This is a genomic window from Flavobacterium sp. MAHUQ-57, from assembly GCF_051908335.1.
Classification (GTDB): Bacteria; Bacteroidota; Bacteroidia; order Flavobacteriales; family Flavobacteriaceae; genus Flavobacterium.
In genome coordinates this window covers 1,269,315-1,500,000 of the sequence record NZ_JBPZTE010000007.1, presented here as the reverse complement: position 1 = coordinate 1,500,000, position 230,686 = coordinate 1,269,315, and the positions used below count along the sequence as shown (strand labels likewise).

At 36.1% G+C, this 230,686-nt stretch carries 207 protein-coding genes (2 of these 207 only partly in view); 83 read left to right on the top strand and 124 right to left on the bottom strand.

Going from position 1 to position 230,686, the window contains the following annotated elements; genetic code table 11:
• The 9 genes from ACS8MM_RS14775 to ACS8MM_RS14735 all read right to left on the bottom strand — a co-directional run.
• A protein-coding gene (locus ACS8MM_RS14775) for a NuoI/complex I 23 kDa subunit family protein (RefSeq protein ID WP_379718294.1) crosses the window boundary here: on the bottom strand, nt 1-331 show its 5' portion. The gene continues 209 nt to the left of window position 1, outside the view; only the first 331 of its 540 coding nucleotides appear in the window; it begins with the start codon at nt 329-331; its stop codon lies off the left edge, out of view.
• Nucleotides 332-335: 4 nt separating this feature from the next.
• Nucleotides 336-1,376: an NADH-quinone oxidoreductase subunit NuoH gene (gene nuoH, locus ACS8MM_RS14770; protein WP_379718292.1), complete on the bottom strand. Its 1,041-nt coding sequence runs from the start codon at nt 1,374-1,376 to the stop codon at nt 336-338.
• A 3-nt stretch (nt 1,377-1,379) separates the two neighbouring features.
• Nucleotides 1,380-2,408, bottom strand: coding sequence for a 2Fe-2S iron-sulfur cluster-binding protein (locus ACS8MM_RS14765; RefSeq protein ID WP_379718290.1), 1,029 nt, complete (start codon nt 2,406-2,408; stop codon nt 1,380-1,382).
• A gap of 88 nt (nt 2,409-2,496) precedes the next feature.
• A complete protein-coding gene (gene nuoF / locus ACS8MM_RS14760) occupies nt 2,497-3,864 on the bottom strand; it encodes an NADH-quinone oxidoreductase subunit NuoF (RefSeq protein ID WP_379718288.1) in 1,368 nt (455 codons plus the stop codon).
• Between the two features lie 4 nt (nt 3,865-3,868).
• Nucleotides 3,869-4,399: an NADH-quinone oxidoreductase subunit NuoE family protein gene (locus tag ACS8MM_RS14755; RefSeq protein ID WP_379718286.1), complete on the bottom strand. Its 531-nt coding sequence runs from the start codon at nt 4,397-4,399 to the stop codon at nt 3,869-3,871.
• Between the two features lie 5 nt (nt 4,400-4,404).
• Nucleotides 4,405-5,640, bottom strand: a complete 1,236-nt coding sequence (locus tag ACS8MM_RS14750) for an NADH-quinone oxidoreductase subunit D (RefSeq protein ID WP_379718284.1) — start codon at nt 5,638-5,640, stop codon at nt 4,405-4,407.
• Nucleotides 5,641-5,660: 20 nt separating this feature from the next.
• Nucleotides 5,661-6,182 (bottom strand): NADH-quinone oxidoreductase subunit C, encoded by a 522-nt coding sequence (locus tag ACS8MM_RS14745; protein WP_379718282.1) that lies wholly within the window; start codon nt 6,180-6,182, stop codon nt 5,661-5,663.
• Nucleotide 6,183: 1 nt separating this feature from the next.
• A complete protein-coding gene (locus ACS8MM_RS14740) occupies nt 6,184-6,735 on the bottom strand; it encodes an NADH-quinone oxidoreductase subunit B (protein ID WP_379718280.1) in 552 nt (183 codons plus the stop codon).
• A 67-nt stretch (nt 6,736-6,802) separates the two neighbouring features.
• Nucleotides 6,803-7,168 carry an NADH-quinone oxidoreductase subunit A gene (locus ACS8MM_RS14735; RefSeq protein ID WP_379718278.1) on the bottom strand — a complete coding sequence of 122 codons (366 nt, stop codon included), beginning with the start codon at nt 7,166-7,168 and terminating at the stop codon, nt 6,803-6,805.
• Nucleotides 7,169-7,387: 219 nt separating this feature from the next.
• Here ACS8MM_RS14735 and ACS8MM_RS14730 point away from each other — a divergent pair, with 219 nt between their 5' ends.
• The gene (locus ACS8MM_RS14730; RefSeq protein WP_379718276.1) at nt 7,388-8,998 is read left to right on the top strand and encodes a DUF6794 domain-containing protein; all 1,611 of its coding nucleotides are present in this window, start codon (nt 7,388-7,390) and stop codon (nt 8,996-8,998) included.
• 1 nt (nt 8,999) lies between these two features.
• Here the strand turns inward: ACS8MM_RS14730 and ACS8MM_RS14725 are convergent, their stop codons facing one another.
• Complete coding sequence (locus ACS8MM_RS14725) at nt 9,000-10,544, bottom strand: Rne/Rng family ribonuclease (RefSeq protein WP_379718274.1); 1,545 nt, start codon at nt 10,542-10,544, stop codon at nt 9,000-9,002.
• 346 nt (nt 10,545-10,890) lie between these two features.
• Nucleotides 10,891-11,181, bottom strand: coding sequence for an HU family DNA-binding protein (locus ACS8MM_RS14720; protein WP_073308587.1), 291 nt, complete (start codon nt 11,179-11,181; stop codon nt 10,891-10,893).
• A gap of 132 nt (nt 11,182-11,313) precedes the next feature.
• On the opposite strand from ACS8MM_RS14720, the gene mutY reads away from it, so the two are divergent.
• The 3 genes from mutY to gldD are packed head-to-tail and all read left to right on the top strand — an operon-like array spanning nt 11,314 to nt 13,383.
• The gene (gene mutY, locus ACS8MM_RS14715; protein WP_379718271.1) at nt 11,314-12,345 is read left to right on the top strand and encodes an A/G-specific adenine glycosylase; all 1,032 of its coding nucleotides are present in this window, start codon (nt 11,314-11,316) and stop codon (nt 12,343-12,345) included.
• 38 nt (nt 12,346-12,383) lie between these two features.
• Nucleotides 12,384-12,806, top strand: a complete 423-nt coding sequence (locus tag ACS8MM_RS14710) for a single-stranded DNA-binding protein (RefSeq protein ID WP_379718269.1) — start codon at nt 12,384-12,386, stop codon at nt 12,804-12,806.
• A gap of 10 nt (nt 12,807-12,816) precedes the next feature.
• A complete protein-coding gene (gldD, locus tag ACS8MM_RS14705; protein ID WP_379718267.1) occupies nt 12,817-13,383 on the top strand; it encodes a gliding motility lipoprotein GldD in 567 nt (188 codons plus the stop codon).
• 49 nt (nt 13,384-13,432) lie between these two features.
• Here the strand turns inward: gldD and ACS8MM_RS14700 are convergent, their stop codons facing one another.
• Entirely contained in the window at nt 13,433-13,969 is a 537-nt protein-coding gene (locus ACS8MM_RS14700) for a heavy-metal-associated domain-containing protein (protein ID WP_379718265.1), read from the bottom strand.
• A 104-nt stretch (nt 13,970-14,073) separates the two neighbouring features.
• On the opposite strand from ACS8MM_RS14700, the gene ACS8MM_RS14695 reads away from it, so the two are divergent.
• The gene (locus ACS8MM_RS14695; RefSeq protein ID WP_379719036.1) at nt 14,074-14,940 is read left to right on the top strand and encodes a DMT family transporter; all 867 of its coding nucleotides are present in this window, start codon (nt 14,074-14,076) and stop codon (nt 14,938-14,940) included.
• An 86-nt stretch (nt 14,941-15,026) separates the two neighbouring features.
• Nucleotides 15,027-16,265, top strand: a complete 1,239-nt coding sequence (locus ACS8MM_RS14690; RefSeq protein ID WP_379718263.1) for a T9SS type A sorting domain-containing protein — start codon at nt 15,027-15,029, stop codon at nt 16,263-16,265.
• A gap of 128 nt (nt 16,266-16,393) precedes the next feature.
• Here the strand turns inward: ACS8MM_RS14690 and ACS8MM_RS14685 are convergent, their stop codons facing one another.
• The 7 genes from ACS8MM_RS14685 to trmB all read right to left on the bottom strand — a co-directional run bounded on the left by ACS8MM_RS14685 (nt 16,394) and on the right by trmB (nt 21,737).
• Nucleotides 16,394-17,452: an NAD(P)/FAD-dependent oxidoreductase gene (locus ACS8MM_RS14685; protein ID WP_379718261.1), complete on the bottom strand. Its 1,059-nt coding sequence runs from the start codon at nt 17,450-17,452 to the stop codon at nt 16,394-16,396.
• Nucleotides 17,453-17,622: 170 nt separating this feature from the next.
• Nucleotides 17,623-17,862: a NifU family protein gene (locus tag ACS8MM_RS14680; RefSeq protein WP_379718259.1), complete on the bottom strand. Its 240-nt coding sequence runs from the start codon at nt 17,860-17,862 to the stop codon at nt 17,623-17,625.
• Between the two features lie 79 nt (nt 17,863-17,941).
• The gene (locus ACS8MM_RS14675) at nt 17,942-19,075 is read right to left on the bottom strand and encodes a P-loop NTPase (protein ID WP_379718257.1); all 1,134 of its coding nucleotides are present in this window, start codon (nt 19,073-19,075) and stop codon (nt 17,942-17,944) included.
• 117 nt (nt 19,076-19,192) lie between these two features.
• Nucleotides 19,193-20,047 (bottom strand): hypothetical protein, encoded by an 855-nt coding sequence (locus ACS8MM_RS14670; protein WP_379718255.1) that lies wholly within the window; start codon nt 20,045-20,047, stop codon nt 19,193-19,195.
• Nucleotides 20,048-20,053: 6 nt separating this feature from the next.
• Nucleotides 20,054-20,404: an MGMT family protein gene (locus tag ACS8MM_RS14665; protein WP_379718253.1), complete on the bottom strand. Its 351-nt coding sequence runs from the start codon at nt 20,402-20,404 to the stop codon at nt 20,054-20,056.
• An 11-nt stretch (nt 20,405-20,415) separates the two neighbouring features.
• Entirely contained in the window at nt 20,416-21,057 is a 642-nt protein-coding gene (locus tag ACS8MM_RS14660; protein ID WP_379718251.1) for a LysE family transporter, read from the bottom strand.
• 5 nt (nt 21,058-21,062) lie between these two features.
• Nucleotides 21,063-21,737 (bottom strand): tRNA (guanosine(46)-N7)-methyltransferase TrmB, encoded by a 675-nt coding sequence (gene trmB / locus ACS8MM_RS14655; RefSeq protein WP_379718249.1) that lies wholly within the window; start codon nt 21,735-21,737, stop codon nt 21,063-21,065.
• 148 nt (nt 21,738-21,885) lie between these two features.
• On the opposite strand from trmB, the gene ACS8MM_RS14650 reads away from it, so the two are divergent.
• Nucleotides 21,886-22,710, top strand: coding sequence for a UDP-2,3-diacylglucosamine diphosphatase (locus ACS8MM_RS14650; protein ID WP_379718247.1), 825 nt, complete (start codon nt 21,886-21,888; stop codon nt 22,708-22,710).
• 3 nt (nt 22,711-22,713) lie between these two features.
• Entirely contained in the window at nt 22,714-23,781 is a 1,068-nt protein-coding gene (locus tag ACS8MM_RS14645; protein ID WP_379718245.1) for a glycosyltransferase, read from the top strand.
• A 51-nt stretch (nt 23,782-23,832) separates the two neighbouring features.
• Here the strand turns inward: ACS8MM_RS14645 and ACS8MM_RS14640 are convergent, their stop codons facing one another.
• The 3 genes from ACS8MM_RS14640 to ACS8MM_RS14630 form a co-directional block, all read right to left on the bottom strand.
• Entirely contained in the window at nt 23,833-24,180 is a 348-nt protein-coding gene (locus tag ACS8MM_RS14640; RefSeq protein WP_379718243.1) for a toxin-antitoxin system YwqK family antitoxin, read from the bottom strand.
• 189 nt (nt 24,181-24,369) lie between these two features.
• Nucleotides 24,370-25,410 carry a sensor histidine kinase gene (locus ACS8MM_RS14635; RefSeq protein ID WP_379718241.1) on the bottom strand — a complete coding sequence of 347 codons (1,041 nt, stop codon included), beginning with the start codon at nt 25,408-25,410 and terminating at the stop codon, nt 24,370-24,372.
• Entirely contained in the window at nt 25,410-26,093 is a 684-nt protein-coding gene (locus ACS8MM_RS14630) for a response regulator transcription factor (RefSeq protein ID WP_379718239.1), read from the bottom strand. The genes ACS8MM_RS14635 and ACS8MM_RS14630 overlap by 1 nt, the downstream gene beginning before the upstream one ends.
• Nucleotides 26,094-26,276: 183 nt before the next feature.
• Between ACS8MM_RS14630 and ACS8MM_RS14625 the strand changes: the two genes are divergently transcribed.
• The 7 genes from ACS8MM_RS14625 to ACS8MM_RS14595 all read left to right on the top strand — a co-directional run bounded on the left by ACS8MM_RS14625 (nt 26,277) and on the right by ACS8MM_RS14595 (nt 35,342).
• Nucleotides 26,277-29,102, top strand: a complete 2,826-nt coding sequence (locus ACS8MM_RS14625) for a TonB-dependent receptor (RefSeq protein WP_379718237.1) — start codon at nt 26,277-26,279, stop codon at nt 29,100-29,102.
• Between the two features lie 128 nt (nt 29,103-29,230).
• Nucleotides 29,231-30,385, top strand: a complete 1,155-nt coding sequence (locus ACS8MM_RS14620; RefSeq protein ID WP_379718235.1) for a hypothetical protein — start codon at nt 29,231-29,233, stop codon at nt 30,383-30,385.
• Nucleotides 30,386-30,486: 101 nt separating this feature from the next.
• Nucleotides 30,487-30,828 carry a T9SS type A sorting domain-containing protein gene (locus tag ACS8MM_RS14615; RefSeq protein ID WP_379718233.1) on the top strand — a complete coding sequence of 114 codons (342 nt, stop codon included), beginning with the start codon at nt 30,487-30,489 and terminating at the stop codon, nt 30,826-30,828.
• 111 nt (nt 30,829-30,939) lie between these two features.
• On the top strand, nt 30,940-32,670 hold the full coding sequence (locus ACS8MM_RS14610) for a T9SS type A sorting domain-containing protein (protein ID WP_379718231.1): 1,731 nt from the start codon (nt 30,940-30,942) through the stop codon (nt 32,668-32,670).
• Between the two features lie 157 nt (nt 32,671-32,827).
• Nucleotides 32,828-33,655, top strand: a complete 828-nt coding sequence (locus ACS8MM_RS14605; protein WP_379718229.1) for a T9SS type A sorting domain-containing protein — start codon at nt 32,828-32,830, stop codon at nt 33,653-33,655.
• A gap of 203 nt (nt 33,656-33,858) precedes the next feature.
• Entirely contained in the window at nt 33,859-34,293 is a 435-nt protein-coding gene (locus ACS8MM_RS14600) for a T9SS type A sorting domain-containing protein (RefSeq protein ID WP_379718227.1), read from the top strand.
• Nucleotides 34,294-34,361: 68 nt separating this feature from the next.
• Entirely contained in the window at nt 34,362-35,342 is a 981-nt protein-coding gene (locus ACS8MM_RS14595) for a LuxE/PaaK family acyltransferase (protein WP_379718225.1), read from the top strand.
• 77 nt (nt 35,343-35,419) lie between these two features.
• Here the strand turns inward: ACS8MM_RS14595 and ACS8MM_RS14590 are convergent, their stop codons facing one another.
• Both ACS8MM_RS14590 and ACS8MM_RS14585 read right to left on the bottom strand, forming a co-directional pair.
• Complete coding sequence (locus ACS8MM_RS14590) at nt 35,420-37,675, bottom strand: M1 family metallopeptidase (protein ID WP_379718223.1); 2,256 nt, start codon at nt 37,673-37,675, stop codon at nt 35,420-35,422.
• A 79-nt stretch (nt 37,676-37,754) separates the two neighbouring features.
• Nucleotides 37,755-38,099 (bottom strand): DUF6249 domain-containing protein, encoded by a 345-nt coding sequence (locus ACS8MM_RS14585; protein ID WP_379718221.1) that lies wholly within the window; start codon nt 38,097-38,099, stop codon nt 37,755-37,757.
• A 33-nt stretch (nt 38,100-38,132) separates the two neighbouring features.
• On the opposite strand from ACS8MM_RS14585, the gene ACS8MM_RS14580 reads away from it, so the two are divergent.
• Together ACS8MM_RS14580 and ACS8MM_RS14575 are read left to right on the top strand one after the other, a co-directional pair.
• Entirely contained in the window at nt 38,133-38,834 is a 702-nt protein-coding gene (locus ACS8MM_RS14580; RefSeq protein ID WP_379718219.1) for an RNA polymerase sigma factor, read from the top strand.
• Nucleotides 38,815-39,213: a hypothetical protein gene (locus ACS8MM_RS14575; protein ID WP_379718217.1), complete on the top strand. Its 399-nt coding sequence runs from the start codon at nt 38,815-38,817 to the stop codon at nt 39,211-39,213. Before ACS8MM_RS14580 ends, ACS8MM_RS14575 begins: the two co-directional genes overlap by 20 nt.
• Nucleotides 39,214-39,281: 68 nt before the next feature.
• Here ACS8MM_RS14575 and ahcY read toward each other — a convergent pair whose 3' ends face one another.
• Nucleotides 39,282-40,598 carry an adenosylhomocysteinase gene (gene ahcY, locus ACS8MM_RS14570; protein WP_379718215.1) on the bottom strand — a complete coding sequence of 439 codons (1,317 nt, stop codon included), beginning with the start codon at nt 40,596-40,598 and terminating at the stop codon, nt 39,282-39,284.
• 136 nt (nt 40,599-40,734) lie between these two features.
• On the opposite strand from ahcY, the gene ACS8MM_RS14565 reads away from it, so the two are divergent.
• Nucleotides 40,735-41,364 carry a 4'-phosphopantetheinyl transferase family protein gene (locus tag ACS8MM_RS14565; protein WP_379718213.1) on the top strand — a complete coding sequence of 210 codons (630 nt, stop codon included), beginning with the start codon at nt 40,735-40,737 and terminating at the stop codon, nt 41,362-41,364.
• 8 nt (nt 41,365-41,372) lie between these two features.
• Here ACS8MM_RS14565 and ACS8MM_RS14560 read toward each other — a convergent pair whose 3' ends face one another.
• Complete coding sequence (locus tag ACS8MM_RS14560) at nt 41,373-41,660, bottom strand: hypothetical protein (RefSeq protein WP_379718211.1); 288 nt, start codon at nt 41,658-41,660, stop codon at nt 41,373-41,375.
• A gap of 108 nt (nt 41,661-41,768) precedes the next feature.
• On the opposite strand from ACS8MM_RS14560, the gene ACS8MM_RS14555 reads away from it, so the two are divergent.
• Genes ACS8MM_RS14555 through arfB form a run of 4 tightly spaced genes read left to right on the top strand, consistent with a single transcriptional unit; the run spans nt 41,769 to nt 45,627 of the window.
• A complete protein-coding gene (locus ACS8MM_RS14555) occupies nt 41,769-42,527 on the top strand; it encodes a geranylgeranylglyceryl/heptaprenylglyceryl phosphate synthase (protein WP_379718209.1) in 759 nt (252 codons plus the stop codon).
• A 12-nt stretch (nt 42,528-42,539) separates the two neighbouring features.
• A complete protein-coding gene (gene pnuC, locus ACS8MM_RS14550; protein WP_379718207.1) occupies nt 42,540-43,160 on the top strand; it encodes a nicotinamide riboside transporter PnuC in 621 nt (206 codons plus the stop codon).
• Nucleotides 43,121-45,223, top strand: coding sequence for a DUF4301 family protein (locus tag ACS8MM_RS14545; protein ID WP_379718205.1), 2,103 nt, complete (start codon nt 43,121-43,123; stop codon nt 45,221-45,223). The genes pnuC and ACS8MM_RS14545 overlap by 40 nt, the downstream gene beginning before the upstream one ends.
• A 2-nt stretch (nt 45,224-45,225) precedes the next feature.
• Nucleotides 45,226-45,627: an alternative ribosome rescue aminoacyl-tRNA hydrolase ArfB gene (gene arfB / locus ACS8MM_RS14540; protein ID WP_379718203.1), complete on the top strand. Its 402-nt coding sequence runs from the start codon at nt 45,226-45,228 to the stop codon at nt 45,625-45,627.
• Here the strand turns inward: arfB and ACS8MM_RS14535 are convergent, their stop codons facing one another.
• The 3 genes from ACS8MM_RS14535 to ACS8MM_RS14525 form a co-directional block, all read right to left on the bottom strand.
• Nucleotides 45,628-46,389 carry an enoyl-CoA hydratase/isomerase family protein gene (locus tag ACS8MM_RS14535; protein WP_379718201.1) on the bottom strand — a complete coding sequence of 254 codons (762 nt, stop codon included), beginning with the start codon at nt 46,387-46,389 and terminating at the stop codon, nt 45,628-45,630.
• A 69-nt stretch (nt 46,390-46,458) separates the two neighbouring features.
• Nucleotides 46,459-47,208 (bottom strand): uroporphyrinogen-III synthase, encoded by a 750-nt coding sequence (locus ACS8MM_RS14530; protein WP_379719033.1) that lies wholly within the window; start codon nt 47,206-47,208, stop codon nt 46,459-46,461.
• A 20-nt stretch (nt 47,209-47,228) separates the two neighbouring features.
• A complete protein-coding gene (locus tag ACS8MM_RS14525) occupies nt 47,229-47,894 on the bottom strand; it encodes a DUF4271 domain-containing protein (RefSeq protein WP_379718199.1) in 666 nt (221 codons plus the stop codon).
• 99 nt (nt 47,895-47,993) lie between these two features.
• Between ACS8MM_RS14525 and ACS8MM_RS14520 the strand changes: the two genes are divergently transcribed.
• From ACS8MM_RS14520 to ACS8MM_RS14510, 3 genes are read left to right on the top strand one after another with little or no spacing between them, the layout of a single operon-like run.
• A complete protein-coding gene (locus ACS8MM_RS14520) occupies nt 47,994-48,719 on the top strand; it encodes a polyprenol monophosphomannose synthase (protein ID WP_379718197.1) in 726 nt (241 codons plus the stop codon).
• Between the two features lie 9 nt (nt 48,720-48,728).
• Entirely contained in the window at nt 48,729-50,066 is a 1,338-nt protein-coding gene (locus ACS8MM_RS14515; RefSeq protein ID WP_379718195.1) for a dihydroorotase, read from the top strand.
• Nucleotides 50,067-50,069: 3 nt separating this feature from the next.
• Nucleotides 50,070-50,486 carry a DUF4296 domain-containing protein gene (locus ACS8MM_RS14510; protein ID WP_379718193.1) on the top strand — a complete coding sequence of 139 codons (417 nt, stop codon included), beginning with the start codon at nt 50,070-50,072 and terminating at the stop codon, nt 50,484-50,486.
• Here ACS8MM_RS14510 and ACS8MM_RS14505 read toward each other — a convergent pair.
• Together ACS8MM_RS14505 and ACS8MM_RS14500 are read right to left on the bottom strand one after the other, a co-directional pair.
• Nucleotides 50,483-51,007 carry a GNAT family N-acetyltransferase gene (locus ACS8MM_RS14505; RefSeq protein ID WP_379718191.1) on the bottom strand — a complete coding sequence of 175 codons (525 nt, stop codon included), beginning with the start codon at nt 51,005-51,007 and terminating at the stop codon, nt 50,483-50,485. The genes ACS8MM_RS14510 and ACS8MM_RS14505 overlap by 4 nt on opposite strands.
• A gap of 1 nt (nt 51,008) precedes the next feature.
• Nucleotides 51,009-51,983 carry an NAD-dependent epimerase/dehydratase family protein gene (locus ACS8MM_RS14500; protein WP_379718189.1) on the bottom strand — a complete coding sequence of 325 codons (975 nt, stop codon included), beginning with the start codon at nt 51,981-51,983 and terminating at the stop codon, nt 51,009-51,011.
• Nucleotides 51,984-52,139: 156 nt separating this feature from the next.
• Here ACS8MM_RS14500 and tyrS point away from each other — a divergent pair, with 156 nt between their 5' ends.
• From tyrS to ACS8MM_RS14485, 3 genes are all read left to right on the top strand, one after another.
• Nucleotides 52,140-53,441 (top strand): tyrosine--tRNA ligase, encoded by a 1,302-nt coding sequence (gene tyrS, locus ACS8MM_RS14495; protein ID WP_379718187.1) that lies wholly within the window; start codon nt 52,140-52,142, stop codon nt 53,439-53,441.
• Between the two features lie 217 nt (nt 53,442-53,658).
• Entirely contained in the window at nt 53,659-57,597 is a 3,939-nt protein-coding gene (locus ACS8MM_RS14490) for a reprolysin-like metallopeptidase (RefSeq protein ID WP_379718185.1), read from the top strand.
• Between the two features lie 117 nt (nt 57,598-57,714).
• Nucleotides 57,715-59,628, top strand: coding sequence for a S9 family peptidase (locus ACS8MM_RS14485; protein WP_379718183.1), 1,914 nt, complete (start codon nt 57,715-57,717; stop codon nt 59,626-59,628).
• A gap of 109 nt (nt 59,629-59,737) precedes the next feature.
• Here ACS8MM_RS14485 and ACS8MM_RS14480 read toward each other — a convergent pair whose 3' ends face one another.
• A complete protein-coding gene (locus tag ACS8MM_RS14480) occupies nt 59,738-60,706 on the bottom strand; it encodes a hypothetical protein (protein WP_379718181.1) in 969 nt (322 codons plus the stop codon).
• A gap of 275 nt (nt 60,707-60,981) precedes the next feature.
• On the opposite strand from ACS8MM_RS14480, the gene ACS8MM_RS14475 reads away from it, so the two are divergent.
• Nucleotides 60,982-61,911: a helix-turn-helix domain-containing protein gene (locus tag ACS8MM_RS14475; RefSeq protein ID WP_379718179.1), complete on the top strand. Its 930-nt coding sequence runs from the start codon at nt 60,982-60,984 to the stop codon at nt 61,909-61,911.
• A 92-nt stretch (nt 61,912-62,003) separates the two neighbouring features.
• Entirely contained in the window at nt 62,004-62,771 is a 768-nt protein-coding gene (locus ACS8MM_RS14470) for an SDR family NAD(P)-dependent oxidoreductase (RefSeq protein WP_379718177.1), read from the top strand.
• A gap of 336 nt (nt 62,772-63,107) precedes the next feature.
• Here ACS8MM_RS14470 and ACS8MM_RS14465 read toward each other — a convergent pair whose 3' ends face one another.
• The 7 genes from ACS8MM_RS14465 to pdxA all read right to left on the bottom strand — a co-directional run bounded on the left by ACS8MM_RS14465 (nt 63,108) and on the right by pdxA (nt 69,062).
• Nucleotides 63,108-63,809: a hypothetical protein gene (locus ACS8MM_RS14465; protein WP_379718175.1), complete on the bottom strand. Its 702-nt coding sequence runs from the start codon at nt 63,807-63,809 to the stop codon at nt 63,108-63,110.
• Between the two features lie 177 nt (nt 63,810-63,986).
• On the bottom strand, nt 63,987-65,336 hold the full coding sequence (accC, locus tag ACS8MM_RS14460; protein ID WP_379718173.1) for an acetyl-CoA carboxylase biotin carboxylase subunit: 1,350 nt from the start codon (nt 65,334-65,336) through the stop codon (nt 63,987-63,989).
• A gap of 85 nt (nt 65,337-65,421) precedes the next feature.
• Complete coding sequence (accB, locus tag ACS8MM_RS14455) at nt 65,422-65,910, bottom strand: acetyl-CoA carboxylase biotin carboxyl carrier protein (protein WP_379718171.1); 489 nt, start codon at nt 65,908-65,910, stop codon at nt 65,422-65,424.
• 20 nt (nt 65,911-65,930) lie between these two features.
• On the bottom strand, nt 65,931-66,929 hold the full coding sequence (locus tag ACS8MM_RS14450) for a beta-ketoacyl-ACP synthase III (RefSeq protein WP_379718169.1): 999 nt from the start codon (nt 66,927-66,929) through the stop codon (nt 65,931-65,933).
• Between the two features lie 168 nt (nt 66,930-67,097).
• Nucleotides 67,098-67,292 carry a 50S ribosomal protein L32 gene (gene rpmF, locus ACS8MM_RS14445; RefSeq protein WP_073308476.1) on the bottom strand — a complete coding sequence of 65 codons (195 nt, stop codon included), beginning with the start codon at nt 67,290-67,292 and terminating at the stop codon, nt 67,098-67,100.
• Between the two features lie 9 nt (nt 67,293-67,301).
• Complete coding sequence (locus tag ACS8MM_RS14440; protein ID WP_379718166.1) at nt 67,302-67,838, bottom strand: YceD family protein; 537 nt, start codon at nt 67,836-67,838, stop codon at nt 67,302-67,304.
• Nucleotides 67,839-68,012: 174 nt separating this feature from the next.
• Nucleotides 68,013-69,062: a 4-hydroxythreonine-4-phosphate dehydrogenase PdxA gene (gene pdxA / locus ACS8MM_RS14435; protein ID WP_379718164.1), complete on the bottom strand. Its 1,050-nt coding sequence runs from the start codon at nt 69,060-69,062 to the stop codon at nt 68,013-68,015.
• Nucleotides 69,063-69,119: 57 nt separating this feature from the next.
• Between pdxA and ACS8MM_RS14430 the strand changes: the two genes are divergently transcribed.
• The gene (locus tag ACS8MM_RS14430; protein WP_379718162.1) at nt 69,120-69,710 is read left to right on the top strand and encodes a riboflavin synthase; all 591 of its coding nucleotides are present in this window, start codon (nt 69,120-69,122) and stop codon (nt 69,708-69,710) included.
• A gap of 101 nt (nt 69,711-69,811) precedes the next feature.
• On the opposite strand, the gene ACS8MM_RS14425 is transcribed toward ACS8MM_RS14430, so the two are convergent.
• Together ACS8MM_RS14425 and ACS8MM_RS14420 are read right to left on the bottom strand one after the other, a co-directional pair.
• Nucleotides 69,812-71,353 carry a glycine--tRNA ligase gene (locus ACS8MM_RS14425; RefSeq protein WP_379718160.1) on the bottom strand — a complete coding sequence of 514 codons (1,542 nt, stop codon included), beginning with the start codon at nt 71,351-71,353 and terminating at the stop codon, nt 69,812-69,814.
• 100 nt (nt 71,354-71,453) lie between these two features.
• Complete coding sequence (locus tag ACS8MM_RS14420; protein WP_379718158.1) at nt 71,454-72,302, bottom strand: hypothetical protein; 849 nt, start codon at nt 72,300-72,302, stop codon at nt 71,454-71,456.
• A 73-nt stretch (nt 72,303-72,375) separates the two neighbouring features.
• On the opposite strand from ACS8MM_RS14420, the gene ACS8MM_RS14415 reads away from it, so the two are divergent.
• Both ACS8MM_RS14415 and ACS8MM_RS14410 read left to right on the top strand, forming a co-directional pair.
• Nucleotides 72,376-73,059: a ComF family protein gene (locus ACS8MM_RS14415; protein ID WP_379718156.1), complete on the top strand. Its 684-nt coding sequence runs from the start codon at nt 72,376-72,378 to the stop codon at nt 73,057-73,059.
• Between the two features lie 72 nt (nt 73,060-73,131).
• On the top strand, nt 73,132-74,733 hold the full coding sequence (locus tag ACS8MM_RS14410) for an Ig-like domain-containing protein (protein WP_379718154.1): 1,602 nt from the start codon (nt 73,132-73,134) through the stop codon (nt 74,731-74,733).
• Nucleotides 74,734-74,783: 50 nt separating this feature from the next.
• Here ACS8MM_RS14410 and ACS8MM_RS14405 read toward each other — a convergent pair whose 3' ends face one another.
• From ACS8MM_RS14405 to ACS8MM_RS14370, 8 genes are all read right to left on the bottom strand, one after another.
• Nucleotides 74,784-75,554 (bottom strand): nitrilase family protein, encoded by a 771-nt coding sequence (locus ACS8MM_RS14405; protein ID WP_379718152.1) that lies wholly within the window; start codon nt 75,552-75,554, stop codon nt 74,784-74,786.
• 73 nt (nt 75,555-75,627) lie between these two features.
• On the bottom strand, nt 75,628-76,242 hold the full coding sequence (locus ACS8MM_RS14400; protein ID WP_379718150.1) for an outer membrane beta-barrel protein: 615 nt from the start codon (nt 76,240-76,242) through the stop codon (nt 75,628-75,630).
• Nucleotides 76,243-76,330: 88 nt separating this feature from the next.
• The gene (locus ACS8MM_RS14395) at nt 76,331-76,789 is read right to left on the bottom strand and encodes a hypothetical protein (protein ID WP_379718148.1); all 459 of its coding nucleotides are present in this window, start codon (nt 76,787-76,789) and stop codon (nt 76,331-76,333) included.
• A 120-nt stretch (nt 76,790-76,909) separates the two neighbouring features.
• Nucleotides 76,910-77,425 (bottom strand): thioredoxin family protein, encoded by a 516-nt coding sequence (locus ACS8MM_RS14390; protein WP_379718146.1) that lies wholly within the window; start codon nt 77,423-77,425, stop codon nt 76,910-76,912.
• A gap of 65 nt (nt 77,426-77,490) precedes the next feature.
• Nucleotides 77,491-78,255, bottom strand: coding sequence for a succinate dehydrogenase/fumarate reductase iron-sulfur subunit (locus ACS8MM_RS14385; protein WP_379718144.1), 765 nt, complete (start codon nt 78,253-78,255; stop codon nt 77,491-77,493).
• A gap of 28 nt (nt 78,256-78,283) precedes the next feature.
• Nucleotides 78,284-80,293 (bottom strand): fumarate reductase/succinate dehydrogenase flavoprotein subunit, encoded by a 2,010-nt coding sequence (locus tag ACS8MM_RS14380; RefSeq protein WP_379718142.1) that lies wholly within the window; start codon nt 80,291-80,293, stop codon nt 78,284-78,286.
• Nucleotides 80,294-80,296: 3 nt separating this feature from the next.
• Nucleotides 80,297-81,124, bottom strand: coding sequence for a succinate dehydrogenase cytochrome b subunit (locus tag ACS8MM_RS14375; RefSeq protein ID WP_379718140.1), 828 nt, complete (start codon nt 81,122-81,124; stop codon nt 80,297-80,299).
• Nucleotides 81,125-81,289: 165 nt separating this feature from the next.
• On the bottom strand, nt 81,290-82,159 hold the full coding sequence (locus ACS8MM_RS14370) for a hypothetical protein (RefSeq protein WP_379718138.1): 870 nt from the start codon (nt 82,157-82,159) through the stop codon (nt 81,290-81,292).
• Between the two features lie 95 nt (nt 82,160-82,254).
• Between ACS8MM_RS14370 and ACS8MM_RS14365 the strand changes: the two genes are divergently transcribed.
• From ACS8MM_RS14365 to ACS8MM_RS14335, 7 genes are all read left to right on the top strand, one after another.
• Entirely contained in the window at nt 82,255-82,830 is a 576-nt protein-coding gene (locus ACS8MM_RS14365; protein ID WP_379718136.1) for a Crp/Fnr family transcriptional regulator, read from the top strand.
• Between the two features lie 65 nt (nt 82,831-82,895).
• Complete coding sequence (locus ACS8MM_RS14360) at nt 82,896-84,188, top strand: aminopeptidase P family protein (RefSeq protein ID WP_379718134.1); 1,293 nt, start codon at nt 82,896-82,898, stop codon at nt 84,186-84,188.
• A 192-nt stretch (nt 84,189-84,380) separates the two neighbouring features.
• A complete protein-coding gene (locus ACS8MM_RS14355; RefSeq protein ID WP_379718132.1) occupies nt 84,381-84,644 on the top strand; it encodes a DUF2089 family protein in 264 nt (87 codons plus the stop codon).
• A 5-nt stretch (nt 84,645-84,649) separates the two neighbouring features.
• The gene (locus tag ACS8MM_RS14350) at nt 84,650-85,234 is read left to right on the top strand and encodes a YIP1 family protein (protein WP_379718130.1); all 585 of its coding nucleotides are present in this window, start codon (nt 84,650-84,652) and stop codon (nt 85,232-85,234) included.
• A gap of 32 nt (nt 85,235-85,266) precedes the next feature.
• The gene (locus ACS8MM_RS14345) at nt 85,267-86,646 is read left to right on the top strand and encodes an alpha/beta hydrolase family protein (RefSeq protein WP_379718128.1); all 1,380 of its coding nucleotides are present in this window, start codon (nt 85,267-85,269) and stop codon (nt 86,644-86,646) included.
• 69 nt (nt 86,647-86,715) lie between these two features.
• Nucleotides 86,716-87,618: an alpha/beta fold hydrolase gene (locus ACS8MM_RS14340; RefSeq protein ID WP_379718126.1), complete on the top strand. Its 903-nt coding sequence runs from the start codon at nt 86,716-86,718 to the stop codon at nt 87,616-87,618.
• 34 nt (nt 87,619-87,652) lie between these two features.
• Entirely contained in the window at nt 87,653-88,435 is a 783-nt protein-coding gene (locus ACS8MM_RS14335; RefSeq protein ID WP_379718124.1) for an alpha/beta fold hydrolase, read from the top strand.
• On the opposite strand, the gene ACS8MM_RS14330 is transcribed toward ACS8MM_RS14335, so the two are convergent.
• From ACS8MM_RS14330 to ACS8MM_RS14315, 4 genes are all read right to left on the bottom strand, one after another.
• Nucleotides 88,432-91,200, bottom strand: a complete 2,769-nt coding sequence (locus tag ACS8MM_RS14330) for a PD-(D/E)XK nuclease family protein (RefSeq protein ID WP_379718122.1) — start codon at nt 91,198-91,200, stop codon at nt 88,432-88,434. The genes ACS8MM_RS14335 and ACS8MM_RS14330 overlap by 4 nt on opposite strands.
• A 63-nt stretch (nt 91,201-91,263) precedes the next feature.
• Complete coding sequence (locus ACS8MM_RS14325) at nt 91,264-92,682, bottom strand: OmpA family protein (protein WP_379718120.1); 1,419 nt, start codon at nt 92,680-92,682, stop codon at nt 91,264-91,266.
• A 104-nt stretch (nt 92,683-92,786) separates the two neighbouring features.
• The gene (gene kbl, locus ACS8MM_RS14320) at nt 92,787-93,983 is read right to left on the bottom strand and encodes a glycine C-acetyltransferase (RefSeq protein ID WP_379718118.1); all 1,197 of its coding nucleotides are present in this window, start codon (nt 93,981-93,983) and stop codon (nt 92,787-92,789) included.
• A 37-nt stretch (nt 93,984-94,020) separates the two neighbouring features.
• Complete coding sequence (locus ACS8MM_RS14315) at nt 94,021-97,167, bottom strand: UvrD-helicase domain-containing protein (RefSeq protein WP_379718116.1); 3,147 nt, start codon at nt 97,165-97,167, stop codon at nt 94,021-94,023.
• 118 nt (nt 97,168-97,285) lie between these two features.
• Between ACS8MM_RS14315 and ACS8MM_RS14310 the strand changes: the two genes are divergently transcribed.
• The gene (locus ACS8MM_RS14310; protein WP_379718114.1) at nt 97,286-97,891 is read left to right on the top strand and encodes a superoxide dismutase; all 606 of its coding nucleotides are present in this window, start codon (nt 97,286-97,288) and stop codon (nt 97,889-97,891) included.
• A 656-nt stretch (nt 97,892-98,547) separates the two neighbouring features.
• On the opposite strand, the gene ACS8MM_RS14305 is transcribed toward ACS8MM_RS14310, so the two are convergent.
• The 5 genes from ACS8MM_RS14305 to purN all read right to left on the bottom strand — a co-directional run bounded on the left by ACS8MM_RS14305 (nt 98,548) and on the right by purN (nt 103,207).
• Nucleotides 98,548-100,446 (bottom strand): amidophosphoribosyltransferase, encoded by a 1,899-nt coding sequence (locus ACS8MM_RS14305; RefSeq protein WP_379718112.1) that lies wholly within the window; start codon nt 100,444-100,446, stop codon nt 98,548-98,550.
• Nucleotides 100,447-100,538: 92 nt separating this feature from the next.
• A complete protein-coding gene (locus ACS8MM_RS14300) occupies nt 100,539-101,465 on the bottom strand; it encodes a PfkB family carbohydrate kinase (RefSeq protein ID WP_379718110.1) in 927 nt (308 codons plus the stop codon).
• A gap of 35 nt (nt 101,466-101,500) precedes the next feature.
• Nucleotides 101,501-102,130 (bottom strand): START domain-containing protein, encoded by a 630-nt coding sequence (locus ACS8MM_RS14295; protein ID WP_379718108.1) that lies wholly within the window; start codon nt 102,128-102,130, stop codon nt 101,501-101,503.
• Nucleotides 102,131-102,148: 18 nt separating this feature from the next.
• The gene (gene rnhA / locus ACS8MM_RS14290; RefSeq protein ID WP_379718106.1) at nt 102,149-102,628 is read right to left on the bottom strand and encodes a ribonuclease HI; all 480 of its coding nucleotides are present in this window, start codon (nt 102,626-102,628) and stop codon (nt 102,149-102,151) included.
• Nucleotides 102,629-102,637: 9 nt separating this feature from the next.
• On the bottom strand, nt 102,638-103,207 hold the full coding sequence (gene purN / locus ACS8MM_RS14285) for a phosphoribosylglycinamide formyltransferase (protein WP_379718104.1): 570 nt from the start codon (nt 103,205-103,207) through the stop codon (nt 102,638-102,640).
• A 222-nt stretch (nt 103,208-103,429) separates the two neighbouring features.
• On the opposite strand from purN, the gene ACS8MM_RS14280 reads away from it, so the two are divergent.
• From ACS8MM_RS14280 to pyk, 5 genes are all read left to right on the top strand, one after another.
• Entirely contained in the window at nt 103,430-103,666 is a 237-nt protein-coding gene (locus ACS8MM_RS14280) for an acyl carrier protein (protein ID WP_007137004.1), read from the top strand.
• A gap of 194 nt (nt 103,667-103,860) precedes the next feature.
• Nucleotides 103,861-105,111, top strand: coding sequence for a beta-ketoacyl-ACP synthase II (fabF, locus tag ACS8MM_RS14275; protein ID WP_379718102.1), 1,251 nt, complete (start codon nt 103,861-103,863; stop codon nt 105,109-105,111).
• A 9-nt stretch (nt 105,112-105,120) separates the two neighbouring features.
• Nucleotides 105,121-105,861: a ribonuclease III gene (gene rnc, locus ACS8MM_RS14270; protein WP_379718100.1), complete on the top strand. Its 741-nt coding sequence runs from the start codon at nt 105,121-105,123 to the stop codon at nt 105,859-105,861.
• A gap of 113 nt (nt 105,862-105,974) precedes the next feature.
• Nucleotides 105,975-106,454, top strand: coding sequence for an IPExxxVDY family protein (locus tag ACS8MM_RS14265; protein ID WP_379718098.1), 480 nt, complete (start codon nt 105,975-105,977; stop codon nt 106,452-106,454).
• A gap of 2 nt (nt 106,455-106,456) precedes the next feature.
• A complete protein-coding gene (pyk, locus tag ACS8MM_RS14260) occupies nt 106,457-107,887 on the top strand; it encodes a pyruvate kinase (protein WP_379718096.1) in 1,431 nt (476 codons plus the stop codon).
• Nucleotides 107,888-107,901: 14 nt separating this feature from the next.
• On the opposite strand, the gene dinB is transcribed toward pyk, so the two are convergent.
• Nucleotides 107,902-108,984, bottom strand: a complete 1,083-nt coding sequence (dinB, locus tag ACS8MM_RS14255; protein WP_379718094.1) for a DNA polymerase IV — start codon at nt 108,982-108,984, stop codon at nt 107,902-107,904.
• A gap of 25 nt (nt 108,985-109,009) precedes the next feature.
• Here dinB and ACS8MM_RS14250 point away from each other — a divergent pair, with 25 nt between their 5' ends.
• Entirely contained in the window at nt 109,010-109,477 is a 468-nt protein-coding gene (locus ACS8MM_RS14250; protein ID WP_379718092.1) for a CYTH domain-containing protein, read from the top strand.
• A gap of 1 nt (nt 109,478) precedes the next feature.
• On the opposite strand, the gene ACS8MM_RS14245 is transcribed toward ACS8MM_RS14250, so the two are convergent.
• The 12 genes from ACS8MM_RS14245 to uvrC form a co-directional block, all read right to left on the bottom strand.
• The gene (locus tag ACS8MM_RS14245; RefSeq protein WP_379718090.1) at nt 109,479-109,973 is read right to left on the bottom strand and encodes a septal ring lytic transglycosylase RlpA family protein; all 495 of its coding nucleotides are present in this window, start codon (nt 109,971-109,973) and stop codon (nt 109,479-109,481) included.
• 86 nt (nt 109,974-110,059) lie between these two features.
• Nucleotides 110,060-110,482, bottom strand: coding sequence for a hypothetical protein (locus ACS8MM_RS14240; RefSeq protein ID WP_379718088.1), 423 nt, complete (start codon nt 110,480-110,482; stop codon nt 110,060-110,062).
• A 90-nt stretch (nt 110,483-110,572) separates the two neighbouring features.
• The gene (locus ACS8MM_RS14235) at nt 110,573-113,431 is read right to left on the bottom strand and encodes a TonB-dependent receptor (protein WP_379718086.1); all 2,859 of its coding nucleotides are present in this window, start codon (nt 113,429-113,431) and stop codon (nt 110,573-110,575) included.
• Between the two features lie 173 nt (nt 113,432-113,604).
• Complete coding sequence (pgi, locus tag ACS8MM_RS14230; RefSeq protein WP_379718084.1) at nt 113,605-115,245, bottom strand: glucose-6-phosphate isomerase; 1,641 nt, start codon at nt 115,243-115,245, stop codon at nt 113,605-113,607.
• A gap of 152 nt (nt 115,246-115,397) precedes the next feature.
• Nucleotides 115,398-116,618, bottom strand: coding sequence for a M23 family metallopeptidase (locus tag ACS8MM_RS14225; protein WP_379718082.1), 1,221 nt, complete (start codon nt 116,616-116,618; stop codon nt 115,398-115,400).
• A 72-nt stretch (nt 116,619-116,690) separates the two neighbouring features.
• Nucleotides 116,691-117,614 (bottom strand): tryptophan 2,3-dioxygenase family protein, encoded by a 924-nt coding sequence (locus ACS8MM_RS14220; RefSeq protein ID WP_379718080.1) that lies wholly within the window; start codon nt 117,612-117,614, stop codon nt 116,691-116,693.
• Nucleotides 117,615-117,618: 4 nt separating this feature from the next.
• Complete coding sequence (locus tag ACS8MM_RS14215) at nt 117,619-118,392, bottom strand: DUF3108 domain-containing protein (protein WP_379718078.1); 774 nt, start codon at nt 118,390-118,392, stop codon at nt 117,619-117,621.
• A 415-nt stretch (nt 118,393-118,807) separates the two neighbouring features.
• A complete protein-coding gene (gene hppD / locus ACS8MM_RS14210; RefSeq protein WP_379718076.1) occupies nt 118,808-119,971 on the bottom strand; it encodes a 4-hydroxyphenylpyruvate dioxygenase in 1,164 nt (387 codons plus the stop codon).
• A gap of 53 nt (nt 119,972-120,024) precedes the next feature.
• Nucleotides 120,025-121,182 carry a homogentisate 1,2-dioxygenase gene (locus tag ACS8MM_RS14205; RefSeq protein ID WP_379718074.1) on the bottom strand — a complete coding sequence of 386 codons (1,158 nt, stop codon included), beginning with the start codon at nt 121,180-121,182 and terminating at the stop codon, nt 120,025-120,027.
• Nucleotides 121,183-121,423: 241 nt separating this feature from the next.
• Nucleotides 121,424-122,875, bottom strand: a complete 1,452-nt coding sequence (locus ACS8MM_RS14200; protein ID WP_379718072.1) for an amino acid permease — start codon at nt 122,873-122,875, stop codon at nt 121,424-121,426.
• A 103-nt stretch (nt 122,876-122,978) separates the two neighbouring features.
• The gene (locus ACS8MM_RS14195) at nt 122,979-125,174 is read right to left on the bottom strand and encodes a patatin-like phospholipase family protein (RefSeq protein ID WP_379718070.1); all 2,196 of its coding nucleotides are present in this window, start codon (nt 125,172-125,174) and stop codon (nt 122,979-122,981) included.
• On the bottom strand, nt 125,175-126,977 hold the full coding sequence (gene uvrC / locus ACS8MM_RS14190) for an excinuclease ABC subunit UvrC (protein ID WP_379719031.1): 1,803 nt from the start codon (nt 126,975-126,977) through the stop codon (nt 125,175-125,177).
• A gap of 101 nt (nt 126,978-127,078) precedes the next feature.
• Between uvrC and ACS8MM_RS14185 the strand changes: the two genes are divergently transcribed.
• Together ACS8MM_RS14185 and ACS8MM_RS14180 are read left to right on the top strand one after the other, a co-directional pair.
• Entirely contained in the window at nt 127,079-127,642 is a 564-nt protein-coding gene (locus ACS8MM_RS14185) for a 5-formyltetrahydrofolate cyclo-ligase (RefSeq protein WP_379718067.1), read from the top strand.
• A 38-nt stretch (nt 127,643-127,680) separates the two neighbouring features.
• On the top strand, nt 127,681-127,875 hold the full coding sequence (locus ACS8MM_RS14180; protein ID WP_379718065.1) for a hypothetical protein: 195 nt from the start codon (nt 127,681-127,683) through the stop codon (nt 127,873-127,875).
• Between the two features lie 37 nt (nt 127,876-127,912).
• On the opposite strand, the gene ACS8MM_RS14175 is transcribed toward ACS8MM_RS14180, so the two are convergent.
• The 3 genes from ACS8MM_RS14175 to ileS all read right to left on the bottom strand — a co-directional run bounded on the left by ACS8MM_RS14175 (nt 127,913) and on the right by ileS (nt 132,400).
• Nucleotides 127,913-128,527 (bottom strand): lipoprotein signal peptidase, encoded by a 615-nt coding sequence (locus ACS8MM_RS14175; RefSeq protein ID WP_379718063.1) that lies wholly within the window; start codon nt 128,525-128,527, stop codon nt 127,913-127,915.
• Nucleotides 128,528-128,611: 84 nt separating this feature from the next.
• On the bottom strand, nt 128,612-128,992 hold the full coding sequence (locus tag ACS8MM_RS14170; RefSeq protein WP_264544176.1) for a TraR/DksA family transcriptional regulator: 381 nt from the start codon (nt 128,990-128,992) through the stop codon (nt 128,612-128,614).
• A 6-nt stretch (nt 128,993-128,998) separates the two neighbouring features.
• Nucleotides 128,999-132,400, bottom strand: coding sequence for an isoleucine--tRNA ligase (gene ileS, locus ACS8MM_RS14165; RefSeq protein ID WP_379718060.1), 3,402 nt, complete (start codon nt 132,398-132,400; stop codon nt 128,999-129,001).
• 159 nt (nt 132,401-132,559) lie between these two features.
• Here ileS and ACS8MM_RS14160 point away from each other — a divergent pair, with 159 nt between their 5' ends.
• Nucleotides 132,560-133,858 (top strand): M48 family metalloprotease, encoded by a 1,299-nt coding sequence (locus tag ACS8MM_RS14160; RefSeq protein ID WP_379718058.1) that lies wholly within the window; start codon nt 132,560-132,562, stop codon nt 133,856-133,858.
• A 78-nt stretch (nt 133,859-133,936) separates the two neighbouring features.
• On the opposite strand, the gene ACS8MM_RS14155 is transcribed toward ACS8MM_RS14160, so the two are convergent.
• From ACS8MM_RS14155 to gdhA, 4 genes are all read right to left on the bottom strand, one after another.
• The gene (locus tag ACS8MM_RS14155; protein ID WP_379718056.1) at nt 133,937-135,466 is read right to left on the bottom strand and encodes a hypothetical protein; all 1,530 of its coding nucleotides are present in this window, start codon (nt 135,464-135,466) and stop codon (nt 133,937-133,939) included.
• 54 nt (nt 135,467-135,520) lie between these two features.
• The gene (gene recO, locus ACS8MM_RS14150) at nt 135,521-136,234 is read right to left on the bottom strand and encodes a DNA repair protein RecO (RefSeq protein ID WP_379718054.1); all 714 of its coding nucleotides are present in this window, start codon (nt 136,232-136,234) and stop codon (nt 135,521-135,523) included.
• Nucleotides 136,234-138,513, bottom strand: coding sequence for a type IX secretion system anionic LPS delivery protein PorZ (gene porZ / locus ACS8MM_RS14145; RefSeq protein WP_379718052.1), 2,280 nt, complete (start codon nt 138,511-138,513; stop codon nt 136,234-136,236). Before porZ ends, recO begins: the two co-directional genes overlap by 1 nt.
• 115 nt (nt 138,514-138,628) lie before the next feature.
• Entirely contained in the window at nt 138,629-139,972 is a 1,344-nt protein-coding gene (gdhA, locus tag ACS8MM_RS14140; RefSeq protein WP_379718050.1) for an NADP-specific glutamate dehydrogenase, read from the bottom strand.
• A gap of 204 nt (nt 139,973-140,176) precedes the next feature.
• Between gdhA and ACS8MM_RS14135 the strand changes: the two genes are divergently transcribed.
• A complete protein-coding gene (locus ACS8MM_RS14135; RefSeq protein WP_379718048.1) occupies nt 140,177-140,986 on the top strand; it encodes a THC0290_0291 family protein in 810 nt (269 codons plus the stop codon).
• A gap of 55 nt (nt 140,987-141,041) precedes the next feature.
• On the opposite strand, the gene ACS8MM_RS14130 is transcribed toward ACS8MM_RS14135, so the two are convergent.
• Nucleotides 141,042-142,190 carry a cystathionine gamma-synthase gene (locus ACS8MM_RS14130; protein WP_379718046.1) on the bottom strand — a complete coding sequence of 383 codons (1,149 nt, stop codon included), beginning with the start codon at nt 142,188-142,190 and terminating at the stop codon, nt 141,042-141,044.
• Nucleotides 142,191-142,299: 109 nt separating this feature from the next.
• Here ACS8MM_RS14130 and ACS8MM_RS14125 point away from each other — a divergent pair, with 109 nt between their 5' ends.
• The 5 genes from ACS8MM_RS14125 (at nt 142,300) to ACS8MM_RS14105 (ending at nt 146,326) form a co-directional block, all read left to right on the top strand.
• Complete coding sequence (locus ACS8MM_RS14125; RefSeq protein WP_379718044.1) at nt 142,300-143,004, top strand: response regulator transcription factor; 705 nt, start codon at nt 142,300-142,302, stop codon at nt 143,002-143,004.
• 29 nt (nt 143,005-143,033) lie between these two features.
• Nucleotides 143,034-144,392: a HAMP domain-containing sensor histidine kinase gene (locus ACS8MM_RS14120; RefSeq protein WP_379718042.1), complete on the top strand. Its 1,359-nt coding sequence runs from the start codon at nt 143,034-143,036 to the stop codon at nt 144,390-144,392.
• Nucleotides 144,393-144,548: 156 nt separating this feature from the next.
• A complete protein-coding gene (locus ACS8MM_RS14115) occupies nt 144,549-145,046 on the top strand; it encodes a hypothetical protein (protein ID WP_379718040.1) in 498 nt (165 codons plus the stop codon).
• A gap of 18 nt (nt 145,047-145,064) precedes the next feature.
• Entirely contained in the window at nt 145,065-145,526 is a 462-nt protein-coding gene (locus ACS8MM_RS14110; protein WP_379718038.1) for a hypothetical protein, read from the top strand.
• Between the two features lie 2 nt (nt 145,527-145,528).
• Complete coding sequence (locus ACS8MM_RS14105; protein WP_379718036.1) at nt 145,529-146,326, top strand: YoaK family protein; 798 nt, start codon at nt 145,529-145,531, stop codon at nt 146,324-146,326.
• 57 nt (nt 146,327-146,383) lie between these two features.
• Here ACS8MM_RS14105 and ACS8MM_RS14100 read toward each other — a convergent pair whose 3' ends face one another.
• Together ACS8MM_RS14100 and ACS8MM_RS14095 are read right to left on the bottom strand one after the other, a co-directional pair.
• Nucleotides 146,384-146,839 carry a DinB family protein gene (locus ACS8MM_RS14100; protein ID WP_379718034.1) on the bottom strand — a complete coding sequence of 152 codons (456 nt, stop codon included), beginning with the start codon at nt 146,837-146,839 and terminating at the stop codon, nt 146,384-146,386.
• 11 nt (nt 146,840-146,850) lie between these two features.
• A complete protein-coding gene (locus tag ACS8MM_RS14095; protein ID WP_379718032.1) occupies nt 146,851-147,288 on the bottom strand; it encodes an acyl-CoA thioesterase in 438 nt (145 codons plus the stop codon).
• An 86-nt stretch (nt 147,289-147,374) separates the two neighbouring features.
• Between ACS8MM_RS14095 and ACS8MM_RS14090 the strand changes: the two genes are divergently transcribed.
• From ACS8MM_RS14090 to nadD, 6 genes are all read left to right on the top strand, one after another.
• Nucleotides 147,375-148,175 (top strand): DUF3298 domain-containing protein, encoded by an 801-nt coding sequence (locus tag ACS8MM_RS14090; protein WP_379718030.1) that lies wholly within the window; start codon nt 147,375-147,377, stop codon nt 148,173-148,175.
• Nucleotides 148,175-148,531 (top strand): arsenate reductase family protein, encoded by a 357-nt coding sequence (locus ACS8MM_RS14085; RefSeq protein ID WP_379718028.1) that lies wholly within the window; start codon nt 148,175-148,177, stop codon nt 148,529-148,531. The genes ACS8MM_RS14090 and ACS8MM_RS14085 overlap by 1 nt, the downstream gene beginning before the upstream one ends.
• Nucleotides 148,524-149,414 carry a DMT family transporter gene (locus tag ACS8MM_RS14080; RefSeq protein ID WP_379718026.1) on the top strand — a complete coding sequence of 297 codons (891 nt, stop codon included), beginning with the start codon at nt 148,524-148,526 and terminating at the stop codon, nt 149,412-149,414. The genes ACS8MM_RS14085 and ACS8MM_RS14080 overlap by 8 nt, the downstream gene beginning before the upstream one ends.
• Before the next feature lie 518 nt (nt 149,415-149,932).
• Nucleotides 149,933-150,793, top strand: a complete 861-nt coding sequence (locus ACS8MM_RS14075; RefSeq protein ID WP_379718024.1) for a YicC/YloC family endoribonuclease — start codon at nt 149,933-149,935, stop codon at nt 150,791-150,793.
• A gap of 83 nt (nt 150,794-150,876) precedes the next feature.
• On the top strand, nt 150,877-151,452 hold the full coding sequence (gmk, locus tag ACS8MM_RS14070) for a guanylate kinase (RefSeq protein ID WP_379718022.1): 576 nt from the start codon (nt 150,877-150,879) through the stop codon (nt 151,450-151,452).
• 10 nt (nt 151,453-151,462) lie between these two features.
• Complete coding sequence (nadD, locus tag ACS8MM_RS14065; RefSeq protein ID WP_379718020.1) at nt 151,463-152,044, top strand: nicotinate (nicotinamide) nucleotide adenylyltransferase; 582 nt, start codon at nt 151,463-151,465, stop codon at nt 152,042-152,044.
• Between the two features lie 60 nt (nt 152,045-152,104).
• On the opposite strand, the gene ACS8MM_RS14060 is transcribed toward nadD, so the two are convergent.
• Nucleotides 152,105-153,496, bottom strand: a complete 1,392-nt coding sequence (locus ACS8MM_RS14060; protein ID WP_379718018.1) for a hypothetical protein — start codon at nt 153,494-153,496, stop codon at nt 152,105-152,107.
• A 236-nt stretch (nt 153,497-153,732) separates the two neighbouring features.
• Here ACS8MM_RS14060 and ACS8MM_RS14055 point away from each other — a divergent pair, with 236 nt between their 5' ends.
• The gene (locus ACS8MM_RS14055; protein ID WP_379718016.1) at nt 153,733-154,902 is read left to right on the top strand and encodes an iron-containing alcohol dehydrogenase; all 1,170 of its coding nucleotides are present in this window, start codon (nt 153,733-153,735) and stop codon (nt 154,900-154,902) included.
• A 242-nt stretch (nt 154,903-155,144) separates the two neighbouring features.
• On the opposite strand, the gene ACS8MM_RS14050 is transcribed toward ACS8MM_RS14055, so the two are convergent.
• On the bottom strand, nt 155,145-156,044 hold the full coding sequence (locus ACS8MM_RS14050) for a nicotinic acid mononucleotide adenyltransferase (RefSeq protein WP_379718014.1): 900 nt from the start codon (nt 156,042-156,044) through the stop codon (nt 155,145-155,147).
• Nucleotides 156,045-156,246: 202 nt separating this feature from the next.
• On the opposite strand from ACS8MM_RS14050, the gene ACS8MM_RS14045 reads away from it, so the two are divergent.
• Both ACS8MM_RS14045 and ACS8MM_RS14040 read left to right on the top strand, forming a co-directional pair.
• A complete protein-coding gene (locus ACS8MM_RS14045) occupies nt 156,247-157,242 on the top strand; it encodes an NAD(P)H-dependent glycerol-3-phosphate dehydrogenase (protein ID WP_379718012.1) in 996 nt (331 codons plus the stop codon).
• A gap of 8 nt (nt 157,243-157,250) precedes the next feature.
• Nucleotides 157,251-158,708: a tetratricopeptide repeat protein gene (locus tag ACS8MM_RS14040; protein WP_379718010.1), complete on the top strand. Its 1,458-nt coding sequence runs from the start codon at nt 157,251-157,253 to the stop codon at nt 158,706-158,708.
• Between the two features lie 11 nt (nt 158,709-158,719).
• On the opposite strand, the gene ACS8MM_RS14035 is transcribed toward ACS8MM_RS14040, so the two are convergent.
• The 3 genes from ACS8MM_RS14035 to ACS8MM_RS14025 form a co-directional block, all read right to left on the bottom strand.
• Nucleotides 158,720-159,127 (bottom strand): hypothetical protein, encoded by a 408-nt coding sequence (locus tag ACS8MM_RS14035; RefSeq protein ID WP_379718008.1) that lies wholly within the window; start codon nt 159,125-159,127, stop codon nt 158,720-158,722.
• A 59-nt stretch (nt 159,128-159,186) separates the two neighbouring features.
• Entirely contained in the window at nt 159,187-160,206 is a 1,020-nt protein-coding gene (gene pheS, locus ACS8MM_RS14030; RefSeq protein ID WP_264544151.1) for a phenylalanine--tRNA ligase subunit alpha, read from the bottom strand.
• 95 nt (nt 160,207-160,301) lie between these two features.
• On the bottom strand, nt 160,302-160,658 hold the full coding sequence (locus ACS8MM_RS14025; RefSeq protein WP_379718006.1) for a hypothetical protein: 357 nt from the start codon (nt 160,656-160,658) through the stop codon (nt 160,302-160,304).
• A 131-nt stretch (nt 160,659-160,789) separates the two neighbouring features.
• Here ACS8MM_RS14025 and ACS8MM_RS14020 point away from each other — a divergent pair, with 131 nt between their 5' ends.
• Nucleotides 160,790-161,347 (top strand): CvpA family protein, encoded by a 558-nt coding sequence (locus tag ACS8MM_RS14020; protein WP_379718004.1) that lies wholly within the window; start codon nt 160,790-160,792, stop codon nt 161,345-161,347.
• A 35-nt stretch (nt 161,348-161,382) separates the two neighbouring features.
• Here the strand turns inward: ACS8MM_RS14020 and ACS8MM_RS14015 are convergent, their stop codons facing one another.
• The 8 genes from ACS8MM_RS14015 to ACS8MM_RS13980 all read right to left on the bottom strand — a co-directional run bounded on the left by ACS8MM_RS14015 (nt 161,383) and on the right by ACS8MM_RS13980 (nt 170,363).
• Nucleotides 161,383-162,126: a tetratricopeptide repeat protein gene (locus ACS8MM_RS14015; RefSeq protein ID WP_379718002.1), complete on the bottom strand. Its 744-nt coding sequence runs from the start codon at nt 162,124-162,126 to the stop codon at nt 161,383-161,385.
• Between the two features lie 68 nt (nt 162,127-162,194).
• A complete protein-coding gene (locus tag ACS8MM_RS14010; RefSeq protein WP_379718000.1) occupies nt 162,195-163,964 on the bottom strand; it encodes a BatD family protein in 1,770 nt (589 codons plus the stop codon).
• 16 nt (nt 163,965-163,980) lie between these two features.
• A complete protein-coding gene (locus tag ACS8MM_RS14005; protein ID WP_379717998.1) occupies nt 163,981-164,715 on the bottom strand; it encodes a tetratricopeptide repeat protein in 735 nt (244 codons plus the stop codon).
• Between the two features lies 1 nt (nt 164,716).
• Entirely contained in the window at nt 164,717-165,763 is a 1,047-nt protein-coding gene (locus ACS8MM_RS14000; protein ID WP_379717996.1) for a VWA domain-containing protein, read from the bottom strand.
• Between the two features lie 6 nt (nt 165,764-165,769).
• The gene (locus ACS8MM_RS13995; protein ID WP_379717994.1) at nt 165,770-166,771 is read right to left on the bottom strand and encodes a vWA domain-containing protein; all 1,002 of its coding nucleotides are present in this window, start codon (nt 166,769-166,771) and stop codon (nt 165,770-165,772) included.
• Complete coding sequence (locus ACS8MM_RS13990) at nt 166,768-168,423, bottom strand: BatD family protein (RefSeq protein ID WP_379717992.1); 1,656 nt, start codon at nt 168,421-168,423, stop codon at nt 166,768-166,770. The genes ACS8MM_RS13995 and ACS8MM_RS13990 overlap by 4 nt, the downstream gene beginning before the upstream one ends.
• Nucleotides 168,424-168,428: 5 nt before the next feature.
• Nucleotides 168,429-169,295: a DUF58 domain-containing protein gene (locus ACS8MM_RS13985; protein ID WP_379717990.1), complete on the bottom strand. Its 867-nt coding sequence runs from the start codon at nt 169,293-169,295 to the stop codon at nt 168,429-168,431.
• A gap of 63 nt (nt 169,296-169,358) precedes the next feature.
• A complete protein-coding gene (locus ACS8MM_RS13980; protein WP_379717988.1) occupies nt 169,359-170,363 on the bottom strand; it encodes an AAA family ATPase in 1,005 nt (334 codons plus the stop codon).
• A 172-nt stretch (nt 170,364-170,535) separates the two neighbouring features.
• Here ACS8MM_RS13980 and ACS8MM_RS13975 point away from each other — a divergent pair, with 172 nt between their 5' ends.
• Nucleotides 170,536-171,405, top strand: a complete 870-nt coding sequence (locus tag ACS8MM_RS13975) for an aldo/keto reductase (protein WP_379717986.1) — start codon at nt 170,536-170,538, stop codon at nt 171,403-171,405.
• Nucleotides 171,406-171,469: 64 nt separating this feature from the next.
• On the opposite strand, the gene ACS8MM_RS13970 is transcribed toward ACS8MM_RS13975, so the two are convergent.
• A complete protein-coding gene (locus ACS8MM_RS13970; RefSeq protein ID WP_379717984.1) occupies nt 171,470-172,279 on the bottom strand; it encodes a DUF4382 domain-containing protein in 810 nt (269 codons plus the stop codon).
• A gap of 72 nt (nt 172,280-172,351) precedes the next feature.
• On the opposite strand from ACS8MM_RS13970, the gene ACS8MM_RS13965 reads away from it, so the two are divergent.
• Complete coding sequence (locus tag ACS8MM_RS13965) at nt 172,352-173,485, top strand: ATP-binding protein (protein ID WP_379717982.1); 1,134 nt, start codon at nt 172,352-172,354, stop codon at nt 173,483-173,485.
• A 9-nt stretch (nt 173,486-173,494) separates the two neighbouring features.
• Here the strand turns inward: ACS8MM_RS13965 and ACS8MM_RS13960 are convergent, their stop codons facing one another.
• The 6 genes from ACS8MM_RS13960 to ACS8MM_RS13935 form a co-directional block, all read right to left on the bottom strand.
• Nucleotides 173,495-173,677, bottom strand: a complete 183-nt coding sequence (locus tag ACS8MM_RS13960) for a hypothetical protein (protein WP_379717980.1) — start codon at nt 173,675-173,677, stop codon at nt 173,495-173,497.
• A 225-nt stretch (nt 173,678-173,902) separates the two neighbouring features.
• Nucleotides 173,903-174,556: a response regulator gene (locus ACS8MM_RS13955; RefSeq protein WP_379717978.1), complete on the bottom strand. Its 654-nt coding sequence runs from the start codon at nt 174,554-174,556 to the stop codon at nt 173,903-173,905.
• Between the two features lie 10 nt (nt 174,557-174,566).
• A complete protein-coding gene (locus ACS8MM_RS13950; protein ID WP_379717976.1) occupies nt 174,567-176,597 on the bottom strand; it encodes a tetratricopeptide repeat-containing sensor histidine kinase in 2,031 nt (676 codons plus the stop codon).
• A gap of 478 nt (nt 176,598-177,075) precedes the next feature.
• A complete protein-coding gene (locus ACS8MM_RS13945; protein WP_379717974.1) occupies nt 177,076-177,249 on the bottom strand; it encodes a hypothetical protein in 174 nt (57 codons plus the stop codon).
• A 55-nt stretch (nt 177,250-177,304) separates the two neighbouring features.
• Nucleotides 177,305-177,475: a hypothetical protein gene (locus ACS8MM_RS13940; RefSeq protein ID WP_379717972.1), complete on the bottom strand. Its 171-nt coding sequence runs from the start codon at nt 177,473-177,475 to the stop codon at nt 177,305-177,307.
• A 61-nt stretch (nt 177,476-177,536) separates the two neighbouring features.
• Nucleotides 177,537-177,707: a hypothetical protein gene (locus ACS8MM_RS13935; RefSeq protein ID WP_379717970.1), complete on the bottom strand. Its 171-nt coding sequence runs from the start codon at nt 177,705-177,707 to the stop codon at nt 177,537-177,539.
• A 144-nt stretch (nt 177,708-177,851) separates the two neighbouring features.
• Here ACS8MM_RS13935 and ACS8MM_RS13930 point away from each other — a divergent pair, with 144 nt between their 5' ends.
• From ACS8MM_RS13930 to ACS8MM_RS13920, 3 genes are read left to right on the top strand one after another with little or no spacing between them, the layout of a single operon-like run.
• A complete protein-coding gene (locus ACS8MM_RS13930; protein ID WP_379717968.1) occupies nt 177,852-178,583 on the top strand; it encodes a metallophosphoesterase in 732 nt (243 codons plus the stop codon).
• Between the two features lie 42 nt (nt 178,584-178,625).
• Nucleotides 178,626-179,138, top strand: coding sequence for a DUF6646 family protein (locus tag ACS8MM_RS13925; RefSeq protein ID WP_379717966.1), 513 nt, complete (start codon nt 178,626-178,628; stop codon nt 179,136-179,138).
• The gene (locus tag ACS8MM_RS13920) at nt 179,138-179,710 is read left to right on the top strand and encodes a PhnA domain-containing protein (protein ID WP_379717964.1); all 573 of its coding nucleotides are present in this window, start codon (nt 179,138-179,140) and stop codon (nt 179,708-179,710) included. Before ACS8MM_RS13925 ends, ACS8MM_RS13920 begins: the two co-directional genes overlap by 1 nt.
• 81 nt (nt 179,711-179,791) lie before the next feature.
• Here ACS8MM_RS13920 and ACS8MM_RS13915 read toward each other — a convergent pair whose 3' ends face one another.
• The 4 genes from ACS8MM_RS13915 to ACS8MM_RS13900 all read right to left on the bottom strand — a co-directional run bounded on the left by ACS8MM_RS13915 (nt 179,792) and on the right by ACS8MM_RS13900 (nt 190,812).
• Nucleotides 179,792-187,051 (bottom strand): T9SS type A sorting domain-containing protein, encoded by a 7,260-nt coding sequence (locus ACS8MM_RS13915; protein WP_379717962.1) that lies wholly within the window; start codon nt 187,049-187,051, stop codon nt 179,792-179,794.
• A gap of 317 nt (nt 187,052-187,368) precedes the next feature.
• On the bottom strand, nt 187,369-188,922 hold the full coding sequence (amaB, locus tag ACS8MM_RS13910; RefSeq protein WP_379717960.1) for an L-piperidine-6-carboxylate dehydrogenase: 1,554 nt from the start codon (nt 188,920-188,922) through the stop codon (nt 187,369-187,371).
• Nucleotides 188,923-189,120: 198 nt separating this feature from the next.
• On the bottom strand, nt 189,121-189,648 hold the full coding sequence (locus ACS8MM_RS13905; RefSeq protein ID WP_379717958.1) for a 3-hydroxyanthranilate 3,4-dioxygenase: 528 nt from the start codon (nt 189,646-189,648) through the stop codon (nt 189,121-189,123).
• 60 nt (nt 189,649-189,708) lie between these two features.
• Complete coding sequence (locus ACS8MM_RS13900; RefSeq protein ID WP_379717956.1) at nt 189,709-190,812, bottom strand: endonuclease/exonuclease/phosphatase family protein; 1,104 nt, start codon at nt 190,810-190,812, stop codon at nt 189,709-189,711.
• A gap of 131 nt (nt 190,813-190,943) precedes the next feature.
• Here ACS8MM_RS13900 and ACS8MM_RS13895 point away from each other — a divergent pair, with 131 nt between their 5' ends.
• The 4 genes from ACS8MM_RS13895 to ACS8MM_RS13880 all read left to right on the top strand — a co-directional run bounded on the left by ACS8MM_RS13895 (nt 190,944) and on the right by ACS8MM_RS13880 (nt 196,805).
• Nucleotides 190,944-193,751 carry a carboxypeptidase-like regulatory domain-containing protein gene (locus ACS8MM_RS13895; protein ID WP_379717954.1) on the top strand — a complete coding sequence of 936 codons (2,808 nt, stop codon included), beginning with the start codon at nt 190,944-190,946 and terminating at the stop codon, nt 193,749-193,751.
• Between the two features lie 11 nt (nt 193,752-193,762).
• The gene (locus ACS8MM_RS13890) at nt 193,763-194,395 is read left to right on the top strand and encodes a choice-of-anchor J domain-containing protein (protein WP_379717952.1); all 633 of its coding nucleotides are present in this window, start codon (nt 193,763-193,765) and stop codon (nt 194,393-194,395) included.
• Between the two features lies 1 nt (nt 194,396).
• Nucleotides 194,397-195,788 carry a DUF5689 domain-containing protein gene (locus ACS8MM_RS13885; RefSeq protein ID WP_379717950.1) on the top strand — a complete coding sequence of 464 codons (1,392 nt, stop codon included), beginning with the start codon at nt 194,397-194,399 and terminating at the stop codon, nt 195,786-195,788.
• A gap of 105 nt (nt 195,789-195,893) precedes the next feature.
• A complete protein-coding gene (locus tag ACS8MM_RS13880) occupies nt 195,894-196,805 on the top strand; it encodes a phytanoyl-CoA dioxygenase family protein (RefSeq protein WP_379717948.1) in 912 nt (303 codons plus the stop codon).
• A gap of 262 nt (nt 196,806-197,067) precedes the next feature.
• Here the strand turns inward: ACS8MM_RS13880 and ACS8MM_RS13875 are convergent, their stop codons facing one another.
• From ACS8MM_RS13875 to ACS8MM_RS13855, 5 genes are all read right to left on the bottom strand, one after another.
• Nucleotides 197,068-197,757: a hypothetical protein gene (locus ACS8MM_RS13875; RefSeq protein ID WP_379717946.1), complete on the bottom strand. Its 690-nt coding sequence runs from the start codon at nt 197,755-197,757 to the stop codon at nt 197,068-197,070.
• 354 nt (nt 197,758-198,111) lie between these two features.
• Nucleotides 198,112-198,672: a hypothetical protein gene (locus ACS8MM_RS13870; protein WP_379717944.1), complete on the bottom strand. Its 561-nt coding sequence runs from the start codon at nt 198,670-198,672 to the stop codon at nt 198,112-198,114.
• A gap of 300 nt (nt 198,673-198,972) precedes the next feature.
• Nucleotides 198,973-200,844, bottom strand: coding sequence for an OmpA family protein (locus ACS8MM_RS13865; RefSeq protein WP_379717942.1), 1,872 nt, complete (start codon nt 200,842-200,844; stop codon nt 198,973-198,975).
• 11 nt (nt 200,845-200,855) lie between these two features.
• Nucleotides 200,856-201,776 (bottom strand): PorP/SprF family type IX secretion system membrane protein, encoded by a 921-nt coding sequence (locus ACS8MM_RS13860; protein WP_379717940.1) that lies wholly within the window; start codon nt 201,774-201,776, stop codon nt 200,856-200,858.
• 58 nt (nt 201,777-201,834) lie between these two features.
• Entirely contained in the window at nt 201,835-207,273 is a 5,439-nt protein-coding gene (locus ACS8MM_RS13855) for a fibronectin type III domain-containing protein (RefSeq protein ID WP_379717938.1), read from the bottom strand.
• A gap of 172 nt (nt 207,274-207,445) precedes the next feature.
• Here ACS8MM_RS13855 and hflX point away from each other — a divergent pair, with 172 nt between their 5' ends.
• Nucleotides 207,446-208,669 carry a GTPase HflX gene (gene hflX, locus ACS8MM_RS13850; RefSeq protein ID WP_379717936.1) on the top strand — a complete coding sequence of 408 codons (1,224 nt, stop codon included), beginning with the start codon at nt 207,446-207,448 and terminating at the stop codon, nt 208,667-208,669.
• Nucleotides 208,670-208,705: 36 nt separating this feature from the next.
• Here hflX and ACS8MM_RS13845 read toward each other — a convergent pair whose 3' ends face one another.
• The 6 genes from ACS8MM_RS13845 to ACS8MM_RS13820 form a co-directional block, all read right to left on the bottom strand.
• A complete protein-coding gene (locus ACS8MM_RS13845; RefSeq protein ID WP_379717934.1) occupies nt 208,706-209,599 on the bottom strand; it encodes a DUF3078 domain-containing protein in 894 nt (297 codons plus the stop codon).
• 44 nt (nt 209,600-209,643) lie between these two features.
• The gene (locus tag ACS8MM_RS13840) at nt 209,644-210,150 is read right to left on the bottom strand and encodes a DUF2480 family protein (protein ID WP_379717933.1); all 507 of its coding nucleotides are present in this window, start codon (nt 210,148-210,150) and stop codon (nt 209,644-209,646) included.
• Nucleotides 210,151-210,217: 67 nt separating this feature from the next.
• Nucleotides 210,218-210,541 carry an SUF system Fe-S cluster assembly protein gene (locus ACS8MM_RS13835; protein WP_379719028.1) on the bottom strand — a complete coding sequence of 108 codons (324 nt, stop codon included), beginning with the start codon at nt 210,539-210,541 and terminating at the stop codon, nt 210,218-210,220.
• An 8-nt stretch (nt 210,542-210,549) separates the two neighbouring features.
• Nucleotides 210,550-210,969, bottom strand: coding sequence for a SufE family protein (locus ACS8MM_RS13830; RefSeq protein WP_379717932.1), 420 nt, complete (start codon nt 210,967-210,969; stop codon nt 210,550-210,552).
• A gap of 6 nt (nt 210,970-210,975) precedes the next feature.
• Complete coding sequence (locus tag ACS8MM_RS13825) at nt 210,976-211,545, bottom strand: hypothetical protein (RefSeq protein ID WP_379717931.1); 570 nt, start codon at nt 211,543-211,545, stop codon at nt 210,976-210,978.
• A gap of 18 nt (nt 211,546-211,563) precedes the next feature.
• Nucleotides 211,564-212,778 carry an aminotransferase class V-fold PLP-dependent enzyme gene (locus ACS8MM_RS13820; RefSeq protein WP_379717929.1) on the bottom strand — a complete coding sequence of 405 codons (1,215 nt, stop codon included), beginning with the start codon at nt 212,776-212,778 and terminating at the stop codon, nt 211,564-211,566.
• A 149-nt stretch (nt 212,779-212,927) separates the two neighbouring features.
• Here ACS8MM_RS13820 and ACS8MM_RS13815 point away from each other — a divergent pair, with 149 nt between their 5' ends.
• On the top strand, nt 212,928-214,271 hold the full coding sequence (locus ACS8MM_RS13815; protein ID WP_379717927.1) for a serine hydrolase domain-containing protein: 1,344 nt from the start codon (nt 212,928-212,930) through the stop codon (nt 214,269-214,271).
• A gap of 61 nt (nt 214,272-214,332) precedes the next feature.
• Here the strand turns inward: ACS8MM_RS13815 and ACS8MM_RS13810 are convergent, their stop codons facing one another.
• The 5 genes from ACS8MM_RS13810 to ACS8MM_RS13790 form a co-directional block, all read right to left on the bottom strand.
• On the bottom strand, nt 214,333-214,872 hold the full coding sequence (locus ACS8MM_RS13810; protein ID WP_379717925.1) for a hypothetical protein: 540 nt from the start codon (nt 214,870-214,872) through the stop codon (nt 214,333-214,335).
• Nucleotides 214,873-214,887: 15 nt separating this feature from the next.
• The gene (sufD, locus tag ACS8MM_RS13805; protein WP_379717923.1) at nt 214,888-216,204 is read right to left on the bottom strand and encodes a Fe-S cluster assembly protein SufD; all 1,317 of its coding nucleotides are present in this window, start codon (nt 216,202-216,204) and stop codon (nt 214,888-214,890) included.
• A 73-nt stretch (nt 216,205-216,277) separates the two neighbouring features.
• Nucleotides 216,278-217,015 carry a Fe-S cluster assembly ATPase SufC gene (gene sufC / locus ACS8MM_RS13800; protein ID WP_379717921.1) on the bottom strand — a complete coding sequence of 246 codons (738 nt, stop codon included), beginning with the start codon at nt 217,013-217,015 and terminating at the stop codon, nt 216,278-216,280.
• Between the two features lie 33 nt (nt 217,016-217,048).
• Nucleotides 217,049-218,497 (bottom strand): Fe-S cluster assembly protein SufB, encoded by a 1,449-nt coding sequence (sufB, locus tag ACS8MM_RS13795; protein ID WP_379717919.1) that lies wholly within the window; start codon nt 218,495-218,497, stop codon nt 217,049-217,051.
• A 44-nt stretch (nt 218,498-218,541) separates the two neighbouring features.
• Complete coding sequence (locus ACS8MM_RS13790; RefSeq protein WP_379717917.1) at nt 218,542-218,871, bottom strand: HesB/IscA family protein; 330 nt, start codon at nt 218,869-218,871, stop codon at nt 218,542-218,544.
• A gap of 189 nt (nt 218,872-219,060) precedes the next feature.
• Between ACS8MM_RS13790 and ACS8MM_RS13785 the strand changes: the two genes are divergently transcribed.
• Nucleotides 219,061-220,317, top strand: a complete 1,257-nt coding sequence (locus ACS8MM_RS13785; protein WP_379717915.1) for a hypothetical protein — start codon at nt 219,061-219,063, stop codon at nt 220,315-220,317.
• A gap of 64 nt (nt 220,318-220,381) precedes the next feature.
• On the opposite strand, the gene ACS8MM_RS13780 is transcribed toward ACS8MM_RS13785, so the two are convergent.
• On the bottom strand, nt 220,382-220,864 hold the full coding sequence (locus ACS8MM_RS13780; RefSeq protein WP_379717913.1) for a hypothetical protein: 483 nt from the start codon (nt 220,862-220,864) through the stop codon (nt 220,382-220,384).
• 155 nt (nt 220,865-221,019) lie between these two features.
• Here ACS8MM_RS13780 and ACS8MM_RS13775 point away from each other — a divergent pair, with 155 nt between their 5' ends.
• Nucleotides 221,020-221,892, top strand: a complete 873-nt coding sequence (locus ACS8MM_RS13775; protein ID WP_379717911.1) for a CPBP family intramembrane glutamic endopeptidase — start codon at nt 221,020-221,022, stop codon at nt 221,890-221,892.
• Between the two features lie 95 nt (nt 221,893-221,987).
• Here the strand turns inward: ACS8MM_RS13775 and ACS8MM_RS13770 are convergent, their stop codons facing one another.
• Entirely contained in the window at nt 221,988-223,262 is a 1,275-nt protein-coding gene (locus ACS8MM_RS13770; protein WP_379717909.1) for an acetyl-CoA hydrolase/transferase family protein, read from the bottom strand.
• 383 nt (nt 223,263-223,645) lie between these two features.
• Here ACS8MM_RS13770 and ACS8MM_RS13765 point away from each other — a divergent pair, with 383 nt between their 5' ends.
• From ACS8MM_RS13765 to ACS8MM_RS13755, 3 genes are all read left to right on the top strand, one after another.
• The gene (locus ACS8MM_RS13765; protein ID WP_379717907.1) at nt 223,646-224,506 is read left to right on the top strand and encodes an MBL fold metallo-hydrolase; all 861 of its coding nucleotides are present in this window, start codon (nt 223,646-223,648) and stop codon (nt 224,504-224,506) included.
• A gap of 63 nt (nt 224,507-224,569) precedes the next feature.
• Nucleotides 224,570-226,177 (top strand): S8 family peptidase, encoded by a 1,608-nt coding sequence (locus ACS8MM_RS13760; protein WP_379717905.1) that lies wholly within the window; start codon nt 224,570-224,572, stop codon nt 226,175-226,177.
• Between the two features lie 58 nt (nt 226,178-226,235).
• On the top strand, nt 226,236-228,104 hold the full coding sequence (locus ACS8MM_RS13755; protein ID WP_379717903.1) for a M1 family metallopeptidase: 1,869 nt from the start codon (nt 226,236-226,238) through the stop codon (nt 228,102-228,104).
• A 53-nt stretch (nt 228,105-228,157) separates the two neighbouring features.
• On the opposite strand, the gene ACS8MM_RS13750 is transcribed toward ACS8MM_RS13755, so the two are convergent.
• Nucleotides 228,158-228,856, bottom strand: a complete 699-nt coding sequence (locus tag ACS8MM_RS13750; RefSeq protein WP_379717901.1) for a S24 family peptidase — start codon at nt 228,854-228,856, stop codon at nt 228,158-228,160.
• Between the two features lie 256 nt (nt 228,857-229,112).
• On the opposite strand from ACS8MM_RS13750, the gene ACS8MM_RS13745 reads away from it, so the two are divergent.
• Nucleotides 229,113-230,686, top strand: partial view of a hypothetical protein gene (locus ACS8MM_RS13745; RefSeq protein WP_379717899.1) — the 5' portion only. The gene runs 3,094 nt beyond the window's last position; 1,574 of the gene's 4,668 nt are visible here — the first part of the coding sequence; it begins with the start codon at nt 229,113-229,115; the stop codon falls past the right edge of the window.

The window sequence follows — 230,686 nt, the reverse complement described above, 5'->3', positions numbered from 1 at the left end:
CTTCGCGGTACAAGTGCTCTTCTCCAGGTTTACGTTCAGCTGCCGTCATGGTAATGGCTTCAGCAGGACAAGCAACAGCACACATACCACAAGCGGTGCAGTTTTCACGTCCTTGCTCGTCACGTTTTAACATATGTTGTCCACGATATACCGGACTGAACTCACGTTTTTGTTCCGGATATTTAATGGTTACTTTTCTTTTGAATAAGTGTTTGATCGTAATTACCAATCCTTTTGCGATGGCAACTATGTACAAACTTTCGAAGAAAGTCATCTTTTTGTTAGAGACTTCTTTTTTTCTTCCTGATAATGAAATGGTATCTATTGACATTTTATTATACGTATTTATCAGCTATAATAATGAAAATTCCAGTCAACACAATATTAGCAATTGCTAAAGGAATTAACATTCTCCAACCTAAGTTCATTAATTGATCGTATCTGAAACGCGGGATAGTCCAACGAATCCACATATAGAAGAATATGAAGAAACAGATTTTCGCGAACAACACAACGATACCCAATATATTGGCAATATTTACCCCTGCATTTTCGGCCATCCAGTCCATTCCTGGATAATTATAAGCACCGAAATAAAGGATAGACAAAATTGCTGATGAAATAAACATAGCGGCGTATTCACCAAACAAATAGAATCCCATTTTCATAGATGAATATTCTGTGTGGTGACCACCAATTAACTCGGCCTCACATTCTGCTAAATCGAAAGGCGTTCGGTTTGTTTCAGCGAAAGAACACACTAAGAAAATTAAGAAACCAACCGGTTGGTAGAACACATTCCAGTTCATTCCTTTTTGACCAGCAGCAATCTCACTTAAGCTTAATGTTTCAGTCATCATTACCAAAGCAATTACTGACAATCCCATGGCTACTTCATAAGAAATCATTTGAGAAGAGGCACGCAAAGCACTCATTAACGAATACTTATTATTCGAAGCCCATCCACCAATCATGATTCCGTAAACGCTAGTAGACAAAACAGCGAAAACGTACAATAACGCTACATCAATATCTGTAGCTTGAAGAATTACTGTTCTTCCGGCGATTTCCAACTTATCTCCCCATGGTAATACTGCACTAGTAATAAGTGCCATACTCATAGAGATTGCTGGTCCTAAGATGAATAAAAATTTATTAGGCGTATCAGGCATAAACTCTTCTTTGGCGAAAAGTTTCAAACCATCAGCAAGTGGTTGAAGAATACCTCCTTTACCTGCACGGTTTGGACCGATACGATCTTGAAGCCAAGCAGCGATTTTACGCTCAGCTAATGTAGAATACATCGCCATTAACATGGTAATAGCGAATATTGCAACAATAAAAATACTTTTTTCTATGATAATTGCACTGTCCATTTCTTATTGTTTTGAATTTTCAGTGTCCTTTAAAGGAACATCTACCATACTAATTTTTTTACGGTCTTGCTCACGTCCGATAAGAATGTGGTCTTCTGTTTTGATTTCCACTTTTGGAGTATTGAGCGCATATTTGTTACGGTTGATTACTGAAGTTTTCTCGAAAGTACGAGGTCCTTCAATAGTCCAATCGTTCACCTCTTTTTTATCGAAACGGCACGTATTACAGATGAATTCTTCCACTTCATGGTATTCGTCTTTACGACCCGTAACACGTTGAATTTCGTTACCAAACATCCAAACTGTAGTTTTCCCACAACATTTATCACAATCTCTATGTGCGTTATATGGCTTACTGAACCAAACTCTCGATTTGAATCGGAACGTTTTGTCAGTCAACGCACCTACAGGACACACATCAATCATATTTCCTGACATTTCATTGTCGATAGCTTTGGAAATACAAGTTGAGATATTAGCGTGATCACCACGATCCATTACACCATGTACACGTTTGTCTGTCAACTGATCTGCTACCTGAACACAACGTTGGCATAAAATACAACGATTCATGTGCAATTGAATATTCGGACCGATATCTTCCGGTTCGAAAGTTCTTTTGGTTTCGATGAAACGTGTTTGTGATTTTCCGTGTTCGAAGCTTAGGTTTTGCAAATCACACTCTCCTGCCTGATCACAAACCGGACAGTCCAACGGGTGATTGATCAACAAGAATTCAGTAACCGATTTTCTTGCTTCTTCCACACGAGGTGAAGCTTTGCTGGCTACCTCCATACCATCCTGACATCCTGTTACACAAGAAGCAACCAGTTTAGGCATTGGTCTTGGATCTGCTTCACTACCTTTGGTAACATCAACCAAACAGCAACGGCATTTTCCTCCGCTTCCTTTTAATTTAGAATAATAACACATGGCTGGTGGAACTACTTCTCCACCAATCATTCTTGCAGCTTGCAAGATTGTTGTTCCTGGTTCGACTTCTATCGATTGACCATCTATTGTTACTTTCATTCTCTATATTGTTAGAATGTTTAAAGTTCGAATGTTTTTAAAGTTTTTGGGACTTTTCAACTTTCCAACTTTCAACTTTGAACTCAACTTATATTGTTTGCTTTGCCACTAAATGCTTAACTTTTTCGAAAGGTTCAGCAACAAAGTGATCTCTATTTTTAATTTTTTCAGGGAAACGAACATGGTATTCGAATTCTTCTCTGAAGTGACGAATTGCCGCAGCTACCGGCCAAGAAGCCGCATCACCTAATGGACAAATCGTGTTTCCTTCTATTTTCGATTGAATACTCCATAACAGCTCGATATCCTCTTCACGACCGTGACCGTTTTCGATACGGTGCAAGATTTGCTCCAACCATCCTGTTCCTTCACGGCAAGGTGTACATTGACCACAAGATTCGTGGTGGTAGAAACGTGAGAAATTCCATGTATTACGAACAATACAAGTCGTATCATTGTACACGATGAAACCACCTGATCCTAGCATTGATCCGGTTGCGAATCCACCATCCGATAATGATTCGTAGGTCATCAAACGATCTTCACCGTTTGCAGTTTTATAAATAAGATGTGCAGGTAAAATTGGCACTGAAGAACCACCAGGCACTAACGCTTTCAAAGGGCGATCGTTCAACATACCTCCCAAATACTCATCAGAATTCATAAATTCTTCTACAGAAAGGCCCAACTCGATTTCGTAAACGCCAGGATTTTTGATATGTCCTGAAGCAGAAATCAATTTGGTTCCAGTAGAACGGCCTACACCTATTTTTGCATACTCTTCACCTGTATTCATTACAATCCAAGGCACAGCAGCAATGGATTCCACGTTGTTAACCACGGTAGGATTTTGCCATAATCCCTGAACAGCAGGGAATGGTGGTTTGATGCGAGGATTTCCTCTTTTACCTTCCAATGATTCGATAAGGGCCGTTTCTTCTCCACAAATGTAAGCTCCTGCACCGCAGTGAACGTACAATTCCAAGTCGTAACCAGAACCCATAATATTTTTTCCTAACCAACCGGCAGCTTTAGCTTCGGCTATAGCTCTTTCCAAGATTTTATATACCCACATGTATTCACCACGAATGTAGATATAGGACAAATTAGCTCCTAAAGCATAACTTGACGTAATCATTCCTTCGATTAATAAATGCGGAATATATTCCATTAAATAACGGTCTTTGAACGTACCTGGTTCAGACTCGTCGGCATTACAAACCAAATGACGCGGTTTACCTGATTTTTTATCGATAAAACTCCATTTCATTCCCACAGGGAAACCAGCACCTCCACGACCACGGATTCCGGAAGTTTTCACTTCTTCAGTAACTTCATCGGGAGTCATCTGTTTCAACGCCTTTTCCACAGAAGCGTAACCACCATTTTGACGGTACACCTCATAGGTTTTAATACCCGGAATATTGATTTTGTCTAATAATATCTTTTTTCCCATAGCACTATTTATCCAATAATGTTACTTTACCTGCTTTACAGTCATCTATAAGCTGGTCTACTTTTTCTTTCGTTAGATTTTCATGATAGAAATCACCTAACTGTAACATTGGTGCGTATCCACAAGCGCCCAAACATTCTACTCCACGCACTTCGAAAAGTCCATCGGCTGTTGGCTCACCAATTTTTACACCTAATTTCTCACAAGTGTAATCCATTAAATTTTCCACACCGCGTGTTACACAGCATGACGTTTGACAAAATTCAAACATGTATTTACCGATTGGTCTTCTGTTAAACATCGTATAAAACGATACAACTTCATAGACTTCAACGGGTAAAATTCCTAAAATTTCAGCCACTTTATCCTGCAATTCATAGCTCAACCAGTTATCGTGAGCATCCTGTACTTCATGTAATACCGGAATTAAAGCCGATTTGCGTTTATCCTCCGGATAATGACTGGTTAGCTCATTAATTCGAGCTAATAATTCAGGAGTAATATTGATTTCTTGTTTAAAATTATGTTTTTCCATACTCATTATGCGTCTAATTCGCCAGCGATAACATTTAAACTTGACAAGGTTGCGATAGCATCAGATAGATTCTGACCTCTAACCATATCGTTAAATGCTTGATAATATATAAAACACGGTCTTCTGAAATGTAAACGGTATGGCGTACGGCTACCATCTGTAATCAGATAGAAACCTAACTCACCGTTTCCTCCTTCAACTGGGTGATACACCTCAGTCAACGGAACCGGAACCTCACCCATTACAATTTTAAAATGGTAGATAAGAGATTCCATTGTAGTATAAACATCCTCTTTTGGAGGCAAGTAATATTCTGGAACATCAGCATGGAATGGGCCTTCAGGCATTTTTGCCAAAGCTTGTTTGATAATTTTCAAACTTTCCCACACTTCGGCATTACGAACACAGAAGCGATCGTATGTGTCACCTGATTTTCCAACAGGAACATCAAATTCGAAATCTTCATAAGAAGAATATGGTTGCGCAACACGAACATCATAATCGATACCTGCAGCACGTAAATTAGGACCTGTAAATCCGTAACTCATGGCTTTTTCAGCAGAAATAGGACCAACATTTATTGTTCTGTCCATAAAAATACGGTTACGCACCAACAGATTTTCAAATTCTTGCCAAACACCAGGAAATTCTTCAAGGAACGCATTAATTTTAGTCCACACGGCCGGCGACCAATCTCTTTCAAAACCACCTATACGCCCCATATTCGTTGTTAGACGGGCACCACAAATTTCCTCGTAGATTTCATAGATTTTTTCACGGAACTGAAACACATACAAGAAACCTGTTAAAGCTCCTGTATCAACACCTAGAACCGAATTACAAATAATATGATCCGCAATACGCGCCAATTCCATTACGACAACACGCATGTATTGCACACGCTTAGGCACTTCAATACCTAAAGCTTTCTCCAACGTCATCCACCAACCCATATTATTGATTGGTGCCGAACAATAGTTCAAACGATCCGTCAATACGGTAATTTGGTAAAAAGGACGATTTTCAGCAATTTTTTCAAAAGCTCTGTGAATGTAACCCACTGTTCCTTCCCCATCCAAGATTCTTTCCCCATCCATTAAAAGGATATTTTGAAAGATACCGTGAGTAGCAGGGTGCGTAGGTCCTAAATTCAATATAGTTAATTCGCTTCCGTCTTCATTTCTTCTCTGATTGATGACGTTTGCGTAACGTTGTTCTGGTGGTAATAATAACTCTGACATGGGTAAAGTTTTCAGGTTTATTAACAATTTTGTTGTGTTCTTCCGAAGAAACGGTCGTCTTTATCAGTACGTCCTCCGTCTTCAAGCGGGAATTCTCTTCGCATTGGAAAAACTGTCATTTCGTCCATATTTAAAATGCGTTTCAACTGTGGGTGACCTTTAAAAATGATCCCAAAGAAATCGTAGGTTTCACGCTCCATCCAGTTAGCTCCTAAAAACAAAGGGATAACCGAATCAATTTCCGGATTTGAAGCTGGTAAAAAGCTTTTGATTCTAATACGGACATTATCCAACCAATTGTGCATATGGTAAACAGCCGCAAATTGGCGTTCTTCTGCGTATTCAGGATGATGAATACCACAAATGTCGGTTAGAAAATTAAAACGAAGTACTTCGTCTTCTTTTAGGTATTTCATAACTTCTAAAATAGCATCGGGTGCCACTTCAAAAGTTAATATATCGTGTAGTTGTACAAAATCAGACACTTTTAGCCCAAATTGTTCAATTAATTTCTGTTGAATTACAGCGCTCTCTAAAGCCATACTATTTGATGTTATAAGAACCTAATAAATCTTTATACTCGTCTGAACTACGACGGCGTACCGATTCGTTTTTCACAATTTCCTGTAAACGCATGATTCCGTCTAAGATTTGTTCCGGTCTTGGTGGACATCCAGGTACATAAACATCTACCGGAATCACTTTATCAATACCCTGTAATACCGAATAGGTATCAAAAACACCTCCTGATGAAGCACATGCACCTACCGCAATTACCCATTTAGGCTCTGACATTTGTTCGTATACTTGACGTAAAATGGGTGCCATTTTTTTGGCAATAGTACCCATTACTAAAAGCATATCGGCCTGACGAGGAGAAAAACTCATACGCTCAGAACCGAATCGTGCCACATCATAATGCGATGCCATAGTTGCCATAAATTCTATACCACAACAAGAAGTTGCAAAAGGCAAAGGCCAAAGTGAATTAGCGCGAGCCAATCCTACCACATCACTTAGTTTTGTAGCAAAAAAGCCTTCTCCGGCATAACCTTCCGGAGCATCGGCCATCTTATATTTAGAAGAATCACTCATATTATTTAGATTTTGGGCATTGGGTCTCCGATTTCAATTCTTCGACCGCAAATCTCAATTTCACGTTTTATTCCCACTCCAATCCTTTTTTCTTGATCACATAATAGAAACCAACCACAAGCAAAGCCATGAAGATTCCCATTTTTGCTAGACCTTCCATTCCCATTTCACGGAAATTGACAGCCCATGGATACATAAAGATAACCTCCACATCAAACAACACGAAAAGGATAGCTACCAAGAAATATTTTACAGAAAACGGTACACGAGCATTTCCAACAGATTCAATTCCACATTCGAAATTTTTATCCTTATTGGCTGAATGACGTTTAGGCCCTAACAATCCTGAAATAAAGATCGTAGCTCCCACGAAACCTACTGCTAATCCCACCTGCATCAAAATGGGCAGAAAATCCAACTGATTTGTTTGCATATTGTTTGAATAGTTTTATCAGAACAACAAAGATAATTGGGAGCAAGTTAAATAACAATTATAAATATGTATTTCGTTACAAAAACACACTTTATTTATGTTATTTTTATTCATTCTAAACAATTTTAGTGTTTTAAAAAAAAGAAATCACACATATATCAATGAAATAAATTCACAATCTTTACATTTTCCGTCGACACAACAAAATAGAACATCAAAATGAAAGCAAAACTTTTCCTTTCCATATGGTTTCTTTTCAATTTACACTCGTTTGGTCAAGCTCCAAAAAACCTAACTGAATGCAACACCTATTTTGACAAAAAGCTACACCCAAAAGACATAAGACACATCAAGAATCTTTCGGAAGACGGACTAGTGTCATTACATATGAGCATGGGAATGTCAATCAGAAACAGTTGGATTCACGGAAATCGGAATCCTGAATTAATCAGCTATTTTAGCATGATGGACATTCACCATCCAGACGACATATCCACCATCATAATTAAAAACTATTGGCATTATCTGAACAAAACTATGTTTGATCTAACTTCCGAAATAGCACATTATCACGAATACTGGAAGAGAAGCTATGAAGAAAGCAAGAGAATGCAAGAAAAAACAACCATTATTGAGCAAAAATTTGCTGAAAATTACGTAAACATAAAATACAACAACAAAAGCCCTTTCACATTAAAACTTCCTGATTACAAAAATGACAGCTGGGTATTTTCAAATGAATTCATAAAATATAAAAATGGATATATTATCAATTCATTAACCACTAGTCCGGGAACAAAAACAGAAATTTCATACCGCTACTTCTACATAAATCTCAAAACCAATCAATTAGTTAAACTGAAATTTAAAGCTTTTGACTCAGTGCAATCTGTAATCAACATTAATTCTACATTATACATTGCAGGCAAAAAAAACAACAAGCTAAAAATCACATCACAAACTGGTGAGAAAGTAACTCCTTTGAGTCTATCAATCTCAAAAGAGAAAAATCTCACACTATTAAACAACTGGATAAAACTAGGCGCAAGAAACGACACGTTATTTGCCCTACAACCCAATGGCCTATTCTTTTATAACGGCAAGAACTGGGAACACAAGGAACAATTTGATTTTGAAAACATTTTCAAAAAACACTTTGAAACAACACCTCTCATACCTACAGAAAACATCAAAATCACTTCTCAAAAATTGTATTTTTTGCAGGAGGTTTTACAAATGAGAAACTGCAGTTTATTGGAATTTGATTTCAGAAAGAAAGAATTATCTGAGTTTTGGGAAAAACACAATTTATCAGACAATTACCACCAAGAAATCAGCACCTATACCACTATAAACGACAGCACATTAATGCTCGCATCAGAAAGAGCCGGCAACAATATTTTATTATCAGAAAAAGATATAGATCTAAAGATTTATTTACACAATGGCAAAGTAAAATCAGACACAATCAACAATCTGAATATCAGAAAGGTACTCACAACAAATGATGGTTTATTACTCATTGGAGAAAACGGCTTGTTTGATTTAAAAAACAACGAAATAACCCGACTTACAACTTTTGAAAATACTGAACAAACAATAAATAACGGCAAAAGCAGGTCACATTTCAAATTTTATCCAAGAAGTTGCGAAATTATAGCTGAAGAAGAATATTTAATTGGAGGAATGTTTGGCGGATTATATAGGCTAAATCTAAAAAACAAAACAATATTATGCCTAGATGACAATTACCCTCTTCAAACCATTGAAATACTAAACCTAGAAAAACAAAAAAACCGCCAGGATTTCTCAAGGCGGTTTTTGAAGTAATTTAATCTTCTATAGAATTTCCGTTTTGATCTAAAAACTTGTATTCTAAATACGTGTAAGCGTCACGAGGTATAATTTTCACCCATTTTTTATGTTCAAAAAACCATTTTGAACGTATTGATGGAAAACCTTTGGTAAGGTAGGCAGCAATAAAAGGATGTACGTTTAATCGTATTTTTTTATGCTGTTTAACGAGTCTTTCTAAATCCGAAGCTATCTTATCTATAACAACAATTGGTGCATCAACTTCTGCATGCTCATTGTTTGGATCTTCTTCTTTAGTTTTAATATTTACTTCCGGTCGGACTCTTTGACGTGTAATTTGGACCAAACCAAACTTACTTGGAGGTAATATTTTGTGTTTTGCTTTATCGTCACTCATTTCTTCTTTCAAGAAATCATATAAGACTTTGCGGTTATCTGGATTTTGCATATCAATAAAATCCACCACAATAATTCCGCCCATATCACGAAGTCGTAACTGACGAGCCACCTCAGCAGCAGCTATCATATTCACTTCAAGCGCCGTATCTTCTTGATTGGCAGCTTTATTTGAACGATTACCACTATTAACATCTATGACGTGCATAGCTTCGGTATGTTCAATGATAAGATAAGCACCTTTGCTCATTGAAACTGTTTTCCCGAACGAAGTTTTGATTTGGCGTTCAATACTATATTTCTCAAAAAGAGGCACGTCTTTCGACTGATAGAGTTTGACGATTGATTCTTTTCCTGGAGCAATTTGCTGCAAATACTCCTTAGTTTCGTTTAACAACTCTTTATCATCAGTAATAATTCCGCTAAAAGTATCATTAAAAACATCCCTTAAAATGGAGGATGCCCTATTTAATTCACCTAGCACTTTTGACGGATGATGAGCTGTCGGAATGCGCTTGCACATTGCTGTCCATTTGTCCAACAAATTTTGCAAGTCTTTGTCAATTTCTGCAACTTTTTTGCCTTCGGCTACTGTTCGAACAATGATACCGAATCCCTTTGGTTTTATCGATTGGACCAAACGTTTTAGACGATCTTTTTCTTCTTTGGATTCAATTTTCTGAGAAATCGAAACTCTATCTGAAAAAGGCACTAAAACAATATATCGACCAGCAAGAGAAAGTTCAGAACTTATTCTTGGCCCTTTGGTTGATATTGGCTCTTTAACCACTTGTACTAAGATTGATTGATTTGCACTAAGCACATCGGCAATAGCACCATCTTTATTAATCTCAGACTCGAAAGGGAAATTTTTTAGGGAGAAATCTTTTATTTTACCTGCGCTTACAAGTTTAATGAATTTCAATTGAGAAGCAAGATTTGGACCCAAATCATGGTAGTGTAAAAAGGCGTCTTTTTCAAAACCCACATTTACAAAAGCCGCATTCAGACCAGCAACCGGTTTTCTTATTTTGGCAATAAAAATATCACCCACCTGAAAGTTGCTTGTTTCTTCTTCTTTGTGTAATTCAATTAGTTTTCCATCTTTTAATAAGGCAAAATCTACAGCTTCAGAACTTGTACGAATAATTAATTCTTTATTCATGTGTAAATTTTTATCCCAACTTTTTGGCAAGAAATCACAACATAACGGATCATAAACAAAAGATGACTATGATTTATACCGAATGACTCAATGCTAATTGTGAGGATGGATTAAACATTTTTTTACAGGCAATTTACCCGATGGCAGATTTCGAAATTTAAAAATGAATTTATTTCTGAAATCACCGATTTCAATGAACGTTTAAAAAGAAAAAAGTAGTTTAGAACTACTTTTTCTTTTTGTGACGGTTAGCTCTCGCTCTTTTTTTACGTTTGTGAGTAGCTACCTTATGTCTTTTTCTTTTTTTACCACTTGGCATAACTTTGTAGTTTTATTGATTAGTAAATTATTTTGCTTCGTTATTTGTTTTTACACCTTCTACGAACACTTTAGCAGGTTTGAATGCTGGGATGTTGTGCGCAGGAATTTTGATGGTTGTGTTTTTTGAAATGTTTCTTCCTGTTTTTTCAGCTCTTGTTTTAACAATAAAACTTCCGAAACCTCTTAAATACACATTATCACCTGTCTCTAATGAATTTTTCACCTCATCCATAAAAGATTCAACTGTAGCTTGAACATCTCCTTTTTCTAAGCCTAATTTGTCAGCAATTTTAGCTACGATATCTGCTTTTGTCATTTTAATATATAAATTAAGTTTATCTAATTTTTTTGAGAGTGCAAATATATAAATTAAAAAAAGAATAATTCAACTATAAACGATTAAAATTTAATAACATAAAGATTTATTTTTGCCAACCAATACTCAACAATGATATTTAGTAAGACATTAATTACGTGGTATTTAGAAAATAAACGCGATTTACCTTGGCGAAATACAACCAATCCGTACCACATTTGGTTGTCCGAAATTATGCTGCAACAAACGAGAGTCGCGCAAAGTTTATCCTATTTTTTTGCTTTTACCGAAGCTTTTCCAACGGTTTTTGATTTGGCCAACGCAGAAGAAGAACAGGTTTTAAAACTATGGCAAGGATTGGGCTATTATTCAAGAGCCAGAAATCTGCACGCGACCGCAAAACACATAGCTTACAAATTAGAAGGCAACTTTCCCAACAACTATAACGATTTACTTTCCTTAAAAGGAATAGGTGAATACACTGCGGCAGCTATTGCCTCTTTCGCATTTAATGAAATAAAACCGGTAGTCGACGGCAATGTATATCGTATTCTAGCACGTTATTTCGGAATCACGACTGATATCGCATCAACAAAAGCCAAAAAAGAATTCACACAATTGGCATCAGAATTGATCGATCCAAAAAAACCCGCTTTGTTCAATCAAGCCATTATGGAATTCGGCGCTTTACAATGCACACCAAAAAGCCCAAATTGCTCCATCTGCCCATTAAACAACAGTTGTTTGGCTTTAGCACATAAAAAAGTCAACGAATTACCCATCAAACTCAAAAAAATAAAAATTAAAGATCGCTTCCTGAATTACATCCTTATTATAGACAACAACAACAAAAGTATTGCCAACAAAAGAACTCAAAAAGGAATTTGGCACAATTTGTATGAATTACCTTTAATTGAAACTGATTGCCTGGAAACCGAGAGCGATATCAAACAAAAAATAATTAAAGACTATCCAGAAGAAAAAAAAATAACACTGCTAACCTCAGAAAGCACCATTCACAAATTATCCCATCAGCATCTTCATATTCGTTTCTGGAAAGTAGAACTCGAAAAAACTTTGGACAACAGTTTACATTATGAAGAACTAATGCAGCTCCCATTCCCCATTGTACTTCATAATTTTATGGAGAACAATAAGTATTGATTTTTTACGTATATTTGATAACAACTAAATTATAAGCCATGAACGGTACATTGAACAAAGTAATATTGATAGGTCATTTAGGTGATGAAGTGAAAATGCATTATTTTGATGGTGGAAATTGCATAGGAAGATTCCCATTAGCCACTAACGATATCTACATCAATAAAACCACAGGAGAAAAAATCACCTCTACCGAATGGCACAATGTGGTTGTACGAAACAAAGCGGCCGAAATTTGCGAAAAATACCTTTCAAAAGGCGACAAAATCTATGTTGAAGGACGAATCAAATCTCGCCAATGGCAAGCTGAAGACGGGTCTACCAAATACACTACGGAAATACAAGTTACCGAATTTACTTTTTTAACTACTAAAAAAGATTCGGAAGCTGTTAAAAACACTCCGGATACACCAAAAAGCACTAATTTTGACAATCCAATTGAAAACGACTTACCTTTTTAATTCTTAATTAATGCCGACTAAATACCTTAGCCTTTTACTTTTTGCCTCTATCAGTATAGCTGTTATAAGTTGCAAAGACGATGTATTACCAAAACCCAAAGCGTATCTAAGTTTAGAATACCCAAAACCAAATTATAAAGCATTTGATCAGAATTGCGGTTACACTTTCGAATACAACACACTTGGAAAAGTAGTCGATCAGGGCAATTGCAATTTCCACATAGATTATCCCAAACTAAAGGCTACAGTATATTTAACCTACAAACCGGTCAATCAAAATATAGACAAACTATTACGTGATGCACAAAAACTCACTTATGAGCATGTCATCAAAGCCGACGGCATTGTGGAACAACCTTATGCAAATAAAGAAAAGAGAGCGTATGGTATGTTTTATGAAGTTGGAGGAAATGCCGCTTCGCAGTCACAATTTTACCTAACCGACAGTACAAAACATTTCTTGGTCGGTTCAGTTTATTTTTATGCAAAACCTAATTTTGATTCTGTTTTACCCGCAGCAGCGTATATTAAAAACGATTTACGCATTTTAATGGAATCCTTAAAATGGAAGAAATAAAAAAAAGCTTCAGCAATGCTGAAGCTTTTTTTATTACAACTATCTACAATTATAATGTAGCTGGTTTTGCATCTTTCTCAGAACATGCTTTTTTACCTGAACAACATCCCGATTTCTTTTCGGCTTCAGGTGCTGCTTCTGTTTTAGCTTCATCAGCTTTAGCAGCTTTCTTTTTCTTTTTCTCTTGTTTTGGCTCCTGATAGTTCATTGCTTTATCCGCAGAGTTTTTAACATCAGAAACTTTATACGTTTTACCATCCGCAACAGCCTCGACAGTTTCTACTAATTTCTCTGGAGTTTGAATTGCGGCATCATATTCCACAGTTGCCGTTTTCTTTTCAAAATCAACACTCGCTTTTTGCACACCATCCATTCCGGCTAATTTGTTTTCGATTGTTTTAGCACAACCCATAGCACAAGTCATACCATCAATTTTAAAAGAAGTTGTTTCTGCCTTAGCAACTGTTTTAGTTACTTCTTTTGGCGCACTTTCTACTGTGGTACTTTCAGCAGCCTCTTTTTTACAACCAATCAAGGTCAGACCAGCACACACTAAAGCCAGGACCGAAAATTTCATATTTTTCATAGTATTGAATTTTAATTGTTTATTATGCAATGAAGCAAAATTATCGAAAAAGTAATTTGATTGTCATAAAAATAACAGAATTTTGGGAAATCAAACTCCGTCCCATGTTCTCAAAAAACAACAAATGGCTTTTATTAGTTCTTCTCTCATTGATTTGGGGAAGCTCCTTTATACTTATCAAACGTGGTCTAGTAGGACTAAATCCCTTTCAATTAGGCGCTTTACGGATTATTTTCGCATGTGTCTTCATGGTAATTATTGGTTTTAAAAGCATTTCTAAAATACCACTTTACAAATGGAAATATGTCGCCATAACTTCCTTATTTGGAAATGGATTACCCGTTTTTTTATTCGCCTATGCTCAAACAGGCATTAAAAGCTCCGTTAGTGGAATTTTAAATTCATTAACACCGTTATACACATTACTTATTGGTGTCCTCGCATTTGGCTTGTCTTTTGTAAGAAATCAGGTAATTGGGGTCATTTTAGGATTAACAGGCTGTCTACTTTTGATTATATTTGGAAAAAGTGCGAGCGGTGAAACCAACTATTTTTGTGCTTTATTAGTTGTCATAGCAACAATCTGTTATGCTTTGAATGTAAATTTAATCAAGAAATACTTATCCGATGTTAGTCCGCTCGCCATTACAACTGGTAACTTCCTAACACTCTTAGCACCTGCACTACTAATTTTATTCGTTAGCGGTTATGGCGAAATCATGACTGAACCAAAAGTGATAAATTCGACACTGTTCATTATTATTTTAGGAATGGTAGGCACTGGAATTGCCAACATTTTGTATTACCAACTCATACAGATCACCTCACCGCTTTTTGCATCATCGGTAACTTATTTCATACCCATTGTAGCAATGAGTTGGGGAATACTTGATGGAGAAATCTTAAACCTTATGCAGTTTGTTGGAGCTGGTGTAATTTTAAGTGGTGTGTATTTGGCGAGTAAAAAATAAAACGTCAGCCCTAAAACAAAAAGTTGTATTTGTAACTTGAATACAGCTTTATTTTATTATAACTTTGATTATCAAACCCATAACCTATGAAATTAAAACATTACCTATTATTACCAGTACTGTTTTTAAAAATCAATTTATTTGGACAAATTTCTAATCAGCTAAATTCCCGAGTAGAAAAAGATGGAAATAGCTCTGGAATTTCAACTACACAAAATAGTAATCCATCATTAACTTTGGCATCTTCCCATTTAAACTTTGACGGAGTAAATGATCATGTAACAATTACTCATTTTGAAAGACCGACGGAATTCACTTTTGAAGCTATGATAAAAACGAGCGTAACTTCTGAAGTATGCATACTATCATGGATAGATGATCAAATTGACACCGGTTACAATGTTGATAGAAGCAAAATAAAAATTTTAAATGGTAAATTATTATTCCATTTTGACCTTAATTCCGGAGGTATTCCTTATTCCTCTTCTGGCCGTTATATGGGAAACATCACGATTAATGACAATCTTTGGCATCATATAGCAGTTGTAAAAAAAAATCAGGCAAGTAATGATGTTTTGTTATATGTAGACGGAGTACTAGATATTACAGGAACTCTAGGGATTTATCAATATAGATCTAAAAACATTTATTTAGGAGCTGATGGCAAATATGTCTATGAGGCACCTATTGCAAATTCAAACTTGTCAAAACACAAGGAAAAGTCAGAAAACAAAGAGACACAAAGGAACGTTTATTCTCCAATCCCATTTGAATTCTACCCAGGCGATTTAGACGAAGTACGTGTATGGAACAGAGCTTTACCCATAGCTGAAATTCAAAACAATATAAATTGTGAACTGCCCTCTCCAACTACTCAAAATGGTTTAATCGCTTATTACAATTTCAATCAAGGACTTGATGGCGACAATAATAGTTCTGTAACTACATTAACAGATGCTACAAGTAATGGCTATAACGGGACTTTAACTGATTTTGCATTGAATGGTACAACATCAAACTGGATGGCAGGTTCAAGTATTGTTTCCGGTAACACTTGTGCTCCTTTTTTGAGTACAACTGATTTTGAAATAAACCATCAGTTCAAATTATATCCAAATCCAGCTACAAATGTAGTGACTATAGAATTCAAATCTTTAACAAATGTTCAGTTAGAAATAATTGACATTAATGGTAGAGTTTTATTAAATCAGGCATTAGATTACACTAGCAACAAATTAAATATAACTACTTTACCATCGGGAATTTATTTGTTTAAAATAAATTCAAAAGAAGGTATAGCAACGAGCAGGGTAATTAAACAGTAAAAATATTTTTGCAGCAATGGCTGTCCAGAAAGTATAGACACTCATTTTTAAGAAATCAATGCTTTGCTCATAAACAACAAAAGAGGCGGAATCCCGCCTCTTTTGTTGTTTTATCGATATCAAAACTATTATTCAATTGCTTTTACAACTGCTTTTTCTGCTTCTTTTCTAGATCCATCAAATCCATCAATTCCCGATACTGTAGTATATTTCAATACATATTTTTTCCCAGGATTCAACTTGTTGTACACACTTTGACACATTAAAGTAGCTTCGTGGAAACCACATAAAATTAACTTCAATTTGCCTGGATACGTATTTACATCACCTATCGCATAGATACCTTCAACATTAGTCTGGTAATCCAAAGCATTGTTCACTTTAATAGCATTTTTTTCAATTTCCAATCCCCAGTTGGCAATTGGCCCTAATTTTGGAGTCAATCCAAATAATGGAATGAAATAATCACAAACCACATTCATGCGTGCACCATTGATTTCAATATCAACAGATTCTATTCGTTCTGAACCCTTGAAACCGATTACTTCGGCAGGCGTAATCAATTTGATTTTACCTTGTTTTTTCAATTCTTGTACTTTTTCAACCGAATCCAACGCACCGCGGAATTCATTACGTCTATGCACCAAAGTCACTTCGGAAGCAACATTCGAAAGGAAAATACTCCAATCCAAAGCCGAATCACCACCGCCTGAAATTACAATCTTCTTATCACGGAATTTTTCAGGATCTTTCACAAAATACTCCACTCCACGATCATCCTGCTCGTAAAACTCCAAATCTTTCAACGATGGTTTCCTTGGTTCAAATATCCCTAAACCACCTGCGATAGCAACCGCTTTTGCATGATGTTCAGTTCCTTTGTTAGTGGTTACAATAAAAGTACCGTCTTCTAATTTTTGAATTTTTTCGGCTACTTCGTTCAATGTAAAACCAGGCTGGAACTGTTTGATTTGTTCCATCAAATTATCAACCAATTCTCCTGCATTTACGGAAGGGTATCCCGGAATATCAAAAATGGGCTTTTTCGGATACAGCTCTGTCAACTGTCCGCCCGGTTGAGGCAAGCCATCTATAATATGGCATTTTAATTTTAAAAGTCCGGCTTCAAACACCGTAAAAAGTCCTGTTGGACCGGCACCTATGATAAGTATATCGGTTTCAATCATTATTCTATGGATTGTAAAGTCATCGGGCGACTACATATTGCGTTAGGGATTGCAGCATTTGTCTGAGCTCTTTTGTTTTCATCTTTTCGATGATAACAAAAAGCGAGTGCGGAAAGCCCGGCCACGCCAAAGCGAGGAAACGCCCAAAAAATTAGTACTGAGATTTTAATTTAAGCAACATTCACTACCGTTTCGATTTGCGGCGCATATTTTTTGATAGTCGTTTCAACACCTGCTTTAAGCGTACTGATACTTAAACTACAACTTGTGCACGCTCCTTCAAGGCGAACTTTAACGTGCTTTTCATCTTCGATAGCCACTAATGAGATATCACCGCCGTCAGAATTCAAGAACGGACGAATTTCCTCTAATGCCTTTTCGATATTGATTGTTAATTCTTCTTTTGTCATCTTTTTTAGATTTTTAGACATCTATAAAATCTGTTTCAGCTGTACCATTGCTTGCAACGAACAGCTGAAAAAGCGATTTTTATTTTTTATTTACAGCAGAGCAACCTGCCATAGTGGTTATTTTAATTGCTTCGGTAGCAGGTAAATTTTCATTTCTGTTTACCACTTCTTGCACTACGTTTCGTGCGATATTTTCAAAAATTCCTTCCAATGGAGAAGCGGTCTGAAGCGCAGCTGGTCGGCCGTAATCTCCAGCCTCACGGATACTTTGAACCAATGGCACTTCACCAAGGAATGGCACTTGTAAATCTTCTGCAAGATTTTTTGCACCCTCTTTACCAAAAATGTAATATTTATTGTTCGGCAATTCTTCCGGAGTGAAATAGGCCATATTCTCAACGATACCCAAAACCGGTACATTGATACTGTCTGACATAAACATTGACACTCCTTTTTTAGCATCGGCTAATGCCACTGCTTGCGGAGTACTTACTACGACAGCACCGGTGATTGGCAAAGATTGCATGATGGACAAATGGATATCTCCGGTTCCTGGTGGCAAATCGATTAACATGAAATCCAATTCTCCCCAAGCCGCGTCAAAAATCATTTGATTCAATGCCTTTGCAGCCATTGGTCCACGCCAGATTACCGCCTGACTTGGTGCTGTAAAGAATCCGATAGACAACAATTTAATTTCGAAACTTTCAATCGGTTTCATTTTCGATTTTCCATCAACTTCAATTGAAATTGGCTTTTCAGTTTCTACGTCGAACATGATTGGCATGGACGGTCCATAAATATCGGCGTCTAAAACTCCGACTTTGAATCCCATTTTAGCCAAAGTTACAGCCAAATTAGCAGTAACGGTAGATTTACCAACACCACCTTTACCCGAAGCCACTGCAATAATATTGCTGATACCCGGAATTGCTTTTCCTTTGATCTCGTTTGCTTTTTCAGGAACTTCAACTTTGATATTGACTTTTACCTTCGCATCAGCTGAAAAAGTATCATGAATTAATTTGCGGATATCGTCTTCTGCTCTTTTTTTGATGTGCATGGCTGGTGTTGATAACACCAAATCAACCACAACCTCATCTCCGAAAGTGATTACGTTTTGTACGGCACCGCTTTCCACCATATTCTTTCCTTCACCAGCTATCGAAATGGTTTCTAAAGCCTTAAGGATTTCTTTTCTATCTAATTTCATTTCTTTGGTAATTCTGTTTCAGTTATCTTTATTTAAACTGATTTTAGATTGCAAAGATAGTCAGAAGTTTAAAAGTTTGAAAGTTTGAGGGTTTAAAGTTTTGTTATAATGGAATAGTTAGAACTTATTCAGAAAAAACAAATCCAAATACTCGTCAAAAACATAATCTGGAAACGATTTTTCAAATTCATTTCGCAAAACACTCGTATCGAATTGAGAACAATTAACAAAACCTGTAAACTCATTGGAATAATAAACATTCCCTTTATTATAGAGTTTTACTCTCAATTTTGTTTTAAAAGCTCCATAATATTTAATTATAGGGTAAACCATATATTTCTCAGGAATGAGTTTATAATGAAACTGTTCGGGGTTACCACATCCACCAAAATTATAATAACACTCTATTGGCTTCCATTTTCCATTCTTGTCTTTTGCCTCCTGAATAAATTTGAACCTACTAAGAATTGTATCATTGGATCTATTCAAAACCAGTAAAGGATAACACTCTACATAATCATCGGAGAACTTGAATTTTTCATCTAAGTATTTAGAAAACTCGATATTAACTTTTTCAGACTGCATATTTGTAGGTATTTTACCATTCAACAAACCATCTATAATAATGTTTTTTGGCATTGGAATATACTTGTATTCAAATCCGGAAGCATAGGCAACATAAGATGTATCGACAATAACATCAATATTATATCTAGGAAGCAGTGTATCCGGCCTTAATCTTTTAAAGAGATAACGCTGTTCTGTATTTGATGGATATCTCTTCTTACTATCAATATCAAAATCCTCACTAATATTCCAGGCCAAAAATGAATAATCAGAAAACTGAACCATTACATTGGCATTGACCTTTACGGCACTTCTTTCTTTATGTTCAATTATTTTAGGATATACACTTTTATCCTTACATGAAAAGAGAACAATAAATAACAAAATAAACAAATACTTTTTCATAATTGATTATTCTTCTCTAACGTCGGGTTGCCAAAAATGTTTTTCAAAATCAACAATTTGATTATCAATTACCTCAACGCCTTCACTTTCCAACAATTGCTGCATCAAGCTTGTACCGTCAAAATGATGTTTCCCGGTGAGCACCCCATTTCGATTAACCACACGGTGTGCCGGAACATCTTCCATATTGTGTGATGCATTCATTGCCCATCCCACCATTCTTGCTGAACGAGCTGCACCCAATGCTTTAGCAATAGCACCGTACGAAGTAACTCGGCCTTCAGGGATTAGGCGTGCAATTTCATACACTCGCTGAAAAAAGTTCTCGTTGTCCGGATTAGTCTTGGTTTGTGCCACGGATTCAGTATTTAAGGTACAAAGTAATACTTCAAAATATTGTACAAAGTAAAAACAGAAATCATTCCAGTGATAGAACCGATAATAACATTCATGTTTTTCATGAGGAATTCGGTTTTATATTGAATTTTATTGAAAAAAGCAATGTAGGTATAAAACACTCCGAACGATCCTAGCACCACACCCAATACAAAACTATACACCGATGAAGGTTCAAAGTTAAAATAACCAAATGAGGCCAAACTTACACTGACAAAAACATAGTAAGGAATGGGGAAAAAATTAATTGCAGATACTAACATTCCTAGAAAAAAACGGCTTTTTTTACTTTTAAGCTTTAAATCTTTTTTGATTTTAACTTTAGGTTTTTTGGCAATCAACAAAAAATAAATGGTTACCAATGTAAAAATTCCAAAGCCGATTTCCCGTAAAAGAATAACAACTTCCTGATGTGCATCAATGTAACGTGCAAAAATTAAGGCGAGATAGGTTTGAAAGAAAATAATTAAAACAGCACCAGCCACAAACATCATGGCTCGGTTTTTACCATCCTGCAGACTTATCTTTGCTGCTGTCATATTGATTAGTCCCGGAGGAAGAATCCCTATTACGGAGGCAGCAAAACCTAGAAGAAGCGGCAGGATGTAAGCCATAAATGCTATTTAATTTTAAATCGAATATACGTAATTGCCTTGTTAATTTCCAAATATTGTTTTTCGTAGAAAGTTTGGATTGACGTTACTTCTTTTGGAGCACCTTCATTTTTGTATACATTATGATTCGCATACAATACTTCGTGTCCTTCTCCATGTAATAATCCCAAGGTATAACCATGCATGAATTCAGAATCGGTTTTAAGATTCATCACTCCGTCCGGTTTTAATATTTTTTTATACAATTGTAGAAATTCCGAGTTCGTCATACGGTGTTTGGTACGTTTGTATTTGATTTGCGGATCTGGGAACGTAATCCAAATCTCACTGATTTCATTTTCAGCAAAAATATAATCGATCAACTCGATTTGTGTACGAACAAAAGCAACATGCGCCATGCCGCTTTCCACTGATGTTTTGGCACCACGCCAGAATCGAGCACCTTTCACATCTATACCGATAAAATTCAAATTCGGATTATTTTCGGCAAGACCAACAGTATATTCTCCTTTTCCGCAACCTAATTCCAATACAATTGGATTGTCATTTTTAAAAAATTCAGCATTCCACTTCCCTTTTAAAGCAAAACTATCAGAAACCACTTCTTCTCTTGTTGGCTGAAATACATTCGTGAATGTTTCGTTTTCTTTAAATCTCTTTAATTTATTCTTACTTCCCACTGCGATAAAATTTTGGCAAAAGTAGGCATTTATATTGTTTTTGAAAACCAAAGTTGCTTTGATCCAAAAAATTAAATCAGGAAACTATTTTATAACATCGCAATAACATTCCTGCAACATATCTTGACGTAATTTGAAATTAAAAACATTGAAAAAGAGAAAAGTAGAAGTCGTTGTCATTTCAGATGTTCATTTAGGAACCTACGGCTGCCATGCCAAAGAACTACTAGAGTATTTATCCTCTATCAAACCAAAAATTTTAATTCTCAATGGTGATATTATTGATATTTGGCAATTTAGAAAATCCTACTTCCCTCCAACTCATCTGAAGGTTTTGAAAAAAATCATTGCATTGAGTTCCAAAGGCACCAAAGTATATTACCTCACAGGCAATCACGATGAACTTTTACGCAAATTCACCGACATTCATTTGGGTAATTTCAGCTTACTCAACAAAATGACTCTCGATTTGGACGGAAAAACAGCCTGGCTTTTTCACGGTGATGTCTTTGACGCTTCCATTACACATACCAAATGGCTGGCAAAATTGGGTGGATGGGGATACGATTCACTGATACTCTTAAACAGAGCCATCAATTGGGTATTAATTCAATTGAATAAAGAACCCTATTCCTTATCCAAAAAAATAAAATCAAGTGTAAAATCGGCGGTTAAGTTTATTTCTGATTTTGAAAATGTGTGTATTGAACTAGCCATTGAAAAAAATTACGATTATGTAATTTGTGGCCATATTCACGAACCCAAAATTGAACACATTAAAAACCAACATGGAGAAACCACATATCTAAATTCAGGAGATTGGGTAGAAAATCTTACCGCTTTGGAATACAATAAGAAAAAATGGCGATTGTATGACCATAAGACCGAAAGCATTACTTTTGATCAATATGAGGAAACTTTCGAGTACGAAAACCATTTGGTCGAACAATTCATTTCCATCATTGAAAAATAATTTATGTTTAAAACAGCAACACAAAAAAAGAATATACTTGTAGCACCACTTAATTGGGGTTTGGGACATGCAACGCGTTGCATACCGGTAATTAACGCACTAATCGACAACGATTTTAATCCGATTATTGCTTCAGACGGCATTGCTTTGGAACTATTGCAAAAAGAATTTCCAAACCTACAAACCATTGAACTACCTTCCTACAAAATTGAATATGCTAAGAATGGCACAAATTTCAAATTAAAATTGTTTCTGAACAGCCATAAAATGATTAGAGCCATTCTAAAAGAAAAAAGCAAGACACGACAGATAATAAAAGAGTACAATATTGACGGAATTGTTTCGGATAACCGATTGGGAGTGGTAAGTGATAAAATCCCTTCTGTTTTCATTACACATCAACTCAATGTGATGACCGGCAATACCACATGGCTTACTACACAACTACACAACATGATCATCAAAAAATTTGATGAATGCTGGGTACCCGATGTAGACACAGTACCTAACTTAAGTGGTAACCTTGGTCATCCGGAAAAAAAACAACCCAATGTAAAATACATAGGTCCATTAAGTCGTCTTCACAAAAAAAATCTGGAAAAAAAATACGATTTGATGGTCATTCTTTCTGGACCGGAACCACAGCGTACGATGCTTGAAGAAAAATTGATTTCAGAACTAGATTCCTATAATGGCACTATTCTTTTTGTTAAAGGCAAAATAGAGGAACAACAGATTATCGAGAAGAAAAATCAATTTACGTATTACAACTATATGAATTCGGAGCAAATTGAAATTGCTTTTAACGAAAGCGACAAAGTTGTATGTCGTTCCGGCTACACCACAGTAATGGATTTAGCCAAATTAAAGAAGAAAGCATTTTTTATTCCTACACCCGGACAATACGAACAAGAATACTTGGCAAAAAAATTCAAAGAAGAAGGACTCGCACCAAGTTGTAAGCAGGAAAAATTCAAAGCTAAAAAATTAGAAAAAATCAATTTATACAAAGGATTACGAAGCTTTGAAAGCAATACAAAATGGTTGGATTTACTTGAAGTATTCCAATAAAAAAACCGGCTTAATGCCGGTATTTTTTTTTATCAAGTAGGTCAGTTTGGCTTATTTTCGATAAGCAACTGTTTCTTTTTCCCATTTATTAACCACAGCTACTCTGCTGTCTTTATAATCCACTTCGTTCAAAGCGCCATCACTCCAGAAAAACCACTTACCTGATTTATTTCCGTTTGTAAATTCTCCCATTGAAGTTTTGATTCCTTTTTCGTTATAGGAAACCCATTGTCCATGAACTTTACCATCCTTATAAAAGCCTTCTTGCTTTACACTTCCATTTTCGTAATAGTAAGTTGCTTTGACTAAATTACCATCAATTTCATATTTCGGCTCAATTTCCTGCGCCATCATCATTCCTGATACAAATAAAGCGCATGCTAATAACTTATTTTTCATAGGTCTACGATTTAAGGATTCATCAATTAATTAATCAAATATAGATTATTAATTTACAATAAAAAAACTTTTGCTTAACAATTTCGTAACATTGAAAAATACAACAAAAAAATCGAATTGACTCAAATTCAACAACTTGAGATCAATTCGATTAATTTTGCAATTTTACAGCCTAAAAACTTATAAATTTTACACTTTTTCTAACGTAAATGAAAATTCGGAGCCTTTTCCAAATTTACTTTGCACGTAAATTTTTTCATCGTGTGCCTCGATAATATGCTTTACAATAGACAATCCGAGTCCAGAACCACCTTCACTTCGCGCACCACTTTTATCCACTCTAAAGAATCGTTCAAACAAACGAGGTATATTTTGGGGCTCAATTCCTTCACCGTTATCGCTTACACGAATTATTACTTTATTATTGGTTAAATCTTCGATACCTATTTCTGTTGAACCACCCTCTTTTCCATACTTGATAGAATTCATAACCAAGTTCAACATTACCTGCTGAATTTTTTCAAAATCAGCCAAAACCATAATTGGCTTATAATATTTAGAATCGAAACTTAACGTGATATCTTTTTTATTGGCTTTAATCTCTAACAAATCCATTACATTCTGAGCCAAATCCACCATATCGAATTCAACCATTTCAAGACTTTCGTCACCCATTTCAAGTTTGGAAATCATGTCGAGATCTTCAACGATATACACCAAACGTTCAACTCCTTTTTCGGCACGTTCCAAGTATTTTTTTCGCAAAACTTTATCCTTATGTGCACCGTCAAGCAAAGTTGAGATATAACCTTGAACCGTAAAAAGTGGTGTTTTTAATTCATGAGAAACATTCCCTAAAAACTCGCGTCGGTATTCTTCACGATCTTTAAGCATCTCGATTTCCAATTTCTTATCGGTAGCAAACTTCTTAACTTGTTTTGTTAACGTTGCCATATCTGTGGTAATTGGCTGACTTCTGAATTCGGCAGAATCCAAAAAGGAAATATCATCATAAATCTTTTTGACTCTTCTATAGATAAAATGTTCAACACGGTATTGTAGTACAAAAAAAGAAAAGATAAAAATTGAAATACCAAATACTATACTGAAAGCCCAGTTTATTGCAAAAAAGAAATAGGACAAAATGGTAACAAATCCAGAAGAAAACAATCCTATATACATTGCCGATTTTACAGCAAACTTATACGTCTTCTTAAAATTGATACTCATTAAAATTCAAATTTATAACCTACTCCTTTAATTGTTTTGAATAACTCTTCTCCAATTTTTTCACGAAGTTTTCTAATGTGCACATCGATGGTACGCCCACCAACTACAACTTCATTCCCCCAAACTTTATCTAAAATTTCTTCTCTCTTGAAAACTTTACCGGGTTTGGAAGCCAACAAATAGAATAATTCAAATTCTTTACGTGGAAGAATGATTTCTTCACCGTCTTTGTGAATCTTGTATTCTTCACGATTGATTTCAATGCCTCCTACATTCAAACTATCACTTGCCGCTTCATCTTCTTTTAATCTACGAAGTAATGCTTTCACCTTACTCACCAATACTTTTGGTTTGATTGGCTTCGTGATATAATCATCTGCTCCGGCATCAAATCCTGCAACTTGTGAATAATCTTCACTACGAGCCGTTAGGAATGTAATAATGGTTTGACTTAATTCGGGGATTTTTCTAATATTTTCACAAGCTTCCATCCCGTCCATTTCTGGCATCATGACATCCATAATAATTAAATGCGGAAGATGTTTTTTAGCCTTTTCAACGGCTTTCTTTCCGTTATCAGCCGTAAAGATCTGATAACCTTCTTGTGTTAAGTTATATCCTACAATTTCCAGGATATCTACCTCATCATCAACTAAAAGAATCTTAATATCCTTCTTTTTCATACAAAGAGCTCGATTGTTTATTTGACGTAAAAGTAGACAATATTTGAAAGAAAATATTGTGATTACGCAAATTTAATCTCTTAACATTCCCGAAACATAATGAAAACCAAAAAGTAACTTCCAATTAACACAATCTTTACTTTGCTAACATTCCTTTGCACCAAAATTAAACACAGCTACTCAATGAAACTTAAATTAACATTTTTGTTCTTACTATTCTCTTTAGTAGGTTTTTCACAAAAAACCACTATATCTGGTGTGGTGTCAGATAAAGACTTAAAAGGAGAACCTCTTCCGTTTGCCAATGTAACCATTAAAGGAAAATCATTAGGTGTAACTACAGATATCGACGGAAAATACATATTAGAAATTCCAGCTGGAACACATACTGCAATTTTCAGCTTTTTAGGTTACGAATCCAAAGAAGTTCAATTTTCCATTGCTCAAGGCGAAAACAAAATCATTAATGAGTCTATTGGATCAGGAAGCGTTACTCTTGAAGATGTAGTAATCAAGTCAACCATAAATCGTGAGAAAGAAACAGCTTTACTTTTAGAACAAAAGAAAGCCGTAGAAATCAAACAAAGTATCGGTGCGCAAGAAATGTCTAGAAAAGGAGTTAGTGATGTAGAGGAGGGATTGACTAAAATAACAGGAATAGCTAAAGTAGATGGACGCGGATTATTCGTTCGTGGTTTAGAAGATCGCTACAACAACTTATTGATTAATGATTTACAAGCGCCATCAAACAGTCCGTTCAAAAAAATCATTCCAACCGATTTATTTCCTACTGACATTGTTGGTGTATTGAATGTATATAAAACTTTCAACCCAAACATTTCGGGAGATTTTGCAGGAGCAACTATCAACATCGAAACTTCACAACCTAAAAACAACATCACTAAAATCACTTCAGGTTTTAGTTATGTAACCAACAACAACGGTCAAGATTTCCTATTATCTGAAGACGCTAATACAACACAAGGATTTTTAGGATTGAATGGAGACGATAAAGTTTTACCAGGTTATTTTGGAGGGAGACCTTCTGGAGTAGTAATGAGTCCGTCGCAATATTCAGATTATAGCAAAAATAGTAATTGGAATGCAGATAAATCTTCTAGTCCAATTAATACCAACTTAGGTTTTTTACACGCCAACAAAGTGAAAGTAGGCGACAACAGTTTGAATTATATTGTATCGGTTAATCAAGACAATGCATATGTAATCAGAAAAGGAGTGGAACGCACTTTCAATTTCGGCCAAGGAAATTATGACAACAATTTGTTCACTACTTCCTATGATTTCAAAACAACAGTTTCAGGATTGGCAAGTGTAAAATACAAAACTAATCGTTTCGGAATTGGCTTTAATTCATTCCTTCTAAGAGCAACATCATCTAGAATCGACGATCAGTTCGGTTATACCAATAGTCAGGCAAACAAGCCAAATATGATTATTCGAATGAATCAATTTGAAGAAACACAATACTGGAACAACCAAATCATCGGAAATTATGATTTAACAGAAGACAAAAAGCACACATTAAAAGGTGGATTTTCATTTGTAAAAACCAAATTTGGACAACCGGACAGAAAATTCGTCGTAGGTGAATTGAACGGTGAAGATCAAATCACTGCGAGTTTTGGAGGAAACAACTTAATCAGACAATATTTGGATATTTCAGGTGACCGTTTCTTTTCAGGCATGTTAGAATACAACGTAAAACTAAATACTACAGAAAGTGGTAAAGAAAACAAATTATCTGTAGGATATAACGGATTCAGTAATGAAGAAATCTCATCGTACCGTTTCTTATTCGGAAAACCAATTTCATCAGGATTACCACAGTTTACTACAAGCTTAAATAACATTGAAGGAGTGGTAGCCAATGCAGTGCAAAATGGAATTATCAATTTTACGGAGACCTCAAATGAAGATTACAAATCAAAATTATACCAAAATGTACAATCAGGATATGCTAATTTATTTTGGAATTTTGGTGAAAAATGGGAAATCAACGGAGGTTTACGTGTAGAAAAATCTTTAAGAGAAATCAAATTCAGACGTTTAGGATACGGAATCAATAGTCCCTTCTCTAAATTAACCGAAGACAACATTGACTTCTTACCATCGGTGAATACAAAATACAGCTTAAACGATAAAAGCAATTTACGTTTTGCTGCTTCAAAAACAATCACAAGGCCAGCTTCAGCGGAACTTCTTCCTATAGAATACTTAAACGCAGACGGAACGGTTGTATTAGGAAACTATCCATTAGCTAGAACTGTTTTCCAATCTCAACAAAACTGGAAATCCTTGAAAAACACTGACAATTTGAATTTCGATTTGAAATACGAAATCTTCCCTAAAGAAAACGAAATGCTTGCTATTGGTGTTTTCGGAAAACAAATTCAGAATCCAATCGAAAGAATCTTTGTACAAAGTGCAAGTAGCGGTGGTCAAATCACCACATTCGACAATTCAAAAAGTGCTACCATTTTCGGAGCAGAACTGGAATTACTATTACAATTAAAACGCATTAGTCCAGTTTTAGACAAATTCACTTTCGGATTCAATACTTCATTAATGAATACCAAAGTAAAAGTGGACAAAATCAACAACCCTGCTGAAAATTCAGACACAAGAAAACTGCAAGGTGCGGCGGATTGGGTAATTAATTCCGATTTAAAGTATGAATTCCAATTCAACGAAGAGATGAAAAACACTTTGACTTTAGTGTATGGTGTAACAGGTGACAGAATTTATGCTGTTGGAACTTCGAATCTGGATCACATTTACGAAAAACCATTCCAAAAACTAGACTTTGTATGGACTAGTAAATTCTCGAAAAATTTAGAAGCGAAATTATCTATTGACAACATCTTGAACCCGAATTTCAAAAGAGTAATGGGAGATAACAGCAAAGTAACCATATACGAAAAAGACTTAACGGTTCGTCAGTACAAAAAAGGAACTGGTTTCGGATTGACAATTGGTTACACTTTTTAAAAAGTTAACAAACTTAACGTAGAGTTTAAACAAAATACACAAAGTATAACAATTCAATAATTTTCTGATAACCATAAAAAAAAACAATCAAACTAGTTTTGTATCAGTAAATTAAAACAGACAACACCATGAAAAAATTAATCTTAGGTCTTTCAATTTTAGCTACACTTTTTACAGGTTGTACTTCAAGTGATGACGATTCTTCAGTAGAACCAGTAACTGGGGAAATTTCTGGAGATATTACTACAAACAAAACGTATGTAAAAGGAAATTATACTTTAACAAGTTCAGTGAGAGTAAAATCTGGCGCTACTTTAACAATAGAAGCAGGATCAGTTTTAACAGCTCAAGATGCTAACGGCTTGATCACTTTAACTGTTGAAAAAGGAGGAAAATTAATCATGATCGGAACACCTGCAGAGCCAATCATCTGTACATCAACTACAAAATTAGCGGGTTCTTGGGGTGGAATCGTTATGTATGGAGATGCACCAGTTGTTCCTTCAACAAGCGCAACAACTGCTACATCTGAAGACGGAACAAGTACAACTTATGGCGGAACAGTTGCAGCAGATAACAGCGGAACATTGAAATATGTACGTGTAGAATATGCTGGAAGAAAAATTGCTGACGGAACAAAAGAATTGAATGCATTCTCTTTTTATGCAGTTGGAAGCGGAACAGTTTTAGAAAACTTAGTTGCTTACAAAGGTTCTGATGACGGGTTCGAATTTTACGGAGGAACTGTAAGCGCAAGTAACATTATCGCTTTTGGAAATACTGACGATTCATTCGACTGGCAAGATGGATGGAGAGGCCAAAACAATACCAACTGGTATGCTTACCAAACAGGAACAGGAAACTTCGGTATGGAAGTAGAAGCAAAATCAGTAAATAATGCTTTCTGGCCAAAAGTTACTAACATTACTTTAAAAAGAGCTGCTGGTACATTAACTGAAAATGCTTCTGTAGAATATGATGCCATCCAATTCAAAAAAGAAGGTAATGGTGAATTTAGTAACATCTGGATTGAAGGTTATAATGACACAAATGCCGTAGCGGTAAGAATTCAAGACGCAGCAACCAACAACAACCAAGTTAATGCTTCTAAAATTAAATTGACTGACGTTAAAATCGTTGGTTCAACACCTCAAACTGGAGCTGGTGCTTCTTTTACAGTGGCATTCCCTTCTGGACAATACACTACAGTTTCTTCAACATCAGGAGCTAGCCTTACGACTGGGGCTTGGAGCACGGTTGATGGCATCAATTTAATACAATAATCAAACATACGTTATACAAAAAATGCTCCAATGATTTGGGGCATTTTTTTTGGTATACTATTTGAAATATTTTTTATATCTTTACAATTCAATTCGATTCAATGGTAAAAAAATACTTTTATATTACATCTCTGCTACTTCTATTTTCTCTGAACGCAAGTGCTCAGGAAAGTAAGGATGGCACATTGAATTCTAAGATCCAAGAACAACCCTTTGAAAACTTGAACATTTACCCGAATCCCGTGGTAAATGACAGAGTATATATTACCTCCAAAACAACAGCCCCAAAAGACATCGAAATTTTTGACGTGTTGGGAAAAAGGGTGATGCAGGCCACTATTTCAGGAAAAGAGCTAAGTGTAGCATCATTAACTCCTGGAGTATACATCATTAAAATCAAAGAAGGAGATTTACGTGCCACTCGTAAACTAATTATAAAGTAGTTACTTACTTCTTTACATTTTTCTTAAAACTTTAAGTTTTATTTACATCATTTCTTTTTTGATAAAGAAATTACTTGTTATATTTGTTATCCAATTTTTAAACAAAAAACAATGAAAAAAATTTACTTAGCGTTCATCATAACGTTGTTTTCGACATTATTTGCAAATGCGCAAATCGTAATCAGCCAAGTTTACGGATCCGGTAACAACGCTGGAGCTACTTACCAAAACGACTTTATTGAAATCTTCAACAGAGGAAGTGTGGCTCAAGACTTAACAGGATGGTCTGTACAATATGCGTCCGCAACAGGAACAGCTTGGGCTGTTACCAATTTGACTAGTGTTGTATTACAGCCAGGCCAATATTATTTAATTCAAGAAGCAGGAGGAACAACAAATGGATCCGCTTTACCAACCCCAGATGCCACTGGAACCATCAACATGAGTGGTTCAAACGGAAAAGTTATTTTAGTGAATGTTACAACAGCACAGACAGGAACAAACCCAACAGGTTCACAAATTATCGACAAAGTCGGTTTTGGATCAACACCTAATGGTTTTGAAGGTCAAAATACCGGTGTTGCATTGACAAATACAACTTCAGCAACAAGACTTACTAGCGGTTGTACAGACACAGACAATAATGCAAATGATTTTGTAGAATTGACTCCTTCTGCAAGAAATACAGCTACCACTCTAGCACCATGTAGTTCCGCACCAGATATTGTAATTACAACCCCTACAAATGGAACTGCATTTTCTCCAGAAACAACACTTCAAAATGTAGATTTATTTGTTGCAAATTTCAACGTAGCTAATGGAACAGGCGATGGCCACATTCACTATACAGTTAACGGGGGCCCTGTTGTAATGAAATACGACACTACACCAATTATAATCCCTACAACACCAGGCACATACACCGTTTATGTTGAGCTTGTTGACAACGCTCACAACCCAATCGTTCCAGCACAAAATGCAACAGTTACATTCACTGTATCAAGCTACAACAACGTATCAACCATTGCTGCTGCAAGAGCAGTTGGAGTAAATAACTGGGTAAATTTTACCGGTGAAGCATTAGTATCTTTCACAAGAACTACAAGAAACCAAAAATATGTTCAAGATGCTACCGCAGGAATCTTAATAGACGACAACGCTGCTTCAATTTCAACTCCATTTATAATTGGAGATGGAATTTCAAGCCTTAGAGGTCAAATAATTAACTTCAATGGTGTATTGGAATTAGTTCCAAACCAAAATGCAACTAAACCTTCTACTGGAAATACAATAACACCACAATTAGTAACAGCTAATGATATTGCTGGTAACATTGATGCTTACGAAAGTGAATTAGTACGTATGAATGGAGTGACTTTTACTGCTGGTGATGGTAATGTTACTTTTATTGTGAACACTGACTATGCTACTACAGATCCAAATTCGTTGACTTTCAGAACTCTTTTCAGTGCAACTGAGGTTGATTATATTGGAACTGTAATCCCAGTTGGACCAACTAACTTCATTGGAATTGTTAGTGAAAACAATGGAGTAGCTAGAATAACTGCAAGATCTCTAAGCGAATTAACCTTAGCAAAAGACAAATTCGATGATATTGCAGGTTTACAAGTTTACCCTAACCCTGCTAAGACTTACTTAAACATCACTTCGGACAGCTTTGCTACTAAAAATGTTGAAATTTATGACGTTTTAGGTAAAATGGTAGTAAACACTAAAGTGACCAATTCTTCTATAAATGTTTCTGGTTTGACTAAAGGTGTTTATGTTGTAAAAATCAACGAAGAAGGAAAAACAGCTACTAGAAAATTAGTGATTGAATAAATAAAACTTCGCTATTTTATAGCTTTTAAAAAGCGTCAACATAAAAGTTGACGCTTTTTTTGTGCTTATAAACGATAAAATCTACTTATCATCCATTAAATTTCTTACAATTAACTCACCTACCTAAATTTACTCCAAACATTTAACCTTTTGTCCTATGAAAAAAAATTACTTCATTGTATTCATGACCTTATTGGGTCTATCCCTCAACGCGCAAACCACTTTGACGCAATGGAATTTTGATTCCAGCTCAACCACTCCTTCAACTGGAACAGGCACACTAACAATAATAGGAGGCACAACCCCATCCTCGACTGCGTATCCTACCGGAAACCCAGGACTATCCTATAGCATCACAACCTTTCCAGGTGACACTTCCGCCTCAGGAACCGCAGGATATCGATTCGCAACCAGTACCGTAGGCTACAATGGCATAACAGTCTCTTTTGACGTTTCAGGAACCAACCAATCCTCAAAATGGCAACGTTATGAATACACTGTCGACGGCACAAACTGGATTACTCTAGGAAACAACAATGGTGATTTACTTACAACCTTCATCTCTAAATCATTTAACCTGCCTGCAACTTGTGATAACAATCCAAATGTTGCTTTTAGAATCGTTTCTATATTTGCCCAACCAACCAATACAGCTTATGCATCTGTAACAGGAGGAGGTTATAACGGAAACAATGGCAGATGGCAAGTTGATAATTTCCGTTTCTCATTCAACACATTACGAAGAGATGAACATACTATTCCAAATCTGAAAATGTATCCAAATCCAGCAAAATCTCAAGTAACTATTTCTTCAGACAACTTTGCAGAGAAAAAAATTGAAATATACAACACCTTAGGAAAAATGGTATTGGCACAAAAAACCACAAACAATCCTATTGATATTACTTCTTTAAGTAAAGGCATTTACATGGTAAAAATTAGCGAAGAAGGAAAAACTGATACATTACGCCTTTTAATCGATTAAACAAATAATTCATTATCAATCACTTAAGCCTTGTTTCAAATCTACGAAGCAAGGCTTTTTACGTTTATAACAAAAATGTACCCAAATACACCAGATCTGCATCACTAAAATTAGTTAGATAAAAAATCTACAATCTAATCATTTTCAGTACAATGTGTCTTTTTATCGAGTAAATAGTTTTGTTAGCGATTAAATTATTCAGTATGAAATTCCAGTATTACTTTTACATCATCAATAACAACAAACATAACACAAACATCAATATGAAAACTATTTATCTTTTATTAGTATTAAGTCTTACAGTTACAGCAAACGCATTTAATGGTGGTGAAACTTCTATAGAAAATCCTAAAACAGGAAAAAAAGCTTCTATGGTTGAAAGCAAATGGACAAAAAATGCAATCGGAGGATTGAAAATTGTTTCTTACGATTCTAAAAAAATGGGAAAACACATTTATGTAGTTTCAGATAATTATGTACCAAAAAGAGTAACTATTTATAATTTCAAAGGTGAAAAAGTGTACAAAGCTACCACTGTAGGCTCGCCTATTTACTTGGCTAAATTTGAAAAAGGAAACTATGCCATCAAAATCAAAGAAGGCGGGAAAACCGAAATCAAAGAATTAATTGTGAAATAATTTGATCTTCATATTTTTAAGAAGCCCTGCATTTTGTAGGGCTTTTTTATTTTATGTATTTTTGACACATGTTAACAACTTCCGACATATTCCATATTGGTTCCAAAAAAGAATTTGAAAAAATCACACTGAAAATATTTCGTTATCAGTACGACAACAATTCAGTATACCGAGATTTCTGTACATACCTTAAAAAAGACAAAACCAACGTGAAACGTTTGGATGAAATCCCTTTTCTTCCGATTCAATTTTTTAAAAGTCATGAAGTTGTAAGTTCAACAACACCCATTCAAACCACATTCACCAGTAGTGGCACTACAGGGATGAATACTAGCAAACATCATGTTACTGATTTAGAATTTTACGAAGATAGTTACCGCTTGGGATTTCGACAATTCTACGGATCGATAGAAGATTATGTAGTTTTGGCTTTACTTCCATCCTATTTGGAGAGAGAAGGATCGTCGCTGATTTATATGGTAGATGATTTGATTCAGCAAACCAATAATCCAGAGAGTGGATTCTACCTAAACAACCACGATGAATTGATTGATAAATTAATTCGATTAGACAAAGAAGGCCAAAATGTGATTCTCATTGGCGTAACCTACGCGTTATTGGATTTAATTGAAAAACAGAAGTTCAACCTTAAAAATACCATTATCATGGAAACTGGCGGCATGAAAGGCCGTCGTAAGGAAATAATCCGAGAAGAACTCCATTCTATACTGTGCGAAGGATTCGGCGTATCCGAAATTCATTCTGAATATGGCATGACCGAGTTATTGTCTCAAGCATATTCTTTAGGCGACGGTATTTTCGAATGTCCTGCCTGGATGCAAATCCTTATTCGCGACACAGAAGATGCACTGAGTTATGTCGAAAATGGCAAAACAGGTGGCGTAAACGTTATAGACTTAGCCAACATTAATTCCTGTTCATTTATTGCAACGCAAGATTTAGGAAAAATCGTGGGCAACAACGCATTCGAAGTGCTAGGTCGATTTGATAATTCTGATATTCGGGGATGCAACTTGATGGTACTATAAGCAAAAGAATTATAAATCAAAAACCCTCACCTCCGAAACTACGGATCGCAAGGGTTTTAACCAATTCATAATCAAAATTAGTATCTGGCAAACGAAAAACTCTGACCGCCCATACTTATTGTAAATTCGCTTTTAGATTCATTGTACTGAAGTTCTACACCAGCGGCATCAGATTTAAATTTATCTTTTCCTGCTACCTCAAAAGAAAGTGCCGGACCTTGGCCATCTTCAGGTGTACCAACCAGAGTACCATCTTCATTCGTGAAATTAAGTTTAATTGGAATCTGTTTACTTGAAAACTTCCCTAAATAAGCGTCTAAAATAGGTTCTTTTTCCAATTCACTTTTACCTTCTTCCCATATATTATTACTTGCATTCACATCAGGAAAAACACGATCAGGATCAATTGTAATCGATGCAATTTCTTCTGAAGAATTCAATTTAAATTTCCAATCCGAGTTACGTTGCCAAACCTCAACCGGTAACTGCACTCGACTTACCGCACCGGATTTCGTTTTCACTTCCAAAACAACCGGCATTGCCATTTTTTCCAAGTTTTGAATAGAAACCAACGCACCGTTTTTTGGATTATTTTTAATGTATTTAATTTTCGTTATCCCTTGATCCAATCTCCAATTATTAACGAACCAACCTCTCCAGAACCAACTCAAATCTTCACCAGTAACATTTTCCATTGTTCTGAAAAAATCATCTGGAGTTGGATGCTTAAAAGCCCAACGTTCAATATACACTCTAAATGCTCTATCGAAACGTTCTCTTCCCAAAACTTGCTCACGCAGTATAACTAAGCCCAGAGAGGGTTTTTCATAAGCTAAAACGTCCAAATTCTGTTCTTTCATTCCGTCTGGAGCAGTCATTACTGGTTCTAAATCTGGATTGGTTAAAAAGTTAGCCCCACGATGCATATTTCTAGGTCTAGTTTTATATTCGCCTTGATTAAAATCAGCAGAACTCAAAGAATTAATAAATGTATTCAACCCTTCATCCATCCACGCGAATACTCTTTCATTAGATCCTACAATCATTGGAAACCATGTATGACCAAATTCGTGATCCGTAACTCTCCATAAATCTTCACCGCCATACTTCCAGTCGCAGAAAACAATACCAGGATATTCCATTCCTCCCGCGCTACCACTAGCTACATTAACTGCAGCAGGATAAGGATACTCCAACCAACGTTTCGAATAATTTTCAACAGAGTATTTGGTATACTCTGTAGCTCTTCCCCAAGCTTCTTGACCGGCACTTTCAACCGGATAAGCCGCAATCGCAATAGATTTTTTTCCGCTCGGTAAATTAATTTTAGAAGCATCAACTACGAAAGATGCCGAAGAAGACCAAGAAACATCACGTGCATTTTTAATTTTAAAACGCCAAGTTAAAGTTGTTCCCGTAGGTCTTGAATTCTTATTGGTTACTTCTTCAGCCGAACGAATCGTTACCGTTTTATCGCTATCAGCAGCTAGCTTCCATCTTTTTTGTTGTTCAGCAGTATACACCTCCGAAGGATTCATTAATTCACCTGAACACACCACAATATGATTTGAAGGAGCGGTCACAGCGATATCAAAATCACCATATTCCAAATAAAACTCACCAGCACCAAGATAAGGCAATGAATTCCATCCTTTCACATCATCGTACACACACATTCTCGGATACCATTGTGCCATGTTGAATATCTTACCGTTTTGCGTTTCATGCACTCCCATTCGATTAGAACCGAAGTTCGGAGAGATAAATGAAAAATCAATTTTAAGCGTTACCTTTCCACCATTAGCCTGAAGTTCTTGAGGCAAAAACACTTGCATTCTAGTATCTATAATTTCGAATTTCGCTTCCTTTTCAATTGTCTTCCCATTAGCATTAGAAATTACACGAACCGATTTAATCTTATAACCACCGTCAAATACTTGTCCTTTATCCACATAAAGCATCCCTGACATAGAAACAGTCGATTTACCACGAGAACCTTCTTTAAAGAGATTTTGATCAACATTCATCCACAAAAAAGAAATCTGATCAGGGCTATTATTAGTATAGGTCAAAACTTCTGTCCCAATAATTTCATTTTTGGCATCATTAAGAACCGCAGTCAATTTATAATCTGCTCTGTTTTGCCAATACTTTGCTCCAGGCTGTCCGCTTACCGAGCGCGTTTCAGTACCATTTTTGGTGTAAAAATTCGGTCCAAATGCAGCGTGATAGTCGTAATTCGATACTGATTTAGGCTGCTCTTGAGCCAACATTTTGGTCGTCCCTAAAGAAGCTATCAAAAGGGAAGCCATTGTAATAATTTGCTTGTTCATGATTTTGATTTTTTCCGCTGCGCTCCAAACAGTTCGGCTGCGCCTCGTGTGATGATTGTGATTGATGAGTTGCTACAATTTATTCGTCTAACTTTTTAGTCATATTGAATCCAATAAACAACGATACCCCAGCCATTGTAAAAATTGTAGCAGGATAAACACCATCTTGATTTAAAGAAGTGTAAGTAGTTAACAATAATGCGACAAAAGTGCCCACACCGATTCCCATTAACAATAATGCAAGATTTAAAAGAATTACTTTGTAAAACGGGGATTTGGATTTAGCACCTGGCATAAAAATACTGGCATCTACTCCTTTTTCGATAAGAGCCAAACGCTCTCTATTGCGTGTTGACAAATAAAGATAAAAAACACCGAAAACGGCTGCAAAAAAACTAATTGGAATTAAAATGTCTCCTAACATGATTGATTGATTTAAAAATTAATATTGATTGATATGTTCACAAGCTATGACGACAAGACTTCTGTTTTGGTTACAAAAAAATTAAAAAAATATTTTTTCAATAAAACTGTAACCGATACACACTTTTTATCGTCTTACCTCTATATGACTTTTATAGAAGACCAGCATTATATCAACTTAGTCCTGAATGGCAACACGAATAGTTTCGCTACTTTAGTGGATCGTTATAAGGATATGGTATATACTTTGGCTTTAAAAATGCTCAACAACAAAGAAGAGGCCGAAGAAATTGCTCAAGACACCTTTATAAAAGTTTTCAACTCATTGAACAAGTTTAAAGGAGAATCCAAATTTTCAACTTGGGTTTATAAAATAACCTACAATACATGCCTTGATGCATTAAAGAAAAAGAAGAAGCAAAACAATGTAGCCTATATTGAAGATTTTAGCGAACATCAAACCAAAACACTGGAAGGAATTCTGGACAACATTGATGAAAAAGAAAGAAACCAAGCCATACAAGATTGCTTAGAAGAATTAGCAAGTGACGAAGCTTTTTTACTTACACTTTATTATTTTGATGATCAATCAATAGACGAAATAGCCAAAGTTCTTAACTTAAGTACTGATAACGTAAAAGTAAAATTATTCAGAACCCGAAAAAAATTGGCTACCATTTTAAAAAGAAGATTAGAACCTGAAATTTTAGATTATTATGAATACGAACGAAGATAAACACATCGAGAAATTAGTCGACAAAATGTTGAAAGATCAGACTTTGGAAACTCCTTCGTTTGATTTCACATCAAAGGTGATGTCACAAGTAACCGCAATACAATCGAGTAGAATAACAACCTATAAACCTTTACTTTCAAAAAAAACAGTTTTAATTATTATCAGTATACTACTAGCATTGATTGTCTTCAGTATTTTTTACGATAGTAAACCAACAAGCAATTGGATTCCTCATATTGAATTTATTCCTTTCAAAAATCTAACAACATCGTATGAGTTTTCTAAAGTAACCACTTACAGCGTGGTATTAACTGCAATAATGATATTTATTCAGATTCCTATTTTAAAAAATTATTACGATCGAAAATTTGACAGATAATAGTCATTCAAAATAAAAAGCCGCTCTAAATAGAGAGGCTTTTATATTTAAACCGATGTTAAATCGGATTAATATCTATAGTACTCAGGCTTAAATGGCCCTTGAACTTCAACACCAATATAAGCAGCTTGCTCATTGTTTAATGTTTCTAATTCAACTCCTAATTTAGCTAAGTGTAACGCTGCTACTTTCTCATCTAAATGTTTAGGTAACATGTATACTTCGTTTTTGTATGCTGCAGAGTTAGTCCACAATTCGATTTGTGCTAATGTTTGATTCGTAAACGAGTTAGACATTACAAATGATGGGTGACCTGTAGCACATCCTAAGTTTACCAAACGTCCTTCAGCCAAGATAATGATATCTTTACCGTTTACGTTATAAATATCAACTTGTGGTTTTACTTCAGTTTTCGTTGAACCATGGTTTTTATTCAACCAAGCCATGTCGATTTCATTATCGAAGTGACCAATGTTACATACGATAGTTTTATCTTTCATTGCTTCGAAATGTTTCCCTACAACGATATCTTTATTTCCTGTTGTTGTAATAACGATATCCGCATTACCAACTACAGTATCTAATTTTTTAACTTCGAAACCATCCATCGCAGCTTGTAAAGCACAAATTGGATCAATTTCAGTCACAGTAACAATAGAACCAGCACCACGGAAAGAAGCTGCCGTACCTTTACCTACGTCTCCGTATCCACAAACCACTACTCTTTTACCTGCTAACATAACGTCAGTTGCACGACGAATTGCATCTACAGCAGATTCTTTACAACCGTATTTGTTATCAAATTTCGATTTAGTAACCGAATCATTTACGTTGATTGCTGGCATGAACAATGTTCCGTTTTTCATTCTTTCGTATAAACGGTGAACACCAGTAGTAGTTTCTTCTGATAAACCTTTAATCCCAGGAATTAATTCTGGGTAACGGTCAAAAACCATATTGGTTAAATCTCCACCATCATCTAAAATCATATTCAATGGTTTTCTATCTTCACCAAAGAATAATGTTTGTTCGATACACCAGTCAAAAGATTCTTCATCAAGACCTTTCCAAGCATATACTTGAATTCCAGCAGCAGCGATTGCAGCAGCAGCCTGATCCTGAGTCGAGAAAATATTACAAGAAGACCAAGTAACCTCAGCTCCTAAAGCAATTAATGTTTCTATTAAAACCGCAGTTTGAATTGTCATGTGTAAACATCCTGCAATACGAGCTCCTTTTAGCGGTTGGCTTGCACCATATTCAGCACGAAGTGCCATTAAACCTGGCATTTCAGCCTCAGCTAATTCGATTTCTTTTCTTCCCCAAGCTGCAAGGTTAATGTCTTTTACCTTGTAAGCCACAAATGGAATTGTCGTTGTACTCATCTATTTCTATATTTGTTTTATATTCGAATAATTTCGGACAGCAAAATTAAGCATTTCCTTTTTATTTCCTAAATCATTTTGCTTATTTTGTGAATTGTTTAAGTTTCTAATCTTTTGAAATCCAATAAAATAACAGATGCCGCTTTTTAAAACCTACCACATTAACGATTCAACAACCGTTTTTCTTTGGAAAATAACCGAAGATTACACCGATTTGTTGCGTTGTGTCACCATGAAAGAAGCATCATTAAAAAGACTGGAAAGCATGAAATCTGAAGGTCATCAAAAAGGTTTTCTAAGCGTACGAATGCTTCTTCAACATTGTGGTTATAATGATTATGACTTAGTGTACGACGAATTCGGCAAACCCCATTTACAAGACGGAAAACATATTTCCATTTCCCACTCCTTCGATTTTTCCGCTATAGCCATAAGTAATGAAAACATTGGTATTGACATCGAACAAGTGAAAGAAAAAGTACTGCGAATTGCTCCTCGTTTTATGGAAATGTGGCATTTAGAAAATCTTTCCGAATCAGAACAAATGAAAAAAGCCACCGTGATTTGGGGAACCAAGGAGGCTATTTTTAAAGTGAAAAATGAAGCCGGAATAAGCTTTCCTGAACATATTTTTGAAAAACCTTTTTCTCTATCCGATAAAAAATGCAAAGCCGAACTACACTTCAACACACGAATTGAAAAATTCGAAATTTCGTTTGAAGAGGCAGAAAATTACATGTGGGTTTGTGCTATTCTTGCCGACTAATTAAAATCTTATAGAATAGTAGTATTAACCAAAATAGCCAATACACTGATAAATACACTGGCAATAATCAAATCAAATACTAATTTATGTTTTTGCTGTGACAAAATCGCTCCGTTTACAAAACTACATGCAATCACCACAAACGCCAATTGTATCATTTGTAAAAGCGAAACTCCATTTTGCAAAATATACATGGCAGCCGCTCCACCCAAACAACTTTGCCCTATAATCGCCAAAGTAGTAAACCCTAAATACCCTCTCTCGAAGTCCTGAAATGTTTTTTGATATAAAGTCATGATTTCTATTATTTTATACTCCAAAATTACCATTGTAAGTCAACCTATTTCATGACAAAAGTCATATCCTGAAAAGTATTTTAATCGTATCCTTTTTCAATTCAGAAGATGATACACTTAAAAAAACTATTTTTACAACAGAATAAGAACAAGCAAATGATTTATCAACAAATACTAACTGCCAAAAAGGAAAAAAGGAAGTTATTGGCCATTTTACTCGACCCCGATAAAATTGACCTGAACTCTTTATCTTCACTAGTAGAAAAAATCAATCAATCACCAGCTACGCATATTTTTGTGGGAGGAAGTAGCGTTGAAAGCAACATCATAGACGAACTAATACTCTTGTTGAAAGAAAAGACAGATTTACCTATTGTATTATTCCCAGGTAATCCGTCGCAGATTTCTGACAAAGCCGATGCCATTTTATTCCTAACCTTATTGTCAGGAAGAAACCCCGACTACCTAATTGAACATCAGGTAAATGCAGTTCCCATTTTAAAAAAAACACATTTAGAAGTAATTTCAACAGGCTACATCCTTATTGAAAGCGGCAAACAAACTGCAGTTGAGCGTGTAAGCCAAACCTCTCCTTTAAATAGAGACAACTCCGATTATGCACTTCAAACAGCCCAAGCCGGTGAATATATAGGAAATAAATTAATTTATTTGGAAGCTGGCAGCGGAGCACAACAAGCCGTTCCAACAATAATGATTGAAAAAATAGCACAAAACCTTCAGATTCCTATTATAGTTGGCGGTGGTATCCGTTCGAAACAAGGTATTGATGATGCTTTTTCCGCTGGGGCAGATTTAGTAGTCATTGGAACTGCTTTCGAAAACGACATTCACTTTTTCAATTCTTAACCATAACCCAACATGATCGATTTTTTTATTGATGCTTATAAAAACACTCCTCTTTGGCAAATACTTTTAGAGGCCATCGCATTTATCTTTGGAATATTGAGTGTTTGGTATGCTAAAAAGGAAAATATTTTAGTATACCCTACCGGGCTCATCGCCACAATGATTAGTGTTTATTTGCTTTGGAGAGCAGAATACTTAGGAGATATGATGATCAATTTATACTTCTCTGTCATGAGTATCTATGGCTGGTGGAATTGGTCCAGAGGTAAAAACGAGGAAGCATTGGAAATCACCAGAACCAATACCAAAGAAAAACTTTACGGCATTGCTTTATTCTTACTCACACTATTTGTTGTAATAGGGATTTACAAATACTTTGAATACGAGATAAAAACAGAAAATTATTTTGATATTTTTGCATCTGGTATTTTCTTCACCGGAATGTGGTACATGGCCAAAAAGAAAATCGAAAACTGGACTTTGTGGATTATCGGCGACATCATAGTAGTTCCACTTTATGCATATAGAGGACTCGGGATGCTTTCGTTACAATATCTAATATTTACACTATTGGCCATAGCGGCTTATTTGGAATGGAGAAAGATCTTAGACAAAAAGAGACTTCAATTATAAAGGTAACTCTTTACGGACCTGAAAGCACTGGTAAGACTACTCTTGCCAGACAATTGGCCGAACATTTTAATACCGTATGGATTGAAGAATTTGCAAGGGATTATCTTCAAGAAAAACTAACAAAATTCAATGCGATTTGCGACGAATCTGATTTGTTGCCTATTGCTATTGGTCAAACTCAACTGGAAAACAAAGCTCTAGAAAAAGCCAACCGATTCCTTTTTTGCGACACCAATTCTTTGGTAACCAAAGTCTTCTCTGACATCTATTATGACCACTGTACAGACGAATTGGAAGAAGCCGCCCGGTTGCATGAATACGATTTGTTTTTCCTTACTGACATTGATGTACCTTGGGAAGACGACGGATTAAGAGACAGTCAAGAATACCGAGACAATTCTTTTGTCCTTTTTGAGAAGGCATTAATCGATTATCAAAAGCCCTATATTTTAATATCCGGAAACCAAGAAGAACGCCTGCAAAAAGCGATTCAAATTGTTACTGATTTGGAAAAAGCAAAGAGAATCGGACTGACAAATCACGATTTCATTGCAATTCATAAACAAGAAAAAAACATCGATTACATCGTTACTCAAATTAACAATATCAAATCCGGAGTTTCGAAAATCACCATAGACAAACCAGCCACATTAAACAATGGCATTACCCAACTGTCTGAAAACGAATTTGACTATTTCAGCTCTGTTTATGATACTAAAATGCATCAATATACAGTGGAGAAATTTGTTCCCGCATCTGGAGCAGCTAGTCGTATGTTTAAATTTTTGACCGATTTTATCCAAGAGTACAATCCAGCCACTGAAACCATAAATGGCTACATCAATAGATCCAAAAACAATTCACTTTCAACGTTTATTGTTGCCATGGATAAATTACCCTTTTTCAGAGAAGTAGACACCTATTTAAAATCAACTTATCCTGATTTCAACTCCTTTTCAATTGACCGAAAGAATCATCTTTTTATCGCAACGATATTAACCGATAAAAATTTCAATTATATTGATAAACCTAAAGGAATCCTTCCTTTCCATCAATACGAAGGGATAAATGCTACCCCAATTGAAGAACATTTAAAAGAGGCTTTAGCGTACTGTGCTAACGAAGAGAAAGCAACGCTACACTTCACTATTTCAGAGGAGCACAAAGTAGACTTTGAAACCATTATTCAAAAAGCAAAAAAGGAAATCAAGAAGAAAATTGACTACAGTTTTTCCGTTCAAAATACTTTAACCGATTCCATTACGCTAAATGAAAAACTGGAAACCAATAAAGATGGTAAGGGCGAAATTATTTTTAGACCCGGTGGTCATGGCGCTCTACTTCATAATTTAAACGAACGAGAGTCAGATATTATTTTTATCAAAAACATTGACAACGTAAGCCACAACAGCCTAAACACCATTGCATTGTACAAAAAGGCTTTAGGTGGTGTTTTAATTGAAAAACAATCGCAAATTTTTGAACAAATTCAACTATTAAACAAAGCTGAATTATCTAAACAGGATATCAAAAAAATCGCAAAATATATCACCGAAAACTTAAATATTGCCATCCCTAAGAGTTTTGAAGACTATAAAACGGAGAGCAAAATTAAGCATCTCAAATCCATTTTAAACCGACCAATTCGAGTGTGCGGTATGGTGAAAAATGAACAAGAACCAGGTGGCGGACCATTTTGGGTGAAAGAAAAAGATGGTAGTATTTCATTGCAAATAGTTGAATCAGCACAAATCGATTTAGACAATAAAACACAAGCTAATTTATTTAAAAGTGCTACACATTTCAACCCGGTAGATTTAGTTTGCGGCATCAAAAACCATAAAGGAAAAAAATTCGATTTATTGAATTTCACCAATCCGGAAACAGGCTTCATAGTAGAAAAAAGTAAAAACGGAAAAACATATAAAGCCTATGAATTACCCGGTCTTTGGAATGGAAGTATGGCCAATTGGATAACATTTTTTATCGAAGTACCAATTGAAACTTTTAACCCTGTAAAAACAGTGAACGATTTACTTAAAGCGAACCATCAACCTCGATAATCGTGGAAAAAGAGACAATCCTTTCAGAACTACAATACAAAGCTGTTAGAAGCAGTGGAGCAGGTGGTCAAAATGTCAACAAAGTTTCAAGCAAAGTCATTCTGTTCTTCGAATTACTCAATTCCAAAGGGTTAACTGACGAAGAAAAAGAATGGCTACTTAACAAATTAAGCAAAAAGTTAAACCAGGAAAACATACTGCTGTTAACTTGTGAAGAAGACCGAAGTCAGCTAAAAAATAAAGAAATAGTCACAAAAAAACTTTTTGAACTACTAGAGAAAACATTACTGAAACCCAAAACCAGAAAAGAAACTAAAATTCCAAAATCAGTCAAAGAAAAAAGACTGAAAGAAAAGAAAACGAATGCCGAAATCAAGAATTCTCGTCGCAAACCCGACTTTTAATTATTGTTTCTTGAATTGATTTAATGCATTTACTGTAAAGTCACTTAACACCAATTTACCTGAAATTGCCGCTCTTTCATACAAAAGCGTTCCCCAATTTTCGGTTCCTTCCCACAAGACTTTTTTCATTTCCAACAAAGCTTCTGGATTATAGGAACTTAATTTGAGAACATAAGCATGCAAAGCTTCATCCATCTCAACAACCGTAGAAAACAATTCGGAATATAACCCATTTTGATAGGCCCACTGTGCACTTTTCCATTCCGAAGGCTGTAACGTCATTTGCGACATTGCTGTTTTACCAATCTTCCTAGAAACTGCTGGTTCAATTACGAACGGACCGATTCCGATAGCAATTTCTGAAAGTTTTACAGCTGCATTATCGACTGCAAAAGTATAATCACAAGCAGAAGCCAAACCCACTCCTCCTCCTACAGCTTTCCCTTGAATTCTTCCCACGATTATTTTTTTACATCGGCGCATCGCGTTAATCACATTGGCAAAACCACTAAAAAAGACTGTCCCATCTTCTAAATTACGAATAGAAAGCAATTCGTCAAAAGAAGCTCCTGCACAAAAAGCCCCTTCTCCAGCACTTTGAAGGACAATAACAGAAATAGCATCATTTTCACTTAAAACATCCAACTGCTCCGTCAATTCTTTCAATTGCGAACTGGGAAATGAATTACTTGCCGGATGAGCAAAAGTTATTGTAGCTATAGCTTTATCGATGGTTGTGGTAATTGTTCCGTTAGCAGACATTGTATTTTTATTTGATGCGTAAAAATAAAGAAAAAGCATAAAAAAATCCCGATATAATCGGGACTTTCTTTATTTACCTTTATTTACTTCGGCAACATATTTTTCTAGAGCCATCGTCATGGATGGAGCTTCAGGCGTTGGTGCCATTATATCCACTCGTAAACCATGCTCTAATGCTTCTTTTTGTGTTGTACTTCCAAATACCGCTATACGAGTATTGTTTTGTTGAAAGTCAGGGAAATTTTTAAACAATGATTTAATTCCTGTCGGACTAAAAAATGCCAATACATCATAGTACACATCTTTCAAATCAGACAAATCACTCATTACAGTTTTGTAAAAAGTTCCCGGAGTCCAATCCAGTTTCAAATTATTTAATGTTTGCGGAATATCTGCATTCAATTGATCAGATGCAGGCAACAAGAATTTTTCCTCTTTGTACTTTTTGAAAAGCGCAGACATATCAGCAAAATCTTTTTGCCCAACATATATCTTACGTTTTCTGTACACTACATATTTTTGCAGGTAATAAGCAATCGCTTCACTCTGACAAAAATAGCGTAAATCTTCAGGAACTTTGTAACGCATTTCCTCTGCCACTCTGAAAAAATGGTCAACGGAATTTTTACTCGTTAAAATAATCGCAGTAAAGTTGTTCAAATCAATTTTCTGAGCGCGAACCTCTTTGGCCGGAACTCCTTCTACGTGTATAAAAGGTCTAAAGTCAACTTTTATTTTGTGCTTATTTTGTAAATCAAAATAAGGCGAGTTATCAACTTTGGGTTCAGGTTGCGATACTAAAATCGTTTTCACTTTCATATTAGACATGCCTAAATCTGTTATCGGTTTGTAATTGCATAATACATAAAGTAATAGGGAGCAATTTCAAGAGCGCAAATATATAAAATAAAATAAAACAACTTACTCAAAAGCAAATTTTGATAATTTCTTAACGAAACGAGGTAAGTTACCGAGTTAGTTATCAATAATATAACTAAAACACCAAGAATCACATAAGAATTCATTAAATTAGTATAAAAGAGCAAAATGTTAATTGGCAACAACAACAACCCTACATAGGTTCGATAGCTCACTTTGAACAAATTGAACTGCTCAATAAAGCTTTCAATATTAAAAGAAGCGGCTATAATTTTCTCGATCAAAAATTTAGACAAGACAAAGAAACTCAGAAAAGTAAAAATTTGAATAAAGCTAATCCAGTTGGTCTTAGTGGTATACCCAAAATAACTCAAGACTAACAAAATAAAAAAAGAGAAAGAAACCAACTGCACAAAAAACAGCAAAATGGTAAACCAACTCATCAAGTTACTGGTATCTTTATACACTTTAAGGTATTTATTATTGACCAGCAGACTGACAAAATCACTGAATCGATTTTCGAAAGCCGCTCTGGTTATCACAACAATTCCTATAGTAACAATAAAAACTATTGTTATCCAGTCTTTGTTTTCGACAATTCGCGGAATCAATTCGTATTTTCCCATGGCGCAAAATTACAAATTTTTTAATCGTAATGCTGAATTATAAATTATTTAAGAAACACATAACCTAAAAAGTTTATTTTTGCATCAGATTTTAACACCATGCAAGACGGAATTGTCATTATACCTACTTATAACGAGATAGAAAACATTGAAACTATTATTCGTGCCGTTTTTTCATTACCGAAAAAATTTGACGTTTTAATTGTAGACGATAATTCTCCTGATGGCACTGCTGACAAGGTCGTTGAACTTCAACAGGAATATCCTGACGCACTGCATTTAGAAAAAAGACAAGGAAAAGCTGGTTTAGGCACTGCCTACGTTCATGGTTTCAAATGGGCAATCCAACATCACTATGAATATATCTTTGAAATGGATGCTGATTTCTCTCACAACCCAAATGATTTAGAGAAATTATACAATGCCTGTAAAATCGAAAACGCCGGAATGTCAATCGGCTCTCGATACATTACTGGAGTTAATGTAGTTAACTGGCCATTAAACCGGGTATTAATGTCTTACTTTGCATCGGTATATGTACGTATGATTACCGGTATGCAAATTCAGGATGCCACTGCAGGTTTTGTTTGCTACCAAAGACAGGTTTTGGAAAAAATTAATTTGGACCGACTAAAATTCACTGGCTACGCTTTCCAAATTGAAATGAAGTACCGCACTTTTGTCAATCATTTCAAAATCGTTGAAGTTCCCATTATTTTTACCGACAGAACTAAAGGTGAATCAAAAATGAGCGGCGCCATTATCCGCGAGGCTATTTTGGGCGTTATCATGCTACGTATCCGAAAAATATTCAACCGATTATAACACACAACTATGAACTCGATTTTAATTAAAAACGCAAAAATTGTTAACGAAGGAAAAATAACCGAAGGCGAAGTTTTAATTGAAAATGAATTCATCAAACAGATAGGCAAGAACCTCAACATTCCTGCAAATTGCAAAATCATAGATGCAAAAGGCAATTATCTAATTCCTGGAGCTATTGATGATCAAGTCCATTTTCGGGAACCAGGACTAACCCACAAAGGAAATATCGCTTCCGAATCACGCGCTGCAGTGGCTGGAGGTATCACTTCTTTCATTGAACAACCCAATACAGTTCCCAATGCTGTTACCCAAGAAATTTTAGAGCAAAAATACCAAATTGCTTCTGAGACATCGTATGCCAATTATTCTTTTATGATGGGCGCCACGAATGATAATTTGGAAGAAGTTTTAAAAACCAATCCGAAAAATGTAGCCGGAATTAAAATTTTCTTAGGCTCTTCTACTGGCAACATGCTGGTTGACAGAGAAGAAGTGCTAACCAACATATTCTCCAATACAAAAATGCTCATCGCGGTGCATTGTGAAGATGAAACCACGATTAAAAATAATTTAGCGGAGTACAAAGAAAAATACGGTGATGACATCCCGATGGAGTTCCATCATTTGATCAGAAGCGAAGAAGCGTGTTATCTTTCTTCTTCGAAAGCAATCGAATTAGCTAAAAAAACAGGCGCACGCTTGCATATTTTTCATCTTTCAACTGCCAAAGAAACGGAATTATTCAGGAATAACATTCCGCTGGAAGAAAAACAAATTACAGCAGAAGTTTGCGTTCATCATCTTTGGTTTACCGATGAAGATTACAAAACCAAAGGCTCACTCATTAAATGGAATCCGGCAGTAAAAACCCAGAAAGACAAAGACGGATTATGGAAAGCATTACTAGATGACCGAATTGACGTAATTGCTACTGACCATGCTCCACATACATTAGAAGAAAAAGCCAACCCTTACACATCAGCCCCTTCCGGCGGACCATTAGTACAACATGCTGTGGTTGCGATGTTTGAAGCCAACAAACAAGGTAAAATCTCGGTAGAGAAAATCGTTGAAAAAATGGCACATAATCCTGCTAAAATTTTCAAAATAGACCGCCGTGGATTCATTAAAGAAGGCTTTTATGCTGATTTAGCCATCGTTGATCCAAATTCACTTTGGACAGTAGCAAAAGAAAACATTTTATACCATTGTGGTTGGTCTCCATTAGAAGGAACCACTTTCAGTTCAAAAATAACCCATACCTTTGTCAACGGAACTTTGGTATTTGAAAACCAAGAAGTCAAAGAAATCAACAAAGGAAAACGTTTAGCTTTTAATCGATAGATCATGAAAAAAATATTGTTTTGCATCACAATAGTCTTGCTGGCATCTTGTTCAAACAGTATTGAGGTTGAAAAACCTGAAAACCTTATTGAAGAGGAAACCATGGAAAACATATTATATGATTTGGCTTTATTACAAGCATTGAAAGGTCACAGCCCTAAAGAAATGAAGAAAAACGGAGTCGATGCTAAAACCTACATTTATCAGAAATACAAAATTGACAGTCTACAGTTTGTAAAAAGCAATCGCTATTATTCCGCTGATGTACAAAACTATATGAGTATGTTCGGCAAAGTAATCGAACGTTTGGAAGAAGAAAAAAAAGCAGCTAAAGAAATTGTAAAAAAAGAAAATGAAGCAATGCAAAAAAAGAAAAAAGATTCTATTGCAAAGTCTTCAAAAATCAAATCGACAAATTAAATCCAATCTTCTTTTTTAATTTCATAAATAAAATTGAGTTTTTCAGGTTCACCGTAATACTCAATTAATTTTTCACTTATTTTTTTCGCTCCAATCCTTTGTATGGCAATTTGAGAACGAATATTATTTTCGCCAATGTGAAAGTGTACTGCTTCTACAAACTGAAAAGCATAATCCAACATTATTTTTTTTACAATCGGATTAATGCCTTTACCCCAATACTCTTTAGCATAAAAAGTATAGCCAATCAAAACAACATTCATCTCAGAATCATAATCATAAAATCTAGTACTACCCAAAATCGTTTCTGAAACAACATCAACAATCTTAAAAGCGCCATTACTTTCCATAGCACCCTGGAAGAAATTCTCAAAAACTTCTCGCTTGTAGCGATCCTTATTCGGATGCTGTTCCCACACCTCCGGATTGGCAGCACAACTAAACAAAGCCTCAAAATCAGTCAACTGTAAAGGAACTAGGCGAACCATTTCCGTTTCCAAAGTCGTAGGTTGTAAGTTCATCTTATTTTTTTATATATTCCGAAATGGTTTCAAATTCTATCCCGATAGCTGTTTTTACTTTAGAACTATCATAAAAATCAACCGTGTGCAGTGTTCTTGCCATATCTTTAGACAATACTCTCTTCTTGCCAAATAACCCCAAAACATAATCCAATCGCCAAGCAATACTTGTCATCCATCGTTTAGCATGAATTTTAGGCAGACTGACTTGTAGTTTATTCGCAATTAAAGCTGTCACTTCCTGATACGTTAAGGTTTCGGAAACCAAAACAAAACGTTCACCTGTAACTCTAATCTGCATCAATTCAAACATTGCTTTTACCACATCGGTTACCGAAACAAATCCTGTTCCTCCTTTTGTATAAAAAGGCAAACCATTTTTTACTTTTTGATAAATTTCTCCGCTTCCTTCAATCCAGAAAGTCGGCCCTAAAATTACGCCTGGATTAACTACAACAACTTCCAAACCTTCCTGATGACCTCGCCAAACCTCCATTTCGGCTCCATACTTTGAAATCGCATAATCACTGTGTTGCGTTTCAGGGTTCCATTCCGTTTCTTCGGTAATTACTTTTTCAAAATCTTTCAAATCGCCCAAAGCAGCAATCGAACTTACATAGCACAATCTTTGAATCCCAAAATCAATACACAGATTAACTACATTGGCTGTCCCTTCGATATTATTTTTTCGTAATTTCTCTTCATCCTTTGGATCAAAAGAAATCAAAGCTGCACAATGATAAACTATTGCAACACCTTCAAAGGCCAATTCCAATGAAGGAACATCAAGAATATCCGCCGAAATCCATTGAATTTCATCAAACAATTCAGCTTTTTGATTGTACTCAAAAACCTTTAAAACTTGCTTTTTCGATTCTTCTTTTCTAAAGAGTGCTTTAACATGTTGCTTTTGTGAGGCCAAATGCAAAAGCAAATGCGAACCTACTAATCCTGTTGCTCCTGTGACTAAAATCATATTCCAAAGATAGAAATTTGAATCAAAGACAAAAAGACATACTGAAATTAAGGCAAATGGATTCCAAAAACATTTTAAACAGAACCGCCTTATATATCTTCAAATCTCTTTTATCTTGTAATTCTAATCTATTATCTTTGCGAAAATTTTATAATAATGGAAAACTTAATTGCTGAATTACAATGGCGTGGACTGGTACACGATATGATGCCGGGAACTGAAGAACAATTGTTAAAAGAAAGCACTGCAACATATATCGGATTTGATCCAACATCGGATTCATTACATATTGGAAGTTTGGTTCCAATTATTTTATTGGTTCATTTGAATAAATTCGGGCACAAGCCTATTGCTTTAGTAGGTGGTGCAACAGGAATGATTGGTGATCCTTCAGGAAAAAGTGACGAAAGAAACTTATTGGACGAAGAAACGTTGGCTAAAAATGTGGAAGGAATTAAAAACGTCTTATCCAAATTCCTTGATTTCAATTCGAATGAAGCCAATGCTCCAGTTTTAGTCAACAATTATGATTGGATGAAAACATTCTCATTCATTGATTTTGCGCGTAACGTAGGAAAACGAATCACCGTTAACTATATGATGGCCAAAGATTCGGTTAAAAAACGTCTATCAGGCGAGACTGGAGAAGGAATGTCTTTTACTGAATTCACCTACCAATTGATTCAAGGATATGATTTCTACCATTTGCACAAATCACACAACTGTTTATTACAAATGGGAGGAAGTGACCAATGGGGTAACATTACAACTGGAACAGAATTAGTCCGCCGTATGAATCCGGAAGGAAACAACAAGGCGTTTGCTATGACATGTCCATTAATCACAAAAGCGGACGGATCTAAATTTGGTAAATCGGAAGGAGGAAATGTTTGGTTGACTGCTGACAAAACTTCCGTTTACAAATTCTATCAATTTTGGTTGAATACTACGGATGTGGATGCGGAAAAATATATTAAGATTTTCACTTTCTTGAATAAAGAAACAATCGATACATTAATTAAAGAACACGCTGAAGCACCACACTTACGTGTTTTACAGCGTAAATTAGCTGAAGAAGTAACTATTTTCGTTCATAGCAAAGATGCTTTAGACAAAGCTATAGCAGCTTCTAATATTTTATTCGGAAATTCAACATCTGATGATTTAAAAGGATTAGATAGTGAAACGTTCCTTGAAGTTTTTGACGGAGTTCCACAAGCTGAAGTTTCACTAGAAGAAATTAAAGCTGGAATCAATATCGTTGATGTATTAAATACCAAAACCGGATTTTTAAAATCCAACGGAGAAGCACGACGCGCACTAACTGAAAATTCAATTTCAGTAAACAAGGAAAAAGTTACCGAAGAATATACCATTTCAACTAACGATTTAATCAACAACCAATTTGTTTTATTGCAAAGAGGCAAGAAAAATTACTTTGTTGTCAAAGCAATGTAATTCTGATTAAAAACCTAATAATCAACCACTTCTAAAGAAGTGGTTTTTTTATTTCTAAAACCACGCAAAACCCAATAATATTAAGGCTTTCATAATTTTATTTCTACCATTTTAAGCATTTCGTTGTTATATTTTTACTTTTTGCGGTATAAAATTGTTAAATAATTAAAAAAATATAAATATATTCGCATCCAAAATCAACTAAAAAACCAACATTATGAAAACCAAACTACTTTCCGTTATGTTATTAGCGGTTACAAGTTTTGCTTTCGCACAGGATGGCTCCCTTTGGAGAAAAACCACAAGTTCTGGCAAAGTTCAACTTGAAAAAAGAATGCAACTTCCGGAGAAGAATCTCTTTGAATTGGATGTAACTTCTCTACAAACTGCTTTAGCAAAATCACCTCGCAGATCAAGCACAACTAAAGCTACAAATATCATCGCACTTCCTAATGCTGAAGGACAATTGGAGCGTTTCAGTATCTATGAAAATTCTATTATGGATCCTGCATTAGCAGCAAAATATCCAGAAATCAAATCCTATATTGGAATTGGTATCGACAACCCAACTTCGACTGCCTATTTCAGCATGTCACCATTAGGTTTTAAATCGATGACAATTAATGCTGACAAATCAGCATCATTTATCGAACCACTTTCTGCCGACTTAAGAACTTATACCGTTTACAAAAAAGCAGACAAAAAAGCAGATCTTTCACCTTTTGAGTGTAAAGTAATTGACCGAATCGAGCCTCGTGTAACGAATGGCGGCGCTAACTTACGCCCAAATGCAGACGATTCGACTTTAAGAACATTCCGTTTAGCCATGTCGGTAACCGGCGAATATACCGCTTACTTCGGAGGTACTAAAGCACAGGCTTTAGCTGCCATCAACAACACTATGACTCGTGTTAACGGTGTTTTCGAAAAAGATTTTTCTGTAAGAATGGTTTTAGTCGCAAACAATGATGCAGTAATTTATACTAACGCTTCAACTGACCCTTACTCAGCGGCATCTTCAGGAGCTGGAGGGGCATGGAACTCAGAATTACAAAATACCCTAACTTCTGTAATTGGAGAAGCTAATTATGACGTTGGTCACTTATTTGGTGCTTCAGGTGGTGGTGGAAATGCGGGATGTATTGGATGTGTCTGCGTTAATGGTCAAAAAGGGTCTGGATATACTTCACCTAGTGATGGTATTCCTTCCGGAGATAATTTTGACATCGATTATGTTGCTCACGAATTAGGTCACCAATTTGGCGCCAACCATACTTTCTCTCACGGTAACGAAGGAACGGGCGCTAACATGGAACCCGGTTCAGGTTCATCAATCATGGGGTATGCCGGTATTACATCTCAAGACGTACAACCGCATTCGGATGCATATTTCCATGCATTCAGTATCCAACAAGTTACGAATAACATCAAGACTAAAACATGTCAAACCAATACAGCAACAGGAAACGCAGTTCCAACTGCAAATGCTGGTGTTGATTATACGATTCCAAAAAGCACTCCTTTCATGTTAACTGGTACAGGAACGGATGCTAACGGCGATGCTTTAACCTACAACTGGGAACAATTTGATAACGCATCTAGTTCACAAACAGGAGCAAGTTCTGCTGCAAGCGCAACAAAAACTTCAGGACCTACTTTCAGATCGTATCCTTCTAGCACTTCTTCTGTGAGATATTTCCCTAGAATGGCTTCTGTTTTAACAGGTGCAACAACGACTGCTGGAGCGGAAATCACTGTAGAAGCAGTACCTTCTGTTGCCAGAACAATGAACTTCAGATTAACCGTTCGTGATAATAGAGCAGGTGGTTCTGCCAACAATTCTGACGATATGGTGGTAACTGTAAATGCGACTGCAGGACCATTCGCTGTAACAGCACCAAATACTGCAGTTTCTTATGCAGGTGGATCATCACAAACTGTTACTTGGAATGTAGCTGGTACTACTGCAAACGGTGTTAACTGTGCTAACGTGGATATTTTAATCTCTACTGATGGTGGAAATACTTGGTCAACAGTTTTAGCTGCAACTCCAAACGACGGAACGCAAGCAGTAACTATTCCTAATACAGCAACTACTTCTGCACGATTAATGGTAAAAGGAACCAATCATATTTTCTTTGATGTTTCAAACACTAACTTTACAATTACTGCAGGAACAATTGACAATACAGCTCCATCAGCTCCAACAAGCTTAGCTGCTTCTGGGACTACACAAACTACTACCAACTTATCATGGACTGCTTCTACTGACAACGTAGGTGTGACAGGATATGATGTATACCAAGGCGCTACTGTAATCGGAACAACAGCTTCGACCACTTACAATGTAACAGGATTAACTGCTTCAACTGCATACACTTTCTCTGTAAGAGCAAAAGATGCTGCTGGAAATGTTTCAACGGCAAGCAATACAGTTAATGTTACAACATTAGCACCTGTTGTGGATACGACTGCTCCAACAGCTCCAACAAATTTAACTGCTTCTGGAACCACTTCTTCATCAACTAATCTATCATGGACTGCTTCAACAGACAATGTTGGTGTTACAGGATATGATGTATACCAAGGTGCTACTGTAATCGGTACAACAGCTTCGACTACTTACAATGTAACAGGATTAACAGCTTCAACAGCTTATACTTTCTCTGTAAAAGCTAAAGATGCTGCAGGAAACGTTTCTACAGCGAGCAACTCGGTTAACGTAACTACTTCTACGGTAACAATAACGTATTGTGCATCACAAGGAAACAGCACAGCAGATGAAAAAATAGGAAGAGTTGCAATCGGTTCGATCAACAATCCTTCAACTGGAACTGCTGGTTATGAGAATTTCACTTCATTATCAACTTCTGCAGCTCAAAATTCATCACAAACTATCACAATTACTCCTTCATGGACTTCATCTACTTACGCTGAAGGCTATGCTGTATTCATCGATTACAATAAAAATGGAGTATTTACAGATGCTGGCGAAACAGTTTGGACAAGAGCGGCTTCAACAACGACTCCGGTATCAGGTTCATTTACAATTCCTGCTTCTGCTAGTTTAGGTGCTACAAGAATGAGAGTTTCTATGAAATACAATGCGGTACCAACGTCATGTGAGGCTTTCTCATACGGTCAAGTGGAAGACTACACGATTAACATCACTGCTGGAACTTCAGATACAACAGCTCCAACAGCTCCAACTAGCTTAACCGCTTCTGGAACTACATCTTCATCCACTAACTTATCATGGACGGCTTCAACCGACAATGTTGGTGTTACCGGATATGATGTATACCAAGGAGCAACGTTAAAAGCTTCTGTAACTACAACTTCTTATACAGTAACAGGATTAACCGCTGCAACTGCATATACTTTCTCAGTGAGAGCGAAAGATGCTGCTGGTAACGTTTCTGCGGCAAGCAACACGGTTAATGTAACTACTTCATCTGTAACATTGACGTACTGTACTTCTCAAGGTAACAATACTAATGACGAGAGAATCGGAAGAGTTGCTATCGGATCTATCAACAATGCATCTACAGGAACAGCTGGTTATGAAAACTTCACTTCTATCTCTACTAATGCAGCAAGAAGTGCTTCACAAACTATCACAATCACTCCAACATGGACTGGTTCAACTTATGCTGAAGGGTATGCCGTTTTCATCGATTACAACCAAAACGGTGTATTTACAGATGCTGGTGAAACAGTTTGGACAAGAGCAGCTTCAACAACAACTCCAGTTTCAGGTACTTTCACGATTCCAGCGACAGCTACTTTAGGTGCTACAAGAATGAGAGTTTCAATGAAATACAATGGTGTACCAACTTCTTGTGAGGCTTTCTCTTATGGCCAAGTAGAAGATTACACTATCAATATTACTGCTGCAGCAAGAGAAGAAGATTCTTTCGAAAGCATTGTGGTTAATGACATCAAACTATATCCAAACCCAACTTCGTCAATTTTAAATGTAACTTCAGTTTCTGAAAACGCTTCATTTAGAGTTTATAACATAATGGGACAAACTATTTTAGATGGTAAAATCAACAATGGAACAATTGACGTTTCTCGTTTGACAAATGGAAATTACATTATGGAAATTTCTGATAACGGAAATTCAACTACCAAACGTTTTATCAAAAACTAAATTATAAAACCAAACCAAACTTAAAGACGCCTTCTTAACCGAAGGCGTTTTTTTATAGTCATAATTCATCAGTCATAAAATTTCAGTAATTTAGCGACACTTTCAAAAAAATTAAAAATGAAAAAACTGCTTATTTTAACTCTTGGAATCATGGGATTATCAGCAAATGCACAAGAAGTTATGTCCCCCGAATTGCTTTGGAAATTGGGCCGTTTAACTGCACTTGGAATTTCTAAAGACGGAAAAAACATTGTATTCAAAGTTGCCACCCCTTCGGTTGAAGACAATAAATCCAATTCTAAATTCTACACCATTCCTTTAACAGGAGGAAAAGCCACTGAAGTTACAGATACTAAGGAATTACTAAAAGATAAAAACATTTCGCCAGATGGACTCTACTTGCTTTCTCATCAAGAAGTAAAAGTAAATTCTGTACTAGGGAAAGATGTATATCCGGAACTAACAAAGTCGGACGCAAAAGTTTACGATGGTTTGGATTACCGTCATTGGGATACATGGAGAGACGGAACTTACAATCATGTTTTTTTTAGTGGCGTTCCTGGACCCAATGTACGATTAGCTCCTCCTGTTGACATTATGCCAAACGAAGCTTTCGATTCACCTCAAAAACCATTTGGCGGAGACGAAGACTACATTTGGTCACCTGACAGCAAAAACATCATTTATGTTTGCAAAAAGAAAGCAGGCACTGACTACGCAACGAGCACTAACACCGATTTGTACGAATACAATATCGATACTAAAGAGACAAAGAATTTAACCGAAGGAAATTTAGGATATGATACACATCCCTTATTTTCTCCTAAAGGCGATTTGACTTGGTTACAAATGAAACGTGACGGTTACGAAGCCGACAAAAACGATATCATTGTTCGTTTTAAAGGAATGGACATGAACCTAACATCAGCATGGGATGGCACTGTAGAAAGTTTCAAGTGGAGTCCTGACAATAAAAAAGTATATTTCATTGCACCAGTTGATGGAACAAAACAATTATTTGAGGTTAATTTTCCGGGATTGAGCCGAATAGCAATAACTGTAAAGCAAATCACGAATGGAACATTTGATGTTACTGAAATTGTTGGCTTCAACCTTGACAAAGTAATTGTGGCTCGAAACGATATGAATCACGCCTCAGAACTTTTCTCCTATGATTTAAAAAAGAAAACCTGGAATCAGCTAACCAATGTCAATACGGAAACTTACAAAAATCTAGCATTAAGCAAAACGGAAAAACGATATGTAACCACTACCGATGGCAAAAAAATGCTGGTATGGGTAATTTTACCGCCAAATTTTGATGCTACTAAAAAATATCCTGCATTATTATACTGCCAAGGCGGACCACAAAGCGCCTTATCGCAATACTACTCTTTCCGTTGGAATTTCCAAACCATCGCTGCGCAAGGCTACATCGTAGTAGCGCCAAACCGTAGAGGTATGCCTGGTCATGGTGTACAATGGAACGAGCAAATTTCAGGAGACTGGGGCGGACAGGTGATGGATGATTATTTAGCAGCCATTGATGATGTTGCCAAAGAATCGTATGTAGACAAAACCCGCTTGGGAGCTGTAGGTGCTAGTTATGGTGGTTATTCTGTATTTCAATTGGCGGGTATCCACAAAAACAGATTTAAGACATTTATCTCACACTGTGGAATCTTCAACACACAAAGTATGTACGGTACCACTGAAGAAGTATTCTTTACTAATTGGGATTCGGGAGGTGCTTATTGGGAAAAAGAAAATAAAACAGCCCAAAAAACCTACAATGAGTTTAACCCGATCAACATGGTTAACAATTGGAATACACCGATTATGATTATCCAAGGCGGAAAAGATTACCGTGTACCTATTGGACAAGGTCAGGAAGCTTTCCAAGCCGCTCAGTTAAAAGGAATAAAAAGTAGATTTTTATTATTCCCGGAAGAAAATCACTGGGTATTGAAACCTCAAAATGCTTTAGTATGGCAACGTGAATTTTTCAAATGGTTAAAAGAAACCTTATAAATAAAATGATGTTTACAATAATTCACAATCGCGACTAAATTAAAGCTATAAGTAGCAACAAAAAAACCATTCGTAAACGAATGGTTTTTTTGTTTATAAAATCACTTATTTACAAAACATAACTTGACGTCCCTTTGTTAGGCCAAGCTGTATTTGCGCTAGGCAAAAATAAATCATCTACATGAATTGCAGGAGCTTTCGTATTATTCATAAAACTTGGATTTATAATATTAGGGTTGTAACCGTTTTTGATTCGAATATCAGTCAACAAGGTATTACCAGTGCAATACATAAACGTTAGTTTCGGGTTTGAGTCAAAATTAAGTGTTGTCCATCTGTTTGTAGAACAATTAATTTGCTTCAACAAGCTAAATGTAGAAAAGTTCAAAGCTGTTAATTTATTCGAATGAATGAATAAATCAGTGATTTTAACATTACCGTTCAAATTTAGAGTAGTCAATTGATTTCCATAACACCAAACACCCCAAAGCGTATTTACAGCCGATGGAATTGTCAGACTAGTCAATTGATTATTATTACACCAAATTTGAGACAAATTAGTATTGGTACTAAGATTCAGAGTTGTTAACAAATTGTTGTTGCATTCAAGCACGCCTAAAGTGGTCATTCCAGCCACATCCAAAGTCGTTAGATTGTTGTAACCAACTGATAATTGCACCAACGAAGTAAATGCTTTAACTCCAGTTAAATTACTAATACCAGCACCTGTCAGATTCAATCCAGCTCTACCTTGATCAATCATCACATAATTGTCGGTAGTATTTGTATCTGTAGCCGCACCCAAGCTTATTAATTTAGCTCTGAAAGCAGCATCCGGAACATAGGTATTAACCCATGGCGCTCTTTGAGCATTGCTTTTTCCTTCAATTGCATGCTCCATAGTTAAAAGATCGCTCATGAAATTTGGATAGTTGGCTTTTCTGTAATCTTCCGGAGTTGGATTTGGATTGAAGCTACTTGGTTTTGTCTCAGCTACTTGAGTTGAAGATGTTTCATCTGTATCATTAGAACAGGAAACCAGATTCAGCACAAGCGCAATCATTAGTAATTTTTTCATGTTTTTTATATTTAAATTTGTTCAAATGTATCCAAATCGCTTTGTCAAATAAAATTATTTGTTAGTAATTTCTTACAATTTTTATTGTGCTGATTTCAAAAAAAATATTAACAAAAGAAGAAATAACACTCTTTAAAGCGCTGAAAACGCAAACATCAAACCCAAAAAAAGCGCAAATAAAAAAATTCATTCTAAATCCTAAATACCAATAGGCAACACAATTTAGTCGAGCAGGTAACATTTTTATTATCTTTACTATTTGAATTTTACAACCTATGACTACAACAACCATAAAAGAATTTTACGACGAAATGTTTGGAGACTATTGTCCGGAAGTCCTCAAATATGTAGAAGAAATGGACAAAAAAGATGTAGGTCATTTTAATGTTTTCAACATTAGCGACATGTATGATACTTGTAAAGCAAAACCCAGCATGCCTTACAATAGAAGAACCTATTACAAGATTAGTTTGATCAACGGAAAAAACAAAGTGGAATACGCTGACAAGACTATTGAAATAGATCAGTTTGCCATTTTATTCGCTACTCCTAAGATTCCGTACCGTTACACTCCGTACGACAGCAACCAAAAAGGCCATTTTTGCGTTTTCACTGAAGAGTTCATGACCAAATCCAAAACTGGTTTATTACTAGACGAACTTCCAATATACCAACCCAATACCGATTTCATTTTTCAGTTGAATGAAAGACAATACGAAGAAATTGCCACTATTTTTGAGAAAATGCATCATGAGATTCAATCTGATTATCAATTTAAATACGATTTATTGCGGAACTATGTGATAGAATTATTGCACAACGGACAGAAACTCAAACCAATGGATTCGTTAATTGATACCATGAATGCCTCGTCACGAATCACTTCATTGTTTCTGGAATTATTGGAAAGACAATTCCCGATTGAATCCAACACACAAGCCTTACTCTTGCGCAATCCGAAAGATTATGCCGAAACACTCAACGTACATGTTAATCATTTAAACAAAACCCTAAAAGAAAGAACGGGAAAAACCACCAGTGAAATCATTACTTCACGACTACTACAAGAATCAAAAATATTATTAAAGAACACCAGCTGGAACATTTCGGAGATTTCAAATTGTTTGGGTTTTGAAGAAGTTGCACACTTTTCGAACTTTTTCAAAAAACAATCCGGATTATCCCCATTAGCTTTCAGAAGGTAATTATTTGATTTTTACAAAAGATAGATTGTTTAGAGCAACAACGAATCAATACAATCGATGCAACTTTGTACTGTAATTTAATACCTATCAAAATGACAAACAGTATCAATAAAATTGCATTGGTTACAGGTGGTAGCCGTGGTTTAGGAAAAAATTCTGCCTTGCAGCTTGCACATAAAGGATTTGATGTAATCATCACCTATCAATCTCAGAAAGAAGAAGCAGAAAAAACCGTATCAGAACTACGTTCTTTAGGAAGAAAAGCGAGTCTTTTACAATTTGATTTATCGAACATCCCTTCATTTGATGCCTTTGCAGGCAGTTTAAAAAACACCCTTTCCAATGATTTTGGAACTGAAAAATTTGACGCTTTGGTCAATAATGCCGGTTCTGGTTATTATGCATCAATCGCTGAAACAACAGAAGAAGGATTTGACGCTATGAGCACCATTCATTTAAAAGCCCCTTTTTTCTTAACCCAGAAATTAGCCTCATTATTAAACGACGGAGGAAGCATTGTGAATACCTCATCGGGACTTTCCCGCTTCAGCTACAACGGTTATGCCGCTTACGCTATTATGAAAGCCGCAATTGACGGATTAACCCGTTACCAAGCCGTTGAATTTGGCCCTAGAAAAATACGTTCCAATTCAGTAGCACCCGGCGCGATTGAAACCGATTTTGGTGGAGGTGCCGTAAGAGAAAACAAAGAGTTAAATCAGATGATCAGCAATTTGACACCACTAGGAAGAGTTGGTCAGCCTGATGACATTGGCGGTGTTGTGGCATTCCTTTGTTCTGATGAATCGAAATGGGTTAATGGACAAAGAATAGAAGCCTCTGGAGGAATACATATTTAACCCAAGTACAAAGCCTCTGGTAAAACAGAGGCTTTTTTATGCTTTGGAATTAAATCATTGGCCTCAACAAATTCTGCACGAGGCTTAACAAACTTTATAGAAGACATAACAAACTCTGCACAAGGCTTAACAAATTCTGCACAAAGCCTAACAAACATTACACAAGACATAACCAACTTTATTCAAAGCCTAACAAAGTTTACATAAAGCCTAACAAACTTTACAGAAGACAATACAAGCTTTTCTCAAAGCCTAACAAACTTAACACAAGACATAACAAACTCTGCATAAAGTCTAACAATAAATACAATTCACAAATCGTGACAGCAAGTTTTGCTAAATAAAAAAACTTTTAATTAAACGGTATTCCACAGACTGAGTACCATACTGCGCCTTGACACTTTCCTTGATTCTTGTGGCGCTATGGGAAAGATTTGAATAAGCCTCAATTCTTCTACTGTTAGTTAAAGAAAATTGGACATGAGAATCAACCACACCATTGTTTGCAGCAACAGCATCATTATATAAAGCTTGAAGAGAAATCACATTAAGTTTAGAATTAGCCAGGCTATATTCGGAACCGAAGTCAGAAATATTCGCTATTAAATCGGCAAAGAATTGCGTTTTTGAATGATAAGATTGATAGGATTGACTTACAGTATCAACTTCGGGATTTTTTGGCTTCGCTATATTAGCACCTCTCATTTTTTCGATGATACCCGCGACAAGCAATGCTTCTTTGGCACTTCTTCCATAAACAGCCTTTACATTAGCATTAATGGGTGACAACACTTTTTTAATTGAGTTTGGACTTTTTTCCAGAATCTGGAGACGGTGCTCGACAGCCAGTGAATACGCTTGTTTTTTGGACGCCACTTCGTTATTGAGATTGTGGATTGCAGCAATTTGTTCGTTTAATTTGGCGATACTCAGTTCCGGTTGTACAGATTGGTAATTGGAGAAACTTTCGAGTGCCTGAACCAGTTTTTGAGCGTTACCGATGCGGGCTCCGTATCCTCTTTCCGTAGTTGAATTCATCTTGATGGTTTTAGTGGTTAACAAGACGATTACCGAACAATTATAGTGCCATTAGTAGTGATTAGTGGCTAGTAATTAGCACTTAGTCCATAGTACTTAGCAAAGAGTGATTAGTCATTTGGGGATTAACTTGACTGATGGGCAATAAAAAAGCCCTGATTGATCAGGGCTTCGGTATTAATTTTTAGGTTCTTTCATGACGAAAGACTCCATGAATTTTGTTGTATAGTTACCAGCTACATAATCAGCCTCGTCCATTAATTGTCTGTGGAAAGGGATTGTAGTTTTGATACCTTCGATTACGAACTCATCCAAAGCACGTTTCATTTTAGAAATAGCTTCTTCTCTCGTTTGCGCAGTTGTGATCAACTTCGCAATCATTGAGTCATAATTAGGTGGAATGGTATAACCTGCATACACGTGAGTATCCAAACGCACACCGTGACCTCCTGGAGCATGTAAAACGGTAATTTTACCTGGAGAAGGACGGAAATCGTTGTATGGATCTTCCGCATTGATACGACATTCGATAGAGTGCAATTGCGGCAAATAGTTTTTACCAGAAATTGGCACACCCGCTGCAACTAAAATTTGCTCACGAATTAAATCGTAGTCGATTACTTGTTCAGTGATTGGGTGTTCTACTTGGATACGCGTATTCATCTCCATGAAGTAGAAATTTCTGTGTTTGTCCACTAAGAACTCAACAGTACCCGCACCTTCATATTTAATAAACTCAGCCGCTTTAACTGCAGCCTCACCCATTCTGTGACGTAAATCGTCGGTCATGAAAGGAGAAGGTGTTTCTTCAGTTAATTTTTGGTGTCTTCTTTGTACAGAGCAATCTCTTTCCGAAAGGTGACATGCTTTACCGAATGAATCTCCGACTACTTGAATTTCGATATGACGTGGTTCTTCGATAAGTTTTTCCATGTACATACCGTCATTTCCGAAAGCAGCAGCAGCTTCCATACGAGCACTTTCCCAAGCTTTTTCAAGCTCTTCTTCTTTCCAGATTGCGCGCATCCCTTTACCACCACCACCGGCAGTAGCTTTCATCATAACAGGGTACCCGATTTCTTTGGCTGTTTTTTTAGCTTCTTCAAAAGAGGCTAAAATACCCTCTGATCCAGGAACACAAGGAACGCCAGCAGCTTTCATCGTTGCTTTTGCAGTTGCTTTATCCCCCATTTTATCAATCATTTCGGGAGAAGCCCCGATAAATTTGATACCATGTTCTTGACAGATTTTAGAGAATTTAGCATTCTCAGACAAGAAACCGTAACCAGGATGAATTGCATCAGCATTAGTAATTTCAGCAGCTGCGATAATGTTAGACATTTTCAAGTACGACAAGTTACTTGGTGCAGGTCCGATACAAACTGCTTCATCAGCAAATTTGACGTGCAAACTTTCTGCATCGGCTGTAGAATAAACCGCTACGGTTTTAATTCCCATTTCTTTACAAGTTCTAATTACACGAAGTGCAATTTCTCCCCTGTTTGCGATTAATATTTTTTTAAACATAACTTTACAATAAAATTTCAAATCCCAAAAACAAAATCCCAACCAAATTGGAATTTGGATTTTAATTACTTGGAATTTTATTAAATTATGACGGGTCTACTAAGAATAATGGTTGGTCGAATTCTACTGGAGATGCATCTTCTACTAAGATCTTAACGATTTTACCAGACACTTCACTTTCGATTTCGTTGAATAATTTCATTGCTTCAATTACACAAAGCGTATCACCTTTACCGATTGACGAACCAACTTCAACAAATACAGGTTTATCTGGAGATGGTTTACGGTAGAAAGTACCGATCATTGGAGATTTCACAGTAATGTATTTCGCGTTCTCATCAGCTTCAGCTACAGGAGTTGCTGCTGTAGGTTGAGCCGCTACAGGAGCTACAGGAGCTGCTTGTACTTGAGGCATCGCAGCTTGCATAGGCACTTGTTGAATGTAAGTGTGCTCAGTTGCTCCAGCGTCAGTAGTTTTGATAGTGATTTTGAAATCATCCATCTCTAATTTTACTTCAGTAGCACCTGATTTTGCTACAAATTTAATTAAGTTCTGAATTTCTCTAATATCCATGATATTCGATTTTTGGTTTATTATTTAGTATCATAAGCCCATTTCAGATAAATAGATCCCCAAGTGAATCCACCTCCGAAAGATGCAAATATAAGATTATCTCCTTTTTTCAATTGTTTTTCGAAATCACTCAATAACAACGGTAAAGTTCCCGAAGTTGTGTTTCCGTAACGATGAATATTAATCAAGACTTTGTTTTCGTCCAAATTCATACGTTGAGCAGTAGCATCGATGATGCGCTTGTTGGCTTGGTGTGCTACCAACCAATCCACAGAATCGCCGGTTAAACCGTTGCGCTCCATGATTTGTTCACTCACATCAGCCATACCGGAAACAGCGTATTTGAATACTGTTTTTCCATCTTGGAACACGGTATGCAAACCGTTTTCTACGGTATCTTTAGAAGCTGGCATAATAGAACCACCTGCATCAATTTTAAGGTAATCACGACCGATTCCGTCGCTTTTTAAAATTTCGTCCTGTAATCCAAACCCTTCATAGTTAGGTTCAAAAAGAACAGCACCTGCACCATCTCCAAAGATAATGCAGGTTGCTCTGTCTGTATAATCAATAATTGATGACATTTTATCGGCACCAATTAGCAATACTTTTTTATATCTACCTGATTGAATGTAGGCTGCGGCATTTGACATTCCGTAAAGGAAGCTCGAACAGGCAGCTTGTAAATCATAGGCATAGGCATTGGTTGCACCAATTTGACTCGCCACATACACACCTGTAGATGCTACCGGCATATCCGGAGTAGCTGACGCCAAGATAACCAAATCAATGGTTTTTGGATCCAGACCCGTTTTTTCGATTAAGTTTTGTGCTGCTTTGATAGCAAGATAAGAAGATCCTTTTCCTTTTTCTTTCAGAATTCTTCGTTCTTTGATTCCTGTTCTGGTGGTAATCCACTCATCTGTCGTATCTATCATAGTCTCAAGAACTTCATTAGACAGAACATAGTCAGGAACATAGGCGCCTACGGCGGTTATTGCGGCAGTAATTGTATTCATGTTGTTCAAATAATTCAACTTAAAACAAATGTTTCAAAAAGAGGTTGAAGTTACGAAAAAACTTTAAAACAAAGACATTTAGTTCTTTGAAAAATAATTTCGGTTCTATCCAACAAAAAAACTCTCACATTTCGAGTGAGAGTTCGATTTTCTTTTTACTAAAACGTATTAAGCAACAGCTACTGATTTATCAATAACTACTTGACCTCTGTAATACATTTTACCTTCATGCCAGTAAGCTCTGTGGTATAAATGCGCTTCTCCAGTTACTGGACAAGTTGCGATTTGAGCAACAGTTGCTTTATAGTGAGTTCTTCTTTTGTCTCTTCTTGTTTTCGAGGTTTTTCTCTTAGGATGTGCCATTTTACAAAATTATTTATCCGTTAATAGTTTCTTTAATGCTGCCCAACGCGGGTCAATTTCTTCTTCTTTTATTTCTTCTTCGTCTTTGACTTCGATAGTATTCAACTTATCCATCGCGTCCGTTTTCAACGTTCCATCCTTCACTCCGGGATGAATCCTTTTTAATGGAATAGACAAGACAATCATTTCATAAATGTACTGCATGACATCAATTTGGTGTTCTCCAAAAGGAAGAATCAACAGCTCTTCATTGTCATCGTTATACGTTTCTCCAAATCTAACAACCAATTTCAATTTTCCTTTAATAGGCAAATCAAACGGTTCATTTGTCAAATCGCAAGGAACATTTATGGTTCCGTTGTGCTTGAAATTCAATTCAAGCATCGAACTTTGCTTTTCTAAAACCAAATTCACTTTTATGTCGGCCGAATCAAATTCGTCGTACTCAAAGTGATCAAAGAACGCCTTACTAATTTGGTATTCAAACTGATGTTTCCCAAGCTTTAATCCCACATATGGAATTAAATATTCATTTGTAACTTTCATCTGATCAATCTACATTTTTTATAGGCATCAGATGGAACGCTTTGTGATTTAACCCTTTAAATAAAGAAATTTTTCTTTACAGCGTTTCATCCTAACAACAATTTGTCCCTCAATTAGGGTGTGCAAAGATATAAATAATTTATAAATTCAAAAGGGTTATAAACATTTTTTTGTTTATAACTGCTTTTCTTTCACTTTTAAAGGATTCGCAACGATATCTTTATAGTCATTTCGTGATTTAAAAATATCAATGGCCGCATAAATTGCTTCCAAAAAAGACTGATGCTCTGCAATTCCTTTTCCGGCAATGTCAAAACCAGTTCCATGATCTGGAGAAGTTCTTATCTTATTTAATCCTGCGGTATAATTTACTCCTTTTCCAAAAGACAAGGTTTTAAACGGAATTAAACCTTGATCATGATAGGTTGCAATGACTGCATCGTACTTTTCGTATTGATTACTTCCGAAGAATCCATCTGCTGAAAAAGGACCAAAAACCAAAATACCTTCCTCAAAAATCTTTTTCATAGCTGGCTTCAACACTTTTTCTTCTTCATCTCCAATCACACCATTGTCACCTGAATGCGGATTTAAACCTAAAACTGCAATTCTAGGACGGTTAATTCCAAAATCCTGAATCAAGGACTGGTGAATGGTTTTTATTTTTTTACGAATCAATTCTTCTGTTAAATGTTTCGCCACCTCATTAAGCGGCACATGATCTGTAAGCAATCCAACACGTAAATTATCTTGAATCATAAACATTAACGCATCACCTTCCAATTCCTGATCCAAATAATCAGTATGTCCGGGGAAAGAAAATTCTTCCGATTGAATATTCGATTTATTGATAGGCGCAGTAACCAAAGCATCAATTGCTCCTTCTTTTAAAGCTTTAGTCGCTTCAACAAAAGATTTCACTGCATACTTCCCGACATTTTCATCTACTTTACCGTATTCAACATTCACTCCTTCACGCCAAATATTAAGCACATTGATTTTTCCAGTCAAAGCTTGTTCGATTTTATCGATGCCATGAAGGTTGACATTCAGATTCAAACTCTTTTTTAAAAAAGAAAGAATTTTAACATTAGCAAAAATCACCGGCGTACACAGTTCCAGCATACGTGTATCCTCAAACGACTTCAGGATGACTTCGCTTCCCACTCCGTTCAAATCACCAATAGAGATACCTATAATTATATTTTCTGGTCTTTTTGTCATCAGTTCAATGTATTTATTGCTAATTTTGAATGCAAATTTACTAAAATTAATCAGTTAATGTTTACAGGCATCATAGAAACTCTCGGAACTATACAATCACTTCAAAAAGAAGGTGAAAATATTCACGTTACCGTACAATCTTCAATTACTGAAGAATTAAAAATTGACCAAAGTGTGGCCCACAATGGCGTTTGTTTAACCGTGGTTAACATTGAAAACGACAAATACACCGTTACTGCTATTAAAGAAACCATCGAAAAAACCAATTTGGGCGATTGGAATGTTGGCGACAAGGTAAATTTAGAACGCGCCATGAAACTGGGAGACCGATTGGACGGCCATATCGTACAAGGTCATGTGGATCAAACGGCTATTTGCAAAAACATTGAAGAAGCCAATGGAAGTTGGTACTTTACTTTCGAATATGACAAGTCATTAAACAACATCACAATCGAAAAAGGATCAATTACTGTAAACGGAACCAGTTTGACTGTGGTCAATTCAAAGCTGAACGAATTCAGTGTTGCGATTATACCTTATACTTATGAGCACACCAACTTCAATAGTTTTAAAGTAGGCACAAAAGTGAATTTAGAATTTGATGTGATTGGGAAGTATGTAAAACGTTTGCATGAGTTGCAGGCGTAAACAACAAATTCCAAAAACTAAATTCCAATTTAAACATCATAAAAAATCCCAAATACCTTAACTGGAATTTGGGATTTTTATATTTTGGGTATTTAATAAAACTACATTTTCATCAACCAGTTTCTCATGGAAACTTCGTTACTGATAATTCCTCTTAAATCAGCAATCGCAACGCGATCTTGTTGCATTGAATCACGGTGACGGATAGTTACTGTTTGATCTTCTAAAGTTTGATGATCGACTGTAATACAGAAAGGTGTTCCTAAGGCATCCTGACGACGGTAACGACGACCTACCGCATCTTTTTCATCGTAAGCTACATTGAAATCCCATTTCAAATCTTCGATAATTTGTTTGGCAACATCAGGCAATCCATCTTTTTTCACCAATGGCAATACAGCTGCTTTGGTTGGCGCTAAAACCGAAGGCAAACGCAAAACTGTTCTTGTAGAACCATCTTCCAAAGTTTCTTCTTGCAACGCTTTTGAGAATACCGCTAAGAACATACGATCCAAACCAACTGAAGTTTCCACTACGTATGGCGTGTAGTTTTTGTTTTCTTCGGTATCGAAATATTGCATTTTTTTACCTGAAAACTCTTCATGCGCTTTCAAATCGAAGTCGGTACGCGAGTGAATTCCTTCCAATTCTTTGAATCCGAATGGGAAATTGAATTCGATATCGGCAGCGGCATTTGCATAATGCGCTAATTTTTCATGATCGTGGAAACGGTAATTTTCTTTACCTAATCCTAATGATAAATGCCAATTCAAACGTGTATTTTTCCAATACTCGTAGTATTTCATTTCTTCACCTGGTTTCACAAAGAACTGCATTTCCATTTGTTCGAATTCGCGCATACGGAAAATGAATTGACGCGCTACGATTTCGTTACGGAATGCTTTACCCGTTTGTGCAATACCAAAAGGAATTTTCATACGTCCCGTTTTTTGAACATTCAGGAAATTAACGAAAATACCTTGAGCTGTTTCCGGACGTAGGTATAAATCCATAGCCGTATCAGCAGAAGCCCCTAATTTTGTTCCGAACATCAAATTGAACTGACGTACTTCCGTCCAGTTTTTAGAACCTGAATCCGGACAAGCGATTTCCAACTCTTCAATTAAGGCTTTTACATCGGCCAAGTCACCAGTATCCAAACCTTTTGCCATTCTTTGGAGAATTGCATTTTTCTGGTCTAAATACCCTTTTACTCTTTCATTAGTAGCCACGAATTGCGCTTCGTCGAAAGCATCACCGAAACGACCTTTTGCCTTTTCGATTTCTTTTTGTGCTTTTTGGTTTAATTTTTCGGCATAATCCTCAATTAAAACATCGGCACGGTATCTTTTCTTAGAGTCTTTGTTGTCGATCAATGGATCATTGAAAGCATCAACGTGACCTGATGCCTTCCATGTGGTAGGATGCATGAAGATAGCAGCATCGATACCCACAATATTTTCGTGCATCTGCACCATTGATTTCCACCAATAGTCTCTAATATTCTTTTTTAATTCCACTCCGTTTTGAGCATAATCATATACTGCGCTCAAACCATCATAAATTTCGCTCGATTGGAAAATGAATCCATACTCTTTTGCATGCGAAACTACATTTTTAAATAAATCTTCTTGTTTTGCCATAGTGGTGCAAAAATAAAAAAAACGGACTTAAAAAATCCGTTTTGTATTACAATTTATATGAGATGAAAGTTGGTTTTTAATTGAAAAGTGACAAATCGTATTATTTTAATGAAAATACAGTACTTCCAATCAGGTTAATTCCTGAATAGATGTTGATTTCATAGTCACCTTTAGACATATCTTTTTTATTAGGATCCACGAATACACAAACGTCCAATTCTTCATTGTCATAATACACATTGGTTTTTGCACTGAAATTTAGTAATCGTTCTCCGGATTCCATAAACTCTCCATTTTGAGACACTACTTTACCATCAGGATTAACCACTTGAATGTATACATCTTTATATCCCTTTACTGCTGCCTTATTTTCCAACAAAGTAAAACAAACCTTAATTTGTTCGGTAGCATTAAAACGTTTGGTTTCAATAATGTTATTGGATACAATCTTAATTCCGTTTGCAGTTACGTTCGTTGCAGTAAGATTTTTAGAAACGGCGAGTACCGCCTCATTATCGTTATTCTTTCTTTGTAGTTCTCTGTTTTTCTCGGACAAATTTTTCAACTGATCTGACAAGTCTTTATTTTCTTCAATTTGTCTATCCAAAATCACTTGAAAGGAATCTGTTTTGGTCTTTTTAACCAATTTATCAATCGGAACTAATCGCTTCTCAAGACGATAAACGTTTTTACCTGAAGACACTACTTGCTCCTGTACTACTACACCTCTTTCTTCCAACAACTGTTTATTTTTCAGCACTTCAGAATCATAACGATTCAAAATTTCTTTTAACTCATTGGTATAGGTTTCCCTATCAAGTCTTATATTTTCTTCAAGTTTTTTGTTTTGATTTTTAGAATCGTAATATTTTAGGGCAAACACAAAAGTTGCAGACATAAGTGCAACTGAAGTCAATTTCAATACCACTGTAGGAATTTTCACCGTCATACTCAGGGCCTAATTAATTTATTTTTTCTAAATTTATCTGATTACACGAGAAAGAAAAAAAAAAATCGACGAAATGCTTAAATATTTGTTAAACTTATTTTACCCCAAAGTTTGTTCTGGTTGCAGTCAATTTATTTTAGAATCTGAAAATCACCTATGTACGGTATGCCGACATGAGATTCCTCTTACAAATCATACCGCTTTTAAGGAAAATGAAGCCTACAAAAAATTTTATGGAAGAATTCCTACACAACATGTTTCTTCTATGTTTTATTATCATAAAAAAGGTGTTACTCAACAACTTATCCACAATTTAAAATACAAAAATCAGCAACACATCGGAACGATACTTGGCGAATGGTATGCTGAAGAACTAGCACAGCAATCCGTTATAAAGTCGGCCGACTATATTATCCCTGTACCATTACACAAAAAAAGGCTTAAAGAACGCGGCTATAATCAAGTAACTACATTTTGCAATGCACTTGGCAAAGAACTCAACATTAACGTTAACAATGATTTGCTGTTTCGAAACCATCACACCATTAGTCAATCCAAAAAGAATCTGACCTCTAGATCCAATTTAGCTGAAAATACTTTTGACATACATTTCGATGAGCAACATCACAACAAACACTTTCTTCTTGTTGATGACGTTTTAACTACAGGCGCCACTTTAGAAAGTTGCGGACGCGCCATTTTGAAAATTCCTGGAGCCAAAGTAAGCATTGTCACCATGGCCTTTTCGGAGTCGTAAAATTGCAAACATTCCAAAAATATTTCATTAACACTAAATAAAGTGGTTATTTTGCACTGTAAAACAATCTGAATGAGAAAACTTAAGTTTTTAAGCTATACAACTATTGCTCTACTATTTTTGGTCGCTTGTGCCAAAAGAGGCTCCATTACTGGTGGTGAGAAAGACGTTACACCGCCTAAAATTGTTTCGAGCAATCCAGAGAATCTATCTACAAATTTCAATCAAAAAACCATCAAAATTAATTTTGATGAATACGTAAAAGTAAAAGATTTACAAAAAAATCTTATTGTTTCACCACTAATGAAAAATCAAATTACTGTGCTTCCTCAAGGGAGTGCCAGCAAACAGATTACCATTAAAATCAACGATACTTTACAAGCCAACACAACCTATAGTTTTAATTTTGGAGAAAGCATTCGCGACAATAATGAAGACAATATCTTATCTCAATTCAAATATGTTTTCTCTACTGGATCCGAATTGGATTCACTTCGCATTGAAGGAATCATCAAAGATTCTTACGAAAAAGAAGCAGACTCTTATGTTAATGTAATGCTTTATGAAGTAGACACCAACTACAATGATTCTATCATTTACAAGCAAACTCCAAGATACACGACGAACACTTTAGACAGTTTAAAAACATTTAAAATTGAAAATGTTAAAGCTGGAAAATACAAACTTATTGCTTTAAAGGAAAAAACTGCAAACTACAAATTTGACCCCAATACAGACAAGATTGGGTTTTACAACCAGACGATTACAGTTCCTGACAATGCAATTTTTGAATTGGAGCTTTTCAAAGAAGTACCGAAATTCAAAACCAAAAAACCGACTCAGACTTCGGCAAATAGAATAACGATGGGTTATGAAGGTGATTTCAAAAACGCAAAGATTACTGCACTCCGTCAAAATCAGGATTTCAAGATTAGAACCACAAAAATGAAGGACAAAGATTCGCTTCAGATTTGGTTTTCTCCTTTACAAAAAGATTCAATACAACTGAATGTTTCTAAAGAAGATTATCGCAAAGAATACACTATAAAAACACGCGGTTTAAAACAAGACACGATTAGCCTTTCGAGCAAATACAGAGGCAACATTGGATTCAACGATGTATTCAAGTTAAATTCAAATACACCTTTGGAAAAATTTGACATTACCTTAATGAAACTTGTAAAAAGTGATTCGACTGCTGTTAAATTCTCCCTAAATTACGATGAATTCAATCAGGATCTTGAAGTTAAGTTCGACAAAGAACCGAATGAAAAATACACCTTTACAATGATGCCTAAAGCCATTGAAGATTATTTGGGACAAGTCAATAAATTGGTGAAAATAGATTTATCAACAAGGTCGTATGCTGATTACGGTAATTTGAAATTGAATCTGAAAAATGTCAAATCATTCCCTTTAGTAATTGAATTGACCGATAATAAAGGAACAGTTTTAGCTACTAAATATACTGAGAGCAATCCTGTTGTAGAGTTTTTATTGATTGAACCACAAAAATACTCGCTCCGAATAATTTATGACGAAAATAAAAACGGTCAGCGTGATACCGGTAGCTTTTTGCAAAACAGACAAGCTGAGGAAGTTTTTCATTTCCCAACCGAAATCGATGTACGAGCCAATTGGGATGTCAATCAGGATATTGACTTAGGTAACTGACATCAATTCATCAGTTATCCTTTTGATGATTAATCCTCAAAGAATTTATCTTATTTTTCGAATAGTTGAAAAGTATCTTTATCGTTAAGAAAGTTCAAACGCTTACGGGTTTCTAACATGGTATTTTTATCCAAAGCAATCACTTTCACAGCCTCCCTTTCAAACGGTTCTATAGTGTAATTCCCTAGATAGTCAATAATTTGAGAATGCCCAATATACTCCAATTGATTGGCGTCGAACCCAATTCGATTAACTCCGATAGTGTAGCAAAGATTTTCGACAGCTCTCGCTTTTAGCAGAATATCCCAAGCATTAATCCGCGGTTTGGGCCAGCTGGCTACATAAATAAGTAAATCATAATTTTCAACGTTACGGGTAAAAACAGGAAAACGTAAATCGTAACATATTTGAAGACATATTTTCCAATCTTTATACTCAACTATGACTTTTTCCTTACCTGGAGTAAAAACATGTTCTTCTTTAGCCAAAGTAAAGAGGTGACGTTTATCGTAAGTTTTCAAAGTTCCATCGGGAAAGACAAATATCATTCGATTGTAAAAATTATTCTCCTCTTCAATTACCAAACTTCCAGTAATGGCTGACTGTCTTTTTACAGCCATTTCCTGCATCCATTGTACTGTTTCTCCATTCATTGTCTCGGCAACAGCTGAAGGATTCATAGTAAAACCCGTGGAAAACATTTCGGGTAACACTATAAGATCAACAGCGTCATTTATTGCATTAATTTTTACTTCGAAATGATTCCGATTGGCAATTGTATTTTCCCAAACAATATCAGACTGGATAATGGCTATTTTCATATGTTAAAAATACAAAAACACATCCAAATAAAAACCTTGTAGTATTTGGATGTGTTTGTAATGAGGTAATGAATTAATTAAAGTTATATTTTACACCTAAATTGAAATGGTTATTATCCGTATAATAATTATATCCTATTATACCTCCTGTATTCCCTTTGTAACCACCTAAACGATACATTTCCATATCGATATAAAAAGCCATTTTCGGAGAAACGAAATAACTTAAACCTGCACCTGAATTCATACTGAAGAATGATTTTGAAAAGTCGGTTTCTTTTCCATCAGGAAAACGATAATCACTTTTAATTTCATGGTTATAGGCTGCACCTAATTTCAAATTTCCTTTAAGGTTTTTATGAATCGTAAATTCCCATTTCAGATCAACAGGAACCGAGACAACAGCTCCATCAAAAATGCCATTCGCTTCGTCTTCAACAAAAGAAACACCCGTTTTAAAATATTTAATTCTTCCACTGGCACTCCATTGTTTTGCAAAATAATATTCAGCCATTAAACCACCTTGGAAGGAATTTTTTGTTCCATTGTTAGCAAAAGAAGGAATACTATTCAAACCTAATTCTGCACCAAAATACCAATTCCCTTTGGGTTCTATATTTACGTTTTGGTTACTTACCTGAGCCTCAGCCAATAGAGGCAAAAAGCAAAAAAATAGAAGTTTTTTCATACGTAAACATAAAAAAAGCATTCTTTTCAGAATGCTTTTTTGCATATAATTAACTTTAAATTACCACATCACATCGTTGATTGTTCATTTATTTGGAGATTACATAATCCCAATTATTTTCTTTGTACCTTCTACCAAAAGCAGGCAATGCCAATCCGACACCATCAATCGCAACTCCGACTGGCACTAACAATACAGCATAACCACCATAAGCAATTGACACAATCGTTACGGGTGTACCGATTCCCGCAACAAGCAAACCGGAAGCAATAGACAATCCTACAGGACGTCTTTTAATTTTAACAATTGAGGTCAACGCTATCGTATCTTTACGTATAGCAATAGACTTATCATCAACGATTTTAAAACGACCTTTAAAAACTTTACCACTATCCGTTTTAACAGCTACTCTTTTGTTTTCTTTCAAAAAAACAGTTTTCCCATTTTCCTTGTTCTTCATATTGATTCCCTTTTCTTGTGCTTTCAACATCATGTTTGAAAACATCACAAAAAACACCAATGCTACTATTTTTAAATTTAAAGTCATCTTAATTTTTTTATCCTTTTTGCGAAAGATAGGAATTCATAAGCAATACTTACAGTTATTTCATACAAAAAAGCATCTGTAAATACAGATGCTTTTAGAATTATGCCAATAGAGAGTTTATCAACTTTTAACTTTCCAACTATCTAAGAAAGTTTTGATTTTCTCTTGACTGTATCCTTTTCCTTCTTCCAAAGAACCAGTTTCTTGAACATGCAACACTTTACCATTGGAATCCAATATCATAAAAACTGGGTATCCCATTTTTTCGCCTGGGTTACCGTTATAGTGGCTGAAGAATTTTTCGTTTTTATTTTTGGGAGACCAATTCAAATGATAATAAATGTAGTTTTCATCCATTGTACTTTTCAATACCTCCGTTTTTTGAACGAAATCGTTCAGTCGTAAACACCATACGCACCAATTTCCACCAATTTGGATCATAATATTTTTATTTTCCGCTTTGGCCACACCCAACAGTTCTTTCACTTTGCTATCAGCATCTTCCATTTCTTGGTAAGGTTTAGGCAAAGAAGCCTTTTCTGCTTCAATTTTCCTTTTCTTTTCTGCCTTTTCTTCGTCGGTTTGTGAAAATGCTAGTGTAGAAACCAATAGAAACAATAGATATATACTTTTCATTATTCTTTTTGAATTAAATTAACAAAAATCGAACCATTAAAAAAAGCGTCCGAAGACGCTTTTCATTATTTTATCAAACTTGCTTTCAGATATTCTCTGTTCATGCGAGCGATATTCTCCAATGAAATACCTTTTGGACATTCGATTTCACAAGCACCGGTATTCGTACAGTTACCGAATCCTTCTTCATCCATTTGACGAACCATATTTAACACACGGTCAGTAGCTTCTACTCTACCTTGAGGTAATAATGCATATTGAGATACTTTAGCACCAACAAACAACATAGCAGAACCATTTTTACAAGTCGCCACACAAGCTCCACAACCAATACATGCTGCTGCTTCGAAAGCTTTATCAGCATCGGCTTTAGGCACTGGAATTGTATTCGCATCAATAGTATTACCCGAAGTGTTTACCGAAACGAAACCACCAGCTTGCTGAATTCTATCAAAAGCACTTCTATCAACCACTAAATCCTTGATTACTGGGAACGCTTTACTTCTCCATGGCTCTACATAGATTGTATCACCGTCGTTGAACATACGCATATGCAACTGACAAGTAGTAATTCCTGTATCTGGTCCGTGTGCGCGTCCGTTGATGTATAATGAACACATACCACAAATTCCTTCACGACAGTCGTGATCGAATGCGATTGGTTCTTTTCTTTCATTAACCAATTGTTCATTCAATTGGTCCAACATTTCTAAGAACGAGCTGTCAGTAGAAACATTATCCAGTTGGTATGACTCCATACTTCCTGAAGTTTTAGCGTTTTTCTGACGCCAAACTTTCAATTTTATATTGATATTCTTTTTAGATGCCATAATCTTATTTTTTTATAGCCGTCAACTATTATTTATAGTTACGTGCAGCGATTTTGATGAATTCGTATTTCAACTCTTCTTTGTGTAATACCTCTTTATTGATGTCTTCCCCTTGGTATTCCCAAGCTCCAACAAACGAGAAGTTTTCGTCATCACGTAAGGTTTCTCCCTCAGCATCCTGATGCTCTTCACGGAAGTGACCACCACAAGATTCTTCACGTTGTAATGCATCCATTGCCATCAATTGACCCAATTCCATGAAATCGGCAACACGAATTGCTTTTTCCAATTCTGTATTCATTTCATCAGCAGAACCAGGAACAAAAACATCTTTATAGAATTCTTTACGTAAAGCATCAATTTCGGCAATAGCCTCATTTAATCCTTGCGCATTTCTTCCCATACCTACTTTATTCCACATAATGTTTCCTAAAGCTTTATGGAAATGATCAACCGATTTCGTTCCATTGTTATTCAAGAAGAAATTGATTTGATCTTTTACTCTCTTTTCTGCTTCAACGAATTCAGCAGACTCAGTAGAGATTTTTCCAGTACGGATTTCATCGGCCAAATAGTTAGAAACAGTATATGGCAGCACAAAGTATCCGTCTGCTAAACCTTGCATTAAAGCTGAAGCTCCCAAACGGTTTGCTCCGTGATCAGAGAAATTGGCTTCACCTGCTACGAAACATCCTGGAATTGTTGATTGCAAGTTGTAATCAACCCAAACACCTCCCATGGTATAGTGAACCGCAGGATAGATTTTCATTGGTGTTTCGTATGGATTTTCGTCTGTAATTTTTTGGTACATGGTAAATAGGTTACCATATTTTTCTTCCAACCATTGTTTACCTAAAGCAGTTACTTCAGCATCGGTAGGATTATGATTTCCTTTAGCGTAAGCCGCTTGTTTTCCTTTTGAAATGATTTCAGAAGAGAAGTCTAGGTAAACTCCTTCGTTGGTGTCGTTTGCCTCGATTCCGTAACCGGCATCACAACGCTCTTTAGCGGCACGTGAAGCAACGTCACGTGGTACTAAGTTACCGAAAGCCGGATATCTTCTTTCCAAGTAATAATCTCTATCTGCTTCTGCAATTTGCGTAGGTTTTAGTTTTCCTTCACGGATTGCTTGTGCATCTTCTTTTTTCTTTGGTACCCAAATACGTCCAGAGTTACGTAACGATTCAGACATCAATGTTAATTTCGACTGATTGGTTCCATGAACTGGGATACATGTTGGGTGAATTTGTACATAACATGGGTTTGCGAATAAAGCACCTTGTTTGTGGATTTTCCATCCAGCGGTTACGTTACTTCCCATAGCATTTGTCGACAAGAAATATACGTTACCATAACCACCAGACGCGATGATTACTGCGTGAGCAGAATGGCGTTGAATTTCACCAGTCACCAAATCACGAGCAATAATTCCACGAGCTTTACCGTCCACTTTTACAATATCTAACATCTCGTGACGATTGTACATTTTCACACGACCTAAACCGATTTGACGAGACAATGCTGAGTAAGCACCCAATAACAATTGTTGTCCTGTTTGACCCGCTGCATAGAATGTACGCTGTACTTGAGTACCACCGAACGAACGGTTATCCAACAAACCTCCGTACTCACGTGCAAAAGGGACTCCTTGAGCCACACATTGGTCGATAATATTTCCTGAAACTTCCGCTAAACGATGTACATTAGCTTCACGTGCACGGTAATCTCCACCTTTAATTGTATCATAGAATAAACGGTAAACTGAGTCACCGTCGTTTTGGTAATTTTTAGCAGCATTTACACCACCTTGAGCCGCGATAGAGTGGGCACGACGTGGAGAATCCTGAAAACAAAATGCTTTTACATTGTATCCCATTTCACCTAAAGAAGCAGCAGCAGACGCTCCAGCCAAACCTGTTCCTACAACGATAACATCAATTTTAGGACGGTTATTAGGTGCAACTAATTTTAAATGGTTTTTATGATTAGTCCATTTCTCTGAAATAGAACCTTCTGGTATTTTAGAATCTAACTTCATATATTAGTGCTTTACAACAAGATTAAAATAAATACAAACTGGGATAACTGCAAACAAAAAAGGAACAATGATTGCAAATCCTTTACCGAATAATTGGATAGCCGGTGTGAACTTATTATTGATACCCAAAGATTGGAATGCACTTTGGAAACCATGCCATAAGTGAAATCCTAACACTAGCATTGATAAAACATAAAAAATCGTAAATGGTAATCCCCATTTTGGATCTTTAAAGAATTCGAAAGTAATTTTGTGCAAATCTTTGTACGCTTCTTTAAGTTTGATATTCAATTTAGCGTCATAGATTTCTGTTTTATTTTTTACAACATAGGCAGTTTCATCAACAGGAACATAACCTCCATCTGTAGTTAGATAGAAATCCTGAGCCATACCCGGTTGTAATTCAATTGTTGTTTTTTGCAATGGCATTTCTGAAAAGTGCATTTTTGCCCAGAAATTAGTCATATGTGTTGCGATGAACACTAAAATCACCGTACCTAAAACCGCCATGTTTCTTGACGCCATAGAACTGCTGTTTTGCGGACTGCTCATTGCGTAAGCAATAGGACGTGCTTTTTTGTTTTGAATCGTCAACATGATTCCATCAACAGCGTGGAAAACAATTGAAATGTACGTTAAGTAAGAAAGTAATTTTACCGCAGGATTGGTCGTCATAAACAACGCATACTTGTTGAATTGCAATGCGTCGCCGAAAATTAACTGTAAATTACCAGCTAAGTGACCGACCAAAAACAAGCATAAAAATAAACCCGTAAGAGCCATCCAATATTTTTTTGCTAATGATGACTTTAAAAGTGCAGATTTTGCCATAATATTTGTTAGATAATTGGTTGTAAAAAAATTGAAACAAAAATAAGGGAATTTGACTGTATCTACAACCCAATTCCCCTTATTTATAATGAATTTAAAATGACTTATTTTTTTGTTGATTTACAAAAGATTACAGTCAAAATTATCTATAAAAAAATCAATACGCTATTTCACAAATGAAGGAATCAATCCTCTCAAACCCATATCTACTACATTTTCACCAGCATTGGGTTCAAATTTACCATCTGTATTGACTTCTTCCCATTCGAAACTGTTATTGACAGACAAAGACAAGGTCACCACAATATCTTGCGTTTCATTGCCCGTAATCTCTAATTTTTCAGCAAATTTACCAGTAACCACACAAGAACCTGCCGGTATTGGAGAAGTTGACGCTAATGGGTTGGGAACCGTAGTAGCTCCTTCCGGGGACTGTCCTGAAAACGGCAAACCTGAAACACTTAAAGCCCAATAACCTTGTTTGCGATTGCCATTCACAGTAAAATTGTAAGCACCCAAACTGTGAGTTGTGATATAAGTATTAAACCCAACAAAACTCCCTAGATTTCCCACCAAATTTGCTCCCGAATTCCATATGTTAATAGTATAATTCTGATACGCCAACGAACATCTCACCCATTCATAACTTCCCGCCTGAATTTGTCGAATTGGTATTGCCAAAAAAGTTTCACCTTCAGCTACGATTTTGGATTTACTGAAATCAATTGCACGTTCTCCACCTGCTGTAGTTTCCGGAGCATGGTATAAGATTTCACCTTGACCTAATTGTGTTGTTGCCAAAGGAGCTAATTCCAAATAATGCGAACTTATCGAATTAAATACCGGAGATTGCGCTGCATTTCCAGCCGAAACTGTTGAAGGTTGCCCAAGGTTATTCAAACGCTCTTGATTGGGATCAAATTTAAATTTCACAATCAAAAACGGACCTTGATAAGGCGGCGTATCGTCTTTATCATCACAGGATAAAAATAGCATTCCAAAAAGCAAACAGCTTAGAATTTTTTTTAGATTCATAGGAATAATGAATTAATTACAGATAAAACTAAAGTAATCATAAAATTGAAAACAAACCGCGTTAGTTTTTTAAATTTGGAAAAAGAATACAATTGATGCAAACCACAAAAATCACACACACACTTTCTTCTTTTTTTGATGGCACGAACACCCTATCAATAGAACGATTTAAAGGCAATTTTAGTCCGTTGCTATTAAAAAAGAACGACTATTTAGTAAAAGAGGGCGAAATTTGTCCTTATTTCTGTTTTGTGGAAGAAGGCATTTTACAACATTCCATACTAGTAGAAGAAGAGGAAAAAACAACCTATTTGGCCTTAAAAAAAACCATCACTTCCTCGCTCAAAAGTTTCCTATTTGAAGAAATTTCCAGAAAAAACATCAAAGCATTAACAGACACTCGTTTGATGGTTATCAATTTGCATGACTTCAAAATATTAAGAGATCAAAACGAGGAATTCCATCGGTTTTATTATGATTTAATCGAAAAGCAAATTTGTCTGATTGATGACTATCGAATTGATTTACTGACACTCACCCCTGAGGAACGGTATCAAAAATTATTGCAAAATGAGCCTACACTTTTGAAAGAAATTCCGCTACATTATTTAGCCTCATTTCTTGGAATTTCGAGTCGGCATATGAGTCGAATCAGAAAGAATATAAAATAACGCCATTTGGCTGATTGATACTTATTCGGTTTATGTAACTTTGGTATTCTAAAAAATATAGTTTTATGAAATACCATCAGATAGCTCGTGATTTATTCATCAAAAACAGAAGAAAATTCACAGCACAAATGAAACCAAACGGAGTTGCTATCTTCAATTCGAATGATATTTATCCAGTTTCTGCAGACAGCACATTGCCTTTCGCTCAGCATCGCGACATTTTCTACTTATCCGGAGTAGATCAAGAAGAAAGTATCCTATTGTTATTTCCTGATGCACCTTATGAGCATCTAAAAGAAATATTATTCTTAAAAGAAACCAATGATCATATCGCAGTTTGGGAAGGTGAAAAATTAACCAAAGAGCGTGCTTTTGAAGTTTCTGGAATCAAAACCGTGATTTGGTTGCAAGATTTCCACAAGACTTTAAAAGAAATCATGGCATACGCCGATACGATGTATATTAACACTAATGAACATTATCGCGCTGTTATCGAAACAGAAACGCGTGAGGCAAGATTCATCAAATGGTGGAAAGAAACGTATCCTGCACATAAAGTTGAAAAATCGAACCCTATCTTACAACGCATTCGTTCAATTAAAGAAAGTGAAGAAATTGATTTAATCCAAAACGCATGTAATATCACTGAAAAAGGGATTCGCCGACTTTTGTCTTTCGTTAAACCGAACGTAATGGAATACGAAATCGAAGCCGAATTGGCTCACGAATTTTTACGTAACCGTTCCAAAGGATTTGCGTATACTCCGATTATCGCTTCGGGAAACAATGCTAATGTTTTGCATTATATTGAAAACAACCAACAATGTAAAGCGGGTGATTTACTACTATTGGATGTAGGAGCTGAATACGCCAATTATTCGAGTGATTTAACCAGAACCATTCCGGTTTCAGGTCGTTACACCGAAAGACAACGTGCCGTCTATAACGCAGTTTTGAACGTGAAGAACGAAGCAACTAAAATGTTAGTTCCTGGAACACTTTGGAAACAATACCATATTGAGGTAGGTAAAATCATGACATCCGAATTATTGGGATTAGGCTTGATTGACAAAGCCGATGTACAAAATGAAAACCCAGACTGGCCAGCGTATAAAAAATATTTCATGCACGGCACTTCACATCATTTAGGTTTGGATACGCACGATTACGGATTATTGCACGAACCGATGGAAGCCAACATGGTGTTTACGGTTGAACCCGGCATTTACATTCCGGCAGAAGGATTTGGAATCCGCTTGGAAGATGATGTTGTGATTCAAGAAAAAGGCGAACCTTTCAACTTAATGCGCAACATTCCAATTGAAGCCGATGAAATTGAAAGTTTGATGAATTCTTAATTTAGAATAAAGAGAAAAGAAAAAAGAGCAAAGAATAAAGAGAAAAGACGCCTCACGATTGTGGGGCGTTTTTTTTAATCAAAGTCACTATGATTTTAACTTTATTAAAAAATATTTTAACTTTATTAAAATTTATTTGATAAATTCATACATTTGCAGTAGTGCTATTTAAATTTATTTAACGAGATACTTATGAAGTTACCTATCGTATGTCCAAGCTGTGAAAGCGCACTCCGTGTAAGTCAAATGAAATGTGATCAGTGCACCACTGAAGTCAATGGCAATTACGAACTGCCTTTATACCTCAAACTTAGTCGTGATGAGCAAGAATTCATTTTGGAGTTTTTCCTTACTAGCGGAAGTATTAAAGAAATGGCAAAACAAGCAGATCTTTCTTATCCTACCATGCGCAACAAAATGGACGATTTAATTGACAAAATTCAAAAAATGAAATAAGCATTATGAAATGGCAAACAATTTTTAATCCGTTTTCAATCTTTTCAGAAAAACAACTGCTGTTAAGCGGCATTGTTCTATCAGTAGCAGGAACTTTCATAGGCTATTACTGCAACAGTTCCTTCAACGGCACCCTCGATATGCATCTTATAGAGGACAGTAAATTACTAACTGTTGCTTTAGAAAATGCTATTGATATAAGTGTAGTTACTGTATTGCTTTTTGCATTGGGAAAATATCTTAATTCCAAAACGAGATTTGTAGACATATTAAATACAGCTTTTTGGTATCGACTCCCAATATATATAGTGGCTTTTATAAGCTATGCGATATTACCTGCCGATTTTAACGATAAAGTCAAAAAGAACATTCACACTCCAGAAAAAATATTCTCCAACCCATTAGAAATCATAATGAGTGCTGTACTTGGAATTGCTATACTATTGTGTTTGGCATATGCAATTGTTTTACTAGTAAACGGATTCAAAACAGCAACCAATACAAAAAAATGGCAAAACTGGGCAACCTTCGGATTTGTACTATTGGTTTCTGAAGGAATTACACAATATCTTATCAGACACCTTTTATAATCATCAAAATCATGAATCAAAAAACGAACACTATGAAAAAGACATTTGCACTTCTCCTGCTATTATTTTCCCCTCTATTAACTTTTTCCCAAGACATCAATGGAAGTTGGTTTGGAGAATTAGAAATTCAGGGCATGAAATTACCTTTAGTTTTCAATATCAAAACGGAAGGCACTCTTTTGAAAACTACATTAGATAGTCCGAAACAAGGAGCAAAAGACATTCCGGTTAAAAAAACACTTTTTGAAAACAATACACTTAGTATTGAGGCATCCGATTTAGGTATTTCATACAAAGGAAATTACAACAATGGAAAAATAGAAGGTACATTCAAAAAAGGCAATATGGAAATTCCTTTGGTTTTGGATAAAAATCAAACAAAAAAGGAATATACTTTCAATCGCCCACAAACTCCTAAAGAACCTTTCAATTACAAAACAGAAGAGGTTAGTTTTGTTAATCCGATTGATAAGAACACTTTAGCAGGAACTATCTCAACACCGAGTGACAAAAAAAACCTACCAATTGTTATTATGATTACGGGTTCCGGAGGACAAAATCGTGATGAAGAACTTTTCGGACACAAACCATTTGCAGTTATTGCCGATGATTTTGCAAAAAAAGGAATTGCAACTCTTCGTTTAGATGATCGCGGAATTGGTGGATCGAGTAAGGTTGACAAAAAATCGACCACAGCAGATTTTGCAACAGACATTAACTCGGCAGTAGATTTTTTACAGCAAAAAGGATACACTAACATTGGGTTATTGGGCCACAGCGAAGGCGGAATGATTGCTCCAATGGTGGCAACTATGAATAAAAATGTGAAATTTATCATTTCAATGGCTGGTCCTGGGATTAAAATAACAGATTTAATGCTGCAACAAATCGAACAGGGAGGATTATTATCTGGTGAAAATCCTGAAAAAGTAAAACTTGATGTTTTGACTTCTAAAAAACTATATGCTTTTATTGAAAACTATAAAGGGAAAGAACTCGCTAAAGACTTGGAAAATTTTTACATCAATGAATTAAAACAATACCCTTCCGAAGTAATTAAATCCGATAAAATTGAAGAGCAAGCTAAATCAGAAATTAAGCAAATTACCAGTCCATGGTTTTTATACTTCTTAAAATTTGATCCGCATTATTATATTTCAAAAATCAAAATACCAGTATTAGCTATCAATGGAAGCAAAGACTTCCAAGTAGATGCCAAAAGCAATCTGGAAGGTTTCAAAAAGGGATTAACGAAAGCGGGTAACAAAAAATACGAAGTTGTTGCTTTCGAAGGTCTCAATCATTTATTCCAAGAATGCAAAACTGGTGCTTTTTCAGAATATGCTGAAATCGAACAAACCATAGCTCCAAAAGTACTCGACAAAATGAGTGATTGGATATTGAAATTATAAAACTAAAGATTTGTTAACGTCCTACTTTGTAGGACGTTTTTATTTATTTTTATTCCTTAATTCAGAATAATGAAAAAAATAATATACTTCTTTTTAGTTTTTACAGCTTTACAGTTAAATGCCCAAACCGAAGGCTACTCTCCTAACATTGACGGCACGCAAACTTTTTATAAAATCTATGGAAAAGGCGAACCTTTATTAATCATCAATGGCGGACCGGGTATGAATAGCAATGGATTTGAGTTTTTAGCCAAAAGCTTGGGTGAAAAATACCAAACGATTATATACGATCAACGAGGCACCGGCAAATCAACTTTAAAAGAACTAAATTCAGAAACCATTACCATTAAACTAATGGCTGAAGATATCGAATCGCTCCGCAAGCATCTAAAAATAGAAAAGTGGTCCATTCTAGGCCATTCATTTGGCGGAATCATGGTTGCGCATTATGCTACAATGTATCCAGAGAGTATTCAAAAGATTGTTTTTTCTGCCTCTGGCGGAATAGATCTGGGACTAACCACTTATGTTTCGACCAATATCACATCCAAACTCAGCAAAATAGAACGCGATTCCTTAAATTATTTCAGTGCCAAAATAGCTGCAGGTGACACCTCAAAAAAAACTTTGCTAGGTAGAGGAAGAGCATTGGCTCCTGCTTACTTATACAACAAAAAATACGTACCTATACTAGCTGAAAGACTTACACAAGGCAATTCTAGAATTAACGAATTGGTTTGGGATGATTTGAACAAGATTAAATTCGATTGTAAACCAAAACTTAAAGACTTTACTCAGCCTGTTCTGATTATTCAAGGCAAACAGGATGTAATAAAACCAGAGACTGCAGAAATCGCACATAAGATTCTTAAAAACTCAAAAGTCATATTCTTAGATAATTGTGGTCATTATGGATGGCTCGATGCCGAAAAAGAATACTTTAATGCGTTATTTGATTTTTTGAAGTCCTAAACTAAAGTTACCTTTGTTACTATAATTACAGACTTTGAATTCTATTTTTTACAAAAATATAAAAATTGCTTATTCGGATAGTGGAAGTGGAATGGCTTTGGTTTTCTTACATGGCTTTCTAGAAAATTCTACTATGTGGCATTTTTATACCGATTATCTTTCGAAACAATACCGTGTAATTACCATTGATTTACTTGGACATGGAAAAACCGAGAGTATGAGTTATATGCACACTATGGAAGATATGGCTGACGTTGTTCATGCCGTTTTATCCCATTTGCATATTTCCGAAGCCGTTTTTACAGGACACTCCATGGGAGGCTATGTTTCTTTGGCATTTTCTGAACTATATCCCGAAATGGTCAAAGGATTGGTGTTGCTCAATTCTACTTCAAAAGAAGACAGTCATGAACGTAAATTGAATCGAATGCGAGCCATAAAAGCAGTGAAACAAAACGCTGCGACTTTTGTAAGCATGTCGATAGCCAATTTATTCAGTGAAGAAAATCGAGAAAACTTAACAAAAGAAATTGAAGCTGTAAAACAAGAAGCGTTGCGAACTCCTTTACAAGGCATAATTTCAGCTTTGGAAGGTATGAAAGTTAGAAAAGATAGAGAAGTTATATTACACCAAGCTACATTTCCCATTCTTTTAATTTTAGGAAAGAAAGATCCAGTTCTTACGTATGAAGATACAATTTTACAAATCGAAGGAACTTCAGTTAAGCTAATAACTTTCCCTGACGGACACATGAGTCATATCGAAAACCAAGAGCAACTATTGTCGGTACTTATTGATTTCTTTGGAAATATCTAGATCGTTTTTTCTTCAAATGGCAGATTGTCGTCAAGAATTTCATTTACAAGACCAACTAATTCATTTTTAAATTCACTTAAAACATCTTTAGTAATGTTCGTTTGAAGTTCTTTGCCTTGTTTAAAACCAAAAGGCATAAATCCCGCTTTCATGTTTTTGAAAGAAATAATTCCCGCTTCCATCTCCATTCCATTTGTGAACTCCTCATACATAAAAGCATAACACAATAGCTGAATTATCTTTTCATTTTTAACATCCGATGTTAAACCATTCCAGTCCGAAATCACTAAATTTCTAGCTTCTACCTTTCCGGTTTTATAATCAATAATGCGAAGTTTATTATTCCGAATTTCGATTCGGTCAACATTTCCAGAGATTACAATTGGAAACGGCAAACGATCGTCATTCAATTCAGCTTTTAATTGTTTTTCCAAATCAAGCACCTTAACAGCATCTCCTTGTTCTATTAGTTTCTTTTCATCTTTTAGAAAATTGAACACATTCCGTTTTGCCACTTCGAAAGCCAAAAGATTTTTCCCTTTTTTGACTTCACCTTCTTTATACACTTCTTTGAATTGATTGTATACTTCAGCATCTGCCAATGTCAACATATTTTCTACATCTTGTACAGAAAGGAACTTGTTCAGAAATGGCTTGTACAATTCCTCCAAAGTCTTATGAATAATTGTCCCTAAAGTATTCAATGCAATATTTTCTTCGACCTCATCGACTTCTTTAATCGACAATAATCGTTGAAAATAAAACTGAATCGGATTTCGTATATACGTTGTTAAAGCAGAAGGCGAAAATCCTTTTCCTGATGCAATTTCCTTAAGTCTTAGGATAACGCTTTCCGACTTTGGGATCGACAAATTCTCATGAGCGATATTGGGCACATGTGGCTGTATAATTTTATGAATCAGAGTATGATTTTTCTTTTTTTCAACTTCCAATTGCGTAATGAATCGACTCTTTTCGCCACCATCCAAACCTTCGCTTTCGGTATTATACAATAAATAAATTCGTTTCGCTCTTTGCAATAAGTGATAAAAATGATAGGTATAAATTGCATCTTTCTCTTTAAAAGTTGGCAAACCGATTTCTTTTTTAACATCATATGGAATGAATGAATTCGCACCTTTACCTGCTGGAAATTTTCCTTCGTTCATAGAAGTGATAATCACAGTTTCAAAATCAAGCACTCGACTTTCCAAAACTCCCATGATTTGCAAGCCGGAGAGTGGTTCACCTTCAAAAGAAACCTCAGCAACATCGATAACCTGTTTGTATATTGTATGCAATACATCAACCGAATCTACATAATCATTTTTAGCACAATACGAAATCAGCTTATTAATTACTTTAAATATTGAATACAAAAAGGAACGAACCAATTTGTCCTCTTGTTCATTATGCGCCAAATTCTGTTTAATATGAAGTAATATTTGCGCTATTTGCTCCAAAATTGCAATAGGTTTTAGATTCCATTTTCCGAACAATAAACCAAAAAGCTGATTATATTCGCCCTGCAATGACATTACTTTTTGATGCGTTATAAAAGTATAATTGTTGCGTTTAATTGTAGCAATCAAATTGGAAGCATCAACATAGGACTCAATAATAGGATTAGACAAAACATCCAAAACGTCTTTGTAATACATTACGTAGCTCTCCGCATTACGATTAATGGCATTACCATGCATTTTAAAAAGCTTTGCAAGTAAAATTTGGACGGGGTTATTTTTGCTAGAATAGCCCATCGTGATATTGAGACTACCGACATTTTCAGGCAACGAGTGTAAAATGGGAATGAGAAGGTTTTCATCTCCTAATACTAGAGCTACATTATCCAATTTGACCGCTTCGTTCTCTGATATAATATCATGAATAAGTGATGATGCAATTTTAGCTTGTCCTATTGATTTGGAAGTGCCAATAATTTCAATATGTTTTTCCTGCGAAAATTCGTCTACAATCCATTCAAACGGATGATTCTTGTAATATATCCATTTTTCCTTGAAACGTCTTACAAACAATCCGGTATCATGATAGGGGTCAGCAATGAAAGCAGCATCGATATCCCATAAAATTTCAGCTTTATCCAATGCTATTAAATGTTGAATAATCTTTTCTTCTGCTTGGTTTAACGCATTAAAACCTGCAAATACTAATTTTTCTGACTTTAAATTAGATGAAAAAAACTCAAGATTGTTTACTGCTTCTTTATAAATCAAACCTTGATAACCTATATTTTTTTGAAGTAAATGATTACTAAGATTCTCATAGTACAATGGCAATCTATCCCAGAAATCCAATTGTTTATCAATAAGATCGGTTCGATCCTCTTGATTTAACTCCCAACGTTTTAAAACTTCAATATCCTTTAAGTAAGAAAAAACATATTGGGAATCCAAAAGATAACGATCAATTTCATTAAAATCTTGAAGTAGCGTTTTCGCCCAATTGGCAAATTTTTCGAAGGATTGTCGCTCATTTATAGCTGTTAACCCAAGGTAAACTTCGTAGAATTCAAAGAGCAATTCAATTTGATCTACGGATCTTATACCAGCTAAATCTTGAACAAACTCTTCAATACTGATTATTGTAGGAGCAAAAAAAGGATTTTCCAGCTTGTTTTTCAAGATATCCAAAAGAAATACTCTAGCTCTTTTGTTCGGAAGAACAATAATACTTTCGGAAAGATCTCCTGTACTGTTTTTAAGTATATGGTTGGCGAGTTTATCAAGAAAAGAGTTAACTGTCATATCATAAAAATAAAAAAAACGCTCCGAAACCGGAGCGTTTTAAAGAATTTATTTTAGAGGAAATTATTTAGATAATTTCACTTCAACTCTTCTGTTTTGAGCTTTACCAGCTTTAGTTTTATTAGAAGCGATTGGTTTAGTTTCACCGAAACCAGCAGATGTTAATCTAGCAGCATCAACTCCGTTTTCTACTAAGTAGTTTTTAACAGCAGCAGCTCTATCTTCAGATAATTTCAAGTTAGTAGCATCTTTACCGTCAGAATCAGTGTGACCTTCGATAGAGAAGTTAGAAGCTGGGTACTCTTTTAAGATAGCAACCATTGCTTGTAATACTGGGTAAGTTCTTTCTTGGAAAGTAGCTTTGTTAGTATCGAATAAGATAGTTTTAGCGTAGTCGTTTAATTTTTTCATTACGTCTTCGCTTACTTCAGGACAACCGTTATTAGCTACAGTACCTTTAACATCTGGACATTTGTCATCTTTGTCAAGAACTGAGTCACCGTCAGTATCTGGCCATGGACATCCACCGTTTTCTCTTGGACCTGCAACAGTAGGACATTTGTCTTTGTTATCAGCTACACCGTCACCGTCAGAATCAGGACAACCTTGTAAGTTAGCTAAACCTGGAGTTTCAGGACAAGCATCATCTTTATCAGCGATTCCGTCTCCGTCAGTATCAGGACATCCATTTAATTCTTTAGGACCAGCTAATTCAGGACAAGCATCTTCTTTGTCTTGGATTCCGTCTCCGTCAGTATCAGGACAACCTTGGAATTCTTTTAAACCAGCAACTTCAGGACAAGCATCATCTTTATCATAGATACCGTCATTATCTGTGTCTTTACCTCCGAATTGGAAAGTTAAACCTGCCATGTGTTGGAATACAGAAGGTACATCTAAAGCACCATCCTCATCAATTCTGTCTGTAAATGCTTTTTTGTAAGTAGAGCTTAAAGATAGACCAACTTGCTCAGTTAACCATAAAGTCAAACCAGCACCAAAGTTAGCATTTCCAGCACTTTGCTTATCCATCCAAGTGTAACCTCCACCAATGTGAACTGAAGGATCGAACCACTTGCTTCCGATTAATGATTTAAAGCTATATGCGATTTTACCGTCAGCTCCATAATACATAAAATCACCTGGATTATAAACTACAGTTGTAGAAGTTGTTCCAGGAGCAATATCAACCCATTTAGAAATTTTGTTAACTGATCCAGTAATTCCAACTGAAAAGTTACCACCAACATTTTTAGCAACTGACAAATAAGTTACCGATGGAATGATATTCCAGTGGTCGTCTACTTTAAAAAATTGCGAAAAATGCTCGTTTAAATTAAAATCTTTTACTCCAGCACTAGTTCTAGTATCTACTGCATTAGCTCCAAAAGATATTGCCCATGGGTTATCACTGCTTTGAGCATTTGCATTCAAACCAGCAACCATCAACATGGAAACAAAAAGTTTGTTAAGATGTTTCATACTTAATTTTATTTGATTACAATACGTTATTGTGACAAAAGTAAGTCGTAAATAATTAATTACAAAATGAATTGTTAAAAAAATCGACTTCTTTCTCGAAAAAATTATTTTTTTATTATATTTAGTTCCAGTCCAACTTCTGTAAAAGCATTAATTGCTTTGTCCAAATGTTCTTTAGTATGTGCCGCCGAAAGTTGTACTCGAATTCTAGCTTTTTCCTTTGGTACAACAGGAAAAAAGAAACCAATTACATAAATTCCTTTCTGAAGCAATTGATCCGCCATGTTCTGGGAAAGCTTCGCGTCGTAAAGCATTACTGGCACAATAGCAGAATCTCCATCTATAATATCGAAGCCCGCTTTTTTCATACCTTCTTTAAAATAATTGGTATTCCACTCTAGTTGATCACGAAGCGTAGTATCTTTTTCCAACAATTCGAAAACTTTCAACGAAGCACCAACGATAGCCGGCGATAACGAATTGGAAAATAAGTAAGGCCTAGAACGTTGGCGTAAAATCTCAATGATCTCTTTTTTTGCGGTTGTATAACCTCCCATTGCACCTCCTAAGGCTTTTCCTAATGTGCCCGTAATTATATCCACACGGCCCATTACTTTTTTGGCTTCCAATGTTCCTTTTCCGGTAGCTCCAATAAAACCTGCTGCGTGACATTCATCCACCATAACCATAGCATCGTATTGATCAGCCAAGTCGCAAATTTTATCCAATGGCGCTACTAAACCATCCATGGAAAAAACACCGTCTGTTACAATCAATTTAAAACGATGACCGGCCGCCGTCGCTTTTTTAAGCTGTTCTTCCAGATCAGCCATATTATTATTTTCATAACGATAACGCGCAGCTTTACACAAACGCACCCCGTCAATAATGGAAGCATGATTCAAACTATCCGAAATAATACAATCTTCTTCACCCAGCAATGGCTCAAAAACCCCACCGTTAGCATCAAAAGCTGCAGCATACAAAATAGTATCCTCGGTTCCATAAAATTTTGCAATAGTTGCCTCCAATTCCTTATGGATATCCTGAGTTCCACAGATAAAACGCACCGACGACATTCCAAAACCATGACTATCCAACGCATCTTTCGCTGCCTGAACTACTTCAGGATGAGAAGACAATCCCAAATAGTTATTGGCACAAAAGTTCAAAACAGTTTCACCATTTACAGTAATCTCAGCACCTTGTGGCGAAGTAATGATTCGTTCTTTTTTATACAATCCGTTTGCCGTAATTGTATCTAATTCATTTTGCAAGTGTTGTTTAATTTTTCCGTACATGTCAATATTAATTAGTGTAATCGGTTATTATTTAGCGTTACAAATGTACTACTTCTAAATTTTCACCTATATATAAAAGTGTTTTTTTGTCAACACTATATCCCATCTCTTCTAAAACCAACTCGTACTCTGCCAGCTGTTTTTCATATTTCGATTGATGTGCTCCGGTTTTATAATCCAGCAAAAAAACCGTTTTACCCTGAATAACGACACGATCAGGAATCATGGTTTTCGCATTCTTTTTAAGCACACTCCTTTCGTTGAACACTCTATTGCCTTCAGCAAAAAAGTCCTGCAATTCAGAATGACTCACTATACTTCGAAGTTTTTCAGCGACAGTATCTTTTTGATTTTCGGAAATCAAGCCACTTTCTACTGCCTTAATCACTGCCAAATCAACATCATTTTTGGTTGTTACAAAAGATAATATTTCATGCATCATATTCCCGAATTCAATAGCTTCTTGCTGAACTGTTCCCCACATTAACGCTTCTCGCTGAGCAATTTTAATCGATTCGGAAGCAATTACAGCATGTTGTGCTTTAATTGTCTCCATCGCAGTAACCAATTCATTACTTACCGACACTTTCTCTGGAGACCCAAAATCATAGCTCATTTTATTTTCCTCAAAAAACAGACTATCTTCAACAAATTCCATAAAAAAAGAAGCCAAATTATTGGGTAACTTTCCTTCCTTATTTCTTTTTTTCTTGCACGAAATCACATACAGTTGTTCCTCAGCTCGGGTCAGTGCCACATACAAAACATTAATATTATCCAATAAATCTTCCTGTGCTTTCTGATTGTACACAAGTGCCGCCTCTTCACCAAATCTTTGAACATCTTTGTTTTTAGCCACTAAAGCCTTAGCCATACCCATTTCCGTTTCGTCTGCTTCAATCCAAATTTTCTCACCCTTGTTCCTTGTAAAATCTTCTTCAGCAAAAGGAAAAATAACCACCGGAAACTCTAAACCTTTGGATTTATGAATCGTCATAATCCGAATCGCATTAGAACCTTCTGCAGAAGGCACACTCAATTTACTTCCACTCTTCTCCCAATACTCCAAAAAATCACCTATACTCATCTGATATTTCACATCTCTTTCTAAAACCACATCTAAAAAGAATTGTACATAAGCATTGTTTTTTTCGGATGTTATTCCGTTTAAAATCAACTTTTCGACAATTTCATAAAGTGATTTTCTGCGAATGGCCTTAAAATCGAGGTTAATTTCAAAACCTTGAAACCATTGTTGCAATTCGTTTTCATTTTCAAAACGAATTCCGGCGCTTATAAAATCATGAACCGAAAATCCCGTTTCGTAATTTTTAGCCAAATAATACAACGCGTGTGCCAGCGACTCTTTATCCTTTTTATCATTCAAATATCGAAGTGTATTTAATAAAAACTGCACCTCTGACGAACTATCCAACAATAAACTTTCTGAGGAAATCACAGGTATTTTATGTTCAGTCAAGTAGTTGGCCAATAAAACCCCATGTTTATTACTTCGTGTAAGCAATACAATATCTCTTAGAGAAAATCCTTTTTCTTGTACTTCCTGTATGGTTCGAAATGTTTTCTGAAGATACATCTCATTAACAGTCAACTCTTCATCCTCAATATCTTCCAACTCTGCCAAAAAAGTGATATTAACAAAACCTCCTTTTTTCTTATTTACACGTTGGTAACTCTTATTTAAATACAAATCCTTATAATCTTCATTTTCAAACTTATCCGCTAGGAAACGAAAAAAATCATTATTAAAATGAATTACTTCATCATAACTACGATAATTGGATTCAAGAGAAAACACTTTGAAATCTTGATTACTAAAAGGGTAATTTTTCCTTTTTGTCAAATCAATAAATTGCTCTGCTTTTCCACCACGCCAACGATAAATTGACTGCTTTGGGTCGCCTACAATTAACAAAGAACCCTGATTTCCCTGCAAGTCTTCGCTAGACAAGGCATTATCAATTAACGGAATCAGATTTTGCCACTGCATTTGGGAAGTATCCTGAAATTCATCAATAAAAAAATGCTTGTAGCGTTCGCCCAATCGTTCGTATATGAATGGCGCCGGTTGATTTTGAATTTGTTCGTTGATTAGCTTATTAAATTCGGAAATTGACAAAATACTTTGTTCTTCTTGAATTTTGGCCAATTGATTACTTACAGTATTCAAAAGTGAGAGTGGTGTTATATTTTTGAGAAAAGCTTCATAAAAATGTTTTTTCTCCATTTTTTGATATACCAAAGCCAAACTAGACAGAAGTTGCGGAATAATTCCTTCTATAACAGATCGATCTTTAGCCGATTTGTTGATTTTGACATCTTCAAATTCATGATAGGTTTTATTCGAAGGATTGAACTTTTTATCCTGAATACTTTTCAAATGATTTGGAAAATAGCCCGAAGAAAAAGATTTCATATCAATTCCATTGGATTCGATCAATTGCAAAGCCTCCGAAGCCAAATCAGCAGACTCCTTTTCAATACGATCACACACCTCGACCAACTTATTTTTTAGCGCAATGAACTCCGGTATTTGTTTCTCTTTCAGTGAGACTACTTCTTCCCGATAATTTTCGTTCAAGATTAACTTTCCTGTCGTAAAAATATCACTTGAAACATCCCATGATTTATCGTCATCTGTCTTCTCCATGGTGAAATCCACCAACAACTTTGTCAACACTTCATCTTCTCCCGCTTGAGCAACAATTGCATCAACTGCTTCCTGCAACAGATTCTCAGTATCCAATGACACATCAAAATTAACAGGCAAATCCAAATCATGCGCAAAAGAGCGAATCACCTTGTGTGTAAATTTATCAATGGTCGAAATATCAAAAGCTGCATAATTGTGAATGATATTTTTAATGATTGCTTTCGATTTTTCGGTAATCTTGTACAAATCCAATCCAGTATCTGTAGCAATATCCTGCATTAAACCCAATGATTTATCGCTGGGATTGTCTTTAGTAAAATCGAAAAGACTTTCTACGATACGGGTTTTCATCTCATGAACCGCCTTGTTGGTAAACGTGATAGCCAAAATAGATTTATACGCGTCATCTTTTTTGGAGGTAAGGATAATTTTCAAATACTCCTTAACCAGTGTATATGTCTTACCGGATCCCGCAGAAGCGTTGTATATTGAGAAAGCTGGTTTTTTCAAGAGAGATTTGCGTATAGAGATTAATTTATAGCGAAATAAAAAATAACTATTTCCTTTTCCAAAGTTAAATGATTAATTTTGAAAATATTTATTTATTAATCTTTAAACAGACAATAGTATGACTTTCGAGTTACCGCAATTACCTTATGCATATGATGCATTAGAACCACATATTGATGCAAGAACAATGGAAATTCACCATTCAAAACATCACAATGCATATACCACTAATTTAAATGCTGCAATAGCAGGAACAGAATTAGAAGGCAAATCAATTGAAGATATTCTTTCTAATTTAGATATGTCCAAAGCAGCGATTCGCAACAATGGTGGTGGATTTTACAACCACAATTTGTTTTGGACAGTTATGTCACCTGACGGTGGTGGTGAACCTACTGGCGAATTAGCTGACGCGATCAATGCAGCTTTCGGAAGCTTCGCCACTTTTAAAGAAGCTTTTGCCAAAGCTGGAACCACACAATTCGGTTCAGGATGGGCATGGTTATGTGTAAAAGACAGAAAATTAGAAGTGTGCGGTACTCCAAACCAAGACAACACTCTAATGCCTGGTGTTGGATGTGGAGGCACACCAATCTTAGGTATGGATGTTTGGGAACACGCTTACTACCTTAACTACCAAAACCGTCGTCCTGACTATATCGAGGCTTTCTTCAATGTAATTAATTGGAAAGAAGTGGCAAGACGTTTTTCAGCTGCAAAATAATACATCGATTTAAAAAGAGAAAGCCAGACAATTGTCTGGCTTTTTATTTGAATCAATAATTAACAAAGAATAAAAAAGGTGGACGTATTAGTTCCACCTTTTTTGCCCCAAATCTACCATAAACTTAACCTACTTATGTAATGGTGATTCAAATGTATAGCGGTTCTATCTTGATACCAAAGAAAGTCGTCAAACTACCAATAAAATCGACAAGGCAAACATCTTAATCAACAATGGCAACTCGACTAATCCAACACTCTTATAAAGGTTAAAATGAAATCAATTGAAAAATAAAAAAGGCAGGATCGCTCCTACCTTTTTTGCCCCAAATCTACCATAAACTTAACCTACTTATGTAATGGTAGAGCGAATGTATATCAGCACTTATTGAACTTCAAAATAAATCGTTGAATTGTAAAAAAAATCGTTGATAGGGTTAGCACTCATTAAATTTAGTTAGAAGATTCGAAGTTGAATCAGAAGTACCTTAAAATAAAAAAGGCGGAACTAATAAGCCCGCCTTTTTTGCCCCAAATCTACCATAAACTTAACCTACTTATGTAATGGTGATGCGAATATAGATTCAGGATACAATCTCGCCAAACTTAATCGGTGAATTGTAAATAAAGTCGATAAAAGACATTTTTGTAGTCCTTTTAGTATGCTCTTGCGTCTTTCCCTTCATAAAAATTCATAAACGCCCTGTTTACTACACGATTCCCTCCATCTGTAGGGTAATTCCCGGTAAAATACCAGTCACCCAAATTTTTAGGACAAGCTTTATGTAAATCGGCCACACTTTGGAAGATAATTTTCACTTCGGCTTTCACCGAAGGTTCGGTAAGCATCTCAGCAATTTTATCTGAAATTTGTTCATCGGTGAATTGTTCGTACAATTCATTCACATAATTTACCACTTCGGCATCACTAAAATGTTCTTGCGCTTTACACTTCGCATATACCTCGTCCACCAAATGATATTTATTACTATCCTTCAATAATTCCAACATCGCCTGAAAAGCCACTAATGTTTCCAATTTAGCCATATCGATACCGTAGCAGTCTGGGTAACGTATCTGCGGCGCCGATGACACCACCACAATTTTTTTAGGATTTAAACGATCCATCATCTTGATGATACTCTTTTTCAAAGTAGTCCCACGAACAATACTATCATCGATGATAACCAAATTATCTGTAGGCTGAATCACACCATATGTAACATCATATACATGTGCAACCATATCATCTCTGGAGCTATCTTCGGTAATGAAGGTGCGTAATTTGACATCTTTAATGGCGATTTTTTCAGAACGAAGTTTAACCGAAAGAATTTCTTGTAATTTCTCTTCTGACAATGACTCTTTATGCTCTAAAATAGTTGCTATTTTCCTTTGATTTAAGAAATCATTGGCCGCTTCCACCATACCGTAGAATGAGGTTTCTGCTGTATTTGGAATATACGAAAAAACAGTATTATCAGTATCATTATCAACTGCTTTTAAAACCGCCGGCATTATTAGCTTACCTAGTTCTTTGCGTTCCTGATAAATTTCAGCATCGCTACCACGAGAAAAATAAATTCGTTCGAATGAACACGCTTTTTTATCCAAAGCTTCCCGTACTTTCTCGTCGATCACCGTACCATTTTTCTTGATAATCAATGCATGTCCAGGTGTAATTTCTTCAATAGCTTCGAAAGGCACATTGAAAACCGTTTGAATTACCGGTCTTTCAGATGCAACCACCACAATTTCATCATCCTGATAATAATAAGCTGGTCGTATTCCTGCCGGGTCACGAGTTACAAAAGCATCACCATGACCTAACAAACCTGCCATTGCATAACCACCATCCCAGTTTTTAGAGGCACGACGTAAAATTCGACCTACATTCAATCGTTCAGCAATAACTGGCGATGCTTCTTGTTTTGACAAACCTTCATTCTTGCATTCTTGGTATAAGTCGGTTACTTCATCATCTAGAAAATGACCGATTTTTTCCATCACAGTAACAGTATCCGCCATTTGTTTTGGATGTTGTCCTAATTGTACTAAATCCTGAAACAACTCTTTAACATTAGTCATGTTAAAGTTTCCAGCCACAATCAAATTTCGATGCATCCAATTGTTCTGACGAAGGAAAGGGTGAACATTTTCGATACTGTTTTTACCAAATGTGCCATAACGCACGTGTCCTAAAAACAATTCCCCAACATAAGGGATGTGCTTTTTTTGCAAGGTTACGTCATTCAAATATTCCGGGTGATTTTCAAGCTCTTCATTAATACGACCATTGATTTGTCCGAAAATATCTTGAATAGGTTGCGCCTGATTGGAACGTATTCTACTGATATATCGTTCACCTGGTTCAACATCTAATTTAATACTTGCTAAACCAGCTCCATCCTGACCTCTATTGTGTTGTTTTTCCAACAGAAGGTACATTTTTTCGACACCGTAAAAAGCTGTTCCGTATTTTTCTTTGTAGTATTCTAAAGGTTTTTTTAATCTCAAAAGTGCAATACCACACTCATGTTTTATCGCGTCACTCATACTGTTAGTTGTGCTTCTGAAAAGAATTCAGAAAATGTTGTGTTGTTGTTATTTAAATAAAAAAAGCCCCGAAAATCGAGGCCATACTTTTTTTATGCTAATTCTATGTCAAATTGCGTCAATGCTTTGAATTGCTTTAATCTGCTTTTCACTTCTTCTTGGGTCAAGCTCACCATTCTTTCTGTACCGAATTTCTCTACACAGAAAGAGGCCAAATTAGAACCATGAACGATAGCTGCTTTCATGTTTTCGAAAGAAATATTTTCACTTTGCGTAATAAATCCAGAAAAACCTCCTGCAAATGTATCACCAGCTCCAGTCGGATCGAATACTTCTTCCAATGGCAATGCTGGAGCAAAGAAAACGGAAGTATCATGGAATAATAAAGCGCCATGTTCTCCTTTTTTAATCACAACATACTTTGGTCCCATAGTTTGAATTTTAGCTGCTGCTTTTACTAATGAATACTCACCTGATAATTGACGAGCTTCTTCATCATTGATAGTAATTACATCAACACGTTTCATAACTTCTTTCAATTCCGGCAAAGCGCAGTCCATCCAGAAATTCATTGTATCCAAAACCACTAATTTTGGTTTAGCTGTCAATTGATCCAAAACACTACTTTGAACCAAAGGATGTAAGTTTCCTAACATTACAACATCTGAATTCTTGAAACTTTCCGGAACGACAGGTTTAAAATCGGCTAATACATTTAGTTCTGTCACTAAAGTATCTCGAGAATTTAAATCGTTATGGTATTTTCCACTCCAAAAGAATGTCTTTCCTCCTTTGACTACTTCAAGACCAGTTACATCAATATTTCTTGATTTCAACAAATCGATATATTCTTGGGGAAAATCCTCTCCTACAACCGAAACGATTGCAGATTGTAAGTTGAAATGAGATGCAGAAAGACCGATAAAAGTACCAGCTCCTCCTAAAATTTTATCAGTTTTTCCAAACGGCGTTTCAATAGCATCAAAAGCTACTGTTCCTACAATTAATAATTTGTTCATAAAACGAATTGAAAATTAAGGCACAAAGATACAATTTAGTTTTTGTTCTTCCCAACAGAATTTTTAGTTCTGTTTTCCAACTGATATTTCATTACTTTGAAAGTTTCATAAGGTGCTTTACTCAACATCGAATTGATCACAAAAGCAGGCACATTTGCTTCAGGATCACCGAATAATTGTTGTGTTACCAAAGTAGTTGACTCATCTATCTTCTTAAGATTCCAAAAACCTCTAAAGCGTTTAATGCGAATAATCTTAGGATTAACTTTAACGATATTATTTGCAGCAGAAAGCATTATAGTACATTCCTTTTTTTTCCGAGTCAAGACAACCTTAGAAACATGATCCCTATCTTTTATAGGCCAATCAAAATTATTTTGAATGTAAAACACCCAACTTGTATCTGAAAGTTTTTTTATCAAAACTGAATTATTGGTTTTATAACTCCAGTTTTTTAAGTTTTTAATGTCTAGTATTTTTTTTAAAACAGTATCCATAGGAGATTTAACCTCCATAACCGCTTTATATTCCTTAATTGAAGAAGAGTCCGATTTTCTGACATATATTTTGATATCCTCTTTATCCAAATCAAGCTTCCACGGATGAGTCAACTGAGCAAACCCTAAAAGAAAAAACCCAATAATGAGATAAAATAGTTTTCGCATTGTATAAAATTAAGGAAATCAAAGCAGTTTGTCAGCTTCATTTTCATAAAACGAATCGACAGCCAATTTATTTTGCTGAGAAGCCATAACAGCTAATTGATCGCAGCGTTCATTTTGTGGATGATTATTATGTCCTTTGATCCATTTGAAATCCACTTGATGTTGACGGTAGATTTTTAAAAAACGCATCCATAAATCAGGGTTTTTTTTGGCTTTGAAACCAATTTTCTCCCAACCGAAAACCCATCTTTTTTCAACTGCATCAACTACATATTTCGAATCAGAGACCACCAAAACTTTCATGTTCTGATTCTTAAGCTTCTCCAAACCAACAATTACCGCTAATAGCTCCATCCGATTATTTGTGGTTAATCGGAATCCTTCATAAAATTCTTTTTTATATGCAGTACCAACTAACTCCATAACAACCCCGTATCCTCCTGGACCAGGATTGCCTTTTGCGGCACCATCTGTATATATGTGAACTTGATGTGACAATTAAAACTATTAATTTAATTTAGTAAGTAGCTTTTCAATAATTAAAGGAAAAAATTCATATTCTAATTCATGAACTTTTTGGGCTATCTCATCGACAGTTGTACAGCCTTCGATTGTAACCGAATGTTGAAAAATAACCCCACCTTCATCATAATGGTCATTAACATAATGAATAGTAATACCAGTTTCTTTCTCCTTATTATCTAAAACAGCCTGGTGTACGTTCCTTCCATACATTCCCTTACCTCCAAATTTTGGCAAAAGTGCCGGATGAATATTAATTATTTTATCTGGGTATTTCGAAATAATATCCGAAGGAAATTTCAAAAGAAAACCTGCCAAAACAATTAAATCAGGTTGTAATTCTTCAACTTTTTGCAATACGAATCCATTATTCAACTCTTCTTTGGTAAAGGTTTCAAAAGGAATATTATGGTTTTTCGCCTTTTCTAACACTTTGGCATGCAGATTGTTAGACAAAATACCGACTACGTTTCCTTGCTTACTGTTTTTAAAATGTAATATGATTTGTTCAGCATTAGAGCCTGAGCCCGAAGCGAATATTACAATTTTTTTCATTTGTTGTGTTGTTAAAAGTGTTGACTATAAACCCATTGGATTTTAAGCGCAGATGTAATTTTTATTACGCAAAAAAAAGAATAATAAATGACAAATAATTAAAAATGGTATTCTTTGTGAAATTAATTTTCTAAATTCGTAGTTAGATTTATTAACTAAAAAAGTGGTTGTAAAATAATTTTTTTATTTTTGCCAACTAATTAAAATTTAAAATTAAAGATTATGTCAGACATTGCATCAAGAGTAAAAGCGATTATCGTAGACAAATTAGGTGTTGACGAAAACGAAGTTGTTACAGAAGCAAGCTTCACTAACGATTTAGGAGCTGATTCATTAGACACTGTTGAGCTAATTATGGAGTTCGAAAAAGAATTTGACATTCAAATTCCAGACGACCAAGCTGAAAACATTGCTACTGTAGGTCAAGCTATTTCTTACATCGAAGAAGCTAAAAAATAATAATACTACCCAACATCTGTAAGTGCAATACCTTACAGATGTTATTATTTTTTACTGTCTTTATCAAAATCTTTTGTAGATTTGTAAAAACATTGATTGTATTACAATCATAAAATATTATGTAATACCCATTGTTTCTTTTAGTTAATTAAAAGTACCATGGGTTTTTTTATATCAAACAAAACCAACTAAGGATGCAATTAAAGCGAGTAGTAGTAACAGGATTAGGAGCACTTACCCCAATAGGAAACACAATTGAAGAATATTGGAACGGTCTAATTAACGGTAAAAGCGGTGCTGCACCAATCACGTATTATGACACTGAAAAACATAAAACAAAATTTGCCTGTGAAGTAAAAAACTTCAATGTTGAAGATTATATTGACAAAAAAGAGTCCCGCAGAATGGACAAATTTGCCCAATATGCTATTGTAGCAGGGGATCAAGCCATTAAAGATGCCGGAATAACAGACTCTAATGTTAACAAAGCCAGAGTTGGTGTTATCTGGGGTGCAGGAATTGGTGGTTTGGAAACTTTCCAAGAAGAAGTTTTGAGCTATGCAAAAGGTGACGGAACACCACGTTTCAACCCTTTCTTCATACCTAAAATGATTGCCGATATTGCACCAGCACATATTTCAATGCGTAATGGATTTATGGGCCCAAACTACACAACAGTTTCTGCTTGTGCTTCATCTGCCAATGCTTTGATTGATGCTTTCAATTACATCCGCTTAGGAATGTGTGATGTAATCATTTCAGGTGGTTCAGAAGCTGCCGTTACCATTGCTGGTATGGGTGGATTCAATTCAATGCAAGCCTTATCAACCAGAAACGAAAGCCCAGAAAGTGCCTCAAGACCTTTTGACGCAACAAGAGACGGTTTTGTTCTAGGCGAAGGAGCAGGCGCTTTGGTATTGGAAGAATACGAACATGCAAAAGCAAGAGGAGCAAAAATATATTGTGAGGTAGGCGGTGGAGGTATGTCTTCAGACGCGTATCACTTAACAGCACCACATCCAGAAGGAATTGGGGTAATTGCCGTTATGCAAAACTGCTTAAATGATGCCGGTATGAAGCCTGAGGATGTTGAACACATCAATACTCATGGAACTTCAACTCCACTTGGAGACGTAGCAGAATTAAAAGCAATCAGTGCTGTTTTTGGAGATCATGCTAAAAACATCAATATCAATTCTACAAAGTCAATGACCGGACACTTGCTTGGTGCCGCCGGAGCTATTGAAGCGATTGCTTCAGTTTTAGCCATAAAACATGGAATTATTCCACCAACCATAAACCACTCCGTAGTGGATGAAAACATTGATCCTTCGTTAAACTTAACACTTAATAAAGCTCAAAAGAGAGAAATTAAAGTAGCTATGAGTAATACTTTCGGATTTGGTGGTCACAATGCTTGTGTTTTATTCAAAAAAATTGATTAATTCCTCTATATGAGTATTATTAAAAAAATATTTAAAACTTCCCGTTCGCCTGAAGACGGGATTTTTTTTGATAAACTCGAGAAATTACTCGGCTTTAAGCCAAACAACCTAGAGCATTATAAAAAAGCATTCACTCACCGTTCCATGAATAAAACGGATGAAAACGGAAACCCAATCAATTATGAACGTTTGGAGTTTTTGGGTGATGCTATGTTGGGCTCAGTGATTGCAGCGCATCTTTTCAACAAAGTACCCAAAGGAGATGAAGGCTACCTTACAAAAATGCGCTCAAAAATAGTGAGCCGTGAACACCTTAACGAATTAGGGAAAGACTTTAACTTGATTCAATTTGTGGAAAGCAAGGTAGCTCCGCAGCATTTTGGAGAAAATGTACATGGTAATATTTTTGAAGCATTTATAGGCGCCATTTACCTTGATAAAGGTTTTTTATACTGCGAAAAATTCATTCATCGAAAAATCATCAAACCCTACGTTGATATTGATCGCTTGGAAGGCAAAGTCATCAGTTACAAAAGTTTGCTGATTGAATGGTGCCAAAAAGAAAAAAAATCATTCAACTACGAAGTATACGACGACAACGGCACCGGTAATTTAAAATACTTTGGTGTTAAACTACATATTGACAGTAAAGTTGTGGCCAAAGCTCGTGCAACTTCAAAAAAGAAAGCAGAAGAAATTGCTTCCAAAAGAGCCTATTTCGTTTTTCAATCCAAAATTGATTCCAAATAGAAGCTATCTTTCTAAAACTCAAACGTTTTCGTTAATAAATTAGCAAAAAGCTAACGTTTTATACTGTTTTAAGTCGGTTATTAATAGTATATTTACATCTTATTTTGAATTATATGGCCATTCATAAATTACAGTTAGAGGATTTTGACCAAGTAGATTATGATCTTATTGCCATACACACAACCTTGGAAGATTTCAGGTTAGCATTCAAAATAAATCAACAGTTAGAAATTTTACTTTCTAAAAACGAAGACGAAATCCCTATTGAAATCAACAAACAAAAAACCTCATTTTCAAGGTTTACTTTTGAAGATGAAATTGCCATGATGGCATGGGATTTAATTCAGAACAAACAAGAAATTGAAATGCCGGTTCAAGTCAAAAACAACTCACTTTTTGACGATGATGTTGTGGTAAATCAGGTTAATTTGATTAATGAACTCAAAAAAGTGGATTATTTTCTAAAAATAGAACATGACGAACAAATAGATATTAAAGAAATAATAAGTAAAATTAAAAAGATTGACTCTATCAACACGGTGTATGAAGTAGATGTTCATGAGATCAAATCGAAAAACAATTTAATTTTTTAACGATGCCAACAAGAAAAAAGACCAAAGTTGTAGCTACCCTAGGTCCAGCGTGTAGTACAAAAGAAGTGATCCAAAAAATGATGGAAGCCGGAGTTGATGTATTCCGAATCAATTTCTCTCATGCCGACTATACAGATGTTGCCGAAAGAATCCGAATCATCAGAGAAATAAACGACGAATGTGGTTATACAACTGCCATTTTAGCCGATTTACAAGGACCCAAACTTCGCGTTGGAGTTATGAAAGAAGATGTTGTTGTAAACGAAGGTGATTTGGTCACTTTCCAAACTACTGACGATGTTCCCGGAACACCGGATAATGTATACATGACTTACAAAACCTTCCCTCAAGATGTTAACCCAGGTGAACGCATTTTATTGGATGACGGAAAATTAATTTTTGAAGCCGTTTCAACTGATAAAAAAGCAAAAGTGGTTTGTAAAGTAATTCAGGGTGGTCCGCTGAAATCCAAAAAAGGAGTGAATTTACCCAATACAAAAGTTTCTTTACCTGCATTGACTGAAAAAGATATTAGAGATGCTATTTTCGCTATCGAAAATAAAGTAGACTGGTTGGCTTTATCCTTCGTAAGAACTCCAGAGGATTTAAAAGATTTACGAGATTTGATCGAAAAACATTCGGATCATAAAATTCCAATTGTAGCTAAAATAGAAAAACCTGAAGCAGTTGAAAATATTGACAAAATTGTAGCGCATTGCGACGGTTTAATGGTAGCTCGTGGTGATCTAGGTGTAGAACTTCCTGCACATGAAGTTCCTTTGATTCAGAAAAAATTAATCAATAGAGCAAAATTAGCGCGTATTCCAGTAATTGTAGCAACACAAATGATGGAAACGATGATTACAAGCTTAACTCCAACACGTGCAGAAGTAAATGACGTTGCCAATTCAGTTATGGATGGTGCAGATGCTGTAATGCTTTCGGGAGAGACTTCTGTTGGAAATTACCCCGTGCAGGTTATCGAAAAAATGACACAAATCATTGAAGCGGTAGAAGATTCACCACTAATTCAGGTACCACAAAAGCAACCTCAAATCAAAACCAATCGTTATATCACGAAACATATTTGCTATCACGCTGCCATTTTAGCAGACGATATCGAAGCAAAAGCCATCACCACTTTAACCAATAGTGGCTATACCGCTTTCCAAGTTTCGGCTTGGCGTCCACACGCACATGTTTTGGTATTCACATCCAACAAACGTATCTTAACCCAATTGAATTTACTTTGGGGTGTACATGCTTTTTTCTATGACAAGTTTGTAAGTACAGATGATACTATTGATGACATTAATGCTATTGCCTACGAAACAGGTTATGTACAAAAAGGGGACATTTTAGTAAATCTTGCGGCGATGCCTGTGGTTGACAAAGGAATGGTAAACACCTTACGTATTTCTGAAATAGTTTAATTTTACAATACCGATTAAAATTCAAACCGTAGTTGAACGACTACGGTTTTTTTTATCTCCGTATTCAAGTTAGCCAATGAAATTCCTAACAAACGAACAGAATCCTTCATACGTTCTTGATACAATAATTCTTTAGCATTTTCGAACAATAAACCTTTATCCGAAATAAAATAAGGCAAGGTTTTACTCCTAGTTTGCTGGGTAAAATCACTGTATTTGATTTTAAGTGTAATTGTTTTTCCTGAAATTTTATGCTTTTGAAGACGTCGAGAAAGTTCATCAGCGATTCGCTCCAATTTTTCCTCCATAAAAATTTCCGAAGTCAGATTCGTATAAAACGTATGTTCAGCAGCGACCGATTTTGTTGTTCTATTAGGCTTAACAGCGCTATGTGATATGCCACGTACCAAATAATAATAATGCCTACCACTTTTCCCAAAATGCTCGTCTAAATACTCTAAGGATTTCGATTTTAAGTCGGCACCGGTATAAATACCCAACTGGTACATTTTTTCTGTAGTAACTTTACCTATACCATAAAACTTTTTCACATCCAAACCTTCCAAGAAAGGTTCCACTTCATCTGGGTTAATGGTTTTCTGACCATTTGGTTTGTTATAATCCGAAGCAATTTTAGCGACAAATTTATTAATGGAAATCCCAGCAGATGCTGTTAAGCCAACTTCATTGAATATTCGATGTCGGATTTCCTGAGCAATCAAGCTAGCACTCGGATTTCCCTTCTTATTTACAGTTACATCGAGATAGGCCTCATCTAGAGAAAGAGGTTCGACCAAATCGGTATAATCATGAAAAATTTTGCGGATTTGTTTGGAAATTTCTTTGTAGCGATCAAACCTTGGTCGGACGAATATTAATTCTGGACATAATCGTTTCGCTTGTATGCCACTCATAGCACTACGTACACCAAATTTTCTCGCTTCATAACTCGCTGCCGATACTACTCCACGCACCTCATTTCCTCCAACAGCCAATGGTTTCCCTTTCAATTCAGGATTATCCATCTGCTCCACAGAAGCATAGAAAGCATCCATATCGACATGGATTATTTTTCTTTGAGGAATAGATTCGGTCATAGGACAAATTTAATACCTTTATCGTATGATTGAAATAGAACGTAAATTTTTAGTTACCAACACTGCTTTCATAGATTTGGCAGTTACACAAAACAGAATAGTTCAAGGTTATCTGAATTCAAATCCTGAACGAACAGTCAGAATTCGAATTAAAGATCAAAAAGGGTATTTGACCATAAAAGGCAAAGGAAACGAATCTGGCACGTCAAGACTCGAATGGGAAACAGAAATACCAATTGCTGATGCTGAACAATTGCTTACTTTATGTGAAAAAGGAATTATAGATAAAATTAGGTACGAAATTCCAGCCCAAAATCATATATATGAGGTTGATGTGTTCTCAGGAGAAAATAATGGCTTAATTATAGCTGAAATCGAGCTAAAAGAAGAAAACGAACCCTTTTACAAACCAGATTGGTTAGGAGATGAAGTTACTGGCGATGAAAAGTATTATAATGCCTATTTAAGCAATAACCCTTACCAAAGTTGGTAAATCATTCTTTCTTTTGAGCAATTTCTATTTTTACACGCATTTCGCCTCCGGCTTTATTTGTAGCCAAAAACATAAAAGCAGCCCTCGATAAATCAATTTCACGGCTTCTCACATGAGGGCCTCTATCATTGACTTTCACCAAAACGTGTTTTCCATTACGAAGGTTAGTAATCCTTAAAAGCGTTCCGAATTTAAATTTGCGGTGTGCGGCAGTAAATTTTTTATTATTGAAGCGTTCACCACTTGCCGTCTTTCTTCCATTGAATTTATTGGAATAATAGGAAGCATGCGCATTGCTTTTGTACAATTTATAGTTGTACAATCCTTCTTCTATTGAAAGGCTATCAATAGTTAGGCTATCGATGGTATCATTTTTTACAGTATCCTGAACTTGAGAAAAAGCATAATTTTTTTTGTCAAATTTTCTAAAGGAGAAATTTGAAATCAGCATTACAGCTATCGATGTGGTAATTACCAGTAAAATTCTATTTATCATATCAGTTTTATTTAACATCACACCTCTTTAATCAAATACCATACCTAAAAAACAAAAAGCCCTAATTAAAGGACTTTTGCTTTATTTTAGAACCATAGAGACCATGGAATTCTACTTAAAATTAGAACCAATCCCAATCCAAAGAAAACAAGAATCGATTTGAATTTAGCAGCACTCTCAGCTTGTCTTTTATGTTTTGACCAACCGATAGTAATCAAAACCAAAGCAATAACATTAATCAATGGATGTTCCAGAGAAGTTAAACGTACTGCTGCATCTTTCATTTCGCCCAACAAAGCGTGACCTAAAGGCGAAACAAAATACAAGATCAATCCAACTAAAAGTTGAATATGCGCTGCAATCAATCCGAATAGAGAAATTTTTCGATCTTTAGCAGTAAATTCTTTCTTTCCAAAAAAACCTGAAGCACTGTTCAAAACAGCAACCAATAATAACAGAAGAGCCAAATAAGCCCAGCCTGAGTGAAATTTTTGTATAAATTCGTACATTTTGATAGTTTTAGTTTAAAACAAATATAGCCAAAAAAAACAAAACCATCTGCCTGAACAGATGGTTTTGATATATACACTTTGTAATGATTAGAAATCGTATCTCAAAGAGAAGTTCCATGTTCTTCCGAAACCGAAGAAAACCTGGTTTCTTGAATCAACACCATCATAAGTACCTTTAGCTAAGTAATCTTGGTAAGTAGCATATCTACCTTCACCAGCACCTAATAAAGGTTGATTAACTATTGAACCATTTTGCAAAACACCTCTACCGTCACCCGTTCCAGCATTAAACTCTGCCTCAGTTGCAACGAATTGATTAGTTCTAGATTCAGCAATATACACTTCATTTAAAAGGTTATTAACGTTAATTCTGAAGTTGAAAGAATCTTTACTTCCTTTAGTTCTGTTAACTTTTAAAGACAACCCTGCATCCACTAAACCATAACTTGGCAACAATAAAGTACCTTTATTATCTTCAGCTGTAAATCTTGCTGGATCAATACTTGCATATAATTTATCTGCAAATCTGTACGTTGCATCAACTTTCAAATTATCTACAACTTCGTAGTTAGCACCAAAACTAGCTGTCCATTGCGCTACGTCACCCACTTTAACTCCGTCAAGGAATAACGTTGTCGCTGTTCCACCCGCAACCGGATCATTGTTTGCATCAAATCTTTGACTTAAACTGTTTCCTTTGTATTTCCAATCACCCAAAGACGCCATTGCAGTAATACCTAATCTAGGCAACGGTTTTGCATTGATATCCAATTCTAAACCAGCGTGAATTTCTTCAATACCAGAGAAGTTATAATATCCACCTACGTTATCTGGAGCAGCGTCAGTTGAACGTTGGAATCTATCTTTCCATGAAGTATAGTATGCATTCAAATTAGCATTGAATTTAGGAGAACGGTAACCGTAACCTGCTTCAAGACCTAAAATCTTTTCATTCGTAAGATTTCCAGCAACAATAGATTGGTTGTTTGGATAAACAGCATTAAAGAAAGGTTGTTTTGAATAATAACCTGCATTTGCAAAAACATTCATTTGATCGTTGATGTTGTAATTTACACCACCTTTAACATTACCACCAAGAATATTTTCATAGTCTGTCATATAAAGGTCGTCTGAACTTAAGTAAACGAATGTATCTTCTCTTTTGAAACCTTGCTGAGAAATAGCACCTTGAAAGAATGCAGATAATTTATCATTTGTATACTCTAACTGAGTGAAAGCTCCGTACCATTTTACGAATCCATTGTTATTGTATTCGATTTTTTCCTGATCTTTTACATTAGCAAAAGGGTTGAAACTTGGAGTTGCAGCATAGGTTTCATACAAGAAACGATTTGGATTATTGATATCTCTATTATCAAAATAACCATCAGCACCTAATCTGTTACTCACATTTCTAAAATGGTACCCGATATAAGTTCTTGCATCTAAACCAAAATCTAAAGTCAATTTATCATTCAATTTAGTATTCAAGTTAACTACTCCACCATACCAGTCGTGAGAGTTAATAGAAGCTCTTCTTGTAAAACCAGCAGTACGGCTTGTAATTTGTTCACCGTTTGTTGGTGCTAAATTAGAAGGCCCAGAAATAATACCTGTATTTCCTGTTCCTCCGTAGAAAGCTTCTCTTGTAGCAGCGTTATAAGTACCAGTGTTGTATGCGTAAAAGTCATTAAAAGGTACTAAACCATTAACTGTTTTGAAAGCAAAAGGAGATCTACCGATATTTCCTGTTCCTCCACCACGACCCCAAGAACCGTAGAATACAGAAGATAATTTCATTTTATCATTGATTTTCCAATCGTAGTTCAATGATGCAACCGGTTTGTGGTAGAAATTTCTTGCCCAAGAAAATTCTCTTCCATTCAAATGACCCCAATCAGAGTTGTATTTGATGTTTGGTGTATTTTCTGCTGGGTTTCCAAATTTAATATATGAACCTAAGTGGTTTGCAAAACTTCTTTGGTGATGCCATTGTGGTGCACCTGTAAAAGTAAATTGTAAGTCATGTTTTTCATTGATTTCATATCCAAATCCAATAAAATAATTTTGACCTTCAAATTTAGTTCCATCAACATATCCGTCACCCATTGTGTTACTTAACAAAATAGAAGCTGAAAGACCATTTTTCATCTTACCTGTTGAGTAAGAAGCTAAAGTTTTGATATAGTTATCATTACCAATTGTCGCAGAAATAGATCCTCCTTCTTTAGTATCAGCACTTCTAGTAATAATATTAATTGTACCACCCACTGAGGAGATAGCCAATTTTGAAGAACCTAAACCTCTTTGCACCTGCATAGCTGAAGTTACATCTGATAAACCAGCCCAGTTACTCCAGAAAACCGATCCGTTTTCCATATCATTAACCGGAACACCATTAATCATAACCGCAATGTTTCTTTGGTCGAATCCACGAATGGTAACTCTTGCATCTCCGAAACCACCACCTGATTTAGTAGCATAAACTGAAGGAGTAGTAGCTAAGATTTCAGGAAATTCCTGTGAACCTAATTTTTCTCTGATTTCAGCTGCTTTAATTGTAGATACTGCAACCGGAGTTTTTCTATCTTTTGCTACGTCTATTACTGTAGAAGTAACAACAACCTCACCTAATTGATTGCTTTCGTCTTGTAAAACAATAGTTCCTAAGTTTGTAGAACTACCTACAATTGAAAATTCAACTTTTTGAGTTTGATACCCTAAGTAAGACACAACAAGCACACCTGTTGCTTTTGAAGAATTTAAAGTGAAACTACCGTCAAAGCCAGTAGACACAGAAGTTGTTGTTCCTTGAATAACAACGTTTGCTCCCGGAAGTGGTCCAACTTTATCTTGAACTACTCCAGAGATTTTACCTTGAGCAAATACAGACGAAATGCTTAGGAAAAAGAAAGTCACTAAAAACCAATTTTTCATGTTTCTCATTTGTGATGTTTAAATTTTTTGTTTAGGCAAAATTGTAACAAATAATCAAGTCCAATGTTAAGTTAATGTTAACATTATGCAGGCATACCTTTAAACAAAATTCATTAAAAACAAAAAAATCGGCAATTATTAGCCGATTTTAAATAAATTTCAGAGTTAAATTTAACTAATTGTCAGTTTATTAAATAATTCTTCAATAAAAATTCAGTCGAAGAATCATGCTTTTTTACCTCAGAACTGTTAATTTCTTCTAAAATTGTAGTAGCCAATTGTTTACCTAATTCTACACCCCATTGATCATAACTATAGATATTCCAAACCACACCTTGCACAAATATTTTATGTTCATACAAAGCAATCAAAGCTCCCAAGGTTTCAGGTGTCAACGAATCAATCAATAATGTATTGGTTGGTTTGTTCCCAAGAAAAACCTTAAATGGCAGTAAAGCCGCTGCTTTTTCTTCCGAAAAACCCAACTGTTGGAATTCATTTTCAACTTGTTCAGCCGATTTACCGTTCAATAAAGCTTCGGTTTGAGCAAAGAAATTCGACATTAATTTATCGTGATGTGATTTATCTCCATACAAAGACTTCTTAAACCCAATAAAGTCTGTCGGAATCAATTTGGTTCCTTGATGAATCAATTGAAAAAAAGCGTGTTGGGAATTGGTTCCTGGCTCTCCCCAAATAATGGTTCCTGTTTGATAATTTACAGGATATCCATTGCGTCCTACACTTTTCCCATTACTTTCCATAATTCCTTGTTGCAAGTAGGGTGCCAATTTTTGTAAATACTGAGTATACGGAATCAACGCTTCGCTTTCAGCACCATGAAAATTATTGTACCAAACACTCAATAATGCCAAAACTACAGGCATATTTTTATCGAAAGATGTCGTTTTAAAATGCGTATCCATCGCATTTGCACCAGACAAAAGCGCTTCAAAGTGATCAAAACCGACTGCCAAACTAATTGTCAAACCAACAGCGCTCCATAACGAAAATCGTCCTCCAACCCAATCCCACATCGGAAAGATATTATCGGGGTGAATTCCAAAATCCGTTACTTTTTGAATATTTGTGGACACAGCGACAAAGTGTTTTGCCACATCTTTTTGCTGTGCTGATTGTAAAAACCACGATCGAATGGTTTCTGCATTGGAAAGTGTTTCCTGAGTTGTAAATGTTTTGGAGGCCACAACAAACAATGTGGTTTCAGGATTGAGTTTCTTTATAATTTCTCGAACATGATCTCCATCAACATTGGATACGAAATGAACGTTCAGATGATTTTTGTAAAACTGAAGTGCTTCTACCACCATTGCCGGACCTAAATCTGATCCGCCTATTCCTATATTAACAATATCTGTAAATGCTTTACCAGTAAATCCTTTTCGATTGCCTGAAATTATTTCTTCAGAAAAAGCACGCATCTTCTTTTTTACTTCGAAAATTTCCGGGATTACATTGTGACCGTCAACTAAAAAAACATCATTCTCATTAGCTCGCAATGCGGTATGCAAAACAGCGCGATTTTCGGTCTGATTGATAGGCTCACCGGAAAACTGAGCTTCTATCGCTTTTTGCAAACCAACCTCTTCAGCAAGTTCCAAAAGCAAATCCATTGTTGTCTGGTTGATTTTATTCTTGGAATAATCCAACAAAAATTTCCCCCATTGAATATGGAATTTTTCTGTTCTTTGATTGTCAATTGCAAACAACTCTTGCATGTCTACATATTGCGTTTCTGCAAAATGCTCTCTGAGCTTTTCCCAAGCAGAAGTTTCGGAAGGATTGATAGAAGGTAACGGCATAATTTCTGTTTTTTCAAACTATTGAATAGCGAATTTACAATTTTGCTTTTGATAAATTACCAACAAAATCAACTTCTAACGAAGTTTTTAAAGCGAAAACGTTATAGTATAGAAAACTTATACAATTCACTGTTTCGACAAGTTCATACCACTTATTGCGCACCGGCTACACTATCCAATTCTCTTTTCAGAGGTTCGATAAAAGTCAAATATCGGGGTTTATTCGCTGCATTCATTGGAGTAGAGTTTGGCAGTTTCAACTTTAAAGCATCGACTTGTTTGCCATTTTTCCAAAAACGATAACACACATGTGGTCCAGAAGCCAAGCCGGTACTACCTACTTTACCAATAATTTGACCTTGTCTTACTCTTTGTCCACGTCGAACTAAAATTCGAGACATATGCAAATATTGGGTTGAATAGGTTTTATCATGTTTGACTTTCACATGATTCCCGTTTCCAGCAGTATAACCCGCCAATTCCACCACACCGTTTGCGGTTGACATTATGGGAGTTCCATGTGGTGCAGCATAATCGGTACCATTATGTGGTTTGAAGAATTTTTGCACTGGATGAAAACGTCTTTTCGAAAATCGAGAAGTTATATTAATCGATTTCAAAGGTGCTTTCAAGAAGAAATTTTTTAATGCTTTGCCTTCTTCATCATAGTATTCAATTCTATCCTTTGGTGATTGCTTGAAAGGAAATGCATACACTCGCTTTCCTTTGTATTCAAAAAAGGCACATTCTAAAGAATCTACACCGTCATAAATCGAATCATTGATATAGCGTTCGGTAAAAGTAACCGCAAATTTATCTCCTTTTTTAGACTTAAAGAAGTCAATTGACCATTTATAAACATTGGTTAATTTAGACGATAATGAAGCCGCTACTCCCTCATTTTTTAATGTTTCCGAAAGTGAACCGTTCAATTCACCAGCAATAGTGCGTCTTCTAAAAGTAACCGGTTTTATTTTTTTTGAAGCTTTCACAATAGAATCGGTGAAATCAACTATATAATAACTTAACTGATCCGGTTGGTAAATAAAGTATTGAAGCTTCTTAGTTTTATCTTTAGTTCGCAACAGGGTATAAGGTTTACCCAACCGCATAATACGAACATTAAAAGTATCTTTTACTTTACTGATAATTTCATGAACTTGTTTCCCGTTTAGATTTTGTTTTTCAAGAATACTTCCAAAAGTATCTTCTTTTTTGATAGTATCCCGAACCACAGAATAATCATTCAGTTTAAAACCAAAGTCATATACTATAGGCTCTGGCTTTTTTATAGGCCGAACCACTTCAACTTTATCATTTTTACAGGAAACTGTTAAAAATGTAACAATCAAAAAAAGGATGTATTTCTTCAAAAGGAGCTTTATTTAGCATTATCCGAACAAAAAAGTGGATAAAAGAGATATGAAAGCTAATATAAGAAAATTTTAAATATTCTCACCCCAAGACGCTAATTCTTGTTCTGACCAAAGCTCAGGGAAGAAAATTCGTCGTTGGTATCTTGGATGCATATATTTTTTCCAGTCGCTACCACCAGTCGCTTCTCCATCACCTTTACCATTATCAATGTACTTTTTGGCTGCATTATAATGCCCCATTACCCACGTTATATTTACCGTATAATCATAATGACGCATTGCTTTTACTAATTCTGGATTTTGCTGGTCAGCTTCTGGAAGCTCTTTGAATTTACGCCAAAGATTGATGGTATTATATTCCTCCATAATACGAAGGAACTCTACTTTATATTTTTCTTCAAACTGTTGCAAGAAATACGATTTTTGACCTGTTTGATAATCTTTTCCGGCTGCTTGCCAATACAAATGTTCAAAAGCATGTGTATACGGGGTATCTCTATCTATCGTTGCTCTAAAACGATAATCGATTAAATTAATCAGATCAGTAGAACAAAATTCGATCATTCGATATTGCGCACTTTGGAATCCGCTTGCCGGTGTTAAAGTATGTCTGAATTTCATATATTGTTCCACTTCCATTCCATCTCCCATAATGGTAAAAGAGGTGGTCAACATATCAAAGTAACGACTGATACGCATTAAACGCTCAGCAAAGAATTCGGTAGTTAATTTTTCAGAATGAGCCACTTGTTTGATTTCCCAAAGAATCATCTTGAACAACAATTCATTAACCTGATGGTACATAATGAAAATGTTTTCATCCGGCAATGTAGTTCTTTGCACTTGAAGGTTCAACAAGGCATCGGTTTGAATATAATCCCAATACGTAATGGGTTTCGACCAAAGCAATCCTTCAAGATACGCTTCTGTTTTTTGGTTTAACTCTTTGTATTTTTGATCAATTTCGTTTACTAATCCTGAATAATCACTCATTACTTTACTCTTTTATTATCATGAACGGATTTTTCAATCCTTTAAAAGCATCTAAATCTGCTTTAAGCGAACCAACGGCCAAGCTGGCTTTAATACGCAAAGGTATCTTATTTTCGTCATCTGAAATCCAAACCGTCAAACTTTCCTGCTCTTTAAAAACTCTTCCAGATTGCACCAATGGACGAAACACCATAGCTTTTACTTTTCCGAATTTTGTTCTGATGGTTTCACGTCCAACAAATTTCAATTTGAACTTATAGATTTCATTATCAAAAAACATATCTATTATAATCGATTCACCAACAGTCAATTTATCGATTTTAGGATGATTTCTCAGATAATAGAAGGAAGACATGATATCCTGAACGTTTTCGGTAACGCTAAAGGTTTTTTCGGTATCGTTCTTATAGTCTTTAACTAAAACCGTATTTTTATCTTGGTTAAAAAAGCCTTCCTGGTTTTTAGTATAGCCTCCTTCATCAATTTTTCTTAAGTATTGATAAGGTTTCGTGGTTTCTTTATCAAACTGACTTTGGTAATGGTCATCTACTTTAAAAAAGAAACGAGACATTCCGGAAGTATACCCGTGTCCAACTGCATAAAAAACCTTTTTATTATTACGAGTCGCCTCTTTCACTTCGAGTGTTGCATAACCTGCATTTACCACACCATAATGGATTCTGAATTTAAACCATTCACCAACATCAAAAGCAGTGGGTTTTTGAGCGATTGCCGTTATTGAGAAAAGCAACGAGAAGAATAATAGTCTTATTTTCATTTCTTTGGGATTTATGTTTTCTAAAGAGAATACAATTTCCATTCCAAAAGTAATAAAAAACAAAAAAACCCAGTCATTGCTAACTGAGTTTTTATGCTATTAACCAACCAAAAAACTATAAATTATGAAAATTTATCAAAATTCAAAGGGAACCACCCCTTAGAATTCTGATGCAAATATATAGCGGGTTTTTAATTTTATCTAACAAAAAATCAACTTTAACATATTTTTATCAAAATAAAAGGTACTACAACGTTTTCTTTTGATGATTCTTCAATAAAAATCATTTTTTATTAATACTAATTTAACAAATTCAAAACACCAATTTCGAAAATAACTCAAAATCAAGCCCTTACAAAATGCAAAAAATCCGGAAAATTGCATTTTCCGGATTTTTTTGAATATTCTTAAACAATTATAATGTTCCTCTGATTGCTTGTTCTCTTTCTATAGATTCAAACAAAGCCTTAAAATTACCAGCACCAAAACCTTTGGCACCCATTCTTTGAATAATTTCGAAGAAAAGTGTTGGCCTATCCTCAACCGGTTTAGTAAAAATTTGCAACAAATAACCTTCTTCATCGGCATCAATCATAATCCCTAATTTCTGAAGTTCATTAATATCTTCTTTGAATTTAGACATATGATCTTTTAATCTTTCAGGAATTGCATCATAGTAAGCTTGTGGTGGTGTACTCAAAAATTCGATTCCTCTTGCACGCATTTCGGCAACAGTAGAAATGATATCATCGGTAGCAATGGCAATATGCTGTACACCTTCATCTTCATAAAAATCTAAATATTCTTCAATTTGAGAACGCTTTTTCCCATGAGCTGGTTCGTTAATTGGAAATTTAATTCTCCCGTTACCATTTGACATTACCTTAGACATCAAAGCCGAATATTCGGTAGTAATTTGTTTATCGTCAAAGGAAAGAAAATTCACAAATCCCATCACATCTTCAAACCATTTCACCGCTTCATTCATTCTGTTCCAACCCGTATTTCCAACCATGTGGTCGATATACTTTAAACCAACCGGTTCTGGATTGTAATCAGATTTCCACTCATTGTATCCGGGTAAAAAGATGCCGTTATAATTTTTACGCTCCACAAAAATAAAGACTGTTTCCCCGTAAGCACCATAAATACCAGCACGAACCACTTCACCATTCTCGTCTGTTTCTACTTTTGGTTCGAAATAAGGTTTTGCCCCACGCTTCGTAGTTTCTTCAAATGCCGAACGTGCATCTTCAACCCAAAGCGCAATCACTTTAACACCGTCACCATGCTTTTTCACATGTTCACCGATTGGCGAATCACTATTCAATGCTGTTGTCAACACTAAACGTATTTTATCTTGCTTCAACACATAGGAAGCTCTGTCTTTCACTCCAGTTTCCAATCCAGCATAAGCCAATGACTGAAAACCAAAAGCAGTTTTATAAAAATGCGCTGCTTGTTTCGCGTTACCAACGTAAAACTCAACATAATCTGTTCCTAATAACGGAAGGAAATCTTGTGCTCCTTCAAATATTTTTTCTAATCCGTATTCTACTGATTTTATTTCTTGTGACATGATATTCTATATTTTAAGACAAAGTCAATTTGTCAAAAGTTGTGTATAATTTATTAATCCAACCAAGATTGGTAGTATTTCTCATCGGCAATTTTCATAGCATCTTCAGTAACCATCAAAGGCTTAAAAGTATCAACCATGACAGCCAATTCTTGCGTTTCCGTTTTTCCGATACTTCTTTCGGTAGCACCAGGATGCGGTCCGTGTGGAATTCCAGCCGGGTGTAACGATATATGACCCGCTTCAATATCATTACGACTCATAAAATCACCATCGACATAATACAACACCTCATCACTATCAATATTACTATGATTATAAGGCGCTGGAATTGATTCAGGATGATAGTCATACAAACGTGGTACAAAAGAACAGATCACAAACGCATCGGTTTCGAAGGTTTGGTGCACCGGAGGCGGTTGATGAATACGTCCTGTAATGGGTTCGAAATCATGAATTGATAATGCATAAGGATAATTAAAACCATCATACCCAATTACATCGAATGGGTGGGTTGCATAAATCATTTCAAAAATTTCATCTTTCTTTTTTACTTTGATCATGAAATCCCCTTTTTCATTATTGGTTTCCAATTCCTCAGGACGACGAATATCACGTTCACAAAACGGTGAATGTTCCAACAATTGACCGAACCAGTTACGGTAACGTTTTGGAGTATAAACCGGACGGTGTGACTCAACAATAAACAAACGATTGTCCTCGGTATCGAAATCGATTTTATAAATCATTCCGCGAGGAATAACCAAATAATCACCATACTTGAAATCCAAATTCCCCAGCATGGTTCTTAATTTACCGGTACCTCGATGAATGAAAATCACCTCATCGGAATCTGTATTTTTATAAAAATAATCAGTTGTCGATTTTTTAGGCGCAGCCAATGCGATATGACAGTCGGAATTCGTCAAAACAATTTTTCGGCTTTCCAAAAAATCATCAGTTGGCTCCACTTGAAACCCACGAAGTCTATACGATTGAATATTATTTGCTTTGGCTATTTTAGGCGCAATTGAATATTGTTTTCTGATTTCCTTAACCTGAGTAGGTCGGTTTTCATGATACATATTGGTTGACATTCCGTCAAATCCAATAGTACCGAACAATTGCTCGTAGTACAAATCCCCGTTTTCTTTACGGAATTGGATATGTCTTTTATAGGGTATTTTTCCTAGTTTATGATAAAATGGCATCTTCTTTTATTTTAAAGTGTAAAACTTAATGTTTTAAGTCGGTTAACCAAAACACTACTATAAATCAAAAAGAACCTTTTCTCATTCAGGATTTCTCTTGATGAGGAACTTCAAATGGGCTAATAAACCTTTAAAAGTGGTTTTCATATAGCACAAATATCGGAAAAATCTCTTAGTTATTGAAACAAAAAAATCCCAAATTATTAGTTTGGGATTTATATTATGTTGGTGATTAAATTATTTATTCTCCACCATTATTTAGTTTACTATTCTTTTTACCGTAAAGGAAATAGAAAGCAACACCAATACCCATCCAGACAACTAGACGAAGCCAGCTCTCCAAAGGAAGTGAATACATCAAGTACAAACAAACCACCACACCCGCAATTGGCACGAAAGGCACTAAAGGTGTTTTGAATGCTCTTGGCACATCTGGCATTTTCTTACGCATTACTAATACTCCTATACAAACTAACACGAATGCCAACAATGTTCCTATACTTACCATGTGACCTAAATCAGATACCGGAACAAAACCAGCAAAAATACTAACGAACACTAAGAAGAAAAGATTGGTTTTCCATGGCGTTCTGTATTTAGGATGAATTTCACCGAAGAATTTAGGCAATAAACCATCAGTACTCATGGTATAGAATACACGGCTTTGTCCCATCAACATAACAAGCATTACCGAAGTATATCCTGCAAGAATAGCGATAATTAATCCATTTTGAAGGAAATCATAACCTGTTACAGCAAAAGCTGTAGCGGCTGGTTTGGCATCACCTGCAAACTTATAATACGGCACTAATCCCGTCATTACGTGAGCAAATAATACGTACAAAATAGTACATACAACCAACGACCCTAAGATACCTATAGGCATACCTTTTTGAGGATTTTTAGCTTCCTGTGCAGCAGTGGATACTGCATCAAAACCAATAAAAGCAAAGAAAACTGTTGCAGCTCCAGCAGCAATACCTGACCAACCAAATTGTCCTTTTACACCTGTATTTTCAGGAATATAAGGAGTATAGTTTGCTTCGTTAATATAACTCCATCCTAAAACAATGAATAAAATAACCACTGATACTTTAAGGATTACCAAGAAGTTATTTAAAGAAGCTGATTCTTTTGTACCTCTAATCAACAATAATGAAAGCAAAGAGACAATTATTACTGCAGGTAGATTAATAAAACCACCATCAATAACGGTTCCATCACTTAAAGTTAATTTTTCCCAAGGAGAACAAATAAATTCATGCGGAAGATGAATCCCGAACTTACTCATAAGCTCTAAGAAATATCTTGACCAGCTCACCCCAACGGTTGCAGCTCCCAAAGCATATTCTAAAACAAGATCCCATCCTATAATCCAAGCCATAAACTCACCCATTGTAGCATATGAGTAGGTGTATGCACTACCAGCTACTGGTATCATTGATGCGAATTCCGCATAACACAAACCAGCAAAAGCACATCCAACTGCCGCTAAAACGAATGATAAAGTCACAGCAGGACCGGCATTCTCAGCAGCTGCGATACCCGTTAATGAAAATAACCCTGCCCCGATGATTGCCCCAATACCTAAAGCAACCAATGCTTTTGAAGAAAGCGTTCTTTTTAATCCTTTTTCTGATTCATCAGCTTCCGAAAGAAGTTGAGTAATCGATTTTCTTTTCCAAATTGACATAAAATTAATGTTTGTTTGTTTTTGTGTCCCAAAAATAGACTTTTTTAAAAACAAATACCTAAAAAAACACCTTTTTATAGCAATGTTTAACAATTAAAAAGCATTAGAACCAAAAACCAACGCTAAACCATGTATAATGTTTACTTGTATCTGGAGACCAAGAATGTTTCATTTCAATTGGGCCAATTAGAGTTTCTAATCCATAGCCCAACGCATAACCCGTATGATTTGGTTTGACAAACCACTCTCTGTTGTCGAAGATTTTGTCTCCAATATTTGCAAAATTAGCGGTAAAGTTCAAATGGTTTTTCTTCACAAATTCATAATCGACACTAGCGCTTCCTTTTACATAACTGTCACCATGTAAATCTAGAAAATTATAGCCGAAGAAAGGCTTAAAATTATTAAACGCATTAAAACCATAACCGCCAAGAATAAAATCATTGATATGATTAATACCTTCACCAACAGTAAAACCGCCTTCTGTTTGTACTTTCAAAGAAACCCTTTTAAAAAAAGTATGAACGAAGGCTACATCCGCTTTAAAAAGGGAGAATTTGGAAAAATCATTGTTATAATCGGTGGAATAGAAACACGATTTAAAGTCACCAAAGAAATACCATCCTTTTTTAGGAAAATATTTATTGGTAAAGGAATCAAATTTCAAAAACCCGAATGCGGAATAATACGAGCTGTTATCAATATCCATTGCAGTATCTACATCGTTTGAAGCAATATTGATTAAATTATGTTCCAATCCTCCTCCAATTAAAAATTTCTGAGCAAAAATAGTCTGCACATACACCTTATTTGACAAGCTGTGGTAACTTAAGTCAATGGATTTCTTACCCAATGCTTGTAAAATGGCACCATTTCTAAAATCTGTGTTACTCGTTTTATTAAATTGATCAAAGGCTGATTTCAAACCAAAACTCCAATGAAAACCGTTATCGATATAGTAATCCAAATTGTAACGAATATTATCGCCAATTATAAAATCAACGGAACCAACATCATTTTTAAAAAACAAATTCTTTTTGGTGATATTTACCAGAGCATTCGATTTGAACAAATCGTCATAATGTACTCCCAGTTTAAGAAAAGTTTTGATTGGATTTTCCTGGACATCTACCAATAAAACATCTTTATCTCCTTGTTGAGCTAATTTATACTGTATTGATGTAAAATTTTGGGTTGCATTCAAATTATTTACACCACTACGTAGGTCATCATAACTAATTTTGTGTCCGGGTTTAAAACGAAGTTTTCCTAAAAAATAGGAACGGGTATAATTTCGATGTCCTTCAAAATTAATCTCACTCAAATACAAACTATCGTTTTTAACTGATTTTAAAGGCACAGTCTTATAATTTGTCCCTAAAGCTTTTAGTTGATCCGATACATTTTGAGCAGCTTGTTCACCATTCTTGATAATAATTTCACCCAAATCAAAAGAAATCACAGAGAACCCTTGAATATTCGGTTTGATGTAAATATCAGTCATTGCTTTTTTCTTGTCCATATTTTCCAATGTTTTAAAATTGGAAATCTGAACCAAAACCCCAGTTGCACCACTTATATTGTTGATGTCTTTCAAGCCGTCTTGAACATCTACCCCAATAATAATATCGGCGCCCATTGCTTTTACTTCTTCAATTGGGTAATTATTAACCACACCCCCATCGATATAATACTTTCCATCAATTTTTACCGGCGAGAATAATGACGGAAAAGCACCGCTTGCAGCCAGACACATCGGTAATGATCCTTCACGAAACACAACACCTTTACCCGTTTCAACATCGGTAGCTACACACAAAAAAGGAATCTTAAGCTGATTAAAATCGCGAATATGACGATAATTATGAGTTAGTTTACTAAATAAATTATAGTTATACAATCCTTTTGAAAACCCTTTAGGTACGGTAATTTTCAACTTTTGAAAAGGAAGTGTTAGCGCATACACCTCATCATTATTTTTCTCATAGAATGTTTTATTGCCTCTTGGGATAATATCTTGAATAATAGCATCTGAATCCAAGTTTCTAAAAATAGAATCCAATTCATCGGCAGTATAACCAGAAGCATACAATCCTCCCACTATAGCTCCCATGCTTGTACCACCGATATAATCTATCTTAATACCCGCTTTTTCAATTTCTTTTAAAACACCGATATGTGCTAATCCTTTGGCGCCTCCTCCACTTAAAACCAATCCGATTTTTGGCTTCTTGATTGTGTCTTGAGCATACAGATTGCTACAAAAAAAAACGAGTATTACTAGGAGAAGAGTTCTCATTTATTGGGATGTATTATTTATCTTATAAAATTCGGAAATTTTTTTGGCTTTTGAAACTCCTACAACATCGGAAATATCCTTTTCCGATGCTTCTTTAATTCTTTTAACACTTTTGAAATGTTTTAGTAACGTTAGCATCGTTTTTTCTCCAATACCGGGGATTAATTCCAATGTGGAATTAAGTGCAGCTTTGCTTCTTTTATCTCTATGAAAGGTAATTCCGAAACGATGTGCTTCATTTCGCAAATGTTGAATCGTTTTTAATGTTTCCGACTTCTTATCTAAATACAAAGGCACCGAATCGCCTGGGTAAAAAATTTCCTCCAATCGTTTTGCAATACCGATTATGGCAATTTTCCCTCTTAATCCCAAATCATCCAGACTTTTTAATGCAGAAGAAAGCTGTCCTTTACCACCATCAATAATAATTAATTGTGGCAAAGATTCTTTCTCATCCAGCATGCGCTTGTATCTACGGTACACGACTTCTTCCATCGATGCAAAATCATTCGGTCCTTCCACGGTTTTTATATTGAAATGACGATAATCTTTCTTACTTGGCTTTCCATCTTTGAACACTACACATGCCGAAACCGGGTTGGTTCCTTGAATATTCGAATTATCGAAACATTCAATATGACGCGGCTCCGACGAAAGTCGTAAATCCTTCTGCATTTGCGCCATAATGCGATTGGTATGCCTATCTGGATCCACAATTTTAATTTGTTTCAACTGATCTAGACGATAGTATTTGGCGTTACGCTCGGATAAATCCAAAATTTGTTTTTTGTCTCCCAATTTCGGAACGGTAACTTTAATTTTTTCTCCGAAATCCAATTCAAATGGTAGAACAATTTCTTTCGAGTTCAAATGAAAACGTTCCCGAAGCTCTACAATAGCCAATTCGAGTAATTCTTCATCCGTCTCTTCCAACTTCTTTTTCAATTCCATAGTATGCGAACGTACAATAGCACCATGAGATATTTGCAGGAAATTCACATAGGCCATCGCTTCATCTGAAACAATTGAAAACACATCAATATTTGACAATTTTGGATTCAGAATTGTCGATTTAGCTTGATAATTTTCCAGCACTTCGATTTTTTCTTTGATTTTCTGTGCTTGTTCAAACTGCATATCCATTGCTAAATCCGTCATTAATTTTTTGAAGTCTTTCAAACTTTCCTTGAAATTCCCTTTAAGGATTTCACGAATTGCATTAACTTGATTTTGATAATGTTCTTGAGTTTCTAAACCTTCACATGGTCCTTTGCAATTCCCTATATGATATTCAAGACAAACTTTGAACTTACCACTATTGATATTGGAGCGACTTAAGTCAAAATTACACGTACGAAGCGGATACAATTCTTTGATCAAATCCAAAATGGTATGTACCGTTTTGAAACTCGTGTATGGTCCGAAGTATTCCGATCCATCTTTAATCATTTTTCTTGTAGAAAAGATGCGAGGAAAAGGTTCATTTTTGATACAAATCCAAGGATATGTCTTGTCGTCTTTCAACAAGACATTATAACGTGGTTGCAACTTCTTGATGAGATTATTTTCAAGCAGCAACGCATCGGTTTCAGTTGGAACAACAATATGTCTTATTTCAACAATTTTCTTGACCAAAACATTAGTCTTAGCAGTATCGTGAACCTTATTAAAATAGGACGATACCCTTTTTCTTAGATTTTTAGCTTTACCAACGTACAAAATCTTACCTTCTTTATCAAAATACTGGTATACACCCGGGTTATCAGGTAGTGTCTGGATTTGAAGTTCGAGGGAAGTCAACATGAATTGATTATGCATTAAGAGTTGTTTCAAATTTACAAATAAGTTTCATTTTTAAAGTACATTTGCCGTGCATCTCTGAGCAGATTGTAAAAATAATCACTATGAATAAATCCGAACTCCGTACCAAGTACAAAACACTCCGTAAAGAATTAACCTTTGACGAAATTATGAATGATAGTTTGGCAATTGCCAATCACTGTTTGTATTTACCAATTTGGGAAAAGACCTATTTTCATTTGTTCCTTCCAATTGAGTCACAAAAAGAGATCAATACCGAATTTTTACTTCAAGTTCTGGCAGGAAGAGATAAAGAAATCGTAATCTCAAGGTCAAATTTTGAAACCCTCAAAATGACCCATTACTTATTAACTGACAACACTAAAATTAAAACCAATGACTATGGCATTCCAGAACCTGTTGATGGATTAGAAGTTCCGGTTCACAAAATTGATGTGGTTTTTGTTCCTTTATTGGCTTTTGACAAAAAAGGAAATCGAGTAGGTTACGGCAAAGGTTTTTATGATCAATTCTTAGGCGAATGCAAAGAAGAAGTGATTAAAATTGGTTTGTCTTACTTTGATCCTGAAGAAGTTATTGACGACATGCAAGAAACCGATATTCGACTGAACTATTGTGTGACACCATTTGGAGTCATCGAATTTTAGTTTATATTAGCGCACCCAAATTCATTAAACGAAACATTATGTTAGCAAATTTAAAATCGAAAGTCGCTATGATTTTGCTTGTTATGGTTTGTGCTACTGGTTTTACCAGCTGTACCGTACATCACCATCACAATCGCAAAACAGTAAAAGTAAAAAGGTTACCTCCAGGAAAAGCAAAGAAAATTTCCGGTGACAAGAGTGCCAGACGTCATGCTCCAAGACACAATAAATAATAAAAAAGACCTCAAATGAGGTCTTTTTTATTGCTCTTTATATTGTTTCCTTTTTGGCAAACGCTTTTTTATTGAATACGATTAATAATCCCACACCTGTAGAAATGGCTACATCGGCGATATTAAATATAGCATTAAAGAAGGTAAAGTTTTTTCCTCCCAAAAACGGAACCCATTCCGGCATAGGAAAATCTTTAATGATAGGAAAATAGAACATATCCACTACTTTACCATAAAACCAAGGTGCGTAAGGTTCATCGGAGAATAAAACGGCAGGTTCCATATAACTTTCATTAAAAATTCTACCATAGAAAACTGAATCCAAAATATTACCGAAGGCTCCAGCTAAAATCAAAGAAATAGCAAATATGAGCAAATTGGATGCCTTCTCTTTCACTGAAAGCCATAACCAATATCCAATTCCACCAACAGCTGCAATTCGAAACAGAGTTAACGCAATTTTACCGTAGGCGCCCGGAATTTCGGCACCCCAGGCCATCCCTTCATTTTCAACAAAGAAAATTTTAAACCAATCAGTGACATGAACTTGTCCTGCTTCACCATAGACAAAGTGTGTTTTTACATAAATCTTTGTGATTTGGTCAATTACTAAAACGATAAAAACGATGAGATAGGCTTTCTTTAAATTCATTATTTTATGTTTGAGACACAAAAATAGTATAATTAAAATAAAAAACGCCCCAAAAAGGAGCGTTCAGTAATTTTTAGAAAAAGATTAACGTTGCAAGTTCTTTGCTTCGATACTCATGGTAGCATGCGGTACCAACTTCAATCTTTCTTTATTGATAAGTTTTCCTGTTACTTTACAAATTCCGTACGTTTTATTCTCTATGCGGATCAATGCATTTTTCAAATCGCGAATGAATTTTTCCTGACGGATAGCTAATTGTGAATTGGCCTCTTTCGACATAGTCTCACTCCCTTCTTCAAATGCTTTAAATGTTGGGGAAGTATCATCTGTCCCGTTATTTAAATCATTAAGGTAAGCACTTTTGATTAGGTCCAAATCATTTTTAGCTTTTTCCAGCTTCTTTTGAATCAATTCTTTGAATTCTGCTAAATCAGCATCCGAATATCTTATTTGTTCTTCTACCATAATTCCTTACTTTGAAATTAATATTTTAGTTCTTAGTTCATCAAACTCAATTTCCGTACCATTTTCGATACTTTCTGTGAAAGCTAGTTCTTCTGTTAAGGTTTCCGATTTGATGTAGTCCAAGTTCGCTTCAACAGCTTGTTGAATTTCCCCTTGTTTCAACATGGCTACTTTAATCTTATCCGTTACTTCAAAACCAGAATCTTTACGTATATTTTGGATTCGGTTGACTAATTCCCTAGCGATACCTTCTTTTCTCAATTCATCGGAAATCGTTATGTCCAATGCTACTGTTATACCGTTTGAATTAGCTACCAACCAACCCTCAATATCTTGTGAAGAAATTTCCACATCTTGAGTTGTTAAATTAACACTATTTCCTGAAATAACAATAGAAATCTCACCTTTTCGCTCTATTTCAGCGATTTGTTCCTGAGAAAATCCCTGTATTTCTTTGGAAATCAGACCCATATCCTTTCCGAACTTCGGCCCTAAAGCTTTAAAATTCGGCTTAATTTGTTTCACTAATACCCCTGAAGCATCATCCAGAAGCTGTACTTCTTTGACGTTTACTTCCGCTTTTATCAAGTCAGAAACCGCCTCGATTTCAGCACGTTGAACTTCGTCAAGTACTGGAATCATTACCTTTTGCAACGGTTGACGTACTTTGATCATCTCCTTTTTACGAAGTGACAAAACCAATGAAGAAACCGTTTGCGCCTTCAACATTTTGCTTTCCAGCGATTTATCAACAAAATTTTCAACAAATTTTGGGAATTCCGCTAGATGCACACTGCTATATTTTTCGGCCTCTGTAGCTGCATTCAAGTCTTTATACAAGCGATCCATAAAGAATGGCGCAATCGGCGCAGACAATTTCGCAACCGTCATCAAGCACGTATACAACGTTTGGTAGGCTGCAATTTTATCAGTTCCGTATTCCCCTTTCCAGAATCTTCTTCTACATAAGCGAACGTACCAGTTACTCAAATTTTCCTGAACAAAATCAGAAATAGCACGAGCCGCTTTTGTTGGTTCATATTCTGCATAGGCTTCATCTACCAATTGAATTAATGTATGCAATTCAGACAAGATCCAACGGTCGATTTCCGGTCTTTCTGCTAATGGAACTTCCGCTTCGTTGTATTTGAAGCCATCAATGTTGGCATATAACGCAAAGAACGAATAGGTATTATACAAAGTACCGAAGAATTTACGTCGTACTTCAGCTACTCCTTCAATATCAAACTTCAGGTTATCCCAAGGGTTCGCGTTCGCAATCATATACCAGCGCGTTGCATCGGGACCGTATTCTTTTAATGTTTCGAAAGGATCAACAGCATTTCCTAAACGTTTCGACATTTTTTGTCCGTTTTTATCCAATACCAGTCCGTTAGAAACAACATTTTTATACGCCACTTGATCAAAAACGAGTGTTCCGATTGCGTGTAAGGTATAGAACCATCCGCGGGTTTGATCTACCCCTTCTGCAATAAAATCAGCAGGGAAGGATTGATGCCCATCGATTAATTCTTTGTTTTCGAAAGGATAATGCCATTGAGCGTAAGGCATTGCACCCGAATCGAACCAAACGTCGATCAGATCCGTTTCACGCTTCATTGGTTTGCCCGAAGGTGATACCAATACGATATTATCCACTATATTTTTATGCAAGTCCACCAAATCATAGTTGGTTTCCTCCATATTTCCAATTACAAATCCTTTATATGGATTCTCTGTCATGAAACCGGCAGCGATAGCCTTTTCGATTTCATTGTACAATTCCTCTACCGAACCGATACAAACCGTTTCTGTACCTTCCTCGTTTCTCCACAAAGGCAATGGGATACCCCAGTAACGTGAGCGGGAAAGATTCCAGTCGTTTGCATTCTTCAGCCAGTTACCGAAACGTCCTTCACCGGTTGCTTTCGGCTTCCAGTTGATGGTTTCATTCAAGTCGAACATACGGTCTTTTACTTCCGTAACTTTGATAAACCAAGAGTCTAGCGGATAGTACAAGATAGGTTTATCTGTTCTCCAGCAGTGTGGGTAACTGTGTACATACTTTTCTACCTTGAAGGCTTTATTTTCTTCCTTAAGGCGGATCGCGATTTCAACGTCTACTGATTTCTCCGGTGCTTCACCTTCATTAAAGTATTCGTTCTTAACGTATTTACCAGCCATATCGCCCATTTGGATTACAAAACGACCTTGCAAATCTACCAGAGGCACAGGATTACCATTTTCGTCCAATACCAACATTGGTGGCACTTCCGGAGTAGCCTCCTTGGCCACTTTAGCATCATCGGCACCAAACGTAGGCGCAGTATGAACGATACCTGTTCCGTCTTCGGTGGTAACGAAATCACCTGAAATTACGCGAAACGCATTCTCAGGATTTTGGTATGGTAACGTGTACGGCAACAACTGTTCGTAACGGATACCTACTAAATCGGCACCTTTACTAACATGTAAAACCATATACGGTATTTTCTTGTCTTCGGATTTATAATTAGCAAAATCTTCTTCCGATTCCGCTAAGAAGTACTTACTTCCGAACTGTTTTCCGATTAGGTTTTCGGCCAAAACAACATTAATTGGCTCGAAAGTATACTGATTGAAGGTTTTCACCAAAGCATAATCAATCTTAGGACCAACTGTTAATGCAGTATTACTCGGCAATGTCCAAGGAGTAGTAGTCCAAGCCATCAAATGAATCGTCCCGAAGCCTTTCAAGAAATCAGGCAATGAATTTTCGATTGCTTTGAACTGTGCCACGATGGTTGTATCGGTCACATCGCGATAAGAACCCGGTTGATTCACCTCATGCGAAGACAATCCTGTTCCTGCTTTCGGAGAATACGGTTGAATCGTATACCCTTTGTATAATAAATCTTTAGTATAAATCTGTTTTAGCAACCACCAAACCGACTCCATGTATTTTGACTTATAGGTTACATACGGATCTTCCATATCTACCCAGTAGCCCATTTTTTCTGTAAGGTCATTCCAAACATCTGTATAACGCATTACTGTACGCTTACACGCTTCATTGTATTCGGTAACAGAAATCGTTTTACCGATATCCTCCTTAGTGATTCCTAATTCTTTTTCAGTACCTAATTCCACGGGTAATCCATGGGTATCCCATCCCGCTTTACGTTTTACTTGAAATCCTTTTTGAGTTTTGTAACGACAAAAAATATCTTTAATCGCTCGGGCCATCACGTGGTGAATTCCTGGCAAACCATTCGCTGAAGGCGGACCTTCAAAAAACACATACGGAGTAGCACCTTCACGTGAAGTTACAGATTGTTCAAAAACATTGTTTTTTTTCCAGAAATCAAGTACTTCCGATGCCACTGTAGGCAAGTCAAGTCCTTTGTATTCAGTAAATTTCGTGTTCATTTTGTCGTATTCTAAAATCAATCTGCGAAAGTAATGATTTGTAAGGCAATAGACAAAATTACAAAGCCAAAAAATGGTTAAAAAGCAAGCCTTTTTACTAATATTATGTGAATTGTTGCGAAAAAATTACTTTTGCACTCACATACAAGTCCCCATCGCATGAAAAAACAACTGTTTTATCTTTTTGCATTATTACAATTAACTCTACTTAATGCGCAAAATCACAAAGCTATTGACACTGCAGATTATGCAGAAAGAAAGGCATTTGTAAAAGAATTTAAAACCAAAAACGACAACCATGTAAAGAAAATTAAGGAACGTTTTCCTGGAAAAAGAGGAAAAGAACTTGCGAAGTCACACACACGCTTCCAAGAATTTTTTATTAAAGAAATAGAAGACAAAAACTACACGTTCAAGTCGGAATTCGAACAATACGTTCAAGATATTATTACCGAATTAAGACAAAAAAACACTGAAATTCCAAATGATCTAAAAGTACTCATCGGTAAAACCAACATCCCTAATGCTTATTGTTTACCAGACGGCACCTTTGTAATCAATATGGGTTTATTCAATTGGATGGACAACAGAGATCAAATTGCTTCTGTAATAGCGCATGAGCTTGGACACAAAATACTAGAGCATAGTTTGAAAAAGCAACTGGATAACATCATCACCAATGAGAAAAACAAAACCGAAGTCAGCTTATTAAACGAAGTGAAGTATAATCGCACCATAAAAGCATTTGATGTTTTCAAAAAGCAGATTTATGCCAAGGGTGAAATCAGTAGAAAATTTGAGACTGAATCTGACTCATTAGGATATATTTTATATCGTAAAAGCACTTTCAAAAAAGCCGATTTTACGAATGCGTTGAAAAACTTAGAAAAATACGATACCATTTCTTCAAAGGAAGTAAACATTGCTACTTACAAAAAGTTCTTTAGCATACCTGAACAAGATTTTAAAGAAAAATGGTTTCAAGGCGAAGATTTTTCAGCCTACAATTACGATCATTACAAGGAAAAAATAAACAAAGACTCTGTTTCAACCCATCCTGAAATTGTCGAAAGAATAGCCTTCCTAAAAAAGCAATTTAAAGAACTTGATTCGGATGAAAAAGCCGAAGAAGCGGATGCTGGTTTCAAAAAGATGCAAGATATAGCACGAATGGAAATGCTTCCCAATTTATTTTATGAAGAAAAATTCGGAGAAGGCATTTATTTGTGCCTACAATCATTACAAGAAGAAAAAGACAATTTGCATTACAAACTTTGGCTAGGAAAATGCTTTGAGAAAATCTACGAAGGAAGAAAAAACTACAAACTCAATCATTATCTGGATCGTATCGAGCCCAAAAAACAAAGTAAAAGCTACCAGACTTTTTTAGGATTTATGTGGAATTTAAATTTGGAAGAGATAAAGAAAATTGCTGATTATTACAGCAAAAACTCCTAGATACAATTAACAGTAAAAAGTATAAAATTCAACTAAAAAAGCAGGGCATTCTTAAAGAATGCCCTGCTTTTTTATTCATTAATAATTCAATCGTTCCAGGCGAATTTTGTTGTATTTTTCCTTTTTATTCAATTCCTGAAAAAGAATATAGCCCTCTTTAGCCACATACGGTACAATCCAGTTTTCCTTCGATGAAATCTTTATTTTTTCTTGTTTGAACTCTCCTTTGATCAATGTGTTGATATATAAATTCCAATCCCACACTTTCTCCTTAGCTGTTTCGTCTTTTTCATAATCTCTATAGAAGAACACCACATCATCGCCACTATTGACATATTGTGAAAATAAATAATCTGAAGTAATCCATTTTGATTTCTCTTTATCGAACACTTTAATTCCTTTTATTTTAAATGCACTGTCAGTGTATACATACACCATATCTTCTGATTTGGGCGCAGACCATCCATCGTATTCTCTAAATTTTTCAGTCAATACTCCTACACTACCATCTTTAAGGAAAAACAAATCTCTTGCCGAGAGTTTGTATCCTTTTTCCATATATCCCAAACGGTCGATTGTCGGAATGAATTCTTTCAATTCGTTGTATAAAAAAGCCTGTTGATCCAACTGGAACGTTTTTTTATCGATTAATAATCTTGCAAAACCCAGTTCTTCGTCTTTGGTTGCAAAAAATTTCCCTACCAATACAATTTTATCATCGAAAGTCTTTTGATTTGAAATTTCATGACGATCACCGTAAAGGAAAGTGATGTTTTCGATAGTTTTGGCACTGAATTTATCGATAGGCGTTTTCACAACTTCCTTTCCGGTTTTCATATCGATTACCAACAAGTGAAAAGTTTTCACACCATCATTATCATTATTTAGAATTCCGTAGATATAATTTTCATCCTTTTCAATTATCCTCAATACTTCTTTGTTCTTTTTATTTCCACTTGTATTATAGGAATATTTCCAAAGTTCCTTTTTTTCGTCATCAAACCTAATTAAGCTATTATTGTTGATATAGCTTCCGTAATCATTAAACTCGAGCACAATAAAACCGCCTTCTTTCACCTCATACACATACGAAAAGTAGTTGTAGCCCTTTTCTTTTTTCTCTACTTTATTGTTTTTACGTAATTCGTTCCAGTTCTTAAACTCAACACTCTCCTTGATAGCATTGTTTTCATAGTCGTAATACTTCTTTTTCTCTACCGTATTTTCTTTAAGATTAACTACCATTGAAGCAGGTGAGAACATATCTTTAGCTTTAGTAGCATAGTAGTCGATACGACTTGGTCGTAGAACAATATTGCCTTTAAAATCCATATATGCACTATAATCGGCCGCGGTGATATCTCCTTCAAATTCTTTATTCGCTACCGGGTTCAAGTTTTTATCAAGAAGTACATATTCGAATTTTTTTGTTTTTTCGCCAGATTTACCATATCCGTATAGTGCCACATAGCCAAAAAGTACGTCATTCTGATCAAATACAGCATTAAAACCAAGATAATCCCCTTTTGCAAGTCCAACCAAATCTTGGGTTTGTGCAAAAAGAAAATTTTGCACCATTAACAACATAAATAGTGTGATTTTTTTCATTTGAAAATTTAAATTTGCGCAAAAATACTACACTTTCTTTAAGTAGACCGATGCTTATGCAAAAACTTCTTTCAAAACTTCAAGCGATTTTGGTTTTTTAAAACCATCAAGGTGAAAAGTATAGTAATCCAAAAGGATTTTAAGCAAGTGTTGCCTATCGTTACCCGTAAAGATTCTCTGGTCACTGTCGAATTTGAGTTCGATTAATTTTTTGAAGAGCAATGTTTCTTGTTCCGAGAGGCAGCCTAATGCGTTTAAATCGGCAAAAACACCTTCATTCATTTCGAAATAAGGGAGATCAAAATCAGACACATCTGGATAAAATCCCAAAAATTTGGTAATCTCAAGTAATAGTATCAAATGAAAATTAGCAACATCGTCGTGTGTATCCAACCAAATTAGAGCCGTCTCCAAAAACTCAAAAAGGCGTTCATTTTTTTCTTCTTCCCGAATACTGTGATGCAATATTTCCGACAAGAAAATAACAATTGTACTTTTCACTATATCCAGATTTAGGCTTTGATATGCGGTAGCCAATCGGATTTCCTTAAAATGTTCGAGTGTTCCTTTATTTTTGTGATTCGCTTCAACTTCCAGCAAGGTAAGCGGTTGAAAATAAGCAATTTTCTGCGAAGATTTTTTAGCTGAAAAAGCATTCGGAACAAAATACGATTTGAGTCCGTTAGACAAAGTAAAACACTTTACAATCAAGGATTTATCCTGATACTTAAGAGAAGAAATAACTATCGCTTTTGTTTTAACAAGCATTAGCGAACAATCATAATTTTTTTGGATTCTACTTCTACACCATCATCCGAAGAAATATGCACAATATATACCCCAGAAGCCACTTTGTATTTATCAAACGCTTTGGTATTCCACAACACGGTTCCGCCTTGCGCAATTGCTTCATATACTAAATTACCACTGATATCGGTAATTTTCACATTGCATTTATCCATTAATCCTGTAATGGAAACATCACCGGTAAAATTTGGACGAACAGGATTTGGAAAAACTACAACATTTTTAAGATCATCCGCCCCTGTTGTTGCATTTCCTTTGTAAGACACCATACCTGCTTCTGTTGCGATAAAAACCTCTCCAGTAATTTCATTGATATCGATATCGTTAATCATGTTACTAGGTAGCGGAGAATTCTCTTTGGTAAAAATGTTATATGTTTTTTGACCGTCTGGCGAAATGAAAAACACACCATTACCAGCAGTTCCAATCCATTTATTATTCGCACCATCAACTACAATATCAGTAATAAATTGCTGGTAAAGTAATTCCTGAGCAACACCATCTTCTAGAATAATAATCGAGTTTGTTTCCAATTCATCTTCAGAAATAAAAGAATCTGCACTTGACAAAACTCGTAATCCTTTGCTTGTTCCAATCCAAAGACGATTTCTATTATCCACGGCTACAGCTCTCACATCCCGAGTTGGCAAGTTCCCTTCTCCAGTACCTTCACCTATACTAATACATTTATTACCAAGTGTTTCATTAAAACCAATCAACCCAAAGAAATTGGTACAAATCCATTTGGTATTATTTTTATCTACAACCAATCTTCCTAAACTTGCTATTGCTGGTGTTAAAACACATGGAAGAGTATAACCCACGAAACTACCATCGGTTTTTAAAACATGTAAATTCCTAGACACCAAAGAATTTGTCATCCATAAGTTCCCATTTCTATCAAAACCAACACCATTCACGCGAACATCATCCGGCACCTGACCTTGAATTGTCTCAAGACTACTATTGGTTGTATTATAAATAGTTGTTGGCACATTATCCACAAATTTCAACAAGCCCGAGTAATACGAACTAAAAAACACTTCTTTATCATTATTCGGATTAACAATACTTCTTGCAATGGATTTTGCTCCGAATAATCCTGAATAAGGAAATTCTTCCCAGACACCGTTTTCATTGAATTTACTTACAGGAAGCAAGTCTAATGAATATGGGTTGTAGCCAGCATTATAATCACCGTAAACGGTCCAAAGTCCGTTGGGATAAGCATCTACACCAAAAATCATATTCCTGAACGGTCCGTTGGGTGTACTATTCTCAAAAACTGTAGTATTGGCCTGAGTGGTGGTAATCACACCTTTTTCTTTTGTCCCTATATACAATTTATTGTCTTTAAAAGTGCTTGATGTAAAACTCACAGATGGACTGGAAGTATTATTCACTGTAAACAAATTTGATAATAAATCATTTAAAACGTAAACGTAATTTTGCGAGGTTACAAGCAATCTATTTTCAACAAACCGAAAATCCAATGGAATTTGGTTAAAATTCGTTACATAAACTGGATTATTACCCACTAAATTATACAATCCTGTTCCTGTATCTATTAAAGCTACTCCGTTGGTAATAGCCTCAACTCCTTTCCAGTTTCCGGCAGCCACCATTGTCCACTGATTAAAATCAATCAGATTGGGATTGGTTACTGAAGCAGTAAGTAATCCATAACCATTTGCTACAGTATAGATTGTATTGTTAAATATAGTGGTTTGAAATATTTCGATATTAATCCCGTTAGGCCCAATAAAGTAGCTATCTCCAAACTCTGAATTTTGTAAATCAAAAACTGAAATTCCATAATCTGTAGAAATGTAGAGTTTTCCATTGAATTCTGTAAAATGATTAATTTTTTTCTTATCTGATGGAACAGAAACCTTATTCACAATATCAACTACATTAAGTATTGAGCCATCCTGATCGTTTACGACTACCATCAAACCATCTACGTGTCCTATGATAGTCTTATTAAAAGCCTGTGAGTGATAAATTTGCGTTATGGTTTGCCCAGACAGTCCTTCCACTGTTGTTGTTGTAGTTAACACATTGGTTGTAATGTCTTTCTTAAAAAAAGCATTTTCAGAAGCCGCAATAACAGTAGTTCCTCCCTGCGTGATATCTTTGATAGAGTTATACGAAAAGAATCCTCTCCAATCCTGATTGTTTTGGGAAAAACCAGCAAAGGAAAAAGCAAAAACGACAATTGTTACAACAAATTTATTCATATAAAAAAAGATATCGCACAAATATAGATAAAAACGATTTTATTTAGGTTTTAATATACTGAAAACAAAAAGTCCTGCAAATGCAGGACTTTTATTGATATATAGCTTGTAGAAATTACACAACTCCTTGCGCTAACATAGCATCGGCAACTTTAACGAAACCAGCAATATTTGCACCTTTTACATAATCCACATACCCATTACCGTCAGAACCGTAATTCACACATGCTTGGTGAATGTTGTTCATAATTACTTTCAAACGATCATCAACTTCTTCAGAAGACCAGCTTAAACGTAATGAGTTTTGTGACATTTCAAGACCAGATGTAGCAACACCTCCAGCATTTGAAGCTTTACCAGGAGCAAACAAAATTTTAGCATTTTGGAATACTATAACTGCTTCTGGAGTCGATGGCATGTTAGCTCCTTCAGCAACACAGATACATCCGTTTGCTACAAGCGCTTTAGCATCATCTTCGTTCAATTCATTTTGAGTAGCACATGGCAATGCGATATCACATTTCACTTCCCATGGACGTTTTCCTTCAACAAATTTAGCGTTTGGATATTTTTTTAAGTAATCAGAGATACGACCATAGTTTACGTTTTTGATTTCCATAACGTACGCTAATTTTTCTTCATCGATACCTTCTGCATCATAGATATAACCTGATGAGTCAGATAATGTAACTACTTTTCCTCCTAATTGTCTTGCTTTTTCAGCAGCATATTGTGCCACGTTTCCAGATCCAGAAACTACAACTGTTTTCCCATCGAAGCTTTCTCCTTTAGTTTTCAACATGTTGTATGCAAAATATACATCACCGTAACCAGTTGCTTCAGGACGGATTAATGAACCTCCGAAAGTGATTCCTTTACCAGTTAAAACTCCTGTAAACTCGTTACGTAATTTTTTATATTGACCGAACATATAACCTACTTCTCTTCCACCTACACCGATATCACCAGCAGGAACGTCAGTATCAGCACCAATATGACGTGCTAATTCTGTCATGAAAGCCTGGCAAAAACGCATGATTTCAGTATCTGATTTACCTTTAGGGTCGAAGTTTGAACCTCCTTTACCACCACCCATTGGCAATGTCGTTAATGAATTTTTGAATACTTGCTCAAAAGCTAAGAATTTCAAAATACTTAAATTTACTGAAGGGTGAAAACGCAAACCTCCTTTATAAGGACCAATTGCTGAGTTCATTTGAATTCTATACCCTTTATTAACTTGTGTTTGACCTTTATCATCAATCCAAGCCACACGGAACATCATTACTCTTTCTGGTTCAACCATACGCTCAAGTAACATTTTACCTTGGTATTTCGGATTGTTTTCGATGAAAGGAATTACTGTTTCGGCAACTTCTCTTACAGCTTGTAAGAATTCTGGCTCATTAGGATTGTTTTTTGCTACAGCCTCTACAAAAGCATCAATACTATGTGACATAATAATTTTAATTTTTACGTTAATGAAAACGTTTTCGTTTAGTGGAGCAAATATACATTTTCTAAAAATAACACCAACGGTTTTAGGCTAATAAATCACTTATCAAAAACTTAACCTTAGAATATTGCGGTTTTTTTACTGTTTTTTTTTTGATGTGATTGATGTTTTTATATATTTGTCCTATAATGACTTAAAAGTTGACCCATGTCTAAATTTTATAGCTTAATCGTTTTTCTAACTTTAGGAACAATCAGCTCGCTTCAGGCGCAGTTTGGCTTTTCTCATGAAGTGGGAGTAATTACTGGTCCTGTTGCCTTTCAATCCGACTACGGTGAGAGACATGACTTCGACACCAATGCAGGGAATACTGGCTTAGGAGTTGGTTTAGTTCATTATTTGAATTTTTCATATAGAGCCGATTGTAACTGTTACACCCCTGAAACCTATTTTAATGACCACTTTAAATTACGAAGTGAAATTTCATACAACAAAACCAAATTAAATCATTTTGGCCGTTGGGTTGACCCGGATAAAACATCAGTTGGAGCAGAACAATTAAGAGCAATGTCAGGAAGTACAGCTGTTACAAACATTGGTATGCAATTGGAATATTACCCGTTAAGCATTCGTGACTTCACCTCACAAACTGGAAGTTTTGGCCCATTTGTAAGTTTGGGAGCACAATTCAGTTTTTACAAACCAGAAGTAGGCACAACATATGGTGACGGTCAATTATTAAACCAAGCCAACATCTTCCCTAAATACTGGACACCTTCAGACGGTGAGGCACACGGTTTTACCAACGAAAGAGGAAGCACATGGTCTGTTGTATCGAGTGTGGGTAGCCGTTATAAACTAACACCTTTATCGGATTTAATTTTAGATTTACGTTTTCAATACTACTTTTCAAACTGGGTTGACGGTTTAAATCCAAACGAAGATCTTTATCCTGAGAACAAAGCCAACGACTGGAATGTTTGGCTGAACTTCGGATACATTTATTACTTAAATTAATAGAAATACAAAAACATAAAAAAAACCCGAGTTCAAACTCGGGTTTTTTTGTTTATTATGCCAATGCTTGTTTCAAATCTTCAATCAAGTCATCCACATCTTCCACTCCTACACTCAAACGAACCAAATCATCAGTAATACCAATTTCTTTTCGTTTGTCTTCCGGAATAGAAGCATGCGTCATTAAAGCCGGGTGATTTGCCAATGACTCCACGCCACCTAACGATTCAGCCAAAGTAAATACTTTTACTTTCTCCAAGAAGCTAATTGCATCTTGCTTTTCACCTGATTTAAAAGTAAAAGTTACCATACCTCCAAAACCACCTTTCATTTGCTTTTTCGCAATTTCATGAAACGGATGATTTTCCAATCCAGGATAATATACTCTTTCCACTTTAGGATGATTCACCAAAAACTCAGCTACTTTAGCTCCATTTTCACAATGACGTTGTACACGCAAATGCAATGTTTTGATTCCTCTTAATACTAAGAAAGAATCCTGTGGCCCTAATGTTGCTCCGGTTGCAAATTGTTTAAAGTGTAATTCATCTCCCAAAGCCTTGTCTTTAATAACTAACGCACCAGCAATTACATCACTATGTCCTCCTAAATATTTGGTAGCCGAATGCATTACAATATCAGCTCCCAAATCCAATGGCTTTTGCAAATATGGTGTCGCAAAAGTATTGTCTACAGCGAATAAAATATTGTGTTTTTTAGTGATCTGTGCAATAGCGGCGATATCCGCTAATTTCATCAAAGGATTGGTTGGAGTTTCCACCCAAACTAACTTCGTATTTTCGTTAATTAACGCTTGAAATCCTTCCAAATCATTCATATCTACAAAGTGAAATTTAATCCCACTGTCTTTATACAAACGCGTAAACAAACGGTAAGTTCCTCCATACAAATCATCCATTGCAATGATTTCATCACCAGCTTTAAACAATCTAAGCAAACAATCTGTAGCTGCCAATCCCGAAGAAAAGGCTAGACCTCTTGCTCCATTTTCGATCGAAGCTAACGCATCTTCCAAAGCAGTACGAGTAGGATTTGCTGCACGACTGTATTCATATTCCGGATTTAATGGTTTCCCCGGACTCGTCTGCACAAAAGTAGAAGTCTGGTATACCGGTGGCATTACCGCCCCAGTACTTGGATCATGATGTTGTCCACCATGTATAACTTTCGTATTGAATTTCATAATTTATATATTTTTCACAAAGGTATTAACTTCGGAGTATTTTTTTTAACTTGCCTTCTCTTTTACAATAATTTTATGACCAACCCTTCCTGTTGAAGCACCATAATCCATGAAAAAAATACTTTTAGTTGAAGATGAGGCCCATGTTGTTTCTTTTATTAAAAAAGGACTTACAGAAGAAGGATTTGAAGTCAGTGTTGCATTCGATGGCAAAACCGGACTACAAATGGCACTGGACAATACTTTCGATTTGATTATTTTAGACATTATGTTACCGGAAATAAACGGATTGGAAGTTTGCAAATCCATACGTACCAAAAAACAGGCCGTACCGATACTGTTTTTAACCGCACTCGGAACCTCCGAAAATATTGTATTGGGATTAGAAAATGGAGCCGACGACTATTTGGTAAAACCATTTAAATTCATAGAGTTGGTTGCCCGAATTAAAACACTACTAAGACGTTCCTCCGGCCAAACCATTTCACAAAAAGAAGAAAGCCTCGCTCCAGAACACCTATACGTATTCAACGATTTAAAAATAAACGATTATACAAAAACGGTAACGCTGGAAGGAGAAGAAATATCATTGACCTCAACCGAGTACAAACTATTACTCCATTTGTTGAAAAACAAAAACAAAGTACTTTCAAGGATGGATATACTAGAAGCCGTTTGGGGAGTCGATTACGATTTAGGTACCAATGTTGTGGATGTATACATCAACTACCTCCGAAAAAAAGTTGACCTCAAAGCAGAAGACAAGATTATCCATACCGTAATAGGCATGGGATATGTTTTGCGTGAAAACTAAATCGTCTACAACCATCCAATAACTGATATATGAAAAAAAATTCGAGGGTTATTTTACTGTTCTTGATTCCTTTCCTGATCGTGATTTTCCTGTTCAGTATATTCATCTATGCCACTGTTTCCAATTATTCTGAAGATTATTTATTTCGATTACTTGAAGCTAGGGCGAAGAAAGTGGCCAAAGAAAAATTAGTACGAGGAACTGAATTTTCAGAGGAAGAAGATCTAGACAAACTCCCTCATGAAAGAGACTTTTTTATCCCGATAAACAACCAACTCAACATAGATGCCGAATCTCAAAAAGTAGGCATCAATAAACAGTTTTTTAAAGATGTAATTGAAGAAGGAGAAGCCCGCTTTGCTACTAATAAATACCTCTATAAAGGAATAAAATTTCAGTCCAATAAAGGAAATTTCATTGTCATAACAGTAGCCGAAAATTATTTCGAAATCAATCAGGCCGAAAACCTAATTAAAACCATGCTTTTTGCCATAAGCGCAGCTTTTCTACTATTATTATACATCGCCGTATATTACTCAAAAAACATCTTCAAACCTATTTCTGCCATAACGGAAAAAGTAAAAGAAATCAGTTCCGAAAACCTGCATTTACGATTGAGTGAAGACATCGCCAAAGATGAACTCTCTGAATTAACCGGCACATTCAATAATATGCTAGACCGGATTGAAACTTCCTTTGAAACCCAAAACAACTTCATTAGCAATGCTTCTCACGAATTACGAACTCCATTGACCGCCATAATAGGCGAAGCTGATGTTGTGCTAACAAAAACCCGATCTACGGAAGAATACGTTGAAGCCTTAAAAATTATTCTGCAAGAGGCCGAAAAATTAGACAATAAAACAAAGGCTTTGTTGTTCTTAGCACAAACCGGATTCAATGGAAAGGTACAGAAATTCGAAAAAATACGCATTGACCAATTGATCTGGGATGTAAAAGAAAATCTTGACACCTTAAATAGTAAGAATAAAATCCATCTTGACATGGAACTATTACCAGAAAATCCGTTAAAACTAAAAGTCAACGGAAACACTCAACTGCTACATCTGGCTTTCAGTAACATTATCAGCAATGGTTGCAAGTATTCTGATTATAATCATGTGACGATATCAATTGGTGCTTCGGATGATTACGTTTACATCATTATTAAAGACAAAGGAATTGGTATTCCGGAAAACGAAATCAAATACATTTACGACCCATTCTTTAGGGCATCTAATACCAAAAATTACGAAGGCTACGGCATCGGATTACCACTTACCCGAAACATCATCCGTATGCATAATGGAAAGATTCTTGTCACCTCAACTGAGAGCGAAGGCACAACTGTACAAATCACACTTCCATCACTTAAAACAGTGAACTAAAACTTCATTTATTACCGTTTTTAACATTTTTCTAAGTTTTTCTAATCTCATTTTAATCTCGAATATCCAATTCTAATAACATTCTAATCTCAGCTTAATAAAACTCTAATACCTCACTTCTAGTTTTGCTTTGTAAACAAAAAAATAGTACGAAGCATGAAAAAATCAATTGTAATACCGACCGACTTTACCGTCAATTCATTAAACACATTAAAAGCCGTTTTAAGCAACAACTCCGCAGGTACACCTTTAGATATTATCCTATTACACGGTTTGAATCTAAGTGACTCGATACGTGACTTATTGTTCTTCTCCAAAAGAAAGCACATCGATGCACTGACCAATTCCGAATTTGAAGAAGCTTTTGAAGTATTGTGTAACAAATTTGATTCCCAAATCAACTCAATCAAAATCGACTTATTCACCGGGTTCAACCAAATTGCATTCAACAGTTATCTTGACTCCAACAACGTTGAAAAGATCTATCTCTTTGATGGTAAACCAAAACTGGCCAAGAGCAATAGCTTTGACTTAACAAGATTTATTAAAAAATCGCCTGTGGAAGTCATTACAATTACCACTGACACAATTTCTCCGGTTACCGAAAAAGGAAAAATCAGCGAAGTATTCCTGAACCAGGTTTCCATAGGTTAACCTAAAAAAAACTAAAACATGAAAATCATCATACAATACATTAGTCTTCCCATACTGGTTTTGGTAATCCTTATAACAACAACAAGTATGTCGGGGAATCCGGAAAAAAAGATTGAAGGAGAATGGGAAGAAGCAAGCTGGGAATATGAAAAGGTCGACAAAAACGACACGGTGAATGCCGACTTTAAAAACGTTTCAGGTTATGTCAAGGAAATTGCCAGTCAGAACCTGATTATTCATAAAGCCGAAAAATGGATTTTCATGCCCGGAAAGGAATTAATTCTAAAAGGAAAAGAGGCCACAAAAAAACTAACCTGGTCCATAAAAGGCAGGGGAAATATACTCGAGTTGAAATACAACGACAACTCAGTTGAACATTATACGCTTTCAGAATTATCGGAAGACAAACTCGTGCTCAATTTTAATACAAACACAGATGTTCGTGGGATTGCCCGCTTAACATTTGAAAAAAAGAAATAAAGATGCTTAGAAAATACAGTAACAGCAGATCCCATTCAGACAATCTCAAACTCGGTTCCTTATCCGCATTTTCTGCCGGAATGATCAATATCGGTTCGCTACTGCTATTCTTTTCATTCTCATCAAACATTACTGGGCATTATGCTGTTCTTGCTTCAGAAATCGTGAAAGGAAATCTGTACCAGACTATTGTGGTATTCTCTTGGATTTTGTTATTCTTCCTGGGGAGTTTTACTTCCAACCTGGCTGTGATACACCTTAATCATAAGAACAGCTATATTGCCCATTCGATACCTTTACTATTGGAGATACTTTGCTTAATTGCAGTGAGTTTTTACGGAGACAATTTTTATGGGGAAACATTAGCCGAAACAGAAGTCCTTTTAGCCATCTTACTTTTTGCTATGGGATTACAGAACGGACTCACGGCAAGTATTTCAAACTTCTCCATCAAAACAACTCACTTAACCGGTACTACAACCGATTTAGGAATTTTGTTCTCAATGTTCACCAAAAAAGAATTTCGCAACAACAAGAACCTAAAGGAAAGAGCAAAACTGTTATCATCGATAACTTTATTTTATCTTATTGGTGCTGTTTTGGCTGGATTTACTTATGTGCATTTGGGATTCAAGATGTTTTATTTGGTAAGTCTGGTTCTGGTCGTAATTATAGTATATGATCTATACAAACTCCGATTGAAACTTTACTTTCATAAAAGAAAACTACTCAAACTAAACCTTTCCGTTACCGAACTCAAAGAAAATATCCTTCATCAGAAGGAAAAAAGAGTTGCTTAATTCGAGGAAAACTCCCCTAAGATTTTTGTGTTGTCTTTTGGGGAGTTTTGCTATTCTTTACAAGAATTTTTTGATTTGCATCATAATACCGGTATGCATCCCTTCATGGTAATTGTTAAATTCCATAGCATCTTTTGCACTGGTCACAGTATAACCTGTTGAAGTAGTGAACTCGGTATAGGTTTTGAAAATAGCATTCTCAAAATCTTTTTTCGATTGCTCTAAAGTGGCAAACAGTAATGACTTGATTTCATCCACTTCCTCTTGTGTCACATCCGATTCCGGTTTGGTTCCCTTCATGTATTTGGCCACCATTGCATCGGAAACCATCATTGGCAATCCTGACAAACGGTACACCAACATTTGTTGTACGACCACCATATGACCAATGTTCCATATTAGATTATTACTGAATCCTTCCGGAATCTTATTCAATTGTTCCAACGTATGATTTTCCAGAAATCTCAAAAGAACATTACGCGACAAAAGGTTAATTTTAAAAGTATATTCCATAGTTGGTATGTTTATAAAGCGATAAAATCTTCGGTTTTAGGAAATGCATTCATAACTTCCTGAACGATTTCGGGTGTCGGACTAGCCAACTTTCGCAACTTGGTATCCATCCAAGCACCATCCACACTAATTACCGCACACAATTCATCTCTTTGGTTCTTCAACTCATGCACAATAGTCCAACGAGATGCATCGGCTTTCATCTTTCCCATCTTCGTTGTGATGGTAATCGTGTCACTCAAATGAATTTCTCTTCTGAAAATGGCTTCTTCTCGGAACAAAACCGGTCCAAAAGATTGCTGTTGCATTAATTTCATAGTTAAACCATGTTGTTCCAACACTTCGATACGATGTTGTGCGCCAAAATCATAAAAAGCACTGTGGCGCATATGGAAATTCGGGTCAAGATCAGACCAGCGAATGGATATTTCTTTGGTAAAAGTTCCCATAAATTATTTTTTTCAAAAGTAACCCAAAACCTCCAACCGTACGTTTAAAAAGTTAATTTTGTAGTACATTTTAATACAATTTTAACGTGCGTAAATTACTTTATTATATTCTCATTGCGGGTATTTCCATCAGTTGTAAAAAAGATACTCCCATCTCTAATCCTCCAAAAACTACTACTGTAGTGGATGCTGTAAAATCAGACTTCGACACCTTGGATTATGAAATGAAAAAAATTGAAAAGCGTCTCGTAGAAGGTTCAGACACCACCGAAATTGAACTTAACGTTCCTACTTTTACAACAAAATCGGTAGTAACTGATAGTATTAATAAATTGATCCTGCAGGAAATGAGCAGTTTATTTTACTTTGATACGATCCAACGACCTAAAAATTTTGATGCCATTTGTGCTAATTTCATCAGTACTTATAATCAAGTACATCAGGAAGATCAAGAATTCACCTCACATTGGCAAGCATATAGTACTACCTCAATAGATTATCAATCTCCAAAATTACTCAACCTCGTATTCGATTATTGGGCTTATACCGGTGGAGCGCACGGCAACGGCGCTACCTATTCTTATTTTATTGATGCCAAAACAGGCAAACAAATCAAAAAGGAAAACTTATTTTCTGACTTAAAAGGCTTCACCAAATTAGCCGAACAGAAATTCAGAAAGCAGCAAAATGTTCCTAAAAATGTAAACATCAACGAAACGGGTTATTGGTTTGCAGATGAAAAATTTCATTTGCCTCAAAATATTTTCCTGACTAAAAAAGGAGTGAATTTACTTTACAATCAATACGAAGTAGCTTCCTATGCGGAAGGACCAATCGAAGTAGTAATTCCATACACAGAAGCCAATCAGTATTTAAAATTAAAATAATGAGAAAGATTTATTACTTAAAAACCTGCAGTACCTGCCAACGCATTTTAAAATCATTGCCGCAATTAGACACCTTTGAATTGCAGGACATCAAAACGGAACCAATGACGGTAAAGCAAGTAGATGAAATGCAACAAATGGCGGGCAGTTACGAAGTGCTTTTCAGTAAAAGAGCAACCCTTTACAAAGAAATGGGTTTGAAAGATGAAAAATTAACGGAAACCGACTTCAAGCGTTATATTCTGGAACACTATACGTTCTTATCTCGTCCGGTAATTATTGCCGATGGAAAGATTTTTGTAGGCAATAGTGCCAAAACCGTTGGCGCAGCCATTGACTTTCTAAACAATGAATAAAAGAGAATGGGCATTAATTGCCGCAACTTTGGTTTCGATTATATACGGCGTAACGTTTACTATCGCCAAAGATGTGATGCCAAAATACATCGACCCCTTCGGTTTTATTTTTCTGCGTGTAGGCGGATCGATGTTGCTATTTTGGATTGCTACCTTATTTGTAAAAACTGAAAAAATTGACAAAGCCGATTTCCCTCGAATCATTGCAGCCTCTTTTTTCGGAATTGCCTTCAATATGCTGACTTTTTTCAAAGGATTGAGCTATACTTCACCCATCATGGGAGCCGTTTTAATGGTAACCACTCCGATGATTGTACTCGTGCTTTCGGCTTTTATTATGAAAGAACGTATGGAAAACCGAAAAATCATCGGTATTCTTCTTGGGCTTGCCGGAACCGTTACCTTAATCCTGTATGGAAAATCGATGGTGAATGCGCCTAACGCATCTCTAGGAAACTTCCTCGTTTTTGTGAATGCTGTTTCTTATGGTTTTTACCTTATCATCGTTAAAAAATTGATGGACAAATACAATGCTTTTTCGTTTGTGAAATGGATTTATTTCTTCGGCTTTCTAATGGTTATTCCTTTTGGATGGAATGAATTCCAGGCTGTAGATTGGAGTATCGTTCCTCCTTCTGCTTTTATGAAAATAGGTTTTGTAGTTATTTTTTCCACCTTTTTGACCTACTTGCTGAATTTACTTTCAATGAAAGAACTCAAACCCACTACCGTTGCTGTATTTATTTATCTGCAACCACTGTTCGCTTCTATTTTCGCTATCGGATTACAAAAAGACGAATTGAGTTGGGTAAAAGCTGGATCGGCGGTTTTGATTTTTATCGGAGTGTATCTGGTAACACAGAAGAAGACTTCCAGTCCCTAGTGATTAGTCCTTAGTCCATAGTGGTTGGTGATTACTAGAAAATAATTAATCATTGGCAAAAAGTGATTATCAGGCAGTTTTCGTTACTTAATAACGTGAAATACAAACTAAATATGGTGAACTAGTTTCTTTGTAACGTGAACTATAAACTAAATGTGGTGAACTAGTTTCTTTGTAACGTGAACTATGAACTAAAAGTGGTGAACTAGTTTCTTTGTAACGTGAACTATAAACTAAATGTGGTGAACTAGTTTCTTTGTAAAGTGAACTATAAACTAAAAGTGGTGAACTAGTTTCTTTGTAAAGTGAACTATAAACTAAATGCGGTGAACTAGTTTCTTTGTAACGTGAACTATAAACTAAATATGGTGAACTAGTTTCTTTGTAACTAGTTCACATTTTACAAGTAACATCAACCCCTAACTTATCAACCCTGCTTACTACTAATTACTAAGGACTAAAGTCTAGGTACTAACTACTAATAACTTTTCTTATCTTTACCCTCTTATTTTACGACTATGATACAATCGATGACCGGCTTTGGAAAAGCTTCATTACAATTGCCCACCAAAAAAATCACTGTAGAACTCAAATCGCTTAACAGCAAAGGAATGGACTTGAATGTCCGAATGCCTTCGGTATACCGTGAAATGGAATTGGGTTTGCGCAATCAGATTGCTCAACAATTGGAACGAGGTAAAGTTGATTTTTCATTGTATATAGAAGTTACAGGAGAAGAAACGTCGACAAAAGTAAATGCGCCCATCGTAAAAGCGTACATTGCTCAAATGCGTGACATCTTACCCGATGCAGACAATACTGAATTGATGAAGATGGCGGTAAGAATGCCTGATGCATTAAAAACAGAACGTGATGAAATCGATGAAAACGAATGGAAACAGATACAAGGTGTGATCAATGAGGCTTTAGCCAACATCAATCAGTTTCGTGTGGATGAAGGAATGTCATTGGAGAAAGAATTCCAATTGCGCATTGCTAATATTCGTTCGTATATGGAGCAAGCGTTGGAATTAGATCCGGAGCGTGTTCAAAATATCAAAAACAAATTACAGACGGCTATTGATGAATTGAAAGTGAATGTAGACGAAAACCGTTTTGAGCAGGAATTGATTTACTATTTGGAGAAATTAGACATTACCGAAGAGAAAGTGCGATTGACGAATCATTTGGATTATTTCATCGAAACGATCAAAGGAAACGAAGCTAATGGTCGTAAATTAGGATTCATCACTCAGGAAATGGGCCGTGAAATTAACACCATGGGCTCTAAATCGAATCATGCCGGTATGCAAAAACTAGTGGTAATGATGAAAGACGAGTTAGAAAAAATCAAAGAACAGGTATTGAACGTATTGTAATTAACCATAGCCTTATTGAAGGCATACTAAACAACACAAATTAAGCGTAAAGTCTATTGCAACTTGCCTAAAGTTAAAATACAATGAACAAAGGAGGAAAATTAATCGTATTCTCGGCACCTTCAGGATCGGGAAAAACTACAATAGTAAGACATTTATTAGGAATTGAAGAATTGAATCTTGAATTTTCAATTTCGGCAGCAACTCGCGAACCAAGAGGCGAAGAAGTTAGCGGAAAAGATTACTACTTTATGTCAATTCACGATTTCAAACAGCATATCAAAGCCGAAGATTTTGTTGAATGGGAAGAAGTATACCGCGACAACTTTTATGGCACTTTAAAAAGCGAAGTAGAACGCATTTGGGCTTTGGGCAAAAATGTCATTTTCGACATTGATGTAGCCGGAGGATTACGTATTAAGCATAAATTCCCGGAACAAACTTTGGCTGTATTCGTAAAACCGCCAAGTGTTGATGAATTGAAACGTCGATTGAAAGAACGTTCTACCGAAAGTGAAGACAAAATCAACATGCGAATTGCCAAAGCACACGTAGAATTGGCTACTGCACCACAGTTTGACACCGTAATTAAAAACTACGATTTAGAGGTGGCCAAACAAGAGGCGTACGAATTAGTAAAAAAGTTTGTGACCCAATAGTATACTGCAAATGAAGGTAGGTTTATATTTCGGAACCTTTAATCCCATTCATATTGGGCATTTGATTATAGCCAATCATATGGCTGAACATTCGGATTTGGATCAGATCTGGATGGTGGTCACACCACACAATCCGCACAAGCAGAAAAACACGTTGCTGGATGATTACCACCGTTTGCATATGGTACACCTCGCAACTGAAAACTATCCAAAAATCAAACCCACCGATATAGAGTTCAAGTTACCTCAACCGAATTATACTGTGAACACATTGGCGCATTTACAGGAAAAATATCCTGATTATGAATTTTCATTAATCATGGGAGAAGACAATCTGAACTCATTACATAAATGGAAGAACTATGAGGTGATTTTACAAAATCATGCCATTTATGTATACCCGAGATTAAACTCAGGAGAAATTAATAGTGAGTTTGTAAACAATCCAAAGATTCACCGTGTAGGCGCTCCGGTAATTGAATTGTCATCCACTTTCATCAGGGAAAACATCAAAAACAAAAAGAACGTCATTCCGATGTTACCTAGCAAAGTCTGGGAGTATATTGACCATAATTTATTTTATAAAAAATAAAAAGGCTTAACCTTTCAAGTTAAACCCACAAATTAAGTATCAGAAACAGGTATTGACCAACTAATCTCCGCCGCCACAACCACCACAGCCGCCGCCGCAACTCGAACCGCAGCTACTACCACAACTTGAACCACAACTTCCCCAAGAAGAACTGTTGGAATTCATTCTCGTTTGTATTGGCTCTACCAAAGGAAGGAAATCGTCACAATAAAACGCCGTACCGATAATCAGATACTTCCATTCCCAAGATTGCTTTAAATCAATTCGTTCTTCGCTTTTTATTTTTGTGTTGTACAAATTAGGAATCGCTTTGGCAAAAAGTTCGGTGTAGGCTTTCTTCAAAAAATAATAGCCTGCAATAAGATAGCCTCCAATTTCTACAACCAAAAACGCTACGGGTTTCTCCCTTTCAATACCCAATTGCAATCGGATGAGAAAAAGATAAAGCATTGGAAGAAAAAACAATATCACTACAGTGAACAGGCTAACAAAATAGGAACTGTTAACAATAGTTGCTCTCAGGTTCTTCATGGCTTGTTGTGGTAACAAAAACAATTCTTTGACCCGCAACTGATGAAACAATGTGATATAATTTACAGGTTCCTTATCGTTGAAGACATTACCGACAGCCACTTCATCTTTGGTAGTAAAAACTGCATTCAGATCCAATTTTACGCCCCAATTGCCTTCCGTTCTTAAAACACGCTTCTTAATCATATTATCCACACTTGCGTGAACGTATCGGTTATTATTGCCGGTTTGAAGACAAATAACTTCGGCGGCATTCAGATTTTGGATATGTACATTTTCACGGTACAATTTCTTTGCACTGTCTTCAGCCACAACTGTGATTTGAAAGTACAAGAAAGAAAACATACAAAAGGTTACGATAATTGTATACAATACGAAATACGGATTTTCAATAGTGACAATATAAGGTTTCAGCAAAAAATACAGTGGAAGATACAGAAGAACACTTATACCTGCTATTTTGATTATCCTTCTACGCATAGTAACATTACCTGTTGTTAATTGTGTTTCCTCAAGATAGTGATTATCCCAAAAATAGGGGGTTTGTTTTCCGAAGTACGTTTCGTATAAAGCGCTGGTGTATTCTTTTGCAGTTGTAAAAACCGAATGGTTTTGAGGATTGTGTGTGGAAGGAATGTGTTCAATCTTTTTCCCTAATAGCTGGCAAAGTTTCTCGTAGGATTTACTAAAAATCAAATGTTGGTGCCAAACAATATCTACTATTTCGGATGGTGAAACCATTTGTTTGGAGACTGAAGCTAAAAACATAAACTTCTTATACTCTTCGATGGCTTGTTTAGTGACGAAGTCCGTCCATTTATTTTCAAACGCCAATCGTGTTTCAAAACCATACTCTTCGATGGTTTCATCAAAGGAAAACCTAGTAATGGTTTCCCATAATGCTCTTTCTTTTTCTGTCATACAATTTCATTATTATCTTTTTACATTTAGAAATCTGAGCTCTATTTCTAGGTCAAAGTTGGTGACTCTTTATGAAGTAACAGTTATGCTAATGTTAGCTTTTTGTGAAGAATTATCCTTGCCAAATAAAAGACTGAATTTCAAATTGTCGCATTTAAATATTCATCTCTTAACATTCTTTTACCATCTGTTTCGCGTTAAGTTCATTAATTTTATACCTCATTAAAAAAAATGTTATGACAAACTTCGAATTATACAATCCTACCAATTATGTTTTTGGTAAAGGACAAATTGCAAAACTGCCCGATTTAATAACAAAAGATTCAAAAATACTACTCGCTTATGGTGGCGGAAGTATTTTCAAAAACGGTGTTTACGACCAAGTTAAAACCGCATTATCTGGATATGACATCGTGGAATTTGGCGGAATCGAACCCAATCCACGTTATGAAACCCTAATGAAAGCGGTTGAAATTATTCGCGAGCAAAACATTGGGTTCATTCTGGCTGTTGGAGGCGGAAGTGTAATTGACGGTGTGAAATTCATTTCAGCTGCAGTAAAATTTAAAGGCGAACCAAAAGAAATATTACACAAGCGTTTATTAATCAAAGAACTTTCGGAAGTAATTCCTTTCGGAACAGTACTGACTTTACCTGCTACCGGAAGCGAAATGAATTCAGGCGCTGTAATAACCATTAACGAATCGCAGGAAAAATTAGCCTTCGGCGGAAGTGCCTTGTTTCCAAAATTCTCAATTTGTGATCCAACAGTAATTGCCTCTTTACCCAAAAGACAAATTCAAAATGGTATAGTAGACGCTTACACGCACGTTTTGGAACAATACTTAACTTATCCACATGACGCCTTATTACAAGACAGAATCGCGGAAAGTATTTTACAAACTCTTGTTGAAATTGGTCCATCTGTAGTCGACAATCCAACCGATTATAAATTGGCTTCTAATTTTATGTGGAGTGCCACTATGGCTTTGAACGGCTTAATTCAAAAAGGAGTACCATCTGATTGGGCGACACATATGATTGGCCATGAATTAACAGCCTTGTTTGAAATTGATCATGCAAGAACATTAGCCATCATTGGTCCAAACTTGTATCGTGTCATGTTTGAGACCAAAAAAGAAAAATTGGCCCAATATGGTGAAAGAGTTTTTGGTATTACTGGAAACAGTATCGAAGAAAAAGCCGAGGCAGCGATTGAAAAAACAGTGGAATTTTTACACGCCATGGGAATGCAAACTCGCTTATCGGAAAACACTACTGAAAACTATGCTGAAACCGCTGATTTTATCGTAAAACGATTTGAAGAAAGAGGTTGGAAAGCGTTAGGTGAAAAACAAAACATTACACCAGAGAAGGTACGTGCAATAGTGGAACTAAGTTATTAACGTAGTAAATCCCAAATTACAATACTGTACATGGATTATGGTAGTTAAGATGAGCCCGCGTTAGGGATGGAAGCAAGCTACCGCGTAGCGCGAACAGCCCTCCCCGGAGGGTCAAGAGGCAAAGCCGACTGCCCGAAGGGAAACGCCCAAAAAACATATAAAATTCAGAAGGCGCTCTGGGAATAAATCCCTAGAGCGCCTTCTTACTAAACACCAAAAACAAAACGTAACTTAACTTAAATTTATTTCGATTTACTAACTAACTCTTTTGTTGCGTTTCTTTTAACTTCTGCAGGCGATTGTTTCATGTACTGAATAAACCCTCTTCCTACAAATTCATATGTCGTTCCACTGGCATTGTGATACAACCTTATTCGGCTGTCGTTAATAACGGTAAGCGTAAACGATTCATTGCCCCAAAAATCATAATCTAATGTTAAATTTTTACTGTATAGGCTCGAAGTGCTTGAAATACCGTAGTATCCTGTAAAATCCCAGTAGATATTATTTACCGATGTACCCGGTGCATCTTGCGATGATTTGAACGTATCGCTGCTTCCACCCGCTACAAATTTGATAAAATGTTCGTTGTCAAATTCGTTCAAAGCACCTACTCTACTAGTATATACTTTTTCCCAAGCTTTGTATTCTTGTAGGAAATAATGAATGTTATCATAGAACAAACGATCATAATCAAAACCACTTCTTTGGTAACCTGTCAAATAGTACGTTACATTTTGACTGCGGCTATACAATTTGATGCGATTGCTTGAAATTTGATACACTTCCAAGTCATACGTACCATAAATATCATGATACACACGTACAGCATTGGTATAATAATCGTAATAACCCACTCGGATACCAAATCCACTGCCCGTTGTTCCGATACCAGCCAAGTTATTGTTAGCATACAAACTTCCATTTAAAAAGGAAACTGTAAAAGCTCTCGATAAGAACGGCACATCTCCACTTCCGGTAGTCGCATCGTAATCCACATACCATAAATCATAGCCTTCCATTAATTCCGGTAACGGTATGCCGTTGTCCACATATCCATCTTCAACAAATACTTCGGCAGTACAAGAGGTAAACAAGAGTGGCGACACCAAGGCTATCAAAAATAATTTTATCGCTTTCATAATTGTAGTTTTTATAGTTTCAGTACTACCTATTCAATATGCGTGCCAAAAATTTCTTACCTTTGACTTTCCTTACAATTTTTAGGAGCTTTTTCCCGCTATTCACTGTATCTTTTCACTTGTTATCGGTGCTTTATACCTCATAGACAATAATTTAACAAGTAAAAAGGATGCCGTTACTATCGGGGCTAAAAATTCAACTATGAGTGAAAAACCGAAATTTGCTGTAATTGGTGGCGGTAGCTGGGCAACAGCCATCGTGAAAATGTTAACTATGAATGTGGACCAAGTCAATTGGTACATGAGAAGTGTGTATGCTTTAGAGCATTTGAAATTACACCGTCACAACCCGAATTATTTGAGTTCGGTTGAGTTTGACATTAAAAAATTAAACCTCACCAACGATATCAATGAGGCCGTAAAAGATGCGGATTATGTTATTTTTGCCATACCGTCGGCATTTTTAAATAACGAACTTCAAAATCTAACCGAAGATTTACAAGGAAAGATTATTTTCTCTGCTATAAAAGGTATTGTACCAGAAACCAGTATGATTGTGGGCGAGCACTTCCACAAAAATTACAATATTGCCTACGAAAACATTGGAGTTATTACCGGACCTTGCCACGCAGAAGAAGTTGCCTTGGAGCGCTTATCTTACTTGACAATTGCTTGTGGTGATGCAGCAAAAGCGAAAGTGATGGCTAAAAATTTAGCCAGCTATTTTATCAAGACCAAAACTACGGATGATATTATCGGAACTGAATATGCAGCCGTTTTAAAAAATATTTATTCCATTGCAGCAGGAATTGCTCACGGTTTAGGTTATGGCGATAATTTTCAGGCCGTTTTGATGAGTAATGCCATCCGCGAAATGAAACGATTCATCAAGAAAGTCCACAAAATGAAACGCAACATCAACAATTCGGCGTATTTGGGTGACTTATTGGTAACGGGTTATTCTGTGTTTTCTAGAAACCGAATGTTTGGAAACATGATTGGAAAAGGGTATACCGTAAAATCGGCACAAATGGAAATGAGCATGGTCGCAGAAGGCTATTATGCGGCAAAGAGTGCCTGGAACCTCAACAAGGAATATGCTGCCAAAACACCTATTTTAGATGCAGTTTACGAAGTACTATACGAAGGGAAAGAAGCGAAACAATCGTTCAAAAAACTAACCGATAAATTGGATTAAATTCATAAATGAAAAAAACACTTTTCCTCCTATTTTGCACCGCAACATGCCTTGCTCAAGAAAGCTATACTCGCAAAAATTTCGATTATCCCAAGTTAAAAGTTTCTACCGAAAATTGTTCTGAAGCAACTAACAATCAATTAAATACTGCTTTTGAAGCAATCGAACAAAACAATAGCAGTAAAGCAGTTCAAATTTCAGAAAAACTTTTCAAAGCTTATGATTGTCCTGAAGCGCATGAAGCCTATGCTGTAAGTTTATTTAGAAGTGGTGAAGTTATCGAAGGAGTCGAATTGATAGAAGCTGCAATTGAGAAGTTTGGCAGCAATCCTCAATTAATTAAAAGAAAAAGTCTTCTTTTACTAGAACTGTTTGAAAACGGCACAGGTCAAAGAAACATTGACGGCAATGCGGTTTATAAAGCAAAAAATGAAAAACTCAATTATGATGAGGAAAAATTCAAAATAGAAAATTTAAACACTGCACTAAACGATCTGATTTATCTGACTGAAACTTTTGAAGACACTCAGGAAGAAATATACATCATTGGCAAAATCTACCAATCAAAAAATGAATTTGAAAAATCGAATGAACAATTTCTAAAAATAGTCGAAATTCCAGAGTTCAAATCGGAAGTAGTTTTCAATATTGCTGAAAACTATATTGGTTTAAAAAATTACACTTTGGCAGAAGAATACCTGCTAAAATTATTAGAATCATATCCAAATGAACCTCAACTTCTTTCCAAGTTTTCGGAATTATACCAATTAGCTGGTGAAACAAGTAAAAGTGAACTATTCAATAAAAAAAGGTATTTCCATCAATTAGTACCTTCATTTTGTGAAATGGAATTTTCCGAAAAAAACCTTGAAACTATTAGTTTTTTCAATGACCAAAGTAACGATTACAAATCAAAAATCAACAAGCTTAAAGAAATAGAAAAAAATGAGAGTCAAAATTTCACAATTGAAACTTGTATCGCAATATTAAACATCCATGCCAATCATGGCAATGGACTCGAAGATGATGCTGCAAAAATGCTAACTAAAATAGGAATACCTTCGCTAGACAAAGTCCATCAATTATTCAATGCAAGAGTCTCCACATGCACAATTACCAACCTAGCTGAAATAATGGCAAGTCTAAAAGATGAAAGCTCTTGGCAAGTAATGGCAGATTATATTCCTCAAATTGCAAACATGCCCTCAACTTTAATTCCACCGAATGTACCGGAATATCTCATTAAATTTAACGAAGAAAGAGGATTGCGAGAAATTTTAAAAATCGTAAAACCAATGGTAACTAAGGACACGCAAAATGATGCAATGACTCAGTTAAGTTTTATGAATGAATATATTTACTTCAGTCCTTTAGAAAAAATCAGCTTCAAAAAAATCGAAGCAATCTGTAAAGATTTAGGTTACGACAAAAATGAATTAAATGAATTAAAAAAGACTCTTAAATAAAGAGTCTTTTTTTATTTCACCACTACCCCATTCACCCATAAATGCGGCACTTCTTCAGTTGCGCGTTCATTAATAGTATTTTTACGGAAGGTAAATTTCTTATCATACAAAGTGTTCCCTATGAAATAGGTTACCATAAACTCATTATTAAGCGCTAAAACGCTATTTTCAATCAATTCTACCTTAACAGCAGACACTGTTGGCACTTTTACAAAAGCGTGTCTTAAAAGCGATGTTTTGCGCATTTCACCATCTATGGTTCCGAACGCTTTGGAAACGACCATGACGCTGTCCAAATCAAAATCGGAATCATTGACTAAATACACATACCAGACTTTGTCCATAAAATCATCACTCCATTCCTGAACTGCGGCTAAGAACACATTTTCAACTTTCGGGATTTCTATGTCTTTTTTCATATTATTTGAAGAAAAAACCCTTTCGAGAGTACTTCTGAAAGGGTTTGTATTTAATTTCGTTATATACTCGATTTAAACTGCTCTAAGAAACGCACATCATTTTCATAGAACATACGGATATCACTGATTTGATATAAAAGCATCGCCATACGCTCGATACCCATACCGAAAGCAAAACCGTTGTATTCGTCAGGGTTGATATCACAATTTTTCAATACGTTTGGATCTACCATACCACAGCCCATGATTTCCAACCATCCTGTACCTTTGGTAATACGATAGTCGGTTTCGGTTTTTAATCCCCAATAAATATCAACCTCAGCACTTGGCTCTGTGAACGGGAAATACGACGGGCGCAATCTGATTTTTGACTTACCAAACATTTCTTTTGTAAAATACAAAAGCGTTTGCTTCAAGTCGGCGAATGAAACATCCTTGTCAATATACAAACCTTCTACTTGATGGAAAATACAGTGTGATCGTGATGACACCGCTTCATTACGAAATACTCTTCCCGGAGAAATCGTACGGATTGGCGGTTTGTTATTTTCCATATATCGTACCTGTACTGATGAAGTATGCGTACGCAACAAGATATCCGGGTTCGTCTGAATAAAAAAAGTATCCTGCATATCTCTTGCCGGATGGTATTCCGGTAAGTTCAATGCGGTGAAGTTATGCCAATCGTCTTCAATTTCTGGTCCTTCAGAAACGTTAAATCCAATGTTCGAAAAAATATCAATAACCTGATTTTTTACCAAAGATATTGGATGGCGTGAACCAATTTTGAACGGTTCAGCCGGACGCGACAAATCTCCGTAAATTCCTTTTACTTCTTCTTTACTTTCCAATTCATCCTGAATCGCTTTCACTTTCTCTTCAGCAATGGTTTTCAGTAAATTGATTACCTGACCAAATTCTTTTTTCTGATCGTTAGGTACATTCTTGAATTCTGCAAAAATATCCTTTACTAAACCTTTGCTTCCAAGGAATTTGATTCGGAATTCTTCCAGTTTCTCTTTATTTTGGGTTGTAAAAGCTTTCGCTTCTTCAATGTATTCTTTAATCTTATCTGTCATGGGTCTTTTCAATAAGGATGCAAAGTTACTATTTTTTGGTAATTGATAAACAGTTAAAGGCTAATGAATATGCTCATTTCTTTTTCTGAGCCGTATTATTCTATAAATCCGTTTTCAAGAAAATAATTCACAATCGCTTCTTTCATCAAAACCGACTGTTCTCCTGCTTTAAGTGGTGGTAATTCAGCCTTAACAATGTAATGAGGCCAACCCTCATTGTCGAAATACTCAAACTCGTAATAGCCGTAAGGCTCCAACAAACGACATATTGCAATATGCATTAAATTGATTTTCTCGTCTTTTTTATATATTGTATTGAATTTACCCAGTTCCTGAACACCGATTAAATAAATAATAGCATCCAAATCCAAATCTTCCCCTTGTGAAAACTGATCTGAAAGTTTTTGCACCAGGAAATCCCAGCGTTCTTTGAGTTGTATATCGCGTGACATTGATTTTTATATGAGTTATGCGTTATGACTTAGAAGATCATAATCACAAAATTAGTCTGCAAAGATAGCATTGAAAATCTTTTCTATTGATTCTTTGAAGGAATTTCTTAATTTTGAGAAAAAGAGACAAAATGGGAGTTTTAGATATCGTAGTGGCTGTAGCATTAGTAGCTGGATTTTACAAAGGTTATAAAGAAGGATTATTTGTGGAATTAGCTTCGTTAGTAGCTTTTTTTATCGGGATTTTCATTGCCGTAAAATTCTCATATATCGTTCAAAATTTTCTAGGCGAAAGCGAATCTTGGTCGCCAAAAACGATTCAAGTCGTAGCTTTTATAATCACACTTTTGATTGTAGTGGTAAGCATCCATTTATTAGCCAAAACACTATCTGGTATAGCTAATTTTGCCTTTTTAGGATGGGCCAATTCGTTACTAGGAGGCGTATTTGGCGCCTTAAAAACCGCTCTTTTCTTTGGAATACTTTTACTTCTGTTTCAGAAAGTCAACACGAATTTCATCAAAGTCGATGAAAATCTACAAGAGAAAACAGTATTGGTTGGACCGTGTATGAAAACAGCCGAAATTGCTCTTCCGATATTAGGCGACTGGTTTAGCGAGGTAAAGGAAGAAGTTTTGGAATATGATAAAGCTGAAGACGCTGAATTTTCAAAGGATACTGTACAATAATAACATCACCAAAGCTTTTTCGGAATCAAAAAAAGCTATTTCAATTCTTTAATAGCCGATTTTGCTATCCAACCTTCTTTCTGATCAGACAGTTGAATTTTTCGATAGTTACCAATGTTTTCCAAAATATAGACTTTGGTACCTTCATGAAGAATAAAAGCCTTCTGAGCTGCGGCATTGGGTTCGCTTTTAACAATTACTTCCTTTTCAAAAACAATTGCCGGTCTTTCATTGTCCAATTTGTGTTTTTCCGAAAACCCGGAAATCAAACTTATGGCTACCATAAAAAAAGAAAAAAGCATTGCAAAAAAGAAAATTCGTTTGGTTTTAGTTTCACTAGCCAAATAATAACCTGCAAATGTCAAAAAGACAAAAAAGGACATGATTACAGCTATCCAAGCCCAAGTATCGAAATGCAGTCCAGAGGTAAAATCCAAAATAATTTTGGCAAAACCGACCTTAGGTGTTTCGGTAATTTCATCAATAGTCATTCCTTGAGCAAAACGGAGGTTATTTTCAATTTCAGCATCACCCGGGTTAAGCATTAAAGCTTTTTCATAATTATAAATGGCTGGGGCTACTTTTTTTAATTTATAATAGCAATTCCCTAAATTAAAATAAAGCTCTGCCGATTCTTTTTGAGTCTGAAGAATTCCTTCATATGTTGAAGCTGCTTCCACATACTTCGACTGTTGATACAAACTGTTCGCTGCATCAAATGCCTCCTGAGCCCAAAAAGATTGAGTAAGCAATAAAAATAGGTAGACTAAATTTTTCATTTCATCTTGTTGTATCTAAACACTTGTTTTATGCCTCGTGTTCGGTAATAATAAAATAGTTGTCAAAATCAAACCATCTGTTTCTCCAAATCAGATATTATACTCACCGCTAAATTGTAATCATTTTGAATACTCATACTGGTTGATGGAGCATAACGAGCAAAGTCACAACTTTCAGTCAGTGCAATGAATTGATCAACCGTTTCTGGATTTGCTTTCTTGAGTAATAATAATTCTCTTATCTTATCTTTACTCATTTCCGATGTTTCAATATTAAGCTTTGCTTTTAGAAAATTGTGCATTGCTTTTTCCAAAGCCACATAAAAAGGTGTTTTATTATCCAAGTGTTTTTGCGCCTCGGACAAATATTTCTTGGCTAACTTATTCGAGAGTCTAATTCGATTTCCTTGAACATCCAAATTACTTGCATCTTGTCTTCTGCGATAGACTACAAGCAAAGGAATCAATAAAAATGGAACAACCAATAAGCCGTAAAACAATCCTGATCCCAAGAAAAACTCTTTATCTTGCGATTTCAGTTCCGTTTTAGTTTTTATAAAACCGAAAGCAGCATTGGCCTTTACTTTCTTTTTATTTTCATTGACTACAACTGTATTTGCTGTAGTTCCATTCCCTTTCTCAACTTCCAAAAGAATCGGATTGGACGTGATTCTTTTGTATTGATTTGCTTTGGGATCAAAATAAGAAAAAGACACCGGTTCGATAGGATACTTCCCTGCATTTTGCGGTATTATAGTGTAATTATCAGAGATATCACCTGACATTCCCGAAGTTAATACCTTCACATTTTCTTTATGATCCGGATCATACATTTCAAGAGAAGCCTGTTCGACAGGTTTGGGTAATGTGAATAATTTTAAGTTCCCTTTTCCAGAAACTTGAATTTTCAAATCCAATGATTCACCGGTTTTTAATTTGGTTCTGCTTGGCACTACCTTTAAATCAAAAGATCCCACAGCACCAGTAAAATCTTCAGGTTTTCCATTTTCTGGCAACGTCTTTACATTAATTATTTTAGTACCTGTAGAAATTTTTCGCACCAAGGTTTTTGAAACCGGATCACCAAACACGTCGTATCCAGCCAACACATTTAACTCAACTTCAAGAACGATTGGATCGATGGCTATTTTTCCAGATTTCTGAGGATAAAGCACCACATTTTGTAAATCAAGACATCTAAATTCCTGTCCTTTATAAGTCACCACTTTTGGCGTTGGCGAGGTTTGATTGATTTGACTCCAAAAGTTCTCATATTTTGGAGGATTGCTTATTAATCCGTAATTCGTTAATCCAGCCTGGAGTCCAACTAACAATTTATAATTAATTGTAATTTGTTCATTTAAGTAAGGATTCGGATTAGAAACATCAGCAATTATAAAAATCTGTTCATTTTTTTGTTGACGTGTTTGCTTTTGCTGATTAGTATAGCCCGGATCATACGGATCATCTATTTGTACTGCATTACCAACTGTTATTTTTAACGCATTACTTTTGTAAATTTTCCCATTAATTTCAATAGTAGCTGGTTTTATCTGTAACACACCTTTTTTAACGGGCTGCAAAATAAAAGAATACGTTTTCTGAAAGGAGCGTCGATTATTAGAAATTACTGAGCTTATGGTTTGATTTGGTCCAGATAACACTTCAAACCCTTCAAATGAAGGCGGATCTAGGTTATCACCGTCATCGTTCATGATAAAACTAACCTGGATGCGTTCGTTGATCCCGATTTTATCACTGCTTACCCGCGCCACAAATTGCACTTGAGCGGCTAATCTGAAACTTAATAGTAATAGTATAAAAAGTATTCGCTTCATTTATTATTCTTTCCTTTTACCAATCTTTTCCGTTATCGATCGGATTTCCTTGTATTTTTCTTTCGTTAACCTTTTCCTGAACTTTCTTTTCATCGTTATTCACAGCTTCCAACAGGTTCTGTAAACGATCTTTCGGTATGTTTTTAGGTTTAGGCTGCGGATTATTTTGATTTTGATTATCCGGCTTATTTTGTTTGCTATTGCTTTGATTCTTAGCGTTTTGTTCGCTTTTTTCCTTTTGATTCTGTTCTTTATTCTTATCCTTGTTCTTCTCTTTATTAGAATCGCCTTTTTCCTCCTTTTTATCATCACCTTTTGGCGGATTCTCTTTCAGCATTTTCTTTGCCAATGCATAATTGTAACGAGTTTCTTCATCGGAAGGATTATTTCGCAGCGCATTTTTATATGCTTCTACAGCTTTGTCATATTCCTTTTCTTTCATAAAAACGTTACCTATGTTGTGATAAGCTCTATGTTTTTGTTGCTTATCTACGGCTGTTTCTATTGCTTTTGCAAAGGCAGTTTTTGCTTCAACGGGTTGATTTTGTCTATAAATCGCATTCCCTAAATTGTAACTTGCCGCTGCTTTTTTGGGATGCTTACCTTTTGACACTCTATAATTTGCTTCTGCATCGGCATATTCTTTTTTAGCAAATTGCGAATTTCCTTCAGGTAAATCAAAATCTTTTTTCTCTTGATTAAAACCACTGATTGAAAGCAACAAAAATACTATTTTAAAAATGCTTTTCATGCTACTTCTCTTTCTTCTCGTTAAACAAATCTAATTTCTGCACCCATTTCGTTTTTCGTTCTAACAAAAAAACATCAAGTAACAATACGAAAAACACAACCCCTATAAACCATTGGTATTGCGATTGAAAATCGGCCATTGCAACCGCTTCAAACTCTGATTTTTGACTTGCATTTATTTTTTTCAGAATAAAATTCACCACTTGCTTCGTGCTGGTTCCATCTGCATAATATCCTTTAGATGCATCAGCAATAGCTTGTAATGCCTCAGGACGAAGCTTTGTAATTACTTTATCTCCGGTAGCTTTGTCGATATGATAACTTTCAAGCACGCCATTATTCTTAATTGGAATTGGTCCACCCGAAGTTGTCCCCACTCCGACAGTAATTATCTGAATTCCTTTGTTGGCAGCAGATCCGGCAGCAGATTCGGCCTCTTCCGAATGATCTTCACCGTCTGTCACCATAATCAGCAGTTTTTTGGATTTCTCTCTGCCTTCAAAATATGTTTCTGAAAGTTGAATTGCTTCATTCAAATTACTACCTTGAGAAGATATCATCCCAGGATTCATCGTTTGCAGATACATTTTGGCAATATTGTAATCCGTTGTAATAGGCAAAACTGGAAATGCACTTCCGGAATAAGCTATAATACCAATTCTATCGCTTTTTAAATTCCCAATAACCTGTGAAACAATCTGTTTACTTTTTTCCAAGCGATTGGGGGCAATGTCTTCCGCCAGCATACTTTTAGAAACATCAATCGCAAAAACGATATCAATCCCTTTACTTTTCACTTTTTCGGTCTTTGTTCCAATTTTAGGGTTAACCAATCCGAAAATCAACATAATCATACCAAAGAGAAAAAGCACAAACTTCACTATTGGTTTTACATTGGATTTTTCAGGACTTAGTTTTTTTACCAAATCAGAATCCCCAAACTCGGTTTGTTTTTTTTGTTTCCAGAATTGCATCCATACAAAAAGAATTACCAAGAAAGGCAACAATAGTAATAAATACAAGTATTTTGATTCGTCTAATTCGTACATTTCAACTTAAATAAAACTTCTGAAAATCGTATTTCTCAACACCATTTCAATCAATAACAACAAACCTGCCAACCCCGCAAAAATTCTGAATTTTTCGTCGTAATTAACATACTTTAACTCTTCTATTTTTGTGGTCTCCAATTTATTAATTTCTTTATAAATCCCTTCCAAAGCTGCCTTATCAATAGCTCTAAAATATCGTCCTCCCGTCTTTTGGGCAATTTCCTTTAATAATTTTTCATCGATTTCTACAGGTTGCATTCTAAACAAAGGTTGTCCATTCGGTGGAAAAAAATAAGGAAAAAGAGCATTTCCATTAGTTCCTATTCCAATGGTATACACTTTAATGCCTAAATCAGCTGCAATTTCCGAAGCCATCACAGGCTCTAAGAAACCCGAATTGTTAACACCGTCGGTCATTAAGATGATAACTTTGCTTTTGGCTTTACTGTCTTTTAGTCTATTGACCGCTGTAGCCAACCCCATTCCGATAGCAGTCCCATCCTGTATCACTCGGTCGTATTGAATAGTATTAACAGCATTCAACACTACAGCTTTATCTATGGTAACCGGTACTTTCGTATAGGCTTCAGCTGCATAAACTACCACCCCGATTCTATCATTGACACGTTCAATGATAAACTTTGAGGCAACATTTTTTAATGCTTCCAACCTATTTGGTTCTAAATCTCTTGCCAACATACTACTTGAAACATCGGTTGCAATCACTATATCAATACCGTTGGCGTCATTGTTTTTATTACTCAGATCAATAGTTCGAGGTCGCGCCAAAGCTACTATTAACGCGCTCAATGCCAAAATTCGCAACACGAATAAAACCGGTTGAAGCTTAGGCAATACTGATGCTGATGACTTGAAACCTTTCAAGGAACTTACTTTTAGGGTCGGTTTTTCTTCATTACGCTTGACAAAATACCAAACTACTGCTAAAGGCAATAGCAGAAACAACCAAAAAAACTCAGGATTTAGAAATGTAATTTTGATCATTGCTTAACTATTTTTAGTTCGACAGAATTCAACATACGGTCCGCAATTTTCTGACCATAAGCATCGCCATCTTTATGTACAATCATAACTTGCTGCAAGCCGCCAGACTGACTGAAAAGAATAACCTCGTAATATAACTGTTCTCCATCAACAGTCATGGTTCCATAACCTTTAATTCCATTCACTCCTTTTTCGGTACTAAATGCTTCCTGTTTGACCATCAAATTTTGAACACCTTGGCTTTCTATCATTTTTACCGTAGCATCCAAAGCAGCATTCAAATCGATTTCATTATCTTGTTTGAACATTCCGCTGTGATAAATTCCGCCGGCTTCAGCTTCTTTTTGAGGCTTAAATCCTGTTGTGGAAACCATAATATAAAAATGGTCTGTGATAGCACCAAAACTAAACATTTGAATTTCTTTAACTAGCGCCAGCGCATTCTTAGGAATGACCCTTTTGGGCTCCAAACGCTTTAATACCTTGGGTGTTTCAATTACAATTGAAGGATTTCCGTACTCAGAAGCAATCCAATCTGTTTCCCACAATTCCTCAGCTGAATATCCACTAAACCCATTTTTCACATAATCGACTCCTTTGGTAATTGTAATAAAAGTAAGAACCAACAGTAGAACCAGCCCCGTAATACCACTTAAAGCAATAATTGTTTTTTTCTGCTTTTGTTTCTTCAAAAACTCTTGTTGTTCTTTTTGCCAACTCAAACTAGTATCATCAACAACAACAGGTATTGCTTCATGTAATGAAAGTATACTATTCTTAATTTTATCGGTATCTTCTGAAATTTCCTCTTGTTGGGGTTTGGATTTGGCGAATTTTACCAAATCGGCTTGATTTAAAACCTTTTCCAATCCCTCCAGGCTCCCTTTAGCCAACTTCATTTTCTTTTTGCTTACAGCTATCCTAAGTGAGGTAATCAATTCGGAGGTTGTACTTTCTTTTGCCGGAATTTCTATTGCTTTTTCAATATACTCTCTTGCAATATCCGTCATTTCGGAATAATATTCTTTAACCTGACCCTTTTCCAGCAACTTTTTCTTTTCCAACAATTCCAATAGTACAGACGCCTTTTCTACAGGAGAATTATAAACCTCTTCCTCCTCCGAAGTTCTATTCTGGTGCTTTTTAAAAAAATAGTAAGCCAGATAACCCAAAACTGAAACACATAGAACACCTAAAAGATATTTCCACCAATCACCAAACGGCCTTTCTGCCTCCATTATGGGTTTGATATCGTACATTTTTTGTTTCAATGTATCAACCTTCACATCGAAGACCTGTATTTTTATACTATCCGACAAAACGGTCTTTTTATTGATTAAAACCGGAATTCTTGGAATAGTGTATTTTCCTGTGTCGAACTGAGTTAAACCGTATTTTTTAATCCATTGGTATTTTGTATCCTCTTTTATTGTATCTATCGGATACGATTCAATCACTTCTAGTCCGCCATAAAATTTTTCTTGAGGAAAAAAGATCTTAGTAGATGAATTTCCCTTCACAGTAAGAGTCAATGTAAACTGAGCACCAATCTTATTTTTTGTGGTATCGATTTTGGTTTCCAACGATTGTGAATAGGCCAAAGTCTGGCACAACACAACAAACAGAAAACTGTATTTTATTAGCACTTTCATTAATCTCATCTTGATTTAAAATACCCTAGTAACTTTGTTACATAACTTTCGTCTACTCTTGTATTAACCGTTCCAGCTCCACATTTTGAAAATACTTCCTTAAAGTAAGCGGCTTTGTTGTTGTAATATTTTTCAAACTCCAAACGTACCTTAGCAGAACCTGTATTCACCCATTGTGTTTGTCCAGTTTCAGCATCCTGCATGGCCACCAATCCGATATCGATCATTTTTTCTTCACGAACATCATAGACTCTGACTCCCGTGATATCATGTTTTTTACTCGCGATCTTTAAGTTTTTTTCATAATCATCATCAGCGATAAAATCAGAAATCATAAATACGATTGCCTTTTTCTTTTGAGTTGCTGATAAGAACTGAATCGCCTGTGATATATTCGTTTTATTACTTTTGGGCGTAAACTCTATTAGTTCCCGGATTATACGCAATACATGCGGCTTCCCTTTTTTGGGTGGAATATACAATTCAATTTCATCTGAAAACAGGATCAATCCTATTTTGTCATTATTTTGAGTAGCAGAAAATGCTAATGTGGCCGCAATTTCTGTTACTATTTCACTTTTGAGTTGATTTTTAGTACCAAAACTTTCCGAACCCGAAACATCTACCATAAGCATCATGGTCAATTCCCGTTCTTCTTCAAAGATTTTTACGTAAGGTTCGTTGTAGCGAGCGGTAACATTCCAATCGATATTTCGTACATCATCACCGTATTGGTACTGTCGTACTTCCGAAAAAGTCATTCCGCGTCCTTTAAAAGACGTATGGTATTCTCCCGAGAAGATATGATCACTCAATCTTCGAGTCTTGATTTCAATTTTGCGGACTTTTTTTAGTAACTCTTTGGTATCCATTTTTACGGGCAATAGTAATAGACAAAACTATAATTTGCAGCTATTCTGTTTTGACTGATTACTTTATGGCACTTCTATTTCGTTAACGATCTTATTGATAATTTCGACTGAAGTAATATTTTCAGCTTCTGCTTCGTAAGTAATTCCGATACGGTGACGCAATACATCATGAACAACCGCACGAACATCTTCCGGAATAACATAACCACGGCGTTTAATAAACGCATAGCATTTTGCTGCCATTGCCAGATTGATACTTCCACGAGGTGATGCACCAAAACTGATTAAAGGCTTTAACGATTCTAAACGGTATTTTTCAGGGTAACGCGTTGCAAAAACGATATCCAGAATGTATTTTTCAATTTTTTCATCCATATAGACTTCGCCAACTGCTTGCTGAGCACGAAGAATTTGCTCTATGGAAACTACCGGATTGACTTTTTCAATATTCCCACTTAAGTTTTGTCGAATCACTAAACGTTCGTCTTCCATCTTAGGATAATCAATTACCGTTTTGAGCATAAAACGATCCACTTGCGCTTCAGGTAATGGATATGTTCCTTCTTGTTCGACCGGATTTTGCGTTGCCAATACCAAGAAAGGCTTTTCTAATTTGAAAGTTGAGTCTCCGATAGTCACTTGTTTTTCCTGCATAGCTTCTAATAGTGCCGATTGCACTTTAGCAGGAGCACGGTTAATTTCATCTGCTAAAACGAAATTTGCAAAAACAGGTCCTTTTTTTATAGTGAATTCATTCTGTTTGACATTATAAATCATAGTTCCGACCACATCAGCAGGAAGTAAATCGGGAGTAAACTGAATACGACTAAAACTTCCGTGAACAGCTTGTGACAATGTATTGATAGCTAAAGTTTTTGCCAATCCCGGTACACCTTCCAGTAAAATGTGCCCTTGTCCCAAAAGTCCAATCAATAAACGTTCAATCATGTGCTTTTGACCCACGATTACTTTGTTCATTTCCATAGTAAGCAAATCAATAAAAGCACTTTCACGCTCTATTTTTTCGTTAATGGCTCTTATATCTAAAGTCGTTGAATTTTCTTCCATCGTCATTTTTTTAAGGTCGTGAAATTAACATTTCAATTAATACTACGCAAATTGAAAATTAAATTACATTGATGCTGTTAATAATGCGTTAAATCTTAAAGAAATAGCTTATTTTTAGGCTTTGTTTAGGATTACCTTCGACAAATTTTAAGAACTACTAATTCAATTGACTTTGAAACCAAAATTATCCCAAATAATAGCCGGCACCATGACTTGGGGAAGCTGGGGAAAAAATCTTGACACAAAAGGAATGATTTCAATCATGGAAAGTTGTTTACTGCATCAAATTTCCACATTTGATCATGCCGATATTTATGGTGGACATACCACGGAAGAATCATTCGGTAAGGCATTCGCAGAAAGTGGTCTCGAACGAGATACTATTCAAATTATTTCAAAATGTGGTATTAAATATCCTTCTGAAAAGAGAGATTATGGCATCAAACACTACGATTACTCTAAAGACTATATTCTTTGGAGTGTTGACCAATCGTTACAAAATTTAAAAACAGATTATCTCGACGTTTTATTATTACACAGACCTAGTCCACTCATGAATACTGATGAAATAGCTGAAGCGGTTGACAAATTAAAATTTCAAGGCAAAATAAGAAGTTTTGGGGTTTCCAATTTCACCTCATCACAAACCGAACTCATTCAACAAAAAATAAAGATCGATTATAATCAAATTCAATTTTCAGCAACTCATCATGAAGCAATGACCAATGGTGATTTGGACTTTATGCAAGTACATGAAATTACACCCATGTCTTGGAATCCGCTGGGAAATGTATTTCGAGAAAAAAATGAGCAAACTGAACGGTTACAAGAACTTTTAAAGCAATTGAGTCAAAAATACCAAACCACAACAGATACCATTTTACTTGCCTGGATTTTACAACATCCTAGTGGTATTTTACCAGTAATCGGAACCACTACACCCGCGCGTCTAAAAAACGCATCCGAAGCCTGCACTTTGCAATTGAATTTGGAAGATTGGTTTGCCGTATGGACCGAAAGCATGGGTAACAAAGTCCCTTAAAATAAAAAGCACCAGCCCGAATGAGAGAAAGGCTGGTGCTTAGAACTAACTAAAATCAAGATTTTTATATACTCAGCGCACCGATATTGGTAACCTGACCGTTTACAACAACCACGTTATCAACTACTAGTGGCGCAAGACCCGAAGTAGGATCCGGTGTTAGTGTAACACTATATGTACCTGCTGGAACACCATTTATTTGGAATTTTCCTTCAGCGTCTGCAAATGCAGAAACAGCTACTCCATTCACCAGAACGGATGCCAATACTTGAACTCCCGCAGGTGTTGTGGTTACAGTACCTGCAATGCTTCCGGAATTCACAACCGAAGAAACTCTGATTACAGGATTCAAATTAAAATTACCAGAACTTCCTGCTTCCACTACAATAGACTTATCCACATCAAAATCCAACAAGAAATCATAAGTAAACCCTGGTTCCAACGTTTGATTCACCAAAAGTTTCAATCCCGATTGTTGTGCACTTGGTGTTTTTAAAGGATACGTTACGCCATCCTTTACCACTGTATTTTCGTCACCTAAAATCAATCGAATTTGTCCTAATTTCCCTGAAGGAATAACAGCTCCATCTGCTAATAAAGCATTTACGCCACCTGTCAAGTCTAACAAATTATAAACTTGCGGTGTTGCAGTTCCAATACTTATCCATCCACTGTCATCGGTCCCTGCGTCGGATTTTATCATAACGTCTAAGACTTCAACATTAACGGCTTCATAATCGCCTGGGGCGTCGGTCATTCTAACATTTACTTTTGATGTTTTTTCAGTATCATCGTTATCACTACAACTTACTACGGAAAACGTTGCAAAGACAATTAAAAGTAGGCCTAAAAATTTCAAATTATTGATTCTCATAGCTTGGGTTTTTGAATTAATAATATTGAATTAACGCTAAAAAATGTATTTTAGTATATCTATTCCCGGATAATGATTAATAAGAGACTACTTATCAAGAACTTATTGGCTCACAATGATGAGAATAGTTTTTATGATAAAAAACGACAATTGAATCTGCATACAAGAGAAGGAAAAGGCAAATTTTTGAAGCATATCTGCGCGTTATCCAATTCCAATCCAAACAATAATTCATATATCGTTGTTGGTGTTGAAGATGAGAGCAATGAAATTGTGGGCGACGATTTTTTTGACGACAGCCGTATCCAGAACCTCGTCAATGCCTTTTTAGAAAATCCTCCCAAAATACAGTATGAAAACGTTCCATTTCCGCATTTACCAAAAGACAAGGTAATCGGATTAGTTACGATCAAACCCAATCATAAAACTTCTTATTTCAAAAAAGGGATCCACACTATAGTAGCAAATACCACATTTGTAAGGATTGGCAGCAACACTATTCCAACGGAAGATAAGATTCCTTATTCCAAACAAAACATAGAAACGGTTATCAGTATCGAAAACAATTCCAGAAACAGCATTGCCCATACACTTGATGGTGTGCTGGATTTTATGAATGTGCGACATAAAGATATGGACACCAAACACAAAGTCTTTAAAGAACTTTTTGTGGTTTGCTGGGCAGGAAACAAAAAAAAGATACGGGACATCACTTATTTTTCCAGAGTTGACATTGAACTAATAAACGAACAAATAAAACTTTTTTATTCGGCACAAGACGAAGTAACTATAGAATACACTGACAGTACTTTTGTCATAACTGAATATATTCCGTTAGGATTAAATGACAAAACCAGTTATTATCCTTTGGAAAAAATGACCATTACTTTTTTTGACAACGGCTATTACAAAATGGAAACCCAAATGCTCTTTGAGCCGCCAGTGTTTAATAAAAAAGTACTACATCATATTTACAATTCGAACAAGGCTTTATTGGAAAAAATGGAAAAAGGATTGATTTTAAGCGAGAGAGAGGAAAAAGATCTTGAAAACTTACCCTCTACTTTTATGCTTTGCTATTTAAATGGATTTGAAGACGCAAAACAGCGATTGATTGATGCGAAATCGCTTCTCAAACCCTATCCAAACATTTATATAAGTTTCAAGGAAGCATTACGGGTTCTTCGAAAAATGAAATACGATTAAAGACGTGGATTATAAAAAATAAGTCATGAAGTTTCTATTCATTGCTCTCAGTGTGCTGTATATCATAATTAACCAAATCACGAAAAGCAACAACAAATTGATCAAAATAGACAAGCCTACTTTTTCGCCATTAATAAGCAAATAGCCATCCTTAAAAGTAAGTGTAAGGATATCAAAGAGAGGTTCGTTCATATTTTTAAGCGTATAAAATAGCACAAAAATAATGTTTAGCGCAATCACTATAAATGCCGCAACCATAAGAGTCGACATTAAAAGCGAAAAACGATTTTTTTTGCTTGTATATATGCTTTCAGCAATCATAAACCAATAGTGAAGATAATAGACAGTAAATTTCCGAATATTCCTTCAAACCTTTTTATGGTTTTCCCTCCGATTTTGTTAAAAGTACGTAAATTCTTATATTAATCCAGCCTCTTTAGCTTTTCGTATAATTTCTTCATCGCCGCCTTTATCAATTCCGAAATAATCTTTGATTTGTACTTTTCTTTTTTCTACAGCACTGATAGACAAATTCATATAATTAGGGATGTTTTTGGTTTTTATCCCTTCCGCAAGAAGCGAAATTATCTTGCGATTATAACTATCCAAGTAGATTTTTTTCGATAGCAATTCGCTAACATTTTGAGTAACGGTGGTACTGTGATAGTTTCCGCCCTCAATGATTAATTCAAAAGCTTTTAGTAACTCTTCGGCTGTAAAATCACTTTTAACTAGAATTCCTTCCGGTTCGGCTGTGATGATCAGGTCGTATAAAATTAAAGCTTCGGAATGTGAAGTCAATACAATAATTTTTGCACCTGTATTTAATTTTCTAGCAAGAACAGCTAAATCTTTTCCAGTATTAATTCCTTTTTCGGGGTAAGGTGGCAAACTGTAATCCAACAGAATGACATTGAATTTCTCATTCCCGTTTATCAAATCATAAGCTGATTTACAATTGAACGCGGAGGTCACTTCAATTTCATATCCTTTATTATTATAAGATAAAATAATTTTATACCCTTCGATCATGGAAGGATGATCTTCAACAATTAAAACTTTCAAATTCATGTTTTATCTTTTAAATTGGAATCATAATCTGGATGGTTGTTCCTTTATTAATTCCGGAAATTATTTTTAAATCACCGTTTAGGCTTTTAATTCTTGACTGCATATTTTTTAATCCAATTCCCTCTCTGACTTTCTTAGTATCAAAACCACGACCGTCATCTTTTATAATAACCAAGATTCCTTTTTCGGATTTCGTAATTTCCAACAATACATTCTTGGCTTGTGAATACTTATAAATATTTTGAAGTGACTCTTGAAAAATTCGATACAAATTAATTTTTATCGAGCTTTCAATATCTTTCCAGTCGATTTCATCACTAATTTCAATTACATAATCAATATCAGAGAATACCCTTTGACTTTCTACCAGCGATTCTACAATCGCATTGAAACTGTCATTTTCCAAAAAATTCTCTTTTGCCAAATCATGCGATATACTTCGAATCTCTTTTTCGATATCTTGTATTTGAGCGATATAATTTAAGCATTTTTGAATTGTTTCTTCATCATTTTTTTTACCCAGTATAAACAAATTGAGTCGTGTACTAGTCAATTTACTCATAATACCATCATGAAGCTCTTGGGATATCCTCTTTTTTTCATTTTGTCTGGCTTCATCAATTACACTTTGTTGGCTCAACATGAGCCTATATATTTCTTCATTGGCTTTCTGCTGTTCCCTTTCAAACTGTAAGGCTTTATTTTTAGAATGTTGCGATTTGGTAATGTAGGCCATTACGATCAACAAAAGTAAACCAACACTTAAAGTTACAATCACCCATAATTGGATGGAAATTTTCTTTTTTTCGGCTTCGATGTTATTCTTTTGACTTAAGATTTCGTCTGTTTCGAATTCAATTCTGGCGAATTTGTTTCGTGTAGATCGTTCTACGTCCTGTAAACTGTCGGATAATTTAATATATCTGGAGACATATTTTGCGTTTTTATGTGGTTCAATTTTCGCCAAAAGCTTCAAAGAAGACAACTCATCTTCAAAAATTTTACTTTCGTTTGCCATTTTCTTGGCAGAAAGTCCATAATACAATGCTTTAATAGTATCCTTTTTAAAAAGATAATATTTAGAGAGATTGATTCTGCTAGATACTATTCCAGGTATATTGTTGAATTTTTCCCTGATTTGTACTGCTTCGTTAAACATCGCAATTGAAGATTCGTCTTTCAATTCTAATTTTGCATACGCCCAATTATTAATTAAATTGGAATACATAATGGGATCAGAGTTCTTAAAATCGGCGAATTGAAGTGCGCTTTTGAAATAAAAAATCGCATTTTCATATTGTTCCTTTTTAAGATACAACCTACCAATAAAATTGTAAGCTTGAGCTTTTAGCAATAAATGTTGTGGGTCTTTTTTGAGATCAAGAGACGATTCGAAGGCTTTTTGATAATACTTCAAAGATTCGTCGAGATTATTCAATCCTTCCAAAGCATTACCTAGAGTGACATAGCAATCATAAACCAATCGGGCATCTTTACCTGTCATGGCTTCCTTGAGAATACTTATTGTAGCGGTTTCTGCGCCGGTAAAATCTTTCTCATGCAATAGAATATTGGCTTTCCAGAATTTTACGCGAAGTACCTCAGGATTTCCTTTAAGATGCGAATACGCTTTTTCAGTTTTAATGTAATAGTAATAAGCACTGTCGTTTTTGAATCGGCTGTAGTGGTAATCACCGATATAGTTCAAACTCCTTGCAATTCCGAGTGTATCCCCGGCTTGATCAGACATTTTATGCAGCTCTCTACAAACATACAAGTATTTGGCATAATCTTCTGCATTAAAAAAACGGCCAGCTAATTTAAAATAACGCGCACGGTTTAAAGAATCATTGGGTTGATTCTGCAACAACGTTAGTATTTGATTGGAAATTACTACTCGTTGTTTGTTCGATATTTCAAAATCATTTGCTTTCACTAACAGTGATTCTATTTCTTGATTGGACACAGAATCAGAGTTATTCTTTTCCTCGCGACAAGAAAAAAGACCAAAAAACAAAAGTATATAATATATTTTCTTCAATTTTGTTAGCTTGATATATCTATTTATCAAATCTACTACATTAAAAAAAAATATGGTATAAAAACAGACTTTAATTGTAGGTTTTTCTTTTCAATTAAAAAAAATAAGGGTTATTTAGCAGTAATGTGGGACTAATTTCTGCATTTTTTTTTCACACCAATACCAAAGTTCGTCATTCTGACATTGGTAATACTGAGTCTGCAACATTTTATTGACTCTCTTCAAAGCAAACGTAACCATTAAGACAAATAAAGGAAAGTGAACTATTTCATGGCACATTGTTCGTACCTAATTGTTGTTCCCTTAGCTATTTCCAAAACCATTGTTTTATTGACATTATGGATTTCAATCATTGCGTATTGTCAGAACATTGTTTCTTGCAACACCCTCTTAACCTATTTACGCTTAAACAATTAAACGAAATTGTTCTTGTATAAAACCAATAGCATTATACTTGAATTTACCCTGTAAAGGGAAATTACGGTTTTTTAGGCATCACAATAGGATCTATTTCCGCGCTTTGGAAATGATGCGAATTTTCGAGTGCATTTTGATTTATTTTTTCTTTATTTTCTTCCATCATTTCTGATGAACATGTATATGGTGACACAGTCAACACAAAAAAGCTAAGAGACAACACAATTGTTTTCATGATATTAATTTTAAAAGTTATTTACATCTAATATATTACAACTCATTGGGGGCGTCTATGGTTTTTTAGGCATTACAATAGGATCTATTTCAACATTTTCTTGAACAGCATCTAATGCAGCCGGGGCTTGTTCTTGATTTTCCGCAACTTCAATTACTTCTGAGGAACAAGTAAAAGGAGAAACTGTTAATATGAAAAAACTTATGGACAAAACTAAAATTTTCATAATGTTACATTATTTGGCGGTTAATTCTTTTTATTTTTGTATATCAATTGCAATGTTGAGGTTATGGTTTTTTAGGCATAACGATTGGATCAATCTCAACAGTTTCCTGAACATTCTCTTGAACAGAGGGTGTTTGTTCTTCTTCTCCTGTAAATGTCGAAATTTCAGACGAACAGGTTAAAGGCGATACTGTCAATACAAAAAAGCTGATAGATAGGACTAAAGTTTTCATAATTCAAAATTTTAAGGTTACTATTTGTTTTTGGAAATGCTTTTTTTTAATTCAAAAAGCGGTTCATTTATAATTTTCTAAATTATAAAGGATTTTCGACAAAGAATTGAGGAATTTCCGCATATTTTGTTAAATTACAATTAAATGGTTAAAAGGACTTTGGTAATTGGCGATATTCATGGTGGTTTAAAAGCTTTACAACAAGTTTTAAATCAGGTTAAGATAACGGCAAATGACACATTAATATTTTTGGGCGACTACCTAGACGGTTGGAGTGAATCACCTCAACTACTTGATTTTCTTATAGATTTAGAGAAAAAATATTTTTGCATTTTCATGAGAGGCAATCATGACGAACTGGTTTTGCACTGGTTACAAAATAATCATGACAACCCAATGTGGTACAATCATGGTGGCGAATCTACAGTGAAAGCCTATGAAAGTTGCTGCGAATCGTCTAAAGAAAAACACATTGATTTTTTATTAAAACTAAAAAACTACCATATTGACGAACAAAATCGGCTTTTTATCCACGCCGGATTTACGAACCTCAAAGGAGTAACTATAGAACATTTCCCTAGAATGCTTTACTGGGACCGTACTTTATGGGAATTAGCGTTATCACTCGATCCATCGATACCCAAAGATTCACCTTATTTTCCTAAAAGACTGAGTCTATACCATGAAATCTATATCGGACACACACCAGTAACTCAAATCGGACAAACCATTCCTGTTAATAAAGCCAATGTATGGAATGTAGACACAGGCGCCGCATTTAAAGGTCCATTAACTGTTTTGGATATCGATTCCAAGCAATTTTGGCAAAGCGATCCAGTATACAAATTGTACCCTAATGAAAATGGACGAAATTAAACGGAACTTATTATCTTTGCCCCTGAATTAATTTACAAAAAAATGAACAATAAAATTTTAACATTGGTATTCTTGTTCTCGGCATTTCTTGCAAATGCTCAACAAGCTTATACCGGTAAAGGAGATACAAAAATGCACATTGGTGCTAATTTTCAAGACGGCGGAACCGGTTTGAATGTAGGCTCTGATTTTGGTTTAGGTGAAAATATCTCAATCGGTTTCTCTGCCTCTTATTTATTGGATGTTAAAGAAGTAACTGTTGCAGACGAAACCATTAAACCTAAATTTAAAGATCGTATTGATGCTAAATTGAGATTCAATGCCAACATAGGTAACGTTATGACATTACCGGAACAAATAGACATTTACCCAGGTTTGGATTTAGGAGTAAAAAACTTTGGTGGTCATTTAGGCGTTCGTTATTTCTTTTCGGAAGGTTTCGGATTACAAACTGAATTCGGTGTTCCTTTTGCTAAATACGATACAAACGTTCAAGGTTTTGAAGAACTTAACAACCAATTTTACGCTAACTTTAGTATGGTATTCAACTTATAATGAGCGTAATAGAAAAAAAACTTAAAGACAGAAGCAATTCTTTGTGTGAATTGTGTGGCAATCCTCACGATTTGCAGGTATTTAATGTTGCGCCTAACACCATCGAAAGTCTAGAACAATCCATTTTGGCCTGTAAAACCTGTGTTTCTCAAATAGAGAACCCTGAAACGACAGATGCTAACCACTGGCATTGCTTATCAGATAGTATGTGGAATGAAAATCTACCGGTACAAATTGTGGCATGGCGAATGTTAACTCGACTGAAAAAGAACGATTTACTCGATATGATGTACCTGGATGAGGAAGCTTTGGAATGGGCTAAAGCTACAGGTGAAGGCGATGATGATGAAGGAAAAATCATTCACAAAGACAGTAATGGTAATATTTTGTCAGATGGTGATTCAATAGTATTGATTAAAGATTTGGATGTAAAAGGAGCAAATTTTACAGCAAAAAGAGGTGCTGCAGTGCACAACATCAAATTGGTCTGGGACAATGCCGATCAAATTGAAGGCAGAGTGGAAGGTCAACACATTGTAATTTTGACACAATACGTTAAGAAAACAAAATAAATCGTATCAATTTATACACTAAAAAGAGCTCTCCTATAAACAAGGAGAGCTCTTTCCATTTTAAAAATCAACTAACAACTATTATTCCAATACTATTTTTTTAGTTAGCTCACCATTATTGGAAATTACTTTTACAATATAAGTTCCTTGAGCAAACTGTTTGATTGGTATTTTGATACTTGCGTTCGAAGGATTTTCAATATCCGGTTGTACAACTAATTGTCCAAGAATATCAAAAACATACACTTCTTTCACAATCGACTTGTTTCCTGTAATGTTAAGCGAATAATCAACCGAGGTAAAATAGACATTCAATGCATCTGAAATCGTATTTAGTATTGGTTTGGCAAATCGCAATGAAAAACGGTTCAAGTATTCTCCTTTTTCCAAGTTAATTTCAAAATTAGAGGCTCTCAAATCATGGCTGATACCCGTAAGTTCATCATAAATATAAATTTCTTTATGGTTAGCGATATTTTCAAGATTATCAATCGCAATGGTACTAACACCTGGAGTTTCAATTTTGATTCCTAATGCTACCTTTTGTCCCGAATTAAAATCCGACAATGCTTGAATAATGAATTTACTATTACCCAATTGCCAATACATATCTTCCGGTTTAACATCAATCATTGGCGCATCGTATGCTAAATCATAATAACTACTAGCACTTGGATCAGCACCCAAAAGTAATTGTCTGTAGGTTCCTGATGGTGATTTAAAAGTAATTCGTATTTTTTCTCGCGCATCCGAATCTGATTCATCAATTGGTTCTCCCGGTCGAATAAACAATGAATTTCCACCAGATTCTCTTGCAAATTTTCGTTGGTTATTTTTGAAAACCAAAGTACCTCCAGTAATAGGCGAAATTAAATTCGGATTATTGGCAATCAATGAGTTGTCTGTAGAAGAACTAACAAAAAACCCTTGTGCCACCGGAATGTATTTTTTAGGTATTTTAGAACCTGTCTGACCGGTATTGGCTGTATTAGGATCATTAGATACAGCTACCACCCCACCCATCAGAGTATAGGTTGCATAACCGCCTACATAATCAGCCAAGTAATGTGAATATCCTCCAAAATGATCCCAAAAATAAAGTGCTCCATTGATAACGTTCGTTGTTGCTCTACCTCCATCTTTAATATTATCACGAATAAATTCATCGGCATCCAAAGCAGAAGCATAAGGATTCCCAACTAAATATTTTTGACCTGCTCCGAAAGGAAGGGTAATATCTCCATTATTCGGTTTTCCAGTAAAAACATAATTTTGGGAATTGGATGCTAAGGCAGTTCCATCAACACCTTTCATGGTAAAACCTTCTCCAGCTTTAATCGATCCGTTTTGTGCTATACTTATCCATCCATTATATCCTAAACTAGATGGAGAATATTTATAAATCCATCTCGTACTAATTTTAATTGGATTGGACACAGGACCATCTGCAAAGTCATATCCAATGCCAAATAAAATATTAGTAGTGCTAAACGGATTGGTAGTTACATCGGTTCCATCTTTTAAAATCGCTCCCAAACTATAATTAACATTGTCAGTACTCACTGGTGATGACCAATAATTATAATGGCGACTACTTTTAGTCCCTTGTTGATCTCTTAACAATTTACCCGTTCCTACTAAAGGATTTGAATCTTCACCTAATTGAACCAATTGCGCTTCACCAGTTAAACGTAAATCTCCACTTTCCAATGTTAGGTTATTCTCAACTGTTAATTCGAAGGCATCAGGCAAATTAACTCCTTTTGCTCCATTACTGTTTCTGAGTGTCAAATTATAAAATCCTTCATCAGTTTTGATACCAGTATTAATCAACTGAACCTGATTGAGTGTTGACCCAACGAATTCGACTGTCCCTGTTCCATAATTAAACACCCCGCTATTTCTCCAATTTCTACCAATCTGCAATATAGAACCACTATTCATCGTAAGTGACGCATTAGTATTAACTATTAAGTCTCTGGCTGTAGCAGGACCAACTGCCAATGCAGATCTGGCACCACCACCACTAATCACTGGCATATTCGGAACACCTGCAGGAATTACTGCGTCATCATTTATAGTTGGAACTCCACCTGCCCAATTCAAACAATCAAACCAGTCATCACTTACAGCTCCTGTCCACAATCCAACTGTACCATTCAACACTGTGACAACCGCACTTCCTAAAATATCTGCTGGAACAGCCACACAATTGGCATCACTTAATGCCGTAACAATATATGTTTTATTAGTGGTTAAAACGGGAGTCGTAATGATATAAGGATTCGTATTTACATTATTTACAGTAGTGCTAACAGTTCCATCATTATAGGTAATAGACCATGGCCCAGTTCCAGTCAGATTGATACTAAGTGTAGTTGATGTATTATTACAAATGGTATGAGATGTTCCAATAGCAGCTGTTGGTCTTGGATTAACGGTTACGGTTACATAAGTGGTTCCCTCTGGTCCGGTACTAGCACATCCACTCAATAATGAAGTAACAGCGTATGTAGTAGTTACAGTTGGTGATACTGTAGCGGTCGAAGTGGTACTAATGACCGTATTGGTACTCACATCAACCCATTCAGTAGTCAAACCAACTGGCGCTTGCGGAATCGTAATGTTATCCAGCACCCATAAACTGTCTGTATTGTTAGAGAAATAAGTAAACTTGATTCGCATATTCGGCTGACCGATATAAGCATCCAAATTCAAATTCAATAAAGTCGTGAAAATATTAAACGGTGTCTGTTCAACATAAGGAGCTGATCCCGTTTGTGTATAAAGTGTAATTGGATAAGATGTACCTCCATTTAACGAAAGTTCAATTTTTATATTGGCTCCCGGATACAATCGGTAAGCATGATTGAACTGTAAGTTTGCACTGCTTAACCCAAAAGTACTAAATGCCATGGTTTCCATATAAGAAGTCCCGTTATTTGGTGCTCCCCAAATATCACCATGCACTATGGCGAATTTTCCGGAAGAGCCACATAATATACCTGAATAGGTTCCATTGTTACTCGCACTCAACGCGAAAGGGTTTTCATTAGTATTACTTCCGCTGGAAGAAAGATAGTTTCCGGTAAATTGACCATCAGTTCCCCATCCTCCTGGATTGGCATCGTTAAAGGTACCTCCGGTAGCCAGATTCTGGCTCGTAGCAAATCCACTTTGAGAAGTAAGCACCGAACTTTGTCCGTTACAAATAATTGGCGGTGTTGCCACTACTGGATTCGGTTTTACGTTTGGAATAACATTTACCATCGAACTTGCCGAATAAGCAATACTACATAAACCGGTATTTTGGACAACAGCCCTAAAAACAGTACTTTGAGTCAGATTTACATAATCATAGGTATCTGAAGTATTGTCGACAGCTATCCATGACAACCCTCCATTTGAAGAATATTCCCAACGTAATACGGCACCCACATGGCCACTTAGATAAAGAGTACCACTTCCCGAATGACACAATGTAATGATGTTAACCACTGGCGTAACACCTGGTTGTGAAATAGTTACCGCTCCATCTATAGATTCTTGAATGGATGTAATCGTTCCTCCTAAAGAAGCTACCGGATTACAACCGCCACTGGTTGTCACGGTATAGTTAAATGTTCCGAATACTGTTGGTGATCCACTAATAGTAAATACACCAGCACTATAATTCCCAGTTACACCTGCTGGTAAACCACTTACCGAAGCCCCTGTTGCATTTCCTACCGAATAGGTAATAGTAACAATTGGTGTACGATTACAAACCGTTTGGGTATTATTCGCTGAAGTCAATGTCAATGTCATCGCCGGAGTCACGGTAATAGTACCTCCCAAAGCAGCTGCAGGATTACATCCACCTGTCGTAGTCACAGTATAATTGAATGTCCCCGAAACTGTTGGTGATCCACTAATAGTAAATATACCTCCACTATAATTCCCATTAACCCCTGAAGGCAATCCCACTACCGAAGCTCCTGTCGAATTACCAACAGAATACGTAATATTGGCAATCGCTACATTGATACAGCGGGTTTGATTATTATTAGCTGATGTTAAAGCCAATGTCATTGCTGGCGTAACCGTAATAGTACCTCCTAAAGAAGCTACAGGATTACAACCACCACTTGTTGTCACTGTATAGTTAAATGTTCCGGATGCTGTTGGAGTTCCGCTGATAGTGAATATTCCTCCGCTGTAAATCCCGGTTACACCTGCAGGCAAACCAGTTGCTGAAGCGCCAGTTGCATTACCCACATTATAACTAATATTGGCAATCGCTACATTGATACAACGAGTTTGATTATTATTCGCTGATGTTAAAGCTAACGTCATTGCTGGAGTAACTGTAATCGTTCCTCCCAAAGAAGCAACAGGATTACAACCACCGATGGTATTCACCGTATAATTAAATGTTCCGGATACTGTTGGTGTTCCGCTGATAGTAAATATCCCTCCGCTATAATTGCCGGTTATACCCGCAGGCAAACCACTTGCCGAAGCTCCGGTCGAATTGCCAACCGAATACGTAATATTGGCAATCGCTACATTGATACAACGGGTTTGATTGTTATTACCTGAAGTTAAGGCCAAAGTCATAGCCGGAGTAACCGTAATAGTACCTCCTAGAGTAGCTGCCGGATTACATCCACCACTGGTTGTCACTGTATAGTTAAATGTTCCGGATGCTGTTGGTGTCCCACTGATAGTGAATATTCCTCCGCTATAATTGCCGGTAACACCCGCAGGCAAACCACTTGCTGAAGCTCCTGTCGCATTACCCACATTATACGTAATATTGGCAATCGCTACATTGATACAACGGGTTTGAACATTGTTCGCAGAAGTCAAGGCCAAAGTCATCGCCGGAGTAACTGTAATAGTACCTCCCAAAGAAGCAACAGGATTACAACCGCCACTTGTAGTCACGCTATAATTAAAAGTTCCTGAAACTGTTGGTGTTCCACTGATAGTAAATGTTCCTCCGCTATAATTGCCGGTAACCCCCGCAGGCAAACCACTTGCCGAAGCTCCGGTCGAATTCCCTACAGTATACGTTATATTAGCAATCGCTACATTGATGCAACGGGTTTGAACATTGTTCGCAGAAGTCAAGGCCAAAGTCATCGCCGGAGTAACTGTAATAGTACCTCCCAAAGAAGCAACAGGATTACAACCGCCACTTGTAGTCACGCTATAATTAAAAGTTCCCGACACTGTTGGTACACCACTAATTGTAAAAACTCCTGCATTATAATTACCAACCACCCCAGATGGTAATCCGCTCGCCGAAGCTCCTGTAGCATTACCAACGTTATAATTAATATTTGCAAGTGCAGTAGAGATACAAACAGTTTGATTATTATTTGCCGATGTTAACGACAAAGTCATGGCTGGTGTTACTGTAATCGTTCCTCCTAAAGATGCAGCAGGATTACAACCGCCATTTGTAGTCACTGTGTAGTTAAATGTTCCCGAAGCAGTTGGAGTTCCACTAATTGTAAATAGACCCCCGCTATAACTTCCGGTCACCCCGCCAGGCAAACCGGTTACTGAAGCGCCTGTTGCATTGCTAACAGTGTAAGTAATACTTCCTATGGCAACATTAATACAACGGTTTTGAACATTATTGGCTGATGTTAAAGCCAATGACATGGCTGGTGTTACCGTTATCGTTCCACCTAATGTAGCTGGAGGATTATTACAACCACCCGTTGCACTTACGGTGTAGTTAAATGTGCCGGATACGGTTGGACTTCCGCTAATCGTATAGGTTCCAGGTCCTGGATTATAAGTTCCGGAAAGACCAGCAGGTAAACCCACCACTAATGCCCCAGTACCGTTTCCAATTGAATATCTAATATTCGTAATAGAAGAATTGATACAAACTGTCTGGTTGTTATTGGCTGTAGTCAAAGCAATTGTCATCGCTGGCGTTACCGTTATAGTTCCACCTAAAGATGCTGCTGGAGTACAACCTCCACTGGTAGTTACAGTATAATTGAACGTTCCTGAAACCGTTGGTGTTCCACTGATAGTGAATATTCCTCCGCTATAATTGCCGGAGACTCCTGCAGGTAAGCCACTTATCGAAGCTCCTGTCGCATTACCAACATTATAAGTTATATTAGCAATCGCTGCATTGATACAAACAGTTTGATTATTATTACTTGATGTCAAAGACAAACTCATTGCTGGAGGAACTGTTATTGTTCCGCCTAAAGATGCTGCCGGAGTACAACCTCCACTGGTAGTTACGGTATAATTAAATGATCCAGTAACAGTTGGAGCTCCACTTATAGTAAAAACACCCGTTCCTGAATTATAACTTCCGGTTACTCCCGCTGGTAAACCACTAGCAGAAGCCCCAGTTGCATTGCCTACAGCATAGGTGATATTTGCTATTGCCACATTAACACAACGGGTTTGATTGTTATTGGCCGAAGTTAAAGCCAAAGTCATTGCTGGGGTTACAGTAAATGTACCACCTAAAGTAGCAGATGGGTTACAACCACCATTGGTAGTCACGGTATAATTAAAAGCTCCTGAAACAGTTGGCGATCCACTAATCGTATACACACCTGTACCTGAATTATAACTTCCGGTTACTCCCGCTGGTAAACCACTAGCAGAAGCCCCAGTTGCATTGCCTACTGCATAGGTGATATTTGCAATTGCCGCATTAACACAACGGGTTTGATTGTTATTCGCCGAAGTTAAGGCCAAAGTCATCGCCGGGGTTACAGTAATTGTACCACCCAATGAATCTGATGGATTACAACCACCACTAGTAGTAACAGTATAATTAAAAGTTCCTGAAACAGTTGGCGATCCACTAATCGTATAAATTCCAGTTCCAGAATCATAATTCCCGGTTACGCCTGGAGGCAAATTACTTGCTGACGCTCCTGTGGCGTTGGTTACACTAAAGCTAATGTCAACTAATGGCGCATTGATACAAACCGTTTGATTTTCGCTTACTGAGGACAAAACCATATCAGGTAAAGAATAAACTGTAACCGATGTAGTAAATGCAGCATAATCACAAACCACTGGATTGCCTGCCGTTACTTTGTAAGTAGTGCTTGCAGAGGGAAAAACACCATTGAAAGTAATGGTACCTCCCGGAGAATTGGCAATGGTAGCAATTGTGCTGTTTGTACTGACGTCAACTAAGTTGTAGTCAATACCAGTCTCACTGTCAGACATAGTAATGTTTACTGATCCGTTGGGACATATATCGGTAGCATCGGCATTTAAAGTGAACGAAAAACCACAATCTTGCCCAAAGCTTCTGAACGTGCAAATACACAATAAGAATAAAAGTCGAGTTATCTTCATAATCGATTTTTTTTTAGTTAATAATAGTATTGAAAGCTGATTAACTGAACACTAAGAGGATAATAAAAGAATTGTTCAGCATTTGAAGTTGCCGAAACAGAAAGTTGAATTCTTAGTAATTCACAATAAAATGGGTGTGGTATTTGGAATAAAATTATACATTAAATTCCTTCTTAACACTTTTTGGTAAGAGTTTTCGATAAGATGTTTTGATAATCCGATTAACGACTGTAAGGAAAAATAATACTCCCTAAAATAAGGGATATAAAAAAAGCGCTACAAAATTGCAGCGCTTTAATTTATTAAAAATCAAAGAATTATAAATCAAATTTAATTCCTTGTGCCAACGGCAAATCTGTAGTATAATTGATTGTATTGGTTTGTCTTCTCATGTAAACTTTCCAAGCATCAGATCCAGACTCACGGCCTCCACCAGTTTCTTTTTCACCACCGAAAGCACCACCGATTTCAGCACCTGAAGTACCAATATTTACGTTAGCGATACCACAATCTGAACCAGCGTGAGATAAGAATGCTTCCGCCTCACGTAAGTTATTTGTCATAATTGCAGAAGACAATCCTTGTGCTACTCCGTTTTGTACTTCAATAGCATTGTGAACATCACCACTGTATTTCAATAAGTACAATACCGGCGCAAAGGTTTCATGCTGAACGATTTCGAAATGGTTTTGAGCTTCAGCAATAGCTGGTTTCACATAACAACCACTTTCGTAACCTTCACCAGAAAGAACTCCACCTTCTACAATAATGTTTCCACCTTCAGCTACTACTTTTTCCAATGCATTGTTATACGCTGCCACCGCATCTTTATCAATAAGTGGCCCTACGTGGTTATTTTGATCCAAAGGATTTCCAATACGTAACTGACCATAAGCCGCTACAACCGCATCTTTCACTTTATCATAAATACTTTCATGAATAATCAAACGACGAGTCGAAGTACAACGTTGTCCCGCTGTTCCCACAGCTCCGAATACGGCTCCGATAACTGTCATTTTGATATCGGCGTCTGGAGTTACGATAATCGCGTTGTTTCCACCTAATTCCAATAAAGAATTACCCAAACGAGCTGCACAAGCTTGAGCAACTAATTTACCCATACGTGTAGAACCTGTTGCAGATACCAATGGAACTCTCTTATCGTGCGTCATTAACTCTCCAATTTTGTAGTCTCCATTAATGATACAAGAGATACCCTCCGGTAAGTTATTTTCTTTTAGTACTTCAGCGATAATGTTTTGACAAGCAATAGAACACAAAGGTGTTTTTTCTGATGCTTTCCAAACACAAACGTCACCACAGATCCAAGCTAATGCTGTATTCCAAGCCCAAACTGCTACCGGGAAGTTGAACGCAGAAATAATTCCTACAACTCCAAGTGGGTGATATTGCTCATACATTCTGTGACCGAAACGCTCAGAGTGCATCGTTAAACCGTGCAACTGACGAGAAAGACCAACTGCGAAATCACAGATATCGATCATTTCCTGTACTTCACCTAAACCTTCTTGCAAAGATTTCCCCATCTCATAAGAAACCAATTTCCCTAATGCATCTTTGTGAATTCTTAGTTTTTCACCAAACTGACGAACGATTTCTCCTCTTTTTGGAGCTGGCATTACTTTGAACGTTTTGAACGCTTCAGTTGCTGCATGCATTACTTTTTCGTAATCTGCTGCAGTTGAAGCTTGTACTTTTCCGATCAATTTTCCGTCAACCGGAGAGAAGGATTCGATGATTTCGCCATTAGCAAACCAGTTGGAACCTGTAGAAGATCCCAAGTTTATTTCTTTAATACCTAATTGTTGTAAGGCCTCGGTAATTCCGAATTGTTGCGCTATTGTTGACATTGTAACTTTTTTAAGTTGATTTGTTATATTTCGTGCAAATGTATGCTTTTTTTTGAATATTTAGCCCTGATTAAAGTGATAGCTTTTTGAAGTGAAAAGCCTGGAAATTGAAACTTTGCAGAGCGACAGTAGGAGCTCCTGCACCGTTTACAATTTTGTGCTTTTTACAAAAAAACTAAAACGAAAAGCAGGAAATGGCTACTTGATAAATCGAGAATCGGCTTCCATTACAGTACCACATTCCGAACAAGTTCTTTTCTCCTCTGAGGTATAGAAATCCTTGAAATGCTGTAAAAAATCTTTCTCAATGTCTTCCAAACCGAAATAGACTTCATGCAGTTTATGATTACAGTTGTCGCAAAACCACAATAAACCGTCCTTCCCTTCGGTGCGTTTGCGTTCGATGACCAAACCAATGGAGCCCACTGTACGATTGGGTGAATGAGGTACTTTTGCCGGATGCAAATACATATCCCCGGCGGAAAGTTGCATTGCTTTTTTACGACCATTTTCTTGAATGTAAACGGTAATTTCACCTTCGAGTTGATAAAACAACTCCTCGGTTTCGTTATAATGATAATCTTTTCTGGCATTGGGTCCGCCAACAATCATTACGATATAATCTCCGGAATCCACATACAGATTTTTATTCGCTACAGGCGGTTTCAGGAGATGTCGGTTCTCATCTATCCACTTGTTTAAGTTGAAAGGTTTCGCTATTGACATGACTTATTTTTAGGGTAAAGTTAAGAAATAAAAAATCCCGAAGAATCGGGATTTAAGGTATTATTTGAATTCTTTAATCAAATAGATATACGACGGAAAGTGATCGGAAAAACCAGGTCCATCGTTTGAATTTCGTAATGGATATCCTTTGTATTGACCCGTTGGCTGAATCATAAATGGCTTATTGTAGACTCCAGCTTTCCAATATTTCCAAGTTGAAAAATCATTATTTTTAGGTAACAACGCTTCTGAAATAATAATTTGATCGAAGAAATCCCAAGCATCACGGTGTGCTAAAGTACCGATTCCTTTGCTCATCATTTTCTCAGCTGGATTGTACAAACCAAGTGGTTTTACCTCTTTTTCATCACCTTTGGCACCCAAAATAACTTTGATACTTCTATTGAAAGGACCGTCATTCAAATCACCCATAGTAAAAATCTTAGCTTTAGGATTGATCTTCTGTAGCGAATCGATTAATTTTTTGTTCAAAGCCGCAGCCGCTTCACGTAACGGACTACTTTTTGCTTCCCCACCTCTTCTTGAAGGCCAGTGGTTCACGATAAAACTCATTTCTTCACCATCTAGTTTTCCTGTCATTAAGATTTGGTCACGAGTATAAATTCTTTTTGTAGCACTATCAACAGCATTATCATCTGAATCTTCAACTTTATCCTTTTCTTTTTCCTTTACTTTCTTATCTGTCATATCATCAGAAATAATCAAAGGATAATTCTGATAGCTAGTCGGTTGAAAATATTTCTTTTGGTATAAAAACCCAGTATCGATACCTCTACGGTCTGGCGAATCGAAATGAACTATTCCGAAGCCTAATTGAATCAATAATGGATGTTTGATTAAATCTTCCAAAACGGTTCTATTCTCAATTTCGGAAACCCCTAACACTATAGGAGCATTTTTTTGGACATCACTAGTCCCTAAACCTGAGATTACCCTAGCTAAATTGTCAATCTTTTTCGCATAATTTTCCGGAGTATAGATAAAATCTTCATCATTTATCTTAGGATCATTAACGGTGTCAAAAAAGTTTTCAAGGTTATAAAAAGCAATGGTATGGACGCCCATTTTCTTGGACTGAGCTGCCATTCCAGAAGCTATCAACATGATTAACAGTAAAGTAAAATTCCTAATTTTCATATTCATCAATGTAAAATTTTCGTCAAATGTATAACAAAAGTTGCGCCAAAAGTAAATAATATTATTAAAAGATGTACATTTGTCGCCCTGCTTTCGAAAAAAGAGTGGGAAAACTCGAATTAATTTTAAACTTATTTATGAAAAAACTTGTTATTAGTACATTATTTGTATTACATGCATTTTTAGTTTTTGCTCAACAACCTACTGGAGTTTCGGGAGTTGTTCTTGACGCTAAAACTCAAAATCCTTTACAAAATGTAGTGACATCGATCGTAAACACTAATTTGACTCAAGTAACGGGCCAGGATGGTAAATTTACGTTCAAAAATGTCCCTTTGGGTGGTCAGATTCTTAAAGTGAAGAGCGACGGTTACAAAGAACAAATGCTTGCTATTGAAATCGTAGCAGGTCAGACTTTAGATTTAGGTGTTGTAGTTTTAGAAGAGGACACTCAGACTACAGAACAGCAAATTAGTTTAATTACGATTACCGAAAATGATTTAGGTGATGACAACAGTGGTTCTGAGAGTACTTCAGGATTATTGCAAGCATCACGCGACACCTACCAACAAGCAGCTGCTTTCAACTGGGGTGGTGCACGTTTCAGAATTCGTGGTTTAGACAATGAGTACGGTACCACTATGATTAACGGTATCGTAATGAATAAGTTATATGATAACAGACCACAATGGGGTAACTGGGGTGGTTTGAACGATGCAACTCGTAATCAGGAATTCACAATGGGTTCAGCGCCTTCTGATTATACTTTCGGTGGTATCTTAGGTACTCAAGAAATCAACACAAGAGCATCTATCTACAGAAAAGGAACAAGACTTTCTTATTCTGGAACCAACACTAACTACAACTGGAGAGCTATGGGTACTCATGCTTCTGGTTTGGATAAAGACGGATGGGCATTTGTAGTATCTGCTAGTAGAAGATGGGCACAAGAAGCACATTTCGAAGGAACAGATTACGCAGCTAATTCATTATTTGCAAGTGTTGAAAAAAGATTTGGAAAAAAACATGCATTAAACTTTACTTCAATTTACGCACAAAACAGCCGTGGAAAAACTTCACCTAATACTCAAGAAGTTATTGATCTTAAAGGATACAAATACAACTCGTACTGGGGATGGCAAGACGGAAGAAAACGCAATTCAAGAGACAGAAACATCGAAGAACCTATCATGATGTTAAGCCACTTCTGGAAATTCAATGACAGAACTACATTGAATACAAATGTAGCTTACCAAACAGGTTCTGTTGGAAATACACGTTTGGAATACCCTTACGGTAACAACCCAGATCCAACCTATTACAGAAACTTACCAAGTTATGCTTTGAATTACCACACAAGTGGAGGGCAATGGTATCCTGACTATGCTGAAGCAGATCGTTTGAAAGCTGCTTTCCTACAAGGTGGTCAAATCAACTGGACTGACATGTATTTAGGAAATACAAGAACAGCCGTTGACGAAAACGGACAAAACAAGGCAGCTTATTTCTTAAGCGAGCAAAGAAGTGATGACAAGCAAATTTCTGCGAACTCTATCATCAACTCTCAATTGTCTGACAACATCAGTATGAATGGTGGTGTTACTTTCAGAAAATTAAAATCACATAATTATGCTGCTGTAATCGATTTATTAGGTGCAGATTATGTATTGAACACAGATTCTTTCTACACTGGTGATAAAGCTCAGTTTGACATGAACAATCCAGATGCAAAAATTGGATTAGACGGAACTTTTGGTTACAACTATAACCTACACGCTATTGTTTTTGACGGATTTACACAATTCAAATTCAACTACAAAACAGCTGATTTCTACGTAGCACAATCATTCTCTCGTTCACAATACCAAAGAGAAGGTTTATTCAGAAATGGAAACTACATCAACAACTCTTTCGGAAAAGGTTCTAAAGAAATCTTCGAAAACTTCGGTTTCAAAGGGGGTTTAACTTACAAATTGTCAAGCCAACACTTATTGGATTTCAACGGAGCGTACATGACTAAAGCACCTAGCTTACGTAATGTATTTGCTAATGCTCGTGTGAACAACAATGTAACTTTAGACTTAAGAGACGAAAGAATTACAAGTGCTGATGCTAGTTATATCATCAGAACACCAAAATTCAAATCAAGAATTACTGGATTCTATTCTAAAATCCAAGATGCAACGAACGTAGCTTTCTTCTTTGGTGAAGGTGTAGCTGACGAAGACGACAACAACGGTAGTGAAGATGCTTTCGTAAGTGAAATCGTTACAGGTATGAACAAGAAAAACTTTGGTGGAGAATTAGGATTGGAGTACCAATTTACTTCTACATTGAAAGCAAGTGCTGCAGCTTCTTACGGTGAGTATATCTATGATAACAACCCTACTTTAAGAATTAACAATGATGCTGCTGCATCGGCTACTAACACTTACCCTATCGAAGATTTCGGTAAAACCTACTTAAAAGGATACAGAATCGGTGGTATGCCACAAAAAGCAGCTTCAGTTGGTTTAGAGTACAGAGACCCTCACTTCTGGTTCATCTCTGCGAACTACAACTATTTTGACGATGCTTATGTTGGAATTTCAAATGTATTAAGAACAAACAACTTCACAATTGACAGCAACACAGGCGTTTCTTACCCTGGTGCTAATGAAGCTTCAGTTAGAAAAATATTACAACAAGAAAAACTAGATGAATTATATTTATTAAATTTATCTGGTGGTAAATCATGGAGAGTGGACGGAACAACTTTCGGTTTCTTCGCTACCGTGAACAATGTATTGGACGAAGTTTTCAAAACTGGTGGTTTTGAGCAATCAAGAAAAGCAACATTCCCATCAGCTCAAGAAGATTTACAAAGTGGTGTAAGAACTTTTGGACCTAAGTATTTCTACGGATACGGAAGAACTTATTTTGTGAACTTATACATTAACTTCTAATGCAACTAATTATGAAAAGATACATAAAACAACTATTTCTTTTTACAGCTTTAACTGCAACAGTTGTCAGCTGTGATACAGAATCTGAATTCGATATCCCTGAAATCAAAGAAGTACTTTTGTTTGAAGGGTTTGAAGGCACTACTGCAGGAAGTGGAGCAACCGAAAACGCTATTGCTTTAAGCGGATGGTCTAACTTCAACGTAAATCCAGCCGGTACAAGAAAATGGCATAGCCGCTCTTTCAGCAACAATAAATATGCTGATTTTTCTTCTTTCTTCTCTACTGCTGGATCTTCAGATGAAGTATGGTTAGTAACTCCTAAAGTAAATCTTAATGCAAGTAAAGATTGGATTTTTAATTTCCAATCAAAAGCAAGAAGCTGGACTGGAAAAAATCTTACCGTTTATATTTCTGAAAATTATGATGGTACTCAAGCGGGTATTGCAACAGCAACATGGGTAGAATTGAACCCAATATTACCAACTGCTCAGGTAGATAATTTTGTTGAAAGTGGTGATATCGACTTGAATGCTTACAAAGGAAAAGACATCAGCATTGGATTCAAATATGTGGGTAACAAAAACGCCGGTACTACAACGACTTTTCAATTAGACAATATTAAAATTTTTGAAAATAAATAATATGAAAACATTAAACTTTAGAGGTTTTTTACTTTCATCTCTACTCTTAGCGGCAACCGTTAGTTGTGTTGAAGAACATTATGATGAGCCGAGTTTAGAAGGTGAGTGTGAAACCATTCCGGTAACAAAACAAGTTAGTGAAATCACTTCGACTTCGACTACTACTTATGCAAAATATACTGGTGATGACGTTATCGAAGCGTATGTAACTTCAAGCGACGAATCAGGTAATTTCTACAAGTCTGTGTCATTCACATCTGTTGACGGTAGCGTAGGATTTAGCATGCCAATTGACGCATACAACCTTTATACTTACTTTGAGCCAGGTAGAAAAGTATTTGTCAAAATGAAAGACTTATACTATGTAACCGAAAACAATTCAACTGTAATTGGTGCTTTGTATGACAATGACACTCCTGTTGCAACCGATGACGAAGTGGGTCGTATTGCAGGTGTAGATTTCAAAAACATCATCAAAGCTTCTTGTGTAAAAGTAAGTGAAGAAGATTTTGTTAAAAAACCAACAAATATCACAGCTGCTAAAAACAATAACTTGTTGAATATGTTAATCGAATTAGACGGTGTTCAGTTTACGGATGCATCTAATAACAAAAACTATTTCGATCCAACAGTAAACAACTTAGGAGGTGCAACTAACCACACTATTGTGGATGCTTCTGGAAACACATTAATTGTTAGAGTAAGTGAGTTCGCTAACTTTGCAGGTAACAAAGTAAACATGAAAAATGGTAAAATCAGAGGAGTTTTAACAAAATTCGGTTCTGACTTCCAATTCATGGTAAGAAATGAAAGTGATATCAAATTAACAAATGACAGAATAGACTTCTTCCCGGTAATCGGTGGTGCTGCAGCAACTTTCAGCGGTGCTTTTACAGAAAACTTTGAAACTGGTTATACAGTAAATCAAACGAACTTCCCGAAATATTACAATGATGCTTATGTTGGAACTAGATATTGGCAATTAAAAACATTCAGCAATAACGAGTACATTGAGTTAACTTCTTTTGGAAGTGGAGGAACTAGCGTAACAGCTAAAGGATATTTCTTTGTTCCTGTTGACTTTACAGCGGCTAACACATTTACTTTCAAAGAAGAAATGCGTTTTAACCAAGGAGTTGCATTACAGGTATATTATGTAACAGCAGCAAATTATACTCCTGGAAGCCCAATTAACACTAGCACTTTCACAAACATCACTTCTAGCTTCAATATCACTTATCCAGCTACAGGTGCATCAGAAAATGCATTCAACTCTGCAGGAACTTACAATATCCCTGCTGGTTTAACAGGAAACGGTTACTTTGTTTTTGAATATTCAGGAACACCAACGTTAACTACTACTGTTCAAATTGACGACATCATAGTAAACTAAGAGTACGTTATTATACCAAAACTCCCACAGTTGTGGGAGTTTTTTTTTGCTTGCTTTTTAACTTTGGCTATATTCTTCTAATTTTAGGTCAATAAACCTACGGCTATGCAACACTATCTCGAAAATTTCTGGCGAAGAACGATTGAAAAAGAAACTACGTTATCCACTACCTGGAATCAGGAAATCGAATGTTTGTACCATTACAACATCAGTCTGGAAGTTGCTCTTCAGTATTTGCATTTTGAAAACCCTGCCTTACCTACTTTTATTGGCTGGGTAGAAAGTTACGCAACAAAGAACAATGAAAATAGCCTCAAAATAACCGAAAACGTCTTAAGCGAAGCTGATATTCAGTTTTGGAACAAAAATGGCTATATCGTACTAAAAAATGCCATTTCGAAGGAAGATTGCCTTGCAACTCAAAAAGCCATCTGGGAATTTCTAGAAATGCATCCGGATTCACCCGAAAGTTGGTACCAACAACATCCGCAACAAAGCGGCATGATGGTCAACTTTTCCGACCATCCGGTTTTGAACCAAAACCGCGATTCACAAAAAATTCGAAAAGCCTACGAGCAATTGTACCAATCCGACGCCCTTTTCAAAACCATTGACAAAGTAAGTTTCAATCCGCCGGTCAATGATCAGCATACGTTTAAAGGTAGTAGTTTGCATTGGGATGTAAGTTTGCACCAACCCATTCCTTTGGGCTTGCAGGGTTTATTGTATTTAAGCGATTGTGAAGCACACGAAGGCGCTTTTCATTGCATACCTGGATTTCATCACCGCATGGAAGAATGGATCCATCAAGTCCCCAAAGACAGAACTCCGCGAGAATACGCTTTACAGAAACTCACCCAAGAACTTGTGCCCATTACCGGTGAAGCCGGTGACTTTATCATCTGGCATCAGGCGTTACCGCATTGTGCCACCGCCAATCACGGGCGTAACCCACGTATGGTACAATACCTGACTTACTTTCCTACGAATTACAAAGCGAATGAGGTTTGGTTGTAATACCTAAAAATTGCTTTGTAACCCGTCTTTACGCTGTGAGAATTTTTTTGTGATAATTTATTGTATCACAGCAATTTTATCACAACTTTGTGAGAATTTTTTTTAACACGAAAAATTATCACAGAATTAGTCCACTGGAGAAGCTGTCTAGGTTTACCTTCTAAAGTCTTGGCATCAAAGCCAGAAAGTTAGCTGCGCTATAAAACCAAAAACCACTCGTAATGAGTGGTTTCTAAATATAATTAAATCTGTGATCCTAACATTAAATAGCTTTATACAAAAATTCTTTATGTGAATGTTCTAGTTTACCATTTCTGTATAAAACTTTATACGTTATTTTACTAATTTTATTGTCTTCATACTCATAGCTGATTTTCAAAGCGCTTTGATCAAATTGAATAATCTCATAAACCAAATATCCTTCCTTATTAACAGCGTATTCAAAATAATGAATTACAGAATTCGTAGAGATGAATCGTCGAATGGTGCTTGAATCAAATTCAGCTTTTACGTTGATATCTTTAGCCCAGAATGCCGTTACCTTATCATCTGCACCCTTCGAAAAATACTGGATAGCATCGGCCAGCTTGCAAAAGTCATTCATTTCTTCTGCTACCAAAAAAGGGTGACCCACTTTAACACCGTTTTTAAGCAGGTACTCATGTAAAGCTAAGGTATTCTTGTAATAATCAGTTTCCCAGTCACCGCGCGTTTTATAATCGGATTCCGAACGAACACGATCCAAATTACCATTTACATAGTCAAAACTAAGTACATCATCAATATTTCCTTCCGAAAAATAAATATTCATGTGCGATACTTCTCCTGATTTTCTAAAGAAAAATTCAGAGTGTTTCACTCCATCGACCATAAGTCTCACTTCATTGTCATTCAAATCAATTTTATTACAGCTTACGATGACAAAAAAGATTAATAAATACAAAAAACGCATGCTCCTTAAATAAAATTGTTATTAGAATTTGATTGCAGATTAACGGTCAGAGTTGGGTAAAAATTAGGAGAACGAACTCATCAGAACTACACATTTTACAACATTAAAGTGCTTTACAAAGATAGAAAATTCAAAACATAACCCGAATAAAGTCAGATCGCGCGGATTTATAATCCGTGTCGGCAATCTTCTTCAAAACAAATCTAACAAAACAATGGCTAAAATCATTTTCATTACCATCAGTAAAAATAAAACTACAACTTTTTACGGCTGTAGTTTCTATTCTTTGTGGGCACGGATTGCAATCGAGGCTTTAGCCGAACTGACGAAGTAAATCCGCGCGATCCAGATTGCTCATTTTAAAACACCACCACTCGATTTTAAAGCATCTTTTAATAGTTTGTTTCCTAAATCAACATTTTTATCGTGATACTCTCCAGAAATGTAATACTTCCCGAGAATAAACTTCGCATTTGGATTATTTTCGTTGGCAGATTTTTCCAAATAAAAAAGAGCCATATTTCTAGTTTTTTTATCTAAAAAATTTAAATCTGGAATCCTTTTAAATTTATTGTCAGCATTTAAATTTGCTAGAGTATGAAAGATTTCAAATGAAGCTTCATTGTAATTGTATTTATTAGATACAACAATAGCATACATAAATGTTTTCTTTGGTCCATCATACATAAACAAACTATCGTATACTCGCTGATTAAGTTTTTTGAATACATTATCTTTAACGATATCTATATCGCTATTACTTTCATTCTGCAAACTTGATTTACATTCAGCAAAAGCCCGTTTGTATATATAATTGGTATAATACTTCAAACCTATCAAACACAATAAAACTAAGACTATATATCGCTTATTACTCCGAAATAAATTTTTTAATTTTTTCAAAAATTCCTTCATTTTTCTTAAGATTAATTTTCTCCTTTAGAGTAACTGTATCAACTTCGAGTGGTTGCCATCCATTTGTTCTTCCAATAACTTTTTTTGTAGAATCCGTTTCACATCCGTAAGCACCAAATGTTCAGACAACTTCCCGAGACTTGCAGAACAGGCCGAGAGCAAGCAACATAATAAAATAGCAATATACTTCATACTAAAGGCTAATTTAGAAGCTCATTAAATTAACATAATTTCTTAACTAGTAGACATAAAAAAACGAACCTTTTGGGTTCGTTTTTATCGTATTGTATACAAATAAGATTATTTTTTAACAATCATAAATTCGGAACGACGGTTTTGTGCATACTCCTCTTCAGTACATCCATCACCACAATTCACTTTCGGCTCTGTTTCTCCATATCCTTGTCCGCTAATTCTATCAGCTGCAATTCCTTTAGAGATAATATACTGCACCGTAGCTTTTGCTCTACGTTCTGACAAACTCATGTTGTATTTATCATTACCGCGCGAATCGGTGTGCGATTTTGCAAAAATAACCATGTTCGGGTATTCATTCATCACAGCAACCAATTTGTCTAACTCAGCTGCACCTTGAGGCGTTATATTGCTTTTGTTGTAGGCAAAATACACATCACCCAAAATCACTTCCTTCTCTGTGATTACCACCTCAACCGGATTCAGATTAGCAGCAACTTTTACTTTTCCTTTGATTTCCGATACTGGGAAAGTTTGAGTCAAATAACCTGCTCTACCTACAGAAACTTCGTATTTCTTTTCGCAATCTAATTGAAAATCGGCATCACCATTTTCGTTAGATGTGCCAGACATTACGGTATTCTTGTTCTCATCCAATACAATGATATTCGCATTCGGAATCGCCAAGCCGGTTTTTGAATCGCGAACTAATGCTACTAAATCCAAATGACAAATCGGCAATACCATATAAATATCGTCATCACCAGTACCACCATTTCGGTTACTTGAAAGAAAAGCCGTTTTTTTAGATTCATTGTAAGCAAAAGCAAAATCATCCTTTTCGCTATTTACAGGCGCACCTAAGTTTTTAGGTTGCTCTGTTCCATTCAAATCGGCTTCAAACACATCAAGACCACCTAATCCGTTGAATCCATTAGACGCAAAATAAAGAATATTGCTATCTGTTACCGAAGGGAATTGTTCGTTTCCTTCAGTATTGATTCTTTTTCCAAGATTTTCTGGAATTCCAAAAGTACCATCAGCATTTACAGCCACCTTCCAGATATCGGTTTTGCCAATTCCACCTGGTCTGTCGGATGTAAAATAAAGCACAGTACCATCTGCACTTAGCGAAGGAGAACTACAATTGAATTCTTTACCGTTGAAAGGAAGCGCTGTAACATTCGTCCATTTTCCATTGTCATTGGTAGCTTTGAATAGGTACATTTTACCAAATCTATTCTTCTTATCCGATGATTTCACAAATTGTTTTTCTGAAAAACTCTCTCTTGAAAAATAAATAGTATTCCCATCTGCCGAAATAGCTACGGGACCTTCATGAAATGAAGTATTTAACCCGGCAACTTCAACAGGAGATTGACCTAAAGTCCCCTCTGTAAAATCCACTTCGTACAAATCAAGAAAAGGCTGATCATTCCATTCATACGTTTTACGTGCCGTATTTCTGGCACTTGCGAAATACACCTTGTCACCTTTCAAATAAGCTCCGAAATCAGAATACTTAGAGTTGATTCCAACAGATTTCATTTCCCAGCTTTTGGAAACTTTTTGAAGTGCACTTATAGAAGTGGCATTGGATGCTTTAGCACGTTCATCGTTCGGTGCTAATGCCCCAAATTTATCCATCGCATTTTTAGCTTCATCATATTTCTTGTTCGCTTTTAACATTTGAGCGTATCGGAAATATGTTTCGGCATCTTGTTCTTTTGCAGCAATCGCTTTCGCGTACCATTTTTCAGCAGCCTCAGCATTGAAGATGTTATAATAACAATCCCCTAGTTGCTTGTAAACATAAGAGTCCGCTTTTCCTTTATCTTCAAGCTTTAAATATTCTTTGGATGCATTGATGTATTCGTAACTGTTAAAAAGTTTGTCCGCACTTTTGGTGTCTTTATTTTGTGCTATACCAGCTGATACAGCTAATAGTAAACTTATATTGAAGTATATCTTTCTCATTTTTAAACCTATTAGAAATAACGTGGTGAACTTGACACTTTTTTAGGGAAGTTCAAATCAAATAAAACCATAAACTCGTGCGATGAAGGAGTAGCCACATTCAAATCGGAAACGATATGATCGTAAGCATATCCCAAACGCATTCCGTCGGAAATTCTATAATTTACCATAGCACCGAAAGAATCATCAATTCTATAGCTTGCACCCAATTCAAACTTATCGAAGAATAAAAAGTTAGTAGACAAGTCTACCGATGTAGGCGCGTTAAATGCCGATTTCACCATAAAGAAAGGCTTGAACTTAGTATTTTCGGACAAGTTGAACACATAACCTCCAGTTAAGAAATAGTGTTGTACTTCAGAACCGTACTGTACACCGTTATAATCCAAATGAGCAGATTTAAGCATATTCGGAACGGAAAGCGCCAAATAGTACTTATCTGTATAATAAAACAATCCCGTTCCAATGTTCAGCTTAGCACTTGAAGTGTCTTCTGCGAAAGCACCATCGGATGGAGCGGGTAAAGTCGATGCAATTTCGCTATTGAGTCCGATGTTCAACAATGAAACACCCGCTTTAATACCCATAGCCAATCGATGCTCACCACCTAAATTCAAGGTATAGGAGAAATCACCGTAAATGTTATTCTCCTCTACAGGACCAATTCTATCACTTATAACAGACAAACCCAAACCTACATTCTTACCAACTGGTGAATGTCCTGATGCGGTGAATGTAGTGGGGGAATCTTCAATTTCAACCCATTGTTTTCTGAATAATAATCCTATCGAAAGGTTTTCTTTAGAACCTGCATAGGCAGGATTCATGACATTCATATTATACATATATTGGGTGTAGTGGGGATCTTGTTGTGCTTGCATTTCCGAGAAAAATGAAAATGCAATTATTGCAGTAAGAAATAGTTTCTTCATTTTAATTGTTTGTTTAATACAAAAGCAAGGCCCATTCTCATGGGCCTAAGCCTTATTTTTATCTATTAATGTAAACCCAACCTGATTTGGTTTCACCATTATCTTGATCAATAACGTAGTAATAAGTTCCATCTGGTAATTCATCGCCAGATTCAGATTGACCGCTCCATTGATTCGTATAATTTGTCTTACCATAGACTTTTTTACCATATCTGTTGAAGATAGATAATTTTTTAACTCCCAAACTAGTTAAGTCAAAAGTATCATTATTTCCATCTCCATTCGGTGACAATCCTCTTGGGATGACACATTGAGGGCTTTCAACTGTAAAACTTTGTGTATCAACACATCCATCAGGAGCTGTTGTGATTTTTACCGTGAAAGTCATTGGGAAACTAGCTAGCGGAACATTATAATCCAAAATATATTGAGATACATTAAGCGTATTTGCGTTTGTTCCTATTACCGTAGAGGATTCGTTTGTCCATTCATAAGTGGCAGTAGCACCATCAAAAGAACCATTTACAGGAGAAGCGGTAATTACATACTGCGCTCCTTGACATTCACCCACTGTAGTGATAGGAATATCGGTCATATCCATAACCACTTCAATTTGTTGAGAAGCGATACAGCCTTGGTTATTTACCGTTACTTCATACATACCATAATCAACAACACTGATTGTATTTGTTGTACCTGGAATTGGATTTCCATTTAACGTCCATGAATAAACTACTAATGGATCCGTAACCGAATAATTCACGGGCTGAACCGTTAACACCGCTGTTTCACCAGCACATTTGGTTAGATTCGTTCCGGATAATGTAAAGTTCGGTTGAAAATTAACCGTAAATGAAGTTGTAATAGGTGTCGTATTCGTACATCCATTCAATGTTACAACTACTTCATAAGTCCCACTCATTGTAGGTGTAATAGAACTTGTAGTACCCACAGGAATAGTACCGTTCAATGTCCATACATACGTTGCATCGGCAAGTAAGAAATTACCTGGAACCACTGTTAATTGCGCTGTATCATTAGAACAAATAGTATTGTCTGGATCGGTTGAACCTATTGTTGCAATAGGGTTAGTTCTAATTATGATAGTTGCATCCGCAGAATTTGCTTGGCATCCATTGGCTGCTGCAACTGTATTCGTAACTACATAAGTTCCTGGTGTACTGTTGGTCACATCAACAACTCCTGTCGAAGGATCAATAGTCAATCCTGTAGCAGGCACTGCTGTAAAAGTTCCCGCCGTTCCACCACCGATAAATGTTGGACTTGCTGTTCCTGTACTCTGACAGTAAGGACTGTCGGCATAGTTAAAGGTTACCACAGGAAGTGCTGTAATCGTGATTGTTGTAGAAGCAGTTACTTCGGCACAACCTCCTGCAGCTGCAATCGTGTTGGTAACGGTATACGTTCCAACAGTACTTGCTGACAAATCGATAACTCCCGTTGAAGGATTGATAACCAATCCGGTCGCACTAGCACTAAATACACCTGCAACTCCTCCACCGCTGAATGTAGGACTAACCGTTCCGGCATTTTGACAATATGGTGTACCCGTATAGGCAAAAGTAGCAACCGGTAAAGCCGTTATAGTAACCGTAGTCTCAAATGGTGTTGAAGAACATCCTGGTACCACTACATTATATCGTACGGTATACGTTCCCGCTAAACTCGTGCTTGGAGTAATTGCTCCCGTTGAAGCATTAATTGACAAACCTGCCGGAACAGCATAGTAGTAACCACCAACAGTACCTGTTTGAGTTACAGGCTGTGCCGCTGTTACTGATTTACAGAATTCAGGTGCACTATACGAAATTGTAGCATTCGCCGGGTTAGAAATCGTCATACTCCAAGTTGCAATTGACGTCTGACATCCGTTAGCTCCAATTATAGTACTGGTTATTGTATAAGTACCTATAGTACTTGCTGCCATATCAACCTCTCCAGTAGTAGCATTAATTACTAAACCAGCCGGTGAAGATGTATAGGTTCCGGCTGTAGAACCTGGACTTAATACTGGTATTGGGTTGGGACCACCAGATCCTTTGCAATAGAAACTTCCACCTGGGTAAGTAAAACTAGCAAATGGACAACAATCTATAGGAGTAGGTCCAACCATTCTTTTAAGACGGATATAACCTCTTTTTCCGGGAAGTGTATTCGCCGTAAAGTTGGTGATCATAACTACATAAACTTGTCCTGCTATAGCACCATTTATTTTTAAAGTTTCTGTGGCTGCTGCCGAATAACTACATCCATCTGGTGCAGGTCTTACATTGCTTACAGTTATAGCACCACAAGCAGCAGCTACACTAGGGTAAGGACCCCAACTCGCATAATCCACATCTAAATCGCGAATAGTAAACGTTGGATCTGTACTTTGCTCCATGAAATACTCATAGTTTCCGTCTGCTGGGATAGTCAAGTAATAGAAAGTTGGTGAAGGCGCATTCCCTAAACATCCAACTGCAGCCGTAGTTGTCCCACTAATTGGATTCGGTGTTGAAGGTACACCCACATCATTTCTTAAAATAATATCATTTACAGCACAAGCCGGAATTGAGTTATTACAATAAATCACTTTTGTTCCCACACAAACTTCAAAACGTTTGGTAGAAGCTGCTGTTCCTCTTGAATACACTCGTATTTTATAGGTTTCCCCTATTACTAATCCGGTTTCCATAGCTCCATTAGCTGCACTTCTACAACTAATCTGAGTTAGATTATTACAATCATTGCCTCTATACAAAGTATACCCAAGTCCACCTGGAGTAGCTGTAGGAAATCTTGGAGGAACCGCAGTATCGGTTACCGGTTCCAATAAAGAGATATAATGAGTTGTTGCGGTTGCCGTAAAATGGAACCAAACATCATCGTTATCATCGTTAGGTGCGCAAGTAGTTGCTTGCGTTGAAGCTGTGGCATTGGAAACTGTTCCAAAAACAGTTTGCTCACAGTGTGTATTTTGATTTACCGGTACTTGTTTCGAATTGATACATTCATCATTAACATCTGGGGTATTGAACGTTCCACTTACAGACCATGGGCTTTTATCAGTAGTTGAACAAATAGCTCTCACATAGAAGTCATAACAAGTAACTGGAGTTAAACCACTTACCGTAAAAGGTTTAACAGAAGTAACTGTCGCACCAGGATAAGGTGTAGGTGTTGTTTCTGTCGGTGCAGGTGAACCACAAGGCAATACAATTACTTCCCATGTCGTTGCTGTACCTCCACCAGGATTTGCCGGTTGGGTCCAGTTCAGATTCGCTGTATACGGTGTAATTCCAGATGAAGTTGGCACTGTTGGTCTTGAACACGTTGGTAACGTAGTAAAATCTCCCGCTACTGTCCAGTTACTCGCTTGAGTAGTAGAACAAACCGTTCTTATATAATACAAATAGGTTGTATTTGGATTGAGACCAGTTACTACAAAAGGTCTAGTTGTAACTCCTGCAAAAGTAGGAACGGTTGAAGCATTTGGTGCTGGTGAAGGTGGAGTTGCCGGAACCACATAAATATCCCATTGCGTTCCACCATTCGGCGTCCAGTTCAAAGTAGCCCCTTGTGTAGTTGGTGCAGTATCCGTTGGAGACAAAGGTAATAAACAGGCCGGTACATCACAATCAAATGCAGTAGCAAACAATGGAGTAGTAGTACTAGCAGCACCAGAATTGGCTGGTTTCGTAAACAATGTTTGTCCAAAGTTATTAATTACAGTAATTCCTACTTCTCCTGGCCAACTTCCTGCCACGTGCCAGTACAATTCGAAAGGATAATTCTCACAAAGAGCTACTGTTTGGTTAAAGGTTCCACCAGTGGTAAATGTAGTTCCTAAAGTAGCTACTACAATTCCGTTCTGTCTCACCTGCATTAAAGCACCGTCCCATCCATCAGCTACTGAGTCTGTCAATCTGAAAGTATAATTACATTTTTGAGCCGCATCACAAATTTCGGTACTAAAACGGAAAGGTCCAGCCCACGGGCTATATAATCCTCCTCCACAGTCAGAACGAACCCAATACTCATAGGCATGAGCTGAAGTCAACCCAGTTACTGTAAAATTGGTATTAACAAAGGCATCTGTACCTGATCCTGTTGGAATCGGCAAACCTGCATCCTGAACCACTACTTGCCAAGCCGTTGCTCCTGAAGGGTTCGCCCAAGACAAACTAGCGGTAGTCGTTGTCGCTGTAGCGGACAATGTTGTTGGGGGATCACAGAATTTTTGTTGAATAATTAAAGTATAAGGAATACCTGTTACTGGAGTAGAACTTGATGAAATTACAAATACATAGGTTTGTCCTGAAACAACAGGTATCGTTGCTATATTTCTTGGATTACCAGTTGCATCGGCTACACCAGCTAAACAAGACACCCCAACGTTAGCACACCCATCATAAACAAACAAACTCGAATTTGTTGCTCCAGGTGTCATTGATACAGTAATGTTACCAGTAAAATTGGCAGTATACGAATAAAATACTTCTGCTCCCTGCATATAGTTGGTGGCTCCACCAGCACAACCTGTACCCTGAGGTGTATCTACTTCATCACCATAGGTGTTGGTATTATCTGTGTGGCTATAAGGTAAACTTGTTACAATGATAGGTGAACTACAAATAGAACCTGATGGTGAGGTGGTAAAATTAAATGGCCCTACCCAATTACTATTCGATAGAGTACATATCGATCTCACATAATATTCATAATTGGTGCCCGGATTTAATCCAGTATAGGTAAATGGATTGGTAGGTGCTGGAGTACCAGCTCCTGTTGGTGTTCCAGTTCCACTTGGCTGCACTACCACTTCCCAATTCGTTGCAGATCCATTATTAGTCCATGATAACACTGCAGAAGTAGGTGTAATTGCACCTGTAGTTAAAATACTAGGATCCAAACATTGTTGAAGCACCTTAACTTGATCTATCAACCAACGGTCTCCCGAAGTAGTCCCAGTTGGCTGTGTATTTACTTTTACGAAAGCAACATAAACTTGTTGGCCTGCATAAGCCGCCAAACTGACTGCTTTTTCTTCATACACATTATAAGTAGTATTCAAATTGTTTTCGGTCCACGTTTGAATAGTTGTATAAGCTGCCTGATTGGTTTGACTAGCATCTGTGGACACTCGAATTTCATAAATTGACCCATTATTCCCCAATAAGGTTTGTCTGGTAAAAAAACGAAGTTGTCCGTTTGCTGGAACCGTAATTTGTGGGGTTACCAACCAATCTTGAGAGGTATTTCCGGCCCCAATGTTTTCCCGGTCTATGATTGCGGCCTTAAGCCCTGCATAAACCCTCGCTGGGTCGGTAGTTTCAATCCAACTTTCGCCAGTACCGATACCATTGTCCATGGTAATCCAGTTGCCTGGTGTTGTTGGAGGAAAAGTGGCTCCTTCAAATCCTTCATCGATTACTTGAGCAAAACCCAAATAAGGAAGAATCATCATGAAAAAACCAAAAGTAATTTTTTTCATGTTTTGCGTAATTTTTTGGTTAATCTTGTTTATTTAACTTCCAAAAGTAAATAATTTTAATAATCATTTAACATTTAATCATATAATATTTATTTTTTTAACACTTAACTTCCTATTAGAAGTGAGAAAATTTGACGCTTAAATTTATACCTTTGCACCACAATATGATATCATGCTAGAGAAAGAAAAAATAGATTTTGAAAAAACTATAGTCGTAGGGATTGTAACACAACAACAAAGTGAAGATAAGCTGAACGAATATTTAGACGAATTAGAGTTCTTAACCTATACTGCTGGTGGTGAGGTAGTAAAGCGTTTTACACAAAAGATGGATAAACCCAATCCTAAAACATTTGTAGGAACTGGAAAGCTTGAGGATATTAAGTACTATATAAAAGACAACGATATCAAAACTGTGATATTTGATGATGAGTTAACACCCGCTCAACAAAAAAATATCACTAGAGAATTGGACTGTAAAGTACTGGATAGAACCAACTTAATTTTGGATATTTTCGCGCAACGAGCAGAGACATCTTATGCGCGTACACAAGTCGAATTGGCACAATGTCAGTACCTACTTCCTCGTTTAACAGGTATGTGGACGCACTTGGAACGTCAGCGTGGAGGTATTGGTATGCGTGGTCCCGGTGAAACAGAAATTGAAACTGACCGTCGTATTGTTCGCGATCGTATTGCTTTATTGAAAGACAAGATTCGCATCATCGATAAACAAATGGCCATACAACGCAGCAACCGTGGCGCCATGGTTCGCGTTGCTTTGGTAGGTTATACCAATGTTGGCAAATCAACCTTAATGAACGCCATTGGAAAAAGTGAAGTGTTTGTAGAAAACAAATTATTTGCTACTTTGGATACCACGGTTAGAAAAGTAGTGATTAAAAATCTTCCTTTTCTGCTCTCTGACACGGTAGGGTTTATTAGAAAGTTACCTACTCAACTGGTTGAATCTTTCAAAAGTACATTGGATGAAGTGCGTGAAGCGGATTTATTGCTGCATGTAGTTGATATTTCTCATCCTGAATTCGAAGACCACATCGAATCGGTAAACCAGATTTTAAAGGATATCAAAAGTGATGACAAACCAACGATTATGGTCTTTAACAAAATTGATGCTTATCAACATCTGACTATTGAAGCCGATGACTTAATGACTGAAAAAACGACTAAGCATTATACTTTAGAGGAATGGAAACAAACCTGGATGAGTAAATTGGGTGAAAACAACACCTTGTTCATTTCAGCCACTGAAAAAGCAAACTTCGAAGAATTCAGAGAAAAAGCATATGAAGCAGTAAGACAAATTCACATTACCCGATTCCCTTACAATAACTTCTTGTATCCTGACTATAAAGACGCCGTCGAAAAAGAATAAAAAAAAGACCTCAAAATGAGGTCTTTTTTTTATTCTTTAAAAGGTACAATTCACGCCTAGACCAAACACTTCTCGAATCTGAAAGGCGCCCACCGCATTATCATCATAAATAGCCTGAAATGCAATATTGGTTGAAATGTATTTATTGATTTTCATTACTATATTAGACTGATAATCGATGTCTACATTTTTGGGTGTATCCAAATAATTCGTATACATCATCACAATATTTTCCCAAGAGATGTTTTCCATAAGGTTACATTTATAATAACCACTCAATGCAGCCCCGAACTCAAATCTTGAAGAATCGCCTTGCTCAACACCGAAAGAAGCACCAAGTTCTGTAAAATGGGGATGCACGAATATAACTCTAGAGGTTGCCGGAGCAATGTTCACTTTCAAATTATCACTCTTTTTCCATAACATACCAGGACCTGCCTGAAGATAAGCAGGTGAAAATAAATGAGATATTTTTGTCATAGTTGCTGGCTCAAAACCGGAATCCATCTGGGTTCTAAAATCAAGAAAACCTGAATAAAACCAATATCCTGAGGCTTTTTTACCCAATAAGGAAGTAAAAACAAAACGATCGTCCGATTTCTGAACATCCGCTCCTTTCAACTTGGTCAAACCATAAGAAACAATCAATTTATTATCCCAAATCAAGGCAGGCGTTTTATAGTTGAAATCATAATTCAACCCAATGTTTCCAGCCATATTGGATACACCTCCTCCACGCCAATCATTATTAAAAGCGGATTGATTGAATAAGAAAACCAAGTTGCCTGTTTTTTTCCAACCCATATTCAGAGTATCCCGGGCTTTGGTTTCGGCAGAAGATGTTTTACCAATTAATTCTTTCTCATTGCCTTGTGCGAATGAAAAGAAAGTCATCATCGACAATGACAATACGATAAATCTCTTTTTCATAAGTTTGTGTTTACTGATTTCCACAAACTTATGAAATCTTTTTCTTATTTTTTAGATTTATAGAGCGGTACTGAAGAACAGGCTTCACCAAACATAATGCTTTTGGCAAAAGGCATAAGATGTTCTATCGCCAACACATATGCTTGCTGAGGAACCGGCTTATTGGAACAGCCTTTAAGGATTACCGGCTTGTCAATAAAATCAGAATAATCCAATTCACTTAAAATACCTTGATACAAAGAAAGCAACAGTTCGTTCTTAGTCCCGTTGACTACCTTAGGTGCAAAAGGCTGCAGATACACCGTTACGAGAGCATAAGTCCAAGCAGGTAGTATCGCTTCTTCCGAACAATACAGCGCAACATAACAATCCTTGTACTGTGTCCAATCATGTGCTTTCAAATGGTCACGAAATTCATTCTCTTTTAGAATAAAACCTCCAAAGAGCCATTGTGAAATGTCTAGTTCAACAATGCTTTGTTTTGGAAAATAATCTTCCAAATCAAAAACCTGTAGCGCACTATTCGCAACTCTGTTTACAATTTCTTCCATTTTTGAAGTTAAGGGTTATAAGTTTATGGTTTGCAGTTAATGAATCATAAACCACAAATTATAAACTTTAAAGCATTCCTAATTCCAATTTCGCTTCTTCACTCATCAAATCCTTACTCCATGGTGGATCAAATGTAATCTCCACTTCACACGATTTAACATCGCCGATTTTCTTGATTTTCTCTTCCACTTCTTGAGGCAAAGTTTCTGCCACAGGGCAATTCGGTGACGTTAATGTCATAAGGATTTTAACATCCATTGTTTCATTAACAAAAACATCGTAAATAAGTCCTAATTCATAAATATCAACTGGAATCTCAGGATCGTAAATCGTTTTCAAAACCTTTACAACTTCTTCTCCTAAGTTGATTGTATCGTTAAATTCTTCCATCATAGTAATTAATTTCTGGCCTGAAAAGCCAAAGCGTACATTTTTATTTGTTTGATCATTGATACCAATCCATTGGCTCTCGTAGGCGACAAATGTTCTTTCAAACCGATTTCATCAATAAAATCAGTAGTTGCATCCAATATGGCCTGAGGCGACTGATTCGAGAAAGTGCGTATTAATATACCTATAATTCCTTTGGTTAATATCGCATCACTGTCGGCAGTAAAAACCACATTACCATTTTGCTCTTCTGCATGAACCCAAACCTTAGACTGGCATCCTTTGATGATATTATCATCAGTTTTGTATTTTTCATCAATCAATGGTAAAGATTTACCTAATTCGATGATGTATTCGTACCGTTGCATCCAATCGTCAAACATGGAAAACTCATCAACGATTTCATTTTGTATTTCTGTAATTGTCATTCTATTCTATTCGTTATCTTTCACGTAAGAAAGTAATTTTTTTACCAATTTTTCTATTTGTGCCGGAGGAGTTCCATGATCAAAAGTTTCCGAGCTGTAGGTTTTACCGCTTTTCGTGATATGAATATTGGCCATTGCCGCACCATCATAAAATCGTTTTTCGGTTGGTGCTTTCAGTTCAGAAATTTTTGCCGCTTCCACTCCATTAAGCAAAGAATTCAACTCTTCAACCTGTGCTTTGGTCAATTGAACCGTTTGCAAGGCATCTGAATCTCTTTCTTTTGTATACGCCAGTTTTCCTTCTTGAAATTTAACTTTCAGATAAAAACCTCTTGAATTCGCTTCGTATTCGACACCAGCAACTGTTTCCTGACTTTTCAAACTATCTTCATTTTTAGGTTGCACAATAGCAGCCGCAGAATCCGCAACTGTTCCGTTATCAGTAACACCTTGTACAGCGGCAACTTCATTTTTAGGAACTTGATTTGAAACCACTGTATCTGTAGTTGCTTTTTTACATTTGCACGAAATTAGTAACGTGACTACAGAGAATCCAATTAATGCCAGGTTTTTCATAGTTTTTGGTTTTTTAAATTAAGAAAGCATCGTTTTTGCTTTTTTAACGGCTTCCACAAAGATATCAATTTCTTCTTTCGTATTATAAAACGAAAAACTCGCTCTAACCGTACCCGGAATTCCAAAATAATTCATGATGGGTTGAGCACAATGATGCCCTGTTCTAACCGCTATACCTAATTTATCTATAATCGTGCCAATATCATACGGATGAATTCCTTCAATATTAAAAGAAACTACCGAAGTCTTTTGAGCAGACGTCCCGTAAATTTTCAAACCTTCAATTTCGGATAATTTTTCGGTAGCATGAGCTAAAAGTGAGCGCTCTTGCTCTTGAATATTTTCAAAACCTACTTCATTCAAATAATCGATAGCGGTTCCCAACACAATCCCATCGGCAATGTTAGGCGTTCCCGCTTCAAATTTATGTGGTAATTCTGCATACGTGGTTTTCTCGAAAGTAACTTCTTTAATCATTTCTCCACCGCCCATATACGGAGGCAGTTTATTTAACCAAGCTTCTTTCCCATACAAAATACCAACTCCGGTCGGCCCACATATCTTGTGTCCTGAAAACACATAAAAATCACAATCCAAAGCCTGAACATCCGGTTTTAAGTGCGGCGTAGCCTGCGCCCCATCAATCAAAATAGCTGCTCCCACTTCATGCGCTTTCTGAATCATATATTCAATTGGATTGATCACACCTAATGCATTCGAAATATGATTGACCGCCACAATTTTGGTTTTGGCTGTAAGCAAACGATCGTATTCAGACATTACGAGTTCTCCCTCTTCATTCATTGGTATTACTACCAGTTTTGCGCCAGTTTTCTCACACAAAAACTGCCAAGGCACAATATTACTATGGTGTTCCAATGCCGAAACCATAACCTCATCGCCTTCTTTCACAAAAGCTGCCATGCCATTCGCCACCAAATTGATTCCTTGGGTTGTACCCGAAGTAAAAATCACCTCGTGAAGATGCTCCGCATTAATGTGCTTTTGAATTTTCTCTCTCGAGGCTTCATACGCATCTGTAGCCAACTGACTTAATGTATGTACTCCTCTGTGTATATTGGCATTGATCTCTTCATAATATTTGGTAATGGCATCGATAACCACCTTTGGTTTTTGTGACGTGGCACCGTTATCGAAGTATAGTAAGGGTTTCCCGTTAACTGTTTGATTCAGAATTGGGAAATCGGCTCTTATTTTTTGGATATTCAGCATTTTTATTTAGAATTTTTCTAAATACAAAAGTAAACATTTGCCCCCGAAATCAAGAATATTTTAGAAAAGTTTAATGAATCAACTAAAGCCTGAAAAAATTACTTCATTTCAATACAAATAATTAAATTGCAGTACAATAACATCACATTATGAGAAAATTTTTCCGCTTTCTAGGGTTGGTTGTAGTAGCTGCAATTATCTATTATAGTTTTAAAACTTATCCCAAACTGGATTTAATCTCGGGGTTTTCATCCAAAAGCGTTGCTTCCGGCTATTTTCTGGACAATCGACCGTTAGAGGTTATTGAAAATGGAGACAATGATATTGATATGATTGACTTGGCTGACAACCAAATCAACGATAAGGAAAAATTTGCAGAGGCTTCGGTATACGGACTGAAGTCGAGAAAAGCCATTTTCCGTGAAGGATTAGGTGCCGTTTTAGTTAATGATGAATACGACGCTTCTTTACCCTACTTAGTACCTAAAAGAGCAAAACCAGACAATTCAACTCCTTTCCCATACGGAAATGCAGCACCAAATGATACTGTATTCAGCACAGTAGATTATAAAAAACTCGAAGCAACGGTAAACAATGCTTTCGACAAAAAAGGACAACAAAAACTAAGAACGAGAGCAGTTGTAGTGATTTACAAAGACAAAATCATTGCAGAAAAATACGCTGATGGTTTTACCAAAAATTCAAGATTTTTAGGATGGTCCATGACCAAAAGTATCACCGCTACCTACTTTGGTATTCTGCAGCAACAAGGTAAATTCGACATTTACAAACCGGCTCCGTTTCCGGAATGGCAAAACGACGAACGCAAAAAAATTACCACGAGTGATTTATTACACATGAACTCTGGACTAGAATGGGAAGAAGATTACGGTAAAATATCGGATGTGACCAAAATGCTTTTCTTGGATGAGGACATGACACGCTCCCAATTGATAAAACCAGCGGCTTTCCAACCCAATACGCATTGGAACTATTCTTCCGGGACTACCAATTTGCTTTCGGGTATTTTACGAAAACAGTTCAAAACACATCAAGAGTATTTGGATTTTTGGTACAGTGCTTTGATTGACAAAATTGGTATGAATTCGATGGTGGTGGAAGCCGACATGAAAGGCAATTATGTAGGGTCTTCCTATGCTTGGGCCAATGCCAGAGATTGGGCTAAATTTGGCTTATTGTATTTGCACAAAGGCAATTGGAACGGACAACAGCTGTTCGATGAAAAATGGTTCAACTATGCCGCAACACCAACAAACACCTCCAACGGCCGTTATGGCGCACAATTCTGGCTCAACAAAGGAGGCTATTTCCCTGATGTAACCAAAGAAATGATATATTGCAGTGGCTACCAAGGACAAATGGTTGCCTTATTCCCATCCAAAAACCTTGTAATTGTTCGTTTAGGACTTACCGAAGAGCCTGAATTTGATTTTAATGGATTCTTAAGAGATATTACCAATAGTATCAAATAGTAACAAATAAAAAAACCGCTTCAAGAAGCGGTTTTTTTATTTTATATAGTTACACTATTTTTTATAAAAACGTAAGAGCTATGCCTAAATTAACTGTTGTTGCTCGAACTCCGTCAGGATACCTGAATCCATGATTGGCAACCTCAACGAAATAACTGAACATGTTTTCATCACCAATGGCATGTGCAATCGAATATTTACGCAAATAGCCGGCATATCTTTCGGTTCCAATCTGCATACTTCTACCATATCCAAAACCTAGAATGATTTTCCCATTCTCTGATACATCAAATGCAACTCGGCTATTAACATAAACCGGTATTATTCCAGTTCTATGTCTAAAATTACCTTCCACTCCGGAATGAACACCCAAAAATAGACTTCCTTCGTCATTATGAATTCCGACACCGCCTTTTAGTCCCAATCCGCCAAGCGTCAAAAATTGAACATCTCCGTTTTCATCTTCCATCAAAAAAGACGCAATTCCGGAAAGCTCTCCTTCATAATAAATATTTTCTTCAAAAAATTGTGCAGTAGCCGTTTGACTACCCATAAAAATCCACAATACGATTCCAAAAAGAACTTTACTAGTATTTTTCAAGGCAATTACAAGGTTTTATAGATCAAATCCCATTTTCACGCCTAATTTATCGGCAATGATTCGGGCAATTTTAGCTTTTAATTCAGGTATTTTGATACTCGCGGTTACTTCGCTGGTGAAGGCATACATTAATAACGCTTTGGCTTCTTTTTTAGGAATACCGCGTTGTTGCATGTAAAACATCGCACTGTCATCCAACTGACCTATAGTACAACCATGCGAACACTTCACATCATCTGCAAAAATTTCCAATTGTGGTTTTGCATTGATAGTCGCTTTATCACTTAATAAGATGTTGTTATTTTGTTGGAAAGCATCGGTTTTTTGCGCTTCCTTCTCCACATAAATTTTCCCATTGAAAACACCAGTCGATTGACCGTCTAAAATGGTTTTATAATTCTGGTGACTTTCGCAGTTCGGTTGTTCATGGTTAACCAAAGTATAATGATCCACGTGTTGTTTATCACCAATAATGGTAATTCCTTTCAACGTACTGTCAATTCGCTCACCGTGGTGGTAGAAATTCAGATTATTACGCGTGATATTACCCCCGAAAGAAAACGTGTGTACAGCCACTCGGCTTTCCTGTTTCTGTGAGATGTACGTATTATCAATTAGATTCGCTGTCTGCATATCATTCTGGATTTTGTAATAATCCACAATGGCACGCTTTTGCGCAAAAATTTCGGTTACTGAATTGGTCAATACAGGATTCGAATTCAAACTCTGATGACGCTCCACGATTTGCACGTGTGCATTTTCACCCACAATAATCAAATTACGCGGTTGTACCATCAGCGCAGCTTCATTACCCGTAGAAAAATAAATGATTTCGATAGGTTTATCAACCACTCTACTTTTCGGAATATTGACATACGCACCTTCAAATGCAAACGCCGTATTCAAAGAGGTCAAACTTTCTTCTTTATTGGCTATTTGATTGAAATACGTATCAATAATCATTTTGTATTTGGGCTTGGTCAATGCCGATGACATCAAACAAACATCCAAACCATCGTGTGTAGTAGAAGACAAGAAAGAACTGAATATTCCATCAATGAAAACTACTTTATAAGTATCTACGTCATTCAAGAAGTATTTTTTCACTTCCTTGAATTCGATCGCGTTCTCCTTCTTAGGGAAAATACTGAAGTCGTTCTTTAGAACTGAATTCAGTGAAGTATACTTCCAAGCTTCCTCTTTTTTTGTCGGAAACCCTTTTGATTCAAAGTTTTTTAAGGCTTCGGTACGGATATCGTGCAAATCGGTCACCACATCCACTTTCTCTTCGAAAGCCATAAAAGACGATATTAATTTTTCTTTTAAATCCATTTTCAATGTTTAGGGTTTATCGTTTACCGTTTAAATCACAAGACCTAAACTACAAACTAGTAAACCGTACCAATTATTTTAACCAATCGTATCCTTTTTCTTCTAACTCCAATGCCAATTCCTTGCCACCCGATTTGATGATTTTTCCATCCATCAAAACGTGAACAAAATCTGGAACAATATATTCCAATAATCTTTGATAGTGCGTAATGACAACTACTGCATTGTCTTCACTTTTCAATTTATTGACACCATTCGCCACGATACGTAAAGCATCGATATCCAAACCAGAATCGGTCTCATCAAGAATAGCCACTTTGGGTTCTAACATGGCCATTTGGAAAATTTCGTTACGTTTCTTTTCACCTCCAGAGAAACCTTCGTTCAACGAACGCGAAAGAAACTTTCTATCCATTTCCAATAATTCCGACTTCTCACGAATCATTTTCAACATTTCATTGGCTGGCATTTCTTCCAAACCATTCGCTTTACGCTTTTCGTTAATAGCGGTTTTGATAAAATTGGTTACCGAAACTCCTGGAATTTCAACAGGATATTGGAACGAAAGGAAAATACCTTTGTGTGCTCTTTCTTCTGGAGCCAACTCAGAAACATCTTCTCCATCCAACAGGATTTCTCCTTCAGATACTTCATAATTCTCATTTCCTGCAATGATTGAAGAAAGTGTAGACTTTCCGGCACCGTTAGGCCCCATAATCGCATGAATTTCTCCAGCTTTTACTTCAAGGTTAATTCCTTTTAATATTTCTTTATCCTCTACAGAGGCGTGCAAATTCTTTATCGTTAACATGATAGTACTATCTTAAAAATATATTTATAATGATTATCCTACTGATCCCTCCAATGAAATCTCTAATAATTTCTGGGCTTCCACTGCGAATTCCATCGGCAGCTTGTTCAATACTTCTTTACTGAAACCGTTCACAATCAAAGCGATTGCTTTTTCAGTCGGAATACCACGCTGGTTACAATAGAATACTTGGTCTTCTCCAATTTTTGAAGTAGTAGCTTCGTGCTCTATTTTAGCCGTTGAATTATTCGATTCGATATAAGGAAAAGTATGGGCACCACAATTGTTGCCCATTAATAACGAGTCACATTGTGAAAAGTTTCGCGCATTCTCTGCACGCGAGCTGATTTGCACCAATCCTCTATAACTATTTTGTGATTTTCCAGCAGAAATACCTTTGGAAATAATTGTAGACTTGGTGTTTTTACCCAAATGAATCATTTTAGTTCCCGTATCGGCTTGCTGGTAATTATTGGTAACTGCAATTGAATAGAACTCTCCTATTGAATTATCTCCTTTTAAGATACAAGATGGATACTTCCACGTTACTGCAGAACCGGTTTCTACCTGTGTCCAAGAAATTTTAGCATTCTTTTCGCATAAACCTCTTTTGGTTACGAAGTTGAAAACACCACCTTTTCCTTCTTTATTACCAGGATACCAGTTTTGTACCGTAGAATATTTGATTTCAGCATCATCCAAAGCAATTAGTTCTACTACTGCAGCATGCAACTGGTTTTCATCACGACTAGGTGCCGTACATCCTTCCAGATACGAAACATAACTGCCTTCATCAGCAATAACCAACGTTCTTTCAAACTGTCCAGTTCCACCTTGATTGATACGGAAATACGTAGACAATTCCATCGGGCATCGAACGCCTTTTGGAATATAACAGAACGATCCATCAGAGAATACAGCCGAATTCAAAGCCGCATAGAAATTGTCTTTTTGAGGAACAACACTTCCGATGTATTTTTGAACCAACTCCGGGTGCTCTTGAATGGCTTCCGAAATGGAACAGAAAATAATACCTTTTTCCGCTAATGTCTTTTTAAATGTTGTAGCAACCGAAACCGAATCCATTACGATATCTACCGCAACGCCAGCCAATTTCTTTTGCTCATCTATAGAAATACCTAACTTTTTGAAAGTTTCCAATAATTCTGGATCTACCTCATCAAGGCTCTCGTATTTGTCTTTTTTCTTGGGTGCCGAGTAATACGATACTGCCTGAAAATCAGGCTTCTCATAATGTACATTGGCCCATTCCGGCTCAATCATTTCTTCCCAAGCACGAAACGCTTCCAAACGCCAATCGGTCATCCATTCCGGTTCGTTTTTCTTTTTTGAAATCGCACGCACGATATCTTCGTTTAACCCTGGCGGAAACGTTTCTGATTCGATATCGGTATAAAAACCGTATTCGTATTCTTTATTTTCGAGTTCGACTTTTAAGTCGTCTTCTGTATACTTTGACATTTTTATTATTTAAAAAATTTTAAAAGCCAACTTTAGGCTTTCGACTAGAGCGAAAAACTCTCTCCACAACCGCACGTACGCTGTGCATTAGGATTATTGAAAACAAATCCCTTTCCGTTTAAACCGCCTGAATATTCTAAAATAGTTCCAGCTAAGTATAAAAATGATTTCTTTTCAACAGCAATTTTTACATTATTGTCTTCAAAAACCTTGTCACTTTCACCTATTTCCTTGTCAAATTTCAACTCATAAGACAAGCCTGAACAGCCTCCACTTTTAACTCCAACTCGCACATAGTCGTTTGTAGGGTCAAAACCATCGTCTTTCATCATGTCGACAATTTTCTTACTTGCTGATTCTGAAACTTTTATCATTGCTTATTTTGATTTTGTCTAAATTAAACTGTTTTAAACCGCAAAGATATAACATAAAAACCCTTTTTCATAATAAGTAACATTTTTATAACTAATTCCCTGATAAATAATCTTTATATTGAAAAATGTTTTGTGGGAAATTTCACGATTTATTATATTTGAGTGAAATCAAGCAAACAACTAAAAACCATGACTAAAAAACCACTATTAGTAATTGTAGCTTGTATGCTGCTAACCGGTTGTTCGACCGCTTTATTACTCGAAAAAAACCCAAAATCAAAAGCTGATTTTGACACCAAAAAACAACAAGCCATTGTGTTTTATAAACAAACAGAAGACACGTCCTTGGTAGCCAAACACGATGAAATACAAAAAAGATTTACGGCTCATTTTGCCAAAACGGAAGAACTCAAGGTGATCGTAACCAAAACAGACCAAGTGGTTAAATTTGCCAACACAAAAGAATACTACTTCCGAAATAAAAAAACCAGTCCGCCGATAGGTGTCTTATTATCCAACGGAAAAGACAAACCCATCCTAATCAAGAATCCATCACGGTACATCGAAGAATTCGAGAAATACTTCGAAATCCCTTTCAAAGATGCTGTCTATTACAAAGAACGAAAGGAAAAAATCAAAAAACTCAACAAACAGAAAGCGCAAGACATATTGGATGACAATTTCAGCATGAATGAAAAACTAGCCGCCAAAATCCAAAAACTCCCGTATTCTCTTTATGTACCAAAAGACAAATTCAATCCTAAAAAATGCAAAAGCGAAAAAGTGACCATTACAGTGTTCAAAGACGCTGCTAAAAAGAAAAAAACCGGCATTCAAATTATTGAACTCTACGACAAGAACAATCAAATCGTGAAACAGACCAAACTTGTCAACAAAGTCATAAAAGAAGAAACCAATTATTACCGCGATCAATTTAGCCTGATTGACAGTATCGTAAGTGTTGATGAAAAAGGAAATAAAACCAAAGAGATTTACAAATACACCAAAAATCAATTCGCTATAGTCTCAGTCGATAAAAAAGGAATCGTGTTATCCGCTCTTTACTATTTGGATTCCAAAACATCGCTTCCCAATAAAGGCGAACGGTATGATAGCGAAGGAGAAATGTCTGGTTTTCCAAAATCGTACAAATATGACGACAATGACCGCATCATCGAAGAAGACGAAGGTGTCTATAAAATTGTTTACGAATACAAAAATCCCACCGATCGTAAGTACTCCAACTACAAGAAAATTGAAAATAAATCAGTGGTACTAGAGCACATTATCACCACAAATAAAAAGAAACAAAAAGTTGAAATCCGAAGCGAAGGGAAAACCATCTCAAAAACCATTACCAAATCCCTCGCCTCGAAATGCAAAGAAACCAAAGCAGAATACAATAATGGCAAACTGACCAATTTTTACGAATACAGTTACCAGTAAAACAAAAAGCCCACAATAATTGTGGGCTTTTTAATTCAGAATACAACGAGTATCGCTGAATACTCTAAGGCTGGACAGCCAACTTAATGGTGCCAAGCAAAATCCTATTATCTTTCACTTTATACAAATCGCTACAAATCACCCATTTCCCATTGTTCTTAATCAATACCTTCGTATCACCTAGTTCAAACCAAGCTTCAAATTCAACATATTTAGCATTGATTGGACCCACTTTAACGAAATATTGATTGCCTTTATCAGTCTCTTCAATATGAACCTGACCATTAGACGTTATTAAATCAATGTCATTATGCCTAATCCTAGTCTTTTCAAACGCTTCGACAATAGTAAACAGAATTTTACTTTCTCCTATTTTAAGTTTTGGATTCGGTAGGTACTCAGGATACCAACTATGAAGTACCAATTTCGGTTTTTGGTATAATCGAATAGTTTCCTGTGCATAACTATTTACTACGCTCAAAAAAAGAGTAGCTGCTACTACAATGATGGTAGAAAAACTCCAATTACTATATGAAAATGTTCTCACAATCTAAACAGTTTAAATACCACTCAAAACTACAAAAAAATAAGTAGGACAGCCGAAATGGTTTTGTGCAACAGAAAATAAAAACAGTACTCAAATTGTAACAATTGTAGGGAATTTCATACCTACTTAGTAATCAATCAAAAATCATCATCATCATGAATCCATCAATCAAAAAAATCCTCCATTTTCCGCTCACGAAAATGGTACTCGGAATCGTTTTCTGTTTCGGAGTATTTGTAGTTGTCCAAAACTTCATTTCTAAACCTGTTTTGTATAGTATCTTCCCGGACAAGAACGTAGCCGATCCCATCATTCACACCATTTCCTTCTTTGTATTGCTGCTCTCCTACTATTATTTCTTCCGAATTATTGACAAAAGGGACATCACCGAATTATCGTTAAAAAATGTAACCCAGACAATAATAGGAAGTAGTATTCTGGGGTTTGGAGCCATTTCAATTACCATCTCAATTCTGTATCTATCTGGATACTATCAAGTATTCGGTATATCATTGGACTATTATTCCTGGAAATTGTTCGGAACATTGGTCATAGCCGCTCTAATCGAAGACCTCTTCCACAGAGCACTCATTGCCCGTATTATAGAAAACTGGTTGGGCACTAACATAGCAATTTTCGTCATAATGCTAATTGAAACCTCACACATGTTCAATCCCAATGCCAACATGTTCAGCCTCTTTGTTGATTTGGTATGGGGTTTCACCATGACAGTGTTGTTTGTCTATTCCAAAAAACTTTGGCTCCCTTTCTTTTTTCACTTCAGCTGGAATTTTGCACAAATCTTTTACGGCTCCAGTCTTACAGGACTAAATGATATGGGAAGAATAATCCTTTCCAAATTCACTGGTCCGGAAATCCTTAATGGTGGTGCAGTGGGTGTCGAAAATTCCATAGTTACCGCAACTACTCTACTGCTAATAGGCATCTATTTTTACCTTCGTGCTCAAAAAGAAGGGAAAATAATTCCGAGAAAACAAAAGAGTAGCGTAAAAGCGCAAACTGTTTAATTATATACTAAAAAAACAACCCGAGAAGTAGTAACTTCCCGGGTTTACAATCGGTATACACTAAAAAATAGTCAAAGTAATTCTCACTCAAAAAATTAGTGATTAAAACGCTCAAAAGCGGCTCGTTCCAACATTTCCCTATCTTCCGGATGAGATATTTCAATGAGTGCTTGAGCTCTTTGGCGCAAATTCTTACCATACAAATAAGCCGTCCCAAACTCGGTCACCACATAATGAATATGCCCACGGGTAGTTACAACTCCAGCGCCTTGCTTTAAAAACGGCACTATCCTTGGTAATCCTTTTTTTGTCCTAGAGGAGATTGCAATAATTGGTTTCCCTCCCTCCGAAAGTGCAGCACCTCGCATAAAATCCATCTGACCACCTATTCCACTGTATTGGTAACTTCCAATAGAATCTGCACAAACCTGACCCGTCAAATCAATCTCAATCGCCGAGTTGATAGCGACCATTTTTTTATTCATCATGATGTTAATCGGGTAATTCACCTGTTCCACATCCATAAAAGCAAAAGCTGGATTATCGTCAATGTAGTCGTATAGTTTTTGGGTGCCAAAAGCAAAACTGGTAATAGTTCTATTCAAATGAACGCCTTTGTACTTATTGTTCACTACGTCCTTTTGCATTAAATCTACAATCCCATTACTAATCATCTCCGTATGTACTCCAAGGTCTTTGTGATTTCCCAAACATTGCAACACCGCATCGGGTATAGTACCAATCCCCATCTGCAATGTCGAACGATCATCTATCAATTGAGCAACGTGACTTCCAATCAATAATTCTTCTTCTCCTACTTTGGCTCCATAATCAACTGTCAATAAGGGTTCGTCATGCCACACCATTTTGTCAATCCTACTGTAGTGTATCATTCCGTTACCATGTGTTCTTGGCATTTTGGGGTTTACCTGTGCAATGATTTTTTGAGCTGAATCAACCGCACTTCGTGCCACATCCACCGAAGTACCCAAAGTGCAGTACCCATGAGCATCTGGTGGTGAAACCGTAACCAAAGCAACGTCGATAGGAAGATGTCCATTCTTGAAAAGGATCGGTATTTCACTCAAAAATACTGGCACAAAATCACCACGTTCAGAATTCACCGCCTCACGCACTGGGGTAGAAACAAAAAGTGAATTGATATAAAAACTGTCCTTGTATTGTGGCTTGGCAATTTCAACGTTCCCTTGTTGTGTAATAGAAACAAACTCAACGTTCTTTAATCTACCCGATTGACGTGCCAGCTCATCCAAAAGCAAATTCGGCGTACAGGCACTACCATGTGAAAATATACGGTCGCCACTTTGAATAACACTGACGGCGTCTTCTACAGTTGTATAGTGGTTCATTTCAATGAATTTAAAAGTTAGTCTCTCAAATTTATGGATTTATACCCATACATTATATGACAAATGTTAACAAGGTCATTTTTTAATTGCATATGCCATATAACCCCATTTACAACTAATAAACAGTAAAATACCTCCATCAATAGTATTAAAATAAGTTAGAAATTTAGTTCAGATATAGAACTTTTTTTGCCCAACAACCTGCAATAATAGGGTTGAATTAATCTTTTATTAGAATTGAATGACCACTTGGTAACTATAAACCAAAAACGATAAACTCTTTAGATACTTAGAATATCAAAAACTTTACAACTTTCTAACTTTCAACTTACGCTTTCAACTTTCCAACTAATATCCTAAATTTGTGTACCATTATAAAAACTATGAAAATATATCCTATCGAAGCCGGTAACTTTAAATTGGACGGAGGTGCCATGTTTGGCGTTGTCCCAAAAACCATTTGGAGCAAAACCAATCCGGCCGACAACAACAACCTCATCGATATAGCCGCTCGCTGTATGCTTATCGAAGAAGGAAATCGCCTCATCCTGATCGATACTGGAATGGGCAACAAACAATCCGATAAATTCTTCGGCTATTATTCGCTTTGGGGAGATGACTCTCTAGACAAATCCCTTATTAAAAACGGTTTTCACCGCAATGATATCACCGATGTGTTCATGACGCACCTGCATTTCGACCATTGTGGTGGAAGTGTAGAATGGAACAAAGACCGCACGGGTTACCAAATCGCTTTTCCAAATGCAACTTTCTGGACTAATGATAACCATTGGGAATGGGCCACACAACCTAATGCGCGTGAAAAAGCCTCATTTCTTTCCGAAAATATTCTTCCCATGCAGGAAAGCGGCCAACTGAAGTTCATTGAACGCCCCAACAGTGATTTTGGAATTTCCAAAGAAATGGGTTTTGGAATTTTCTACGTTGATGGTCATACCGAAAAAATGATGATTCCGCATATCGAATACAAAGACAAAACGATTGTATTCATGGCCGATTTATTAGCCACAGCAGGACACTTACCATTGCCCTATGTTATGGGATACGATACCCGCCCCTTGTTGACAATGCCTGAAAAAGCTAAATTTCTTAATGCAGCGGCTGAAAACAATTACTATTTATGGCTCGAACATGATGCCCATAATCAAATCATTACCGTGGAACAAACCGAAAAAGGCGTGCGCCTAAAAGAAGTATTCCGCTGTGAGGATATATTAATCTAATGTTAAATTCATTACATTTACTCGAAAAATTCAGACTTTTATCAAAATTTTTAATTTCATATTATGAAAAACTTTAAACCTTTTTATATCTCCGGTTTATTTGCTTTAGCATTAGCAAGCTGTAGCGCTCCAAAAGCATTGGTTAGTATAGATCCTGCCAAGATTGATGCTATGCCATTGAAAACCACTAAAATGACCGAAAAACAAATGGAACGTTGGAGTCATTTGGACTTGGTTAAAGATACAGTGCCTGGTATGAGCGTAGATTTAGCCTATGATTTCTTAAAAGGTAAAAAAGCCAATAAAATTATCGTAGCAGTAGTAGACAGCGGTATCGATATCGAACATGAAGATTTAAAATCAAGCATCTGGGTAAATCCTAAAGAAATTGCAGGAAACAAAAAAGACGACGACAACAATGGTTATGTAGATGATATCAACGGATGGAACTTCCTTGGTGAGTCAGACAACGAACAATTGGAAATGACTCGTATCGTTAAAAAAGGAAATGATGGATCGGTACAGTATGAAAATGCTTTAGCGGAATTAAAATCCAAAGAAGCAGAGTTAGCACCTCAAAAACAACAATTGGATATGATACTTGCAGCAGAAGCCACTGTTGCAAAGCATTTAGGAAAAACCAATTTTACCCTAGCAGAAGTAAAGGCTATCAAAACTACGGATCAAGGTTTACTACAATCTCAAAATATTATAGCTCAGGTAATGGCTAACATAGGTGGTGATAAATCCAAATTTGACACCGAAATCAATAATTACAAAGAATACATCTACGACAATCTAAACTACAATTTGAATCTTGAATTCGACGGTAGAAAAGTGGTGGGTGACAACCCTAATGATATCAACGATACCAAATACGGAAACAACAACGTAATTGGCCCTAAAAAAGAAAGCGCAAAGCACGGTACACACGTAGCGGGTATCATTGCGCAAGTTCGCAATAACAATAAAGGTGGCGATGGAGTAGCAACCGATGTGGTAAAAATCATGTCATGCCGTGCCGTACCAAATGGTGACGAGTATGATAAAGACATTGCTTTAGCTATTCGCTATGCAGTAGATAACGGTGCTAAAGTAATCAACGGAAGTTTTGGAAAAAGCTACTCACCAAACAAACAATGGGTAATTGATGCCATCAAATATGCTGCTTCTAAAGACGTTTTATTTGTTCATGCCGCAGGAAATGACGCTAAAGACATTGATCTAGCGCCTAACTTCCCTAATGATGCAGAAGGTAAGAACCCGGAATACGCAGACAATGTTTTAACAATTGGTGCATTAAACTACGAATACGGTTCTTCTCAAATGGCCGATTTCTCTAACTACGGTAAAGAAAATGTAGACATTTTCGCACCAGGTGTTAAAATCTATGCTACAACGCCAAACAGTACTTATGAATATTTACAAGGAACTTCTATGGCTTCCCCGAATGTAGCTGGTGTAGCGGCTTTAATCCGTGCGTACTACCCTTCACTTACAGCTTCACAAGTGAAACATATCATCATGGATTCAGGAACGCCTTTGAACAATACTTTTACTCTGGCTGGCGAAAAAGGAGAACAAACTACTTTTCCTAAAATCAGTAAAACAGGTAAAATCGTAAATGCATTAAGCGCTTTACAAATGGCCGATAAAATGGCAAAAAAATAACAACAGATTTTTTAATATTTGGGAAGGGTCTAGTCCCTTCCTTTTTATTTCAATAGATATGAAACAATTCTTTTTATTACTACTTCCTTTAGGAGTTTTTGCCCAAAACAATCCCAATCCAGGTTATTGGCAACAAAATGCCGATTATAAAATGGAAGTCACTATGGATGTGAAAACTTACCAATACAAAGGAATACAATCTTTAGCGTACACTAACAATTCTCCGGATACTTTAAAAAGAGTGTACTTTCATCTTTACAACAATGCTTTTCAACCGAATAGCCCAATGGACGCGCGCTTAAAATCGATTAAAGATCCGGACGGCCGAATGGTGAACCGCGTAAAAGTGGGCGACAAAGAAACCAAAGAAAGCCGCATCGCTTCATTAAAACCAAACGAAATAGGTTATTTATATGTAACCAATTTAAAACAAGATGGTGTCGCTGTTGCCAATAAAAGAGTGAGTACCATCTTGGAGGTAACTTTAGCGCAACCCCTGTTGCCAAAAGCAACCACAACTTTTTCTATGGATTTTGAGGGACAAGTTCCAATTCAAATTCGCCGTTCAGGAAGAAACAATAAAGAAGGTATCGAATTATCAATGTCACAATGGTATCCCAAAATGGCAGAGTACGATATCGACGGATGGCAGGCCGACCCATACATCGCCCGTGAATTTCATGGTGTGTGGGGCAATTTTGATGTTAAAATCACTATTGACAAAAATTACATCTTAGGCGGAACCGGTTATCTTCAAAACGGAAATCAAATTGGTTACAACTACCAAGATGAAGGAGTTAAAGTGGCTATCCCTAAAAAGCAAAAGACCTTAACTTGGCATTTTTTAGCTCCTAAAGTACATGATTTTACTTGGGCAGCCGATAAAGACTACATCCATGATGTATACAAAACCAATTTTGGAACCACTCTTCATTTCTTGTACCAAAACGATTCGTCTATAATCGAAAACTGGAAAAAACTGCAACCAAAAACTGCCCAGTTAATGGAAATTTACAACAGAACTGTCGGAAAATATCCTTACCAGCAATATTCTGTAATTCAAGGCGGTGATGGCGGTATGGAATATGCCATGTGTACACTAATCTTAGGTACTGGCGAATTTGAAGGCTTACTAGGCGTTACCGCACACGAAATGGCACACTCATGGTTCCAACATGTATTGGCTACTAATGAAGCCAAACACAGCTGGATGGACGAAGGTTTTACTACTTGGCTGGAAAACTATGGATTGAATGAAATTGCCGATAAAAAAGTAGACAATCCTCATGCCGATTCGTATGCCAATTACCTCAACATGGTCAAATCAGGTAAAGAACAACCGCAAACTACGCATGCCGATCGTTACGATGAGAATCGCCCTTATAGCATTCAAGCTTATAGCAAAGGAAATTTATTCTTAACGCAGTTAGAATATTTAATCGGTACCGAAAACTTTAACAAAACATTGAAGCGTTACTTCCAAGAATACAAATTCACGCATCCAACGCCTAATGATATCAGGAATACTGCAGAAAGAGTTTCAGGTGCAAATTTAGACTGGTTTTTAACCGATTGGACCAAAACTACAAATACAATAGATTACGGCTTTAAAAGCGTCTATTCTGAAGCCAATACCACAAAAGTGATTTTGGAAAGAATCGGTCGAACACCTATGCCACTCGATATTGTAGTGGTATATACTGACGGCACAATGGAAAGTTTTTACGTTCCAAATACATTAATGCGATGGAGTAAAGACAATCCATTCCCAAAAATCAAACGAACTGTGCTAGAAGGATGGGATTGGGCTTATCCAACCTATGAACTTATCATCAATCAAAACAAGGAAAACATTAAAACCATTTTAATTGATCCTATAGAAATCATGGCCGATGTGAATCGAGCAAATAATACCTACAAAAAATAAAAAAAAGCGAACCAATTGGTTCGCTTTTTTTTATTAGATACTAAACAACGTATTTAGTTCATCGAATTTATTCTTATACTTGCTTTCACCAAAGCCAAAGCTCTAATCTTAGACATATGGACATCTTTATCTTGATGATGCTTGTTCTGGCTTACCAATTTCACATATCCGTCCTGTTCTGATTTTTGAATGTATTTTACTGTAACATACTCTTCACCTCCCATATCGATACTCAACAAGTACATTTCGCCCCAGAAAATCTCATTCTGCACATCATTTACTTGTTTGTACAAAACAATATCGCCACTTTTCAACAACGGATACATACTGTCACCAGTCACATAAACGGCTCCATCGCATTTTGGCAAATGCGGAATCGAAATATGATCCAAAGGTTCTTGTGCTTTGGAATCTTTAAACAATGGTACTAAACCAGCAACAGCCTCAATATCATACAATGGAATTTGTTGACTTTCCATGTCGTGATCAGTCTTTAGTCGGTACGTATCCATACTTGCAGTGGAGGTCGGAGCAGTATCCGAAACCAACATCTCACCTTCACCAGTCAATAACCAAGTAGGATTCAAATCAGTATACTTTGTAAGAATATTTTCCAACATATTGGAACCAATACTCTTCCCTTCTTTTACCGCTTTAGAAATACTTCCCCTACCAGCATCTAAACTGTTTTCAAAGGCATAATAGCTAATTCCTTTCGCATCTAAATATTGCCCTAAACGTTCTGAAACCATGATAATCAAATTTATAAGGCCAAAAGTATGAATATTTTCTTTATATACAAGCTTTATTTCTAACAAAATCAAAACATTGTGAAATAATTCATCTTTTAAAAGAATATTTTCTTCTTTTCATTTGCATATTAGATTATATTCTTATATATTTGCATTGTAATTATTCCGAAAGACATTTTTGCAAGAATATATTCTTCTATTGATGCAGATGCGCAACTCATCAATACCAAAAAATCATTTATACAAAAACATTTTTATGAGTACAAACAATTCACAAACATTATTCAGATTTACAAGCATTCGTAACCCACAGTTACCTGCATCTGACACACAAACCAATTTAGGCTTTATTTATAGACCATCCGGAATTTCTGGAATTTTCGATGACGCATTGGGCGATTGGAACGGGAAAAACGGTACAAAAATAGAATTCTTAGAAAAAGCCGCCAAAAGTATTCAAGCAGCTCCACCTTCAATTCTTGAATTCAAACAATTGAAAACCGTTGAGGAAATCAAAGCTATCTATGCTAATTATTTAGCAATCGGAGAAAGTCTTGCTCAAAACAAAACCATCAATCTAGAGGATGCATTGTTAGTTGATAATGCAATAGAACTAAGCAGAATACCGGCTCAAGTAGATCCTATTGAAAACTTATGGAGCAATCTAGTGTTCCAGATGCTCACTCAGGCTGATTTTTACGTAAAAGAAGCTATCATTCAGACACTAAAAGGAATTCATTATGCAGATAATCATACAGAATCCAATGAGGAGATTCTAAAAAACGCAAAAGTGGTATTACCTGCACATTTATTTCTAGATGATGTAAATCCAATTGCTTCAGGTGAAACGCTAAACAACACTTTGCAAATACTTCCTGAAAATTTGGAAGATTCTATCCCGGCATTAACGGAATACACAACTTTAGAAAAACCAACATCAAAGCAAGATAGAAAAATGATGGAGGTGGCTGCTGCTGAGTATACCAAAAAAAGATTAGAAGCACTAAAAAGTGAGATGGACAAACTTTCTAAAAACTATAAGGAAAGTTATGCGGCAGCTTATGAAACCGCACAAAGAGAACATCAAGCGGCCATCAAACCCATTCTAGATCTATATGAATCGAAACTCTTAGAATTAGAAGCCACTTTCACTGAAGATGTTAGTGAAGCAAAAAGGGACTTAGAGAGAAGTAGAATTGAGAAACCTGTTATTCCAGAATTCGTATTCAACTACCAACAGGAAATCGATCTTGCCGAATTACAAATACGATTATCTGAATCATCAAGAGAGTTATTCGAAACACTCTTCGTAGAAGGTCCTAGTATAAGACCTAGTGATGATATCATAACTGAAATGCGTTTTATCGACGAATTACCAACAGTAAGGACTGAATTTCAAACATATAGTGCCATTGAAAACTATCTAGGCGAAAAAATTACAGATTCAGCGAACAGCATTTTCACCAATAGCACAATGGAGAAAGAGGAATTCATGAGTCTAGGCGGTGTAATCGTTCCAGTAGTAAACAGTGGAAGCGCTTTACCCAATTTTACTTGTAAATTAACTCCAAGAAGAACCCTTTTACTAGCTGACATAGATAGAGCCGATGGGTTAACACAAAATTTAGTTGATTCGCCAATTTCAACTACAGCAAAATATAACTTTAGCTTGTCTATAGAAATCGCTGATCCAAATTATCAAATTGCCAGCATTGAGTATGAAGCAAAAGAATTAATAACAACTCATACCGGAACCAGCTATACTGAAATGATAAGTGGAACTACACATAACCTGAATAATTTATTCGGTCAAGGTTTCACTTCTGCTGA

Bases quoted from the DNA above. Each gene is read 5' to 3' on its own strand.
- nuoH (WP_379718292.1), bottom strand. From the start codon at position 1,376: ATGGACAGTGCAATTATCATAGAAAAAAGTATTTTTATTGTTGCAATA.
- ACS8MM_RS14765 (WP_379718290.1), bottom strand. From the start codon at position 2,408: ATGAAAGTAACAATAGATGGTCAATCGATAGAAGTCGAACCAGGAACA.
- nuoF (WP_379718288.1), bottom strand. From the start codon at position 3,864: ATGGGAAAAAAGATATTATTAGACAAAATCAATATTCCGGGTATTAAA.
- ACS8MM_RS14755 (WP_379718286.1), bottom strand. From the start codon at position 4,399: ATGGAAAAACATAATTTTAAACAAGAAATCAATATTACTCCTGAATTA.
- ACS8MM_RS14750 (WP_379718284.1), bottom strand. From the start codon at position 5,640: ATGTCAGAGTTATTATTACCACCAGAACAACGTTACGCAAACGTCATC.
- ACS8MM_RS14745 (WP_379718282.1), bottom strand. From the start codon at position 6,182: ATGGCTTTAGAGAGCGCTGTAATTCAACAGAAATTAATTGAACAATTT.
- ACS8MM_RS14740 (WP_379718280.1), bottom strand. From the start codon at position 6,735: ATGAGTGATTCTTCTAAATATAAGATGGCCGATGCTCCGGAAGGTTAT.
- ACS8MM_RS14735 (WP_379718278.1), bottom strand. From the start codon at position 7,168: ATGCAAACAAATCAGTTGGATTTTCTGCCCATTTTGATGCAGGTGGGA.
- ACS8MM_RS14730 (WP_379718276.1), top strand. From the start codon at position 7,388: ATGAAAGCAAAACTTTTCCTTTCCATATGGTTTCTTTTCAATTTACAC.
- ACS8MM_RS14725 (WP_379718274.1), bottom strand. From the start codon at position 10,544: ATGAATAAAGAATTAATTATTCGTACAAGTTCTGAAGCTGTAGATTTT.
- ACS8MM_RS14720 (WP_073308587.1), bottom strand. From the start codon at position 11,181: ATGACAAAAGCAGATATCGTAGCTAAAATTGCTGACAAATTAGGCTTA.
- mutY (WP_379718271.1), top strand. From the start codon at position 11,314: ATGATATTTAGTAAGACATTAATTACGTGGTATTTAGAAAATAAACGC.
- ACS8MM_RS14710 (WP_379718269.1), top strand. From the start codon at position 12,384: ATGAACGGTACATTGAACAAAGTAATATTGATAGGTCATTTAGGTGAT.
- gldD (WP_379718267.1), top strand. From the start codon at position 12,817: ATGCCGACTAAATACCTTAGCCTTTTACTTTTTGCCTCTATCAGTATA.
- ACS8MM_RS14700 (WP_379718265.1), bottom strand. From the start codon at position 13,969: ATGAAAAATATGAAATTTTCGGTCCTGGCTTTAGTGTGTGCTGGTCTG.
- ACS8MM_RS14695 (WP_379719036.1), top strand. From the start codon at position 14,074: ATGTTCTCAAAAAACAACAAATGGCTTTTATTAGTTCTTCTCTCATTG.
- ACS8MM_RS14690 (WP_379718263.1), top strand. From the start codon at position 15,027: ATGAAATTAAAACATTACCTATTATTACCAGTACTGTTTTTAAAAATC.
- ACS8MM_RS14685 (WP_379718261.1), bottom strand. From the start codon at position 17,452: ATGATTGAAACCGATATACTTATCATAGGTGCCGGTCCAACAGGACTT.
- ACS8MM_RS14680 (WP_379718259.1), bottom strand. From the start codon at position 17,862: ATGACAAAAGAAGAATTAACAATCAATATCGAAAAGGCATTAGAGGAA.
- ACS8MM_RS14675 (WP_379718257.1), bottom strand. From the start codon at position 19,075: ATGAAATTAGATAGAAAAGAAATCCTTAAGGCTTTAGAAACCATTTCG.
- ACS8MM_RS14670 (WP_379718255.1), bottom strand. From the start codon at position 20,047: ATGAAAAAGTATTTGTTTATTTTGTTATTTATTGTTCTCTTTTCATGT.
- ACS8MM_RS14660 (WP_379718251.1), bottom strand. From the start codon at position 21,057: ATGGCTTACATCCTGCCGCTTCTTCTAGGTTTTGCTGCCTCCGTAATA.
- ACS8MM_RS14645 (WP_379718245.1), top strand. From the start codon at position 22,714: ATGTTTAAAACAGCAACACAAAAAAAGAATATACTTGTAGCACCACTT.
- ACS8MM_RS14640 (WP_379718243.1), bottom strand. From the start codon at position 24,180: ATGAAAAATAAGTTATTAGCATGCGCTTTATTTGTATCAGGAATGATG.
- ACS8MM_RS14635 (WP_379718241.1), bottom strand. From the start codon at position 25,410: ATGAGTATCAATTTTAAGAAGACGTATAAGTTTGCTGTAAAATCGGCA.
- ACS8MM_RS14630 (WP_379718239.1), bottom strand. From the start codon at position 26,093: ATGAAAAAGAAGGATATTAAGATTCTTTTAGTTGATGATGAGGTAGAT.
- ACS8MM_RS14625 (WP_379718237.1), top strand. From the start codon at position 26,277: ATGAAACTTAAATTAACATTTTTGTTCTTACTATTCTCTTTAGTAGGT.
- ACS8MM_RS14620 (WP_379718235.1), top strand. From the start codon at position 29,231: ATGAAAAAATTAATCTTAGGTCTTTCAATTTTAGCTACACTTTTTACA.
- ACS8MM_RS14615 (WP_379718233.1), top strand. From the start codon at position 30,487: ATGGTAAAAAAATACTTTTATATTACATCTCTGCTACTTCTATTTTCT.
- ACS8MM_RS14610 (WP_379718231.1), top strand. From the start codon at position 30,940: ATGAAAAAAATTTACTTAGCGTTCATCATAACGTTGTTTTCGACATTA.
- ACS8MM_RS14605 (WP_379718229.1), top strand. From the start codon at position 32,828: ATGAAAAAAAATTACTTCATTGTATTCATGACCTTATTGGGTCTATCC.
- ACS8MM_RS14600 (WP_379718227.1), top strand. From the start codon at position 33,859: ATGAAATTCCAGTATTACTTTTACATCATCAATAACAACAAACATAAC.
- ACS8MM_RS14595 (WP_379718225.1), top strand. From the start codon at position 34,362: ATGTTAACAACTTCCGACATATTCCATATTGGTTCCAAAAAAGAATTT.
- ACS8MM_RS14590 (WP_379718223.1), bottom strand. From the start codon at position 37,675: ATGAACAAGCAAATTATTACAATGGCTTCCCTTTTGATAGCTTCTTTA.
- ACS8MM_RS14585 (WP_379718221.1), bottom strand. From the start codon at position 38,099: ATGTTAGGAGACATTTTAATTCCAATTAGTTTTTTTGCAGCCGTTTTC.
- ACS8MM_RS14580 (WP_379718219.1), top strand. From the start codon at position 38,133: ATGTTCACAAGCTATGACGACAAGACTTCTGTTTTGGTTACAAAAAAA.
- ACS8MM_RS14575 (WP_379718217.1), top strand. From the start codon at position 38,815: ATGAATACGAACGAAGATAAACACATCGAGAAATTAGTCGACAAAATG.
- ahcY (WP_379718215.1), bottom strand. From the start codon at position 40,598: ATGAGTACAACGACAATTCCATTTGTGGCTTACAAGGTAAAAGACATT.
- ACS8MM_RS14565 (WP_379718213.1), top strand. From the start codon at position 40,735: ATGCCGCTTTTTAAAACCTACCACATTAACGATTCAACAACCGTTTTT.
- ACS8MM_RS14560 (WP_379718211.1), bottom strand. From the start codon at position 41,660: ATGACTTTATATCAAAAAACATTTCAGGACTTCGAGAGAGGGTATTTA.
- ACS8MM_RS14555 (WP_379718209.1), top strand. From the start codon at position 41,769: ATGATACACTTAAAAAAACTATTTTTACAACAGAATAAGAACAAGCAA.
- pnuC (WP_379718207.1), top strand. From the start codon at position 42,540: ATGATCGATTTTTTTATTGATGCTTATAAAAACACTCCTCTTTGGCAA.
- ACS8MM_RS14545 (WP_379718205.1), top strand. From the start codon at position 43,121: ATGGAGAAAGATCTTAGACAAAAAGAGACTTCAATTATAAAGGTAACT.
- ACS8MM_RS14535 (WP_379718201.1), bottom strand. From the start codon at position 46,389: ATGTCTGCTAACGGAACAATTACCACAACCATCGATAAAGCTATAGCT.
- ACS8MM_RS14530 (WP_379719033.1), bottom strand. From the start codon at position 47,208: ATGAAAGTGAAAACGATTTTAGTATCGCAACCTGAACCCAAAGTTGAT.
- ACS8MM_RS14525 (WP_379718199.1), bottom strand. From the start codon at position 47,894: ATGGGAAAATACGAATTGATTCCGCGAATTGTCGAAAACAAAGACTGG.
- ACS8MM_RS14520 (WP_379718197.1), top strand. From the start codon at position 47,994: ATGCAAGACGGAATTGTCATTATACCTACTTATAACGAGATAGAAAAC.
- ACS8MM_RS14515 (WP_379718195.1), top strand. From the start codon at position 48,729: ATGAACTCGATTTTAATTAAAAACGCAAAAATTGTTAACGAAGGAAAA.
- ACS8MM_RS14510 (WP_379718193.1), top strand. From the start codon at position 50,070: ATGAAAAAAATATTGTTTTGCATCACAATAGTCTTGCTGGCATCTTGT.
- ACS8MM_RS14505 (WP_379718191.1), bottom strand. From the start codon at position 51,007: ATGAACTTACAACCTACGACTTTGGAAACGGAAATGGTTCGCCTAGTT.
- ACS8MM_RS14500 (WP_379718189.1), bottom strand. From the start codon at position 51,983: ATGATTTTAGTCACAGGAGCAACAGGATTAGTAGGTTCGCATTTGCTT.
- tyrS (WP_379718187.1), top strand. From the start codon at position 52,140: ATGGAAAACTTAATTGCTGAATTACAATGGCGTGGACTGGTACACGAT.
- ACS8MM_RS14490 (WP_379718185.1), top strand. From the start codon at position 53,659: ATGAAAACCAAACTACTTTCCGTTATGTTATTAGCGGTTACAAGTTTT.
- ACS8MM_RS14485 (WP_379718183.1), top strand. From the start codon at position 57,715: ATGAAAAAACTGCTTATTTTAACTCTTGGAATCATGGGATTATCAGCA.
- ACS8MM_RS14480 (WP_379718181.1), bottom strand. From the start codon at position 60,706: ATGAAAAAATTACTAATGATTGCGCTTGTGCTGAATCTGGTTTCCTGT.
- ACS8MM_RS14475 (WP_379718179.1), top strand. From the start codon at position 60,982: ATGACTACAACAACCATAAAAGAATTTTACGACGAAATGTTTGGAGAC.
- ACS8MM_RS14470 (WP_379718177.1), top strand. From the start codon at position 62,004: ATGACAAACAGTATCAATAAAATTGCATTGGTTACAGGTGGTAGCCGT.
- ACS8MM_RS14465 (WP_379718175.1), bottom strand. From the start codon at position 63,809: ATGAATTCAACTACGGAAAGAGGATACGGAGCCCGCATCGGTAACGCT.
- accC (WP_379718173.1), bottom strand. From the start codon at position 65,336: ATGTTTAAAAAAATATTAATCGCAAACAGGGGAGAAATTGCACTTCGT.
- accB (WP_379718171.1), bottom strand. From the start codon at position 65,910: ATGGATATTAGAGAAATTCAGAACTTAATTAAATTTGTAGCAAAATCA.
- ACS8MM_RS14450 (WP_379718169.1), bottom strand. From the start codon at position 66,929: ATGAATACAATTACTGCCGCAATAACCGCCGTAGGCGCCTATGTTCCT.
- rpmF (WP_073308476.1), bottom strand. From the start codon at position 67,292: ATGGCACATCCTAAGAGAAAAACCTCGAAAACAAGAAGAGACAAAAGA.
- ACS8MM_RS14440 (WP_379718166.1), bottom strand. From the start codon at position 67,838: ATGAAAGTTACAAATGAATATTTAATTCCATATGTGGGATTAAAGCTT.
- pdxA (WP_379718164.1), bottom strand. From the start codon at position 69,062: ATGACAAAAAGACCAGAAAATATAATTATAGGTATCTCTATTGGTGAT.
- ACS8MM_RS14430 (WP_379718162.1), top strand. From the start codon at position 69,120: ATGTTTACAGGCATCATAGAAACTCTCGGAACTATACAATCACTTCAA.
- ACS8MM_RS14425 (WP_379718160.1), bottom strand. From the start codon at position 71,353: ATGGCAAAACAAGAAGATTTATTTAAAAATGTAGTTTCGCATGCAAAA.
- ACS8MM_RS14420 (WP_379718158.1), bottom strand. From the start codon at position 72,302: ATGACGGTGAAAATTCCTACAGTGGTATTGAAATTGACTTCAGTTGCA.
- ACS8MM_RS14415 (WP_379718156.1), top strand. From the start codon at position 72,376: ATGCTTAAATATTTGTTAAACTTATTTTACCCCAAAGTTTGTTCTGGT.
- ACS8MM_RS14410 (WP_379718154.1), top strand. From the start codon at position 73,132: ATGAGAAAACTTAAGTTTTTAAGCTATACAACTATTGCTCTACTATTT.
- ACS8MM_RS14405 (WP_379718152.1), bottom strand. From the start codon at position 75,554: ATGAAAATAGCCATTATCCAGTCTGATATTGTTTGGGAAAATACAATT.
- ACS8MM_RS14400 (WP_379718150.1), bottom strand. From the start codon at position 76,242: ATGAAAAAACTTCTATTTTTTTGCTTTTTGCCTCTATTGGCTGAGGCT.
- ACS8MM_RS14395 (WP_379718148.1), bottom strand. From the start codon at position 76,789: ATGACTTTAAATTTAAAAATAGTAGCATTGGTGTTTTTTGTGATGTTT.
- ACS8MM_RS14390 (WP_379718146.1), bottom strand. From the start codon at position 77,425: ATGAAAAGTATATATCTATTGTTTCTATTGGTTTCTACACTAGCATTT.
- ACS8MM_RS14385 (WP_379718144.1), bottom strand. From the start codon at position 78,255: ATGGCATCTAAAAAGAATATCAATATAAAATTGAAAGTTTGGCGTCAG.
- ACS8MM_RS14380 (WP_379718142.1), bottom strand. From the start codon at position 80,293: ATGAAGTTAGATTCTAAAATACCAGAAGGTTCTATTTCAGAGAAATGG.
- ACS8MM_RS14375 (WP_379718140.1), bottom strand. From the start codon at position 81,124: ATGGCAAAATCTGCACTTTTAAAGTCATCATTAGCAAAAAAATATTGG.
- ACS8MM_RS14370 (WP_379718138.1), bottom strand. From the start codon at position 82,159: ATGAATCTAAAAAAAATTCTAAGCTGTTTGCTTTTTGGAATGCTATTT.
- ACS8MM_RS14365 (WP_379718136.1), top strand. From the start codon at position 82,255: ATGCAAACCACAAAAATCACACACACACTTTCTTCTTTTTTTGATGGC.
- ACS8MM_RS14360 (WP_379718134.1), top strand. From the start codon at position 82,896: ATGAAATACCATCAGATAGCTCGTGATTTATTCATCAAAAACAGAAGA.
- ACS8MM_RS14355 (WP_379718132.1), top strand. From the start codon at position 84,381: ATGAAGTTACCTATCGTATGTCCAAGCTGTGAAAGCGCACTCCGTGTA.
- ACS8MM_RS14350 (WP_379718130.1), top strand. From the start codon at position 84,650: ATGAAATGGCAAACAATTTTTAATCCGTTTTCAATCTTTTCAGAAAAA.
- ACS8MM_RS14345 (WP_379718128.1), top strand. From the start codon at position 85,267: ATGAAAAAGACATTTGCACTTCTCCTGCTATTATTTTCCCCTCTATTA.
- ACS8MM_RS14340 (WP_379718126.1), top strand. From the start codon at position 86,716: ATGAAAAAAATAATATACTTCTTTTTAGTTTTTACAGCTTTACAGTTA.
- ACS8MM_RS14330 (WP_379718122.1), bottom strand. From the start codon at position 91,200: ATGACAGTTAACTCTTTTCTTGATAAACTCGCCAACCATATACTTAAA.
- ACS8MM_RS14325 (WP_379718120.1), bottom strand. From the start codon at position 92,682: ATGAAACATCTTAACAAACTTTTTGTTTCCATGTTGATGGTTGCTGGT.
- kbl (WP_379718118.1), bottom strand. From the start codon at position 93,983: ATGTACGGAAAAATTAAACAACACTTGCAAAATGAATTAGATACAATT.
- ACS8MM_RS14310 (WP_379718114.1), top strand. From the start codon at position 97,286: ATGACTTTCGAGTTACCGCAATTACCTTATGCATATGATGCATTAGAA.
- ACS8MM_RS14305 (WP_379718112.1), bottom strand. From the start codon at position 100,446: ATGAGTGACGCGATAAAACATGAGTGTGGTATTGCACTTTTGAGATTA.
- ACS8MM_RS14300 (WP_379718110.1), bottom strand. From the start codon at position 101,465: ATGAACAAATTATTAATTGTAGGAACAGTAGCTTTTGATGCTATTGAA.
- ACS8MM_RS14295 (WP_379718108.1), bottom strand. From the start codon at position 102,130: ATGCGAAAACTATTTTATCTCATTATTGGGTTTTTTCTTTTAGGGTTT.
- purN (WP_379718104.1), bottom strand. From the start codon at position 103,207: ATGAAAAAAATTGTAATATTCGCTTCGGGCTCAGGCTCTAATGCTGAA.
- ACS8MM_RS14280 (WP_007137004.1), top strand. From the start codon at position 103,430: ATGTCAGACATTGCATCAAGAGTAAAAGCGATTATCGTAGACAAATTA.
- fabF (WP_379718102.1), top strand. From the start codon at position 103,861: ATGCAATTAAAGCGAGTAGTAGTAACAGGATTAGGAGCACTTACCCCA.
- rnc (WP_379718100.1), top strand. From the start codon at position 105,121: ATGAGTATTATTAAAAAAATATTTAAAACTTCCCGTTCGCCTGAAGAC.
- ACS8MM_RS14265 (WP_379718098.1), top strand. From the start codon at position 105,975: ATGGCCATTCATAAATTACAGTTAGAGGATTTTGACCAAGTAGATTAT.
- pyk (WP_379718096.1), top strand. From the start codon at position 106,457: ATGCCAACAAGAAAAAAGACCAAAGTTGTAGCTACCCTAGGTCCAGCG.
- dinB (WP_379718094.1), bottom strand. From the start codon at position 108,984: ATGACCGAATCTATTCCTCAAAGAAAAATAATCCATGTCGATATGGAT.
- ACS8MM_RS14250 (WP_379718092.1), top strand. From the start codon at position 109,010: ATGATTGAAATAGAACGTAAATTTTTAGTTACCAACACTGCTTTCATA.
- ACS8MM_RS14245 (WP_379718090.1), bottom strand. From the start codon at position 109,973: ATGATAAATAGAATTTTACTGGTAATTACCACATCGATAGCTGTAATG.
- ACS8MM_RS14240 (WP_379718088.1), bottom strand. From the start codon at position 110,482: ATGTACGAATTTATACAAAAATTTCACTCAGGCTGGGCTTATTTGGCT.
- ACS8MM_RS14235 (WP_379718086.1), bottom strand. From the start codon at position 113,431: ATGAGAAACATGAAAAATTGGTTTTTAGTGACTTTCTTTTTCCTAAGC.
- pgi (WP_379718084.1), bottom strand. From the start codon at position 115,245: ATGCCGTTACCTTCTATCAATCCTTCCGAAACTTCTGCTTGGGAAAAG.
- ACS8MM_RS14220 (WP_379718080.1), bottom strand. From the start codon at position 117,614: ATGAGTGATTATTCAGGATTAGTAAACGAAATTGATCAAAAATACAAA.
- ACS8MM_RS14215 (WP_379718078.1), bottom strand. From the start codon at position 118,392: ATGAAAATAAGACTATTATTCTTCTCGTTGCTTTTCTCAATAACGGCA.
- hppD (WP_379718076.1), bottom strand. From the start codon at position 119,971: ATGTCACAAGAAATAAAATCAGTAGAATACGGATTAGAAAAAATATTT.
- ACS8MM_RS14205 (WP_379718074.1), bottom strand. From the start codon at position 121,182: ATGCCATTTTATCATAAACTAGGAAAAATACCCTATAAAAGACATATC.
- ACS8MM_RS14200 (WP_379718072.1), bottom strand. From the start codon at position 122,875: ATGTCAATTTGGAAAAGAAAATCGATTACTCAACTTCTTTCGGAAGCT.
- ACS8MM_RS14195 (WP_379718070.1), bottom strand. From the start codon at position 125,174: ATGAGAACTCTTCTCCTAGTAATACTCGTTTTTTTTTGTAGCAATCTG.
- uvrC (WP_379719031.1), bottom strand. From the start codon at position 126,977: ATGTTGACTTCCCTCGAACTTCAAATCCAGACACTACCTGATAACCCG.
- ACS8MM_RS14185 (WP_379718067.1), top strand. From the start codon at position 127,079: ATGAATAAATCCGAACTCCGTACCAAGTACAAAACACTCCGTAAAGAA.
- ACS8MM_RS14180 (WP_379718065.1), top strand. From the start codon at position 127,681: ATGTTAGCAAATTTAAAATCGAAAGTCGCTATGATTTTGCTTGTTATG.
- ACS8MM_RS14175 (WP_379718063.1), bottom strand. From the start codon at position 128,527: ATGAATTTAAAGAAAGCCTATCTCATCGTTTTTATCGTTTTAGTAATT.
- ACS8MM_RS14170 (WP_264544176.1), bottom strand. From the start codon at position 128,992: ATGGTAGAAGAACAAATAAGATATTCGGATGCTGATTTAGCAGAATTC.
- ileS (WP_379718060.1), bottom strand. From the start codon at position 132,400: ATGAACACGAAATTTACTGAATACAAAGGACTTGACTTGCCTACAGTG.
- ACS8MM_RS14160 (WP_379718058.1), top strand. From the start codon at position 132,560: ATGAAAAAACAACTGTTTTATCTTTTTGCATTATTACAATTAACTCTA.
- ACS8MM_RS14155 (WP_379718056.1), bottom strand. From the start codon at position 135,466: ATGAAAAAAATCACACTATTTATGTTGTTAATGGTGCAAAATTTTCTT.
- recO (WP_379718054.1), bottom strand. From the start codon at position 136,234: ATGCTTGTTAAAACAAAAGCGATAGTTATTTCTTCTCTTAAGTATCAG.
- porZ (WP_379718052.1), bottom strand. From the start codon at position 138,513: ATGAATAAATTTGTTGTAACAATTGTCGTTTTTGCTTTTTCCTTTGCT.
- gdhA (WP_379718050.1), bottom strand. From the start codon at position 139,972: ATGTCACATAGTATTGATGCTTTTGTAGAGGCTGTAGCAAAAAACAAT.
- ACS8MM_RS14135 (WP_379718048.1), top strand. From the start codon at position 140,177: ATGTCTAAATTTTATAGCTTAATCGTTTTTCTAACTTTAGGAACAATC.
- ACS8MM_RS14130 (WP_379718046.1), bottom strand. From the start codon at position 142,190: ATGAAATTCAATACGAAAGTTATACATGGTGGACAACATCATGATCCA.
- ACS8MM_RS14125 (WP_379718044.1), top strand. From the start codon at position 142,300: ATGAAAAAAATACTTTTAGTTGAAGATGAGGCCCATGTTGTTTCTTTT.
- ACS8MM_RS14120 (WP_379718042.1), top strand. From the start codon at position 143,034: ATGAAAAAAAATTCGAGGGTTATTTTACTGTTCTTGATTCCTTTCCTG.
- ACS8MM_RS14115 (WP_379718040.1), top strand. From the start codon at position 144,549: ATGAAAAAATCAATTGTAATACCGACCGACTTTACCGTCAATTCATTA.
- ACS8MM_RS14110 (WP_379718038.1), top strand. From the start codon at position 145,065: ATGAAAATCATCATACAATACATTAGTCTTCCCATACTGGTTTTGGTA.
- ACS8MM_RS14105 (WP_379718036.1), top strand. From the start codon at position 145,529: ATGCTTAGAAAATACAGTAACAGCAGATCCCATTCAGACAATCTCAAA.
- ACS8MM_RS14100 (WP_379718034.1), bottom strand. From the start codon at position 146,839: ATGGAATATACTTTTAAAATTAACCTTTTGTCGCGTAATGTTCTTTTG.
- ACS8MM_RS14095 (WP_379718032.1), bottom strand. From the start codon at position 147,288: ATGGGAACTTTTACCAAAGAAATATCCATTCGCTGGTCTGATCTTGAC.
- ACS8MM_RS14085 (WP_379718028.1), top strand. From the start codon at position 148,175: ATGAGAAAGATTTATTACTTAAAAACCTGCAGTACCTGCCAACGCATT.
- ACS8MM_RS14080 (WP_379718026.1), top strand. From the start codon at position 148,524: ATGAATAAAAGAGAATGGGCATTAATTGCCGCAACTTTGGTTTCGATT.
- ACS8MM_RS14075 (WP_379718024.1), top strand. From the start codon at position 149,933: ATGATACAATCGATGACCGGCTTTGGAAAAGCTTCATTACAATTGCCC.
- gmk (WP_379718022.1), top strand. From the start codon at position 150,877: ATGAACAAAGGAGGAAAATTAATCGTATTCTCGGCACCTTCAGGATCG.
- nadD (WP_379718020.1), top strand. From the start codon at position 151,463: ATGAAGGTAGGTTTATATTTCGGAACCTTTAATCCCATTCATATTGGG.
- ACS8MM_RS14060 (WP_379718018.1), bottom strand. From the start codon at position 153,496: ATGACAGAAAAAGAAAGAGCATTATGGGAAACCATTACTAGGTTTTCC.
- ACS8MM_RS14055 (WP_379718016.1), top strand. From the start codon at position 153,733: ATGACAAACTTCGAATTATACAATCCTACCAATTATGTTTTTGGTAAA.
- ACS8MM_RS14050 (WP_379718014.1), bottom strand. From the start codon at position 156,044: ATGAAAGCGATAAAATTATTTTTGATAGCCTTGGTGTCGCCACTCTTG.
- ACS8MM_RS14045 (WP_379718012.1), top strand. From the start codon at position 156,247: ATGAGTGAAAAACCGAAATTTGCTGTAATTGGTGGCGGTAGCTGGGCA.
- ACS8MM_RS14040 (WP_379718010.1), top strand. From the start codon at position 157,251: ATGAAAAAAACACTTTTCCTCCTATTTTGCACCGCAACATGCCTTGCT.
- ACS8MM_RS14035 (WP_379718008.1), bottom strand. From the start codon at position 159,127: ATGAAAAAAGACATAGAAATCCCGAAAGTTGAAAATGTGTTCTTAGCC.
- pheS (WP_264544151.1), bottom strand. From the start codon at position 160,206: ATGACAGATAAGATTAAAGAATACATTGAAGAAGCGAAAGCTTTTACA.
- ACS8MM_RS14025 (WP_379718006.1), bottom strand. From the start codon at position 160,658: ATGTCACGCGATATACAACTCAAAGAACGCTGGGATTTCCTGGTGCAA.
- ACS8MM_RS14020 (WP_379718004.1), top strand. From the start codon at position 160,790: ATGGGAGTTTTAGATATCGTAGTGGCTGTAGCATTAGTAGCTGGATTT.
- ACS8MM_RS14015 (WP_379718002.1), bottom strand. From the start codon at position 162,126: ATGAAAAATTTAGTCTACCTATTTTTATTGCTTACTCAATCTTTTTGG.
- ACS8MM_RS14010 (WP_379718000.1), bottom strand. From the start codon at position 163,964: ATGAAGCGAATACTTTTTATACTATTACTATTAAGTTTCAGATTAGCC.
- ACS8MM_RS14005 (WP_379717998.1), bottom strand. From the start codon at position 164,715: ATGAAAAGCATTTTTAAAATAGTATTTTTGTTGCTTTCAATCAGTGGT.
- ACS8MM_RS14000 (WP_379717996.1), bottom strand. From the start codon at position 165,763: ATGTACGAATTAGACGAATCAAAATACTTGTATTTATTACTATTGTTG.
- ACS8MM_RS13995 (WP_379717994.1), bottom strand. From the start codon at position 166,771: ATGATCAAAATTACATTTCTAAATCCTGAGTTTTTTTGGTTGTTTCTG.
- ACS8MM_RS13990 (WP_379717992.1), bottom strand. From the start codon at position 168,423: ATGAAAGTGCTAATAAAATACAGTTTTCTGTTTGTTGTGTTGTGCCAG.
- ACS8MM_RS13985 (WP_379717990.1), bottom strand. From the start codon at position 169,295: ATGGATACCAAAGAGTTACTAAAAAAAGTCCGCAAAATTGAAATCAAG.
- ACS8MM_RS13980 (WP_379717988.1), bottom strand. From the start codon at position 170,363: ATGGAAGAAAATTCAACGACTTTAGATATAAGAGCCATTAACGAAAAA.
- ACS8MM_RS13970 (WP_379717984.1), bottom strand. From the start codon at position 172,279: ATGAGAATCAATAATTTGAAATTTTTAGGCCTACTTTTAATTGTCTTT.
- ACS8MM_RS13965 (WP_379717982.1), top strand. From the start codon at position 172,352: ATGATTAATAAGAGACTACTTATCAAGAACTTATTGGCTCACAATGAT.
- ACS8MM_RS13960 (WP_379717980.1), bottom strand. From the start codon at position 173,677: ATGAACGAACCTCTCTTTGATATCCTTACACTTACTTTTAAGGATGGC.
- ACS8MM_RS13955 (WP_379717978.1), bottom strand. From the start codon at position 174,556: ATGAATTTGAAAGTTTTAATTGTTGAAGATCATCCTTCCATGATCGAA.
- ACS8MM_RS13945 (WP_379717974.1), bottom strand. From the start codon at position 177,249: ATGAAAACAATTGTGTTGTCTCTTAGCTTTTTTGTGTTGACTGTGTCA.
- ACS8MM_RS13940 (WP_379717972.1), bottom strand. From the start codon at position 177,475: ATGAAAATTTTAGTTTTGTCCATAAGTTTTTTCATATTAACAGTTTCT.
- ACS8MM_RS13935 (WP_379717970.1), bottom strand. From the start codon at position 177,707: ATGAAAACTTTAGTCCTATCTATCAGCTTTTTTGTATTGACAGTATCG.
- ACS8MM_RS13930 (WP_379717968.1), top strand. From the start codon at position 177,852: ATGGTTAAAAGGACTTTGGTAATTGGCGATATTCATGGTGGTTTAAAA.
- ACS8MM_RS13925 (WP_379717966.1), top strand. From the start codon at position 178,626: ATGAACAATAAAATTTTAACATTGGTATTCTTGTTCTCGGCATTTCTT.
- ACS8MM_RS13920 (WP_379717964.1), top strand. From the start codon at position 179,138: ATGAGCGTAATAGAAAAAAAACTTAAAGACAGAAGCAATTCTTTGTGT.
- ACS8MM_RS13915 (WP_379717962.1), bottom strand. From the start codon at position 187,051: ATGAAGATAACTCGACTTTTATTCTTATTGTGTATTTGCACGTTCAGA.
- amaB (WP_379717960.1), bottom strand. From the start codon at position 188,922: ATGTCAACAATAGCGCAACAATTCGGAATTACCGAGGCCTTACAACAA.
- ACS8MM_RS13905 (WP_379717958.1), bottom strand. From the start codon at position 189,648: ATGTCAATAGCGAAACCTTTCAACTTAAACAAGTGGATAGATGAGAAC.
- ACS8MM_RS13900 (WP_379717956.1), bottom strand. From the start codon at position 190,812: ATGAATATGAAAATTAGGAATTTTACTTTACTGTTAATCATGTTGATA.
- ACS8MM_RS13895 (WP_379717954.1), top strand. From the start codon at position 190,944: ATGAAAAAACTTGTTATTAGTACATTATTTGTATTACATGCATTTTTA.
- ACS8MM_RS13890 (WP_379717952.1), top strand. From the start codon at position 193,763: ATGAAAAGATACATAAAACAACTATTTCTTTTTACAGCTTTAACTGCA.
- ACS8MM_RS13885 (WP_379717950.1), top strand. From the start codon at position 194,397: ATGAAAACATTAAACTTTAGAGGTTTTTTACTTTCATCTCTACTCTTA.
- ACS8MM_RS13880 (WP_379717948.1), top strand. From the start codon at position 195,894: ATGCAACACTATCTCGAAAATTTCTGGCGAAGAACGATTGAAAAAGAA.
- ACS8MM_RS13875 (WP_379717946.1), bottom strand. From the start codon at position 197,757: ATGCGTTTTTTGTATTTATTAATCTTTTTTGTCATCGTAAGCTGTAAT.
- ACS8MM_RS13870 (WP_379717944.1), bottom strand. From the start codon at position 198,672: ATGAAGGAATTTTTGAAAAAATTAAAAAATTTATTTCGGAGTAATAAG.
- ACS8MM_RS13865 (WP_379717942.1), bottom strand. From the start codon at position 200,844: ATGAGAAAGATATACTTCAATATAAGTTTACTATTAGCTGTATCAGCT.
- ACS8MM_RS13860 (WP_379717940.1), bottom strand. From the start codon at position 201,776: ATGAAGAAACTATTTCTTACTGCAATAATTGCATTTTCATTTTTCTCG.
- ACS8MM_RS13855 (WP_379717938.1), bottom strand. From the start codon at position 207,273: ATGAAAAAAATTACTTTTGGTTTTTTCATGATGATTCTTCCTTATTTG.
- hflX (WP_379717936.1), top strand. From the start codon at position 207,446: ATGCTAGAGAAAGAAAAAATAGATTTTGAAAAAACTATAGTCGTAGGG.
- ACS8MM_RS13845 (WP_379717934.1), bottom strand. From the start codon at position 209,599: ATGAAAAAGAGATTTATCGTATTGTCATTGTCGATGATGACTTTCTTT.
- ACS8MM_RS13840 (WP_379717933.1), bottom strand. From the start codon at position 210,150: ATGGAAGAAATTGTAAACAGAGTTGCGAATAGTGCGCTACAGGTTTTT.
- ACS8MM_RS13835 (WP_379719028.1), bottom strand. From the start codon at position 210,541: ATGGAAGAATTTAACGATACAATCAACTTAGGAGAAGAAGTTGTAAAG.
- ACS8MM_RS13830 (WP_379717932.1), bottom strand. From the start codon at position 210,969: ATGACAATTACAGAAATACAAAATGAAATCGTTGATGAGTTTTCCATG.
- ACS8MM_RS13825 (WP_379717931.1), bottom strand. From the start codon at position 211,545: ATGAAAAACCTGGCATTAATTGGATTCTCTGTAGTCACGTTACTAATT.
- ACS8MM_RS13820 (WP_379717929.1), bottom strand. From the start codon at position 212,778: ATGCTGAATATCCAAAAAATAAGAGCCGATTTCCCAATTCTGAATCAA.
- ACS8MM_RS13815 (WP_379717927.1), top strand. From the start codon at position 212,928: ATGAGAAAATTTTTCCGCTTTCTAGGGTTGGTTGTAGTAGCTGCAATT.
- sufD (WP_379717923.1), bottom strand. From the start codon at position 216,204: ATGGATTTAAAAGAAAAATTAATATCGTCTTTTATGGCTTTCGAAGAG.
- sufC (WP_379717921.1), bottom strand. From the start codon at position 217,015: ATGTTAACGATAAAGAATTTGCACGCCTCTGTAGAGGATAAAGAAATA.
- sufB (WP_379717919.1), bottom strand. From the start codon at position 218,497: ATGTCAAAGTATACAGAAGACGACTTAAAAGTCGAACTCGAAAATAAA.
- ACS8MM_RS13790 (WP_379717917.1), bottom strand. From the start codon at position 218,871: ATGATAAAAGTTTCAGAATCAGCAAGTAAGAAAATTGTCGACATGATG.
- ACS8MM_RS13785 (WP_379717915.1), top strand. From the start codon at position 219,061: ATGACTAAAAAACCACTATTAGTAATTGTAGCTTGTATGCTGCTAACC.
- ACS8MM_RS13775 (WP_379717911.1), top strand. From the start codon at position 221,020: ATGAATCCATCAATCAAAAAAATCCTCCATTTTCCGCTCACGAAAATG.
- ACS8MM_RS13770 (WP_379717909.1), bottom strand. From the start codon at position 223,262: ATGAACCACTATACAACTGTAGAAGACGCCGTCAGTGTTATTCAAAGT.
- ACS8MM_RS13765 (WP_379717907.1), top strand. From the start codon at position 223,646: ATGAAAATATATCCTATCGAAGCCGGTAACTTTAAATTGGACGGAGGT.
- ACS8MM_RS13760 (WP_379717905.1), top strand. From the start codon at position 224,570: ATGAAAAACTTTAAACCTTTTTATATCTCCGGTTTATTTGCTTTAGCA.
- ACS8MM_RS13755 (WP_379717903.1), top strand. From the start codon at position 226,236: ATGAAACAATTCTTTTTATTACTACTTCCTTTAGGAGTTTTTGCCCAA.
- ACS8MM_RS13750 (WP_379717901.1), bottom strand. From the start codon at position 228,856: ATGGTTTCAGAACGTTTAGGGCAATATTTAGATGCGAAAGGAATTAGC.